Origin of the sequence: Pseudomonas sp. ICMP 460, from assembly GCF_002723595.1 — a bacterium.
GTDB lineage: Bacteria > Pseudomonadota > Gammaproteobacteria > Pseudomonadales > Pseudomonadaceae > Aquipseudomonas > Aquipseudomonas kitaguniensis.
This window is the reverse complement of sequence record NZ_LKBR01000013.1, coordinates 112,564-300,775: the sequence shown is the minus strand read 5'-3', so window position 1 is coordinate 300,775 and position 188,212 is coordinate 112,564. Positions and strand designations below refer to the sequence as shown.

Here is a 188,212-nt window from a genome sequence, read left to right as displayed (position 1 = left end):
CCCAAAGAGTGGCTGGAAGGCAAAGCCGCGAATGCTCACGTGTCGACGGATCGGGTACTCAAGGCAGCTAAGCTCAAAAGACCTTGAAAGGGCTGGCTGTAAGAGCGGAACCGATACAAACATCACCCAAACAACGGATATGCACTCAAAACCCAAACCACAAACCTAAATAAATTTTAATAGCAAAAACAATAGGTTATTTGTAGTTTGATAGGAGCAAGCCCCATCAAAAACGGCTACACCAGCACCTGCCGGGTACTCGCCATGTACGCATGGATCTGCTTTTCCACACGCGGGTGAATCAGTTCCACCGGCCGCCGTTCATTCGGGCACGGCAAGGTTTTGGTGGTGCCGAACAGCCGGCAGATCAGCGGGCGCTCGTCGTACACGGTGCAGCCCTGAGGGCCAAGGTGCACGCAGTTCAGGGCGTCCATAGCGGCTTCCTGCTCGGCGGCGGTCTTGCGTGGCAGGCGCGACATTTCTTCGGGCGAAGTGGTCACCGGCCCACAGCAGTCGTGGCAACCCGGAACACACTCGAACGAAGGAATCTGTCGGCGCAGCGCGCTGATTTTCTGACTGTTGCAACTCATCGAAACACGTACCGAACAACGAATAGGCGTGGATTCTGCCGCAAAAAGCCTGGATGAGACAGCTTCGCCCGACCGCTGTATCCTGCGTCAAATTTTCCAAACAGGGATGCTCCCTATGACCGCCAGCGCCCAGCACACCGCTTCCTACTATGCCGCCAGCCGCGTTGCACACCCCGACCACCCGGCATTGAAGGGCGAAATAAGCGCCGACGTGTGCGTGATTGGCGGCGGTTATTCCGGGCTTAATACCGCGTTGGAACTCGCCGAGCGCGGCTTCAGCGTGGTGTTGCTGGAGGCGCGCAAGATCGGCTGGGGCGCCAGCGGCCGCAATGGCGGCCAGTTGATTCGCGGCGTCGGCCATGGCCTCGACCAGTTTGCCAAAGTCATCGGCACCGACGGCGTGCGCCAGATGAAGTTGATGGGCCTGGAAGCCGTAGAAATCGTGCGCGAGCGCGTCGAGCGCTATCAGATCCCTTGCGACCTGACGTGGGGCTATTGCGACCTGGCCAACAAACCCGGCGATATGGATGGCTTGGCCGACGATGCCGAAGAACTTCGTAGCCTCGGCTATCGCCATCAAATACGCCTGCTGCAAGCCGACGAGATGAGCAGCGTGATCGGATCCGAACGCTATGTGGGCGGCATGATCGACATGGGCTCGGGCCATTTGCACCCATTGAACCTGGCCCTCGGCGAAGCCGCCGCCGCCCGGCAACTAGGCGTGAAGCTGTTCGAGCAGTCCGAAGTCACGCGTATCGACTACGGCCCCGAGGTCAATGTGCACACCGCCTTTGGCAACGTGCGCGCCAAAACCCTGGTGCTGGCCTGCAACGCCTACTTGAATGACCTGAACCCGCAGTTGAGCGGCAAAGTGCTGCCCGCCGGCAGCTACATCATCGCCACCGAGCCGTTGAGCGAAGCCCAGGCCGCCAGCTTGTTGCCGCAGAACATGGCCGTGTGTGATCAGCGGGTCACTGTGGATTACTTCCGCTTGTCTGCCGACCGCCGCCTGTTGTTCGGCGGGGCCTGCCACTATTCCGGGCGTGATCCGCAGGATCTTGGCGCCTACATGCGCCCGAAAATGCTCAAGGTGTTTCCGCAACTGGCCGAGGTAAAGATCGACTACCAGTGGGGCGGCATGATCGGCATCGGCGCCAACCGTTTGCCGCAGATTGGCCGCCTGGCCGACCAACCCAATGTGTATTACGCCCAGGCCTACGCCGGCCATGGCCTGAATGCCACACACTTGGCGGGCAAGCTGCTGGCCGAAGCCATCAGCGGCCAACAGCAAGGCCGCTTCGACGTGTTCGCCAAAGTGCCGCACCTCACCTTTCCCGGCGGCAAACATCTGCGTTCGCCGCTGCTGGCGCTGGGCATGCTCTGGCACCGGCTCAAAGAATGGCGGTAATCAGCCGCGCCAGAAGGCTTTCAAGCCTTCCTGGCGCGCTTGTTCTGCGCTCAGCCCGACATCGCGCAATTGCTCCGCGGTCAAGCCCAGCAAGGCTTTGCGCGTATGGTGGCGCTGCCAGAACAGATTCCAGCGGCGGCTAAACAGCGCCGACATCACCCGCAATTGCCCCGCTTCCAGTTCTTGACCGTGTAATGCCAACCGCACATCGCTGATGCCGTTCATTTTCGCCGCCCTCATTTGCGTGTTGCCATGAGTGACTAGAATGGGCGTGCGGGCAAAACCATTACAGATCCAACATAACTATATTAAATCCATACAGATGCTGCCCATGGACGGCTGAATCGTGTATTTTCCGCCTATCTGTACTGGTTATTCAGGAGCTATCGCCATGACCCTCTACGTCAACCTCGCCGAATTATTGGGCACTCGCATCGAACAGGGGTTTTATCGCCCCGGTGATCGCCTGCCCTCGGTGCGGGCGTTGAGTGTGGAACACGGGGTAAGCCTGAGCACCGTGCAACAGGCTTATCGGCTGCTGGAAGACAACGGATTGGCGATGCCCAAGCCCAAGTCCGGCTATTTCGTGCCAGTCGGCCGTGAGCTGCCGGCGCTGCCGGCGCTGCCGGCAGTCGGCCGCCCGGCGCAGCGCCCAGTGGAGATTTCGCAGTGGGACCTGGTGCTGGAACTGATTCGTGCGGTACCGCGCAAAGACGTCATACAGCTGGGCCGAGGCATGCCGGATGTATTATCGCCGACCCTGAAACCCCTGCTGCGCAGCCTGGCGCGTGTGAGTCGTCGCCAGGATCTGCCGGGGCTGTATTACGACAACATCCTCGGCTGTATGGAGTTGCGTGAGCAAATTGCGCGACTGTCACTTGATTCAGGCTGCCAACTGACGGCCGAAGACATTGTCATCACCACCGGCTGCCACGAGGCGCTGTCCGCCAGCATCCATGCGATTTGCGAGCCGGGAGATATTGTTGCCGTCGACTCGCCGAGCTTCCACGGCGCCATGCAAACCCTCAAGGGCCTGGGCATGAAGGCCCTGGAAATCCCGACCGACCCACTCACCGGTATCAGCCTGGAAGCGTTGGAGCTGGCCCTGGAGCAGTGGCCGATCAAGGTCATCCAACTGACGCCCAACTGCAACAACCCGCTGGGCTACATCATGCCGGAGGCGCGCAAGCGTGCGCTGCTGACCCTGGCTCAGCGCTTTGACGTGGCGATTATCGAAGACGACGTGTATGGCGAATTGGCCTACAGCTACCCACGCCCGCGCACGATCAAATCCTTCGACGAAGACGGTCGCGTGCTGCTGTGCAGCTCGTTCTCGAAAACCCTGGCACCAGGCCTGCGCATTGGCTGGGTAGCGCCGGGGCGTTACCTTGAGCGGGTGCTGCACATGAAATACATCAGCACCGGCTCCACGGCGACACAGCCGCAGATCGCCATCGCCGAGTTTCTTAAAAACGGCCACTTCGAACCGCATTTGCGGCGGATGCGCACTCAATACCAGCGCAATCGTGACCTGATACTCGACTGGGTCAGCCGCTACTTCCCGGCAGGCACGCGTGCCAGCCGACCGCAGGGCAGTTTTATGCTGTGGGTGGAGTTGCCGGAGGGCTTCGACACCCTCAAGCTCAACCGCGTGCTGGTGGAACAAGGCGTACAAGTGGCGGTGGGCAGTATCTTTTCGGCCTCGGGCAAGTACCGTAATTGCCTGCGCATGAACTACGCCGCCAAGCCCAGTGCACAGATCGAAGAGGCGGTGCGCAAGGTCGGCGCAGCGGCGATCAAGATGCTCGCTGAGGCTGCAGACTGACCTTTCCCCGGAATTCGCCGTCATATGCCGACAATCGCCCCGACCCGGAAGCAGCGCCCTTGATGATTCGACGGCTTTTACCGTTTTTCCTGTTGGCAGCACTGGCGCTGGGCGGCTGCGCGACGGTCGATGCGCCGCGCATTCCCAGCGACGCGTTGCCCGCCGCGAACTCCTCGTTCGGCCGCTCGATTCAGGCGCAGGCAGCGCCGTATCAGGGGCGTTCGGGCTTTCGTTTGCTGCCCAACAGCAGCGAAGCGTTTATGGCCCGTGCCGAACTAATCCGCAACGCGCAAAGCAGCCTCGACTTGCAGTACTACATCGTGCACGACGGCATCAGCACGCGCATGCTCGTGGATGAACTGCTCAAGGCCGCCGACCGCGGCGTGCGTGTGCGCATCCTGCTGGACGACACCACCAGCGACGGCCTCGACCAGGTCATCGCCACCCTCGCCGCCCATCCCAACATCGAAATTCGGCTGTTCAACCCGCTGCACTTGGGCCGCAGCACTGGCGCAACGCGGGCCATGGGCCGCTTGTTCAACCTGTCGCTGCAACACCGGCGCATGCACAACAAGCTGTGGTTGGCGGACAACAGTGTGGCCATTGTTGGCGGGCGCAACCTGGGCGACGAGTATTTCGACGCCGAGCCAAACCTGAACTTCACCGACATCGACATGCTCAGCGTAGGCCCGGTGGCCGAGCAGCTCGGGCACAGTTTTGATCAATACTGGAACAGTGCACTCAGCAAGCCTATCGACGACTTTGTCTGCAACGCGCCGTCCAGAGGCGACCTCGCCGCCGCACGCGTGCGCCTGGAAACCTCGCTGGCACAAGCACGCCAGCAAAACCACGCGCTGTATAACCGCTTGCGCGCCTATCAGACCCAACCACGCATGCACATCTGGCGCCGCGAGCTGATTTGGGCCTGGAACCAGGCGCTGTGGGATGCACCGAGCAAGGTACTGGCCACCGCAGAGCCGGACCCGCACCTGCTGCTGACCACCCAACTGGCACCGGAGCTTGCAGGCGTTAACCATGAGCTGATCATGATTTCGGCGTACTTCGTCCCCGGCAAGCCTGGGCTTGTGTACCTCACCGGGCGTGCCGATGCGGGCGTGTCGGTAAGCTTGCTGACCAACTCCCTGGAAGCCACCGACGTGCCAGCCGTGCACGGTGGTTATGCGCCGTACCGCAAGGCGCTGCTGGAGCACGGGGTGAAGCTTTATGAATTGCGCCGCCAACCCGGCGACCCGAGCGCAGGCAGCGGCCCGCACCTGTTTCGTCGCGGCGCGTTACACGGCTCAGATTCCAGCCTGCACAGCAAGGCGATGATTTTTGATCGGACGAAGTCGTTTATCGGCTCGTTCAACTTCGACCCGCGCTCGGTGTTATGGAACACCGAGGTCGGTGTGTTGGTGGACAGCCCGGAGTTGGCGGAACACGTGCGCAACCTTGCACTGCAAGGCATGGCACCGGCCTTGAGCTACCAAGCGAAATTGCAGGACGGCCACGTGGTATGGGTCACCGAGGACAACGGCCAATTGCACACGTTGAGCCGAGAACCGGGCAACTGGTGGCGCCGGTTCAACGCCTGGTTTGCCACCAGCGTAGGCCTGGAGCGCATGCTCTAGGCCCGAATGCGCTCAACTGTGGGAGCCGGGCTTGCTCGCGATGGCATCAACTCGGTGTACCTGATGGTCCGAGGTGGCTGCATCGCGAGCAAGCCCGCTCCCACAAAGGCGCTCTTGATGGCGTTGATCCTGGGAGCCGCCTCCGTTAACCACGAAGGCCGCACAGAGGCTCGCTTCTACTGCGGGATGCTTACAGCTTGATCCAGGTCGACTTCAGCTCGGTGTATTTATCGAACGCATGCAGCGACTTGTCGCGACCGTTACCCGACTGTTTGAAGCCACCAAACGGGGCGGTCATGTCGCCGCCATCGTATTGGTTGACCCACACACTGCCGGCACGCAAGGCCTTGGCGGTCAGGTGAGCTTTGGAAATATCCGCCGTCCACACCGCTGCGGCCAGGCCGTATTGGGTGTCGTTGGCGATCTGGATCGCTTCCTCTGCACTGTCGAAAGTGATCACCGACAAAACCGGGCCGAAGATCTCTTCCTGAGCGATTTTCATGGCATTGGTCACGCCGTCGAAAATCGTCGGCTCAACGTAAGTACCGCCGGTTTCTTCCAGCGTACGTTTGCCGCCGGCAACCAGCTTGGCGCCATCGGCGTGGCCGGACTCGATGTACGAAAGCACGGTGTTCATCTGCTGGGTATCCACCAGTGCGCCAACATTGGTCGCAGGGTCCAGCGGGTTACCCGGCTTCCAGCCCTTGAGTGCTTCAATCACCAACGGCAGGAATTTATCCTTGATCGAGCGCTCCACCAGCAGGCGCGAACCCGCGGTGCAGACTTCGCCCTGGTTGAAGGCAATGGCGCTGGCGGCGGATTCGGCCGCCGCTTGCAGGTCCGGCGCATCGGCGAACACGATGTTCGGGCTTTTGCCGCCGGCCTCCAGCCATACGCGCTTCATGTTCGACTCGCCGGAACGGATCAACAGTTGCTTGGCAATTTTGGTGGAGCCGGTGAACACCAGGGTGTCGACGTCCATGTGCACCGCCAGTGCATTGCCCACGGTGTGGCCGTAGCCCGGCAACACGTTCAACACGCCTTTTGGAATACCGGCTTCAACGGCCAGGGCCGCGATGCGGATGGCAGTCAGTGGGGATTTTTCGGACGGTTTGAGAATCACCGAGTTACCCGTCGACAGCGCAGGGCCGAGCTTCCAGCACGCCATCATCAACGGGAAATTCCACGGCACGATCGCGCCAACCACACCGACCGGTTCGCGCGTCACCAAGCCCAGTTGGTTGTGCGGCGTGGCCGCGACTTCGTCGTAGATCTTGTCGATGGCTTCGCCGCTCCAGGCCAGGGCATTGGCTGCGGCTGGAATGTCGATGCCAAGGGAATCGCTGATCGGCTTGCCCATGTCGAGGGTTTCGAGCAGCGCCAGCTCTTGCGCATTGGCGTTGAGCAGCGCGGCGAAACGGATCATGGTGGCCTTGCGCTTGGCCGGCGCCAGGCGCGACCACACACCGGAATCAAATGTAGCGCGCGCATTTTCCACAGCGCGCTGGGCGTCGGCGGTGTCACAACTCGCAACGGTGGCCAGCAGGCGACCATCGACCGGGCTGATGCATTCGAACGTGTCACCGGAAACAGCGGCAGTGTATTCGCCGTTGATGTAGGCACGGCCTTCGATCTTCAGATCCTTGGCGCGTTGTTCCCAGTCGGCACGGGTCAGGGTGGTCATGCGAGTGTCCTCCTCTCATTGAATACAAGGGCCGGGGATAACCCCGGCAGCCTTTAAGAATGCTTGCCCGGCCAGCCTGCTGTTCGGCTCGAGGCACTTGCCACCCTAAACCAGCGGCTGGGGGTGTTTCAATATATTTGACATAACGCCCATAAACGCCCTTGCGATGTTCATTTTAATAAACATAGACTTTGGGCTCTCCTACCGCAGGCCAGACGGGACACGCACATGAGCATCCAGGACATCGTCGACTTCAGCCAAGCCACCACCGCTCCCGAGCGCTACCGCCCTGCTGCCGAGAAAATCCTCAAGGGCGATCCCGAGCAAACGCTCTACAACCACTACAACAGCCCGTGCGGCCAAATGAGCGCCGGCGTTTGGGAAGGTGCGGTCGGGCAGTGGAAGGTCAATTACACCGAGCATGAGTATTGCGAGATTGTGCAGGGTGTTTCTGTACTGCGCGACGCCGAAGGCAACGCCAAGACCTTGCGCGCCGGCGACCGCTTCGTAATACCTGCCGGGTTCAGCGGCACCTGGGAGGTGCTGGAGGCATGCCGCAAGATCTACGTGGTATTCGAAGAGAAAGCCTGACGAGCAGGCAAAAAAAAGCCCGAATCGTGAGAGACGGGCTTTTTTTCACAAGGAAGAAAACCAATTACTTGATTTTGCCTTCTTTGTAGATCACGTGCTTGCGAACGCGCGGGTCGAACATTTTCTTTTCGAGCTTGTCCGGGGTAGTACGCTTGTTCTTGTCGGTAGTGTAGAAGTGACCAGTACCGGCGCTAGAGATCATTCGAATCAATTCACGCATGATATAGCTCCTTAAATCTTGCCAGCGGCACGAATTTCGGCCAGCACGACAGTGATGCCACGCTTGTCGATGATGCGCATGCCTTTAGCAGATACGCGCAGACGGACAAAACGTTTCTCTTCTTCAACCCAGAAGCGGTGATGCTGCAGGTTTGGCAGGAAACGACGACGGGTTTTGTTATTTGCGTGGGAAATGTTATTCCCAGTCACCGGACCCTTACCGGTAACTTGACATACTCTCGACATGCCTCAGCCCTCTAAAACCACATGCCCAACCCGGCATGGGTTGGCCGCTTAATCTCTCAGTCATTTGGCGCCAGGCGCCGCGTTTCTTTAGGGTCTTACCGGCTACACCTACAAGCGAAGGAACCGGGCCCCTAGAAAAGAGCGCTGCTTTATACCAGAAAGACCCAAGTGCAACAACAGCCCGTAAGTTTTTACCGGCGTAAATCTTGGCGATAGACGCCTGAACCGTTGCCAGGAGGGGCCGCTGTAGCAGCCGACCACTCGTCGCACAGAATGATTTACAGCGCCCGCAGGCACCAGGAAGTGCACGGCGAAACGCGCTGAGGCGCCATCAAAACAGCATTTGAGGCAAAAGCACAGGCAAAAATGGGCTAGTCATTTATCCATCAGACCACTACGGTAGTCTTTTTCCAGACTGCACTTGCAGATGGGCCTTCGATTTGCAAAGGAAACCGAATATGCGTCTCGCTGCCCTACCGCTATTGCTAGCCCCACTGTTTATCGCGTTGCCGGCGTTTGCCGCCACCCATTTGACCATTTGCACCGAGGCCAGCCCCGAAGGGTTCGACGTGGTGCAGTACAACTCGCTGACCACCACCAATGCCTCGGCCGACGTGCTGATGAACCGCCTGGTGGACTACGATGCCGTCAGCGGCAAATTGGTACCCAGCCTGGCGGACAGCTGGGAAGTTTCGCCGGATGGCCTGACTTACACCTTCAAGCTGCACCCGGCGGTCAAGTTCCACCGTACCGACTACTTCACACCGAGCCGCACGCTCACCGCCGATGACGTGCGGTTCAGCTTTGAACGCATGCTCGACCCGGCCAACCCGTGGCACAAAATCGCCCAGAGCGGCTTTCCCCACGCCCAGTCGCTGCAACTGCCCACATTGATCAAGAAGATCGACGCGCTCGACCCGTTGACCGTGCGCTTCACTCTTGACCACGCAGACTCCACTTTTCTCGCCGCCTTGAGCATGGGCTTCGCGTCAATTTACCCGGCCGAGTACGCCGACAAACTGCTCAAGGCCGGCACGCCAGACAAGCTCAACAGCCAGCCGATTGGCACCGGCCCGTTCGTTTTCGTACGTTTCCAAAAAGACGCGGTGGTGCGCTACAAAGCCAACCCGGACTACTTCGCCGGCAAACCTGCTGTGGATAACTTGCTGTTCGCAATCACCACAGACGCCAATGTCCGCCTGCAGAAGCTGCGCCGCGATGAGTGCCAGATCGCCCTGTCACCCAAGCCGCTGGACGTCGGCGAGGCCGAAAAAGACCCTGCGCTGAAGGTGGAAAAAACCGCCGCTTTCATGACTGCATTCGTCGCCATCAACAGCCAGCACCCGCCGCTGGACAAGCCCGAAGTGCGTCAGGCGATCAACCTGGCTTTCGACAAAAACAGCTACCTCAAGGCCGTGTTTGAAGGCACCGCCGAAGCGGCCAATGGTGTTTACCCGCCGAATACCTGGAGCTACGCCAAAGACCTGCCGGGTTATCCACAGGACATCGCCAAAGCCAAAGCGCTGCTTGCACGTGCAGGGCTCAAGGACGGCTTCAAGACCACGATCTGGACTCGCCCAACGGGGAGCCTGCTGAACCCCAACCCGAACCTCGGCGCACAATTGTTGCAGGCGGACCTGGCCAAGGTCGGCATTCAGGCGCAGATCCGCGTGATCGAGTGGGGCGAGCTGATTCGTCGCGCCAAGGCCGGCGAACATGACCTGCTGTTCATGGGCTGGGCGGGCGATAACGGCGACCCGGATAACTTCCTGACCCCCCAGTTCTCCTGCGCGGCAGTCAAATCCGGCACCAACTTCGCTCGCTACTGCGACCCTGCGCTGGACAAGTTGATCAGCGCCGGCAAAACCACCAGCGAGCAAGGCGTGCGCAGCAAGCTGTACCAACAGGCCCAGGCACAAATCCAGCAACAGGCATTGTGGCTGCCGTTGGCACACCCGACCGCGTTCGCCCTGACACGCAAAAATGTCGAGGGTTATCAGGTGAGCCCGTTTGGGCGCCAGGATTTCTCCAGGGTCAGCATTAAGCGCTAAACGCTAAGCCGCAAGCTGCAAGCGGCAAGCCCACTTGAAGCTTGCCGCTTAAAGCTTGCTGCTGCTCCCCTCCTCCTACATCCACCCGTATTCGGCCATCGACAGCGGGTCACCGTCGCCCACGATGATGTGGTCGAGCACCCGCACATCCACCACTTCGAGGGCTTTTTGCAGCAGCCTGGTTAATTTTCGATCAGCGGCGCTGGGCTCAGCATTCCCCGAGGGATGGTTGTGGCACAGGATCAGCGCTGCCGCGTTGTACGCCAGGGCGCGCTTGACCACTTGCCGGGGGTAAACCACGGCGGCGTCGATGGTGCCTTGGAACAACGCCTCAAAACCCAGAACCCGGTGCTTTGAGTCGAGAAACAGGCAGCCGAAGATTTCGTGGGGTTCATGGCGTAACAACGCCTTGAGGTAATCGCGCACGGCCAGCGGGCTTTCCAGCACCGAGTCACTGCGCAGGCACTCGGCCATATGCCGTCGGGACATTTCCAACACCGCCTGCAACTGCGCAAACTTCGCCGGCCCCAAACCCAAATGCTGGCTGAACAGTGTCTGGCTGGACTCCAACAGCGGCCGAAGGCCACCGAATTGCGCTAACACATGGCGCGCCAAGTCGACCGCGCTCATGCCGGACACCCCGGTACGCAGGAAAATCGCCAACAGCTCGGCATCCGACAGGCTCGCCGCGCCCAGTTCCAAAAGCTTCTCCCGTGGACGTTCCGTCACAGGCCAATCGCGAATACTCATCCCACCTCCGTGTGCGTGTGCGCCGCTGTTGCCTGGCGGTCGCTGTGTTATCTTAGGCCCTCTTTTTTGCCTGCGATTTCCCCTGGGGAGGGGGCATCGCAAGCGTCATTGAACTGGCATCACTGAACTGGAAAGGCAAACCAATGCAGCGTCTGTATCGGAAACGCATCGTTCTCGGCGTCGGCGGCGGCATTGCCGCCTACAAGAGCGCAGAGCTGGTTCGCAGGCTCCTCGACCAAGGCGCCGAAGTGCGCGTTGTCATGACCCGTGGAGGCAGTGAGTTCATCACCCCACTGACCATGCAGGCCTTGTCCGGCCACCCGGTTCACCTCGACCTTCTGGACCCGGCGGCCGAAGCTGCCATGGGCCATATCGAGCTGGCCAAATGGGCAGATCTGGTACTGATCGCCCCCGCCACCGCCGACCTGATCGCCCGCCTGGCGCAAGGCATCGCCGATGACCTGCTGACCACACTGGTGCTGGCAACCGATGCCACCGTCGCCATTGCGCCGGCGATGAACCAGGCCATGTGGCGCGACCCTGCCACCCAAGCCAACACCCAGCTCCTGCAAAGCCGTGGCCTGCAGGTGTTCGGGCCGGCGTCCGGCAGCCAGGCCTGCGGCGATGTCGGCATGGGCCGCATGCTCGAAGCCACCGACCTGGCGCTGTGCGCCGCCGGTTGCTTCCAGCACCTGGCCCTCACCGGCAAGCACGTGCTGATCACCGCCGGCCCGACCCAGGAAAACATCGACCCGGTGCGCTACATCACCAACCATAGCTCAGGGAAAATGGGCTTTGCCTTGGCGGAAGCCGCGGTTGAGGCAGGCGCACGCGTCACCTTGATCACCGGACCGGTGCATTTGCCGACCCCCGACCGGGTCACCCGAATCGACGTAGTCAGCGCCCGCGACATGCTGGCGGCCTGCGAGGCAGCGATTCCCTGCGACGTGTTCATCGCCTCGGCAGCGGTTGCGGACTACCGCCCAGAAGTCGTTGCCCCGCAAAAGCTAAAGAAAGACCCTACAAGCGGCGACGGCCTGCTCCTGCAAATGGTGCGCAACCCAGACATCCTGGCCACCATCGCCACCCGTGCAGACCGCCCGTTCAGTGTCGGTTTTGCCGCCGAGACCGAACACCTGCTGGATTACGCCGCTCGCAAATTGAAAGACAAAAACCTCGACCTGATCGTTGCCAATGATGTCGCTAACCCGAGCATCGGCTTCAACAGCGAGGAAAACGCCTGCAGCGTGATCGACCGTCAGCTGCACGCCACCGTTTTCGCCCAGACCAGCAAGGGCAAAATTGCCCGCCAGCTGATCTCATTTATCGCCCAACGGCTGAACCAGGTTTAATTTACATGCACGCTTTGCAAGCCAAGATCCTCGACCCCCGCATCGGCACCGAATTCCCACTGCCGGCCTACGCCACCCCAGGCTCCGCCGGCCTGGACCTGCGCGCCATGCTCAAGCAGGACACCGTTCTGGAGCCAGGCCAAACCCTGCTGATTCCGACCGGCCTGTCGATCTACGTCGGCGACCCGGGCCTTGCCGCATTGATCCTGCCGCGCTCCGGGCTGGGCCACAAACACGGCATCGTGCTGGGCAACCTCGTCGGCCTGATCGACTCCGATTACCAGGGCGAACTGATGGTGTCGTGCTGGAACCGTGGCCACACCGCCTTCAACATCGCCGTGGGTGAGCGTATCGCCCAGCTGGTGCTGGTGCCGGTGGTGCAGGCGCAGTTCGAACTGGTGCAGGAGTTCGACGAAACTCAGCGCGGCGCAGGCGGTTTTGGGCATTCCGGCAGCCACTGACTAAGCTGAATCAGGCCGGGCGCCCTTGTCCGGCCCGATACGACCGCAGGGCATTTTCAGGATGAAGAATGCGCGAATCTAATCAGCGAGATTTTCCCATTGGAATCAGTGTATTACGTGATTCCAAAGGCAAGGCCAGCACGCCGATGGCACTTTTGCACCACGAACTCTCTGCCGAAAACGTCGTCATAACCTTCAGTTTGAGCCCGCCGGTCAGCCATATTCAGGCCAGCTTTGCCCCCTTCAAATGGAGTTTCCCCCCGCGATGAGTACCGCAGCCCGAGTAGCCCCGACATTCCCCGACAGCATTTTTCGCGCTTACGACATTCGTGGTGTCGTGCCCAAAACCCTGACCGCCGAAACCGCCTACTGGATCGGACGCGCCATTGGCTCTCAGAGCCTGGCCCAGGGCGAGCCCAACGTCTCGGTAGGCCGTGATGGCCGCTTGTCCGGCCCCGAGCTGGTCGAGCAACTGATTCAGGGCCTGGCCGACAGCGGCTGCCATGTCAGCGACGTCGGCCTGGTGCCGACGCCGGCGCTGTACTACGCAGCCAACGTACTGGCCGGCAAGTCTGGCGTGATGTTGACCGGCAGTCACAACCCGTCGGACTACAACGGCTTCAAAATCGTCATCGCCGGTGACACCCTGGCCAACGAACAAATCCAGGCGCTGCACACTCGCCTGAAGACCAACGACCTGACCACCGGCGAAGGCAGCATCACCAAAGTCGACATTCTTCAGCGCTACTCTGATGAAATCACCGGCGACGTGAAACTCGCGCGGCGCCTGAAAGTAGTGGTGGACTGCGGCAACGGCGCGGCCGGGGTGATCGCCCCGCAACTGCTTGAAGCCCTCAATTGCGAAGTGATCCCGCTGTTCTGCGACGTGGACGGCAACTTCCCCAACCACCACCCGGACCCAGGCAAGCCCGAGAACCTGGTGGACCTGATCGCCAAGGTTAAGGAAACCGGCGCTGACGTCGGCCTGGCCTTTGACGGCGACGGCGACCGTGTTGGCGTGGTAACCGAAACCGGCGAGATCGTGTTCCCGGACCGCCTGCTGATGCTGTTTGCGCGTGACGTGGTGGCACGCAACCCGGGCGCGGAAATCATTTTCGACGTTAAATGCACCCGCCGCCTGACCCCACTGATCAAGGAATACGGCGGTCGCCCACTAATGTGGAAGACCGGCCACTCGTTGATCAAAAAGAAAATGAAGGAAACCGGCGCGCTGTTGGCGGGCGAAATGAGCGGCCACGTGTTCTTCAAGGAACGTTGGTTCGGCTTCGACGACGGCATTTACAGCGCCGCGCGCCTGCTGGAGATCCTCAGCAAAGAAAAATCCACCTGCGACGCGCTGTTTCAGACGTTTCCGAATGATATTTCTACGCCAGAGATCAATATCCATGTGACCGAGGAGAGCAAATTCAGCATCATTGACGCACTGCACGATGCGCAATGGGGCGAAGGCGCCAACCTGACCACCATTGATGGTGTGCGAGTCGATTACGCCAAAGGCTGGGGCCTGGTTCGCGCGTCCAACACCACACCGGTGCTGGTGCTGCGTTTCGAGGCGGATACCGAGGCTGAGTTGCAGCGCATCAAGGACGTGTTCCACGCCCAGTTGAAACGTGTTGCCCCTGATCTCCAATTACCGTTCTGATTTTTTACCGGAGCCCTGAATGACCCTCGAACGCGAAGCCGCTGCCAACACCGCCAAGGTCCTTTCCGAAGCGTTGCCCTATATTCGACGCTACGTCGGCAAGACGCTGGTGATCAAGTACGGCGGCAATGCGATGGAAAGCGACGAGCTGAAAACCGGCTTTGCCCGCGACATCGTGTTGATGAAAGCCGTCGGCATCAACCCGGTGGTGGTGCACGGTGGCGGCCCGCAAATCGGCGACCTGCTCAAGCGTTTGTCAATCGAGAGTCACTTCATCGATGGCATGCGCGTCACTGACGCGCAAACCATGGACGTGGTGGAGATGGTCCTCGGTGGCCAGGTCAACAAAGACATCGTCAACCTGATCAACCGTCATGGCGGCAGCGCCATCGGCCTGACCGGCAAGGACGCGGAGCTGATCCGTGCGAAAAAACTGACGGTCACCCGACAGACGCCGGAAATGACCCAGCCGGAAATCATCGACATCGGCCAAGTGGGCGAAGTGACCGGTATCAACACCGACTTGCTCAACCTGTTGGTGAAAGGCGACTTTATTCCGGTAATCGCGCCGATCGGCGTGGGTGCCAATGGCGAGTCCTACAACATCAACGCCGACCTGGTGGCGGGCAAGGTGGCTGAAGCGCTGAAAGCTGAAAAGCTGATGCTGCTGACCAACATCGCAGGCCTGATGGACAAGGAAGGCAAGGTACTGACCGGCTTGACCACCCAACAGGTGGATGAGTTGATCGCCGACGGCACCATCTACGGCGGCATGCTGCCGAAGATCCGTTGTGCACTCGAAGCCGTGCAAGGCGGCGTCGGCAGTTCGTTGATTCTGGACGGACGTGTGCCGAATGCGATCCTGCTGGAAATCTTCACCGACACCGGCGTGGGCACGCTGATCAGCAACCGCAAGCGGCCTTAAACGGCGAAAACAAAAGGCCCCGCTCAATCACATTGAGCGGGGCCTTTTTTATTGGTACGCGGTCCAAGTGTGGGAGCGGGCTTGCTCGCGAATGCGGTGGGTCAGAAACATATCCAGTGACTGACACTCCGCATTCGCGAGCAAGCCCGCTCCCACACAAGCCCGCTCCCACATGGGTTCGGTGTCAAACGCCGAACTGCTCGCGGTACGCCTTCACTGCCGGCAGATGCTGCTTGAGCTGCGAGTCATCTTCGAGGAACTGCAACACCTGGTTCAGCGACACGATGCTCACCACCGGAATGCCGAAATCACGCTCCACTTCCTGGATCGCCGACAACTCACCGTTGCCGCGCTCTTGGCGGTTGAGCGCGATCAACACACCGGCCGCCTTGGCGCCCTCCTGGGAAGCGATGATCTGCATCACCTCACGGATGGCAGTGCCGGCGGTGATCACGTCGTCGATAATCAGCACCTGGCCTTCAAGTGGCGCGCCAACCAGGCTGCCGCCTTCGCCATGGGCCTTGGCCTCTTTGCGGTTGAAACACCACGGCAGGTCTTGCCCGTGATGCTCGGCCAACGCCACAGCCGTAGTGGCCGCCAAAGGGATGCCCTTGTAGGCTGGGCCGAACAGCACATCGAAGGAAATACCGCTTTCAACGATGGCTGCCGCGTAGAAACGGCCCAGCTGAGCCAGGGCCGAACCCGAGTTGAACAAGCCTGCATTGAAGAAGTACGGGCTGGTGCGCCCGGACTTCAAAGTGAACTCACCGAAGCGCAAAACGCCGCGATCGATGGCAAAACGAATGAAATCGCGTTGATACGCCTGCATGAAAAAAGCCTCAGATACCACGGATTTAGCTAATTAGGTAGACGGCGTGTATCATACACGCACGCGATTTTTGGGGCCATTTATGCGGATCATCAGTGTGAACGTCAATGGTATTCAGGCTGCAGTCGAGCGTGGTTTGCTCAGTTGGCTGCAAGCACAGAATGCCGACGTCATCTGCCTGCAGGACACCCGCGCCTCCGCCTTTGAACTGGACGACCCAGCCTTCCAACTGGATGGCTACTTCCTTTATGCCTGCGATGCCGAAGTGCCCACCCAAGGTGGCGTGGCTTTGTACTCGCGGTTGCAACCCAAGGCGGTCATCAGCGGCCTCGGCTTCGAGACAGCCGACCGCTACGGGCGCTACCTGCAAGCCGATTTCGATAAGGTCAGCATCGCGACCTTGCTGCTTCCTTCGGGGCAGAACGGCGATGAAGACTTGAACCAGAAGTTCAAGCTAATGGACGATTTCGCCCGTTATCTGGATAAACAGCGGCGCAAACGTCGCGAGTACATTTATTGTGGCTCGCTCTACGTGGCGCAACAGAAGCTGGATATCAAAAACTGGCGCGACAGCCAGCAATCCCCGGGTTTCCTGGCGCCGGAACGGGCCTGGATGGACGAGATTGTCGGCAACATGGGTTATGTAGACGCCCTGCGCGAAGTCAGCCGTGAAGGCGACCAGTACAGCTGGTGGCCGGATAACGAACAGGCAGAGATGCTCAACCTGGGCTGGCGTTTCGATTACCAGTTGCTGACGCCGGGCCTGCGCCGCTTTGTTCGCGCCGCACGCCTGCCGCGTCAGCCGCGCTTCTCGCAGCACGCGCCGCTGATCGTGGACTACGACTGGACATTGACCATCTGAGGTCTTTAACCAGGCACAAAAAAACCGACATCGCTGTCGGTTTTTTTGTGGGCGCTGGATTACTTGATCAGGCGCCAGACCCACGGATAGCGATAAGCGATGCCGTTGTTGGCCTTGATGCCTGCAATGATCGTCAGCACCAGCGCCACGACCACCAGGATCAACATCAACAGAAAGCCGATCACCACGAACCCCAGCACCATGCACACCAGCCAGGCGATGGCCACGGTGATCTGAAAATTCAGCGCTTCCTTGCCCTGATCATTGATAAGCGGGTCCATGTCCTTTTTGATTTGCCACAGGATCAGCGGCCCCAACAAGCTGCCGAAGGGGAATACCAACCCCAGAAACGCCGCAAAGTGACACAACATCGCCCACTGGCGTACTTCCTTGGACGGTGCTGGAACCGGTAATGGGCTGTCACTCATGGCGCTTCTCCTTGAAGCCTGTTCAGTCAGCCAGTGCGGCGTTCTGCAGTTCGAAAATTTCGGTCATGCCCTTCTGGGCCAGGGCCAACATGGCGTTCAGGTCGGCAGGCTGGAATGGCGCGCCTTCGGCGGTGCCCTGCACTTCGATGAAACCACCGGTGCTGGTCATCACTACGTTCAGGTCGGTCTCGGCAGCCGAGTCTTCCAGGTAGTCGAGGTCGAGCACTGGCTCGCCCTGGTACATGCCGACCGACACCGCAGCGATCATTTGCTTGAGCGGGTCACCGCCTTTCAGGCCGCCACGCTTCTTGATCACTTTCAGCGCGTCAATCAGGGCCACCATGGCGCCGGTGATGGAGGCGGTGCGGGTGCCGCCGTCAGCCTGGATAACGTCGCAATCGACGTACAGGGTCACGTCGCCCAGCTTGGACATGTCCAATGCTGCGCGCAGCGAACGGCCGATCAAACGCTGGATTTCGAGGGTACGGCCGCCTTGCTTGCCACGGCTGGCTTCACGCTGGTTACGCTCGCCGGTGGCGCGCGGCAGCATGCCGTACTCGGCCGTCAACCAACCCTGGCCCTGGCCTTTGAGAAAACGCGGCACGCCGTTTTCAACGCTGACGGTGCAGATAACCTTGGTATCGCCAAACTCGACCAGTACAGATCCCTCGGCGTGTTTGGTGTAGTTGCGGGTGATGCGGATCGAGCGGAGCTGATCGGCAGCGCGACCACTTGGACGTTTCATAGGGGATACCTGTACGGAGGACAAAAACTGCCGAGCATTATAGAGCCGCGAACCGTTTCGGGGCACTTCTAAAAATTCGGTTACGAATTCGGCCCGGCGCCATTGTTTGGGCGCGCTCGCCGCACTGCGCTACAATCCTGCGCCTTCGCAGCCTGTCGGCTTCAATTTACTCATCAGCCCGCATTGGCGGGCCGCATCGCGAGGTACTTCCATGGTGCACAGCATGACCGCCTTCGCCCGCGTCGAAAAAGCCGGCGCCCAAGGCACCCTGAGCTGGGAGTTGCGCTCGGTCAACAGCCGTTACCTGGAGCCGCACCTGCGCTTGCCAGAGTCGTTCCGCGACCTCGAAGGCGCCGTGCGTGAAGCGCTGCGCCAGGGCATCTCGCGTGGCAAGCTGGAATGCACGCTGCGCTTTACCGAGGAAACCACCGGCAAACCGCTGCAGGTGGACCGCGACCGCGCCGCGCAACTGGTTGCCGCCGCCGAAACCATCGCCGGCCTGATCAAGCAGCCTGCCGCGCTGAACCCGCTTGAAGTACTGGCCTGGCCCGGCGTACTGGTGGCCGACGCCAGCGACCCGCAAGCCCTCAATGCCGAAGCCCTCGCCCTGTTCACCCAGGGTTTGAAGGAACTCAAGGCCGGCCGCGAGCGCGAAGGCGCCGAACTGGCCCGCCTGATCAGCGAACGCCTGAGCTCAATCGAAGAAGACGTAGTGACCCTGCGCGAACTGGTGCCGCAAATGCTCGCGACCCAACGCCAGAAGGTTCTCGACCGTTTTACCGACATGAAGGCCGACCTTGACCCGGTGCGCCTGGAACAAGAAATGGTGCTGCTGGCGCAAAAGAGCGACGTCGCCGAAGAACTCGACCGCCTTAGCACGCATATCCTCGAAGTGCGCCGCGTGCTCAAGTCCGGCGGTGCCGCCGGTCGGCGCCTGGACTTCCTGATGCAGGAACTCAACCGCGAAGCCAATACACTCGGCTCCAAAGCCTTTGACCCGCGCAGCACCACGGCAGCGGTCAACCTTAAAGTGTTGATCGAACAGATGCGCGAACAAGTACAGAATATTGAGTAAGGCACCTTCCATGACCCACAGCACCGGCACCCTTTACATCATTTCTGCCCCTTCGGGCGCGGGCAAGAGCAGCCTGGTCAAAGCCTTGACCGACGCTGACGAACACATCCGCATTTCGGTCTCGCACACCACCCGCGCCATGCGCCCGGGCGAGGTGAACGGGGTGCACTACCATTTCGTCGAGCGCACCGAGTTCGTCAAAATGATCGAGCACGGTGACTTCCTGGAGCGCGCCGAAGTATTCGGCAACCTCTACGGCACCTCGCAAAGCCACCTGCAGCAAACCCTGGACGAAGGCCACGACCTGATTCTGGAAATCGACTGGCAGGGCGCCGAGCAAGTGCGCCAACTGATGCCCAAGGCGCGCTCGATCTTTATTCTGCCGCCGTCGCTGGAAGCCTTGCACCAGCGCCTGACCAACCGAGGCCAGGACAGCGACGAGATCATCGAAGGCCGCATGCGTGAAGCCGTCAGTGAAATGAGCCACTACGTCGACTACGACTACCTGATCATCAACGACGATTTTGCGCATGCGCTGGATGATTTGAAGGCGATTTTCCGTACCAATCAGCTCCAGCAAAAGCGTCAACAGCAGCGTTTCGGCAAATTACTGGCTGAATTGCTCGGTTGATTGGCGCTTCCCAAAACCGCTGCAAGGGCTTTACATTGGCACTTGTAGCGGTTTTGCGAATGCCTGCCAAAAATCAGCGCTTCCCTAAACGCTGGTGATTTTTTAAACTGTTTAGTCCGCTCGCCCAACCGGGCAGCGCGCATCTTGCATTCGCTCCGAGGAATACCATGGCCCGCGTAACCGTTGAAGACTGCCTAGAACACGTGGATAACCGCTTTGAGCTGGTCATGCTCTCTACCAAGCGTGCCCGTCAATTGGCCACTGGCGGTAAAGAACCGCTGGTCCAGTGGGAAAACGACAAGCCTACCGTGGTAGCGCTGCGTGAAATCGCTGAAGGCCTGATGAGCTACGAGTTCATCGCCAACGCCGAAATCGTTGAAGACGAACCGCTGTTTGCAGCGTTCGAGGACGAGTCCAACGAGGCCGTCTAAGCCTATGCCTGGTCGACGTAGCACGGCGCAGTGTCAACGCCCGCGGCAGGAGTTAATACTTTGCCGAGCATAGACGCCCTCGCCGATCGCTTATCGACCTACCTCGGCCCAGACCAGGTCAACCTGGTCCGCCGAGCGTATTTCTACGCCGAACAAGCCCACGACGGCCAACGCCGCCGCAGTGGCGAGGCGTATGTCACGCATCCTCTTGCCGTGGCAAATATTCTTGCCGACATGCACATGGACCATCAGAGCCTGATGGCCGCGATGCTGCATGACGTGATCGAAGACACCGGCATTGCCAAGGAAGCGCTCAGTGCGCAATTTGGCGAAACCGTGGCCGAACTGGTCGACGGGGTCAGCAAACTGACCCAGATGAACTTCGAAACCAAGGCCGAAGCCCAGGCGGAAAACTTCCAGAAAATGGCCATGGCCATGGCCCGAGACATTCGGGTAATTCTGGTCAAGCTGGCCGACCGGCTGCACAACATGCGCACGCTGGAAGTGCTGTCCGGCGAAAAACGCCGACGCATCGCCAAGGAAACCCTGGAAATTTACGCGCCCATCGCCAACCGGCTGGGCATGCACGCCATTCGTATTGAATTCGAAGACCTCGGCTTCAAGGCCATGCACCCGATGCGCTCGGCGCGCATCTACCAGGCGGTCAAGCGCGCACGTGGCAACCGCAAGGAAATCGTCAACAAAATCGAAGAGTCGCTGAGCCACTGCCTGGCGATCGACGAAATTGAAGGCGAAGTCAGCGGCCGGCAGAAACACATTTACGGCATCTACAAAAAGATGCGCGGCAAGCGCCGGGCCTTCAACGAGATCATGGACGTGTACGCGTTCCGCATCATCGTCGACAAGGTTGACACCTGTTACCGCGTACTCGGCGCTGTACATAATTTGTACAAACCCCTGCCCGGCCGCTTCAAAGACTACATCGCGATTCCCAAGGCCAACGGCTACCAGTCGCTGCATACCACGTTGTTTGGGATGCACGGCGTGCCGATCGAGATTCAGATCCGCACGCGCGAAATGGAAGAGATGGCCAATAACGGCATCGCCGCGCACTGGCTGTACAAATCCAGCGGTGACGAGCAGCCGAAAGGCACGCATGCCCGCGCTCGCCAGTGGGTCAAAGGCGTGCTTGAGATGCAGCAACGGGCCGGCAACTCCCTGGAATTTATCGAAAGCGTGAAGATCGACCTGTTCCCGGACGAGGTCTACGTGTTCACGCCCAAAGGCCGCATCATGGAGCTGCCAAAAGGCTCCACGGCGGTCGACTTTGCCTACGCGGTGCACACCGACGTGGGTAACAGTTGCATCGCCTGCCGCATCAACCGGCGTCTCGCGCCGCTGTCCGAACCGCTGCAAAGCGGCTCCACGGTCGAGATCGTCAGCGCACCGGGCGCGCGCCCCAACCCGGCCTGGCTGAATTTTGTGGTCACCGGCAAGGCGCGCACGCACATCCGTCACGCGCTGAAACTGCAACGCCGCTCCGAATCCATCAGCCTCGGCGAACGCCTGCTGAACAAGGTACTCAACGGTTTCGACAGCGCGCTGGAAAAAATCCCGGCCGAGCGCGTGCAAGCGATGCTCCACGAGTATCGCCAGGAAACCATCGAAGACCTGCTGGAAGATATTGGCTTGGGCAATCGCATGGCCTACGTGGTGGCGCGCCGGCTGCTCGGCGAAGGCGAACAACTGCCAAGCCCCGAAGGCCCGTTGGCGATTCGCGGCACCGAAGGCCTGGTACTTAGCTACGCCAAGTGCTGTACGCCGATCCCGGGTGACCCGATTGTCGGCCACTTGTCGGCGGGCAAAGGCATGGTCGTGCACTTGGACAACTGCCGCAATATCACTGAAATCCGCCACAACCCCGAGAAATGCATTCAGTTGTCGTGGGCCAAGGATGTGACCGGCGAGTTCAACGTCGAGCTGCGGGTGGAGCTGGAACACCAGCGCGGCCTGATTGCCTTGCTGGCCAGCAGTGTCAACGCGGCCGACGGCAACATCGAGAAAATCAGCATGGACGAGCGCGATGGCCGCATCAGCGTGGTCCAGCTGGTTGTCAGCGTGCACGACCGCGTGCACCTGGCCCGCGTGATCAAGAAGCTGCGCGCCTTGACCGGGGTCATCCGCATCACCCGCATGCGTGCATAACCCACTCATTACAAGGAGTCATACATGACCAAGACCGTTATCACCAGCGACAAGGCCCCAGCCGCTATCGGTACGTATTCCCAGGCCATCAAGGCGGGCAATACCGTCTACATGTCCGGGCAGATCCCGCTGGACCCAAAAACCATGGAACTGGTTGAAGGCTTTGAGGCACAAACTGTACAAGTCTTCGAAAACCTCAAGTCGGTTGCCGAAGCCGCCGGCGGTTCGTTCAAGGACATCGTCAAGCTGAACATCTTCCTCACCGACCTGAGCCATTTCGCCAAGGTTAACGAGATCATGGGTAAGTACTTCGAACAGCCGTACCCAGCCCGCGCCGCCATTGGCGTTGCCGCCCTGCCAAAGGGTGCGCAGGTTGAGATGGATGCGATTCTGGTCATCGAGTAAAACACCCGGCGCAGCCTTCACAGGCTGCGCCGACTTCGTTTCAGAAGGATTTCGTCATGCGCAAAGCGCTTATAGCCTTGTCAACGCTGGCCCTGGTGCTCGGCGGCTGCGCCAGCAACCCCGCCGACCTGGACGTGAGCGGAACCTGGGTCAACCAGGCCGCCATCAATGCGGCAGCCAAGGGCGGCCCTTTGCGTGAAGCCCTGCAAACCTTTGGCCCCAACCTTGAGTGGCAGATCAACCCCAAGGCTGCGCAGGCACGCTACTACAACGGTTTTGAAGTAGCTGAAGGCAAGTTGCTCGGCGAGAAGTCCGGCGCCTGGAGCGTCGAGTTTTACGGCAGCTCCGCCACTGAACTCAAGCGCAAAGGCAAACAACTGCTGCAGTCGGCTAATGACAATGAGCCTGAGCAATTGTTCGCCCGCGCCAAGGACCCGGCCCCGGAAGGCGCGCCATTGGGCGCTAACTTCGAGCGGGCGCTGTATGCGGCCTACATGGGCGGCGATTGGAAGATTACCGACGGCAACGGTGACGGCGCCACGGTACAGTTTCAGCCCGACGGCAAGGTTGCCGGCTTGCCGGGTGTCGATCGCTACTCGCTGTGCCTGGCGGGCGACTGCGCCTCCATGAGCGGCGGCTATGACAGCATCTGGCTGCAGCTGAACGGCCAGGGCAACCCGTGGATCTTCGCCCGCAAAGGCAAGCAACTGGAAATCTTCCAGGCGGTGAATACTGCGCAAGCGGATGAAGGCCCCCAGTTCACTCCCGGCCCTCGCCAGTGGTTGCTGGAAAAACAGTGATACAAAGCAAAGGAGCCTACAGGCTCCTTTTTCTTTAGTCTGCGCCCTGGTTTTTCGCCCTTGAGAGCTGGCCCATGCGCTTGTATTTAACCCTCGGTTTATTGCTGCTGGCCGGCTGTACCCACCCGCCGCAGACGCCCGACATCAACGGACTCTGGATCAATCAGGCGCTTATTGATGAAGCCGCGCAAGGTCGGCCACTGAACACCAGCGGCGTCAACCTGGAGTGGAGCATCAACACTCGCACCGGCAAGGCGCAAATGAGCAACGCCTTCGAACTGGGCGAAGGTCAATTGCGGCAAACGTCGCCGACAGCCTGGACCGTTGATTACAACGGCTACGGCACGGATAAGCTGCGCGTTGACGGCGAGCGGTTAGTGCAACTCGCAAAGGATCACAACCCGCAGCAGGTGTTCAGCCGCCCGGCGAATGCCGCCAGAACAGGCGAACCGCGGAGCGACACGTTCAGGCACGCGCTATACGCGGCCTACATGGCCGGCCCATGGAAAATCATTGAAGGCCCTGGTACGGGCGACACCGTAATATTCGCGGCGGATGGCGGCGTGACGGGCTTTCCCCGGTACGACCAGTACGAACTATGCCTGGGTGGAGACTGCAGCTCTCAAGGCGCAGGCAATGACACACTCTCTTTATACAAAGGCAATAAGGCTGACGGATGGATTTTTGTCCGTCAGGGGCAGCGGCTCGAGCTTTTCCATCAGATCAACCTGTCCCGACCGGATGAAATTCCCGAGCTGACTCCCGGCCCACGCCAGTGGGTGCTGGAAAAACAGTGATAAAAAGGAGCCCGCGGGCTCCTTTTTCATTCAGCACTTACCTTCGAGGATCGCCGCATAGCCCTCGCGGTAGCTTGGGTAAGTCGGCACCCAGCCCAGCGCCTTGGCCCGCGCATTGCTGCATTGCTTGCTGCCCGCACGGCGCACGGTGGCTTCCTCGGCCCACTCGGTCACACCCAAGTAGTCGCGCAACCAGGCCACCACGTCCGCCAATGGGGCAGGTGCATCGTCGACGCCGATGTAGACCTTATCCAGCGAGCCGCCCTGCTCCACACGCCGCAGCAAAAAGGCCAGCAAGCCCGCCGCGTCATCGGCGTGAATCCGGTTGCCATATAAAGGTGGGTCAATTGCCACGCGATAGCCTTGGCGCACTTGGGTCAACAGCCATTCGCGGCCAGGGCCGTAGATCCCGGTCAAGCGCACGATGCTCGCGGGGATACCGCTGTTGAGCGCCACGTGCTCGGCTTCGAGCATCACTTGGCCGGAATATCCGGTGGCCTGGGTCTCGGACGTTTCGTCGACCCACTCGCCATTCTGTTGGCCGTACACACTGCTGCTGGAGACAAACAGCAAGTGCTTCGGTTGTTGGCCGTAGTCGCCCAGCCACTCCAACACATGCTCCAACCCTTGCACGTAAGCCGCGCGATACCCGGCCTCATCGTGGTCGGTGGCGGCGGCGCAATACACCACGTAATCCACCCCGCCGGTCGGCCAGGTGTCAGGGCAGTCTTTGTTGAACAGGTCGCCGGCGATGCCGATCACGCCATCGGGCAGGCGCGAAATGTCTCGCCGCAGCCCGTAAACCTCCCAGCCTGAGGCCAGCAATTGGCTAGCCAGCCGACTACCCACATCACCGCAACCTGCAATCACAACAGAAGGCGCAGACATCACAAAACTCCGTTCTCAAAGGCCTAGATTAGCCTTCACCGATGACTTGGGGCCAGAAAAACGACAAATAAAGTTACTGTATTACTTCTGTTAACAAGAATTACTTGCAATAATGACCGCCCATTTGTCCTCGACCTCATCAGGTCTGGCAGGACGATCACTCATTCTTTTCTCTTAGGTCCGGCCAGCATGACACGTAATACAAACCCCGCTTCGCCAACCAAGCTTCACAGCCCATCCCGCGCCTGGCGTGCGATGGCTGCGATGCTGTTCAGCGTATTGCTGGCACCGACCGCCGCATTCGCTGACGCCGCTGCCCCAGCCGCTCCGGCTGCTGCCGAGCAGACCACAGCCGCCCCGGCTGCACCCGCCGCTGCGCCAGTCGCCACCGACCCCGCGCAGGCCGCCAGCCCGGCCGTTGCCGACGAGTCCGGGGTTGTACTGGAAGAAAACAACACACTGGGCATGGCCCATGACCTGTCGCCGTGGGGCATGTACCAGAATGCTGACGTGGTGGTGAAAGCCGTGATGATCGGCCTGGCGATTGCCTCGATCATTACCTGGACCATCTGGATCGCCAAGGGCTTCGAGCTGCTGGGCGCCAAGCGTCGTCTGCGCACTGAAATCGTCCACCTGAAAAAAGCCACCACCCTCAAGGAAGCCAGCGACACCGCGACCAAAAAGGGCACCCTGGCCCATACGCTGGTGCAAGACGCGCTGGAAGAAATGCGCCTGTCGGCCAACGCCCGCGAAAAAGAAGGCATCAAGGAGCGCGTGGCCTTCCGCCTGGAGCGCCTGGTCGCCGCCTGCGGACGTAACATGAGCAGCGGCACCGGCGTGCTGGCTACTATCGGCTCCACTGCGCCGTTCGTCGGTCTGTTCGGCACCGTGTGGGGCATCATGAACAGCTTTATCGGCATCGCCAAAACCCAGACTACCAACCTCGCCGTGGTTGCCCCCGGCATCGCCGAAGCATTGCTGGCAACCGCCCTGGGCCTGGTTGCGGCGATTCCTGCGGTGGTGATCTACAACGTCTTCGCCCGTTCGATCGCCGGCTACAAGGCCCAGGTATCGGACGCGTCGGCAGAAGTCCTGCTGCTGGTCAGCCGCGACCTCGATCACCTGCCTACCGAGCGCAGCTCGCAACCGCACATGGTGAAAGTGGGGTAATCGGCCATGGGCCTGCATTTGAATCAAGGCGACGATGAACTCGTCGAGAACCACGAAATCAACGTCACTCCCTTTATCGACGTGATGCTGGTGCTGCTGATCATCTTCATGGTGGCGGCACCGTTGGCTACCGTGGACATCAAGGTCGACCTGCCCGCGTCCAGCGCCAAGCCTGCACCGCGGCCGGAGAAACCGATTTTCCTCAGCGTCAAGGCGGACCAACGCCTGTACTTGGGCGAAGAAGAAGTCAAAGCTGAAACCCTGGGCCCGGTGCTCGACGCCAAGACCCAAGGCAAGAAAGACACGACCATCTTCTTCCAGGCCGACAAGGGCGTGGACTACGGCGACCTGATGAGTGTGATGGATGCCCTGCGCGCGGCTGGCTACCTCAAGGTAGGCCTGGTTGGGCTTGAGACGGCAGCCAAGAAATGATCACGACGCGCCACAAACTGACGCGTTATGGCACCAGCCTTGCCGTCGTGCTGGGCGTGCATGCCGTCGCGATCATCATCGCGCTCCAATGGTCCACGCCGCGCCCGGTGACGTTGCCGCCCGCCGCCATGGTCATCGACCTGGCGCCGATGCCAGCGCCGCCGCCGCCGGCACCGCCCAAGGTGGTCACGCCGCCGCAGCCGCCTGCTCCGGTGGAAGAGTTGCCGTTGCCGAAACTGGCCGAGGCGCCCAAGCCAACGATCCAGGTGCCCAAGCCGGTCAAGCCCAAGCCCAAACCTCAGCCGCCCAAGCCTGTGGAAAAAAAGCCCGAGCCGCCCAAGGAGAAACCTTCCGAGCAGCCGCCGAGCGAAACGCCACCGACCAGTACGCCTGCGGAAAAATCGGCCCAGCCCGTTCCCGGCCCATCGCCACAGCAATTGGCCGCCAAGGCTTCCTGGCAAGGCGAGCTACTGGCGCACTTGCAGAAGTACAAGAAGTACCCGCCAAGCGCCCAGCGCAGTGGCAAGGAAGGTTTGAACCGCCTGCGTTTTGTGGTGGACGGCGAAGGCAACGTGCTGTCCTACGAATTGGTCGGCCGCTCCGGCAATGCCGACCTGGACCGCGCAACCCTGGACATGATCCGTCGCGCCCAGCCACTGCCCAAGCCTCCGGCCGACATGCTGACCGGCGGCAGCGTCGAAATCGTCGCGCCGTTCGTTTACAACATCCAGAAGCCTCGCCGATAGCATGTGGGAGGGGGCTTGCTCCCTCCCACATTGGATTTGATTGCCTCAAAAAATCACACTCCCCGCTCAATCCACAGCAAAGTTCTGATAACGTGCGTCTATCGATTGCAGCCGGTATGCTTGGCCCGCAACCTCATGGACGCCCGCTATGACTCTTACAGAATTACGCTACATCGTGACCCTCGCCCAAGAACAGCACTTCGGCCACGCGGCCGAGCGTTGCCACGTCAGCCAGCCGACGCTGTCGGTGGGTGTGAAAAAGCTTGAAGACGAACTCGGTGTGCTGATTTTCGAGCGCAGCAAGAGCGCCGTGCGCCTCACGCCGGTAGGCGAAGGTATTGTTGCGCAGGCCCAAAAGGTCCTGGAACAAGCGCAAAGCATTCGCGAGCTGGCCCAAGCCGGTAAAAACCAGCTGACCGCACCGCTCAAGGTCGGCGCTATCTACACCGTTGGCCCGTACCTGTTCCCGCACCTGATTCCGCAACTGCACCGCGTCGCGCCGCAGATGCCGCTGTATATCGAAGAAAACTTCACTCACATACTGCGCGACAAACTGCGCAACGGTGAGCTGGACGCGGTCATCATCGCGCTGCCGTTCAACGAGGCAGACGTGTTGACCCTGCCGCTCTACGACGAGCCGTTTTACGTGCTGATGCCAGCCTCCCACCCGTGGACGCAAAAAGACACCATCGACGCCGCCTTGCTCAACGACAAGAGCCTGCTGCTGCTCGGCGAAGGTCACTGTTTCCGCGACCAGGTACTGGAAGCCTGCCCGACGCTGGCCAAGGGTAATGACGGCGCCAAACACACCACCGTGGAATCCAGCTCCCTGGAAACCATTCGCCACATGGTGGCGTCCGGCCTGGGTATTTCGATTCTGCCGCTGTCGGCGGTGGACAGCCATCACTATGCCCCTGGCGTGATCGCCGTGCGCCCACTGACCCCGCCGGTGCCGTTCCGCACCGTGGCGATCGCCTGGCGTGCGAGTTTCCCTCGGCCGAAAGCCATTGAGATCCTCGCCGACTCGATCCGGCTGTGCTCGGTGGCCAAACCGCCTGCCGCGAGCTAAGTGCGCGCATGACTGAGCTACTGTAATGACCGAGTTGTCGCAGGTGTCGGTGACCGCACTCAAGGGTGTCGGTGAAGCCATGGCCGAAAAGCTCGCCAAGGTGGGTTTGGAGAACCTCCAGGACGTGCTGTTCCACCTGCCCCTGCGCTATCAGGACCGCACGCGCGTGGTGCCCATCGGCCACTTGCGGCCTGGGCAAGATGCGGTAGTTGAAGGCACCGTCAGTGGTGCCGACGTGGTGATGGGCAAACGCCGCAGTTTAGTCGTGCGCCTGCAGGACGGCACCGGCGGCCTGAGCCTGCGCTTCTACCATTTCAGCAACGCGCAGAAGGAAGGCCTCAAGCGAGGCACCCGCGTGCGCTGCTACGGTGAAGCGCGCCCGGGTGCCTCGGGGCTGGAAATCTACCACCCGGAATACCGCGCCATTACTGGCGACGAGCCGCCGCCGGTGGACACCACGCTCACGCCGATCTACCCGCTGACCGAAGGCCTGACCCAACAACGCTTGCGCCAGCTGTGCATGCAGACCCTGGCCATGCTCGGCCCAAAAAGCCTGCCCGACTGGCTGCCACTGGAGCTGGCGCGCGACTACCAACTGGCGCCACTGGACGATGCGATTCGCTACTTGCATCACCCACCCGCCGACGCCGATGTCGACGAGCTGGCCTTGGGGCACCACTGGGCGCAACACCGCCTGGCCTTTGAAGAACTGCTGACCCATCAACTCTCCCAACAGCGCCTGCGCGAGAGCATGCGCTCGCTGCGCGCGCCGGCAATGCCCAAGGCCAAGCGCCTGCCTGCGCAATACCTGGCTAACCTCGGGTTTGCGCCGACGGGCGCGCAAGTGCGCGTCGGCAATGAAATCGCCTACGACCTGAGCCAGCATGAACCCATGCTGCGGCTGATTCAGGGCGACGTGGGCGCAGGTAAAACCGTGGTCGCCGCCCTCGCCGCCTTGCAAGCTCTGGAAGCCGGTTACCAAGTGGCACTGATGGCACCGACCGAAATTCTCGCCGAGCAACATTTCATCACCTTCAAGCGCTGGCTCGAACCGCTGGGCCTGGAAGTGGCGTGGCTGGCGGGCAAGCTCAAGGGCAAGGTTCGCGCGTCGGCACTCGAGCAGATCGCGGGCGGCGCACCGATGGTGGTGGGCACCCACGCGCTGTTTCAGGACGAAGTGAAGTTCAAGAACCTGGCCTTGGTGATTATCGACGAACAACACCGTTTCGGCGTGCAACAGCGCTTGGCACTGCGCCAGAAAGGTGTGGGCGGCCGCATGAACCCGCACCAGTTGATCATGACCGCCACACCGATTCCGCGCACCCTGGCGATGAGCGCCTACGCCGACCTCGACACCTCGATCCTTGATGAGCTGCCGCCTGGGCGTACGCCGGTCAACACTGTGCTGGTGACCGACACCCGGCGCGTGGAAGTGATCGAACGCGTGCGTGGCGCCTGTGCCGAAGGCCGTCAGGCGTACTGGGTATGCACGCTGATTGAAGAGTCCGAAGAGCTGACCTGCCAAGCCGCAGAGACCACTTACGAAGACCTCACCAGTGCCTTGGGCGAGCTCAAGGTCGGGCTGATTCATGGGCGCATGAAGCCTGCAGAAAAAGCCGCGGTGATGGCCGAGTTCAAGGCCGGTAACCTGCAATTGCTGGTCGCCACCACGGTGATCGAAGTCGGTGTGGATGTGCCCAACGCCAGCTTGATGATCATCGAAAACCCCGAGCGCCTGGGCCTCGCCCAACTCCACCAACTACGCGGCCGCGTCGGCCGGGGCAGCGCGGCCAGCCATTGCGTGCTGCTCTACCACCCGCCGCTGTCACAGATCGGGCGCCAACGTTTGGGCATCATGCGCGAAACCAACGATGGTTTTGTCATCGCCGAAAAAGACCTCGAACTGCGCGGCCCCGGCGAAATGCTCGGCACCCGCCAGACCGGCCTGCTGCAATTTAAAGTCGCCGACCTGATGCGCGACGCTGACTTGTTGCCTGCCGTGCGCGACGCGGCGCAAGCCCTGCTTGAACGCTGGCCGGATCACGTCAGCCCGTTGCTGGACCGCTGGCTACGGCATGGGCAGCAATACGGCCAAGTGTGACGCCTGAGGTTTGCGCGCGTGCGCTGCGCCCGCCGGCAACGCTTGGACGCCAACCACGTCACAAACCACAGTTAGTCGACCAACATCGGTAGCAAGCTGGTTATACTTCTGTGACTGTACGAAATTGGATCAGGCCATGTCAGAAGTAGCCCTCGCCACAGCCCCACTGACCGCCCCGTCGGTCATTCAGGCTCTGCTCGCAAAGCTCGCCATCCCTTACACGGAAGTGGCCGAACACGCTGGCCTGAATCCCGCACGAAAGGTCCAGGCAGTGCTGCTGGAAGATGCCGTGGGCGCGCTCATGGTGCTGTTCCCGCAGAGCCAATTGCTCGACCTCAACCGTCTCGCCGAACTCACGGGTCGCCGCCTCACGGCGGTGTCGCCGGAGCGTGTCGAGCGCATGCTCGGCAAACATGAACTGTGCCTGCTGCCAGGCCTGCCGGCGATGACCAGTTCGCCGTGCCTGTACGAAGGCAGCCTGCTGAGCGAGCCGAGCTTGCTGGTGCATTCGGGCGAAGCCGGTGTGCTGCTGGAGATCGCCAGCGCCGACTTCAAGACGATGCTGACCAAGGCCAGCGCCGGGCACTTCGGCGAGCCTTTGAGCAACATTCGGCCCAACCTCGACCGCCCCAACGATGACCGCGAGGAAATCACCCAGGCGATGCAGGCGTTTACCGCCCGCCGAATCCAGCAACGCCTGGAAGCCACCATCGAGATTCCGCCGCTGGCCGACACCGCGCAGAAGATCATCAAGCTGCGCGTCGACCCCAACGCCACCATTGATGACATCACCGGCGTGGTTGAAACCGACCCGGCCCTGGCCGCCCAAGTGGTCAGTTGGGCCGCGTCGCCGTATTACGCCTCGCCGGGCAAAATTCGTTCAGTGGAAGACGCGATCGTGCGCGTGCTGGGCTTTGACCTGGTGATCAACCTCGCCCTGGGCCTGGCCTTGGGCAAGACCTTGAGCCTGCCTAAAGACAACCCGCATCAGGCCACACCGTACTGGCACCAGTCGATCTACACCGCTGCGGTGATCGAAGGGCTGACCCGTGCCATGCCGCGCGCTCAGCGCCCGGAAGCAGGCCTGACGTATCTGGCCGGCTTGCTGCACAACTTCGGTTATCTGTTGCTGGCGCACGTGTTCCCGCCGCACTTCTCGCTGATCTGCCGTCACCTGGAGGTCAACCCGCACCTGTGCCATAGCTATGTCGAACAGCATTTGCTGGGCATCAGCCGCGAGCAGATCGGCGCCTGGCTGATGCGCTACTGGGACATGCCGGAAGAACTGTCCACCGCCCTGCGCTTCCAGCATGACCCGAACTACGACGGCCAATACGCCGAGTACCCGAACCTGGTGTGCCTGGCCGTGCGCCTGCTGCGCAGCCGAGGCATCGGCTCGGGGCCGGTCGAGGCGATTCCGGATGCATTACTGGAGCGTCTGGGGTTGAGCCGCGAAAAGGCTGAAGCAGTGGTCGGCAAAGTGCTGGATGCCGAGGTGCTGTTGCGCGAGTTGGCATCGCAGTTCACGCAGGGTTAAACGCGCCATCGCAGCGATGCGTCTGACCGACCGTGTTGCCTGCATCGCGAGCAAGCCCGGCTTCCACATTGGTCGCGTTGCCATGTGGAAGCGGGCGGGCCTTTGACATCAGCGTTTGTTTTTCTTCGGCTTTAAATACTTGGTCAAGCCCTGAAACCAGATTACCAGCGCCGGGTTGCCCTTGATTTGAATCGACTTGTCCTGAATGCCCGTCATGAACGCCAGTTGCTTGTTCTTGGCCTGCATCGTGGCGAAGCCGTAGGCGGCATCTTTGAAGGCGATAGCAAAGGCCGGCGTTGGGTGAACACCTGAGCGGCTGGTGATGCGCTGGTCTTTGACGATGAAGTGACGGGCAACGTTGCCGTCGAGGGTCTGCAACTGGAACGCCAGGTCTTTGTCACCCAGCTGTTGCTGGAAAGCAGGGTTAGTGCGGCTGGCTTTGCCCATCATCAGGCCCAGTACCCACAGCAAAAGACGAAATTTCATGCAAACGGCCTCGGTCTGATTATTAAGTGGCCGCGACAGTTTAACGATTTGCAGGTGGAACGCCACCGATCTTGGGCTTTAGCCGGAGATCGGCAGGCGTTTAACGCTTATAGCAACAAATCCCCTCGCCCCACACAAAAAAATGGGCACCCGACCCAGCCGGCGTGCCCATTCTTTTTACCGCCCCGCCTCCCTTCGAGACGTACCGCTGTTACGGGTTGACGCTGTCTTTGAGCGACTTGCCCGGCTTGAACGCAACGGTGTTGCTGGCCTTGATTTTCACAGGCTCACCGGTTTGCGGGTTTTTGCCGGTGCGGGCGCCGCGGTGGCGTTGCAGGAAGGTGCCGAAGCCAACCAGTGTGACGCTGTCCTTGCGATGCAGGGCGCCGGTGATTTCTTCGAGAACGGCATTGAGGACGCGGTTGGCCTGTTCCTTGGTGAGATCCGCTTTTTCAGCGATGGCGGCTGCGAGTTCTGGTTTACGCATAAGTGAAGCCTCTTTGACGGTTTTTTGTTGTTATGTCCGTGCTGCTCTCTAACGGAGCAGCGCCCAAGGCGCCGCAGGCTCTACTCTGCGGCAGACGGGAGTGAGGATGGCATGCCCTCGGACGCCGCGCCAGTCTCGCGGCGACCTTTCTACCGGGAAAAACCGGGTTATTCCGACAGAACGACAGCTATTTACGCCAGCAGCGGAGGAAGTTCTTTGTTCAAGGCCAGTTTTTCCATCACGGCGCTGCCGGTCAGTGCATAACCCAGCAGGCGGCCACTGGCGTCGCGGCACAAGGCCTTGATGTCGGCGCCCTGCCCCTCAACGCTCCACACGCCTTCGGTGCCGCGTGGCGGTGGCGAAACCACCAGCGGGCAGACCGGGGTTTTCACGGTGATCGGCATCGGCCCGTAGCTGACGGCGGTAGCGTTGCCGGCCAGCGTCTGCGCCAGCGCGCGGGCGCAACTCATCAGCGGCATCACGTAGAGCAGGTTCAGGCCATCGACCTCGGCGCAGTCGCCCAAGGCGTAGATATTGGCGTGGGAGGTCTTCAGGTGGCGGTCCACCATGATCCCGCGATTGATTTGCAGGCCGGCGGCGGCGGCAAGGTCGACACGCGGGCGCAGGCCGATAGCCGAGACCACCACATCGCAGTGGATCACTTCACCGTCCGACAGGTGCGCTTCCAGGCCGTCAGCGCTGCGCTGCAGGCGGTTGAGCACCGGCCCCAAGTGGAAACGCGCGCCAAGGCCTTCCAGCCCGGCTTTTACCGCAGCCGCCGCCGCCGGGTGCAGCAGCGTCGGCATGACTTGCTCGCACGGCGCCACCAGGTCGATTTCGTAACCACCAAGAATCAGGTCGTTGGCGAATTCGCAGCCGATCAGCCCGGCGCCGAGTACCAGCACGCGGCGTTTGCCGGCCACCGCGGCGCGAAAGCGCGCGTAGTCTTCAAGGTCGTTGATCGGGAACACCAGCTCGCCCGCATCGCCTTCGACCGGCACACGCACCGTCTCTGCGCCCCACGCCAGGATCAAGTCACGGTAAGCCACGGCTTCTTCGCCGATCCACAGGCGCTTGTGGCCCGGGTCGATGCCACTGATGCGGGTGTGAGTGCGCACTTCGGCCTTTAGCTGCTCGGCCATGGCGCCAGGTTCAGCCATGCTCAGGCCATCGGCCTGTTTGTTTTTGCCAAAGCCGGTGGAGAGCATGGGCTTGGAGTAGGAGCGCCCGTCATCCGCGGTGATCAGCAGCAATGGGGTCTCGCTGTCGAGCTTGCGAAACTCGCGGGCTACGTTGTAACCGGCCAATCCTGTGCCGATGATCACGACAGGTACGTTCATTCCTTTCTCCTTGTAGTACGTTTCTTGATTCGACGATCAGCCGATTTCGATCATTTCAAAATCCATTTTACCGACGCCGCAGTCCGGGCACAGCCAGTCTTCCGGGACGTCCTGCCACAGAGTGCCGGGGGCGATTCCGTCATCCGGCCAGCCGTCTTTTTCGTCGTAGATCAGGCCGCACACTACACATTGCCACTTCTTCATTACTTGCTTCCTCAGGGTCCAGGCATCTTGGCCGACGGTCGATAGACCAACGTTGCCGTACGGCTCAGGGCGTTTTGTACTGATCGGGGCCGGCAGATGCAAGCGCGATCGACGCATGCGGCCAGTTTGGCCCGGCAAAAGCTCAGGACGCCATGGTAAGCTCGCCGCCTCTTTTGCTGCCAATACTGACTCACCGTGTCGCACTCAATCGACCTTCCCGATGCTTGCCAATGGCTGACCCAACGCCTTCTGAGCCCTGCGCCTGCGCCCCTGACCCTCAACTGGTTGTTCGACGAAGGCTCGCTGACACGGCGGCTGACGCAGTTGTCCAACGACGGTTTCAGCGTGACGCCGCTGTTCGAAGGCTGGCAGCCGCTGCGCGCGGATGAATGTGCCGCGCTGGGCCTGGCGCCGGCCACGGTCGGTTGGGTGCGCGAGGTGTACCTGCGTGGGCATGCCGAGCCTTGGGTGTTCGCCCGCAGCGTGGCGGCTCGCAGTGCCCTGCAGGGTGATGGCTTGCACATGGATGCGTTGGGCAGCCGCTCGTTGGGTGAATTGCTGTTCTGCGACCAGGCATTTGCGCGCCAGGCGATTGAAGTGTGCCATTACCCACGGCAATGGCTGCCGACTGCAGACCAGCTCGACGGCCTGTGGGCGCGCCGCTCGCGCTTTGATCGCGGGCCGCTGAGCGTGCTGGTCGCGGAAGTCTTCCTGCCGAGTTTCTGGCACGCGCTGCATGAACACCCGGAGAACCCTTAATGTATCAACGCTTGCTCAAATCCTTGAACCGTTTGAACCCAAGGGCCTGGGACTTCATTCAGTTGACCCGCATGGACAAGCCGATCGGCATTTACCTGTTGCTGTGGCCGACGCTGTGGGCGCTATGGATCGCCGGCAAGGGCTCGCCTTCGTTGATCAATATCGTGATTTTTGTGCTGGGCGTGGCGCTGACGCGCGCCGGCGGCTGCGTGATCAATGATTGGGCCGACCGCAAGGTCGATGGCCATGTGAAACGCACTGAGCAGCGCCCGTTGGTGAGCGGCAAAATCAGCTCGAAAGAGGCGCTGGTATTTTTTGCGGTGCTGATGGGCATCAGTTTCTTGCTGGTGCTGCTGACCAACGCCATGACCATCCTGCTGTCACTCGGCGGCTTGGCCCTGGCAGCGAGCTACCCGTTCATGAAGCGTTACACCTATTACCCGCAGGTGGTGCTGGGCGCGGCGTTTTCCTGGGGTATGCCGATGGCGTTTACCGCCGAGACCGGGCACTTGCCCGCCACGGCGTGGCTGCTGTACATCGCCAACTTGCTGTGGACGGTGGGCTACGACACGTATTACGCGATGACTGATCGCGACGATGACTTGAAGATCGGCGTGAAATCCACCGCTATTCTGTTCGGCGATGCCGACCGGGTGATCATTCTCACCCTGCAAAGCCTGGCGCTGGTGTGCCTGCTACTGGCGGGCATGCGGTTCGAGCTGGGCGGCTGGTTCCACGTGGGCTTGCTGGCGGCGGCAGGCTGTTTTGTCTGGGAGTTCTGGTACACCCGCGACAGGGACCGCCTGAAATGCTTCAAGGCGTTTTTGCACAACCACTGGGCCGGGCTGGCGATTTTTGTCGGGATCGTGGCGGATTACGCGTTTCGCTGAGACTTTTTGCGGTGGCTGTTCGGATGCCTTCGCGAGCAAGCCGGCTCCCACAGTTGAAATGCATTCCACGTGTGGAAGCGGGCTTGCCCACGAAGGCCTTAGCGGCACCGAGACCGAGAGTCAGGGCTTGATGATGTGCCACGCGCCGCCTTTGCCATCACCGGTCTTGTCACCGGCTTTCTTGTCATCTTTATAGGTGTATACCGGTTTGCCTTCATAGGCCCACTGGCTGGTTTGATCATCACGCGTGATGACCGTCCACTTGCCCATCGACTTATCGGTAGACTCGGCCTTCAGCGGCGGCCAGTTGGTCGCGCACTGGTCCTTGCACACCGACTTGCCGTCGGCATCCTTGTCGAAGGTGTAAAGGGTCAAACCCTTGTGGTCCACCAACATTCCATCTTTAGTCATAGCCGGGTCCGCCGCAGATGCCAGGGTCGGCAGCGTCAACGCGGCCGTTACCAGCAGGGCTTTCCAGGAAATCGTACGGTCAGTCATCGGAACCTTCCTTTTGCGGTTGTCAGGATTCGGACCCAAAGCGTAGCCCAGAGACGCGCGAATTGCCCGAGCGACTAAATTACTGTCACACGAATGCAATAATTCCGTTATCTAATGCGGCGCAAGACAGTTAAATGACAAGAGGACTTAGCATGGTTGGCAGGAGCATTCTGATCGTTGACGACGAAGCGCCCATTCGCGAAATGATCGCCGTTGCGTTGGAAATGGCCGGCTATGACTGCCTGGAGGCTGAGAACTCCCAGCAGGCCCATGCGATTATCGTCGACCGTAAGCCGGACTTGATCTTGCTGGACTGGATGCTGCCCGGCACCTCCGGCATCGAACTGGCCCGCCGCCTCAAGCGTGATGAGCTGACCGGGGATATTCCGATCATCATGCTCACCGCCAAAGGCGAAGAGGACAACAAGATCCAGGGCCTGGAAGTTGGCGCTGATGACTACATCACCAAGCCATTTTCGCCACGCGAACTGGTTGCCCGCCTCAAAGCCGTACTGCGCCGCGCCGGCCCGACCGATGGCGAAGCGCCTATCGAGGTCGGTGGCCTGATACTCGACCCGATCAGCCACCGCGTGACCATCGACGGCACACCGGCCGAGATGGGCCCGACCGAATACCGCCTGCTGCAATTTTTCATGACCCACCAGGAACGCGCCTACACACGCGGCCAATTGCTCGACCAAGTGTGGGGCGGCAACGTGTACGTGGAGGAGCGCACCGTCGATGTGCATATCCGCCGCCTGCGCAAAGCCTTGGGCGATGCTTACGAGAATCTGGTACAAACCGTGCGCGGCACCGGCTACCGGTTTTCGACCAAGAGCTGAGCCACAAGCAGTCAGCTACAAGCGGCAAGTTAAAGCCAATGTGCTTTTACGTGTGGCTTGCCGCTTGAAACGTGTAACTGCCCGAAGGACCGATCGTGAACCAAAACTGGCATGGCACCCTGATCCGCCACATGTTGCTGTTAATCACCGGCTGCCTGGTGGTGGGCTTGGCCAGCGGCCAATACGGCTGGAGCCTGGCCGTGGGTATCGGCCTGTACCTGGGCTGGACCCTCAAACAATTGCTGCGCCTGCATGAATGGCTGCGCCAACACAAACCCGAGGAAGCTCCGCCCGACGGCTACGGCCTGTGGGGCGAGGTGTTCGACAGCATTTACCACCTGCAACGCCGCGACCAGCGGGTTCGCGGGCGCCTGCAAGCGGTGATCGACCGGGTGCAAGAGTCTACCGCCGCGCTGAAAGATGCGGTGATCATGCTCGACAGCGATGGCAACCTGGAATGGTGGAACCGCGCCGCTGAAACCCTGCTGGGCCTCAAGACGCCGCAAGACAGCGGCCAGCCGGTGACCAACCTGGTGCGCCACCCGCGCTTCAAGGAGTACTTCGAACAGGAGAACTACGATGAAGCGCTGGAAATACCCTCGCCCACCAATGACCGCGTGCGCATCCAGCTTTACCTGACGCGCTATGGCAACAACGAACACTTGATGCTGGTGCGTGACGTGACCCGCATTCACCAGTTGGAACAGATGCGCAAAGACTTCGTCGCCAACGTCTCGCATGAGCTGCGCACACCGCTGACGGTGATCTGCGGCTATCTGGAGACGCTGCTCGACAACGTTGACGAGATCAACCCGCGCTGGAGCCGAGCGCTGCAACAGATGCAGCAGCAAGGTTCACGCATGCAGACCCTGCTCAACGACCTGTTGCTGCTGGCCAAGCTTGAAGCCACCGATTACCCGTCGGACAACCAACCGGTCAGCGTGCAAAGCCTGTTGCAGACCATCAAAAACGACGCCCAGGCGCTCTCTGGCCAGCGCGAGCAACACATCAGCCTGGAAGCCGACGCGCTGGTGCTGCTCAAAGGCAGCGAGGGCGAGTTGCGCAGCGCGTTTTCCAACCTGGTGTTCAACGCCGTCAAGTACACCCAGGACAAGGGCACTATTCGCATCCGCTGGTGGGCCGATGAACACGGCGCGCACTTGAGCGTGCAGGACTCCGGCATCGGCATCGACGCCAAGCACCTGCCGCGCCTGACCGAGCGGTTCTACCGCGTCGACTCCAGCCGCAACTCCAATACCGGCGGCACCGGGCTTGGTTTGGCGATCGTCAAACACGTGTTGTTGCGCCACCGTGCGCGGCTGGAAATCACCAGCGTGCTGGGCCATGGCAGTACCTTCACCTGCCACTTTCCACCGACGCAAGTGACCCGTTCGCGAGTGATCGAGAAGGATGAGTAACCCAAAAACACCACCCATCCAATGTGGGAGGGGGCTTGCTCCCGATGGCGGTGTATCAGCCGACAGATTTGCTGACTGATACTCCCTCATCGGGAGCAAGCCCCCTCCACATTAGAATTTCACGCTTTTCAACAACACTTTCCCGGCTCCGCCCGGCAGCGGGCACTAGGCAAGCGCCCCGTCAGCCGCTACATTGACCGACTTGCGCCTGCCTTGCAGGCCTGCTGCCACCCCTTATTGAACACATGGAACCTGCAAAACCCCATCATGGACCCTTCCCCTGGTATCACCCTCGCTACACTCTTCGCCGACTTCGGCATGATTCTTTTTGCACTGGTCCTGGTACTGCTCAACGGTTTTTTCGTTGCGGCGGAATTTGCCATGGTCAAACTGCGCGCCACGCGGGTCGAGGCCATCGCCCACAAAAACGGCTGGCGCGGGCAGATCCTGCGCACCGTTCACAACCAGCTCGACGCCTACCTGTCGGCCTGCCAGTTGGGTATTACCCTCGCCTCCCTGGGCCTTGGTTGGGTCGGTGAGCCGGCCTTTGCGCATATCCTCGAGCCGTTGCTGGGCGCTGTGGGCGTCGAGTCGCCGGAAGTGATCAAGGGCGTGTCGTTTTTTGCCGCCTTCTTCGTGATTTCCTACCTGCACATTGTGATCGGTGAACTGGCGCCCAAGTCCTGGGCGATTCGCAAACCCGAACTGCTCTCGCTGTGGACGGCCGTGCCGCTGTACCTGTTCTACTGGGCGATGTACCCGGCGATCTACCTGCTCAACGCCAGCGCCAACGCCATTCTGCGTATCGCCGGCCAGGGCGAGCCTGGCCCGCACCATGAACACCATTACAGCCGCGAAGAGCTCAAGCTGATCCTGCACTCCAGCCGTGGCCAGGACCCGAGCGACCAAGGCATGCGCGTGCTGGCTTCAGCCGTGGAGATGGGCGAGCTGGAAGTGGTCGACTGGGCCAACTCGCGGGAAGACCTGGTGACGCTGGACTTCAACGCCCCGCTCAAGGAAATCCTCGCGCTGTTCCGTCGCCACAAATTCAGCCGCTACCCGGTGTATGACGCGGTGCGCAACGAGTTCGTCGGCCTGCTGCACATCAAGGATTTGCTGCTGGAACTGGCTGCGCTGGACCACATTCCCGAGTCGTTCAACCTGGCCGAGCTGACGCGCCCGCTGGAGCGCGTGTCGCGGCACATGCCGCTGTCGCAGTTGCTGGAGCAGTTCCGCAAAGGCGGCGCGCACTTTGCCCTGGTGGAAGAGGCCGACGGCAACATCATCGGCTACCTGACCATGGAAGACGTGCTTGAAGTGCTGGTCGGCGACATTCAGGACGAACACCGCAAGGCCGAGCGCGGCATCCTCGCCTACCAGCCGGGCAAACTGCTGGTGCGTGGCGACACGCCGCTGTTCAAGGTGGAACGCCTGCTGGGCGTTGACCTCGACCACATCGAAGCCGAAACCCTGGCAGGCCTGATCTACGACACCTTGAAACGCGTGCCGGAAGAAGAGGAAGTGCTGGAAGTTGAAGGCTTGCGCATCATCATCAAGAAGATGAAAGGGCCGAAGATTGTATTGGCCAAGGTGCTGTTGCTGGACTAACGCCTCAGTTGCCCAACGCAAAGTTGGGCAATGTGCCTACGGGCTGGTTGAACTCATACGGGATCGATACCAGCCCCGCCTCAGTGGCGCGCTGTACCACAAAATGCAGGTGCGGCCCGCTGCTGTTGCCGGTATTGCCCGACAACGCCAGCGGGCTGCCTGCCGCTACACGTTGCCCGACCCGCACGCTGACCGAACCTTGCTTGAGGTGCAGGTACACGCCCTCAGTGCCGTCATCATGCTGCACCCGCACAAAATTGCCTGACGCATCACCGCCATGCCCGGCTTGATCAGTCTCGGTCTTCACCACCCTGCCGCTGCGCGCCGCGATGACCTGCGTGCCTTCGGGCATGGCAATATCCAGGGCGTAGCGGCTCTTGGCGTCGGTGTGGCTGAAGCTGCCGTTCGGCCCTTGGCTCAGGCGAAACGGCCCGCCACGCCACGGCACCGGATAACGATAGACGCGCTGTGCATAACGCGTTTGAGGCACGCCCGGCACCGGCCGCTGCGCTCGCGCCGGTGTGCGCTCCTGAATCACAAACGCCTGAGCGCCAGGGCTTGGCTGGTCGCTGAAAAACACCACGCCATTAGCATCGGTGGACTTGTAGAGCGTCATGCACATGGCCGGGGTAGCGGCGGTGAACAGCCCATAAAACAGCAGTGCGCGAATAAGCAAAGTCAGTGACAAGGCCGTGTAAGGTCATGCGTCTGCACGGTAAAACAGATGTCCACGTCCATCCGGGCGGCCGCCGATAAGTTGACTAATGCATCGAGAGAAAACTTATCGATCTTGCCATTAAGCACGTCATTAAGGCGAGGCTGGCTGATACCGAGCCGTTGCGCTGCATCCTTCTGAGAAAGCTCCCAACCACGAATGGTCTTGCACAGTTCCAAAAGCAGCTTTGAGCGCAGGCGCATGTTGGCGGCTTGCTGGGGCGTCTCTTCCAGGGCATCCCAAACACTGCTGAAATGTTCGGTGTGAATTTTTGCGTCTGTCATGGGCTTAACCTAACTCCTGCAATCTGGGGCGAGCCAGTTCGATGTCACGCGCTTCAGTTTTCTGTGTGGTCTTGCGCAGTGCGTGCAGCACATAGACAGCTTGAGGCCGACTGACCACATAGAACACTCGAAACGCTCCCGATTCCTCAGCGATGCGAATCTCACTGACACCCCTACCGATGGTTTTCATGGGCTTGCAGTCAAAAGGCTGTTCACCCTGTTGCAATAAGTCCAACTGAAAACCTGCTGCCCTTCGGGCATCCAGAGGGAATGCCTTCAGATCCTTTAGCGAACTTCCTAAAAACACCACATCCTTGTGCCTCGGCATTAGCTTCTCCTTTGCTGGAAAGAAAAAGCGTAATCGACGACTCGACTATAAGCGCTGGAGGTGTGTTTCAAGGCATCGCAAAGGCTTGATAAGGTCGCTGCGACATCAAGAGAATATATCGAAACCGATATAGATCAAGCCACTCAACCGCAATCAGACAGCCGGTCGATTCCCGCTAATGAGGCGATCACGCACCCGGCACAAAATGCTTCTGCGCCGTACCGCGCGCGATCAGCCGGGAGATGTAGTCGAGCTTTTGGGCATCCTGGTCGATAAACCGGAAGGTCAGTTGCAGCCAGTCGCTGTCGGGCTTCGGCTCGAAGGCGACAATGGCGTGCAGGTAGCCGTTGAGGCGGGCTACTTCGGCGTTGTCGCCTTGCTCAAGGTCAAGTACCGCGCTTTCCAGTACTTGGGGCAGGACTTCGCCGCGACGCACCACCAGCAGCGCTTCCTTGATGCTCAGCGCCTTGATTACGCACTGCTGGGTGCCGCTGGACAGGCGCAATTGGCCTTGACCGCGACCGCCGGCCGGCGACGCCGAAACCGCGGCTGGCGCGGGCGGGTTGTTAAGCAGGCCTTTGCTCGGCGCCGCCGCTACCGGCGCCGATTTGACCGCTTCAGGCTTGCCGCCGGTCAGGGCGCTCAAGGAGTCGTTGCCGAAGGCCGAGTTCATTTTGGTCGGCGCGCTGGCAATCAACGCGTCAAGGCGGCCGACTTTGTGCAGCGCCTGCCTGACCTTGCTCAGCAACTGTTCGTTGGTGAACGGCTTGCTGACGTAGCCGGATACACCGGCCTGAATCGCCTGAACCACGTTTTCCTTGTCGCCCCGGCTGGTCACCATCACAAACGGCATGGCCTTGAGGTGCGCTTGCTCGCGGCACCAGGTCAGCAGTTCAAGGCCGGACATCTCGGGCATTTCCCAGTCGCACAGCACCAGGTCGAAGGTCTCGCGCATCAGGATGGCTTGGGCCTTTTTACCGTTCACCGCGTCTTCAAGCTTGATCCCCGGGAAGTAGTTGCGCAGGCACTTCTTTACCAGGTCGCGGATAAACGAGGCGTCATCCACCACCAGTACACTGACTTTACTCATCGACCCTTCATCCTATAAAAACTTCGGCACGCAGAACGCCTGACTGATGGCATTTTGCCAAAACTCACTGATCACAGCCGGATTTTATTGCTCCCGCTGCGCAAATAATTCAGCTGCCACAAACAAAAACGCCCGACCAAAGGCCGGGCGTTAATTTCTCGGGCAACCTTACTTATCGTCAGATTCGCCCGAAACATTAGGGATTTGATCGGCTGAGCCTTCAACTTCGGCCTTCATGCGCTTAAGACCCATGTGCCGCACGTCGGTGCCGCGCACCAGATAAATCACCAGCTCAGAGATATTACGCGCATGGTCGCCGATTCGCTCCAGGGAGCGTAGCACCCAGATGATGCTCAAGACACGCGAAATAGACCGCGGGTCTTCCATCATGTAAGTGGCCAGCTCACGCAGGGCGGTCTTGTACTCGCGGTCGATGATCTTGTCGTACTGGGCCACCGACAACGCCAAGTCAGCATCGAAGCGGGCAAAGGCGTCAAGCGCATCGCGCACCATGTTGCGTACCTGATCGCCGATATGCCGCACCTCTACATAACCACGCGGCGCTTCGCCCTCTTCGCAGAGCTGAATAGCGCGACGCGCGATTTTGGTGGACTCGTCGCCGATGCGCTCCAGGTCGATCACTGACTTGGAGATGCTGATGATCAAACGCAGGTCGGACGCCGCGGGTTGGCGACGCGCGAGAATGCGCAGGCATTCTTCATCGATGTTGCGTTCCATCTGATTGATCTGGTCATCAATGTCGCGCACTTGCTGGGCCAGGCCCGAGTCGGCCTCGATCAGCGCGGTAACCGCATCGTTGACTTGCTTCTCTACCAGCCCGCCCATTGCCAGGAGGTGGCTGCGCACTTCCTCAAGCTCGGCGTTGAACTGCGCGGAGATGTGATGGGTGAGTCCTTCCTTCGAAATCATGGTTTTGCTCCGCAAATCTAATTTAGCCGCAAGCTACAAGCTGCAAGCCACAAGCTGATTTGTATCGTTACCCTGAACTGCCTTTACTTGCCGCTTGAAGCTTATAGCTTGCAGCTTGCAGCTGCTCAAACTAGCCATAACGACCGGTGATGTAGTCTTCGGTCTGTTTTTTAGCCGGGTTGGTGAACAGCGTATCGGTGTCGCCGAACTCGACCAGCTTGCCCATGTACATAAAGGCTGTGTAGTCGGAAACCCGCGCGGCCTGTTGCATGTTGTGGGTCACGATGACGATGGTGAATTTGGATTTGAGCTCGTAGATCAGCTCTTCAACTTTCAGTGTCGAAATCGGGTCGAGCGCAGAGCAGGGTTCGTCGAGCAGCAAGACTTCCGGCTCCACCGCGATGGTGCGGGCGATGACCAAACGTTGCTGCTGGCCGCCGGACAGGCCGAGTGCCGATTCGTGCAGGCGGTCTTTTACCTCGTCCCACAGCGCGGCGCCTTTGAGCGCCCACTCAACTGCTTCATCAAGGATGCGTTTTTTGTTGATGCCCTGGATGCGCAGGCCGTACACCACGTTTTCGTAGATGGTCTTGGGGAACGGGTTGGGCTTCTGAAACACCATGCCCACACGGCGACGCAACTCTGCCACATCTTCGCCCTTGCGGTAGATGTTGGTGCCGTAGAGGTTGATCGCGCCTTCTACACGGCAGCCGTCCACCAGGTCGTTCATACGGTTGAAGGTGCGCAGCAGCGTGGACTTGCCGCAGCCGGACGGGCCGATAAAGGCGGTCACGCGCTGCTTGGGGATGTTCATGCTGACATCGAACAGCGCCTGCTTATCACCGTAATACAGGCTCAGGCCCGGCACTTCGATGGCCACGGTTTCCTGGGCCAGACTCAGGCTCTGTTTGTCGCGACCCAAAGCCTGCATGTTGATGCCGTGGGTAGGGGTTTCGTGTTGCATGGGATGCTCCCTGTGCTACCAATTCATTTCGTTGAACCGCCAGCTTCATGATTGGGCCTGGCGGTTTACCTCAAATCTGTGTGTGGCGCGGTTCACTGTGGGAGGGGGCTTGCTCCCGATAGCGGTGTATCAGAAACACATGTGCTAGCTGACACATTGCTATCGGGAGCAAGCCCCCTCCCACATTGGTTCGGTTAGCTGTCCAGCGCTTTGTACTTCTCGCGCAGGTGGTTACGAATCCACACCGCCGACAGGTTAAGCGTGGCAATCACCAGCACCAGCAGCAAGGCGGTGGCGTAGACCAACGGCCGTGCGGCTTCGACGTTAGGGCTTTGGAAGCCGACGTCATAAATATGGAAGCCCAAGTGCATGATCTTCTGGTCCAGGTGCAGGTAGGGGTAGTTACCATCCAGCGGCAGCGACGGTGCCAACTTCACCACACCCACCAGCATCAGCGGCGCCACTTCACCGGCGGCGCGGGCCACGGCGAGGATCATGCCGGTCATCATCGCCGGGCTGGCCATCGGCAGCACGATCTTCCACAGCGTTTCGGCCTTGGTCGCGCCGAGTGCCAGCGAGCCTTCGCGCACCGTGCGCGGAATTCGCGCCAGGCCTTCTTCGGTGGCCACGATCACCACCGGCACCGCCAGCAGCGCCAGCGTCAGCGAGGCCCAGAGCAGGCCCGGCGTGCCGAAGGTCGGTGCCGGCAGGGCTTCGGCGAAGAACAGACGGTCGACCGAGCCGCCCAGTACGTACACAAAGAAGCCCAGGCCGAACACGCCGTAAACAATCGCCGGTACGCCCGCCAGGTTGTTCACGGCAATGCGGATAATCCGCGTCAGCGTGTTTTGTTTGGCGTACTCACGCAGGTACACCGCCGCCAGCACGCCGAACGGGGTCACGATCATCGCCATGATCAGGGTCATCATTACGGTGCCGAAGATCGCCGGGAAAATCCCGCCTTCGGTGTTGGCTTCCCGTGGGTCGTCGCTGAGGAATTCCCAGACCTTGCTGAAGTAGAAGCCGACCTTGGTGATGTAGCCCATGGCGTTCGGCTGGTAGGCATGCACCACTTTGCCGATGCCGATTTCGAGTTCTTTGCCGTTGGCATCGCGGGCGGTCAGGCTGTCGCGATTGAACTGGGTGTGCAGGTCCGCCAGGCGCGCTTCGATGTCCTTGTAGCGGTTGTTCAGTTCGGCGCGGCCGCTGTCCATATCAGCCTGAGCGGTAGCGTCCAGCTTGCCTTCCAGCTCCAGCTTGCGACCGTGCAGGCGGATGCGTTCCAGCCCGGCGTTGATCGCGCCGATGTCGGTTTTTTCCAGGCTCTTGAGCTGCGCCGCCAGCTTGTTCACGCGTTCGACACGCGCTTGCAGCTCCGGCCACGCCGCTTCGCCTTGAGCGATGACTTTGCCATCCTGCTTGACGTTGACCAGGGTGCCGTAGAAGTTGCCCCACTCACGACGCTCGATGGCCATCAGCTCTGCGGGCTTGGTCTGGTCCTTCAGCCATTCGCCGACAATCCAGGTGAAATCGTTGCCGTTCAAGTCGCGGTTGCCGACCTTGATCAGCTCGCGGGTCATGAACTCCGGGCCCTGGTCGGGCACCGGCAGGCCAGCGCTTTTCAGGCGCTCGCGGGGGACTTCTTCCTTCTGCACCACTTCGCCGATGACGATATGGTTTTCCTGGCCCGGCACGTTGTAGTTGGCCTGGATCAGGTCGGCCGGCCAGAAGTGGCCCAAACCACGCACCGCAATCACAGCCAGCAAACCGATGGTCATGATGACCGCGATGGACACTGCGCCACCGCTGATCCAGACGCCGGGGGCGCCGCTCTTGAACCATCCATTCAGGGAGTTCTGTTTCACAGACTTCTACCTTTCTTAAAGCGACGAGTATTTCTTGCGCAGACGCTGACGAATCAGCTCGGCGAGGGTGTTCATGATGAAGGTGAACAACAGCAGCACCAGCGCCGAGAGGAACAGCACGCGGTAGTGGCTGCCGCCGACTTCCGACTCAGGCATCTCCACCGCGACGTTGGCCGCCAGTGTGCGCAGGCCTTCGAACAGGTTCATCTCCATCACCGGCGTGTTACCGGTGGCCATCAGCACGATCATGGTCTCGCCCACAGCGCGGCCCATGCCGATCATCAGCGCCGAGAAAATCCCCGGGCTGGCGGTCAGGATCACCACGCGCGTCATGGTCTGCCACGGCGTGGCACCCAGCGCCAGCGAGCCCAGCGTCAGGCCGCGCGGCACGCTGAACACGGCGTCTTCGGCGATGGAGTAAATGTTCGGGATCACCGCAAAGCCCATGGCCAGGCCGACGACCAAGGCGTTGCGCTGATCGTAGGTGATGCCAAGGTCGTGGGAGATCCACATGCGCATGTCGCCGCCGAAGAACCAGGTTTCCAGGTACGGGCTCATGTACAGCGAGAACCAGCCCACAAACAGGATCACCGGGATCAGGATCGCGCTTTCCCAGCCATCCGGCACCCGCAGGCGGATCGAGTCCGGCAGGCGACTGAAGACAAAACCGGCGACCAGAATACCCACCGGCAACAGCATCAGCAGGCTGAAAATACCCGGCAAATGCCCTTCCACATACGGCGCGAGGAACAGGCCCGCGAAGAAGCCGAGGATCACCGTCGGCATTGCTTCCATCAGCTCGATCACCGGCTTGACCTTGCGGCGCAGGCTTGGGGCCATGAAGTAGGCGGTATAAATGGCGGCGGCGACGGCCAGCGGCGCGGCCAACAACATCGCATAGAACGCGGCTTTCAGCGTACCGAAGGTCAGCGGCGCCAGGCTCATTTTAGGTTCGAAATCGGTGTTGGCGGCGGTCGATTGCCAGACGTATTTAGGCTCGTCGTAGTTTTCGTACCAGACCTTGCTCCACAACGCGCTCCACGACACTTCCGGGTGCGGGTTGTCGAGCGTCAAGGGTTGCAGCTTGCCGCCGGCTTCGACGATCACGCGGTTGGCGCGTGGCGACAGGCCGAACAGGCCTGGGCCGTCGACCACCGGGTCGACCAACAGAGTGCGGTGCGCGGTGCTGTGGAACACGCCGAACTTGCCGGAGGCGTCGAGGGCAGTGAAGCCTTTGCGACGCTCTTCAGCGGTGATTTCAATAATCGGCGAGGTGCCCATCTGGAAGGTGCGGATCTGCTTCAGGTGCTGCTCGCCATCCGGGTCGCGGGCCATGAACCATTGCGCCAGGCCACCCTTGGAATTACCGACGATCAACGAGATACCGCCGACCAGTTGGGTGCTGGCGGTGATTTCAGCGGCGCCGTCTTCGAGCAATTTATAGCGCCCGTTGAGGCTCTTGTCGCGCAGGCTGAACACATCGGCAAGGGCACGGCCGTTGATCACATACAGCCACTGCTGGCGTGGGTCGATAAAGATCGCCTTCACCGGCTCGGTCATTTGCGGCAGCTCGACACGCTTCTGCTCGCTGGTGACTTCACCGGTCATCATGTTTTCTTCGCGGCTCAGGGTCAGCACGTTCAAGTACGAACCGGCAGAACCTGCAACCACCAGCGACGAATCGGTGGCATTGAGCGCGACATGCTCCAGCGGGCGGCCCTGCTCATCAAGCACGATCGGCGCGTCACCGTAAGGGTATTCAATCGCCGGCGTGATGGTCTTGTTGCCGTCCGGGTAGGACACCTTGTACGTGTGGCGGAACACCAGAGACTGGCCATTCGAAAAGCCGAGAATCACCAGCGGGCTGCCCGGCTGGTCTTTACCGATAGACACGACGCTGGCGCCGGCTGGCAGCGGCAAGTCGACACGTTTGAGCTCGTCACCGGTTTGCACATTAAAGAACAGCGCCTGGCCCTTGTCGGATACGCGCATGGCGACCTGGTTCTGTTCTTCAAGAGAGATCAGCAACGGCTTGCCGGCGTCCTGAATCCAGGCGGGCGTCAGCGCGTCTTCCTTGGTCAGCGAAGCCCCCTGGAACAAGGGCGCGACGACGTAGGCAAGAAAGAAGAAAATCAGCGTAATCGCACCGAGGACGGCGAGGCCGCCAATCAACACATACCAACGGGTCAGGCGATCTTTGAGCGCGCGAATACGGCGCTTGCGTTGCAGCTCAGGCGTATTGAAATCAATGCGCTTGGGAGGGGAAATCGTCGTCATGGTGGAATTGGCCAGATCATTCATGCGCACACCCTAGCGGTCCTGTATGACAGAAAGATGACAGTGCAGTGACGCAAGAAATCCGCCGCGTAGCAGGGCTGCCAGCGGACTAAAAAATTAGAGATGTAGACGGTTTAATGTGGGAGCGGGCTTGCCCGCGATGGCATCAATGCGGTTTCAACTCTACACCGCGTCGCCAGCATCGCGGGCAAGCCCGCTCCCACACAAAAGCATGCATCTACACCAGGTATTGCAGGCTTAGTTGCCTTCTTTCAAACCCAGGTCAGCCAGGGCCTTGGTGACAACTTTGGCCGGCAGTGGGATGTAGCCGTCTTTTACCACGACTTCCTGGCCCTGTTTGGACAGAACCAGTTTCACGAACTCAGCTTCCAGCGGGGCCAGAGGCTTGTTCGGGGCTTTGTTGACGTAAACGTAGAGGAAGCGCGACAGCGGGTATTTGCCGTTCAGGGCGTTTTCTTCGCTGTCTTCGATGAAGTCAGTGCTGCCTTTTTTGGCCAGGGCCACGGTCTTCACGCTGGCAGTCTTGTAGCCGATGCCCGAGTAACCGATGCCATTCAGCGAAGAGCTGATCGACTGCACCACCGAGGCCGAACCAGGTTGTTCGTTCACGTTAGGCTTGTAGTCGCCTTTGCACAGGGCCTCTTCCTTGAAGTAGCCGTAAGTACCGGATACCGAGTTGCGACCAAACAGTTGCACTGGCTTGTTGGCCAGGTCGCCGGTCACACCCAGGTCGCCCCAGGTTTTCACGTCGGCTTTGGCACCGCACAGACGCGTCGAGGAGAAGATCGCATCGACCTGTTCCATGGTCAGGTGCTGGATCGGGTTGTCTTTGTGCACGAACACCGCCAGGGCATCCACAGCCACCGGGATAGCGGTTGGCTTGTAGCCGTACTTCTGCTCGAAGGCAGCCAGTTCGGTGTCCTTCATCTTGCGGCTCATCGGGCCCAGGTTAGAGGTGCCTTCAGTCAGCGCAGGAGGTGCAGTGGCGGAGCCGGCAGCCTGAATCTGGATGTTGACGTTCGGGTATTCCTTTTTATAGGACTCAGCCCACAAGGTCATCAGGTTAGCCAGAGTGTCGGAACCAACGCTGGACAAGTTGCCCGATACGCCAGTGGTCTTGGCGTAAGCCGCAATTGCCGGGTCAACACCAGCGGCCACCGCGTGGGCGGTCGCAACGCTAGCAGCGACAAAAGTCATTGCCGCCATCAAACGCTTCAGTTTCATGCCTTGCTCCTAGCAGATAGGGATAGTTGGAACGGGGCCAAGTATCGAGAGGCCGTGTGAACACTCTATGTCCGAAATATGACAATTGGATGAAAGGCCACTACCGCAAAGCATGAGAAACATAATCAGGGGTTAACGCCCACGCGCCCAAAGATACCCGCCCACCCCCATCCCCATCACACAGATGACGGCAACGTAGTAAGCCGGGCCCATCGGGCTTTCTTTCATCAGCAGCGACACTGCCAGCGGCGTCAGCCCGCCGAATACCGCGTAAGCGACGTTGTAGGAGAACGACAAGCCGCTGAAACGCACCACCGGTGGGAAGGCTTTGACCATCACGTAGGGCACCACGCCGATGGTGCCTACACACAAACCGGTCAAGGCGTACAGCGGGAACAGCCATTCGGGGTAGGCAACGAGGCTGTGATAAAGCGTCCAGGAGCTGCTCAGCAACAGCAGGCAACCCACAACCAGCACGCGGCCGGCGCCGAAGCGGTCAGCCAGTGCGCCGGAAACAACACAGCCGAGGCTCAGGGTGATGATGGCCAGGCTGTTGGCTTGCAGGGAAACGGTCGGGCTGAAGTGGTAGACGGTTTGCAGCACGCTCGGGGTCATCAAGATGACCACGATGATGCCGGCGGACAGCAACCAGGTCAGCAGCATCGATAGCACGATGGCGCCACGGTGGTCACGCAGCACCGTGCCCAGTGGCAGTTCGGCGGCCAAGGTCTTGCGTTGCTGCATCTCGGCGAAAATCGGTGTTTCATGCAACCAGCGTCGCAGGTACACCGAGAGCAAGCCAAACACACCGCCGAGCAGGAACGGGATACGCCAGGCGAAATCCGACACCTGCTCCGGGCTATAAAGAGTGTTGATGGCGGTGGCCACCAGCGAACCCAGCAGGATCCCGGCGGTGAGGCCGCAGGTCAGCGTGCCGCAGGCATAGCCGATATGGCGCGACGGTACGTGTTCGGAGACGAACACCCACGCGCCGGGGACTTCGCCGCCAATCGCCGCGCCCTGGATGACGCGCATCAGCAGCAACAGGATCGGCGCCCACAGGCCGATCTGCGCGTAGGTCGGCAGCAGGCCCATGATCAGGGTCGGCACGGCCATCATGAAAATGCTCAGGGTGAACATCTTCTTGCGGCCCAGCAGATCGCCGAAGTGCGCCATGATGATGCCGCCCAGCGGGCGCGCCAGGTAGCCGGCGGCGAAGATGCCGAAGGTCTGCATCTGGCGCATCCACTCCGGCATGTCGAGCGGGAAGAACAGTTTTCCGACCACGGTGGCGAAAAACACGAAGATGATGAAATCGTAGAATTCCAGCGCCCCGCCCAAGGCAGACAGCGACAGGGTTTTGTAGTCGTTGCGGGTCAGCGGGCGCGACGGTTGCGCGCTGCTTTCGGGCACGGAGGACATGGCAAGGCTTCTCTTATTAGTCAGAACGGCAAGCACATAGCTTGGGCAGAGCCAGAAGGGGTTCGGCAAGATAGCAAATCGCTCGCCAAAGCACACCAGAAGCACAGTTGCCGTAAAAAGCCCCGATACAGCGACTAATTGCCGACCAAATGAGCGCCGGGAGGTCGTCGTGGCGTCAGGGTGTCGATATACTCGGCCCTTGCCAGCGTCTGAGCCGCAGGCTTGAGGGGCTGCTGTGCCAAACCGTCGCTGGGCGCCACCCAGCCGGTTTGGCAGAGTTTCCCTTTAGTACGCCTTACGAGAAACGTGTCGAACGGAGTATGTTGGTGCTGAAACGTTTTTCCACCAGTCGGCTATCCACTTTGCTACACCTATAAAAAGCGTCACGGGTCAGAGGCACCCCCGGCATGATCGAACTCGAACAAGAAGATCCTATCCCGCAAGGCGATCTCGCCCTGCAAATCACCGCGCTCCCGCGTGAAACCAATGGCTTCGGCGATATATTCGGCGGCTGGCTGGTTGCGCAGATGGATTTGGCCGGCACTGCAATGGCCAGCAAGGTCGCGGGCGGCCGCGTGGCCACCGTGGCGATTGATCGCATGGCCTTTTTGGTGCCGGTGGCGGTTGGCGCGCAATTGTCCTTCTATACCCAGGCGCTGGAAATCGGCCGCAGCTCGATCCAGATGATGGTCGAAGTGTGGAGCGACGACCCGCTGTCCAGCGAATGGCGCAAGGTTACCGAGGCGGTGTTCGTGTTTGTCGCCATCGATGGCAGCGGCCGCACGCGCTCGGTTCCATCGCGCGCGCGTTAAACCTCGCAGGGTTTTGACGGTCAATTGCCCCATTGCCTGCCATTAAGAGTGCCTGTTATGCCTACGCCCCACGTAGAGAACGTGCAAATCGACGAACTGGACTGCTGGCGCATCCGCCACAACGGCGCCGAACTGATGGTGGCCCAACAGGGCGCGCACATTTTCAGTTACCAGCGCCAGGGCGAGCAGCCGCTGATTTGGCCTAACCAACAGGCCGTGTTCAAAAAGGGCAAAGGCATTCGTACCGGTGTGCCGGTGTGCTGGCCGTGGTTTGGCGTGTTTGACCGCAACCCGCGAAGCGTGAAGGCCATGCGCCAGAGCGACGAGCCGGCCGGCGCGCATGGTTTTGTGCGCACCGCAACCTGGACACTCGACACGGTGACGCCGGTTGGCGACGCGCTTCAGGTGGATCTGCTACTGCCGGTGCCCGAGGGTGGCTTCCCCGGTTGGCCACATCAGGTTGACCTGAAGCTGAGCCTGCTGTTGGACGACCAACTGCATATTCGCCTGACCAGCCATAACCGCGGCACCGGCACCGTGACCCTCAGCCAGGCGCTGCACACTTACTTCGCCGTAAGCGACGTGCGTAACGTGCAGGTCGAAGGCCTCGACGGGCTGGCGTATATCGACACCGCTGACGGCTGGACCGAGAAAACGCAAACCGGTCTGCTGCATTTCACCGCCGAGACTGATCGCATCTATCTTGATACGCCTGAGCAACTGAGCATTGTCGATAAAGACTGGCAGCGCCGCATCCAGCTGACTGCCGAGGGCTCGACGTCGACCGTTATCTGGAACCCCTGGACTGAACGCGCCAAAGCGTTTGACGACATGGCCGATGATGGCTGGCAGGGCATGCTGTGCATCGAAACGGCCAATGTGCTGGACGATGTGGTGAGCCTGGCGCCAGGCGAAAGCCACACTCTGGGTGTGAGCATCCGCGGCCTCGCCTTGTAAAAATGTGGGAGCTGGCGTGCCAGCTCCCACATCGGCAGGTGTCGGGCTTTAGAGGTCGGACTCTTTTACCGCCCTCACCGTTCCCGCATCCAGCGCGTACGCCGCATCAGCCAGGTCATTGTTGACCTTCTCGACCTTCAGCGTGCCCGTCACCCACAGCGGCGTGTAAATATCATCCAGCTTCAGCCCCTTCGGGTAGCGCACCAGCACCAACTGGTTAGGCGGCGGTGGTGGCACGTGGATGCAGGCGCCTGGGTATGGCACCAGGAAGAACAGCGTGCTGCGGCCCTTGGCATCGGTTTCCAATGGCACGGGGTAGCCGCCGATACGGATGTTCTTGCCGTTCATCGCGGCCACGGTTTTGGTGGAATACATCACCGCCGGCAACCCCTTGCTCTGCTTCAAGCCACCTTTGTCGGTGAACGTGCCTTGGGCTTCGGGGGAGTTGTGGTCGATTTCGGGCATTGCTTCGAGGGCTTTCTGATCCGACAGCGGCATCAGGTCGAGCCAGTCGGTTTCCGGCAATTCGCCAGCGTGGGCAAGGCCAGAGCCCAGCAAAATGAGAGTCAGCAGAAGACGGCGCATGGAGAGGCTCGGCAATTACAAGTGGCGAGCATTCTAACCCTCTGCGCCTGCGCAGCGCAGAGGGCTCGACGCTAAATCATTTTTTTCGCAGCAGACCGTAAATCACCAGCAGCACGATGGCGCCGATCAGCGCACCGATGAAGCCTGCGCCTTGGCCTGCCTGGTAGATGCCCAGGGCCTGACCACCGTAGGTGGCGACCAGGGAACCTGCGATACCCAGCAGGATGGTCATGATCCAGCCCATGCTGTCGTCGCCAGGCTTGAGGAAACGTGCGAGCAGACCGACGATCAAGCCGATAAAGATGGTTCCGATGATACCCATGGCATTTCCCTCTGATTGAATGTGAGTCATGACAAAGCCTAGTCAGGCTTTACCATCCTGCAATCAGAGAGACGACGGTGACCAATGGTTCCCGTCGTCGCACCGGTTATTGCTCGGCGATCAGCGCCTCAACCTTGAGGATCTGCGCCTCAAGGGTCGCGCGGTCCTTGCAACGCAGGTTGGCGTGGCCGACTTTGCGCCCGGCCTTGAAGGCTTTGCCGTAGTGATGCAGATGGCAGTCATCAATCGCGATGACTTTTTCCACCGGCGGCACAACCCCGATGAAGTTGAGCATGGCGCTCTCGCCGACCTTGGCCGTGGAACCCAATGGCAAGCCCGCCACCGCCCGCAGGTGGTTTTCGAACTGGCTGCACTCGGCGCCTTCGGTGGTCCAGTGCCCGGAGTTGTGCACACGCGGGGCGATTTCGTTGGCCTTGAGGCCGCCGTCGACTTCAAAGAACTCGAACGCCATCACGCCGACGTAATCCAGCTGCTTGAGCACACGGCTGGAGTAATCTTCGGCCAAGGCCTGCAACGGATGGTCGGTGCTCGCCACGGACAGCTTGAGGATGCCGCTGTCATGCGTGTTGTGCACCAACGGGTAGAAGCGGGTTTCGCCATCGCGCGCGCGCACCGCGATCAACGAGACTTCGCCGGTGAATGGCACGAAGCCTTCCAGCAAGCAGGCCACGCTGCCCAGCTCGGCAAAAGTGCCGACTACATCGGCGGCGGTGCGCAGGACTTTTTGGCCCTTGCCGTCGTAACCCAAAGTGCGGGTTTTCAGCACGGCAGGCAGGCCGATGCTGGCGACGGCGGCGTCCAGGTCTGCCTGGGACTGAATGTCGGCGAACGCCGGCGTCGGAATGCCGAGGTCTTTGAACATGCTTTTCTCGAACCAGCGGTCGCGAGCAATGCGCAAGGCTTCGGCGCTCGGGTAAACCGGCACGAACTGCGACAGGAAAGCCACGGTTTCGGCCGGCACGCTTTCGAACTCGAAGGTCACCAGGTCGACTTCATCGGCCAATTGGCGCAAGTGGTCCGGGTCGCTGTAGTCAGCGCGCAAGTGTTCACCCAGGGCTGAGGCGCAAGCGTCCGGCGCGGGGTCCAGGAAAGCGAAGTTCATCCCCAGCGGGGTACCCGCCAAGGCCAGCATGCGGCCCAGTTGGCCGCCACCGATTACACCGATTTTCATCGTCAACACCCTCAGGCGATACGTGGGTCTGGGTTTTCCAGCACGCTGTCTGTCTGCTCGGCACGGAATTTCTTCAGCACCGCGTGAAACTGCGGGTGCTTGGCGCCCAGGATGCTGGCGGCCAGCAACGCTGCGTTGATCGCGCCCGCCTTGCCGATCGCCAGCGTGGCCACCGGAATACCGGCCGGCATCTGCACGATGGACAACAGCGAGTCCACGCCCGAGAGCATCGACGACTGCACCGGCACGCCCAGCACCGGCAAGTGAGTCTTGGCCGCACACATGCCTGGCAAGTGCGCTGCACCGCCGGCACCGGCGATGATCACCTCGATGCCACGCGATTCTGCTTCATCGGCATACTGGAACAGCAAATCCGGGGTGCGGTGGGCAGAGACCACTTTCACTTCATACGGAATGCCGAGCTTTTCCAGCATATCGGCGGTGTGGCTAAGGGTGGACCAATCGGACTTGGAGCCCATGATCACGCCAACCAATGCACTCATCGTCGTGCCTCTTCTCTCTGGGCGCCCGCAGGCGCGTCAAAAAACAACAAGCCACGCGGGAAATCCGGCGTGGCTTGTTGTACGAATTAAGGCCGGTTGGACCGGCCGAAGGCCGCGCAGTATACCGTAATGCAGCAGATAAACAGCCCCTCGGATGACCATCTGTCTTGCGGCGCAAAGTGGCGGTTTTATTGACTTAGGAGTCAGTCCCAGACACCGCGAATACTGTGGGAGGGGGCTTGCTCCCGATGACGGTCCGTCAGTGACATATCAGTGCCTGACTCACCGCTATCGGGAGCAAGCCCCCTCCCACATTTGCTCGGTGTTGGGCTCAGGTACTCTGCGCTGCGCCGCCTTCCAGCTTGCGCCACAACAAGCGCACGTTTGCCTTGCGCACCAACGCACAGCGGTACAGGCGAATCTCCAATGGCACATGCCACTGCGGGCCGCCGCACACCACCAACTCGCCGCGTGCCAATTCGGCGCGCACACTCAGTTGCGGCACCCAGGCGATGCCCAATCCTTCCAACGCCATGCTTTTCAGGCTGTCGGCCATCGCGGTTTCGTACACCGTGGTAAAACGCAGGGCGCGCTGGCGCAGCAGCAAGTTCACCGACCGCCCAAGGAACGCGCCGGCGCTGTAGGCCAATAACGGCACGCTGCCCTCGCCTTCCAGGTCGAACAATGGCTTGCAGTCGGCATCAGCAGCGCACACCGGCAGCATTTCGGTATTGCCCAGGTGCAGTGACGGGAATATCTCCGGGTCCATCTGCAGTGCGGCGTCCGGGTCGTAGAACGCCAGCATCAAGTCACAGCCGCCTTCGCGCAGGGCGTGTACCGCGTCGCCGACGTTGGTGGCAACCAGCCGCGTGGCGATGTTCAAGCCTTCGTTGCGCAATTGCGCGATCCAGCGCGGGAAAAAACCCAATGCCAGGGAATGCGCCGCCGCCACTTGCATGACTTCGCCCTGCCCGCTTTCCAGATGGTGCAAATGGCGCAGCACTTCGCCGAGCTGTTCGACCACCGTGCGCGCTGTCACCAGAAACAACTGCCCGGCGGCTGTCAGCTCCACCGGTGTGCGCGAGCGGTTCACCAGCGTCAGGCCCAGCGCGGCTTCAAGGCTGCGGATACGTCGGCTGAAGGCCGGCTGAGTGACAAAGCGTCGCTCCGCCGCCTGGGAAAAACTACGCGTCGCCGCCAGGGCGCTGAAGTCTTCCAGCCATTTGCTCTCAAGGTTCATTACTGCCTCCCGTGGGCACGCACCAATTTGGCACACACGCCCGCCATGATAACCGGGTCACACCTACATTATGCCGTTTGTGCATAGGCCAGTGCTGAACAGCATTGGCCCAAAACTTCCTACAAGCCTAGCATTCGCAGCGTTCCGGCCAGTTCCGGGTCCTTATCGAGATGATTTCCGTCATGTCCTCCGCTGCATCATTCCGCACAGAAAAAGACCTGCTTGGCGTACTCGAAGTACCTGCTCAAGCGTATTACGGCATCCAGACCCTGCGAGCGGTGAATAACTTCCGCCTCTCGGGCGTTCCGATTTCGCATTACCCTAAATTGGTGGTCGGCCTGGCAATGGTCAAGCAAGCGGCCGCAGATGCCAACCGCGAGTTGGGCCAGCTCAGCGAAGCCAAGCACGCTGCCATCAGCGAAGCCTGTGCACGCCTGATCCGCGGCGATTTCCACGAAGAGTTCGTGGTGGACATGATTCAAGGCGGCGCCGGCACTTCAACCAACATGAATGCCAACGAAGTCATCGCCAACATCGCGTTGGAGGCCATGGGCCACAACAAGGGCGAATACCAGTACCTGCACCCTAATAACGACGTGAACATGGCGCAGTCGACCAACGACGCCTACCCGACCGCGATCCGTTTGGGTCTGCTGCTTGGTCATGATGCGCTGTTGGCCAGCCTCGACAGCCTGATCCAGGCGTTCGCCGCCAAAGGCGTTGAATTCAGCCACGTACTGAAAATGGGCCGCACCCAACTGCAAGACGCCGTGCCGATGACCCTCGGCCAGGAATTCCGCGCCTTCGCCACCACCCTCGGTGAAGACCTGGCGCGCCTGAAAACCCTCGCGCCAGAGCTGCTCACCGAAGTAAACCTGGGCGGCACTGCCATCGGTACCGGCATCAACGCCGACCCGCGTTACCAGGCCCTGGCGGTACAGCGCCTGGCCCTGATCAGCGGCCAGCCGCTGGTGCCTGCGGCTGACTTGATCGAAGCGACCTCTGACATGGGCGCCTTTGTACTGTTCTCCGGCATGCTCAAGCGGACCGCGGTTAAACTCTCGAAAATCTGCAACGACCTGCGCCTGCTGTCCAGCGGCCCACGCACCGGCATCAACGAAATCAACTTGCCGGCGCGCCAACCGGGCAGCTCGATCATGCCTGGCAAGGTCAACCCGGTTATCCCGGAAGCTGTTAACCAAGTGGCTTTCCAGATCATCGGTAACGATTTGGCGCTGACCATCGCGGCCGAAGGCGGCCAACTGCAACTGAACGTGATGGAGCCGCTGATCGCCTACAAGATCTTCGACTCGATCCGCCTGCTGCAACGCGCCATGGACATGCTGCGCGAGCATTGCATTGTCGGCATCACCGCCAACGAAGCGCGTTGCCGCGAACTGGTGGAGCACTCCATCGGCCTGGTGACCGCACTTAACCCGTACATCGGCTATGAAAACGCCACCCGCATTGCGCGTATCGCCCTCGAAAGCGGCCGCGGCGTGCTGGAACTGGTGCGCGAAGAAGGCTTGCTCGACGACGCTATGCTCGACGACATCCTGCGCCCCGAAAACATGATTGCGCCACGCTTGGTCCCGTTGAAGGCCTAAGCGTTTGTTGCACCGCTCACCAGGTTGAGGGACTAGACACCTCTCACCTTTTGAGGGCCTGAAGGCTCACTCTTCAGGCCCTTTTTTTTGCCTCAGGGTTGTGAAATGAAGCCTATAAAAAATCCAATATCGCAGCGTAAACCCTCCTTGCCCCCAATAGCTTGGCTGAAACCTTTAATCGCCCCGTGCAGACGGATCCCGCTTGCGTAGGTATAGTGCCGACCCTCTTCGCGTCTGTGGCCGTCGGTAACGAGGCCCGGGTAACCGCGAAAGCGCATGAATAACAACACCCGCAAAAGGATTGGGGTCGAACCGTCGCGCACTGCCTGGTGCTATGCGAAGGGTTGAACCGTCCTGCGTTTGCCATTAGAAAAATCAGCGAGGAACACTCCATGCTCGAAGTCATCAACGACTTCCTCTCAGGGAAAGTACTGATCGTGCTCATTGTCGGGCTCGGCGGTTATTTCACGATCCGTTCGCGTTTCGTGCAGTTGCGGCACTTTTTCCACATGTTCTCGGTATTTCGCGACAGCCTGAAGAGCAGCTCCGGTCAACTCAGCTCGTTCCAGGCGCTGATGCTCAGCCTGGCCGGCCGCGTAGGTGCCGGTAATATCGCAGGTGTCGGCATTGCCGTGACCCTGGGCGGCCCCGGCGCCGTGTTCTGGATGTGGGTCACCGCGCTGGTGGGCATGTCTTCGAGCTTTATCGAATGCTCACTCGGCCAACTGTATAAACGTACCGACGCAGACGGCGCCTACCGTGGCGGCCCGGCGTACTACATTCAGCACGGCCTGCAAAAACGCTGGCTGGGCATGGTGATGGCGTTCCTGTTGCTGGTGACCTTCGGGTTTGCCTTCAACGGCCTGCAAGCCCACGCCGTGACCCACTCGCTGAACAACGCTTTCGGTCTGGACACCACCTACACCGGCCTGGCGCTGGCGGTGTTGCTGGGCCTGGTGTTCATCGGCGGGATCAAGCGCATTGCCTCGATCGCCGACCTGCTGGTGCCGGTCAAGACCCTGGTTTACATCGCCGTGACCCTGTACGTGATCGTGCTGCAATTTGACCACGTACCGGCCATGCTCGCGACCATCGTCAGGAGTGCTTTTGGCCTCGACCAAGCCTTCGGTGGCCTGGTGGGCAGCGCAATCATCATGGGTGTAAAGCGCGGCGTGTTCGCCAACGAAGCCGGTTTGGGCAGCGCGCCCAACGTGGCAGCGGTGGCTTCGGTAGAACACCCGATCGCCCAAGGCGTGGTGCAAGCGTTCAGCGTGTTCCTCGACACCTTCGTGATCTGCACCTGCACTGCGTTGCTGATCCTGCTCTCCGGCTTCTATACCCCGGGCTTTGAAGGCGACGGCATTGCCCTGACCCAGAACTCCCTGGCAGCCGTGGTAGGTGACTGGGGCCGGATGTTCATCTCGGTGGCCCTGGCGTTGTTCGTGTTCACCTCGATCATGTACAACTACTACCTCGGCGAGAGCAACCTGCGCTTTCTGGTCGGCAACAACCGCAAGGTGTTGATGGGCTATCGCGCACTGGTACTGGTGTTGATTTTCTGGGGTTCGATCGAGAACCTGGGCACCGTGTTTGCCTTCGCCGACATCACCATGACCCTGCTCGCATTCGTAAACCTGTTCGCCCTGGCGTTCCTGTTCAAGATCGCCATGCGCGTACTGGACGACTACGACAGCCAGCGCGCTGCGGGCATCAAGACGCCGGTGTTCGATTCCAGCCAGTTCCCTGACCTGGACCTGGACCGTACCGCGTGGCCAGCCAACCCGGCGAAGCCGCAAACCGGCACCCAAGCGTCGGCTGAATCGGTCGCTCAAGCGCAACGCTGAGCGCAGTAAGCCTAGATAGATGACACGCCGCCCGGCCTTGGGCATGCTCTGGGCCCGGCGGCGTTTTTCGTTCAGGAGATTGTATGCAACCAGCTAATAACGTCATGGTGCTGTACACAGGTGGCACCATCGGCATGCAGGCCAGCGCCAACGGCCTGGCGCCTGCATCGGGTTTCGAAGCGCGCATGCGCGAACAGCTTGCCACGCTGCCAGTACCGGCTTGGCGCTTTCGGGAAATGGCGCCACTGATCGACAGCGCCAACATGACGCCCGCTTACTGGCAGCGCCTGCGGGTTGCCGTGATTGAGGCCGTGGACGCGGGGTGCGACGCGGTGTTGATCCTGCACGGCACCGACACCCTCGCCTACAGCGCGGCGGCCATGAGCTTCCAACTGCTCGGCCTGCCGGCGCCGGTGCTGTTCACCGGCTCGATGTTGCCCGCTGGCGTGCCCGACAGCGATGCCTGGGAAAACGTCAGCGGCGCGCTGCAAGCGTTGGGCGAAGGCCAGCCATCGGGCGTGCAGCTGTACTTCCACGGCGCGCTGATGGCACCGACGCGTTGCGCGAAAATCCGCAGTTTTGGTCGCCATCCATTCGCTGCGCTGCAGCGCAATAGCAGCGCGGCCAAGGCCGATTCACTTCCCGCCGCCCTGGATTACCGCCAGCCCAAGGCCTTGGCCAACGTCGGCGTGTTGCCGCTGGTGCCTGGCATCGCCGCCGCGCAACTGGATGCGTTGATCGACAGCGGCATTCAGGCGCTGGTGCTCGAATGTTTTGGCAGCGGCACGGGACCCAGCGATAACCCTGAGTTTCTCGCCAGCCTGCAAGGTGCTCGCGAGAATGGGGTTGTGGTGGTGGCAATCACCCAATGCCATGAAGGCGGCGTGGAGCTGGACGTGTACGAAGCCGGCAGCCGTTTGCGCGGCGTGGGCGTGTTGTCGGGTGGCGGCATGACCCGCGAGGCGGCGTTCGGCAAGCTCCACGCGTTGATCGGCGCAGGTCTTGCGACGGACGAAATCCGCCGCCTGGTAGAGCTGGACCTGGGTACGCAATCGCACCCTAGATAACTACCTCCCTCCCCGTCTTGCTGCTTTCTAGCATGGAAACCCCGAGCGTTAACCTCGGGTTGTTCCCATCAAACGGCAAGACAGGGATGCACCATGACCACTCCAAGCACCACCGCGCAGGATGCAGAACCCGAAGCTCTCACGCAGAAGCTGATCACCCAGCTATGTGTCGGCCCCTCGATAACGGAGGTAGCTGGCGAACTGCTGCGTCAATCTTTAAACGAACAGTACCCAGACCTGCATATCAACCCCGATACCACCGTGCTGGGCACCCCGGCCTGGGAGCTTGTCGACGACAAGATAATCTCCAGGCCCGCGCGTTATCAGACCCTGAGCACTCTACTGGCCAGGCAGGCCGTGCTGAAAGTGCCGACACTGTGCATTGAGGGCGAACACTTTCTGACCCGACTCCCGCTGACCGAGCCTGCGGTTAACGTGCCGGTACGCATTGTTGAAGTCGCCGACACGATCAACATTTTGGCGCCAGCCTTGTTCCCGTCGTTCAAGGAACAACTGGTGGACTTCTGGAACAACAGCAACGGCAGCGGCCCACGCTGGCACGAACTTTCCAACACGCTGCGCAAAGCCTGGAATGTGCACCAGGTGGATGAGTGGAGCGATGAAGACTGCACATTGGCGCGCAGCTTGTACCACTCGCCCGACCCGGCGAATCGACAGCCCAACGACCCACTGCGGTCTCGTGCATGCCTGATTGACGTTGACCTTGTAAGCGGCACCAAGGTAACTCACACCCAACAGGTATTTATCGCCGTGCTGATAGGGCAGTCCGAGGGTAAAACCGTCATCCTTTGCCACTCGCTCGACGGGTATAAAAAATTCGCCACGCAGGATCAACTCGGCGAGTACCTCACGACGCTGGTGTACCAGCCAACACCCTATGATCGCCTGCAGTGGCAACTGTACGAGCCCGCCGGGAATTTTTTCGAGCAATTGGCCTGCTCGCTGATCATGCTGCAACTCGACGTCTTTACCACCACCTCGATTGACACGTTTGCGGTGCCGAGCATTTCCCCATTGAGCGTATTGGCCAGCACGCCTTCGCAGGTCACACCCACGGGGCCGGACCTTGCCTGGTATCAGCAATCGCTACCGGACTGGCTGGCCCAGGCCTCTATGTCGGACCGGGCGTTTTATTCAAGGCACCTCAAGGACCTCGCCGCACTGAACAGTCTGAACGCGGGCAAAACTTACCAGGATGGCATTGCGCCTATCCAACAGTACGCTCAGGACACGCTCAAGGCTCAGATCATCAAAGACCACCCCGGCGCAGCTAACCTGCGCCTGGACACCCTGACCATCAAGGTCGAAAGCCAGGTTGTGTGGGGCATATTCACGGTGCCGGGGCAGGTCGAAACCAGCACCTTCAGCCTCGCCGAACTGGCGCTGCAAAACCTGATCGCATTGCCCATCGGCAACCAAACCCTGCGAATGCAGGTGCGCAAGGCCCTGCCTGCGTGGCTGACCGTCGCTTACGTGAAAAAGCTTATTGCCCAAGTCGATATCGGCACCACCTACCCCGCGCTGATACGCAGCAAATTGATAGACGACGCTGCCGAGTCGGCGCGGCGCAAAACCTTGTACATCCAGCACCTGCGCATCCAACTGCCGCTGCTGGCGTTGCAATGCAAAATCCGCCAAGAGGCGGGGATTGACGAACGCGGCTACCGCTACGTGGCAGCCGTGATGCAAGCCGACAGCAGCGACCGTTATGTTGACGGGCAAGCCATCGTCATCCGGCATTTGGCCTTCGTGCCCAAACGTCGCAAGACCAATGAGCAGGACGTGGTGAACAACATGTATGTCATCGGCCCGCAAAATGCCGAAGCCGGCCCCTGCCTGTTGTATCGCCCGCTGTTCGAGCCGGCGCTGATTCAATACCCTTCACAGGCAAACCTGTTGTATGCCATCGCACAATCTCGCGACCTGCGAAATTCAGTGGTCGCCTGGCTGCCCGACTCGGCGCGCCCTGATTACACCCACTATGTATTTCCCGGCGACCTGCCCTCGCCTTGGGCCGTGGCCGATCTTCTGGTGGAACCTGACAAGCTCTGGACCTTTACCGGCCCCATGAGCCTTGGCCAACAAGCCCTCAACGGCAATCAGTTCAGCACGTTGTTTGATGCCAACGCCAAGGCGCTGGTCGAGCTGGCGGACCGTCAATCAGTCTCCAACGCCGAAAACCGCTGGGCCACGCTCAAGCAGGCCGGCTGGCTGATCTTCAATGCCTCCTTGCCCTTTATGGGCCGCATCGCCGGCACCGGTGCGTGGATCTGGCAGATCGTCGATCAGGTACAAACACTGGTCGAAGCGCATGAGCATGGCGAGCAACAGGCCCAGTGGTCGGCGCTTACCGATGTATTGCTCAACCTGGGCATGGCCGTTACCTTGCATGTCGCTACCGGCGCTCGACCAGACGCAAGCGCTTCCAGGGGCGAGCCACAAACACCTCATCTTGCCGTTGAGACGCCGGTTACCGTAGAGCAATTGCCTACACGCACCACAGGACAAGTGCCTGCCGGTCACGCGCTGCCACTCAATACCAGCGGCGCGATTACGCGCACGGCCGGCAGCCTGGCGACCTTGCTGGACAGTTTCAACAGCGAAAAACCGGCTGACCTGCCTGCAGCCATCACCGCAGAAGACAGTGCATACCGACACCTTTATCTGCTGCAACAGCGCTACTACGCCCCAGTGGGCACACGCTGGTTTGAAGTGACGCTGGACGGCGACGATAACGTCACCATCGTCGACCCCAAGCAACCCAACCGCACAGGACCGCAGCTGATTCACAGCGCAAACGGCGATTGGTTCATTGACACCCGCTTACGCCTGCGCGGTGGCGGCCGCAAAAGTGCACAGAAAAGCGCGCTGGAGAAGGCAGCGGCCAAGTCCATGAAGCTGCGCGCAAAATTGGCGGCATTCGAAGACGCCAAAAAAGCTGCACAAAGCGACCTGCAACAGGCCCACGATGCCATGACCAATGCGCCAGGCACGTCGGCCCAGGCCAAACGCGAGGCCTACCTTGGCAAACTCGACAGCCAACGTTCTGACTACGAAGATGCACGACAGCATCTGATGACCTTGCAAGTGTTTAACCCGGTCGCTGACTTTCAGAGCAAAGCGCTGGGTTATGTGAAGGCCCAAATGGAGCTCAATGAGGCAGGCCTCAGAGAGCTGCAAACCACGTTCACGCCGCAACTTAATACCGTCCTGGACCAGCTCGAAACCCCGGCGGCATCGAGCCAGGCAAGCCGCGTCGCAGACGCGAGATTAGTCAGTGACATGAGTGACGATGTGATCAAGCACCTGGATTACGCACAGTCACGCTTCACTGAGTTACGGGCCTTGGCGCGGCAAGGCTTGCGCATGATTCAGACCGCCAAAAAACGCTTGCCCACCTACACCGGCGACGACCTGCGAGCCTTGCAAGTAACGCTGGCGCGAAATTTATGCCTGCAACCGCAATCGATCACCACTGAACCTGCGGCCTGGACCCTGATCAGTGAGATTGTCGATGGCGCAGACCTTGCCGTGCAGACCCTGCGTGACGCCCTGCAAGAGCGGAGCGAGGCACGTTTGGACGAGCGTATTGAAACGTTGAGCAGCCTGGTCGAGCAATTCCAATTCATTGATGAGCGCCTGCAGGACTTTCCTGAGGACTATTCCGAGCAAACCCTGACCGCGCCGGTTGGAAACCTGCGTGAAATGCTGCGCAGCTTCGCTGATCGGGCCATTGCCGAACTTGCGCCTCTGCACGTTCAGCAAGAACAGCGGCGCATCCGCCCTACACCGCCGCCGACACCGCCAAGGGCGGTGAAACAGTTTATTCACACACGCTTCAACGGCGTGTTGATTGGCGAGCTGCGCTTGACCGAAACGGGCCTTGAAACCGATTTGGTCGACATCAAGTCACCCCTGACCCATAAAACCATGGCCACCTTTCACGAAAAAACCTCAGGTGTCTGGGTCGAGCACATTGAGGGACCCACCACGCCTGCACCGGCCGCGCTCACGATTCAAACCAGCTTGGCCAACGGCCAGGCGTTATTGGCCCAACTCACTACGTTTCAGACGCGCGCCGACGAACAGATAAACAAACCCTCACGTACGCCCATCGGCATCGAACACATGTTTCACCAACATGCCCAAGTGCTGGAGAAGGCCGATCAGGCCATCGAAGAGGCGCTGACCCAAGCGAATCTCACGGAAAGCAACCTACCGTCAGCCGCCGCCTTGCGTAAACAGCTCGACAGCGCAGCCCAAGCGCTTTACTTACAGGCCAGCCAGCAAGTGCAGAGGATGATCATGCAACAAGCACCGACGATGTCGGGGGTGGAATGGCTCAAAAACAACAACGTCATCACTATCAAAAAAACCGTAAAGCGGCGCCGCCTCAAAGGTGCCGCCAAGGATTATCTGGATGAGTACACCCTCACCGATGAGACCACCCGCACCACACTGTGGTATGCCCATTTTCATTACTCAAACGCAGGCGCACCGGCCGATAGATTTCTGTCCGCGCGCTTGAAAACCCCGCAAGAACACGCGCGAGGCATGGCGTCTGATGATCTTCATGGGCTCAACGCGCAACAACGGGTCGCGTTCTACCGCAGCACCATCAACCTGACGCAGGCCAGGCGATTGTTTTTTCGGGTGCAGACCGATTAACACACACCGCGGCAACCGCACATAACGTGCTCCAGCGCATTCAACAAGGCCCCCATGCCTGGCGTAATCGCGCCAGGGCTTGGGCAATGTCCGCCTCGGGCACGGCGGCGAACCCCAACACCAGGCCGGCACGCTGATCGGCAGACGTAGCGGAGTGCGGCAACCAGTAGCTGCTCAAACCATTGACCTCGACGCCTGCCGCATGGGCCTGCGCCAGCAATTGCTGTTCGCGCGCCAGGCTGCTCACGCGCACGGTCACGTGCAGCCCCGCCGCAACGCTGGGCAGCTCGCCCACGCCTGGCAGCCCAGCGGGCCAACCGGCAAGCAAGGCATTGCGCCGGCTTGATGCGGCACGGCGCATACGCCGGATATGCCGCTGGAAATGCCCGGCTGCCATAAATTCGGCCATCACCGCTTGGGTACTGACTTCGGAATGGCGCATGTCGACGGCGCGGCGCCGGGTGAACGCGTCGACCAAACCCTGTGGCAATACCAGGTAACCCAGGCGCAAGGCCGGGAACGCCACCTTGCCGAAGGTGCCGACGTACAGCACTCGCCCGCTGCGGTCGAGCGCCGCCAACGGCGACAGGGGCGCGCCGCTGTAGCGGTACTCGCCGTCGTAATCGTCCTCGATGATCCAGCCGCCTGTACGCGCAGCCCAGGCCAGCAGTTCCAGGCGCCGCGCCAGGCTCATCACCACACCCAACGGGTACTGGTGGGAAGGCGTGACATAGGCCAGCCGGCAATCAGCGAGGGTATTCAGCACTTGGCAATCAATGCCTTCGGCGTCCACCGGCACGCCGTGTAATTGCCCACCCGCCAAGGCGAACGCATGGCCTGCCGCGCGATAGCCAGGATTCTCCACCGCCACCGCGTCTCCAGGCTCTACCAGCAACTGTGCACAAAGGCTTATCGCTTGCTGTGCACCACTGGTGATCACTATTTGCTCAGCGGTGCACTGCATGCCCCGCGAGCTGCGCAAATAAGCGGCGATCAAACCGCGCAGCCGAGCGTCGCCTGCCGGGTCGCCGTAACACAACTGCGCAAGGTCCGGCTTACGCCAGAACGCCCCGTTCAGCTTGGCCCATGTCTCAAACGGGAACAGATCGAACGCCGGCACGCCCACACGAAATGCGCGAGGCGGCCCCGCAGGAGGCTGGGATAAGTGGTTATTTTTGACCCGCGCCAACGCGGCGCTGTGGATAACTTTTTCGCCCGGTTTTATCGGCAAATCGGCCAAATTTGTGGATAAGGTTGGGGATAAGCCTGTTGAAAACCCTGTGGATACTTTTGTGGATAGTTTTTTTGGCGCGGGCAATTGAGCGACATAAGTGCCATCACCGACCCGGCTCTCGATAAACCCCTCTGCATACAGTTGATCGTAGGCACGCACCACGCTGTTGCGCGAGATCGACAGCGAAGCCGCCAAGTCGCGGCTGGCGGGCAACCGCATGCCGCTGACCAGCCGCCCATCGAGTACTCGCTGGCGCAGGGCTTGATACAACTGGCGTGTCAGCCCCTGGCGGCGATCCAATTCAATACCGGCGGGGTTGAATGACAGCGGTGGCGCAACGGCTGACATGGCGCGAACTCCGGGATTGGACCTATAAAATTATTCATAGATGGCTCTTACAACGAACCATTAGCCTGCCTAGGATGCACGCATTCGCCAAGGAAAATTTCCATGTACACACCCCGCGCCTTTGCCCTCGACGATTTGCCCGAACTGCAGCAACTGATCCAGCACACTCGCTTGGCGCAGTGCGTGACGGTGGGTGAGCACGGCTTGCAAGCCAGCCACCTGCCGCTGCTGCTCAACCCCGATGAAGGCCCCAACGGCACGTTGTACGGGCACATGGCCAAAGCCAACCCGCAGTGGCGCGACCTGCAAAATGGCCGCGAGGCATTGGTGATCTTCGCCGGCGCCGAGGCCTACATCAGCCCGTCGTTCTACCCGGCCAAGGCCGAGCACGGCAAAGTGGTGCCGACGTGGAATTACATCGCGGTGCATGCTTACGGCAAGGCCCAGGTGTTTACCGACGCCGAGCGCTTGCTTGCGTTGGTCAGCGCTCTCACCAATCGCCACGAAGGCGGCCGCGCCCAGCCGTGGAAAGTCAGCGACGCCCCGGCCGACTACATTGACGGCATGCTCAAGGCCATCGTCGGCTTCGCACTGCCCATCGAACGCTTGATCGGCAAGCGCAAACTCAGCCAGAACCGCAGCCCGGCCGACATCGCCGGGGTGCGTGAAGGCTTGGCCGCAAGCACTGATCTGCGCGACCAAACCCTCGCCCGCGTTATGCCTCAAGGCGTTTCAGAATGAGCCCGATCGACATCCGCCAGGTGACCGCCGCCGACCACGCCGCCTGGCTGCCGTTGTGGCAAGCGTATTTGACGTTCTACAACACCGAACTGCCGGACGCCGTCAGCCAAAGCACCTGGCAACGCCTGATCGATGCCAACGAGCCGACCCATTCGGCGCTGGCCTGGCAGGACGGCAAGACGGTGGGCATGGTCAATTTCATCTACCACCGCTCCAACTGGAGCATCGAGAATTCCTGCTACTTGCAGGACCTGCTGGTGGACCCGGCCCAACGCGGCACCGGCGTCGGCCGCAAGCTGATCGAATTTGTCTACACCACCGCCAAAGCCGATGGGTGCTGTAAGGTCCACTGGTTGACCCACGAAACCAACGCCACCGCGATCCAGCTGTACGAGCGTATTGCCGAACGTCCCGGCTTTATCCAATTTCGCAAAGGTCTTTAAGGAGTGCAGCATGCCCACCTCTCTCGCCGACTGGAAAGGCGCTCCGGCGCCCAGCGTTGAACTGCTTGAAGGGCGTTTTATCCGCCTCGAAAAACTTGACCCGGCGCGCCACGCCGATGGCCTGTGGCAAGCCCTCGAAGGCCCCGGCGCAGACCCCAAGCTATGGGATTATTTGCCCTATGGCCCATTTGCCGGGCGCAGCGCGTTCGATGCGTGGCTTAACAACCATGCACAGCACAACGAGCCGTATTTCTTCAGTGTTATCGACTGCGCCAGCGGCGACGTACAAGGCATCCTCAGCCTGATGTCCATCGTCCCCGCCCACGGCCGCATCGAAATCGGCCACGTCACCTTCGGCGCGCCGATGCAGCGCTCGCCGAAAAGCACCGAGGCGGTGTACCTGCTGGCCAAATACGCATTCGAACTGGGTTACCGCCGACTGGAGTGGAAGTGCAACTTCGCTAACGCGCGCTCCAAGTACGCGGCAGAGCGCTTGGGGTTCAGTTTTGAAGGCGTGTTCCGCCAGCACATGGTCGTAAAGGGCCAGAGCCGCGATACCGCTTGGTATTCAATCATCGATTCAGAATGGCCAAAGGTCGGCGCGGGGTTTGAGCAATGGCTGTCAGCCGCGAACCTGAGCGGTTCGACGCAATTGAAAAGCCTCGTGGAGTGCCGCGCCTGATTCGCCCACACTGCAGAACAACTGTGGGAGCGGGCTTGCTCGCGATTACGGTGTGTCAGATAAGTTTTTTTCAACTGACACACCGTAATCGCGAGCAAGCCCGCTCCCACAGAAAGCAAATCTGCTGTGTATCCAAAACTTGCTTTTGATCTTTGTGATATTGATCTGAGAAGCGCCCCGTCAGGATGGGCTCAACGCCCCAGCTTTTGCGCCAGCACTGCAATGTGCTCCGGCCCGATGCCGCAGCAACCGCCCAGATGGCTGGCACCGCGTGCCTGCCAGTCAGCGGCCCAGTGCAGGTAGCCTGGCGGGTCGAGATCGTCGCGCAAAGGGTCGAGGCCGTCGTTGGCAGTGGCCTCTTCAGGTTGCGGCGGGAACGCATTCGCGTAGGCGCCAATTTGAATCGTAACGCCCAGACGTTCGAAGGTTTGGCGGGCAGCATCAATGGCGCTGCCAATCACTTCGGGTTGGCTGCAGTTGAACAACAACACTTGCACGCCCATCTGCGCAGCCGCTTCGGCCGCATCGGCCACCGGCTCGCCGGAGCGCAGGCGCGGCACCTCGTCGGTGTCTTCATCCTTCAAGGTAAATGACAGCCAGAACGGTTTGCCGTCTTGTGGCAAGCCCGCATGAATCGCTCGCGCCTCGACGATTGAACTCTGCGTTTCCGCCAGCCACATGTCCACATGCGGCGCCAGGCCTTGCACCAGAGGCGTGAGCAGTTCAGTCACGCGCCCAGCCTGGAACAAGTCGGGCCGGTAAGAGCCGAACAGCGGCGGCAACGAACCGGCTACGCGCACCGCTTTGCCTGAAGCCTGCACTGCGCGCCGCGCCAATTCACCGGCCAGTGCGGCCAGCGCCTGGCCCTCGGCGGCAAACCGCGCTTCGCCAATATGAAACGGTACGACGGCGTAGCTGTTGCTGGTGATGACATTCGCGCCGCTCTGAATATACGCCGCGTGCACCGCCTCTACCGCCTGTGGCGCTTCACTCAAGGCCAACGCTGACCACTCCGGCTGACGGAATGGCGCGCCACGACGTTGCAGTTCACGGCCCATGCCGCCATCGAGAATTACTGTGGTTGCTGCGGCCATATGCTGTTTACTCATAAGCTTATGAAAATAACTCACTATGAGAGTCGTTCTTATAACTATTTAATACGTTCAATTCCGCTCATATCAACTGTTTTTTATAAAGGTGTCACCTGTGAAACTTAAACCGCTGCTGGCCTTGGGCCTGACGTTACTGGCTGCTTCCACCCAAGCCTTCGGCGGCGCCACACTCGACCGGGTTGAGCAAAAGAAAGAGTTGGTTGGCGTGCTGATGGAAAGCTACCCGCCGTTCTCGTTCCTCAACGAGCAGAACCAGCTCGACGGCTTTGACGTCGACGTGGCCAAGGCGGTCGCACAAAAACTGGGGGTGAAACTGCGCCTGGAAACACCGTCCTGGGACGTGATCGCTGCTGGCCGCTGGAGCGGGCGCTACGACATTTGCATCTGCTCGATGACACCGAGCAAAGCGCGCGCCGAGGTGTTTGATTTCCCGGTGGAGTACTACGCCTCGCCTGCGGTGATCGTGGTCAATGCCAAAGATGACCGCATCCACAGCGCCAAGGACCTGAGCGGCAAAAAAGTCGGGCTCACCAGCGCGTCCAGCTATGAAAGCTACCTGAACAAAAACCTGGTGATCGAAGGCGCCGAAGACACGCACCTGCAGTACCCGTTCGAAGACGTGCAAATCGCCCCGTATGACACTGATAACGTTGCCTTCCAGGACCTCGGGCTCGGCGCCGGCGTGCGCCTGGACGCGATTTTGACCAACCTGGTGACCGCGCAACCGCGCCTGACTCAAGACCAGCGCTTCAAGCTTGCCGGCGAGCCGCTGTACTCGGAACCCAACTCGGTGGCGATCGAAAAAGGCGACCCGCAGTGGGACGCCAAAGTACGTGAAGTGTTTGCCCAACTCAAACAGGACGGCACCCTAAGCCTGCTCTCGCAAAAATGGATCGGCGCCGACATCAGCCAATGACAGCGTTCCCAACCCCTCCAAAGCCTGCCGTCAGCGATTCGCGTGTGAAGCGTCTGTTCGGCTTTCGCACGCGGCTCTATCTCACCTGGGCCGCGTTGTTCTGCCTGTTCGCCAGCTTCTTCCTGAGCTTTGACCTGAAGTTCTCGATCATCCTCGACAAGCTACCCAACCTTGTCGGCGTGCACCTGGCGCCCAATGGCTTTTTGCAAGGCGCGGCACTCACGGTGTTTGTGTGCCTGTGCTCGATTGTGACGTCGTCGGTACTCGGTTTTATCACCGCGTTGGGGCGCGTGTCGAAAAGCGCCGTGGCCTTTGGCGTTGCCAGTTTTTACGCGTCGTTCTTTCGCGGCACGCCGCTGCTGATCCAGATTCTGCTGATTTACCTCGGCCTGCCGCAACTGGGCCTGGTACCGGGCGCTATCGTCGCCGGGATCATTGCGCTGTCGCTGAACTACGGCGCTTACCTGAGCGAGATCTTCCGCGCCGGTATCCTCGGCGTGCCTCACGGCCAACGCGAAGCGGCGCTGGCGCTCGGCATGCGCGACGGTGCGATTTTCTGGCACGTCACCCTGCCCCAAGCCATGCGCACCATCATCCCGCCCGCCACTAACCAGTTCATCTCGATGCTCAAAGACTCGTCGCTGATCTCGGTGATGGGCGTGTGGGAAGTGATGTTCCTGGCGCAATCGTATGGGCGTTCGAGCTATCGCTATATCGAGATGCTGACCACAGCGGCGATCATTTACTGGGTAATGTCGCTGGGCCTGGAACTGATCCAGGCCCGCATGGAGCGCCATTACGGCAAAGGCTATGTACGGCGCGGGTGAGTTTTTATTCGCTCGGCACTAGAGACAACTCCCGCACCTCAGGGGTCGATAGCCTGACAGTTAACGCCCCGCCACTTCGCTAAATTCCCGGCCTCATTTATCAGAGGTTGGGATTACATGCCCTTTACGGCCAAAAAACTCGCACTCACCATTACCCTCATCGTTGGCGCTGCCAACGCTCAACTGGCACAGGCGCAAGGAGGCTCGCCCTTTCAGTTTGAACTGAACCTGCTCGACGACTATTGGAATTACACCGCGCCGGAGCCTGCCTCGAGTATTGAGGGCTACCTCACTCAGCGGGCCACTACCTATAACGGCTTGCAAGTCGCCAAGGTTCTGGAACCGGCGGTGATTCGCCTGCTTGAGTCCGGCGAGCTGGATTCGGAAGAGGACAAAGCCCTCGAAACATTCGCTGAAACGCTGGAAGCGCAACCCGGCGGTATCGGCGCAGCCCTCGAACAATTAGCCGGCAGCCAACATGCCAACCTGGCTGCAGTAACCCAAACCACCACCCAGCAACTCAGCACTCAGTTGCTCGCGACCCTGCGCACATTGCCCACCGACGACGCTGGCCGCTTCTGGGTGCAAGGCCTGGGCAACAAAGGCAGCCTGGACAAACAACGTGGCAGCACCGGCCTTAAATATGGCACCCAAGGCCTGCTGCTGGGTGCCGACTGGGCGCTGGACCACGACTGGCGCCTGGGCGTGATGGGCGCAAAAACCACCAGCCAGGTGGATGCTCAACGCTTCGACGCCGGGTTGGACAGCTGGCACCTGGGCGGCTATGCCGTGCGCCAGGACGGCCCATTGGCCCTGCGCCTGGGCGCGATTTACAGCCGCCATGCCGGGCAGAACAAACGCAGCATCAACCTGCTCGACCACAACCAGCAGCTCAAGAGCAGTTACGCCGCCCAAAGCCAAACCCTGTTTTCTGAACTGGGCTATCAACTCGGCAACGAGGACGTGCACGTAGAGCCCTTCGCCGGCCTCGGCTATCAGCGCTATCACCGCGACAGTTTCAAGGAAACCGGCGGCCTGGCCGCGCTGAATGTCGGCTCACAAACCCAACAAAACGTGAACAGCACCCTAGGCCTGCGGCTGGCCACGGTGTATCGGTTCGACGACCAGATGAGCCTCACACCTCACGTGAGTACGAGCTGGAAACACCTTTACGGCGAAGTTGGCAGCCAGGTGCGCCAATCGTTTCGCTATGCACCAGGTCTCATCGACGGTTTCACCACCCACGGCACCTCGCTGGACCGCAACAGCCTGGACGTTCAAGCCGGCCTGGACCTCGCAGTGTCGGCGCAACACACGGTCGGCCTGACCTACAGTGCACAAGCCGGCAGCCAGAACCAAAGCCAGGGCCTGATGGGGCAGTGGCGGATGAGCTTTTAACTCAACGTCTCGGGGAAAGGTTCGCACTGCCCAAGGTGTAAACGCCGCCGCTGCCGCCTGAATCGCAGGCAAAAAAAAGGGGGGCACCTGCCCCCCCGAGGATTAAGCGATAGTCTCGAAGGCTGGATCAGCCTTCGATTTCAATCAGGATTTCGCCAGGGTTCACCCGGTCGCCCTTGGCCACATGTACCACGGCAACCTTGCCGGCAATGGCTGCCTGCACCTCGGTTTCCATCTTCATGGCTTCGGTGATCAGCACCGCTTGGCCGGCCTTGACCACGTCGCCTGGCTTGACCAGCACATCGACGATATTGCCCGGCATCGCCGTGCTGACATGCCCAGGCTCGGTGGCGTGCTTGCGTTTGCTGCCGCCGCTGCTGACAAACTGGTTGAGCGGTTCGAACACCACTTCTTCCGGCATGCCATCAATGGACAGGTAAAAGTGGCGCTTGCCTTCAGCCTTCACGCCGACACCGGTGATGTCGACGCGGTAGCTTTCACCGTGCACGTCGATGACGAATTCGGTGGGCACACCTTCGCCACCGGCACTCGCCACGCCGCCAGCCTCAGGGATCGGCAACAGCACTTCAGGCGCCAAGGTGCCTGCATCGCGTTCTTCGAGGAACTTGCGGCCGATGTCCGGGAACATCGCGTAGGTCAGCACGTCTTCTTCGGACTTGGCCAACGCGCCGATTTCGCCGCGCAGCTTGGTCATTTCCGGCTTGAGCAAATCGGCCGGGCGTACGTCGATCACCTCTTCGCTGCCGATCGCCTGGCGCCGCAGCTTCTCGTTCACCGTGCCCGGCGCCTTGCCGTAGCCGCCTTGCAGGTAAAGCTTCACTTCATTGGTGATGGTCTTGTAGCGCTCGCCGGCCAGCACGTTGAAAAACGCCTGAGTGCCGACAATTTGCGACGTCGGCGTGACCAGCGGCGGGAAGCCGAGGTCTTCACGCACCCGCGGAATTTCCGCCAGCACTTCGCTCATGCGGTTCAGTGCGCCCTGCTCTTTGAGCTGGTTGGCCAGGTTGGAAATCATCCCGCCCGGCACTTGGTTGACTTGCACACGGGTGTCGACGGCGGTGAATTCGCTTTCGAACTGGTGGTATTTCTTACGCACGGCGTAGAAGTACAGGCCGATCTCTTGCAACAGTTGCAGGTCGAGGCCGGTGTCGAACTCGCTACCTTTGAGCGCCGCAACCATGGATTCGGTGCCAGGGTGGCTGGTGCCCCAGGCGAAGCTGGAGATGGCCGTGTCGATGTGGTCGGCGCCGTTTTCGATGGCCTTGAGTTGGCACATCGCAGCCAAGCCGGCGGTGTCGTGCGAGTGAATAAAAATCGGCAGGCTCTGCTCGGCCTTGAGTGCCTTGACCAGTTCGCCGGTCGCGTACGGCGTCAACAGACCGGCCATGTCCTTGATGGCGACCGAGTCGCACCCCATGGCTTCCAACTGCTTGGCCTGGGCCACGAACGCCTCGACGGTGTGCACCGGGCTGGTCGTATAAGCGATCGTGCCCTGAGCATGTTTGCCCGCCGCTTTGACCGCTTCGATGGCCACGCGCAGGTTACGCACATCATTCATCGCATCGAAGATGCGGAACACGTCGATACCATTTACGGCGGCCTTGGCGACGAAGGCTTTGACCACGTCGTCGCTGTAGTGGCGGTAGCCCAGCAGGTTCTGGCCGCGCAGCAGCATTTGCAGGCGCGTGTTAGGCAGCGCGGCGCGCAGTTGGCGCAGGCGCTCCCACGGGTCTTCCTTGAGGAAGCGCACGCAGGCGTCGAAGGTCGCGCCGCCCCAGACTTCCAGCGACCAGTAGCCAACCTTGTCGAGCTTGTCGCAGATCGGCAGCATGTCGTCGGTGCGCATGCGCGTGGCCAGCAACGATTGGTGAGCGTCGCGCAGGATCGTGTCAGTTACGTAGATCTTCTTAGTCATATTCGGATCTCCTCATAGCGGCAAGTTTCAAGCTACAAGCTGCAAGTAAAAGCTGATCCGCTTTAACTTGTTGCTTGCCGCTTGCAACTTGCAGCTGCATATTTATATGCCCGCGTGGGCGGCGATGGCGGCGGCGATGGCCAGGGCCAGCTCTTCGGGTTTGCGCTTGATCGAGTAGTTGGTCAGCTCAGGGTGGCTTTCCACAAAGCTGGTATTGAACTGGCCACTGCGAAATTCCGGGTTGCGCAGGATCTCCTGGTAATACGCGGCGGTGGTCTTCACGCCTTGCAAACGCATGTCGTCCAGGGCACGCAGGCCGCGGTCCATGGCTTCTTCCCAGGTCAACGCCCACACCACCAGTTTCAGGCACATCGAGTCGTAGTACGGCGGGATGGTGTAACCGGTGTAGATCGCCGTGTCAGTGCGCACGCCGGGGCCGCCGGGCGCGTAGTAACGGGTGATTTTGCCGAAGCTCGGCAGGAAGTTGTTCTTCGGGTCTTCCGCGTTGATACGGAACTGCAACGCGAAACCACGGTGCTGGATGTCTTCCTGTTTCACCGACAGCGGCAGGCCCGAGGCAATGCGGATCTGCTCGCGAACAATATCGATACCGGTGATTTCTTCGGTGATGGTGTGTTCCACCTGCACCCGCGTGTTCATCTCCATGAAGTACACCTCGCCCTCGGCGAGCAGGAACTCCACGGTGCCGGCATTCTCGTAGCCCACGGCCTTAGCCGCACGCACCGACAGGTCGCCGATGTAGGCACGCTGTTCCGGGGTCAGCTGCGGGCTGGGGGCGATTTCGATGAGCTTTTGGTTACGCCGTTGAATCGAGCAGTCGCGCTCGAACAAGTGCACCACGTTGCCAAAGCTGTCACCGAGGATCTGTGCCTCAATGTGCTTGGGGTTTACGATGCATTTTTCGAGGAACACTTCCGCCGAACCGAACGCCTTGGTGGCTTCGGAGATAACCCGCGGGAAGGCCTGTTCAAGTTCTTCGCGGCTGTTGCAACGGCGGATACCGCGGCCGCCACCACCGGAAGTGGCCTTGAGCATCACCGGGTAACCAATGCGCTCGCCTTCGGTGAGGGCTTCGGCGATGTCGGCGACGTTGCTTTCGGTGCCAGGCGTTACCGGCACGCCGGCCTTGATCATGCTGCGGCGCGCTTCGGTTTTGTCGCCCATGCGGCGAATCACTTCGGCTGACGGGCCGATGAACTTGATCCCGCGTTCGGCGCAAATATCCGCCAGTTCGGCGTTTTCCGAGAGAAAACCGTAGCCAGGGTGCAGCGCATCACAACCCGTCTCTACCGCCAGGTTCACCAGCTTGCGCGGGTTCAGGTAACCGGCCAGGGGCTCGGCGCCAATGCTGTGGGCTTCATCGGCACGTTTAACGTGCAGCGCGTGACGGTCGGCGTCCGAGTAAACCGCGACCGAGCGAATGCCCATCTCGGCGCAAGCACGCACGATTCGTACGGCGATTTCACCCCGGTTGGCGATCAGGATCTTTTTTATCACTTGGAATTTCCCTTGAGCCGATTGCTGCGTTCTTCGACCCGTTGCAGCCGGGTCGGCGCGTGACCAAATGTTTCATGACAGTCGCAAGACACACACTATGCGCACTTGAGAATTAACAAAAATCAATAATAATTGGGTCGTGCATAAGTAAAGACTTATAGTTGGCCGGACAGCCTGAGGCGAGAGCTTAAAAATATGCGTAAGTCATTGATGCGGCTGACTTTACGTCAACTGCAAATATTCCATGAAGTGTGTGATTTACGCTCGTACAGCCGCGCAGCCGAGGAAATGTCCCTCACGCAACCCGCCGTTAGCCTGCAAATTCGTCAGCTGGAAGAGCTGATCGGCCAGCCGCTGTTCGATTACGTCGGCAAAAAGCTCTACATGACCGAGGCCGCCGAAGCGCTGCAACGCGCCAGCCGCGATATTTTCGGGCGCCTGGAAAACCTCGATATGCAGCTGTCGGACATGCAAGGCTCGTTGCAGGGCCAGCTGAAACTGGCGGTGGAATCCAGCGCCAAATACTTCGTGCCGCACCTGTTCGCCGCGTTCAAGCGCCAGCACCCCGAGGTGCAATTGCACCTCACGGTGGTTAATCGCGCGCAAGTGATTCGCAGGCTTTCGGACAACCGCGATGACTTGGTGATCATGTCCATGGTGCCTCAGGACATGGGCCTCGAATTCCTGCCGTTTCTCAACAACCCGATTGTCGCCGTGGCGCCACTCGACCATCCGCTGAGCCTGCAAGGGCCGCTGCGTTTGCAGGACCTGGAACCTTACACGCTGCTGATACGTGAACCGGGGTCCGGCACGCGGCTGGCCTGTGAGGAGTACTTCAAGGAGAAACGCGTGCACTTCACCCAGACGGTTGAAGTGGCCTCGGCCGAGGCACAGCGTGAATGTGTGAATGCGGGGTTGGGCGTGGCCTTGCTGACGCGCCACGCCGTCAACCTGGAGCTGGCCACCGGCGGGCTCAAGGAGTTGCCGGTGGAAGAACTGCCGCTGTACCGCAGCTGGTGCCTGGTGCAGGCCAAGGCCAAACGCCTGTCACCGGTGGCCCATGCCTTCCTGGGCTTTATCCGCAGCGAGCGGGTGCAGATCAGCGCGCTGGCTGAGCGCTTCGCTGGGCAGCCACGGGTGCCTGCCAGTGGAGTTCCGGGTAGTCGGTGATGCTCTGGAGCAACTGGCGCTGGTCGCAGCGGTCTTCGATTGCACGACGGAACGCCATGCGGCGCTGGTCTTCCTGCTGACGACGGGTTTTGACGGTGCTGCTGTCTTCGTATTGACGGGCCATTTTGAGTCTCCCAATGCGAGTACGGGGAGTACAGAATGGGCGCGCTGGATGACGGTTTGGCGGCGCGCGGGTTACAGGACGATGAATCTTCTGATAGGCAGAAAATCCAAATGTGGGAGGGGGCTTGCTCCCGATGGCGGTGCTTGAGTCAAATCATTCAGTGACTGGCACACTGCTATCGGGAGCAAGCCCCCTCCCACCGTTGATCCTGAATCAGTCGTCGAGGGCTTTGACCGACTTGGGCGACAAGCGCAGGCTGCGCAAGCTGCGTTTCACGCTCTTGAGGTGGTTGACCAGGCTCGGCCCGCGCGCCATGGCCACGCCCATCGCCAGCACGTCGATCACCACCAGATGGGCGATACGCGAGGTCAGCGGCGTGTAGATTTCGGTGTCTTCGTGCACATCGATTGCCAGGTTGACCGTGGACAATTCCGCCAACGGCGTCTGGCTCGGGCACAGGGTAATCAGTGTCGCGCCACTTTCACGCACCAGGTTGGCGGTGATCAGCAGGTCTTTGGAGCGGCCCGACTGGGAAATGCAGATGGCCACGTCGGTCGGCTTCAAGGTAACGGCCGACATCGCCTGCATGTGCGGGTCACTGTAGGCCGCTGCCGTGAGCAGCAGGCGGAAGAATTTGTGCTGGGCATCGGCGGCGACAGCGCCGGAAGCACCGAAGCCATAGAACTCGACGCGCTGGGCCTGGGACATGGCCGTCACGGCCTTTTGCAGCTCGACCGGGTCGAGTTTCTCGCGCACTTCCATGAGGGTGTGCAAGGTGGTGTCGAAGATTTTCAGGCTGTAGTCAGCGACGGAGTCGTCTTCATGGATCGCAAACTGCCCGAAGCTCGCACCGGCGGCCAGGCTTTGCGCCAGCTTGAGCTTCAAATCCTGGAACCCGGAGCAACCGATGGCGCGGCAGAAGCGCACGATGGTCGGCTCACTGATGCCCACGCTGTGGGCCAGGTCCGCCATGGAACTGTGCATCACGGCCGCAGGGTCAAGCAGCACGTGGTCGGCAACCTTGAGTTCCGATTTACGTAGCAGGTGGCGTGACTGGGCGATATGTTGCAACAGGTTCAAAGGGCAGGACTCTTGTTATTGGCAGGCGCCAGGGATGTAGCAAGCTTGTAGTTATACTACAAGAATTCGCCTTTTGCCCGCCCGATGCATCACTAAATCGCCCTGCTGCCCTCTGATTCAAAGGGCAAAGGCTTTGTAGCCACATGCGCTGCCCCGGCGTATCTAAGGAAAATCTGCATTTTTGCGTAACAACTCTGCCAACTCATCGGCCACCACCGGCCGACTGATCAGGTAGCCCTGCACTTCATCGCAGTGCTCGCCCCGCAGGAAATCCAGCTGCTGCTGATCTTCCACGCCTTCAGCCACCACTTTGAGCGCCAGCCCATGGGCCATGGCGATGATCGCGCGGGTGATGGCCGCGTCCTCGCGACCCTGGCCCAGGCCGCGAATAAACGTCTGGTCGATCTTCACGTAGTCCACCGGGATGCGCTTGAGGTAACTGAGCGACGAATAGCCGGTACCAAAATCGTCAATCGCCAGTTTCACGCCCAAATCGCGCAATTGCTGGAAGGTCGCGATGATGTGCTCAACGCTGTCGAGCAGTTGGCTTTCAGTCAGCTCCAGCTCCAGGTATTGCGGGGCCAGGCCGGTTTCTTCGAGCACTTGGCGCACCAGGCTGACCAGCTTGCCCTGACGCAACTGATGCACCGACAGGTTCACTGACACCCGAATCGGCGCCAGCCCCTGGCGCTGCCACTCGCACGCCTGCCAGCAGGCCTGGCGCAGCACAAATTCGCCCAGCGGGACGATCAGGCCGGTTTCTTCGGCCAGGCCGATAAAGTCCCCCGGCGGCACCATGCCCCACTGTGGATGCTCCCAGCGCACCAGCGCCTCGGCGGCGTTCAGCTTGCCGGTGGCCAGGCACAGTTTCGGCTGGTAGAACACGGTTAGCTGGCGCTCTTCGATGGCCTTGCGCAGGTGGTTTTCCAGCTGCAAACGCTCCAGCGTGCTGGCTTGCAGGCTGTCGGTGTAGAACTGGAAGTTGTTCCCGCCCAGGTGCTTGGCGTGTTGCATGGCCATGTTCGACTGGCTGACCAGCGCAGAAATTTCCCGCGCGTTATCCGGCAACAGGCTGACGCCCATGGAGGCGCTGACCACCAATTCATGCCCTTCCACCGTCACCGGCACCCGCAGCTTGGCCAGTAGCCGTGTGGCCACGCGCGCCAGGCTCGACAAGTTGCCGTAGGCGTCGAACAGCACGGCAAACTCGTCGCCCGACAGCCGCGCAATGGTGTCGGCCTCGGGCAAGGCGTTGATCAAACGGCGCGCCATTTTCTGCAACAGCTGGTCGGCCACTTCATGGCCCAAGCTGTCGTTAAGCAGCTTGAAGCGGTCGAGGTTGATATGCAGCAGCGCAAGGCTGCGCCCGCCCTGGCGCACGCGTTGGTGGGCTTCGCGCAGGCGCTCGCGGAACAGCGAGCGGTTGGCCAAGCCGGTCAATTCATCATAGTGGGTGAGGTAGCGCATGCGTTCTTCAGATTCGCGCCGCGCCGACAGATCGGCGAAGAAGCCCACGATATGGCTGACATTTCCGCGCACATCGCGCACTACATTCAGCTGCAGCCACTGCGGGTACAACTCGCCGTTTTTGCGCGTCTCTACCAGCTCGCCCTGCCAGGTGCCGTGGCTGAGCAACGCTTGGCGAATCACCGGGAAATGGCGGCGAGCATCACGGCTGCTGGGCAATTCCACGACGTTGCGCCCGAGCATGTCGTCGATGTTAAAACCAGTGACGCGGCTGAAGGCTTGGTTGACGGCGATCAGCGCGTAGTTCGGGTCGAGAATCACGATGCCTTCGCTGGCGGCCTCGAACACCGTCGAGGCCAGGCGCTGCTGTTCCTCCAGCGCCTTGCCGGCGCTGATGTCGCGGCGCGTACCGAGCATGCGCGTCACGCGGCCGCCGGGTTCACGTTCCACAGCGCGGCCACGGTCTTCGACCCATACCCAGCGGCCGTCGCCGTGGCGCACGCGGTACTCCACCAGATAGTCCTCGCTGTGGCCTTTTAAATGCGCCACCAGCGCGCGCTTGAGCAGCGGCACGTCGTCGGGGTGCAGGCGCGGCTTAAGGTCGCTGAGCATCCCCGTCACGTATTCGGGTTCCAGGCCGAACAGCTCTTTAATCTGGGTGTGGTGCACCGCATCGGTTTGCAGGTTCCAGTCCCACAGCCCCAACTCGCTGGCCTGCAAGGCCATGGCCAGGCGCGCCTCGCTTTCGCTCAAGGCGAGGCTGGCGGCGTTCAGCTCCTGGCTGCGTTGCGCCACGCGGTCTTGCAGGCCGATTTGCGCCTCGCGCAGTTCCTGTTCGACTTGGCGACGCTGCTCGACCTCACGCACCAGCTCCTGATTCAACTGCTCGCTGCGCTGGTGCGCCTGCTGTAAATGCTCGATCAATGCCTGGTTCTGAAAACGTCGCAACAAGCCGCGCTGGATCAGCCGGTTAACCTGCCACGCCACCAGGCTCAGGGACCCCAGCAGGATCAGGCCGAGCACGCCCCAGCCTTGCTGCTGCGGGGCGCCACTCCAAAACAGGTAAACGATGGCCGGCACCAGGCACGGCAAGGCAAATGACAGGAATGCGGGCAGGCTCACGGCGTAGGCTACGCTGGCCGACAGTGTTGCCGCGCCGATCAGGCCGAACACCCAAGCCTGTTGCGTAAAACTGTCCACCGGTACAAGCGCAATGGCCGCCGTGGCCAGGGTCAAGCCGCTGACCGCCGAGCCGAGCATGAACATCCGCCGCCAGATCGGTTGAGCCTGTCGGCTCGGCATCGCTGAATCAAACGCCGCCACCTGAATCACGCGCATGGCGACCAACGCGAGCAGCCAGACCAACCAAATGCTGTCCAACAGGATTTGTCGGGGGTTCCAGAGCATCCAGGCGCAGACCAGGCCGTTCACCAACATTAATAAAGTCGGCAGCAATGAACCCTGATACAGCAGGCGCGTGCGCTCGACCGCCAACTCGGTTGCGTAGTGTTTACGGATAACCTGCGCCGGCGCCATTGAGGGGCCGAACAGGTCAGGACTGAGGGTCATAGGCAGTGTTCTTATAATGGTGAGCCCGAAACGTCGACGGAGCATACACAAGCAAGCGCTTGGGCCAAACTGCTCCACGTCATAAAAAACGCGTGCCCGTCGGCCGCAAACCTTCGGGCCAGACGGCCTGAGTGAGCCCCTGCGCGGGCTGCGGGGCATGACCGACCGGTCATCACCCGCACTATAATGTTTCACCGGCCCGGCGCGCTTCGGCTGTTTTGCATCGACCACCCAGCATTGGGATTTGCCCCACTCCGCCGAGGGCCATAGAATGCGCTGATGCGCGATGACCTCTCCCTTTTGCTGAACTCTCTCAACGATGCCCAACGCCAGGCCGTCGCGGCCCCCGTTGGCCGTCAGTTGGTCCTGGCCGGTGCTGGCTCCGGTAAAACCCGAGTGTTGGTGCACCGTATCGCCTGGTTGATCCAGGTCGAAAACGCGTCCCCACATTCCATCCTGTCGGTGACCTTCACCAACAAGGCTGCTGCCGAGATGCGCCACCGCATCGAGCAGTTGATGGGCATCAGCCCGGCCGGCATGTGGGTGGGCACTTTCCACGGCCTCGCGCACCGCCTGTTGCGGGCGCATTGGCAGGAAGCGGGCTTGAGCCAGACCTTCCAGATTCTTGACAGCGACGACCAGCAACGCCTGGTCAAGCGCGTGATGCGCGAGCTGGGCCTGGACGAACAGCGCTGGCCCGTCCGCCAGGCGCAGTGGTTTATCAACGGTCAGAAAGACGAAGGCCTGCGCCCGCAGCATATTCAGGCCAGCGGCGATTTGTTCCTGGCCACCATGCGCAGCATTTATGAAGCGTACGAAGCTGCCTGCGCCCGCGCAGGCGTTATCGACTTCTCCGAGCTGCTGCTGCGCGCCCTCGACCTGTGGCGCGACAACCCTGGCTTGTTGGCCCATTACCAAAAGCGCTTCCGGCATGTGCTGGTGGACGAGTTCCAGGACACCAACGCCGTGCAGTACGCATGGCTGCGCTTGCTCGCCAAAGGTGGCGACAGCCTGATGGTGGTGGGCGATGACGACCAGTCGATCTACGGCTGGCGTGGCGCGAAAATCGAGAACATTTACCAGTATTCCGAAGACTTCCCGGACGCGGTGACCATCCGCCTGGAGCAAAACTATCGCTCCACCGCCGGCATCCTCAAGGCCGCCAACGCCTTGATCGCCAACAACACCGGGCGCCTCGGCAAAGAGCTGTGGACCGACGGCGGCGAAGGCGAAGCAATCAACCTGTACGCCGCCTTCAACGAACACGATGAAGCGCGCTACGTTGTGGAAACCATCGAGAGCGCGCTGAAAACCGGCCTCGCGCGTAGCGATATCGCGATTTTGTACCGTTCCAACGCCCAATCGCGGGTGTTGGAAGAAGCCTTGCTGCGCGAACGCATCCCGTACCGCATCTATGGCGGCCAGCGCTTCTTCGAGCGTGCCGAAATCAAAAACGCCATGGCTTACCTGCGCTTGCTGGAAGGCCGTGGCAACGATGCGGCGCTGGAACGGGTGATCAATATACCGACGCGTGGCATCGGCGAAAAAACCGTTGAGGCTATTCGCGACCACGCCCGCCACGCCGATGTGTCGATGTGGGAAGCCATGCGCTTGCTGATCGCCAATAAAGGCCTGACCGGCCGCGCCGCCGGTGCGCTGGGTGTGTTTGTCGAGCTGATCGAGAATTTGGCGGCCAAGTGCATGGAAATGCCCCTGCACCTGATGACCCAAACCGTGATCGAGCAGTCCGGGCTGATTGCCTACCACGAAGCGGAAAAAGGCGAGAAAGGCCAGGCCCGGGTAGAAAACCTTGAGGAACTGGTCAGCGCCGCCCGTGCGTTCGAAAACACCGAGGACGATGAAGAGCTGACCCCGCTCGCCGCCTTCCTTGGCCATGCATCGCTGGAAGCTGGCGATACACAAGCCGATGAGCATGAAGACAGCATCCAGCTGATGACCTTGCACAGTGCCAAGGGCCTGGAGTTTCCGTACGTGTTCCTGGTGGGCATGGAAGAAGGCCTGTTCCCGCACAAGATGAGCCTGGAAGAACCCGGCCGCCTTGAAGAAGAAAGGCGCCTGGCCTACGTGGGCATCACCCGGGCCATGCAGAACCTGGTGATGACCTACGCCGAAACCCGACGCCTGTACGGCACTGAGACCTACAACAAGGTCTCGCGCTTCGTACGTGAAGTGCCCAAGGGGCTGATTCAGGAGGTGCGCCTGTCGAATAGCGTGAGCCGCCCGTTCGGCGGCGGCCAGCAGCAAAACTCCAGCAGCATGTTTGCCGGTTCCGAAATTCCGGAAACACCGTTCAGCCTTGGCCAACTGGTCAAACATTCGATCTTCGGCGAGGGCGTGATCCTCAACTTCGAAGGCGCCGGTGCCCAAGCGCGGGTGCAGGTGAATTTCGCCGAAGGCAGCAAGTGGCTGATGATGGGCTACGCGAAACTCGAAGCAGTCTGACCCCCTCCAACGGATCGTTCCTGCGCGGCGCGTGGGAACGATCCGCAGCCGCGGCCTTGTATTTCAGCAGTACGGGCCAATATCTGTAATTAGTCCTACGGATCATTCGGAATAGGTCCTACGCAAAAATCCGAAACACTCTGCCGCTAGCCAGTGTCTCTGCACCTGTGCAACATGGCGCGCGTGCAATCCACAAATGGGAATTCCCTTTATGAAACGTTTTCTTAGCATCGCCATGGCGTTGTGCATCGGCCTGACGATGAGCATCGACGCCAACGCCAAACGCTTCGGCGGCGGTAAAAGCATGGGCTCGGCACCGACCCATCAGACCAGCCAAATGGCGCCATCCGCCGGTGGCGCGGGCGGTGCAGCGGCGACTGCAGGCGCAGCCGGTGCTGCTGGCGCCGCTGCCAAGGCTGGCGGTGCTTCGCGCTGGTTAGGCCCGTTGGCCGGTATCGCCGCCGGTGGCCTGCTCGCTTCCATGTTTATGGGCGGCGGCTTCCAGGGCATGCAGATCTTCGACATCCTGATTCTGGCTGTCATCGGCTTTGTGATCTTCCGCTTTATCGCCGCCCGTCGACGCAAGCAGCAGGAGCACATGGCTCCAGCCGGCGCGCCGATGCAGCGTGAAGTGTTCGAGCAAAAGCCAGCCACAGATTCGATCTTCGGTGGTTCGGCAGCACCTGCCGCGCGCCCGGTCATCAACGCACCGGCCTGGTTCAACGAAGAGCGCTTCATCGAAGCGGCCCGCAGCCACTTCCAGGCCCTGCAGCAACACTGGGACGCCAACGAGATGGATAAGATCTCCGAGTTCGTGACCCCACAACTGCTGGAGTTCCTCAAACGCGAACGTGCCGACCTGGGCGACGGTTTCCAGTCGACCTACATCGACGACCTGCGTGTGCAGTTGGAAGGTGTGGATGATCGCGCCGACAAGACCATCGCCACCCTGACGTTCAGCGGTGTGTCGAAGACTTCGCGCTTCGACCAGGGCGAAGTGTTCAGCGAAAGCTGGAACATGGAACGCGCCCAAGGCGACAACCAGCCATGGCTGGTTGCCGGTATCCGCCAAAACGGCTGATAGCTGCGCGTTTGAGCACCTGCTAATAAAACCCTGGGCATAGCCCGGGGTTTTCTATTTCACGGTTGCACTTATAGCAAGCTACTGTATAAAGCGCCCCTATCACCGCGCCATTTAGCAAGAGGATCCCGGCCGTGGAAGAAATTATCGAACAATTGCGTGAAGCCAACGAACCGGTCCCGGTTCCTCTGGAACTGCCTGACGAAGACCAACTGGTGGAAATCGAAGAACAACTGTTCATCGACATCCCCTTTGTCTTCCGCGAATTTTTGCTCACCGTCAGCGACGTGGTGTACGGCAGCCTGGAGCCGGTGACCGTCACCGACCCGCAGTCCCACACCTACCTGCCGGACGTTGCCGCCAACGCTTGGGATGCCGGGGTTGACCGCAGCATGATCCCGATCTGCCAGGACGGCGATGACTACTACTGCGTCGAGGAAGACGGCACTGTGGTGTTGTGGTCCGGCGAAGAAGAACTCGTCACCGAAGAAACCTGGGAATCGGTATGGCACTGGGCGCGGGACGTCTGGCTGGAAAGCTGATAACCAAGGCACATCTATTTGGGTGACTGGGCTTGTGCTGACAACAAGCCCAGCGGCCTTAATGCTCCGGCGTGTCCTTGTGGTTATCCAGTGTCTCCAGCAAGGCGACCTGCATCCGCGTGTGCACGCGGATGAACCACCGCCAGAGCACGGCCGCCACCGCCGCCGTAACCACCGCGATCAGCACCAGCAACTTGTTGGTCGGCAAAATACTCGCCGACAAGGCTGCCAATAGCAGGAAAATCACCAACAGCGAAAGGATGGGGATCAGTTCCGCGATGACCCGTCGCACCCGCTGGGTATGCCGCCCGGCCATCTCCGGCTTCACACTCATCTCCGCCAGCAGCATCGACAGCGCCTTGAGCTTGCGGTACGCCGCAATCAGAAACGGCAACGACAACAGCAACGCCGCGCCCCAGATCAACGCTTTTTGCCAGCTTGGATCACTGATCCAACCCTGCAAATACCCGCCGATGCGCGCCGCGAAAAAGCTGCCGGTGAAGAAGATCGCCACCACCAACGCCAGGTTTACCCCGACTTGCAGGATGATCTTGCGAATCAGCGACGCCAGCATCACGCCCTCGCCTTGCGGCTGAATGTTGCGTAGCCATTCACCGTACATGCCAAACACGCGACTCATACGCTTGGGCATCACTGCCGCAATCTTTAACGACAACGGGTCAGCCGCCCGGATCAGGTAGGGCGTCAGCAATGTGGTGATCACCGAGACCGCCACCGCCACCGGGTACAGGAAGTCGCTGGTCACCTGCAGGGTCACGCCCAGCGCGGCGATGATGAAGGAAAACTCGCCAATTTGTGACAGCCCCATGCCCACGCGCAGCGAGGTGCGGCCATCGTTGCCGGCGATAAACGCGCCGAGGCCGCAGGACAGCATCTTGCCCAGCACTACGGCGACGGTGATGACTGCGATCGGCCAAGCGTATTGCACCAGGATTTGCGGGTCGATCATCAGGCCGATGGCGACAAAAAATATCGCACTGAACATGTCGCGAACGGGCTCGATCAGGCGCTCTATCTTCACCAACTGGCGAGATTCGGCCATGATCGCGCCGATCAGGAACGCCCCCAGAACCATGCTGTATTCGAGCTTCACCACCAGCAGGCAAAAGCCGAAACACAGGCCCAATACGGTGATCAGCAGCATCTCGTTGCTTTCGAACTTGGCCACGTACGCCAGCAGGCGTGGCACCAGCAAAATACCGATGACCAGCGCGACGATCATGAACAGTGAAAGTTTGCCGACGGTGGAGAACACCTCGCCGGAGCTGACCGTACCGCTGACCGCAATGCTCGACAACAAAGCGATGATGCCGATACCCAGGATGTCTTCAACAATCAGCACGCCGAAAATCAGCTGGGCGAAACGCTGGTTTTTCATCTTCAGGTCATTCAGCGCCTTGACGATGATGGTGGTCGAGGAGATCGCCAAAATCGCGCCGAGGAACAGCGAGTCCATGGTGTTCCAGTCGAACCAGCGGCCGATTTCGTAGCCGATCCAGATCATCAGGATAATTTCCAGGAACGCCGCGATGAACGCGGTAGCACCGACCTTGAACAGCTTGCGCAGGCTGAACTCCAGGCCGAGGCAGAACATCAGGAAGATCACCCCCAGCTCGGCGAGGGTCTTGATCGTGTCTTCGTCGTGAATCAGGCCAAACGGCGGCGTGTGAGGGCCGATGATGAACCCGGCAACGATATACCCCAACACCACCGGCTGTTTGAGGCGGTGAAACAGGATGGTGACAACCCCTGCCACCAGCATGATCACGGCCAAGTCCTGGATAAAGCTGATGGCGTGCATGGCGACAGACTCCTTGAGGGTACCGGCGCTTTTCCCACTTCCGCCGCAGCGCCCAAAAGGCGCAAGACGCGGAAGGAAAAGTCTGCCTTGATCGTAAGAAACGCCCTGAGATGGGCTTTTGAAGGTTAACACCGCGACTTCCGGCAGAAAGCCGGTGCAATATATGGAAACAGATCGGTGCACGCGTGACGGCAAGCCGCCCACCGGCGTCCCGTTAGGGTTAGCGCTGTAAAGATTCCAGCACCCGCAGAGGTGCCCTCCCCAAACGATGCCTACAACCCGTGAGTGTGCTATGGAACCCGGAAACGCCCAGCTGTCGATGACGGTATTGATGACCCCAGACATGGCCAACTTCTCAGGCAATGTTCACGGCGGCACCTTGCTCAAATACCTCGACGAAGTCGCCTACGCCTGCGCAAGCCGTTATGCCGGTCGTTATGTAGTCACATTGTCGGTAGACCAAGTGATTTTTCGCGAACCGATCCATGTCGGCGAGCTGGTGACCTTCCTCGCCTCGGTCAACTACACCGGCAACACGTCGATGGAAGTGGGCATCAAGGTGGTGACCGAAAACATCCGCGAGCGCTCGGTACGCCATACCAACAGCTGCTTTTTCACCATGGTGGCCGTAGACGACCAACGCAAACCCGCCGCCGTACCGCCGCTGCAGCCACACAACAGCGAAGACAAGCGCCGGTTCGTACAAGCTCAGCAACGCAGGCAGATTCGTCAGGAACTGGAAAAGCGCTACCAGGAAATCAAAGCGGACGCGCCTTAAAGTCCGGCTGAAAAGGCGTGTGGGAGCGGGCTTGCTCGCGATGCAGACACCTCGGTTCATCAGGCTGACCGAGTTGATGCCATCGCGAGCAAGCCCGCTCCCACGAAATCTGCGTAGTTACAAATCGATCGGCGTGGCTTCGAACCTTACGCGCGGATGGGCGATGCGATCCTGCGCGCGCACCAGTTCCAGTTCGTAACTGGCGCAGGCCTGGGTTTCCAGCAGCACTTCATGCACCGCGGCCGCCGCGAACTCGAACGCCGCCAACAGGCTGTCGCCCAACAATACCCGCGCCAGGAACAAACCCGACGTAAGGTCGCCCACGCCCACCGGCTGACGCGGAAACGCCAGCAGCGGCCGACGCAAGTGCCAACTGCCATCGGCCGTCACCAGCAGCATCTCGAAACCGTCCGGCAACTTGCCCGGATAATCCAGGTGCTTGACCAGCACCGCTCGCGGCCCGCGCGCCAGCAAGGCTTTGGCCATGGCCAGGCAATCGAACAGCGATTGCGGCTTGCGCCCGGCAAAGCTGTCCAGCTCCAACTGGTTGGGGCAAAGAAAATCCGCCATCGCCGCCGCTTCGTCCAGCAGAAAGTCGCTGACTTCCTGCGGCACGCTGCAGCCTTTTTCCGCATGGCCCATTACCGGGTCGCACAGGTACAGGGCTTTGGGGTTGATCGCTTTGATTCGCGCCACGCCGCTGAGGATCGCACGGCCCTGGGCCGCACTGCCGAGGTAACCGGACAGCACCGCATCGCAGTTGCCCAGCTCGCCAATCGCGGCAATCCCTTCTACCAACGCCGGAATTTGCTGCGGCGCCAACACTTCTCCCGCCCACTGACCATACTGTGTGTGATTGGAGAACTGCACCGTGTTCAGCGGCCAGACGTTCACCCCAACCCGTTGCATGGGGAACACGGCGGCACTGTTTCCGGCGTGGCCAAATACCACATGAGACTGGATCGCAAGCAGGTGAGGTGTGCGTTTCATGCTGGATATTTCCGTAAAGCCGTTGAAATTCTGGCCGCGCAGTATGCGACTAAACGCAGCCTGTACGACAGACCGGCGACACAGTTAAGCTGCTCTCACTTTGTTGGAGTTCATCGCATGCTGACCCTGGGAAACATCTTCGTGTTGATGCTGCTGGCGACCGCCGCCGCCTGGGTGTGGCACAACCACGGCCTGCGCGAACGGGCGCTGGAGCGGGTCAAGCAACATTGCGCCAAGCTCGACATCGAATTGCTCGACGGCGCGGTGGCGTTGAAGCGTATCGGCGTGGTGAAGGATGCCAATGGTCGGCGGCGCCTGGCGCGCATCTATAACTTTGAGTTCACCGTGACCGGGGAAACTCGGCATCCGGGCACCATCACCCAATTTGGCGCCCACAGCGCGCAGATCGAACTGGCGCCCTACCCGTTTGAGATCAAAACGCCGCTGCCCAGTGCCGAAGTGATCGAGCTAAGCCAGTGGCGCCAGGACCACGCCAGCAAAACGCGTCACTGACGGCACGCTGCGAGCGCGCTCTGCAGTGCACCTGCGTCGTGCGGCTGGCTGAAAATCAGTTCGATGCGTGAGTCGCGGCGCCACTCGCTGGGTTGCCAGACGAGTGAACTGTTATCCACAGCATTGGCGGAAACCCAGCCGTCGCGGCTGTGGATAACCAGTTTGGCGCGGCGCCACGCAAGGCTTGTCAGCCAATCATGCAAGCGTTGAGTGTCGAATTGCTGGCTCGGGTGCCAGCGCCAACCCACGCTCCAACCGCCCTCTTGAGCTTGGCTGAGGCAGATGGGCAGTGCGGAATCACGCCAGATGGCGGGCATTTGGGCTATCGAGTCGGGCAGTGTGATGTTATCCACAGCCGCGCCAGCTTTGGCATTCAAACCCGGCAATTGCGCCAACGGTAAATGCGCCTGGCGGGTCCAGTAACGCGGGCAATCGGGTAACTGCCGTTCGACGGCGTGGCGCTGCGCGGTATCCAGCGCTTCATCCTTGTTCAAAACCAGCAGCCCGGCGCTGGCCAGCGTCTCGCGTTGTGGCTCCGGCAGCGGTTTGCCCGCCGCCAGCGCCTGCGCATCCAACACCAGCACGCACGGTTGCACCGCCAGCACGTTTTGCCACGGCGCCTCGCGCAGTTGCTTTAGCAACTGCGCCGGGTGGCCCAGGCCCGAGGGCTCGATAAACAGCCTGTCCGGCTTGGCCTTACGCAGCAGGCGGCCCAAACCGACCTGGAACGGTGCACCGTTCACACAGCACAAACAGCCACCGGCCACTTCGCCCAGGGCGATACCGTCGTCATCCTGGGTGAGCAAGGCCGCGTCCAGGCCGATCTGCCCGAACTCATTGATCAGCACCGCCCAGCGCTCGTTGGCCGGGCGTTGTGCGAGCAAATGTTTGATCAGGCTGGTCTTGCCGGCACCCAAAGGCCCGGCAATCACATGAGTGGGAATATTCTGCAGCATGAGGGGCATCATTCAGACCGTGTAGAAGGCTTGATCCTACAAGGTTATGCGAGCCAATCCAGCGTCAGGATCAACCGTCGCTCGTCGACCTTAAGCGCCGGCGAGCGATGGATCAGGCCGTGGCCTTCGTTGCCATGCCACTGGGTGCCTTTGAGCAAGGCCACTTCGCCGCAGTGAATTTGCTCGATGCGCGCGCTGGGTTCAGCGTCCGGCTGGCCAAGCTGGCGGCGGTCCATCACGCCTTCGCGCAGCCACTGGCTGCCGATACCGGCATAGGTGGTGATCAGCCGCACCGGCACATGGTCGACGTGAAAACGCGGGCACATGGCCTTGTCCAGCAGGCGCAAGCGCACGCCAATACGCTGTGCGCCGACTAAACAAGCAAACGCGCTGATCAGCCATGCCACATCGGCGATAAAGCCTTCGTAGCCTTCAAGGTCGCGGCAACTGGCCGCAAAACCTTGCAAGTCAGGCACCGCGTTCTCGTTAGCCAGCTCAATCACCAAGGATTCGGCGACCGGCTCATTCAGCGCTACGAGCAAGGCACCGAATTGGGCGATGTGCAGCGGCAATTGGCGCTGCCACAGGGCCAGGTTCACGCCGTCTTCGAGGATACCCGACAACGCCAGCGGGGTTTCACCGCGGGCCTGGCGTATCACTGGGCGCAGGGGGATGACCGGTGCGAGCATCAGGCGGCCACCTCTTCATGCCACGGGCCGAAAGGGTCAGCCAGCAAGCGCCAACCCTCGACGCCCAAGGCCATTTCTTCATCGTTAAGCAAGCAGGCTTCCAGCTCGGCACGCATCTTCTCGAAATCGATGTTTTGCCCAATAAACACCAGTTCCTGGCGGCAATCGCCGGTGCTCAGTTGCCAGTTGCCCATGATCGCCGCCACGCTTTCTTCGTCTTGTGGCCATTGGCTTTTTGGCACAAAACGCCACCAGCGCCCGGCAAAGCCGTGGCGCATCAGGCCACCGGCCTGCGACCAACTGCCCGCGTCCTGGTGCTTGCTGGCCAGCCAGAAAAAACCCTTGGAGCGCAGCAATTTGCCGTTAACCCACGGGCGGTCGATAAAATCGTAGAAGCGTTGTGGATGAAACGGGCGGCGCGCGCGGTAAGCCGTGGAAGCGATGCCATATTCTTCGGTTTCCGGCACATGCTCGCCACGCAGCTCCTGCAACCAGCCCGGCGCCTCGGCCGCGCGTTCGAAATCGAAAAGGCCAGTATTGAGGATCTTGTTCAACGGCACTTCACCCATGACCATCGGGATGATTTGCGCACGGGCATTAAGGCGCTTGAGGATCGCCATCAGTTCTTCGCGCTCATGGCTGCTGATCAGGTCGATCTTGCTGATCAGGATCACGTCGGCAAATTCGATCTGCTCGATCAGCAAGTCGGTGATCGAGCGCTCGTCTTCTTCGCCTAGCGTTTCACCGCGTGAGGCCAGGCTTTCGGCGGCCTGGTAGTCGAGCAAAAAATTCATGCCGTCGACCACGGTAACCATGGTGTCGAGGCGCGCGACGTCAGCCAGGCTTTGCTCGTTTTCATCGCGAAAGGTAAACGTTTCGGCGACTGGCAACGGTTCGGAAATACCGGTGGACTCGATCAACAGGTAATCGAACCGACCTTCCCTGGCGAGTTTTCCGACCTCCTCCAGCAAGTCTTCACGCAAGGTGCAGCAGATGCAGCCGTTGCTCATCTCCACCAGTTTTTCTTCGGCGCGGTTGAGTGTGACGTCGCGCTGCACCTCGCTGCCGTCGATGTTGATTTCGCTCATGTCGTTGACGATCACCGCCACGCGCAGGTTTTCGCGGTTGCGCAGGACGTAGTTGAGCAGCGTGCTTTTGCCGGCGCCGAGAAAGCCGGACAACACGGTAACGGGGAGACGGTTGGGCATCAGGTATTCCTCATCAGGGGTGGCCGGTCAAATCGCCCGTCGGTGGCGTTCGCGCAGCTCTTCACGTTCTTTGGCTTCAATACACAGGGTCGCGGTGGGCNGGGCAGGCCAATCGGCCCGCCGTTTCCCCGGCCCCAGCCGTACTCACCGCGCGCCAGCAACTCCAGTGCATCGTCGATCTTGTCCAACAGCTTCTTTTCCCGCTCCAGCAAGCGCAGCTGCCATTGGCGCTGTTCTTCGGCGCTGCCCACATCGGCCAGGTCGCTGTTGGTTTCCTGTTCACGCAGCACCAGAAACTCGGACTCGATGCGCGCTTGCAGCGCATAGCGCTGGGCCAACAGCAACGTGCGGAAGAAGCCTTGCTGGGCGTCATTCATGTAGTCGGCGGCGGGTTGGGCCAGCAGGTCTTGTTCGGTCATGGCGGCGGTCACGGGTCAGGCTGATTTTTAATGTTATAGTATAACAATACAAATAAGCCAATCCCCCTTGCTCGTGACGACGAAGGGCGCAATGCTGGAAGACTTTCCGGCCCCGAGAAGCCTTATGAAATACCTGTTGTGCGCGCTGCTATTGGCAGTAGCAGGACCGGCCTGCGCCCAAGCCCCAAGCCTGTTGGCTAACTGCACGCGCAGCGCCAACCTGCTGGCGTGTGTCGACCCATTGGGCAATGCCTACAGCGTGGCAACTGTCGGCAGCACCACGTACTTGCGCGGTTTCGAGGTACTCGGCAAACGCTACTGGGCGCAGACCAACAGCCGCTACGGGCAACTGACGTTCTTCACCGGGTTGGCGTCGGATGGTGAGGCGTGGGTCGGCTACACGCGCCGGGTGGGCTGGACCACCATTAACCGGTTTTCCAGCTCCGGTGGTGCCAGCGCCAAATTCACCTGCAGCCGCGTGACCGGCTGTTAGACCTGGCCGTTCTTCTGCTCCTGAACCCAGGCCATGTAGCTGTTCATCGGCGGGTTCTTCTGGAAGTAGTTTTTCAGGCCTTCGAAAAGGCCATCCGCCACCGCCTGTTGATGACGCGCGGTCACCAGCCGCTGAGCGTCCTGGGTATTGGAGATAAACCCGGTCTCCACCAAAATCGACGGCACGTCCGGTGATTTGAGTACCGCAAAACCTGCCTGCTCCACGCGTTTCTGGTGCAGCGTGGTGATGCTTTGCAGGCTGCCCAATACCGAGCTGCCCAGTTGCAGGCTGGAGGCGATGGTGGCGTTCATCGACATGTCGAGAATCACCCCGGCCAGCATCGGGTCCTTGTCTTTCAGATTGAGCAAAGTGGTGGCGCCCAGCAGGTCGGCGCCGTTTTCACGCTGCGCCATAAAACGCGCGGTGGCAGAGGTTGCGCCGCCTTCCGACAGCGCAAACACCGACGCCCCGGAGGCCGTGAGGCGTGGCGCGGCATCGGCGTGCACCGAGATAAACATATCCGCCTTGTGCTGGCGGGCGATGTCTACGCGTTTGCGCAGCGGCACAAAAAAGTCGTCATTGCGCACCAGTTTCACGTCAAAGCCCTTCTCGCGCTTCAAGCGTTTGGCCAACAACTGGGCGATGGATAACACCACGTCTTTCTCACGCTGGCCTTTGGAACCAATAGCGCCCGGGTCTTTGCCGCCGTGGCCGGGGTCGACCACCACGATGATGTCGCGCTTGGGGTGCGCCCTGTCCACCGCCGCCGCCGGCGCAACCACAGGCGCCATTTGCGCAGCGATTTGACGCGGCGCCTGGGTGGCGCCGGTCAGGTCGAGTACCAAGCGATGACCCTGGCCATCCTGCGGCGGCAACAAGAAGCTGTTGAGCTGCATCGGCGTGGCCAGGTCGAGCACGATGCGCGTATCAGCCTTGCCGAAATGCCCCGACCGAATCGAGGTAATCCCACTGTTCTTCAACGCCAACTGCGAGAAGTCACCGCTGAGCCCGGCGCCGCTGAGGTCGATGATCAAGCGATCCGGTGAGGTCAGTGAAAAAGTCTTGTACTGCACCGGGCCGCTGAGGTCGAACACCAGCCGCAATTTGTCGTCGGAGCGCCACAAGCGGGCATTGCGAACCTGCGTCGCGTAAGCCCCCAAAGGCAAGGTGAACAGAGGGCTGACCAGCAGCAGGTTAAGGAGCTGACGTCTATGCATGACAGATACCGCGAATAAAGGAGCGTCCCTGCTCGACATGACTGAAGAAAGACGGGCGCAGAAAAATCATCGTCGACTCAATAGTTATAATATAACATGTCTTTTTATTTCCAAGATGGACCCGCTCATGAATGCGCTGACTTTGCCGGATATTGCCGCGCAGGCTTCACGCCAAGCCTTGCCGCTCGACTGGGTGGGCATGTGCGGCATCACCTTGCCGGTGCTCATCGACGGCCAACGCCTGACCGCGACTGCCGATGCGGGTGTCAGCCTGGACGATGGCACCGCCCGTGGCATTCATATGTCACGCCTGTACCTGGCGCTGGAAATGCTCGACCAGCAGCTTCTTACACCTGCACTTCTGCGTAATGTACTTGAGCGCTTTCTAGAGAGTCATGAAGGTTTATCTAAGAACGCCTACTTGCGTGTTCACACCGACCTACTGATCAAACGGCCGGCCTTGGTCAGCCCACTGGCGGGTTGGAAAGGCTACCCGGTAAGCATCGAAGCGCGTCTGGAAAACCAGATGTTCCACGTGGAACTAAAAATTGACGTGACGTACTCCTCAACCTGCCCTTGCTCCGCTGCTCTCGCCAGGCAATTGATTCAGCAGCAATTTCGCGACGATTTCGGCACTACGCCGTTACAGCATGACGACGTATTGACCTGGCTCGGCAGCGCCAACGGCATCGTCGCAACCCCTCATAGCCAGCGCAGCAGTGCGCAGTTATCCATTCAACTCGACGCCAACCTCACCACGCTGCCGATCACACACCTGATTGACGCTGTTGAAGCGGCGCTTGGCACCGCCGTGCAAACCGCTGTGAAACGTGCCGACGAACAAGCCTTCGCCTTGGCCAACGGGCAGAACCTGATGTTCTGCGAAGACGCCGCCCGCCGCCTGAACCTCGCCTTGAAACGCTCGGATGCCGTCAAAGCCTTCCACTTGAAAGTGATCCACGCCGAAAGCCTGCACGCGCACGATGCCGTGGCTGAAAGCCGCTGGACAAGAGACCCTGCATGATCATCTGTAACGCATTGCGCTGGGGTGCCCCCGGCCAACCGCTGACCCCGGCGGTAGATTTGAAACTGGAAAAAGGCAGCCTCACCGGCATCATCGGCGCCAACGGCACAGGCAAGAGCAGCCTGCTCAAAGTCATCGCCGGTTTGCAAAAGCCGCTGGCAGGAACCGTCAGCGTGGAGGTTCCACGCCGTGGCGGCCTGTCGTTTCTGCCGCAGCAACAACACCTCGATCGCCAGTTTCCGATCAGCCTGCAAGAACTGGTCGCGGCAGGTTTCTGGGGCAATAAGCTCACCGCAGAACAGCGCAGCCAACGCCTGCAAGCGGTACTCGAAGACTGGTGCCTGACCGGCCTGGAACACCGGCCGTTGATGGCATTGTCCGGCGGCGAACTGCAACGCGCCCTGCTCGCCCGCATGAGCCTGGCCGAAGCGCCGGTGCTGTTGCTCGACGAACCCCACGCCGCGCTCGACGAAGAAGGCCAGGCCTTGTGCTGGAAGCACATTCACGCGTGGCATGAAGACGGCCGCACGATCATCGTCGTCTGTCATGACTTGGCGTCGGTACGCCATCACACCCAGCACGTGCTGCTGATCAAAAGCAGCGGCTGCGTATTCGGCCCCAGCAAAGAACTGATCCGCCCGCAACCGCACATGCAGGTGGCCTAATGCACTTTGCCGCGCATTTGTGGATGCCGTTCTTCGACTTCGTGTTTATGCGCCGTGCGCTTATCGGCGGGTTGGTGCTCGCGTGCAGCACCGCCCCGCTGGGGGTGTTTTTGATCCTGCGCCGCATGAGCCTGATCGGCGATGCCGTGGCCCACGGCATTCTGCCCGGCGCCGCGCTGGGTTTCTGGTTCGCCGGGCTCAGCCTGCCCGCCCTGACCATCGGCGGCCTCGGCGCCGGCCTGAGCATGGCCGGGTTGTCGGCATGGATCACCCGCCGCACCGGCCTGCGCGAAGACGCCAGCCTCGCCGCTATCTACCCGATCTCGCTGGCGGCCGGCGTGCTGATCCTGGGTATCGCCGGCAAGCGCCTGGACCTCTTGCACCTGCTGTTCGGCTCAGCGCTGGCCGTCGACGAGACCACCCTCACCGGCATGCTCTGGGTCTCGAGTTTCAGCCTGATCGCCATGGCGTTGATCTATAAGCCGCTGCTGCTGGACACCCTAGACCCGCTGTTCCTGCAAACCGTCAGCCGCCTCGGCCCAATCGCGCACGGGTTGTTCCTGACCCTGGTGGTGCTGAACCTGGTGATTGGGTTCCAGGCCATCGGCGCCTTGATGGTGGTGGGTTTGATGATGTTGCCGGCCATCGCTTCACGTTTCTGGAGCCGGCGCCTGCCGGTGTTGATCGCGGTATCGGCGGTGCTGGGATGCCTGTCGGTGTGGTTGGGTTTATTGCTGTCGTTCTATTACTCGCTCCCCAGCGGCCCGGCCATCGTGCTGGTGGCTGGCGGTGGGTATTTGCTGTCCGTGGTCTTCGGTCCGGTGCACGGTTTGCTGCGCCGCCCGCCTTTGCTGTCATCCCAATGAGGTGTTTCCCGATGCGCGCTCTACTCGTGCTGTTCAGCATTCTGCTGCCACTGTCGATGGCTCAGGCCGCAGACAAACTTCAAGTGGTTACCAGCTTCAGCATTCTCGATGACATCACTCACCAGATCGGTGGCGATCACATCCAGATCAGCAACATGGTCGGCCCCGACGCCGATGCCCATACCTATGAGCCGACGCCGGACGACGCCAAGGCGCTGCTCAAGGCCAAGCTGATCATCAAGAACGGCCTCGGCTTCGAGCCGTGGCTGGACCGTTTGGTCACCAGCACCGAAACCAAAGCCACCGTGGTCACCGCCAGCAAAGGCGTGATCTCGCACACCATGGAAGAAGACGGAGAAACCATCCCCGACCCGCACGCCTGGCACAACCTGGCCAACGCCGAAATCTATGTGAACAACATCACCAAGGCGCTGGTGGCTGCCGACCCGGCCAACAAGGCCGACTACCTGCGCAACAGCCAGGCGTACCTGAAAGAAATCTACCGCCTGCTCGCCGAAGCCAAGGCCAAGTTCGGCGCACTGCCACCGGGCAACCGTCGCATCGTCACCTCGCATGATGCCTTCGGTTACCTGGGCCAAGCCTACGGTATCCAGTTCCTGGCGCCTCAAGGCCTGTCGACGGAACGTGAGCCCTCGGCCGCCGAAGTTGCTGCGCTGATCACCCAGATCCGCAAAGACAAGGTCAAGGCGGTGTTCATGGAAAACATCAAGGACTCGCGCCTGCTCAAGCAAATCGCTGACGAAAGCGGCGCGCAGATCGGCGGCACGCTGTATTCCGATGCGCTCGCCGCAGAAGGCCCGGCCAGCACCTTTACCGGGCTGTTCGAATACAACCTCAACACTCTGTGCGCGGCGCTGGGCAAGCCATGACAGTGAGCATGCTCGACTTGGAAGGGGCTGCCGTCGGCAGCCGCTTTCCACTCGAACCCGTGCTCGACGCACTGCCGTGGAACAGCGATGGCCTGATTGCCGCCATCGCCCAGCAACACGGCAGCGGCGAAGTGTTGATGCTGGCCTGGATGAACCGCCAGGCCCTGAAAGAAACCCTGGCCACCGGGCAAGTCTGCTACTGGTCGCGCTCGCGCCAGCACCTGTGGCGCAAAGGCGAAAGCTCCGGCCACTGGCAACAGTTGGTCGAGGCCCGCCTGGATTGCGACGGCGACGCCGTGCTGCTGATCGTCGACCAGCAAGGCCCGGCTTGCCACACCGGCCGGCCCACCTGCTTCTACAACGCCATCGATGGCGACCACGTTTACATCATTACCGCGCCTCTCAAGGAGCCCGCAGCATGATCCGTAAAAACCCTTCCGGCGACCTGCCGGTGATTGCTGAATCCGCCTACGTCGACAAGACCGCGATCATCTGCGGCAAGGTGATCATTGGCGAGAACGTGTTTGTCGGCCCGTACGCCGTGATCCGCGCCGACGAAGTCGACGCCACCGGTGACATGGACCCCATCACCATCGGCGCCAACTCGAATATTCAGGACGGCGTGGTGATTCACTCCAAGTCCGGCGCGGCGGTGACCATCGGCGAATTCACCTCCATCGCTCACCGCTCCATCGTCCACGGCCCGTGCAGCGTCGGTGACCGCGTGTTCATCGGCTTCAACAGCGTGTTGTTCAACTGCGCCGTGGGCGATGGGTGCGTGGTGCGCCACAACTCGGTGGTCGACGGCCGCGACCTGCCCGCCGCGTTCTACGTGCCCTCCACCACGCGCATCGGGCCGAACACCGACCTCTCGCAGTTCCCGCCGGTGAGCGTCAGTGCCTCAGAGTTTTCCGAAGACGTGGCGCGTACCAACGTCGACTTGGTACGCGGCTACAAAGCCCTGCAAAACGAGTTCTGAACCATGAGCCGCCTGCTGATTCGCAATGCCCGTCTGGTCAATGAAGGCCAGGAATTCGACGCTGATGTATTAGTCGCCAACGGCCGCATCGAGAAGATTGCCGGCAGCATTGAAGGCCACAACGAACCGCTGGAAATCGACGCCCAAGGCCAGTGGTTGTTGCCCGGAATGATTGATGACCAAGTGCACTTTCGCGACCCCGGCGCGCCCGACAAAGGCAGCTTCTACAGCGAGTCTCGCGCGGCGGTGGCGGGTGGCATCACCAGCTTCATGGACATGCCCAACACCCAACCCGCCACGTTGAACCTGCAAGCCCTGGCCGATAAAAAGCGCCGCGCCGCGCTGCACTCGGTGGCCAATTACGGCTTTCACTTTGGCGTGAGCAACGACAACCTCGACACCATCGCTGCCCTCGACCCGCGCGAAGTGGCCGGGGTCAAAGTGTTCATGGGCGCGTCCACCGGCAATATGCTGGTGGACGACCCACGGATTCTGGAACAGCTGTTTGCCGACGTGCCGACCATCCTGCTGGCCCACTGCGAACACACGCCGAGCATCCTGGCCAACACACAGCGCCTGCGCGAACGCTTCGGCGAGCACATCCCCGCCGTCGCGCACTCGCTGATTCGCGACGCTGAAGCGTGTTATCGCTCGTCATCGTTTGCGGTGGAACTGGCCAAGCGTCACGGCACGCGCCTGCACGTGCTGCACCTGACCAGCGCCCGCGAGCTGGACCTGTTCGAAGACAAACCACTGGCCGAAAAACGCATCACCGCCGAAGTGTGCCTGCACCACCTGCTGTTCGATGACCGCGACTATCATCGCCTCGGTAACCAGATCAAATGCAACCCGGCGATCAAGACCCGCGCCGATCGCGACGCGCTGCGCCTGGCCTTGTTGAGTGATCGTCTGGATGTGATCGGCAGTGACCACGCGCCGCATACGTGGGCGCAAAAACAGTTGGGCTATGACCAGGCGCCGTCCGGGTTACCACTGGTGCAACACGCGCTGCCGGCGTTGCTGGAACTGGTAGCCGACGGGCACTTACCGCTGAGCACGCTGGTGGCGAAAACCAGCCACCGCGTGGCCGACCTGTTCGCCATTCCGGATCGCGGCTATTTGCGCGAAGGTTATTGGGCCGACCTGGTGCTGATCAAGCCCGAAGCAGAAGGCAAACCCGTCAGTAGCCAACCGATCCTGGCGCGCTGCGGCTGGACACCCTTCGCCGAGCGCAGCTTTCGCCACAGCGTCAGCACCACGCTGGTGTCCGGCCACCTGGCGTGGCACAACGGCCAGGTGGTGGAGAGTTGCCAGGGTTTGCCGCTGTATTTTCTGCGTTAAGCGCGGGGTTTGACCGTACCGCAATCGTTGCCCAGCCACTGGGCGTGGCTGTCCAGGCTGCCCTTTTGCTGAATGCCGGTGGCATTGAACGTGCCGTTGACGGTGGTGGTGAATTCCTTCTGACTCTGGAACGTCGCAACGCCGGTGCCTTGCGCTTTCGGGCAACTGAAACGGAATTTCCACTGGTTGCCGGTCTTGTCGGTGACTTGCTGTTTGCAACCCGATTGCGGGTCGGTCAGCGGGATCGAGTCAGAGGCAACCTGGGCTGGGGTGAGGCATACCTGCACGCCTTTACCGGCCATGGTGATGCCCTGTTTTTCGAGCATGGCACGCTGTTCAGGCGTCATCTGTTGCTTGAGCTGACCGAGAATCAGCGACAGGTCGGGCAAGTCCTGGTTATCGACTTTCATGTTGCTGGTGGTCAATTCCCACAAACCCGGCGCCAGCATCTGCGCCTGAGCCGCCACGGGCAGCGACAGTCCAACAACCATTGCCAAACCAAGCAGACGAGCATTCATCGGGTAACTCCTGGGTAATTGTGGGCGTTAGACGCCGCAAGGGTGCCAGTGTTGCACGGCAAATAAAATAGCGACATTCACAGCCGTTCATGGTCTGTTAGGCAATGGATTGCCTGGAGTTACGTCGTTCATGGATTTTTTTGGGCCGCACCTGCTCGCCTACTTCATCGCCACCCTGCACTTTCTCGGCACGCTGGCCGCGATCCACGCCGTGCTGACCGTCAGGACCGCCCAAGGCTCGATTGCCTGGGCCTTGTCGCTGATGTTCATGCCTTACCTCACGCTGATTCCCTACCTGATCTTCGGCCGTAGCACCTTCGACGCGTATATCCAGGCGCGTCGTCAGGCCAACCAGGAAATGCACACCGCGATTACCGAGCTGAACTGGCGCCCGTGGGTCGAAGAAGCCCTCGCCGCACGGAACTCCAGCGCCTACGCCTCGCTGCGCGCCATGCCCAAGCTGGGCCGAATGCCGTGCCTGGCCAACAATCAAGTGCGCTTGTTGATCAATGGCGACGCCACGTTCAGTGCGATCTTTGACGCTATTCGCAGCGCCAAAACCGCTGTGTTGTTCCAGTTCTTCATCATTCATGACGACGAACTCGGCCGCCAACTGCACACCTTGCTCAAGCAGAAGGCGGCTGAAGGCGTCGACATTCACGTGCTCTACGACCGCATCGGCAGCCACGCCCTGCCGCACCGTTATGTGCAATCGCTGCGCGACGCCGGGGTAAAAGTAAAAGCATTCGCCACCCGCAGCGGCTGGCTCAATCGTTTCCAGGTCAACTTTCGCAACCACCGCAAAATCGTGGTGGTCGACGGCATCACCGGGTTTGTCGGCGGGCATAACGTCGGTGATGAGTACCTCGGCAAAAAGCCGCCATTGGCGCCGTGGCGCGACACCCACGTGCAGGTCACCGGCCCGGTGGTGGCGTGCCTGCAGGAGTCGTTTGCCGAAGACTGGTTCTGGGCCGCGCGCGAATTGCCGCCGCTGATACTGCCCGATGCCTACCCCGAAGACGGCGTGCTCTGCCAATTGCTCGCCAGCGGCCCGGCCGACCCGTACGAAACCTGCTCGCTGTTTTTTGTCGAGGCGATACACGCAGCCACCGAACGCGTGTGGATAACCAGCCCGTACTTTGTCCCCGATGAAGCCGTGTTTGCAGCCCTGCGCCTGGCCGTGTTGCGCGGCGTCGACGTGCGTCTGCTGCTGCCATCACGCCCCGACCACCGCATCGTCTACGCCGCCTCCAGCCTCTACGCGATTGAAGCGGTGCGCGCAGGCGTGCGGGTGTTCCGCTATACGCCGGGTTTTCTGCATCAAAAAGTGGTGCTGGTGGACAGTGAAATCAGCGCGATCGGCAGCGCGAACATGGACAACCGATCGTTCCGGCTGAATTTCGAAGTGATGTTGCTGACGGTGGATGAGGCGTTTGCCGGCCAAGTCGAGCGGATGCTGCTGGACGACTTCGCGCTGGCCCATGAAGTCAGCCAGGAAGAAAGCCGCGAAACCCGCCGCCTTCAACAACTGGGCATGCGCGTCGCGCGGCTTATTTCACCGATCCTCTGATAAACCGATCCTCTGATAAAAGGTGAGGCTCAGCGGTAAATATCTTCGCGCGTCCACGGCAGTTCATGGCTGCCATCAGCATGGGGTTTCACCGCGAGTATCTGGTGCAGGTTGATCCAGCCGCGTGCAAACGCATAGGCGCAACCCGCCAGGTACAGGCGCCAAATACGTAATGCCTGTTCGGGCACCATTTTCGCCGCCGCTTCCAGGTTATCTTCCAGGCGCTCGCTCCAATGGTCCAGGGTGCGCGCGTAGTGCAGGCGCAGGCTTTCGACATCGACCACTTCCAGCCCGACTTCACTGACCTCGGCCGTCATCATCGCCAAGTGCGGCAGTTCGCCATTGGGGAACACATAACGCTCGATAAACTCCCCGGCGCCACGGCCTACAGGGCGACCGTCAGTATGCTTGGCGGTAATGCCATGGTTCATCACCAGGCCGCCTTCGCGCACCGCACCAAACAGGGTTTTGCAGTACTGCGCCAAGTTGGCGTGGCCGACGTGTTCGAACATACCCACGCTGACCACTTTGTCGAAGCGGCCGTCTTGCGGCAGGTCGCGGTAGTCGAGCAATTGCAGGTCCACCTGGCCTTCCAGGCCTTCTGCTTTCACCCGTTCGCGCGCCAATGCCAGTTGCTCTTTGCTCAAGGTGATACCAAATACCCTGACCCCAAATTCACGCGCCGCAAAACGCGCCAGCCCGCCCCAGCCACAGCCCACATCGAGCAGATACTCGCCTGGCTGCAAGCGCAGTTTGCGGCACAGGTGGCGAAATTTGTCTTGTTGAGCCTGGTCGATGGATTCGCTGCCGGTTTCGAAATACCCACAGGAGTACGCCATGTCCTGGTCCAGCCATAGCTGGTAGAACTCGTTGGACAGGTCGTAATGGTAGGAAATGGCCGCTGCGTCAGTGGCCTTGTCGTGGATCGAGCGCACCGGAAGATTATCGTCGTCATCATCAATCAGGGCATGACTCAGCTCGTCACACACCCGTATGACCTCGGTGATGGAGCCTTCCAGCTCCAGTTTGCCCTCGACAAAGGCTTCGCCCAAAGCGTTGAGCGTTGGATGGGTCAGCTGGGAAACAACCGTGGGGTCCTTCACCACGATGGTCACACTGGGCTCGGGGCCCAAGTTGAATTCATGGCCGTCCCAGAGTCGCAGACGCAGCGGTAGCTGAAGATTCTGTAAGGCCGGTGGAAGTTGCGCAAGCATGAGTAATCCCCCCTTGTTTCAGACGTCTGGAATGAGGGTAGACCATAGACAAAGTAGCAAGCTATCTATTTTTGATAGCGCTACGCTACGCGGCTCGGCGCTCGAGCAAACCGTCCTGCACCCACTGTTTCAGCCATGTAACCGCTTGCAGCGGTGCACCCTCTCCATAAGTGACTAGCAACTGCTCGCACAGTTCTGAAAAAGTCCAGCCGGTGGTCACCATTCCCGCAAGCGCGCAGGCTTCCAACGGTTCCAGGCTGCGGTAGTGGCACACGTTCTGGTGGCGCCAAACCAGGCAGATCTGCGCCAGTTCCAGCGCGTGGCTGTTCGGGAAGTCGGACTCATCCTTGCTCGCGCGCCAGATCGCTACGCTGTTGAACTGGCAACGCCTCTGCTGCACCGAGGGCGCCAGCGTGGCCTGCAGGCCCGGCCAATCTTCCGGCGGCAGTTGCGCCATGTCATCCAGACTCAAAGGCTGGCCCTGCGGCGCATCGAACGCCAGCGTAAACGCCCACTCCAACCGCGCCAACTCGGCCAATGGCGCGCTCTGTTCTGCGACCAAATGTTCAACGATAAACGCCGGGAACTGCTCACCGAACCAACGCAGGCTGTAATGGGCAGACGGGTAGCGGCGCACATAGGCTTGCGCCAATAAGGCGAACTCATCGTCGCCCAACCAGTACCACATGGCGCCGAAGTCATGCTGCAACACTTCCTGCAGCCGCGACACATAGGCGTTGTGATAAATCGCCAGGCCCGTGGCCACATCCAACGTAGGGCCGCCCAGCAAGGTGGCGGCAAAACTGCTGTTCACCACCGGGGTTTCGGATAACACATGCTGTTCAAAGGCCAACTGCCAATCGGTCAGGCGCATAACGAACGCCTGGCCAACGCGGTGGCACCCAGCTCGCGGGCCTTGCCCAGTTCGCCAAGCAGCTCTTCGAACGGCGGAAAATGGTCGTCACGCTCCAACAGCGTCGACACCGGCCCCACATGCTCAAGCGTTTGTTGATAAAGCGCCCACACCGGGTCGCACACCGGGTGGTCATGCGTGTCGACCACGTAATCGCCGTAGTCCATATGCCCGGCCAAATGCAGCTGGCGAATACTTTCGCGCGGCAGGCTGCGAATAAACGTCCAGGCGTCAAACCCATGATTACGCGAGCTGACATACACGTTGTTAACGTCCAGCAACAACTGGCACCCGGTCAGGTGGACCAGCGCATTGAGGAATTCCCACTCGGTGAATTCGTCAGCCTTGGCGCGCACATAGCTGGAGACGTTTTCGAGCACCAACGGGCGCTGCAACACGTCCTGTACTTCAAGCACGCGGGCGGCCACGTGATAAAGGCTCTCTTGGGTGTAAGGCAGCGGCAGCAAGTCATGCAACTGGTGTGCACTGCCGCGGCTCCAGCACAGGTGATCGGAAATCCACGCGGGCTTAATGCGTTCAGCAAGCTGTTTGATGTGTTTAAGGTAGTCGGTATCGAGGGCGTGCGGGCCGCCGATGGACAGGGACACGCCGTGCATCACCAAGGGATAACGCTCGGCTATCGCGTCCAGGTAGTACAAGGCTTTACCGCCCTGCACCAGATAATTCTCGGAGATCACTTCGAACCAATCCACGGCCGGCGATTGTTCAAGGATCTGCGGGTAATACTCACTGCGTAAACCCAGGCCGTAACCCAGACTCGGAAGGCAAGCGGACATCAGACACTCCAGGGCAAAGTGTCCGCAGCGGCGGGGCATCCGCTGCGGTTGCACTCGGTTGCCGGTTACTCGCCGACGGTACCGCCCGCCTTGGTGCAGGCATCAGCACTGGCCTGGATTTTAAAGCCCTGGCCTTTGCAAGCACCCAGACCTTTGCACGCATGGTCTTTGGTTTTGCAGTCGTTCTGGCCTTTGCACGCGGTGGTGCCATAACAGTGCACAGCGGTATCAGCTGCTTGAGCCTGGGTGGCGACACCGGCGAACATAGTCGCGGCGGCCATTGCGAGAGCGGCACCAGCAGCAGCGGATTTAATCGTCATTTTTGTGTTCCTCGTGATCAGTAGTGGAGCCGGTCTGAACGGATTGTTCAGTCTCGACACACCACTAGAGTGAGGCCCCCAATTGGCGTTACAGCCGCGTGCAGTTTTTTCTAAAAATTATTCTTCAAGCTTCAACAAGGGTTCCTGAAAGCGCAGCAAACGCCCCGCATTGCCCAGTACCAACAAGGTGCTGAGGTTATGCAGTACCGCCGCAATCATTGCGCCTGCCGCCCCCAACCAGCCAAACGCGGCGAACACGACGATGGCCAGCGTCCAGCCCAAACCAATAATCACATTGACCTGCAATGTATGGCGGCACTGGCGACTCAAGCGCACACACGTACCCAAACGGCGCAAATCGCTGCCGATCAACACCACGTCCGCCGAGGCTAACGCGATGTCCGCACCGCCCGCCCCCATCGCCACGCCAACCACGCCCGCCTTGAGCGCCAGCGAGTCGTTGATGCCATCACCCACCACCATCGGCCGGAAGCCGCTGCCAATTTCCCCCAGCACGCGGTTGAGCTTGTCTTCCGGCAAGGCCTGCGCCTGGACGTCGCTGATGCCCACGTCCAGCGCCAGGCTGTCGGCCACACTTTGGCGGTCGCCGGTGAGCAGCACTTGCCGGCCCAGGCCCAAGTCCCGCAGCTCTTGCAGTGCCTGCCGCGCTTCCGGCTTGACGCTGTCAGCCAGCAACAGCCACGCAAGGAATTGCCCATTCAACGCCAGCCCGGCAATCGGGCCGTCATGTTCAGGCACAGCGCGGCTGACGATACCTAACTGCTCGAACAACTCCGGTCGGCCCAGCGCTGCCTCGCCCTGTTCGGTCTGCGCCACCACACCAAGGCCTTGGCGCTCGCGAATGTCGGTCAACTCGAGCAGTTGGTCTTGCCTCGCCAAGCCCGCCAGTGCGCGGCTGACCGGGTGGCTGCTGGCCGAACCGAGGCTTGCCGCCAGGTTCAACAACGCCTGTTGGTCTGGCAAAGCGGTTTCGATGGACTGCAAACGCAGGGTGCCAAACGTCAGCGTGCCGGTCTTGTCGACCACCAATGACGTCAGGTCCGCCAGCTCCTCCAGGAATGCCGAGCTGCGAATCAAAATCCCGTGCCGCGCCGCCACTGCAATCCCGGCAATCGCCGTGGCCGGTGCCGACAGCACCAATGCACACGGGCATGCCGCTACCAACACGGCGAGCATCGCCTGCGCGTCATTGGTCACAAACCAGGTCACCGCCGCCAGCAACAACACCAGCACCATATAACTGCCGGCATAGCGCTCCAGCAGCCGCGTGATGGGCGGCTTGGAGCGTTCGGCGTTCTGCATCAGCGCGATGACTTTGCCCAGCGTCGACTCATCGCCGGTGCGCGTCACCTGCAGGCGCAGCACACCGTCGAGGTTAATCGCCCCGCCGAATACCTGCACACCCACGCTGGCTTCCAGCGGCACCGACTCGCCGGTAATCGGCGCCGTGTCCAGGCTCGCCGGCCCCGACAGCACCACGCCATCGGCAGGCACTCGGTCACCGGCACGCACTTCGACGATATCGCCGGTGCTCAGCGTGCCGTTATCCACTTCCACAATGCTGCCATCAGCCTGCACCCGCCGCGCATGGCTGCGCGTCAGCTTGCCGAGGGCCTGGATCGCTTCCTGCGAGCCGATCACGCTGCGCTCTTCCAGCACATGGCCGAAAATCATGATGATCGGCAGCAACGCGGCCGTCAGCAGGTCGCCCGTGGCCCACGCGCCCATCATCGCCAAGGCGATCAATTGGTCGGTGATGCCATGCAGGCTCGGGTAGCGCAGGCTGTACCAGGCCGAGCGCATCACCGGCACCGCCACCAGCAACGACGCCACGCCCAGCAACAACTGGCTGACCCCGCTCTGATCCGGCGCCAGCCATCGCCACACCAGGCCCAATACCAATAAACCCAAGGCCAGCATGGCCAAGGTCAATTGCCGGGCAGCACTGCGCTGTTCGGCTGATGTCAGCATGGGCGCGCTCATTGTTCGGCTCCCTGAATGATCAAGCGGGAGTCGTCTTTAGGGTCGACCGTGGTAACAGAACCGGCTTGGCCGAGAATTTTCGGCAGGCGCTCGCGGTACAAACGTTGCAGCAAGCCAGGGTCTTTGACCTGCGCCAGGCTGGCAACGGTGGCGGTTTGCGCTTGGGCATTGGCCAAACGCTCGCTGGCCTGGGCGTGGGCGACTTGCACCAGGCGGTCGGCCTGCTGGTTCGCGGTTTGGGTGAGTTTTTCCGCTTCGGTGCGAGCATTCGCCACCGCTTTATCGGCTTGCTGGCTGGCGGTCAGCACGGCGTTGAAGGCATTCACCGCCGGGCCTGGCAGGCTCGATTGCACGTCGACCCGAGTGACTTCGATGCCCAACCCCAAACCGCTGGAGGCCAACTCGGCCAGGCGCTTATTGATGCCTTGCACCAGATCACCGCGCAAACGCTCACGTCGCTCGGCGGCGCGGTTGTCGGTGCCGATCAATTCCGGGCGCGCCACCAGAATCGTGTCCAGGTCCCGCGCTGCCGTGAGGGCCACGGCACTGCGCGTCACCAGTCGGTCCAACGCCGGCAGTACATGCTCGCCCTGCAGCACAAACGCATAGGGATCGGTGACCTTATAGAACGCCCACACATCCAACTGCACCACACCGGCATCGCCGGTCAGCAGGTAACCGGAGCCGGCCAGCGCATCGCTCAACGGCGCGGCAAAACTGGCGACACGGTCGGCCTGCGTCGCCGCGTCGGAACGCAGCAGGTTCTGCACCCGACGCTCGATCACGCGGTCCGCCGCCGGCAACAGCACGACTTGCTCGAACGGCTGCGGCCACGCCAGCAGCAAGCCCGCATTTTGAATGCGGTCCAGGGCCCCGAAGTGCAACACCACCGCGCGGTTTTGCGGGTCGATCTGGCGCACATTGGAAAACGCCCAGGCCAACGCCGCCAACACGGTTACCGCGTACAGCGCCAGGAAGCTCAGGCGCCCGGCCTGGATCCATGGGCTGTCCGGGACGTCACGCGTGGTCATGGCTGAACGTCCTTCGGCCCGTCCACCAACGCGCGAAATGGCGCGGCGTCAGTGCGCAGGATGATCTTGGTACCCGGCGTGACCACCGTGCCCAAGGTGTCGAGCGAGCGCAGCAGGTTGTACAACTGAGGATTGCCCGCGTAGGCGCGGCCATAAATTTGCGCCGCTTCAACCCGCGATTGCGCTTCGATTGCGGCGGCTTTCACCGTGGCATCGGCTTGCACGATGCGCGCATCCCGCTCGGCGGCGGAGCGGATCTGCGCCGCTTCGCGCTTGCCCACGGCAGTGCGTTCGGTGGCGATGGTTTCGCGCTCGGCACGCATGCGGTCGACGGTGGCGGTGAGGGTCACCGACGGCAAGGTCAGCCGCTCAACGCCCACCTGCGCCACACGTACGCCGTAGGTGGTGAGCAATTGTTGATCAATTTGCTGACGCAACTGCGCCTCAAAATCGGAGATGCGCACTTGGCTCGCGTCGGTGTTGATCAGGCTGGACAGGTCGAAGCTGGCGGCTGTGGTTTCCAGCGCCGAGCCAACGAAGGTGCGAATCTGCCGCGCGGCTTCGTCCGGCTGGTTCTGCACTGCGCGCATAAAACGCTGCACATTGTCGGCGTCGCCCTGCACCTGCCACGCCACGTAGGCCTGCACGATGATCCGCAGGCCGTCACGCGTGCCCACATCCTGCAAGCCGCTGGACGTGGTGCGCAGGCGCAGGTCCACCGGGATCGCCGCTTCGAACGGCGCCGGCCAACGCCAGCCCAGGCCTGGCTCCAGCAGCACCCGCGACGGGTTGCCGAAGCGGGTAATCACCGTGGCTTCGCCCGAACGTACCTGCACCAGGCTCGCCGCCGCCACTGCAAACAGCACCAGCAACAGCGCCCAGGCCATGCGCCGCCAAGGGAATGGAGCGGCGGCGTGCTCATCACCAGGGTGATGGTGGCCGTGATGATGGTGATGCGCGTGATGATGGTCGTGAGAATGAGCGCTCAACAGACAGACTCCTTATTGAACGGCTTTAGGCGGCGCCATGGGATCGGCCGGCAAGGTAAAAGAACGCAGATCAATCGTCGGCGCGCCATCGGCGCCCAAACGGTGATCCAGAATAAGCAGTTTGGCGTGGGCCAAGCCTTGGCTCAGTTGGCCGAAATACTGTTCCAGCAAAAAGGCTTGGCCAGCCGCGGCGTAGGCCTTTTGTTCGGCGCTAAAACGCAGGTCAGCCGCTTGCGCGCCGGCATTTACTTCGCGTGCGCCGGCCAGCGCCTGGTCGCGGGCGGTGCTGGCTTGCAGCAAGGCTTGGTTGGTTTGCTCGCTGGCGGCACCGCGTTCACGCGAGATCAGCGCCTGGGCGCCAATCTGCGCGGCCTGCACGGCGTGATAAGCGTTGGCGGCGCCGGCCGGTGGGTGAATGGCTTCCACCACCGTGGCCAGAATTTCTACACCGCTGTCGAGTTTTTGCAGGTCCGCCTGCACCGCTCGGCCAACCTCGTCAGCCAAGCGCGTGCGTTGTTCGCCGAGCAATTGGTCGAGGGTGCGCGAGGCAAAGTCGTGCACCAGAATGCGGCTGGCGGTGCTGCGAATCAGCGTCGGTACATCCGCGCTGTTGTACGTGGCGGCGAGCGCGGCCTGGTCGGTGAGGCCGATGCGGTAGACGAAACGCACGTCCATATTGACGATTTGGAAGCTCTGTTTGTCGCCACTGCTACTGGCAATCACCTGGGATTTTTCGTTCACATGGCTGGCGTCCCACAACCGGTTGGCGATCAGCGGCGCCGGGCCTTCAGCAGTCGCCAGCTCTTGCGTTGCAGCCTCGCTGACACTGGTAGCGAGCTCATGCACCACGCCATTTTCCACGTTTAACACGCGGCCCAAAGGCCATGGCAGCCCGGTATGCAGGCCAGGGCCGAAAACTTCCACCGGCTTGCCAAAGCGCTCATAAATCCCACGACCTTGCAGGGGCACTTCGTGCACGCCGGTCAGCGCCCAGCCTACGGCCAGCACCACCAGCAGCACGGGCAGGAAGGCCCGGCGCATGTAGGTGAACGCCCAAATCTGCCGCAAGTCGATGCCGAAGCGGTTATGCAATTCATGCTGCAGCGCCAGCAACGGTTGTGGCGGCCAGCGCAGCAGCCCGGCGATAAAGCTTTGCGCCATCAAGCGTGGTTCAAGGCGCGGCTGGCGCGGGCTGAACAGTGACAGCGCGGCCCTTAACAGGAACTCCAGCGCCACCAGCGCGGGCAATAGCCCGATCAGTGTCGCCAGGCGCAGCGGCCAAACGGATTGCTCACCGGCAAACAGCAAGCAGACCGCGCTGACCACCAGGCACACAATCGCCACTCGGCTCAGTTGCGCCAACGGCGAGGCTTCCGGCCATTGGGCGGCGGTTTCCTGAGCCAGGCGGCGCTCAAACACCAGCAAGCCAAACGCCAAGGCCAGGGCCAGCGCGGCGCCGATGCTTGCAGACTGGCCGACCGCCGCCGCCGGCAAGGCCAGGTTCCAGAACTCGATAATGCTGACCAACGCGAGCAACGACCAGCCGCCGAGCCACAGCACCGGCGCGCCAATCTGTGCCAACACACGGCTGCCGAATCGGCCGGCAAAACGCGCGTACCCGCCCGTGGCCTCAAGCGGCTGTTCGATCAATTCAGCCGCTGGCCCTTCCAACGCCTGAGCGCGCCAATCGGCGACCCACCACGCGGACTGCAACCCGGCCACCAGCACCAACAAGGCCGAGGCACAATTGATCAGCACCACCGGCCAAATCGACAGTGGCGCAAACAGCGCGACAAACAAGGCCAACACCCAGCCGCAAACGGCCAAGGCAGTCAGGCTGATGCCGGCTTGCCGCAATCGACGGGCATGGAACACTCCTTGCTGAAAACGCGGCAGGCCTTCAATTGAAGCGCCGTCAGCTTCTAAATCCACTTGCATCCACTCAACGCCCGCTTGCAAACAATTGGTTACGATATAACACGCAGCGTGAAATTTTTGTTCGACAGCAACCGTTTGAACACTGCACAAATCGCCCGCATTTAATCGGCTGCGCATCCAGGACCGTGACGACACCCCCAGAAACACGAGCCATCACTGGTGCAGGCACGGATTAGTCGGCACACTCCGCGGAGTATTTCGCGGGTCCACGGACAAGGAAGCGTCACCTCCCATGATTTCGATCTATCAACTCAAGCCACGCTTTCAAAACCTGCTGCACCCGCTGGTGCAGCGCCTCTACGAAAACGGCACCACCGCCAACCAGATCACCGTGCTGGCCGGGGTTATTTCGCTGCTGGTCGGCCTGCTGATAGCCGGCTTCGCCCAACACCTGTGGCTGTTCGCGCTGATCCCGGTGTGGATGGTGCTGCGCATGGCGCTCAACGCCGTCGACGGCATGCTCGCCCGCGAGTTCGGCCAACAGTCGCGTCTGGGCGCCTACCTGAATGAACTGTGTGACGTGATCGCCGACAGCGCGCTGATCCTGCCGTTTGCGCTCATCCCCGGCGTGAGCCTGGCGCCGGTGCTGCTGGTAACGCTGCTCGCCGTGTTCAGTGAATACGCCGGCGTGCTCGGGCCAATGGTTGGCGCTTCACGCCGCTATGACGGGCCGATGGGCAAGAGTGATCGCGCGTTTGTACTCGGCGTGCTGGCCACCGGCGTGGCGTTGGGCTGGCTCGGCGCCGTTTGGGTGGACACGGTGATGTGGCTGGTCGCCGCCCTGCTCGCCTACACCGTGGTCAATCGCGTGCGCCAAGGCCTCAAAGAAGAACAAAAAACCTCCCCTTCTGCATAAGGATTTTGCGATGCGCGAACAGCAAGAGCACACCTTCAGTACCCACGATGGCGTCGAGCTTTTCTACCGGCACTGGCCGGCCACCGCTGCACCTGGCGATGCGCCGCGCAAGGCGATCCTGCTGTTCCATCGCGGTCACGAACACTCGGGGCGCATTGCCCACCTGGTCGATGAACTCGACCTTGCGCAATTCGACTTCTTCGCCTGGGACGCGCGTGGCCACGGCCAATCCCCCGGCGCGCGCGGTGACAGCCCAAGCTTCGCCACCAGCGTGCGTGACGTGCAAACCTTTCGCGATCACATCGGCGCCGCCTACGGCATCGAAGAAGCCAATTGCGCCGTCATCGCCCAAAGCGTCGGCGCAGTCATCGCGGCCACCTGGGTGCACGACTACGCACCGAAAATTCGCGCGCTGGTGCTTGCTTCCCCGGCGTTCAAGGTCAAGCTTTACGTGCCGTTCGCCCGCCCTGGCCTGGCACTGATGCGCACGTTTCGTGGCAATTTTTTCGTCAACAGTTACGTCAAAGCCAAGTTCCTCAGCCATGACCCGCAGCGCGTGGCGTCCTACGACAACGACCCGCTGATCACCAAAGCCATCTCGGTGAATGTGCTGCTCGGCTTGTACGAAGCGGCCGACCGGGTGGTAGCCGACGCGCAGGCGATTCAGGTGCCGACACAACTGCTGGTCTCCGGCTCCGACTTTGTGGTGCACCGCAAACCCCAACAGCAGTTTTTCGACCGCCTCGGCAGCCTGAAAAAAGAGCTGCACATCCTGCCCGGGTTCTTCCACGACACCCTCGGCGAACGCGACCGCGCGGTGGCCGTGAACAGCGCCAGGCGTTTTATCCTGCAAAACTTCGCACAGCCGCTGGACCGCGCCTCTTTGCTCGACGCCGACAAACTGGGCGCCACCTGCGCCGAATCCGAATCACTGGCCGCGCCGCTGCCGCGCAATTCGCTGCGCGACCTGTACTGGCGTATGACCCGCGCCAGCATGGGTTTGGGCAAAAGCCTTTCGGCCGGGGTGAAGTTGGGCTTCGACACCGGCTTCGACTCCGGCAGCACCCTCGATTACGTGTACCGCAACACACCCACAGGCAAAGGCGGGCTGGGGCGAATGATCGACGCCAACTACCTCAACTCCATCGGCTGGCGTGGCATTCGCCAGCGCAAGCTGAACGTCGAAGAACTGCTGCGCCTGGCCATGACCCGGTTGCGCGCAGACGACCGCGACGTGCGCATTGTAGATATTGCCGCAGGCCACGGGCGCTACATTCTCGAAGCGTTGCAGGGCGTGTCGCCGCTGCCGGAATCAATCCTGCTGCGCGACTACAGCGACATCAACGTACGCGATGGCAGCGCGCTGATCCGCGAGAAAGGCCTGGGGGACGTCGCAGAGTTCGTCAAAGGCGACGCGTTTGATCGCGCGGACCTGGCGGCACTGAACCCCAAACCGAGCCTGGCGGTGGTGTCCGGGCTGTATGAGTTGTTTGCCGATAACGGCATGGTCGGTGGCTCGTTGGCCGGTCTTGCCGAAGCGGTGGAGCCCGGCGGTTATCTGGTCTACACCGGCCAGCCATGGCACCCGCAGTTGGAATTGATCGCCCGTGCGTTGACCAGCCATCGCCAGGGCCAAGCCTGGGTGATGCGCCGTCGCAGCCAGGCAGAAATGGATCAACTGGTCGAAGCAGCGGGCTTTCGCAAGATCACCCAGCGCGTGGATGAGTGGGGCATTTTCACTGTGTCCCTGGCACAGAAGATCTGAGCATGCGCGAACCCGGTTTATTAAAACCCGCTGTCCTGTGGCTGCTGCTGTTGGCTCCGCTGTTTTTCAGCACCTACGGGTTTGCCACTTGGGTGACCAGCCAGCGCAGCGACGTGGGTACGCTGGTGTTCGGCTGGGAACGCCATATGCCGTTCCTGGCCTGGACCATCGTGCCCTACTGGTCCATCGATTTGCTTTACGGCTTCTCCCTGCTGCTGCCCAATAGTCGCCATGCGCTGAAACAACACGCGCTGCGCCTGCTGAGCGCTCAAGTAATCGCCGTGAGCTGTTTCTTGATCTGGCCGCTGCGTTTCACTTTCGAGCGGCCCGAGCTGGACGGCGTGTTTGGCTGGCTGTTTGCGGTGCTGGCGGGTTTTGACAAGCCGTTCAATCAAGCGCCGTCGTTGCATATCGCGCTGCTGGTCATCCTGTGGGTGGTTTACCAGCGCCACACCCAAGGCTTTTGGCGTTGGGTGGTGCATGGCTGGTTTGCGTTGATCGGTGTTTCAGTGCTGACCACTTATCAACATCACTTTATCGACTTACCCACAGGTGCACTCGCAGGCTGGCTGTGTGTGTGGTTATGGCCGATGGAACATCCGAGCCCGCTGCTGAATGCGCGGCGCACGCGCGATTCAAAGCGCTGGCGCTTGGGCGCACGCTACGGTCTGGGCGCCTTGGCGTTGTTGATTCTCGCCTTGGCGCTCGGCGGCGGGTGGCTGTGGCTGCTTTGGCCGGCAGCGTCGCTTGGCCTGATCACCGCCAATTATTGCGTACTCGGTGCGTGGGGCTTTCAGAAGCGTGCCGACGGTCGGCTGACCCCCGCCGCTCGCTGGCTGTATGCGCCTTACCTGGCTGCGGCCTGGGTTAACTCGCGGCTGTGGACGCGACACCACCCACAGCCCGACCGGATTGTGGATAACGTTTGGCTGGGTCGACTGCCTGCGCCAAGCGAGCAAGGCTCATTCAACGCTATCGTAGACCTCTGCGCCGAATTGCCGATTAATCCACAGGGCCGCGCTTATCACAGTATCCCTGTGCTGGACCTGATCGCGCCGACGCCTGCCGAATGCCTGCAAGCTGCGCAGGCCATCGAACGCCTGCGTTCAAACGGGCCGTTACTCGTGTGTTGCGCGCTTGGTTACTCGCGCAGCGCCACTGCCGTCGCCGCCTGGCTGCTGCACAGCGGCCGCGCCGCCACAATTGATCAGGCGTTGACTATTATTCGTACAGCACGGGCCAATGTGGTCCTGCATCCCGCTCACCGCGAAGCCTTGGAGGGCTTACCCAATGCCCGCTGATATGGAACTCCAGGTGGTTGCCAGCCTGCTGCGTCGTGGTCGTTCACTGGATCAGTTATCCACAGGCCTGACCCTACTCGGCGTGTTATTCGGCCTGGCCCAATTGCTGATGGCGAGTATTTCGAGCATCTGCCTGCTACTCGCCCTGTGGATGATTATTCTGGGGCTGCTGCAAAAATACTGGGCGCTGCGGGTGGCGTTTGATGCCGACCTGTTCGCCCTGCTGGCCCGCGACACCGAACGCACCGCCGACCTCGACCAGGCCTTGCAAACCCTTGGCCTGCAATCGGCCAAGCGTGCTGGCAGGCCGTGGACCGAACGCCGTCGCGGCGCCCTCAAACTGCTGCGCAAGCAAGCCTGGCTGCTCGGTGCGCAAGTGCTGCTGACCGTGGCCGTGATTTTCGCCAGCCCTTGGCTACCTTTCGCCGGATAAGGAAATCCCATGTTCGAACCCGTGGTCGCCACGCTGATTACCTCAATGGCCCGCACCGTCACCGGCGCCCGCAGCCTATGGTTGGGCTGCGCGCCAGTGCCGGTACAACGTATCTATTTCGCCAACCACAGTAGCCACGGCGATTTTGTATTGCTGTGGGCGTCGTTACCGCAAAACCTGCGCAAATTCACGCGCCCGGTGGCCGGTAGCGATTACTGGAACAAAAGCGCCTTGCGTCGCTACATCATCAACCGCGTGTTTAACGGCGTGCTGATTGATCGCGAGCGCAAAGAGGCTGTGGATAACCCCTTGCAACCGATGCTTGCGGCGCTGGAGGGTGGCGACTCGCTGATTATCTTCCCAGAAGGTACACGCAACCTTGAAGAAGGCTTGCTGCCGTTCAAAAGCGGTCTGTATCACTTGGCAAAAAGTTACCCACAGGCTGAACTGATCCCGGTATGGATCGCCAACCTTAACCGCGTCATGCCCAAAGGCCGCGTACTGCCGCTGCCGTTGCTGTGCACCACCAGCTTCGGCGCGCCGCTGCAACTGGAAGAAGGCGAAGACAAAGCCGTGTTTCTTCAACGCACACGCGATGCCCTGCTTGCCCTCGCCCCGGAGCTTGTCTGACATGGATAGCCAAACCCTGATGTTGTTCGGCGGGATCGGCGCGATCCTGATACTCGCCTCGCTGATCGGCCTGATCCTCAAGCTGCGCACCCGTGGCACGCCGAATGCGGTGATCGACAACCTCAACGCGCGTATCAACGCGTGGTGGGTGATGGTGGTGGTGATCGGCATTGCCTTCTGGCTCGGCACTGCCGCGGTAATCCTGCTGTTCTACGCGGTGTCGTTCTACGCCCTGCGCGAATTCCTCACCCTCACACCCACGCGCCGCAGCGACTACCCGGCGCTGGTGGCCGCCTTTTACCTGGCGCTGCCGCTGCAATACCTGCTGATCTACGCCGACTGGTACGGGCTGTTCTCGATCTTCATCCCGGTGTACGTGTTCTTGCTGCTGCCGATCCTCGCCTCCCTCGGCGGCGACAGCACACACTTCCTCGAACGCGCCTCCAAAGTGCAGTGGGGCTTGATGATCGCGGTGTTCTGCGTGTCCTTCGTACCCGCCCTGCTCACACTCGACATCCCCGGTTACGAAGGCCGCAACCTGCTGCTGATCGCCTACCTGGTGATCGTGGTGCAACTGTCGGACGTGTTGCAGTACGTGTGCGGCAAGCTGTTCGGCAAACACAAGATTGCGCCCAACCTGTCGCCGTCCAAAACCGTCGAAGGCTTCCTCGGCGGAATTCTGCTGTCATCGCTGATCGGCGCCGCGCTGTGGTGGACCACGCCGTTCAACCCGTGGCAGTCATTCCTGATCGCGCTGTTGATCAACCTGCTGGGTTTTGCCGGCGGCATTGTGATGTCGGCGATCAAGCGCGACCGTGGCGTGAAAGACTGGGGGCATATGATCGAGGGGCATGGCGGGATGCTGGACAGGCTGGATTCGGTGTGCTTTGCGGCGCCGATTTTCTTTCATCTTGTGCGCTACTGGTGGACCTGAACCTGGCCCCTAATCGGAGAGCTCCAGGTAGTGGGATTCCCCACCGCCTGTCGCGCCCGACAACCAGCCCCATACAAAACTCAGCGTGGTACGCCCGGCCTGATCAACGCCGACCGTGCCACGCGACCAACCGGCCAGCAACTCGCCCTCGTGGGTCAGGCATTGATAAAGCAGCTCGATGGTGTCAGGGCCGGTAACGCGCCCGACTTGGGTTCCCGCGCGAATTCGCCCGCCCTGGTAAGTACCAGAAATCGCATCACCCTCGACACGGTAGTGAAACACCGTGCCAGCACCGGAAAGCCCGTGGGTGTTGGCGGCGACCGTAAATCGGCGGTTGTTCAAACGCTGGTGGAGTTGTGCGGGGGTTTGCATCGAAGTCGCATCCTTTCGCTGAGGCCTGGAGGCCAGTTGTGGTTGCCAACAACATAGTTTGACACAGCCCTTCTCGTAAATCGGGGCCTGTAGGATGACCCGGGATCCACACAACAGCAACATAGACTGACACAGACGGGTCGCACTTCAAATACGGGGCCCGATTGGTAACAACATAGATTGACACAACAGCGAGCGTTCATTCAGGCACGAAATATTATGTGAGCGCGACCGGTCACTCACCTGTGCGGAAATAGTCTTTTTTCAACACAGGCTCAGTGCGATGTCTAAATCCGTGCGCAACCTTCGACCGGTCCCCATCAGCACATAAACTGTGTTTTTTGTTCGAAATAAGCAGCCATGGGTGAAGGAAACACCCAGCGTTGTTCGGACCCAACCACCAGGCGGGAAGCGGCCTTTACTGTCTTGGATAACGGTCAAAGCGTAAACGAGAGCAGGTATTAGCTGTCTATCCGTAATGGCTTTTCGCTGACGTGTTGTAATGTCGAGATCCAATATTGCCCAATCAGCAACAAGACAATAGGCACGGGAAGGAAAATGCAGACTGGCGAGGGCCACAGCATCTGAGGTGGTAAGTTGGCACCCGTCTATTTTCTCACCCGCAGAAAGCACTGAGACAAAATCTGCCAGGTTCATTTGTACCTCCGGCCGATCAAAAAAAACTGATTCGAACGAGAAGCATCATTCAGCTTAGCTCCCAGCGACACACGAGGTTCCTATGCCGACCACTGGGCCATTTTACAGCTGGTCCGCCTTCTCCCCTCATCCCACTGAACGGGATGATTTCTATCTAGCTGTCACCAGATAAAGTGGTTTACGCCAGTACCCGGCTATGCCATTGCCGTGCTTGAACCTTACCTCGCGGTAGGTTCCGATGTGGGTGAAACCTAGTGCTTCATGGATGCCCGTGCATGCCGTATTCGGCAAGGCGACGCGGGCATAGGCGCATGAAATCCATGTTACTCAAGGAGCGGTAGAAGCCGTTTGGCTGCGACTGAATCAAAATGACATGCCCTCAGACACTTGAATCAGCATTTCTTCGACTAGATGTGTGCCAAAGGTTGTAGTGGCCACCGCCGATGGGCTTTCTCCTAAAAAACGGGCTTTGGGTTTGGAAAGCCATTGTTTGGCCTTCCCTTTGTCACCGAAGATCACCTCGGCCATGGCGCTAATATGTGCAAACCGGAACAGGCGATCGCTCTCATGCAACGTTAAAAGCTGATTGGCTGACAGTTTTGTTTTAAGCGTTTTGGGTTGAATGATTCTGTCGCGTTCTTCGTCGCTGAGGGTTCCATCATCACAAAGCATTTTTATCAGGCTGACCGAGAAGCCAGCTACTATCATGTCGTGAATGTCCAGATCCGAAGCATTGACAGAGATATGAAGAAGCGTCTCCAGACGCATGCGGTAAGCATGATAGACATCCTGACTCAGGACGCCAGCAAACATGGGCCGCACTGATATTGTGTTGTGCACGGGCGTCAGCACTAATGTGCCATTCGCTACCGTTAGCTCCAGGTCGTCCCCAACACCTAACCCCATTTGGTCAAGCAACTCTTGAGGCAGATCAATGATGATGTCGCCAGTTCCGTCCTCAGTTTTCTGGGATTTTACTATCCAACGCTCAGTTTCATTCATGATCGTCCGGCCCTCATCCGCCATCAGAGAATGACACACATCATTATGGTTGGGCCCAAAGCTGACCAAAGGAACGCGCAATCCGCTGGTAGACAGGCACTGCCGCTGCTCGAACGCCGAGTAGCGAGTGAAACAGCAAAAATGGGGCAATGGCTATACCTGCCTTTCCACCTTCACATGGCTAAGAGCCTGAGCGTGATCAGTTAACTACACGAAAGGATATGACATGCACCCTGATGAGCTTTATGTTTCCGTCGACGTCGAGACTTCTGGGCCTATACCAGGCGAATACAGTCTGCTTTCCATTGGAGCTTGTCTTGTAGCCCAACCTGAAACGTCCATCTATCTTGAACTACAGCCTGACAGTCCGAAACACGACCCCGAAGCGCTGGCAGTATCGGGGCTGAGTCTGGAGAAGCTGGAGCGCGAGGGTCTCACTCCGCAACAGGCGATGCTGACATTTGATCAGTGGCTGAGATCGTCCTGCCAAACGGGGCAAAAGGTCATTTTCGTAGGACTCAATGCACCGTTTGACTGGTCATTCGTCAATTATTACTTCCACAAATACCTGGAAACCAACCCCTTTGGTTTTACCGCTATCGACATGAAGGCCTACTTTATGGGCGCTGTAGGTTGCAGCTGGAAGGAAACAAAATCATCCAAAATGACCGCTGCGCTGAAGCCACTCAGCGAACCGAACCATAACGCATTGGATGATGCCCGCTTTCAGGCAGAGCTCTTCGCCCTAATGCTAGCGGGTAACTATAAACGCTGACCTGCCTTCCACCGCACTGACTTGAAGTTCATCTGACCCAGGTTGCCTCAACATATCTGCCGTCCCTGAACGACCACGCCTTGATACCTTCTGGTTTTTCGGACTTGCCTACAATAATGGCTATTGGGTGCGGCAGATCCTGCGTGTAACGTGCAGCAAATTTGGAGAAACTACCGATGTCTGCCGGAGAGATCACCGGAACGGATTGGGGATGCGTATGCCAATAGCCCACCAGACGTAACCCTTGTTCGTTGGCAGCCTGGATCTCCTGACGGCACCGCGCCGCATCCAACTCTAGCCAAGACCAGCCTGACCGATCCGCGCGATGAGGCAACGTGGCCAAGGCCAGCAGCAAACCTTTCGGATCAACAGGGTTGACGAATAACTGTCCACCTCGCTCCACGCCAAAAAGGCCCTGCCGATGACTATCCAAGATGTCCGCGACAGCCTGGGACACCAATAGCTCGGAGTCCACCTCCGGCCATCGCCAGCGCCATGCGATATCCGTCATACCATTTCGTCCTTATCTTCCGGCCATCCGCGTTCGAGTAAGATTTGCTGCGTCCCCTCTGGCAGTTTGGGCCCATGGTATTGGCCTCCTAGGCTCAGCACATCTTCAGGCCTGTAAATGCTGCTGACCCAAGATGCAGTGGCGATCTTGCCGGTCAATGCGCGTAAGGCCGTGTGCGACACCATAGAGGCGATATTGGTCATTCCCAGCGAGCCGCCTGGGATAAAGCTCTCGCCACACGCGGGCAGTGGAACAACACCGCCTCCCGGCCACTCTGTAAATCTATGCAAAAAATCGCCGACGTCCGTGAACAACTGACGGCCATCAAAGGTGCCGGCTGGTGCGAATAGAGCATGGCCTACCTGGGTATACGGTTCGCTCCAGGCTTGTAAAAGCCCCCAAGGAGCGCCGCTGGATTTGGCTCGCCATACAGTGACCTCCGACTGCCAGTCTGCTGTCGTGATCACCACCAGATCTGCGTTATCGAACACTTCTGGTTTGCTACTCATCACTACTTCGGCAAAAGTCGAATAAGCGGTGCATTCTGTCGTCGGAAGATCTAACAGAATCTTGTCCCTCAACGCTGAGGCTTTCAGCCTCCCTAGGCTATCCGCTCCCAGAACGTGCCTCCCCAGATTGGCTGACACCAAAGTGTCAGGATCGATGAGGGTAAGGTGGCCGACACCGGATCGTGCCAATTGTATTGCCACCGTACTGCCTAATGAGCCAACGCCAACACAAACGACTCGAGCATTTTCAAGGTGCTGTGCAGTGCCGCTTATATCGCGGGACAGGATGGACGCTCGATCAAGCACATCCAGGGCAGTTGCTCGGACGAGCGCCGGAGGATGAGCATTTGCGATAGCTGGCCGCCGGCGAGCTGTACGCAAGCCAAACTTTGCCCCCCGCTCCTGCTGTACACCGAGCGAACGCACATTGAGACAATATGTTGGAGCATCTGCGCCTCCTGGAAGCTCCAGAACAATCCATCGACTCGCCAACGTTCCATGCAGCTCAAACCATGCCAGCAATTGCTCGGCATCGTCTGGTTGAAGGTGTGGCTTTAGCCACAGCAATAAATCTTCTGGATCCGGGGTGCGGATATCCGGATAAGTCTGAAGCTTGACGTAAAAACCGGGAGTTTCGGCCGCACGAATGACAGCAGAGCGCCCGACGACCCGTCGGTAATGCCCTTTGAGTGCAGCTACATTCGATGCTAACCAAACCGTTTCCTGACCGGATGGCACAGCTCGGCGCGGATCGCTGAGCGCAAACAACTGCGAGGCAGCCTGAGGTCGATCCAACAGTAAGAGGTTCTGGAATGACTGCCCGTGCTGAAACGACCAGTAGGTAGTGATCTCATTCTGAAATTCGATATCGCGTGTTGCCTGGTTTGATCCCATCTTGGACAACGAAACGATCTGGGCCAAGCGAGCAAGGCTGTCCTCTACCACGACCTCCGGGGAGCCCATGATGGGGCGTTCCTGAAAGCCATGAAGGCAAAGCCCCGACTTAGTGGCATGCGGCCAAACCAGCCATGGAGAGGGTTCGACGTTCAGCCGCAAGAGCCCGCGGGGAAAGTTGGAGGGGAAACCTATACGCAGTCGCCGCTCCTGCCCCGTGTAATCGATGGGCAAGGGGAAGTGAAAGCACGCCGCTTCGTCAGCCCGCATGGGTGCGGGCTGGAGCAATGCATCGGCAGCATCCTGACCTAGGGTGTTACGCAGTGCGGCGATTCCGCGCTGCAATGGTGTCTTAATAGGATCAGCCAAGGCGTCCAACTGGCTTTACGCTCGACTGAGAGGTTCCGCCACCGCTGGCCCCTCCGAAGAGCGAACCCATCGAAGCAGAGTTTCGAGTAGTGCCATCCGGTCGACCGGGCATCGTCCAATTCGCAGGGATTTCATTGTTCACTGCCGTGATGAACGCCGGCGCAATACCGAAGTTCTTTTTCACTGCCTCGGCAAAGGAGTCATTGGATTCAAAACTTTCCAAACCTAATGACACAGATGCACTGGCGTCCGCATGCCACTTGGCGAATGCCTGACGGTAGCCTTGCCCCTCGCCCGGTCGATTCCACTTCTCTGCAAAGTTTTCGCCGTTATCGGCAGGGTTGCAGACATAGCAGTCGCTACCTCTATGCGCGATGTGCTGCGGCATTCTGCGAACGATTTCCAAAATTGCATCGAGCGGTGCCAGAGGCTTCGACTGCGACTCCTTTACGACATCCAGGTATGCGTGCGTGGCTAGAGTGGTGATGACCGCAGATATTGGGCGAGTATCAGCGCTCCTTGTCTTGATGGCCCATTCATCGCGATGCCGCTTGAGCAGCTTAATGGTCGCACGCAGGGGATCTTGATCGATGTAATCCTGATAATGCGGCAAAGGATCTTGGGTCGCGGCATCAAGCATCCGCTGGCTTTTGGCAACCACTAAGCTTTCCAGAGAGATTTCCTGGGCGGAAGCGACCTGCAACCAATTCGAGTAAGGAATAGGGCTGCTCGCTTTCCATCCTGTGACTCGATCCGGAACCTCAAGCTTACCCTCGCCGTTTGCTTCGCCATTTCCGTTGATCGCCCGGGCAGGTGTGACATCGATGTGGAAACCTGGATTTTCGTCTGCATAAACGATTCGAATACCACGACGTAGTTGCTTAACTTCTTCCTGAACGCGGGAGCCTTCCCTAAAACGCTGCTCAATCGCCTCTAGAACTTCCTTCGCACCAGCGCCTTGAGCGTGAGGGAGCCAGATAATCGCGTCCGCATCAATGGTGTCCAGATCCGCAGGCGCGCCGGGAATTGGCTTAATGGTCGTTTTCAGCCGCATTGAGCCCTGAACGAAAATATGAGCCTCAGCGAGCAACGGATTGTCGGAAGCCGAGAGGATTTTTTCCAGTTGGGAGTAGCGGTCATTGATTTTTTCGTACTGCGCTTCCGACAGCGAGATCTCCCGCGCGGCGCGAAGCAGAAAATATTCCCAACTGCTGCGCTTGGTCTGTTCGTTGCTCAAAAGCATTACATAGCCTCCTGGGCCACGGGACCCAATTGCAGTGTTTGCGTAAACCGATCTTGGTTTTCTTTGTCCCGATCGAAGATCAGGTATGTATGTTGATGCTGTGTTGTGAGCAACGCGCCAAACTCGATGGCCAATGCCGCAGGAATGGCGGCGAAGACGTGGATGGGGTCAGGAGTCAGAGCCTCAAGCTGACTCAGTCGTATTTGAAGTGCGTCGCGAAAAGCATGAATCACCCGACGGTTCTGTACCATCGCGTAGCTTGGTTCTGGGATCGACAGCTCTGCAATACGTGCACCGGGTAGAGCGTCGGTCACGTCGCGTACTGGAACTTGCGCAGAAATGGAGAGCACCAACGCCAGTGGGCCATCGCCGTTGGGTGGAGGCGTAAACAGAAAACTAGGCGGCTCAGCAGACTGATCGGGCCAGCGCAAAAGATGCTCGCGATGAAAAGAGAAGATCAAGCGTTTGGAACGGTCGCCGATACTCTGGCCCAACATCATCAAGGCCGGAATGTCGGCCAAGCCGACTACTGCTAGCGCGGGCGAATCGCCATAAGTGCCGCCGCGACGCTTGAGTTGCTGCTCCAGCTCATACTGGACGCTGTCTTTGACGTTCTGCCAATAGGTAGTGTCCCTGCCACGTGGTCCGGGCGCAGCGAAGGCGATTTTGATGCCTTGATCGAAGGCGGTTAATCCCTCGGCGGACATCGCAGTCAACAGATCGCGAACGGGGATATCGTTGATCGTCTGAAAGTGCTGACTCTGGACGATGAGAGGAATGGCTCTGCCACCATCGGGGGTCGTTGCGGCGAGTCGGATGCGTTCAAGGTACGCTTGGTGCAAACCGCTCAGATCATTTTCAGGGTAGCCATCTGCGTCACGATCAATTTTGTCATGACAGCCTGGGCACAGGAGCATCAGGTTAGCAGTATCGTTAGTGTGCGCCTCAGCATCATGATCCGCGCGTCCCCGAGGCCCCTTGGGACTGGCGGGTAAGATATGCGCCACTTCGCCCCATTTCATTGGCTTGCCGGCACGATAGTCGAACGTTAGATCCGTACCGCACAGTTCACAATGACCAGCGGTCTGTGTCCATACGATCCGCTTCGTCTCATCATTCGTGTTAAAGCGCCCGCTCGCGGGCTTAGCGTCTTCTTTTTCTGCCATTTCGACCGACCCCCGAAAAACATCCATGATTGAAAACGATGATGGCAAGATAAGATCATATTAGGGTCATTCGTCCCGATTTCAAGAGAGATCTGAGGGTGACGAATGCTGAGTCGCCTTTTAGCAGGATGCTTTTTTGGCTCATCGAAAGGCGGGGGTGGCGGCGTTCGTTTTCTGGCAAGTGCTGGTGGGTAATGGCACTGACCACAGCGTATGTAGGACTGATGAAAACGAGCTGCGCAGCTCAAACGAGGCTGCAAGCGCAGCCCCTTTCGTATGCGTTTTTACGCGTCAGTGCTTGCCAGGCTCAACGGACAAGTGTCGACGACGCATGAGGTGATAGGCCGCCGGGATCACAAACAGCGATAGCAAGGGTGCCGTAACCATACCGCCAATCATCGGGGCGGCAATGCGGCTCATAACCTCGCTACCGGAACCGCCTCCCAAAAGTATAGGTAACAAACCAGCGATAACCACTGCCACGGTCATAGCCTTAGGTCGAACGCGCTGGACAGCGCCTTCACAAATCGCGGCCATCAACCCGCGTTCTGTGTTGTCACCGAGGTCTTGACGCTCGGTCCATGCATTTTTCAGGTAGAGCAGCATGATCACGCCAAATTCGGCAGAAACACCGGCCAAGGCGATAAAGCCGACCCCGGTGGCAACCGACAGGTTGAATCCCAACAGATAGAGAAACCAAGCCCCGCCCGTGAGAGCGAATGGCAGCGTGGCCATAATCAGCAAAGCCTCATCAAGGCGTGCAAATGTCAGGTAGAGCAACACGAAGATGATCAACAGCGTGGCAGGCACCACCAGTTTGAGTCGTGCGTTGGCCCTTTCGAGAAACTCGAACTGACCTGAGTAGCTCAGGCTCATGCCGGGCTGCAACTTGACCTGCTCACTGACGACCCGGCGTAGATCGGCGACTACGGAGGCAATGTCCCGGCCACGCACATCGATGTACACCCAGCCTGAAGGCCGTGCGTTCTCACTCTTGAGCATTGGCGGCCCGTCGTTGACCTTGATCTTCGCCACGGTGCCAAGGGTGATCTGGCTGCCTAGCGGGGTGTAGATCGGCAACTGCTCCAAAGCGCCGAGCGAATCCCGCCACTCACGAGGGTAACGTACGTTAATTGGGAAACGAGCCAACCCTTCAATCGTCTCCCCGACGTTTTCACCGCCGATTGCGCCGGCCACGATTGATTGCACATCGGCAATATTTAACCCATAGCGTGCCGCAGCTTTGCGATCGATATCCACATCAATATAGCGGCCACCGGTCAGTCGTTCGGCTAACGCTGAACTGACACCTGAGACGTCCTTGGCAACACGCTCGATGGCTTGGGTGACGGCATCGATCTCCGTCAGGTTGGTACCGGCAACCTTCACGCCAATCGGGCTTTTTATGCCGGTGGCCAGCATGTCGATACGGTTACGAATAGGCGGTATCCAGATGTTGGTTAATCCTGGGACACGCACCACTTGTTCTAGCTCCTCAACGAGCTTTTCCTGGGTCATGCCTGGGCGCCACTGTTCGCGTGGTTTGAATTGAATGGTGGTCTCGAACATTTCCAACGGTGCCGGGTCAGTCGCGGTTTCAGCGCGGCCGGCTTTTCCGAAAACATGTTCGACCTCTGGAACTGTCTTTATCAGACGGTCAGTCTGCTGAAGCAGTTGCGCGGCCTTCTGCGCCGATAATCCAGGCAGAGCTGACGGCATATAGAGCAGGTCCCCTTCGTCCAACGGGGGAAGAAACTCACCACCCAGACGAGAGATCGGCCACAACGCGCTGACAAAGACTAGCAATGCAACCAGCAGCGTTACTTTAGGTCGACGTAATACGGCGTCCAGAGCGGGCTCGTAGATCCGGATCAACCAGCGATTTAGCGGATTCTGTTGCTCATTAGGAATTCGTCCGCGAATCCAATACCCCATCAACACCGGAACTAGAGTTACCGACAGTCCAGCCGCTGCGGCCATAGCGTAGGTTTTGGTGAACGCCAATGGACCGAATAGACGTCCTTCCTGAGCCTCCAGCGTGAACACCGGAATGAACGACAGGGTGATGATCAGCAGACAGAAGAACAATGCGGGTCCTACCTCGGCAGCCGCTTCAGTCATCACGTGCCAATGACGTTCACCTTTCAGTTCCTTCCCAGGATTAGCCACGTGCCAAGCCTCGACCTTCTTGTGGGCGTTTTCAATCATCACCACGGCAGCGTCGACCATGGCGCCGATGGCGATGGCAATCCCGCCAAGGGACATGATGTTGGCGTTGATACCCTGATAGCGCATTACGATGAAGGCGATCAGCACCCCAACCGGCAGGGAGATGATTGCCACCAGAGATGAACGCAGGTGCCAGAGAAAGATTCCGCAGACCAACGCGACGACGATGAACTCTTCGATCAGCTTGTGGCTGAGGTTTTCCACGGCACGATCAATCAACTTGCTGCGGTCGTAGGTGGTGACGATTTCTACCCCCGCCGGCAGACTGCTTTTCAGCTCGTCGAGTTTGGTCTTGACCGCCGCAATGGTTTCTCGAGCATTCTTACCGCTGCGCAGAATTACAACGCCGCCGACGGTCTCACCTTCGCCATCGAGTTCGGTGATGCCTCGACGCATCTCAGGCCCCATCTGAATCGTGGCAACATCGCCCAGAGTGACCGGCACACCACCCGTGCCCAGTTTGAGTGGGATAGCACGAAAGTCATTGAGGGTCTTCAAGTACCCGGAAGCCCGCACAATAAACTCGGTCTCCGCCATCTCCAGCACCGCCCCACCAGTTTCCTGATTGGCCTTGCCGATCGCCTCGGTCACTTCAGACTGCGTGATACCCAAGCTGGCCAGCTTCACCGGATCAAGCTGCACCTGGTACTGCTTTACCATGCCACCCACCGTGGCCACTTCCGCAACGTTCGGTAGGGTCTTAAGCTCGAATTTAAGGAACCAGTCCTGCAAGGCACGTAACTGCGCCAAGTCATGCCCGCCGCTTCGGTCTACCAGGGCGTACTGGAAAATCCAGCCAACCCCAGTGGCATCAGGTCCTAAAGCGGGCTTGGCACTGGCCGGAAGCCGGCTTTGTATCTGGCTCAGATATTCCAATACGCGCGAGCGAGCCCAGTACAAGTCAGTTCCGTCTTCGAATAGTACGTAAACGAAACTGTCGCCAAAGAAGGAATAACCGCGCACAGTCTTGGCACCAGGCACAGAGAGCATGGTGGTTGCCAATGGATAGGTGACCTGGTTCTCTACGATCTGTGGGGCTTGGCCTGGATATGGTGTACGGATAATTACCTGAACATCCGACAGGTCTGGCAGTGCGTCAATGGGCGTACTTTGAACCGCCCAGATCCCCCATGCCGTGACAAACAGCGTCGCCAGCAACACAAGAAAGCGGTTAGCCACCGACCAGCGAATAAGGGCCGCGATCATGGCTGGGTCCCAGAGCGTTCCAGACGCTCAACGCGCAGACCATCTTCCGTCTGGCTGACAGCGATCCGAACCTTGTCGCCCGTTTTAAGATCCTTCATCAGAGCTGGAGCGGCGAGAGGGAAAGTCATCGTCATGCCTGACATACCCAATGTTCTGAAGGGACCGTGGGCGAGCGTGACTTCTTTGTCGTTGATCTCAACGATCTGACCATCGGCCTCATGCAAAGCGCCTGCGGTTACAGTAGATGGCGAAACGTCCAGTGAGCTTGCGACAACGCCCTTGAGACTGGCCTCCGAGTCGAGAAGGAACTGGCCAGAAGTCACCACTTTTTGCCCCTCTTCCAAGCCTTTCAATATCAGCGTTTTGCCATCGTTATCTTGGCCTAACTGCACCTCCACCGGGCGATATCGACCAGCGTCTTCAGAGAGCATGACCAACGTACGTCGACCGGTACGAATGACGGCCTCGCTCGGCACCCACAAAACACTTTGCTCCGTCGAACGATTGAGACTTACCTGCGCGGTCAAACCTGGCCTGAGTCGGCCATCCGGATTGGGTAACTCAACTCGAACGCGAAGTGTGCGACTGTCCGAACTGGTTTCCGGAAGAATCGCACTGACGACGCCCTTGAGCACAACTCCAGGGAGCGCGGACAAACGCGCTTCGGCTGCTTGCCCTACAACGATTGACCCAGCCTCCGACTCTGGTACCGCCACGGCCAGCCAGACACTGCTCAAACCATTAACACGCGCGAGCGTCTCGCCTGCGGCCACCGTCATACCTTCACGCACACTCAGCTCTTGAAGCACACCACCAATAGGGCTGGTCAGAGTCAGGTTCGGTTGAACTTTGCCACTGCGCTCAACTTGAGCAATTAACTTAGTTGGCATTCCGGTGAGCCTCAATCGCTGGCGGGCCGCTGTCAGCAAGTCAGCATCGCCACTACGCTTGAGGGCGAGAAATTCCTCTTGAGCAGCTGCCCAATCCGGCACCAAGATATCTGCCAAGGCGGCATTCACTTTCAGCACATCACCAGGTGCATGGGCGTACACGCGCTCGACAAAACCCGCCGTACGGGCCTGAATGACTGCAACGTCCCGTTCGTTGAAGGCCAGAACACCTACCACGTTCAGTGTCGAGGCAAATACCCCTCGACTGACACTAGCCAGTCGCACACCAAGGTTCTGAGTCAGGCTTGGATCAATTCGAATGCCGCCGCTGTCCCCCTTGGTATCTGCGTATTGGGGGATCATCTGCATATCCATGAAGGGTGACTTACCCGGTTTATCGAATTTCTGTTGTGGGTACATGGGGTCATACCAATACAGAACCTTTCGATCAGGAGAGGCTTTGGCTTCCTGATCCGGCTCGACACCAGCTACTTCGCTCATTCGCGGTTGGGCTAACCAGTAACCTCCGGCAACACCCAAGGCAATCGAGATGCCGACAACTAAAGTCCCTTTCCATACTTTGAAATTCATTGAGCGGGCTCCCCGTAAGAGAAATACAGGCGAGCGCTGGTGAGAGCACGTTGCTCTTCAACGTCAATCTGCTTGAGACGGGCTTCGATGAGTTCGCGTCGGGCGGCCACAACCGAGTTCAAATCACCTTTGCCGGAACGGTAGCTAGCCATGGTGAGTTCAACCTTTTCTTTAGCCAGCGGCAACAAGCTTTCCTGATTACGGTTGACTGCACGATTGAGTCGCTCGTAGTCGGCCAACTCATCCTCCAGTTGCTGGGTATGCTCGCGCGACAGAGCTTCCCGCTCAGCCTCAAGCTGGTTGAGTTCGGCGTGCTTTGCCGCAATTTTGGGGTTTTGCCGAGAGTCAGGAAACAGCGGGAGATCCCATGAAAACTGGACGCTAACCATGTCACCGAATTGTTTGCCTCGATGCTGATAGTCGAATTCCCAGCTCCAGTCAGATTGCTTTTCCGCCTCAGCTTCACGGATCTTGGCTTGTGCTTCACGGGTCATCGGCACATACGCCGCCAATTCAGGGTGATGTTGCAGCTTATGGGAGTATCCAGAGGTTTCAATGGGCCAATCAGGCAAGCTGCCCGCCGGTTTGTCATTGGCAGCTGGGCCAATCCAGCGCTTGAGGGCCGCCCGGGCCTGTGCACGTTGGCGAACTAAATCATCCTGCTGCTCCGCCAGTTGGGCAGCTTCCTGTTTAGGTGTCACCGCATCGGCGGGTTGGGCGCGGCCACCCGCAATCTGAGATCTGACGGTATCGGTCAGAAGACGGTTTTCTTTGTAGAAGTCCTGGAACATCGCATCTTTACGCTCAACCGAGTAGCTACTGATCCAGGCCAATGCCGTGGACTGTCGGACGTTCAGACGCGCCACTCGACGCTCAGCGGACGCTCGATCAACAGCCGCATCCGCGACCTCGATACGTGCTTTGCGCTTATCGCTGTTGGGCATCTCCTGTCTGACCCCGACCATTTGCATGGTCATGAAGTCCTGGTCGATGCTCCATCTGTCGGCACCACCAATGGGGTAGTTCTGCACGCCCAGCAGTAGCTTGGGATCGGGTAGTTCGCCAGCGGGAATGGCCGCACTGGTGGCTGCTTGAATTTTGGCGTCTTGTGCGGTCAACGACGGTGCATTGTTTTCGGCCAGCCGCAGCGCTTCATCGAGTGTCAATGCACCAGCAAGGCTCGGCAATGCCAGTACGCTTGCCGCCAGGCCGGCCACGAGGGACCAACCTGTGCAAAAGCAGTTGGAGTTCATGTTCACGATTCCTGTGATGATCCACCGCGCGCTTCATAAGACATGCGCGCAGATATGCCATCCCGCTAACGCGGAATGAGGCTCAGTGTGGTACAGGAATCAAGTACGGGGCGGTCGCCATAACCCAGAAGGGGTTTGTACGAGTGGGAAATGGCTGGAGAAGGGCGGAACGATTGGACTGGACAAGGTAATAGGAGGCTTGATGATCGAGACTTGCAGCATGCCGCCCGTTTTGCATTCCTGGCCCGACTTACAAGGTTTGCCATGCTCAGCGGTACTTTTCATGTCGTGGCAGCAGTCTTGACCCATACCATCCATCATCGCTATACCCATGGTTTTCATCGGGCATGGTTCAGTCGATGCTTGAACACCCGCCATCCCGCTAAGGGGAAGCGCCAAGCTAATTAGGAAAATCAGGCAAAACCGCACATAGCGTTTCATGGGCTAAAGTGTAGACGGTGCAAATGGCCCTTACAATTCACCCTTAAGACTCCTGTATTGGCTGTTACCAACGTCTATGCTGCGCTCATTTCCATGACAGGGCTTAAAGTACCTAACCATGCGACAAGACAGATAATGATGACCGCCATTGAAAACTCAAGTTTCATGCTACGGCGCAAGGCATTCACCGCGACAGCGTATTCGCCATTGCGAACTGATCGCTCCAATAAGGGGCTTAGATGAAAACGGTTAAGCGTGGCTAATACGATCATCCCTGCAAACAGCAGGATTTTCAAAAATAGTAACTGGCCATAAGTGCTGAGCATCACCTCATCGAGGCTCGGTCCTACGATAAATAGGTAATTCACCACGCCCGTTATACTGATGATTACTACAATCACCGCGCCGGCCGATTCAAACCCTGTCAGTACCCGAGCAAGAACTCGTACTTCCTGATCACCTTTCAGCGATTTTAAACGCAGCAGCAGTGCAAATGCTGCCAACGCACCCAACCAACCGCCTGCGGCCAAGAGATGGAAGATGTCGCTAGTAAAATGCCAGTAACGACGGCTCCCTTCGTCCATCGCACCATGCCCTGTCCATGCCAGCGTCGCAAGCGCAATGGCGCCACATACAGTGACAATCCAAAGACTGAGTGTCGGAAAGCGCTTACTCAGAGCAACGCCGAGAACAGCCGTCAGCAACGCCACTATCCGGACCATCCAGGTCAAACCGACGTCAGTCCCCATGAGAACCATTTGAAAAATATGGTGATGTAGCTCCATGAAGCCCGACACACCACTCATAGCTTTTGCAAGCAACAACATGGCTGCTAGAGACAGAGCTACACCTAAAACAGATGTACTGTAAAGAAGCGACTCAAAATTTAAAACCGCTCCCGATACTCTCTCTTTTCCCCTCAGGCTATAAAGACCAAATATTGCCAGTCCAAATAACAGCATCAGATCAAAATATAGAGCAAAGCGAACAGCTATATTTATTGAGTCGCTCATGAATCATTTCACTTTGAAAGAAAAATTGCCGGTGATTGGATGAGTGTCAGACGAGACGGCACGCCACTCAACTTTATAAGTACCTGTGGTCAATGGCGATGCAGGCGTAATAACCATTGTCTTAGGATCTCCACCGCCTGCAACGGCTGCTTTAACGCCCATTGGGGAGTTAGGCATGCCAGGCATATCGGTCATGATCAGCTTAGCACCGGAAAACTGAGTCGTTAGATTCTCAGAAAATTGCAGTTCAATTTTCGCAGGAGCAGCAACATCCGACCCTTCTGCTGGAGTAGAAGAAAGCAGCTTTGGATGTGCCTGAGCAACTGCACTCAAAAGCAAACCCGCTGTCAGTGCTACAGCTACGGTGGTGGTTTTAAGGAATGACATGCAAGACTCCTCACAGCAAAAGCTGTTGATTCTAGGTTTTTGATGAGTATCTAGTTATTACTTTTACGCTTATTAAAAACACTGGCGAGCTACCTAGCAAATTCCGTGTTCTACGGCGGCCTGGACAGGAATAATCACAAGAATTCCAACGTCACAGCGCAAGTACACGATGCCACACGAACGCAAACTATTCGATTACATTTCAGTCAGCTTGGACCTGCTTTGGGACGCTGAATTTCTTGAAAAAATGGTTAAAACTGGCTTCCGTTTTGCGACGTTCACACTGTGATAACCGTTCGCAAGACCACATAGCTGCTCGGGTGTATATGGTGTCGTTGATTAGGCATTTTCTGCACTCGCACATGGGAGCTGTATATGAAAGGCTGTTTTTCCATCTGACGACGTGCACCATATCTTGCCGCCATGCGACTCGATAATGGATCGAGTGATTGATAAGCCTAGCCCCGCATTACTTGGGTTTCCTTCTCTACGAGCGGGGTCCACTCGATAAAATCGATCAAACAGTTTTTCAAGGTGCTCAGGAGCGATAGGTTCTCCAGGGTTTTCCACGGAGACAGAGATTGACGTCCCTTCCTGCCTTATATTGACGCTGATACATTTCCCTGCGGAGGTGTACCGGAGGGCATTCGAGAGCAGATTAGAGATAGCCCTGTCGAGCATAAGAACGTCACCTCGGACGCTGCCCCTCCCTGTCACCTTAAGGTCGATGCCTTGCTCATCAGCCAACAAGCGGTAGTACTCGAGTAATTTTTCTACTAGCGCTACCAAGTCTATCGGTTTGTTTTCATGAGAAATCAGACCATTGTCAGATTTCGCTAGAAAAAGCATGTCATCGATCATCCGGCCCATACGCTTCAGGTCATCAAGATTCGAGTACAAGTTGTCTTCGTAGTCCTCAATATTCCTTTTTCTAGATAAAACCACTTCGGTGTGAGTCATCAAATTGCTGACAGGTGTTCGTAGTTCGTGAGCAATGTCCGCAGAGAAGTTTGATAAGCGAACAAATGCATCGTCAAGTCTAGATAACATTGCATTGAAAGAAAGCACCATCTGCTGAAGCTCTTTAGGAACGGCCGCTAAAGGAATCCGTTCTTTGAGCGATTTAGCAGACATTGACGCAGCAACTTGAGTAACCTGGCGAATAGGCCTTAGTCCACTGCTCGCGACCATCCAGCCCAGCGCCGCACTGACCAGCGCGCTTATAAACAACCCTATCAAAAACCAGCGTTCAAGCGTCTCAAAGAACGCCATATGTTGCGTAACGTCAAAGATCAACAGTACGGTCAGCGGTTTTTCTTGTCCCGTCACAATCGCTTGCGCCGTTATTCCCCGGAACGTTTGCTCATCATCCCGCCACTCCCAAACATTGTTGTTTGAAGTCGTACGAAAGCCTTCCGGAATATCGATTGGACCTGGATCAGCAAAAAGGGTCTTGCCCTGACCATCGAAGATCAGGGCTGTCAAATCTCGGTGAGCACCCAGCAGCGCCTCCAACTCAGGCTTAACATCACTGAACTGGTCAATGCTACTCAATCCCGTCAAAATTCTTTGGGTCGAGTGTAGCTTCTCGTTCAGCGCCTGCTGATCTAGCATTTTGAAATGATGCCGGCTAAGGCTGTTAAAACTGAGTCCAGCGACGGTGAGCACCGCCGTTACAGCTAGCATGAACATCAGGCTCATGCGGGTAGTCAGAGACATTCGATTCATTCCAGCCCCGTCCCAGAATCCGGCGCATCTAGCATGTAGCCCATGCCTCGGGAGGTGTGGATAAGCTTGACCTCAAAATCATCATCAATCTTTGCTCTGAGCCGCCTTACGGCGACCTCGATGACGTTAGTATCGCTGTCGAAGTTCATGTCCCACACCTGGGAAGCGATAAGCGACTTAGGCAGCACCTCACCTCGACGACGGAGCAGCAATTCGAGTAACGCAAACTCTTTGGCCGTGAGATCTATACGTTTGCCTCCACGGACAACCCTGCGCTTGAGCAGGTCAACCTCAAGATCAGCCAATTTCATATGAGTTTGGGAGGGGGCTGTACTCCCTCTTCGCAGCAGCGTTCTGACGCGGGCCAGCAATTCAGAAAAAGCGAAGGGTTTTATGAGGTAATCGTCTGCCCCCAGCTCAAGTCCTTTGACGCGATCCTCGACGCGGTCTCGCGCCGTGAGAAAAAGCACGGGGACATTTTTTCCGGATGCCCGCACCTTCTGAAGTACTTCCCATCCGTCCAGCCCAGGCATCATCACATCGAGAATCAGCAGGTCATAAGCCTCGCTCAACGCGTGTTGAAGCGCCTCCTTACCATTGGTAAAGCGATCAACATTGAACCCTGCCTCAGCAAGACCTTGCTGCAAATAAATGCCTATTTTGGGTTCGTCTTCCGCAACCAGAAGTCTCATGGGGGTGGCTCTCGAATGATTGTGATGATGAGTCTGCAAGGAAATGCTTCTGCCAACCAGCAACTGACAGAAAAGTAATATTGGCTTCAGGTAGATGTCAGCGAGTGCTGTCTAGGGTTCGAGCATGAGTACTCCCTAGTACTCGACCGACGCCTCCGCATGAAACCTTGGGGGAGCCGGAAAACAGATTAAAAAGGAGCTTCCTCATGAATCATCTAAAAATCCTTTTCTTTGTGGGTTCGATACTCATCTCAGCGTCTGCTTTGGCTGAAGGTGGCGCAGATCGGATTGCGGAGCGTATGGAAAGCCTACGCGACAAAGCAGAAGCGACCTTGGTGCAAGCTGAAAAAGCCCCAGAGGGAGAGCGCCATGTACACATGGCCGAGCATATGAAACTGCTGGGCGAGATCATGAACCAACTCCATCAGGATCACCCAAAAGCATCAATGTCGCCTCAGGAACATCTTTCCTGGATGGAAAAGCACGACGCTATGGTTGATGACGTTTTGAACCAAATGCAGCGCGAACACAAACTGATGCTTTCTGAGAACCATCAGTAACCGGGTACCTCCGATGGGCTGTTTGATCCGCTCGGTTGGTACGGCGTCATATGCGCGCCGCACTACTCTTGGAAACTGACAGAAATGTAGTGTTCACGTCAGTTAGCTGGCAGCTCTATCCTTTTAGCATAGCTAGTGTTTTCAATTTGCTCTTGAGGTCATCATGAAAGCTAAGCTCGTTACCCCAGTTATTGCGGCGATCACCCTATTCTTCGGTGCGACGGCCATGGCAGACGTAGGTCATGGCAAAGAGGACATCGGCCAGCCTGGCGTCGCCTCTGCGGTGACCCGTACGGTAGATGTGGAGATGGGTGATATTTTCTTCATGCCTAAAAACATCGATGTGAAGCCTGGTGAGACTATTCGTTTTGTCCTTCGTAATAAGGGCGCACTGCTGCACGAATTCAATATCGGCCAAGCCGCCGCTCATGCGGCGCACCAAAAAGAAATGGCGAGCATGTTCCAGAACGGAACGCTTACACCCACCGGGTCAGGGAAAATGACGGGCAGCATGGGTCACAGCATGGGAGGGATGAAGATGGTTGGAATGGAACACAACGACCCGAACAGCATGCTGATCGAGCCAGGAGCAACAAAGGAATTGATCTGGACCTTCAACAATACAACTGGACTTCAATTTGCCTGCAACGTGCCAGGTCATTACCAATCTGGGATGGTCGGTCAATTTGACCTGAAGTGAGCCTGAACTGACCACTAAACCCGCATCTCCTCAAGAGTTGGCTACGCTCTGAGGCAGACATCAGAGCAACTCGCTCACACACTGGGGTCTAGATCATGAATAACCATCAGCATCCGGCTGGAAGCATCACCACCCCATTTTGGACGCGCAAAACAGGCGTTGTGCTGATTATGTTCATTGTGATCGGCGCCTTCTACGTGGTGCGGGAGCATTTCAGCCACGTCTATCCATACTTGCCCTATCTCATTCTGTTGATCTGTCCATTGATGCATTTTTTGGGGCATGGACATGGCGCACATGACCATGGCAATCAGGCGCAAGCCAACAAGGAAGAGAAATAGCTATGCCCAATAAACCGAGCCACCACGATCACGGTCCTACCCACGCTGCCTCGCCCCCTGACGCTGATCTACGTGACCCGGTGTGCGGCATGACGATTACGCCTCCAAGTAAATTTGGCGAGTCTTATCAGGGACAGATTTATCAGTTTTGCAGCCAGAAATGCCAAGAAAAATTTCGGGCAGCTCCAGAGCACTACAGTGGTATTCATCCCAGCACTGAACCCAGCATCGCGGCTACAGAACCCGCGCGCCAAGTAGCCACTGAATTTACCTGTCCGATGCACCCGGAAATAAAACAGCCAGGGCCCGGCAATTGCCCAAAATGTGGCATGACATTAGAACCTGTCATTCCGGCGCTAGATGACGATGACAAAACCGAGCTCCGTGATTTCGCGCGCCGCTTTTGGTGGTCTCTGCCTTTAACCGTGATAGTGACCGTTCTAGCCATGGCGGGCCATTCATTACAACTCTTCCATGGTTCGGTTCAAAACTGGATCGAGTTTGCTCTTGCGACACCGGTTACCTTATGGGCAGGGTGGCCCTTTTTTGTAAGGGGCATAGCATCTGTTAGAAATCGCAGTCCAAATATGTGGACTCTGATAGGTTTGGGTACTTCCGCAGCTTATCTTTACAGCGTCGCAGCAACCCTCTTTCCCCAAAGTTTTCCCACCACCTTCATGCAAGATGGACGCATCGGCGTTTACTTCGAAGCCGCTGCGGTCATCATCTCGCTCACCTTGCTTGGGCAGATTCTTGAGCTAAAAGCACGGTCACAAACCTCCGCAGCAATTAAGTCCCTTCTAGGCCTATCTCCCAAAACTGCACGCAAGATCAACGCCGATGGTCAGGAGGAAGACATTCCTCTTACCCATGTTCACTTGGGCGACCATTTGCGGGTCAGACCTGGTGAAAAGGTGCCAGTTGATGGCTCTGTGCTCGAGGGAGAAAGTGCGGTGGATGAGTCCATGCTCACTGGTGAGCCTGTGCCGGTAATGAAAAGACCAGGGGATAGTTTGATCGGCGCCACGCTTAATACTCACGGGAGCTTGGTGATGGAGGCGCAAAAGGTCGGCGCCGACACCATGCTGTCGCAGATAGTGCAAATGGTCGCTCTAGCCCAACGCTCCAAAGCGCCAATGCAAAGAATGGCCGACTCGATCGCCGGCTACTTTGTGATGGGGGTTATCGCGATTGCGTTGCTGACATTCTTAGGCTGGGGACTATTCGGCCCGGAACCCAGCTGGGTCTTCGGCCTGATCAACGCTGTCGCCGTACTTATCATCGCTTGCCCCTGTGCACTTGGTCTCGCAACGCCCATGTCGATCATGGTTTCGACGGGTAAAGCCGCCAGTATGGGTGTGCTATTCAGGGACGCCAGTGCTATTGAAAACCTTTGCAAGATCGACACGCTGATTGTCGATAAAACGGGGACCCTGACAGAGGGACGGCCGGTATTTCACAGTGTGGAGGCCACACCAGATTTCAACCCACACGATGTTCTTCAACTGGCCGCTAGCCTTGATCAAGGCAGCGAACATCCTTTGGCGCGCGCCATCGTCGACCATGCCCGAACTGAAAATATCGTGCTCACCAAGCCTGAATCGTTTGAGTCCGGGTCTGGGATTGGAGTCAGTGGCCTCGTTGATGGCAAGAAGGTACAGCTGGGCAACACAGCACTGATGGACGCTGCCGGTGTAAGCACTAAGGTCTTACAGTACCGTGCAGAGTTGTTGCGCCTTGAAGGCATCAGCATCATCTATCTAGCAGTTGACGGGGTTCTGGCAGGATTACTGGCGGTCTCAGATCCGATAAAACCGACCTCCAAAGAAGCAGTCACCAAGCTTAAAGCTGATAACGTAAAAATCATCATGGCCACCGGAGACGGGCTCACCACCGCACGTGCTGTCGCCAAGGAGATGGGTATTGAAGAGGTTCATGGAGAAGTTAAACCTCAGGACAAAGAGCGCCTGGTGGCGGACCTCCAGCGATACGGTCGAAAGGTTGCCATGGCCGGCGACGGTATCAACGACGCACCGGCCTTGGCGCGTGCAGATGTGGGCATTGCCATGGGTACAGGGACTGATGTCGCGATGAATAGCGCGCAGCTCACGCTGGTAAAAGGCGACCTGATGGGGATTCTACGGGCACGGGCACTTTCGGTTGCGACAGTAAAAAACATGCGGCAAAACTTGGGTTTCGCCTTCCTTTACAACTCAATGGGTATTCCCTTGGCCGCAGGCCTACTCTATCCGCTGACGGGGCACCTTCTGTCGCCAATGATCGCTGCGTTAGCCATGAGCGTCAGTTCTGCGTCTGTAGTTTTCAATGCTTTGAGACTGAGGAATACCCATATAGCTTGAGCGAAACCGTTGCTCGCACCCCACAAAACATAACTCTTGACCTTACCGCGGTGTCAACGTTGATGCTGTCATCGCGGTGAAAAGAGACCGCTCAGCACAAGAGGAATAACCATGTTCGTCTTAAACGTATCAGGCATTGGTTGCGGTAGCTGCGTCAGCAAAATCACTAAAGCGATTCAATCGTTGGACAGCGAGGCTAAAGTTTCCGTGGATCGCGCGGCAGGTAAGGTAAGCGTTGAAAGTAGCGAAAACCCAGAGCAAGTTCGTAAAGCTGTCGAATCACTCGGTTTCCCATCGCAAATCAGCGCTTAAGGCGCTGATTTCATTGTTGGGTAAATCTTACTAATCACCTCGCAGAGCTTTAAGCAACCCCTTAAATGCTCCGTTCAATCTATTAAAAGCGCTTTCAAAATGAATTTCGTTATCAGTAAACTTTGCAACTTCAAGCTGTGCATCCACAGTATTTTGATCAAGTGAAGGTTGGTAAGGCGTGCTGTAAAACAAACCATCACCTTGACCATCACTTGCTAATTCGTTTGCGGCAATATGTTTTAGGTTTGTTGTTTTCAAAGAGAACGGAGAATCCAAGCCTCGTTTTGTCTGGCTGGCGAGCACAGCAGAAAACTCCAAATCTCTAGCCTTAAAGTTAGGAGTATCAGCGTTAGCGATATTATTGCTAAGTACCTCAGCTCTTTGGCCGCGATAAACTAACGCTCTTTCTGCGGAGCCAAGCGCTTTTTCAAAATTAATGCTCACAAGCGGCCACCTTACGTCACGCTACTATTTCCCATTTTCACCTATATCAAACACTTATGTGTTGAATGTGGTGCGTCTGAGTCGGCTTATAACTCCGGTGCAAATTCAAAAAACGTCAAGCCCTGTGAAAGTGACCGAAAGCACAGAACACCGAACGGCTAAATTTTAGGAGCTTGATTTCAGCGAATTCCGACAATGGATAGACCATACGGATTAAGTACATCGCAGCTCAAGAGAAATATCGGAACCTGACACAACTGTAATATTGGCCTAAGCTGCCTGACAGGGAATCAGTCTTATAGTCCTATTGAGCCTTAAGCTCTTCCCTGAGCATCAACAACTTTGTTGTGGATTCAGGGGCTACCATCTATCAGAGGAAACCCAAATGAACCCTATCAAAACCTTGTTCGTCATCGCTGCTCTGACCGTATCTTCTTTTGCTATGGCTGAAGGCGGAGGTGACCGCACTTTCGAACGTATGGAAGCGGCCAGGAGTAACTCGATGGAATCGTACCAAATAGCCCAAACGAAAAATGCCCAGCCTCCTGTCGCGGAAAGCAAAGCCAGGGCGATGGACCACAAAAATTGCTAAATATTTGAGCTACGCTCACAAGCTGACAGAAATGTAATCACTGTGGTGGTTTAAATGTGGCAATTTCTGAGCTCGCTTACCGTTTGAGTTCGTCTTTTGTAACGGTGAGTGAGTCTCATCCAGACAATTCATTTGTTGTTTCGCGCGGCTTCCCTTTTGACTGATTGGACATAACGGCATGCACTCCAAAACCTCTAGGCGGACATTCGTGAAAGGCTTGGCCGCTGGTGGCATTCTCGGCGGCCTTGGCCTTTGGCGCACTCCTGTATGGGCGGTGACAAGTCCTGGTATGCCGAGCGTACTCTCCGGTAACGAATTTGATCTGTTTATTGGTGAAAGCCCTGTAAACATCACAGGCTCGCCTCGCACAGCTATGACCATCAACGGATCATTGCCCGGACCGTTGCTGCGTTGGCGTGAGGGGGAGACCGTCACTCTGCGTGTAAAAAACCGTCTAGACCAAGACACATCAATCCATTGGCACGGGATCATCTTACCCGCCAACATGGACGGTGTGCCTGGCTTGAGCTTCCATGGCATCGCACCCGATGGCATGTACGAATACAAATTCAAGCTTCATCAGAACGGAACCTACTGGTATCACAGCCACTCGGGTTTGCAGGAGCAGGCAGGCGTTTACGGTCCAATCGTCATCGATTCGAAAGAACCTGAACCGTTTCAATACGATCGCGACTACGTGGTGATGTTGACTGACTGGACCGACGAAGATCCCAGTCGCGTTATGGCGAAGCTCAAGAAACAATCGGGCTATTACAACCATCACAAGCGCACCGTCGGAGACTTCATAGACGATGTCAGCAGCAAAGGTTGGTCTTCGACGGTAGCAGATCGAAAGATGTGGGCTGAGATGAACATGAGTCCTACTGACCTCGGCGATGTCAGCGCGGATACCTATACCTATCTCATGAATGGCCAGGCACCCAACGGTAACTGGACTGGTATTTTCAAACCGGGTGAGAAACTCCGTCTGCGCTTTATCAACGGCTCCGCCATGAGCTATTTCGACGTCCGCATTCCTGGGTTGAAGATGACCGTGGTTGCCGCAGACGGTCAACATGTCAAGCCGGTGAGCGTCGACGAGTTTCGTATTGCGGTAGCTGAAACATATGACGTTATTGTGGAGACTGCTACTGATGAGGCTTACACCATCTTCGCTCAGTCTATGGATCGCACAGGTTACGCCAGCGGAACACTTGCAGTGCGTGACGGCCTAAAGGCACCGATACCTGCGATTGACCCACGTCCTATAGTAACTATGGATGACATGGGGATGGGTGGTATGGCTGGTATGGACCATGGCAGCTCGGGTGGAATGAGCGGCGGCGACATGGCCGGCATGGATCACAGCAAGATGGCAGGGATGAACCAAGGTGACATGACCGGGATGACCGGCATGGACAGCGGTGACATGACTAACATGGCTGGCATGGACCACAGCAAGATGGCTGGCATGGACAAAGGCGACATGTCCAACATGGCTGGCATGGACCACAGCAAGATGGCTGGCATGGACAAAGGCGACATGTCCAACATGGCTGGCATGGACCACAGCAAGATGGCAGGAATGGGCAGTGGCGATATGTCAGGGATGGCTGGCATGGGCGGTATGGGTGGAGAAATGCAGACTCATCCAGCCTCTGAAACCAACAATCCCTTGGTTGACATGCAAGCCATGAGTCCAACGCCAAAGCTGAACGATCCTGGCATAGGCTTGCGGAACAATGGTCGTCGAGTGCTCACTTACTCCGACTTGAAAAGCACTTTCCAAGATCCTGACGGCCGCGAGCCAAATCGCACCATCGAGCTTCACCTGACCGGTCACATGGAGAAGTTTTCGTGGTCGTTCAACGGCATCAAATTCTCTGACGCCGAACCGCTGCGCCTGAAGTATGGCGAGCGTCTGCGCATCACCTTGGTGAACGACACCATGATGACCCACCCCATCCACCTTCACGGCATGTGGAGTGACCTCGAGGATGAGAACGGCAAGTTCATGGTGCGCAAGCACACGATTGATATGCCACCTGGTACCAAACGCAGCTATCGAGTCACCGCTGATGCCTTAGGCCGCTGGGCATATCACTGCCACCTGCTTTTCCATATGGAAATGGGCATGTTCCGTGAAGTACGGGTTGATGAGTAAAGGAGACGATCTGTGAGCACATACCTAAATCGTAATTCCCTCGTGGGTTGCCTCTTTGCCGCTGTCCTGCTGAGTGGACTCTCGCCCACGGTGCTGGCAAAGGAAAATGGCAGCGATCATTCAACTACTGTTCCTGCTACAGCAACGGACAAGCCAGCAGCGGCAAACGATTCGAAGCTAGATCACGGGTCAATGGACCATAGCAAGATGAGCCATGAGTCGATGGATCATGACCAAAAAACCAAAAAGGCAGATTGAGATCATGACCAGTAAGTTTTTACGCCCAACGTTGATGGCACTTGCAGTCTCCACCGGTCCTGCATTCTTTTTTATGGCTCAAGCCGCTGAAGAGATGGATCCGTCGATGGCGATGCCATCAAGTGCGGACGCAAAGCCTTCAACTGCACAAAAATCCAAACCAGCCAAAGCGAAAGATGCCGCGATGGATCACTCCAAGATGGACCACGGCTCAATGGGAGCCATGGACCATAGCAAGATGGGGGCGATGGATCACAGCAAGATGAGCATGGATAACGGGCAAATGGACGGTATGGAAAGCATGGATGGAGGGGCGACTACCACAAGCCGAACCCCGATCCCCGTACTTACCGACGCTGACCGGGCCGCCGCTTTTCCAGACGTACCAGGCCATGGTGTGCACGATAAAAAAATTAACTCGTTCATCCTCCTGGATAAATTTGAGTACCAAGACGCTGACAACGGCAGTGCGCTGGCTTGGGATGCAAAAGGGTGGATCGGCGGTGACGTCGACCGCCTCTGGTTGCGTTCGGAAGGTGAACGTACAAATGGCGTAACCGAAAACGCTGAACTTCAGGCTCTGTGGGGACACGCCATCGGTCCATGGTGGGATGTCGTCACCGGCATTCGACAAGACTTCAAACCTGGGTCACCTCAAACCTGGGGAGCGCTCGGTATTCAGGGCATGGCCCTCTATAACTTTGAAGCTGAAGCGACTGCTTATATTGGTGAGAACGGTCAAACCGCTGCTCGATTTGAAGGCGATTACGACATCCTGTTGACCAATCGCCTGATCTTGCAGCCGACCGCCGAAGTAAACTTGTACGGGAAAAATGATCCTCAGCGCGGCATAGGATCTGGATTGGCCAACACCGAACTAGGCCTGCGGTTGCGCTACGAAATTACTCGTCAATTCGCACCCTACATTGGAGTTAGCTGGAATCGCTCATACGGTAAGACGGCTGACCTGGCCAGCGATGAAGGGGAAAAAACAAACGAGGCCCGATTTGTAGCTGGTATTCGGATGTGGTTCTAAGCGATTTGAGCACTAGCCCTACGAATTCTAATGATCGGGGAGTTAGCTCCCCGACTCTAGAGTAGATCCTTCAATGCAACCTTTGCAGCGGCATGAACGCTTGAGTGGAGTTCTATTGCTTCGTAGAACATCTCGCCGTCTCCAAGGGAAAAGGAAATATTCATGACAGGTAGCTTCCGACTTTCAAGTCGATCTCTGCGTATCGCAACATTCGCCGCGCTGTTCATTGGCTCAACGGCTCAAGCGGCGCAGGCCCTCACCATCGATGTGCATCGTGATGCAAACTGCGGATGTTGCAAAAAATGGATTCAGCATCTTGAGGCCAATGGCTTCACCGTCATCGATCATGAAGAAACCAACATGAGTGCTCTCAAACAAGATCTGGGTGTCGCTCCACGACTCTCGTCTTGTCACACCGCGATGATCAACGGGAAGTTTGTTGAAGGCCACGTGCCAGCTGAGCAAATAATTGCGATGAGTAAACGCGACGACCTTCTCGGGATCGCTGCTCCTGGCATGCCACCTGGTTCTCCAGGAATGGAAGTCGACGGAGTGCATGAGGCCTACCAGATAATCGGCCTGACCAAAGCTGGCACAGATCAGGTCATTGCTGAGTACCCTCAAAACTAATCCCACCCCATCCCTCCCGTCACAGCATGGTCAGCGTTCATGACCATGCAGCGGGACATGCTCCTTCGATTTCATTCTCAAGCCATGGCTAAAGACGATCAACAGCCGTCGTAAAGGCATGCTTGTGCCTAATCAGATAACCCCGAACCGCAGTCCTCAATAAGAATTTGAGATGATCCCATCCTCCGCATGCTGACAAGCACTGCGCAGTTGATCGCGATAGTGTTAAGTTCGGAGATGGCGTTGCACCCTCAGCGTACCTTCCCGAATCAGGACATCTGTCTCGGCTGAAACAGTAGAAAACGTAAATGACGGTGGCTTAAGAGTTCTTTTTTTGAAGGCTCTTCAGACGTAGGGTCGCGCGTTGTACAGCGGCCATTTTTTCTGGACGCTTCATTCGTTTCCATTTTCTGATGTCTTCCTTGGTGCGACCGCAGCTAACGCACAGTTCGCTGTTCAGCTGGCAAACAGAAATACAGGGATTTTCGATGTCCTTTGCCATTGTTCAATTCCTCGTCGAACTTATGCGTGCTGCGGGTTCATAGCTAAGCCAGAACGATCTGATCAGGTGCGTCAGCGCCCAACTTCGTGCGGTACTCAACTGTCAGATGAGTGATCTCATGAACCGTCGCAAGCCGTTCTCGTATGTTTTCTGCATTGACTGCTGGGCTGCCCAGAACACTCACAATCGCGGCGCGGGCTTGCGGCCCAACCTGCCAGACATGAAGATCAATGATCGAAGCATCTCCCGGTCGCTCAACCAGTTCACGAATCTCTTCAGCGACATGATCATCTGTCTGGTCGAGCAATACACCCGAAGTCACCCGCATCAACGACCAAGCCCAGCGTGCAATCACAACGGCACCCACAATCCCCATTGCAGGGTCGAGCCATACCCAACCAAGGTACCGACCAGCAAGAAGGGCTGCGATGGCCAGAACCGAAGTCAGTGCATCTGCAATGACGTGAACGTATGCAGAGCGCAAATTATTGTCGTGACCATGCGCATGGTGAGACTCATCGTGGCCGTGGTCATGCCCATGGTGATGATCATGACCGCCAGACAGCAAAAGCGCGCTCACCACATTCACTGCTAGTCCGACAATTGCGATTAGAGTCGCTGTCCCGAATTGCACTTGAGTCGGTTGAAAGAGACGAAACAGCGACTCTCCAGCAATTCCCAAGGAAACCAGTCCCAAAATCAGAGCAGAAGCGAAGCCACCCAAGTCTCCTACCTTGCCAGTTCCAAAACTGTAGCGAGCACTTGAGGCATGTCTTTTCGCGTACGCGTAAGCAGCTGCGGCTATGCCCAGCGCTCCTGCATGCGTTGCCATGTGAAAACCATCGGCAAGCAACGCCATTGAGCCAGTGAGATAACCTGCGGTGATTTCAGCAACCATCATTACGACGGTCAGGGCCACCACCCACAAGGTTCGCTTGGCGTTTTCTTCATGTGATTTCCCAAGGAACATATGGTCGTGTGAATAGTCGGTGCTCATCGAGGCAGATCCTATTTGGAATAGCGGCGAATGGCTTCGAGCAGCTCGTCGACACCTTTCGCTCTTTCGTCGTTGCTGAGTGTCGGATTCGCGACGTGTTCACGAGCGTGGTCTTCGATAATTTCATCCATCAGCCCATTGATAGCGCCACGGGCAGAAGCGACCAAAAGCAAGGTTTTCGAGCAGTCATCATCAGAGTCGAGTGCTCGCTCAATCGCCTGGATTTGCCCAGCGATTCGCTTTACGCGCTTAAGAAGATCGTCTTTGCTTGATCTGACATGACCCATACCATACCCCCCCTACCTATATTGAGAGTATGATCACACGTTCCAATTAGCCATACAACCCCAGGGATGCTCGCCGCCGCGTTGCAAACGCCTGGATATACCAACAGTTTTTTCAATCCAAAAAAAGGCGCCACTAGGGCGCCTAAGCCGTCTCCAAACCAAAGGAGAAACAAAGAGACGGGGTGTATCGGGGATACCGGACAGTTAATGCCGATGGCTAATGCCCGTTAGAGGAGTTGCAGTGGATATTCAACAATCAGTCGGACCTCGTCCAAATCAGATTCGAAATCGGTAGCTCGTGTTGTTGCTTGGCGAACACGTAAAGACATGTCCTTCAGTGAGCCGGACTGGATGACGTATTTGGCCTCTATGTCTCGCTCCCAACGCTTTTGGTCCTGCAATGGGGCACCGTCCGCTCCGCGACGCATGTACACGCTGTTCGCGTTGGAATAGTCCGCATCCCAACCCTTAGCGTAGCGGGTCATGAAGCTGAGACCGGGGATGCCGAAAGCCTGCATATCTAGATCGTAGCGCAGCTGCAAGGATTGCTCTTTCGGTGAGTTGAAATCGCTGTACTGAATGGAGTTATCCAAGAAAATCGAGTCTGATTGGCGTAGGTAGTCAAAGTCGTCGTTACCATTATTGCGCTGATACCCAACGGTCACGGTATGCGCTCCGAATTTGACCCCGGTCTTGCCGCTCCAGATGTTGTTATCGAAGCTTCCCAGAAGTTTTTTACCCTCATCAACCGCTCGGTAGTAATTAAAGCCACCGATTAGCGATACGCTGTCTGAGAGCGGATAGTTCAATGTGGTGCCTGCGTAATACTGGTTCCACACATCCTTGAATTGGCTGGTGTAAAGACTCACACCTACGTGCTCATTGACCGTGTAATCGCCCCCTAGATAAGCGATCCACGGAGCATCTACTGCACCGGCGTAGAAAGTCGAAAAGCCGTCACGCATGCCACTGGAATTGGGTTGGCTCATCGCATGCAGCCGACCCCCTTGAAGGGTCAGGTCTTTGATGCTGGTATTGGTGAACGTTGCGCCACGAAAACTCTCAGGGAGGAGTCGGGAATCCCCATAGGCCACGACAGGTGTCGATGGAAATACGTCCCCTACCTTGACGACTGTATCCAGGAAGCGCACTTTTGCGGCCCCGCCTACTTTTGAGTAGGAGTCTTCAGGTTGGCCTTTGCTATTGTGCGGCAAGACATCGACTGAGCTACGGGCTCCCGAGCGACCATCACCTGAATCGAGCTTGAGGCCTTCCATTGCAAACGCATCAATGCCGAAGCCTACCGTACCTTGAGTAAAGCCCGATTCGAATCGGCCAATGATGCCATGAGCCCATTCGGCTGAGTAACCATTGCCCGTGGGGCTTGACTGGCCCTTTCGATAATCACGATTGAGATAGAGATTCCGATTCAGAATACTAAAGGTGCTCCCCTCAATGAACCCTTCAGGTTTTTGCTCCACAGCTACTGCAACTTGCCCCATGCTCATGCCAAGGGCAATGAGAGAAAGACCATAAATGCTTTTATTGTTCATTTAACACTCCAGGCTTTAGCTTGGCAGAGTTTCTTTATGAAATATTTTTTATAATTATAAAAAGCCACCAGCACGTGAGGATTTCTCCTACGTGCCGGCAGACATAATTTCATACAATAGATAACTCCAGCGTGACCTGAAAATTACTTCTATGTCAGCGAACAGTAAGCAGGCTCAAAACATACCGAACAAACTGGCGCAGCTAGGGCCAACGCTAACTAGCTTCCGTGAGGGCAGTTAGTACCCATAACCTTGTATTCCAGGGTGTTGAGCTTGCCCGCCGAGTCTTCATAGGTCATGCGCGAAGGAGCTACGCCACAGGTTTTATTGGCTTGAGTGGTACTGATTACCTTCTGGACATCGAGGTTCATTCCATATTCATAATGAACAACTTCAGGTGTCGTCTTTCCATTTTCTAAGGCGTACTGTTCCATCGCCTTCTGGTTCTCTTGCATCATTCGACCATAAACACGGTCACCACCTCCTTCAGCCATGGCCAAAGAAGACAAGGTCAAGATGGAAACGGCAAAAAAAGCTTTTAGTGATTTCATGATTTTCTCCTAGTGTTCACTTACTTCTGACTAGAGGATAACCAGTGATGCCTTTCAGAAAGCTGCCGCGAATATTACATATGCGTAAGGTGTCCCTCAGCACTGGTGAGCTCGACTATTAGAATTTTAACTTGTTGGCGAAGTAGGCTGAATATGTCAGATAAGCATTAAAGATCAACTCGAGTTTCTCACGAAATACCCAAGCTTTTTTTATTAAAGATACATCTCATCTATATTATGGACAGCTGCTTGGACTGCTCCATATGGATGAGTGGTTTGAGCGCAGTAAGATGAGACGAGGAACGTGTTACAAAAGCCTTATAGGCTGAGAATATTAGGGGCTACGTTGAGTACCGAAAACACCATCGCTAGGATAGCCTTTAACAGCCATAAGAAATCGTCCCAGTATTTTATCGCGGCTAGCAGCAAAGCACCGACGATTGGAAGCAGGGACAACCCCTTCAGCAACCGAAAGGTCCTGGTGAGGGTTCGGCCTTGCTTGTCGACTTGATCGATGGTGATCCTGAGCAGCCCCTGAAGTTTCGGGGGATATGTTTTTATCTTGTCCTTGAAATCATCGAAAATGACATTGAAGCTGTGCAGCAGGCGCTCCGTTTGCAGCATTTGATTGTGGAGGATCGCAAGTAGAACCACAGAAACAACTGCCAGCCCAAGGACAAGGATAAAACCTTCGAATTTTGAGGTTGTTTTCTCCAACACGACCAAACCCGCTAGCGATATCGGCAGGGCGAGCATCTTGCCGGCGATGTCGCCCAGCACCCCGCTAAGCTTGGTGCCATAGTCGATTTCAGCTTGGGCCACCTCGCGCCGGGCCCGCTCAAACGAGAAGCTATAGACGTAGGTTTGCAGATTCGCGCGGTATGTGGCGAGGACCTCCCGCCACTCCCGCACGATCACCAAGAACAGATTGGGCTCGCTCTCAAACTTCTCGATGACGCTAGCCACCGCCATCCGAATCATTAATTTTCGTTCGGAGAGGTGTGCCTTATTTTCGTTTTTTCGATTGAGTATTTCTTCCAACAAGCTCAGGTGATTGAGCTCATAGTCAAGAACCTTGATGTCAACCTGGGTAGGTAACAGAAAAGTTCTCGGAGGCTTAGCCCCATCGGGAGGCAAGGCAAAGAACAGATTAAAACCATCTTGGCTGCTGTCTTTGTCGACACCGATCGCTAGCAGTGCAAGCAGCTCGATCAGCCGGCAGACGCGCCTGAGCGCCTTAATCGTCGGAGGCTCGATGTCATCACTATCTGCCCAACAGAGCTCAACAATGTATACGTTGCTCGGGAATTGCCCCTTGCCCAATGAGCCATTGCGAGCGACAAACTCGCCTAAGTTCGCGTAGAACCGGCCAGACTCGTTCGATGGCAAGCGAAACTCAATATCGAGAGAGTCTGCTTCTTCAGAGCAATGCTCGAACTTGCCATAGGCTGCGGGCAGGCCATCGCACATTCGCAACGCACCGATAATGTCGGGCGTTGGCATCCCCTCATAGCGGATGACTCCGTCCTCAATGGTGGGCGCTCCAATGGCGCGGTAGAGAGCTACCACATTAGAAAACATTCTTAGCCGACCCTGGCCAGCAGTTCTTTCTCGATCACACCAACCAGTTCGGCAGTCAGATTGGACAGTGTCAACTTTTTCCGTCCCTCATCATAATAAACGTCTGCGGCCGGATCCTTACCTAACGCTCCACGCTCGAATTGCAACGACCAGTTAGCCGCGTCCCCCTTGATACGGGTCTTCTCTTTCAGCGATTTCGCATTGACCGTAAAGTCGTCTGGCACCTTATGTTTCTCGCTATTCAAATAGTCTTTCAGCCCAACAATTTCATCCACTAAGTCAGCGGGTACGTGTGCGACAGCGACGTGGCAGATAGCGTCCAAGCGCGCAGATTTGCCTGCGGCCAACTGCTCCTCCAGATACTTGATCACCGCCTCTTTGGCCTTGTAACCAAAGCCTTTTAACGTTTTGTTGTCGCGAAAAAACCGTGCAACGTTATCAATGGCATTTTTGGTAGCGCGTCCGGAAGCTACTCCTTTCGCGCATCCCAGTGCAGAGATGAAATAATCGGATGCCTGACTATCACGGCCCCGGCTGATGAAGCACAGGTAGGTTGAATCCACTTCATCCTCCGCGTCATCTTCATTCTGCTCAGGCGCAGCAGCGGCCGCAGCAGCCATAGCCTTTATGGCCACGAAGCTCGCTAAATTGATCCTGGCGGCCTGCTGAACCTTGTTGAGATCGACCTCTTGAATTTCCTTGGGCACATAGTTCTCGTCCAGCTGTATACCGCCGCGTTCCTTCATGCTGGCGACCAGGAAAAAGTCGGTTGCACCTGCGGTGTACTGAGCGCAAAGGATGTGTCCACCGGTCGATAAGACTTGATTACCGGCTTGCTCCACCAACTGGTCCATTGCCAAGTGGGTCAAGTCGATAAATCGCGCTTCATCATCTTGTACTTCTACGAACGCGGTGAAGCGCTCTGGAAACGGTCCCTGACGGTCATCATCGGCAAACTGGCCGTAGACCACGCTGTTGCCTTCTTTGCCGATGAGGCCGTGGATACCATTGACCAGAAAATGCAACGCGGGATTTTCAGTATCGAGCGCCACATCCTTCTTGACCACCTCGGAGATAAAACTGGTCTTGGCCAGCTTCTTGAAGCTGTGAATAATGGCAGTTTTCAGCGTAATCATAGGTCGAATTCCGTTCCGATAGTATCAATATGGAATCACTGAAAATAGCACCTTACCCAGCAAACTTCAGGGCTTATCTCGATATCAGATATCACCGAAGGGCTCCAATACCTACCGATCAGTAAGGCTGCACGAACCCAATAACTGTATATGTATACAGTATCATAATCTATGCCATTCATCAGCACGAGGAGCGGAGGGTTGAAGCGCGGATTGGCCGCCGCCAATAACCACGACATCAAATTTCGGATTATGACTCACCACCATCCCCCCCTACGTTTGCTGCGTATCGCTTACGTGGGATCAGACTTTACGGCCCAGATCATCAATTTTCACAACGACCTGTCCGTCCTCTTTGACGAAACTGCCGCGCTGCTCTTGTGGAAGCAGGTCGAGGACAGCCTCAGACGGACGACACAGGCGTGCCCCCAAGGGGGTCACGACGATGGGACGATTGATCAGGATGGGATGAGCCATCATGGCGTCAATGAGCTGGTCATCGGCAAGTGACGGATCGCCCAACCCAAGCTCTTCGTACGGCGTGCCTTTGATACGGAGGAGCGCCCGCACCTCTATACCCATATCCTTGATCAACCTGATTAGCGTTGGCCGATCAGGTGGGGTTTTCAGGTACTCAATTACCGTTGGCTCTTCACCGCTGTTGCGGATCAATGCCAAGGTATTGCGGGAAGTGCCACATTCCGGGTTGTGATAAATCGTGATCTGATTCATATCTGATGTCTCGCTGTTGAGAGGCTCAAATGGATCGCTGGTTGACGCGTTCGGATAGCTCCCCAGCGGACTCTTTACGCTCGGAGTAACGATCAACCAGGTAATCTTGGCGATCACGCAACAACAGCGTGAACTTCATCAGTTCTTCCATCACGTCGACCAGACGGTCGTAGTACGAGGACGGCTTCATCCGGCCCGTCTCATCGAATTCGGTGAAGGCCTTAGCTACTGAGGATTGGTTTGGGATGGTGAACATGCGCATCCAACGCCCCAGTACCCGCAGCTGATTAACTACGTTGAAGGACTGCGAGCCGCCGCAGACTTGCATCACCGCAAGGGTCTTTCCTTGCGTAGGTCGTACAGCACCTATCGCCAGCGGAACCCAGTCAATCTGAGCCTTGAAAACCGCACTCATGGAGCCGTGTCGCTCAGGAGAGCACCACATCTGGCCTTCCGACCATTGCATCAGTTTGCGCAGCTCCGCGACTTTGGGGTGGGTGTCGGGTGCATCATCCGGCAGCGGAAGGCCCGACGGATCGAATATCTTTGTTTCAGCGCCAAACTGCTCCAGAAGTCGAGCGGCCTCCTGGGTCACCAACCGGCTGAAGGATCGCTCTCGTGTCGACCCATACAGAAGAAGGATTCGAGGTTTATGGAGTGAGGACGTGCGAGGCGCCAGTTGCTCCAGGGTTGGAATGTCAAGCAGCTCGGCTTGGACATTCGGCAGCGTATCTTGCATACAAACTCCTAGGGATGCGCCAAGTAGGCACAACTTCCATTGCTCTTCAAAGCGAACCGATACGGTTCAGTTCAGCTTTGAGCTGATCAGGGCTCATGGTTTTCAACGGCAGCGCAAGAAACGCGCTCACGCGTTCGCGAATTTTGGCGAGAGTGGCGTCAAACGCTTTTGTGATCTCGATCTCCGACCCAGTGGCTTCCGACGGATCGGCCAAACCCCAATGGGCCTTCAAGGCTGGCCCGAAAAAGATGGGGCACGCTTCACCCGCTGCCCGGTCACATACGGTTACCACGATGTCTGGTGGAGAGCCTTCAAAAATATCCGAAGCTTTGCTGCTCAAGCCTGCCGTGGAAATGCCCGCAGCCTCCAGCGTTTGCAATGCCCTTTGGTTCACTCGACCGCTGGGAAAGCTTCCTGAGCTGACCGCCTCCACGCCCTCTGACGCCAGGTGGTTGAAAAGTGCCTCGGAGAGGATGCTACGGCAGCTGTTGTGGGTACACATGAACAAGACTTTCATCAGTAGATTCCTTGATTCAGAAGCTGAGGCGCAATGCCAGGGCGCAGAGGGTGGCGATAAGGATGGGCAAGGTCAGCACGATCCCGGTCTTGAAGTAGTAACCCCAGCTGATCGTGATGTCCTTTTTGGCCAGCACGTGCAGCCACAAGAGCGTGGCCAGGCTACCGATGGGAGTGATTTTCGGCCCCAGGTCGCAGCCAATGATGTTGGCGTACACCATTGCTTGAAGAACGACGCCATCGACTTCGGCAGCATGAATGGACAAGGCACCGATCAGGACAGTGGGCATGTTGTTCATGATTGAAGACAGAAAGGCTGTGAGCAGCCCCGTACCCAAGGACGCGCCCCAGACACCGTAGCCGGCAAATACATTCAGGATCTGGGCGATGTGGTTGGTCAAACCGGCGTTCTTGAGGCCGTAGACGACCAGATACATGCCCAGGGAAAAGATCACCACCTGCCATGGCGCGCCCTTGAGCACCTTGCCGGTGTCGATGGCGTGTCCACGGGCCGCGATGACGTAAAGAATGAATGCGCAGGCAGCCGCAATGGCACTGATCGGCACGCCCAGAGGCTCGACGACAAAGAAACCGACCAGCAGCAGAGCTAGAACCCACCAGCCTGCTATGAAAGTCGGACGATCACGTATCGCCTCTTTAGGATGATGCAACTGAGCAAGTTCGTAAGTCTTGGGCAATTCCTTGCGGAAGAACCACATCAGCATCACCAGCGTAGCCGCAACGCTGACCAGATTCACCGGCACCATGACGGATGCGTATTCGCTGAACCCAATCTTGAAATAATCCGCAGAGACAATGTTGACCAGATTCGAAACTACCAGAGGCAAACTCGCGGTATCAGCGATAAAACCGGCCGCCATGACGAATGCGAGGGTGGCAGCGGGCGAAAAGCGCAATGCAAATAGCATTGCGATCACGATGGGCGTGAGAATCAATGCCGCACCATCATTAGCAAATAATGCTGATACCGCAGCACCCAGTAGGATGATGAAAGCAAATAGCTTACGAGTGCTGCCTCCGCCCCAGCGTGCGACATGCAATGCTGCCCATTCGAAAAAGCCGGCTTCATCGAGCAGAAGACTGATGATAATCACCGCGATGAACGTTGCAGTGGCATTCCAAACGATGTGCCACACCTCGGGGATATCCGCAAGAGTGACCACTCCAGTCAAGAGCGCGAGTACAGCGCCAAAGGTTGCACTCCAGCCAACACCCAGCCCTTTGGGCTGCCAGATCACCAGGACGATGGTGGCAATAAAGATCAGTACGGCAATCAACATTTCAATCACTCGATTTGGAAGCAGATCAGCCACATACGAGCTGGTTGATAGGACGAGCATTCATGTCGCTTAGTCGTTTGGCTTCGGTATCTAGCCAATCCTGATTCGCATCCACGACGTCCTTCAGAATTGCACTCACCCAACTAGGAAGGCCGGGATTCAGGCGGTAGTAAACCCACTGGCCTTGACGACGATCCATCAGCAGTCCCGCTGAACGAAGCAGCGCCAAGTGGCGAGAAATCTTGGGCTGGCTCTGGTCGAGCGCAGCGGTAAGCTCGCATACGCACAGCTCTCCTTCGCTCACGATGAGCAGTGTGATTTTGGTTCGAGTGTCATCTGCCAAGCACTTGAATAGTGCCGTGGGATTCATAGGCTCTGTCATAGATCCTCCAAGTGTTTTGTCTTGACCAAGACGAAGAGCTTAATGCGCTCATGGATGTCATGAAGTGTGTGGCGAAACGCGTCGGGATGATCGCTGGTGACCGGATCTGCGAAATCCCAAGTGATGACTTCGCCAGCGGCGGGCATCCATGCACATTCCCGTGCGGACTTGTCACACAGCGTGATGACGTAATCGAATTTTTCGTCGCGAAGCTCATCAATGGATTTGCTATGCAGTCCGGATGCATCTACGTCGACATTGGCCAGAGCAGCGACAGTACGCGGGTCGACGCTGGTTGGCTCCAAGCCCGCACTGTAAGCGGCAAAACGCGGATCTGTGTGCCGAAGCAATGCTTCTGCTAAATGGGAGCGGGCAGAGTTGGCAACGCAGATGAAAAGCACTTTGATTGGGGCAGACATGGCAATCTCGACACATACGTTGAATCGAATATATGATTTATCGCATATTCGGTAAAGCGTATATTTTTGCGTCGCCGGTCACCAGCGTGTAAGGGCAGCGCTCGTCAGATAGTCGGACGACTTTTCGTCGGAAGACGAGCTGATCACAACGCAAATCAGCTGTAACCAGTACAGCAAGTTCAACAGCAGCATTGGGCCGAATTTTTCCAACACTAAGAGGTGCCAGGATTGGGCCACAAAGCTCACTTGCTGAATTCTTTTTTGGCTGTTGGGCACAACATGCTAGTGCGACAGATTTCCTGTCATCAGCCAGCGGAGGCTTGTTGACGATCTGCATCCCCCAGATTATTGTTGCGGCTAACAACGAATTTGTGACGATTATGCCGAAGCGGAAAAAAGACCAGTTGTCCCAGGATGCCGAGGATCTGTACGAGGCGTTGAATCAGCTCGTCCGTGTCTACCAGTTTCGAGATAGAGATCGGATTTGCTGCTACGACGTTTCAGTCACCCAGTGCTACGCGGTCGAAACGCTGGTCAAGAAAGGAGCCATGCGGCTTCAGGTCTTGGCTGAAAAGATGTTTTTAGACAAAAGCACGGCAAGCCGCGTAATCGATGCGCTCGAACGCAAGGGGTATGTGTCACGCGCTGAGGATAACGAAGACCGCCGTGCCGTGAAGATCCAGGCCACGGACGCGGGCAGGGAACTCTACGAAAAAATCAGGGGCGATCTCATTGCCGAAGAGATAACAATGATCGAGAACCTTTCAGCCGAAGCCAGGCAAGGAGCATTAACCTTGCTCAGGCAGATTACACGAGCTACCGAAAAACGCTGCAGCCTCACAAATGAGCGTGGCTCAGATCCAACGCAAGCCTATTGAATCTCCATTTTTTGATTCAAATGTTGTTACTACCAACATAATGGAACCCGATCATGCGTATCCGTCCTGCTGAGCCAGTTGATGCAACCTCGATAGCCACTATTTATAACCAAGGGATTGCGGAACGAAGTTCCACGTTCGAGACCACTCCGCGTAACCCTGATGACATGCTAGAGCGACTTGAGGCTCATGATCGTTATCCCGTTCTGGTGATGCTTGATGAGCACGATAAGGTCATCGGATGGGCGAGCCTTAGTGACTACCGCAATCGCGCGTGCTATGACGGCATCGCTGACTTTTCGATTTACATGAGCCGTGAGGTGCGAGGCCAGGGGCTGGGTAAGAATCTCCTTCAGGCGCTGCTTAAAGAGGCAGAAGCTCGTGGATTTTGGAAAGTCCTTTCTCGCGTGTTCACATCTAACCGCGCCAGTCTCGCCCTGTGCGAAGCTTGCGGATTCCGCCAAGTCGGGGTTTACGAGAAACATGCATGCCTTGACGGTCGTTGGATCGACTGCGCAATTGTCGAGCGACTCATTCCTACGAATCAAATGCCGTGGCTAACACCAATGGCTGCAACCAAGACTGAATCAAATGGATTAAGCGGCTGTTAGGGTTCTCTATCACACTTAAAATCTTGTCAGTCAGGCTACGTACAGCGAAACAATCAATCACGGCCTAACTGGTCAAGTCGAATGCAAATAGGTGGTCAAGCCTATGTAATTACGCAGCCCACTGGAGTGGATTGCGCTAGCGACGTAATTCCCCTGCTCATGCTTGAATCGACGTTGAGATAGATACCGATGTCTGCGGACATTGAATACGCGAAATCGACGTATGCGGCATAAATCCCGTATATGCGTAAACCGCTGCTATCGGTGCACATCCAATGCCCGATCAATACGCAATAGGCGTCGGTATTAACAATGACATCCAACGCCCAGCAATAAGCCACAGAAATCACCGGATCCAGAGCAACTGCGCCACGCCATAAAAATATCTACTGGGGCTTTGAATTGGACGCGATCATCTCCATGTATGCATTGCCACCCATGGGAATATCATAACCTGGTGGCCCTTCCCATTGCCGCGAGACGCCGGTATTTCTAAGCATAACCTCAACCTTAATGCCGTCCTTAACCATGCTGTCTAAATTCCACTCGAAGTGATTTATGAGAGCCTGGCAGGCCACATGAGGTACTGTTGTCAATAATCTCAAGCTGGAGTTGTTTGGCGGTAACTTAAGCCTCGCGATCTCCGACATCGTCCATATAAATCTCCGCAACCTAAAATGCCAAAGAGACTCAAATTGAAGTTCAAGTTGAGCTGACAACAACGGGAAAGACTTACGAGTCGCACGCTGCCTACTTACTTTTCGCGGCAAAAGTGCAAGCATGTTACTGATATTTACTCGCACCTGTTTTTGGGTGATGCGGTACAAGTTCTCAACGCCCTCTATAAGAATAGTTGCGTATTTTTCGTCCTCATCGTTCACCGCCGGCTCGGCACTACTCTTCTGCATTACGTTCCCTGTAATTTTACTCAACAACCAGTCCTTATCGTTTTCGTTGAGCCAACGGGTTACTTGATAAGCACTTACCCAAAGATAGTCCATACCAATGCCTGGCTTCACTTCAAGTAGCATTGAGATTTTTTCTCGATAAGCCTTTTTCTTATGTTCTGGCAAAGTTTTCTCTTTAAGACGGACCGTCGGGTTTGCCGAGCTAGCAAGTAGAGACTCTTCTGCCAAGCATTTCTCAAACTTTTCTGCACATCCAAAAAGATGGAGAGATATTAAAAGATGCCTTGCCAACGGCATATCAATTTGACCTCTTGTTGTCGATAGCCTAATCCATTGACTTCGAATTCCAGCTGCGTATGCCAAATCAATTTTTGAAATAATTTTATCGCTGAACTTATCACGAATACTGCTAAATAATTTAGCTGTGCCAATTAGGTTCCCATGAACAAACCCTTGCTTCTTTGCTTGACGCCGATAACAAGCAGCCAAAACCGTATAATCTATCGATGGCAGATTGCGTTGCAGAATATCATTTACAAAAACTGCAAACTCGCGCTCTTCATTTGAGGCGAGTGAGCGGTTCGCAGGTTTAACAGCGTTCCACCCGCAAGCACAATCATCGGTCAACCCCGGTAACAATCGGTTTTTACGATAAAAAGGATGAGAGCAATTAGGGCAAGATTGAAGAAGTTCTTCACCATGTCGCCAGCACGCTGTAACGCCCGGTACATGATGAGCTCGGTGCCAATATGCGTAGCCACACTCTATGAGGTCGGCCTGCACACAGGCCAAGCAAATTTTAGCTCTGCTATTCCTCGTACCTTCTCTCCTAGGCACTCGAGCGACATCAGATAAAACCTTGTCAAACTCCTTAGAGGGTTCTTTTGATAATCCTATAAAAGGTTTGTAGGCTGGGAACGTAGTGTTAATCTCAAGCAACTCAGCCAAGTTGCTTTCTTTAACTCCCGGCAATCGAGAAGCAAGGTTTTCTAATTGCTTCGGTATGATAGATAGCTGAAATGGCGCAACGCCAAAAAGATCACGAAAGGTTTCTGCCTCGGTTTTGTTTCCGGACAAAAAATGGTATCTCGTAATACGAGATAATAGTGTCTCGTCTGGCATAGACATTGGGAAAAACAGAATACTGGACATGAGTAGCCGACTTTCTAACGTGGGTTCTGGTAGGACGCGAGTCCTGTGGATGGTGTTCTTTTATCACATATCACCGTGTACCCGGGTAAGGATTTTTAAAAATGAACGCCATACAGTAGCGAACAGCCAGCAATTATTTTATTAGAAAACAGCAGTTTTTACGCCAGAGTCAAAATACAATACACCACACATATAAATACTTTCACTGCACGCCTCGTCAAAATTCACACATCGAATCCACGCACAGCTCATATATATAGAGGCTTGTGCCGACGGCGTTACAGAGCAATATTCATACGCGGATCAGGGTGCATTCACTCATATTTGGAGTTTTCTGAGACACGCTGTTCGATACAGCGCTGATTGAGTGATTGGCTTGCCGTCAAGTTTTAGCTTCCGCTCGGCCCAGCTCAGGCGCCGCCGATGAAATGCATCAAGGGTTTCGCATTCGGCTGCCAGTGCAGCCGCACAGTGCGGCAGCTTGTTGAGCTGCTTTTCAAACCTAGATAACACATGAAGCTCTCTGCCTATTTTTGTCCGTGAGATGCGGACAGGTTTACCTGGAAGCGCTCGTAACATTTCAGCGCATTGAACCACTTCGTTGGCAAGGTCGAGGTCTTTGAATCTTTCTGCCTGCTGTCCGCGCGGTCTGTGGGCTTTACCTGGCTCTTGTGTCAGCTCGGACAGCCATTGCCGATCGTTTCGATGAAGCCACACATAATCTCGACACTCATGAGCTAGGCGAGCTCTGTATTCCCCGTCAAATCGGTTCCTCCTATCAACCAGAAGTTTCGAAAGCCTCGCCTCTTTCCATAGGTCAGGTCCATTCGAAATCGCGCGTATCATTCGATAGACGCATGTAACCGAGCTCCTTGTTTCTGACGCTATGGTTTTAGCGTTAGCCCCCGAGAGCGCCAGCGTCCAGATCGTTTCAGATGCCTCACTCATATACTCATTGGTGCTTGAGCGATTGGTTGGAGATCTGTTGGCAGCTCGTCCACAGGGAGTTTCGGTATTGGCAGTTCGACTAAGCGACTCGGTAATAGGACCGTTTGGCCGCAGTATCCTTTCCATGTCGACCTTGAGCGCACAGGCCAGCAGGATGAATTTCAGTGGATGATGGGTGCCCCTCGGCTTACGTAAAAGCTTCACAATCCAGGCCGCCGGTATATCCGCAGACGACTTGCTCAGTATCGAGTACTCCCCTGAGGAGGGGAGCCCCTCAAAGAATGCAGACATGTGTCGCGCCAAAATGCCTAAGTGCAGCCGACCAGTATCGGAAGCCATTTTCAAGGCAATAGCGCTATCCAGAAACACCGAGCGAATCGCATCAGGACATAATGGCGGAACATCGGTCTCAAGCACCTGCATCGAACGCTGCGCTATTTCGTGCAGAGCACTTTGTAGATTTTGAGGGATCTCTAGCGAAATGGAGTGAGACTGAACGTCCTCATCGTCCGGTAAATGCATTCTTCGAGAGTTTCTGCTCAACCAGCGGTAATCAAGGAGCCTCAACGGAGTTCCATGGTGGGGACAGATCAAAACGCCTGGAAGCTGATGCACACGGTGCCAGTACGCTGCTCCCACACAGGCCATGTCCTGTTCGACACAGTCGAAGCAAAATCGCACTCTCGAAGCAAACTGGAGTCGGCTCGCGATTAACCCCAACCTTAGCATCAACCCCTTGCCGTTTCCCGCCATCAAGATATTGGCGTCGCCCACCTGTTGCGGGGTCAAAAAAGGTTCGTAGTAGGGCAGTTGCGTATGGCGCTTTATAACAGCGGCTAGCGATAAGCCTGTATCACACGGCAGCGCCTCGACAAGCTCAGCTAGTCGACATGGAAAAGCAACGTTCTGCGAAAAGCATTTCGCGGACTGCGCTCCATCGAAAACTGCTGCGCAACTACGTACGCCACAGAGCCGGGCGTATCTTGAGAGAACGCTGTGAAGCGTCTCATCGTGGAAAACGGCCGGAAAGAAATGGAATTTGAGCCCCATTTCGTCACCCTTAATTCACCCCTTCCGATACAACGGAGAAAACTCAAAGAGATCACTGCTTATCCAACCGGCGCTCTTCAACGCCTCAATGGAGTCTTCACTTTCACTTAGCGCCTGTGCCTCTGAGGTCTCAACCGCCACCGCCGCAGGTGACTGCGATTTGACTTGGTTAACGGCCGCCACATTAGGTTTGGTAGCATTATTGTCGCTGCGACTGATGACACTGCGCAGCAATGCCAGTCGCTCCGGCCGAGCCACACCATCGAACGCCATCATGTCGCTTAGTTGGTCTTCAATCGGAAGCAAATCATCGAACTGCCGCATCCGTTTCGGATCTCGGCTTCGCAGAGCGGACAAAGCTGGCTTCAATATCTGCATCTTGGTGTTGCTCACCAACGCAATTGTCTCGGCGGTAACGCATTCCGAACCACTCTGGATCGCGTACCTTTGACTGAGCACCAAAAGCTTCACCAAAAAGTCGGTGACCCCTTGTGTATGCTCATACAGCGCATCAAACACATCCTCTGTCAGTTCGACCGGCTGCTGGTACCACTGATAGCTCCAGAGGTTTTCAACAAGCATGCGCCACTCGTCATCGTCCTTCTCAAAACGTTTAAATTCGAGTACCCCGACGCCGCAGCAACGCCTTGCGTTGCGCATGACGTCCGAAAATAGGCTGATCATCGAATTTGTCCCGATGAACACCACGGGAATGCCGATGTTGTTCACTAGATGGAGGAAGAAATTGAGCATGTTGTCCTTGCCCCCAGTTTTTGCAAGGTGCAGGTTCTGAAGTTCGTCGATCAGCAAAGCTCCGATGAAAAATGTACTCGCAACCTGTTCCATTTGTTGCAACGAGTCATTGATGTTCCGAGCCCTATACCGCTTGTAGTAATCCTCATCACCTAAAGCTCGCCCGACCGCATAGAAAAATTGCTGACAGAAGCCTGCCAGCGAACCATCTCGGGGGCAGTCAAGCTTGAGCCAGGTGATCTGGGTATGAACGAACTGCTTTCCTTCATAACGCTCGTGGCGAATCGTTTGAGGGTAGAGACTCAAAATGGCTTCGAGTGCGGTGGACTTTCCAATGCCACTAAGGCCAACCAGACTGAACGTTTCGGCAGTGGACTTGAATCCATCGTGGTAGCGCTGTGCGCCCGAAAGTGAGTGAAGATGTCTGACAGTGTCTGGAGAGGTCGGGTTGCGTCCGACGTACCCACGTCGTACCAGCAATGAAAATACGGACTCCAGATCCATGTGGACCAACAAAGGCTGGACCACCGTTCTCAAGCGGTCGATGCAGTGAACCCGAGTCGATCGGTCGAGGGTCAGCTCTTCTGGATCAACAGGACGGGGGAAGTTCGAGATTAGTTGCATTGCCACCTCTTCTGAGAAGATCGGTGGCAGCGCTTCGATGAGTGGATTTCCCGCGTAGTCCGCTATCGCCTGCTTCGTGTAGCTTGCGAAAACTTGGGCGCCTTTCATGAGTTTTGTCCTGGGCGGAGGCGTTTGAGCATATCGATAACCTGAGCGCTGCGAGGGCCGGCAAAGTTTTCTGAGCGATCTTGGGAGATCTCTGTCTTGAGCACAGGCGATTCAATCCTCACACCCTCTGGCACATGGGCGGTCTCACGCTCCTTGAGGCGCTCAACGGCGCGATTCTCACGAATATTTCCAATCATCTCAGCTTTGGTCGCAGGCGCTGGCTCATCATTTCGCTCAGCGATCGCACCGCTGACGACTTTATTAACTTCCTCCAGCAACGAAATCCGACTCTCCAGCTCAGCACGTTTATGAGTCGGTGGAGTCTGGCGGTAAGCTTCGAGCAGATCGAAAATCTCATCGGATCGATAACCAGCATACTTGCTATCAGACTTACGCAAATCGCAACGGATGAACTGTTTGTTGTCTCCCCGAATCCAAATATGTGCTGAGGAATTTGGGTCATACCAACACTCTATCGACCAAACCCCGCGGCTACGGGCCTTCGCAAACCAGTTGTTCTCGATCGCTACATCACAGACATAGTGCATCCCTCGGAATAGCACACCACCCTTTTGCACCGTCGCTTGCTCACGCGGAAGCAAATGGAGATAGACCATCTCGTCGGGATGATTGTTTGGTTCGACATGACCATTTTCTAATGCCCAAGTCCAGATACCTGACGGCGTCGGATCGACACCGTCGTTCATCATCTCTTGAGTGAGCCTGTCGGGCTGCCTGTTGAAGCGGTTATAGTGAAGGACACACTGGATGATAATCTTGGTGAACTCTTTAATGCTCAGCGTTGCATCGAGTCGGTAATCTCGCTCGCCACGTTCCTTCTCCCTAGCAGCTACACCACCAGGAAGCCACCTGATGCCTGTCAGGTTGTTCAGGATACCGAACCGGCTCTCAACCATCGACTTCCAGTCAGGGCGGTAAGGCGGAGCGATTCCCAGCTCGATATTCAGGCCAGTGGCAAGACCCTCAGCTGCTTTCCCCAACATCTCGCCTCGATCAGCGTAGATGTGATGTGGGAGGTGATGACAGGCCCATTCCTCTGAATCGATTGTGACCCCATTGGTAGCGCAAAACTCAACCTTCGAAGTGAAAGCGTTGAAAAGCGCTTGCCTGGCTCCGTTCCAACTCGGGCCCTCTAATCCGATATAGAGACCGACGATCATGCCGGAAAAGCTATCAATGACGACGTACACAACCGGCCGTCCAATGAGCATTCGCCTGGAGTATCCGTTCACGAGATAAATGTCCGCAATGGTGGCATCGATCTCAAACTGATGGCAGGGGCCACGAAGCCAGTCACGGACGGTTCCAGAAAGGGGGCGGCAATCTTTTAGCCACTTACGCATTCCCTTACGGCCACGTTCAGTTTCAACCTCGTCGAAATATTGCTTTCCCCAATAATCGAACTGTCTAAAGGAAGGAATTTCCGATTCGGGTAGCAAACGACCGCCTGATTCTGGATTTTTCGACAGGTCTTTCGCGGTATAGAACCTCCTGAGCATCTCAACATAGGCGTTGGTTATCGTAGAAGTCTTATCCCCGACAAATAACGAGTAGCCGATACGGATACAGCGCTTATCCACTGCATCGATAACCTTGGTCGGTGAAACGGCAATACCTTGATACCTTGGCTTCCTACCCGGGGGCTTTGCGGGATCATACTTGCGCTCAGGAACTCCGACGCCCGCATAGTTTTTCAATAGCGCATTTCGAACTTGGCCGTTGATCCAGTAACGGTACAGAAGCCGATAGATGCTCTTGCGCTGTATACCGAGCTCAACAGCTCTAGCGCCGACCATTTGACCCATCTCACCAGGAGCGAATATCTGACCTGGATAACCTGAGTCGATCAGGGGTGCGATGATGTTCCACTTTTCATCCCTTTCCCGCTTCTTTTTCTCATCCAAGTCATCCTCTAACACTAAGAGAAACTCAGGCGTAACGACCTTGGCTAGCTTCGTATCACCTGCAATGACGGATCCGCGAAGCTCCTCCAGGCCTAAACCAATCGGTTGGCGGGGCGGATCCGTTAATTGGATCAAAACGACCGCATCGTATCGCTCATTGAGGTACAAGACCCTAACGAAGCCCGGCACGACGGAAAACTCAGTAAGCGGTTCGAAACAATCATTGACTTGGACTTTCATGATAGGCCCTCCGCCGTCAGTGAAATTTTCATTGGTTTCTCAATGATTTCAAATGTTGGTAGTGGTGCAGTCATTTGAATGGGAGTACCAACCAAATCTACCTTGATCGACTTAGCCCATATCAGGTGATGATATAAAGCCCGAGAGTCTTGATAGGAGATAAATAAACGTGCGGCAATCTTTCGCAGAGATTCAGCAGTACTCCACGGGTAGGGACGACAGCTCGCTAAGTGCCCCAGAAAATCTGTGTGTAATGATGGCTCTGCCAAGGCGCGCGGCAGTTGAGCGAACTTCCTGAGTAAGCCTAAATTTTTGATCAAATCGGGGCTGAACATTTCTTCGGTGACAATGGCCCAATCAACGTGTTGGCCAGTCCAGAAACGCTTTTCGATCTCAAATTTTTCCAACGTCCTCCTGGCTTTTTTGCCTTCGAGGTCACTGCGGTATTTGATTGTTCTGGCTACGGATTTAAAGCTGCCATCGGGCTTTTTTATCGTTAATAAAAAATCCGTGGTCATAACGTAAGGAAGCACTGTCTTCGGATACTTCGGGTATCGCACTCCCATAGAGCTCGCGATTGCTTGAGCACTTTCTCGCGGTAGCAGTGGATACTGTTCGCGTATATCCACAACATTTTCCGAAAATTCACATACCAAAAAATAAGCGCGTTCGAGGTCAGAAAAGAGGTGGTGGAGACGATCGATCTTCACACCTTGGATCTTGTGGGAGCGTCCTCTGGAAGGCACGTCTTGGACGCGCAGCCACGGCAGATAACTGGCACCAGCTCCGCTACCGAATCCATTCGAAATATGCCGCTGAATATCTGTCTCAGACGAAAACCTACGACCGCGCAATGCTACCTCCTTCGTCCGCCGGGACCGCCTCTCCTCGCCCTGAAAAATAGTTATAGGAAAAAATCGCCCACCACCTGTTCATGGTACAGCCCTCTTTAGCCTACTCCCGGAGCGTGGCGAAGCGGAGAATCTAGACCGATGGCTCAGCCAAAAAATGGAAACCCCCGTAAATACGGGGGTTTCGGCCTTGTGTCAATCTATGTTACGGCGTGTCAATCTTTATTGTTAAGTGTCAATCTTTATTGTTAGAAGCCAAGTTGGGCCTCCAGAGTCTGCGGTATTACTCCACCGTCACCGATTTCGCCAGGTTACGTGGCTGGTCAACGTCAGTGCCCTTAAGCACAGCAACGTAGTACGACAGCAGTTGCAGCGGAATGGTGTAGAGGATCGGCGACAAGGTGTCGTGGATGTGCGGCATGTTGATGACGTGGGTGCCTTCGCCGTTAGTCATGCCGGCTTTTTCGTCGGCGAACACGATCAGTTGGCCGCCACGCGCGCGCACTTCCTGCAGGTTGGATTTGAGCTTTTCCAGCAGTTCGTTGTTTGGCGCGACGGTGACCACCGGCATGTCGTCATCCACCAGGGCCAGCGGGCCGTGTTTCAGTTCACCGGCCGGGTAGGCTTCGGCGTGGATGTACGAGATTTCCTTGAGTTTCAGCGAGCCTTCCATCGCTACCGGGTACTGCGCGCCACGGCCGAGGAACAGGGTGTGGTTTTTGTCAGCGAACAGCTCGGCGACTTTTTCCACGGTGCTGTCCATGGCCAACGCTTCGCCCAGACGGGTTGGCAGGCGGCGCAGTTCTTCGACCAGCGTAGCTTCGACGCCTTCGGCGAGGATGCCGCGCACTTGGCCCAAAGACAGGGTCAGCAGCAACAGGCCGACCAGTTGGGTGGTGAACGCTTTGGTCGATGCCACGCCGATTTCGCGACCGGCCTGGGTCAACAGGGTGAGGTCGGATTCACGCACCAGCGAGCTGATGCTGACGTTGCAGATGGCCAGGCTGCCGAGGAAGCCCAGCTCTTTGGCGTTACGCAGTGCGGCCAGGGTGTCGGCGGTTTCGCCGGACTGGGAGATGGTCACAAACAGGGTGTCGGGCTGCACCACTACCTTGCGGTAGCGGAACTCGCTGGCGACTTCGACCTGGCACGGGATGCCGGCCAGTTCTTCGAGCCAGTAACGCGCAACCATGCCTGCGTGGTAGCTGGTGCCGCAGGCGACGATCTGCACGTTGCGCACTTTGGCGAACAGTTCGGCGGCTTGTGGACCGAAGGCGTTGACCAGCACTTGGTTCTGGCTCAGGCGACCTTCCAGGGTGCGCTGCACCACGGAGGGCTGCTCGTGGATTTCCTTGAGCATGAAGTGGCGGAATTCGCCTTTGTCAGCGGCTTCAGCGCCGTCGCGGTATTGCACGGCTTCGCGCTCGACGGTCTGGCCGTTGATGTCCCAGATCTGCACGCTTTCACGGCGAATGTCGGCGATGTCGCCTTCTTCCAGGTACATGAAACGGTCGGTGACCTGACGCAAGGCGAGTTGGTCGGACGCAAGGAAGTTTTCACCCAGGCCCAGGCCAATCACCAATGGGCTGCCACTGCGCGCGGCGACCAAACGGTCAGGCTGGCTGGCGCTGATCACGGCCAAGCCATAGGCGCCGTGCAGGTCTTTGACCGTCGCCTTGAGGGCGGTGGTCAGGTCGCTGTGGTCCTTGAGCTTGTGGTTCAGCAGGTGCGCGATGACTTCGGTGTCCGTGTCGGAGGTGAACACGTAACCCAGGCCCTTGAGCTGTTCGCGCAGCACCTCGTGGTTTTCGATGATGCCGTTGTGCACCACCGCCAAATCACCAGAGAAATGCGGGTGCGCGTTGCGTTCGCACGGCGCGCCGTGAGTCGCCCAGCGGGTGTGAGCGATGCCGAGGCGGCCGACCAGCGGCTCGCCGGCCAGGGCCTGGTCCAACTCGCTGACTTTGCCCGGGCGACGCATGCGCTCAAGTTTGCCGGCATTCGTGAAGATCGCCACGCCGGCGCTGTCATAGCCGCGGTATTCAAGGCGCTTGAGGCCTTCGATCAGAATGGCAGTAACGTTACGTTCGGCGACTGCGCCAACAATTCCACACATGGTGTATCTCCTAGATGACGGCCGCGCATATCAGCGTTATGCCGCGGGCTTGGATCTGGTCGCGGGCCTCAAGCGGCAGGCGATCATCGGTAATAAGGGTATGGACGCTGCTCCAGGGCAGTTCCAGGTTAGGAATCTTGCGGCCGATCTTGTCGGACTCAACCATCACCACCACTTCACGGGCAACCTCGGCCATTACGCGGCTCAGCCCAAGTAATTCGTTAAACGTGGTAGTGCCGCGCTGTAGATCGATGCCATCGGCGCCGATGAACAGTTGATCAAAATCATAAGAACGCAGTACTTGCTCGGCGACCTGGCCCTGGAACGAGTCGGAATGCGGGTCCCAGGTGCCGCCGGTCATCAACAGCACCGGTTCGTGTTCCAACTCGCTCAAGGCCCCGGCAACGTGCAGGGAGTTGGTCATCACCACCAGGCCGGGCTGGTGGCCCAGCTCGGGAATCATCGCGGCGGTGGTGCTGCCGCTGTCGATGATGATGCGCGCGTGTTCGCGCAAACGCATGACGGCCGCCCGCGCGATGGCGCGCTTGTAGGCCGAGATCGGTTGGGCGGCGTCGCCGACAAGTTCCTGCGGCATGGTGATTGCGCCGCCGTAGCGGCGCAGCAACAAGCCATTGCTTTCGAGGGCTGCGAGGTCCTTGCGGATGGTCACTTCCGAAGTTTCGAAACGTTTGGCCAATTCATCCACACTGACTTCGCCCTGTTCGGTGAGCAAGGTCAGGATGTTGTGGCGTCGTTGGGGGGTATTTCGTTTCGACATTGTGATGATAAGTTTCGTTTCGAAAGATAACGAAGGCAATCAAAACCTATTGGCGGAAAATCGTCAAGCGGTGGATAGCGATTTTTGCTGCAGCGCCTGATAAATGTGGAAGCGGGCTTGCTCGCGATGGCGGTTGGTCAGTCACTGAATAGGTGACTGATACACCGCCATCGCGAGCAAGCCCGCTCCCACACTGGATGCAGGTTGCTTATGCAGCTGTGGATAACTTAGGTCTTTTTGATTTTGACCGGGCGTTTCCAGCCGTCGATGTTGCGCTGACGAGCGCGAGCGACGGCAAGTTGCGACTTATCCACATCCTGGTTAATCGCCGAACCGGCGGCGGTGTTGGAGCCGTCACCGATGGTCACAGGCGCAATCAGCGAATTGTTGGAGCCGATGAACACGTCTTCACCAATGGTCGTCTGATGCTTGTTCGCGCCGTCATAGTTGCAGGTGATGGTGCCTGCTCCGATGTTGCTGCGCGCGCCGATCACGGCATCGCCCAAGTAGGTCAAGTGGCCGACCTTCGCGCCCTCACCCAAGTGGGCGTTTTTCAGTTCGACAAAGTTACCCACATGGGCTTTGGCTTCCAGCACGCTGCCAGGGCGCAAGCGCGCGAACGGGCCAGCATCGCTGCCCTCGCCCATCACGGCGCCGTCGATGTGGCTGTTGGCTTTCACTACTACGCCTTTGCGCAAGGTGCTGTCCTTGATCACGCAGTTCGGGCCAATCACCACGTCGTCTTCGATGATCACGCGGCCTTCGAGGATCACGTTGATGTCGATCAGCACGTCGCGGCCTACGGTCACCTCACCGCGTACGTCGAAGCGTGCCGGGTCGCGTAAGGTCACACCTTGCGCCATCAGGCGGCGGCCTTCGCGCAGTTGGTAGTGGCGCTCAAGCTCTGCCAGCTGCTTGCGGTCGTTGGCGCCCTGCACTTCCATCGGGTCGTGAGGCTGTTCGGTGGCGACCAGCAGGCCGTCATTTACCGCCATTTCAATCACGTCAGTCAGGTAGTACTCGCCCTGCGCGTTGTTGTTGGACAAACGGCTCATCCAATCCGCGAGGCGATCGGCCGGCACCGCGAGAATCCCGGTGTTGCCTTCGGTGATGGCGCGTTGGGCTTCGCTGGCATCCTTGTGCTCAACGATGGCTGCGACTTTGCCGTCGGCAGTGCGCACGATGCGCCCATAGCCGGTAGGGTCGTCCAGCTCAACGGTGAGCAGGCCCATCTGGCCAGGCACCACGTGTTTGAGCAGGCGCTGCAGGGTGTCGACTTCAATCAGCGGCACGTCGCCGTAAAGGATCAGTACGGTGTCGGCGCTGATGAACGGTACGGCCTGAGCCGTGGCGTGGCCGGTGCCCAGTTGTTTGTCCTGCAATACGAAATTCAGGTCATCCGCCGCCAGGCGTTCACGCACCGCGTCGGCACCGTGGCCGATGACCACGTGAATGCGTTGTGGGTCGAGTTGACGAGCGCTGTGGATAACATGGCCAAGCATGGAGTTGCCCGCCACCGGGTGCAGCACTTTGGGCAAGGCTGAACGCATACGGGTGCCCTGGCCTGCGGCGAGAATGACGATTTCAAGAGACATGAATGGCTACCAATCCTGGGTGGTCCGGGTTCAGACCTGAGAAGTGTTTTGCAAAAAAAGAAAAAGGGTAGCCGAGGCTACCCTTTTTAATCAATCACACATGAAGCATTACGGCTGGGCCGCTTACTTCTTGCGGATCTGCTGGAGCGTGCGCAGCTGAGCTGCAGCCTCGGCCAGACGTACAGCAGCAGCGCTGTAGTCGAAGTCCGCGCCCTTTTCGTTCAGGGCCTTCTCGGCAGCCTTTACGGCTTCCTGAGCGGAGGCTTCATCCAGGTCGCCAGCACGTTGCACGGTGTCGGCAAGTACCTTGACCATGTTCGGCTGAACCTCGAGGAAACCACCGGAGATGTAAAACACCTCACGTTCCCCGCCTTGCTTGGTCAGAGTGATCGGACCTGGCTTCAAGCTGGTGATCAATGGCGCGTGGCCCATGGCAATACCCAGGTCACCGAGTTCGCCGTGTGCAATCACCATTTCTACCAGACCGGAGAAGATTTCCCCTTCCGCGCTGACGATATCGCAATGGACTGTCATAGCCATCTGATTGCCTCAACCTGATGAGCGCCCGTTGCCGGGCGCCGGGATTACAGTTTCTTGGCTTTCTCGATCGCTTCTTCGATGCCGCCGACCATGTAGAACGCTTGTTCTGGCAGGTGGTCGTAGTCACCGTTGAGGATGCCTTTGAAGCCAGCAATGGTGTCTTTCAGGGAAACGTATTTACCCGAAGCACCGGTGAAGACTTCAGCCACGAAGAACGGCTGCGACAAGAAGCGCTGGATCTTGCGAGCACGGTTTACCAACTGCTTGTCGGTTTCCGACAGCTCGTCCATACCCAGGATCGCAATGATGTCCTTCAGTTCTTTGTAACGCTGCAGCACGTACTGAACGCCGCGAGCGGTGTCGTAGTGCTCCTGGCCGATCACGTTCGGGTCCAGCTGGCGAGATGTCGAGTCGAGTGGATCGACCGCTGGGTAGATACCCAGGGAAGCGATGTCACGGGACAGAACGACGGTGGCGTCCAAGTGGGCGAAGGTGGTCGCAGGCGACGGGTCGGTCAAGTCATCCGCAGGTACGTATACCGCTTGGATCGAGGTGATCGAACCTTCTTTGGTCGAAGTGATACGTTCTTGCAGAACGCCCATCTCTTCAGCCAGAGTCGGCTGGTAACCTACTGCAGAAGGCATACGGCCCAGCAGTGCGGATACTTCAGTACCGGCCAGTGTGTAACGGTAGATGTTGTCGACGAACAGCAGAACGTCGTTACCTTCGTCACGGAACTTCTCGGCCATGGTCAGGCCAGTCAGTGCTACGCGCAGACGGTTACCCGGCGGCTCGTTCATCTGACCGTAAACCAGTGCCACTTTGTCCAGAACGTTGGAGTCCTTCATCTCGTGGTAGAAGTCGTTACCCTCACGAGTACGCTCACCCACACCGGCGAACACGGAATAACCGCTGTGCTCGATGGCGATGTTACGGATCAGTTCCATCATGTTTACGGTTTTGCCTACACCGGCACCACCGAACAGACCAACTTTACCGCCTTTGGCGAACGGGCAAACCAGGTCGATAACCTTGATACCGGTTTCGAGCAGATCGTTGCCGCCAGCTTGTTCGGCGAACGAAGGTGCTGGACGGTGAATGCCCCAGCGCTCTTCGGTGTCGATCGGGCCAGCTTCGTCGATCGGGTTGCCCAGCACGTCCATGATCCGGCCCAGGGTCGCTTTACCGACCGGTACGGAGATGGCAGCGCCAGTGTCAAGCACGCCCAGACCGCGCTTCAGGCCCTCGGTGGAACCCATTGCAATGGTCCGTACCACGCCGTCGCCCAGCTGCTGCTGAACTTCGAGAGTGGTGCCGGCATCGCTCTGTACTTTCAAAGCGTTGTAGATGCTCGGTACGCTGTCGCGTGGGAATTCCACGTCGATAACGGCGCCGATGATTTGAACGATACGTCCGCTACTCATAGCTGGATCCTCTGAATATTTGAACCGTTAAACCGCGGCAGCGCCGCCGACGATTTCCGAGATCTCTTGGGTGATCGCAGCCTGACGCGCCTTGTTGTAGATCAGCTGCAAATCGCTGATCAGATCACCGGCGTTATCGGTAGCGTTTTTCATCGCGATCATCCGCGCCGCTTGTTCAGCTGCGTTGTTCTCGACCACCGCCTGGTACACCTGCGACTCCACGTAGCGCACCATCAAGCCGTCAAGCAGCTCTTTGGCGTCTGGTTCGTAGAGGTAGTCCCAGTGGTGCTTGAGTTCCTGATCCGGAGTCGCCACCAGTGGAATCAATTGCTCCACGGTTGGCTGCTGGGTCATGGTGTTGATGAACTTGTTGGATACCACGGACAGGCGGTCAATCCGGCCATCCAGGTACGCATCCAGCATCACCTTCACACTGCCGATCAAATCATTGATCGACGGTTCTTCACCCAGGTGGCTGATAGCTGCTACGACGTTGCCGCCGAAGTTACGGAAAAAGGCCGCACCCTTGCTACCCACAACACACAGATCGATCTCGACGCCCTTTTCGCGGTTTACCGCCATGTCCTTGACCAGGGCCTTGAACAGGTTGGTATTCAGACCACCGCACAAACCACGGTCACTGCTCACTACCACATAACCCACACGCTTAACGTCGCGGTCGATCATGAACGGGTGGCGGTATTCCGGGTTAGCGTTAGCCAAATGCCCAATTACCTGGCGGATACGCTCCGCATAAGGACGGCTAGCAGCCATGCGCATTTGTGCCTTGCGCATTTTGCTGACCGCCACTTTTTCCATGGCGCTGGTAATCTTTTGCGTGCTTTTGATGCTCGCAATCTTACTGCGAATCTCTTTTGCGCCTGCCATGTAACACCTATCAGGTTAGCAAGCGGGAGCCTTGCGGCTCCCGCTGCGGCTTACCAGGTTTGGGTGGCCTTGAACTTCTCGATACCGGCTTTCATGCCAGCATCGATATCGTCATTGAAGTCACCCTTCACGTTGATCTTCGCCATCAATTCGGCGTGATCGCGGTTGAAGTAAGCAATCAGCGCTTGTTCAAAGCTGCCGACCTTGGTGATTTCAACGTCGGTCAGGAACCCACGCTCAGCGGCATACAGCGACAACGCCATGTCAGCGATCGACATTGGGGCGTATTGCTTCTGCTTCATCAGCTCGGTAACGCGCTGACCATGCTCAAGTTGCTTACGGGTCGCTTCGTCCAGGTCAGAAGCGAACTGGGCGAATGCCGCCAGTTCACGGTACTGAGCCAGAGCGGTACGGATACCACCGGAGAGCTTCTTGATGATCTTGGTCTGAGCGGCACCACCCACACGGGATACCGAAACACCGGCGTTCACTGCAGGACGGATGCCTGAGTTGAACATGGCCGATTCCAGGAAGATCTGACCGTCGGTGATGGAAATCACGTTGGTCGGAACGAACGCGGAAACGTCGCCAGCCTGAGTTTCGATGATCGGCAGTGCGGTCAGGGAACCGGTTTTGCCGGTCACTGCGCCGTTGGTGAACTTCTCTACGTATTCTTCCGAAACGCGGGATGCGCGCTCCAGCAGACGGGAGTGGAGATAGAACACGTCGCCTGGGTAAGCTTCACGGCCTGGTGGACGGCGCAGCAGCAGGGAGATCTGGCGGTAAGCCACTGCTTGCTTGGACAGATCGTCATAAACGATCAGCGCGTCTTCACCGCGGTCGCGGAAGAATTCACCCATGGTGCAACCGGAGTACGGTGCCAGGAATTGCAGCGCAGGAGATTCCGAAGCACTGGCAGCCACGATGATCGTGTTGGCCAGGGCGCCGTTTTCTTCCAGCTTGCGAACCACGTTGGCGATGGTCGATTGCTTCTGACCAATGGCTACGTAGACGCAGAAAATGCCGCTGTTCTTCTGGTTGATGATCGCGTCGATCGCCAGAGCGGTTTTACCGATCTGACGGTCACCGATGATCAGCTCACGCTGGCCACGGCCGACAGGGATCATGGCATCGACAGCCTTGTAGCCAGTCTGTACAGGCTGGTCTACCGACTTACGCCAGATCACGCCTGGAGCAACTTTCTCGACCGCATCGGTCAAGGTGTTGTTCAGCGGACCTTTGCCGTCAACTGGGTTACCCAGTGCGTCGACTACGCGGCCCAGCAGCTCCTTACCAACCGGAACCTCCAGGATGCGGCCTGTGCACTTGGCGCTCATGCCTTCAGCCAGACTGGTGTACGCGCCCAATACAACGGCACCTACGGAGTCTTGCTCCAGGTTGAGGGCCATACCGTAGACGCCGCCCGGAAACTCGATCATCTCGCCGTACATTACGTCGGCCAGACCGTGAATCCGCACGATGCCGTCAGATACGCTGACGACAGTGCCTTCGTTACGGGCTTGGGAGGTCACATCGAGCTTGTCGATGCGGCCCTTGATAATTTCACTTATTTCGGAAGGATTGAGTTGCTGCATTGCTCTGCTGCCCCTTCAAACTCAAGATTTCAATGCTTCGGCAAGATTCGCGAGTTTGCCGCGAATCGAGCCATCGATAACCAGGTCGCCGGCGCGAATGATGACACCACCAATCAGGGTGGCATCCTCCGCAACTTGCAGGCGCACTTCCCGGTCGAGTCGTGCACTGAGAACCTTGGCGAGTTTGTCTTGCTGTTCTTGGTTCAATGCAAAAGCACTGGTGACTTCAACGTCTACCGACTTCTCTTGCTCGGCCTTGTACAGGTCGAACAGAGCGGCAATCTCCGGCAGAAGCGGGAGACGGTCGTTTTCGGCAACGACGTGAATGAAGTTCTGCACTTTCACATCAAACTTGTCGCCGCACACGTCAATAAACGTGGCGGCCTTGTCTGCGCTCGTCAGTCGCGGGGCCTTGAGCACGCGCTGCATGGTGTCGTCTTGCGACACTGCTGCAGCCAGGCCGAGCATGGCTGACCAAGAGGCCAGCTGCTGGTGGGCCTGGGCGTGCTCGAAGGCTGCCTTAGCGTAAGGTCGGGCCAACGTGGTCAATTCTGCCATGATCGCCCTCGCTTAAATTTCAGCAGCCAGTTTGTTAACCAGCTCCGCGTGCGCGTTTTGATCGATTGTGGCACCCAGGATCTTCTCGGCACCGCCGACGGCCAGAGCACCCAATTGGGCACGCAGCGCATCTTTGACACCATTCAGTTCCTGCTCGATCTCGGCCTGAGCCTGAACCTTCACACGGTCAGCGTCGATACGGGCTTTTTCAACAGCCTCTTCAACAATCTGGTTACCGCGTTTCTTGGCTTGCTCAATGATTTCGGCTGCCTGAGCTTTCGCTTCGCGCAGTTGTTGACCCACTTTATCGTGGGCCAACTCCAGGTCGCGAGCTGCTCGTGCGGCAGCGTCCAGTCCATCCGCGATCTTCTTCTGACGTTCGTGCAAAGCTGCGATGACCGGAGGCCATACGAACTTCATGCAGAAAACGACAAAAATCAAGAACGCTAAGGACTGACCAATAATGGTTGCATTAATGTTCACGCCAATACCTCGCTCATTCGTTGCACAACACACCAATCACTCGAAAAAACGAGTGATTAACCGGCGAGTTGACCAACGAAGGGGTTCGCGAAGGTGAAGAACAGAGCGATACCAACACCGATCATGGTCACGGCGTCGAGCAGGCCGGCAACGATGAACATTTTAACTTGCAGCATTGGAACCATTTCTGGCTGACGCGCTGCGCCTTCCAGGAACTTGCCGCCCAGCAGGCCGAAACCAATGGCAGTACCCAGGGCGCCCAGGCCGATCAACAGTGCAACAGCGATAGCGGTTAGACCAACTACAGTTTCCATCTTTCCTCCCGACTTTTACGTCGTATGGTTTAGGTTTTTTAGATTTTAAAGCGGTAAAACAAATCGTTTCATAGCCCTTTCAGGCCACCTTCCCGTTTCACCGGGAAGGACATCAGACTGGCCGAGGCCGGTCTTAATGGTTCTCTTCGTGCGCCATCGACAGGTAGACGATGGTCAGCATCATGAAGATGAAGGCCTGCAGGGTGATGATCAGGATGTGGAACACAGCCCACGCCCACTGCAGAACAATACCCAGGCCGCTAAGCCAGAGCAGACCGCTGCCGAACATCACAGCGATCAGAATGAACACCAGCTCGCCGGCATACATGTTGCCGAACAGTCGCAGAGCCAGGGAAATCGGCTTGGCGATCAGGGTCACGAATTCCAGCAGGAAGTTCACCGGGATCAGCAGCGCTTGCAAGAATATGTTCTTGCTGCCGAACGGGTGCAGGGTCAGTTCGCCGATGAAGCCGCCGATGCCCTTGATCTTGATGCTGTAGAAAATGATCAACGCAAACACCGACAGGGCCATGCCCAGGGTGGCGTTCGGGTCAGTGGTCGACACGGCACGGAATGGAATGTGCGGATCGCCGCTGATCGCCATGGCGAGCTGAGGAATCCAGTCAACCGGGATCAGGTCGACGGCGTTCATCAGGAACACCCAGACGAAGATGGTCAGTGCCAGCGGTGCAATCACCGGGCTACGGCCATGGAAGCTGTCTTTCACGCTGCCATCGACGAATTCGACCAGTACTTCAACGAAGTTCTGCAAGGCACCTGGCTGACCGGAAGTCGCCTTTTTTGCCGCCATGCGGAAAATCAGGACGAAGATCAGACCCAGTGCGACCGACCAGCCCAGAGTATCCAGGTGGAAAGCCCAGAAGCCCATTTCTTTGGCCTCTGCTGCGGAGTGGGCAAAGCCCCAGCCGCCGTTGGGAAGCTGACCGAAGGTCAGGTTCTGCAAGTGGTGCTGGATATAGCCCGAAGCGGTTGTTTCTGCCATGGTTGCCTCAAACGCCCTAAGGTTTCGAAAGTCTTGTTTTCATTAGCAGGGGAGCGAACCAGCTGACCAGTTGGGTCAACACGAACACGCCGAATACAGCCAGCGGCGCCAATGGCTTCACACCTGCAAAGGTCAGTGCGAACAGCACTGCCGTCAAAATCAGTTTGCCTGCTTCACCGGCATAAAAAGACCGGACGATAGCTTGGGCTGCTCGGGCGCCGGAAAACCGAAAGGCCCTGTGAGCAAAATACATATTGGGCAGCAAGGCTATCAGGCCTCCGCAAAGTCCTGAATACCCGGCGACGACTCCCTGCCAATACCAAAGCGCCAAAGCGGCGATCAGCAACACGACAAATTGCGCCAATAAAACCGGGAAAACGGCCAAGCGATGGAACGGCAACGTGTTTGGCGTGCGGGTTTCCATCACTCTTGCTCCTCAATGGTCGGCTGCCGGAAATCAATAACTTGGCATAATTTGTGCCGACAAAATGCGCGCAGAGTATAGGGGCGGTTCTGCCCCTATTCAACTGTCGGGTAGTGTTTTCCGATCGCGCGCTACATAAGCAAATGTTTCAGCGGATGTGGGCAAGGACGCCCTGAAGCTCATCAAGGGAGTTATATCCGATGACTAATTGCCCTTTGCCTTTCTTGCCGTGGCGAATTTGCACCGCAGAGCCTAGGCGCTCGGCCAGGCGCTGCTCAAGGCGCGCAATGTCCGGGTCAGGTTTTGCGGCTTCGACGGGCTCAGGTTTGCCACTCAGCCACTGGCGAACCAGGGCCTCGGTCTGACGAACGGTGAGCCCCCGTGCGACAACGTGTCGCGCCCCTTCAACCTGTTGATTTTCCGGCAAACCGAGCAAAGCACGGGCGTGGCCCATCTCCAGATCGCCATGCGACAACATGGTCTTGATGACTTCCGGCAACGCAATCAGGCGCAGCAAGTTGGACACGGTCACACGAGACTTGCCCACCGCATCGGCCACTTGTTGCTGAGTCAGCTGAAACTCCTGCTGCAAACGCTGCAACGCGATGGCTTCTTCGATCGGGTTGAGGTCTTCACGCTGGATGTTCTCGATCAACGCCATGGCGATGGCGGTTTCATCCGGCACATCGCGCACCATCGCCGGGATGGTTTCCTTGCCGGCCTGCTGGCTGGCACGCCAGCGGCGCTCGCCGGCGATGATTTCAAAGCGGCCGCCGCCAATGGGGCGCACCACAATCGGCTGCATCACGCCCTGAGCCTTGATCGAATTGGCCAGTTCTTCCAGCGCCTGGGGGTCCATGTCCCGGCGCGGCTGGTATTTGCCGCGCTGGATCAGGTCCAGCGGCAGGTGCTGAAGCTCGCGCTCGTCGGCCTGCACCGCTTGTTCTTCCAGCGAAGTGACAGTCGGACCACTCAGCAGTGCATCCAGTCCACGTCCGAGACCTCGTTTCTTGACGGCCATGGGGATTCCTTAAGTTGGCTGGGCGGCAGCGGTGCGTGAGTTGCGGCGTTGACGGCGAACCATCTCGCCGGCCAGCGCCAGGTAAGCAATGGCACCGCGCGATGATTTGTCGTACGCCAGCGCGGGCATGCCATAGCTTGGTGCTTCGGCCAGGCGGATGTTGCGTGGAATCACGGTGTCATACAACTGATCGCCGAAGTGTTCCTTGAGCTGCGCCGACACATCGTTCATCAGGCTCAGGCGCGGGTCATACATGGTCCGCAACAGGCCTTCGATTTGCAGGTTGGGGTTTAGCAACTCGGCGATGCGCTTGATGTTATCCACAAGGTCACTCAAGCCTTCCAGTGCGAAATACTCGCACTGCATGGGGATAATCACCCCATCGGCAGCCACCAATGCGTTCAGCGTGAGCATCGACAACGACGGCGGGCAGTCGATCAAAATGTAATCGTAGTTCTCCCGGATCGGTGCCAACGCGCTGCGCAGACGGCTTTCTTTCATCTGCATTTCGAGCAGCACCACCTCCGCCGCGGTCAAATCGCGGTTGGCCGGCAGCAGTTGATAACCGCCGTGTTCGGAATAGTGCATCGCCTGCCCCAGGTCGCACTCGCCAATCAGCAAGTCGTAGACCGAGTTTTCCAGGCCGTGTTTATCCACACCGCTACCCATGGTGGCGTTGCCCTGTGGATCGAGATCGATCAACAGCACCCGGCGCTTGGTAGCCACCAGGGATGCTGCGAGGTTGATACAGGTGGTGGTTTTGCCCACGCCACCTTTCTGGTTCGCTATCGCGAATACCTTAGCCATTCTTGCTTGTGTTCCCAATCATGCCGTGCGGCGCAGTATCAGCAGATGGCGTTGGCCTTGGCAACCGGGTACGGCCAAAGCGTGTTCGCTATCGAGGTGGAAGTCTGCCGGCAATGCTAACAGCTCGTCGCTTGGATGAACGCCCTTCATTGCCAGCCAGCGGGTGTCGCGGTCGCCCAAGTGGCGGGTCCAGTTGCTGAAGTTCTCCATGCTGCTGAACGCCCGGGAAACAATCCCGTTGAATGGCAGCTCAGGCGTGAAGGTTTCAGCACGGCTGTGGATAACCTGCAGGTTATCCAGTTTGAGTTCGAGTTTGACTTGGGTGAGGAAGCGGGTTTTCTTGCCGTTGCTGTCCAGGCACGTCACGTGCGACTCGGGAAACAGGATGGCCAACGGAATGCCAGGCATACCGCCGCCGCTGCCAACGTCGAGCCAACGGCCGTTTTCGATAAACGGCATCACGCTCAAACTGTCGAGCAAATGGCGCGAGACCATTTCGTCAGGGTCGCGCACCGCCGTCAGGTTGTAAGCCTTGTTCCATTTGATCAACAGGGCCAGATAACCCAGCAGCAACGTGTGCTGGGCTTGAGTCAGGTCGACGCCCAACTGGCGTGCACCTGTGGATAACTCTTCGGCGTGTTGCGAGGTGACCAACGAACTCAAGCGCTTTGCTCCAACTGACGGCCCGCGCCGCGTTTTTTCAAATGAATCATCAACAGCGAAATGGCCGCCGGTGTGACACCAGGAATGCGTGATGCCTGACCCAGCGTTTCAGGACGAGTTATCCCCAGCTTGCCTTGAATTTCTTTCGACAACCCGGAAATACCGGTGTAGTCGATATCCACAGGCAGCCTGGTGTTTTCACTGGCGCGCAGGCGAGCGATTTCGTCCTGTTGGCGATCAATGTATCCGGCGTATTTGGTTTTGATCTCAACCTGCTCGGCGACCTGTGGGTCTTCTGCGCCGCCACCGGTTACTTCGACCAGGCCAGCGTAGTCGATTTCGGGGCGCGACAGCAGGTTCAGCAGGTTGTATTCGTGGGTCAACGGCGTGCCGAACTTTTCCGCAATTGCATCGCCTTGCTCGGTGCCTGGGCGTACCCAGGTACCTTTCAGGCGCTGTTCTTCCAGCGTAATGCTTTCGCGTTTTTTGCAGAAGGCTTCCCAGCGCGCGTCATCGACCAAGCCCAGCTCGCGACCTTTTTCGGTCAGGCGCAGGTCGGCGTTGTCTTCGCGCAGGATCAGGCGATATTCCGCCCGGGAGGTGAACATCCGGTACGGTTCCTGGGTGCCCAGGGTGATCAGGTCATCAACCAACACGCCGATATACGCTTCATCGCGACGCGGGCACCAGCTGTCTTTGCCTTGCGCGCGCAGCGCTGCGTTAGTGCCGGCCAGCAAACCCTGGGCGCCGGCTTCTTCGTAACCGGTGGTGCCGTTGATTTGCCCGGCGAAGAACAGGCCACCGATAACTTTGGTTTCGAGGCTGTATTTCAGGTCACGCGGGTCGAAATAGTCGTACTCGATGGCGTAGCCCGGACGCACGATGTGCGCGTTTTCCATGCCGCGAATCGACTGCACGATCTGGATTTGCACGTCGAACGGCAGGGACGTGGAAATCCCGTTCGGGTACAGCTCGTGGGTGGTCAAGCCTTCTGGCTCGATGAACACCTGGTGGCTTTCCTTGTCGGCAAAACGGTGGATCTTGTCTTCGATCGATGGGCAATAACGCGGGCCAATGCCTTCGATCACCCCGGAATACATCGGCGAACGGTCGAGGTTCGCGGCAATGATTTCGTGGGTACGGGCGTTGGTGTGGGTAATCCAGCAGCTCACCTGTTTCGGGTGCTGCTCTTTGGAACCCATGAACGACATCACCGGTATCGGCGTGTCACCGGCCTGCTCAGTCATCACCGAGAAATCCACCGAGCGCCCGTCAATACGCGGCGGCGTACCGGTTTTCAGGCGACCGACGCGCAGCGGCAGTTCACGCAGACGTTTTGCCAGGGCAATCGACGGCGGGTCACCGGCACGGCCGCCGGAATAATTCTGCATGCCGATGTGGATAAGTCCGCCAAGGAACGTACCGGTGGTCAACACCACGGACTCTGCGAGAAAACGCAGGCCCATTTGGGTAACAACACCGCGTACCTGGTCCTGCTCGACGATCAGGTCGTCGGCGGCTTGCTGGAATATCCACAGGTTCGGCTGGTTCTCCAGGGTTTCGCGTACTGCAGCCTTGTACAAAATGCGGTCAGCCTGCGCCCGGGTTGCCCGTACGGCCGGGCCTTTGCGGCTGTTGAGCACGCGAAACTGGATACCACCCTTGTCGGTGGCCATGGCCATGACACCGCCGAGGGCATCGATTTCTTTGACCAGATGGCTTTTGCCGATACCGCCGATGGCGGGGTTGCAACTCATGGCACCGAGGGTTTCCACGTTGTGCGTCAGCAACAGGGTTTTTACACCCATGCGTGCTGACGCCAGTGCTGCCTCGGTACCGGCATGACCGCCGCCGATGACGATCACTTCAAAACGGGAAGGGAAATCCACCACGCACCTCGTGCCTGCTTATGTAGGTAATCAGGAATTATGGGTTGAAAGGGTTTTACAGCTTGGCGGCAAGTATAGGGACTTAGCCGTGCCTAAAGAACCCTTTGCACAAAATTTAACCAGCTGTGGATGAATCACAGACAATAGAAATTAAAAGAGAGAGATTTATTAAATCTTTGTTTTTATGTTTATTTATACTGAGCTTGTTTTCTGTGGATAGATTGCTACAGGCCTTTATTTATGATGTGTACAGAGATTCAAAAGTCTGTGGTCATGTGCCCATGAGGGGCTTGGATAAGTGCTTTAAGCCTGTGGATTAAACAGGTGGTTATCCACAGAGGGGTTTTTACTCAGGTTTCAAGCCCTGTTATCAACTGGGCACAGGGGCGGTTATACACAGAGCTTAATCGACGGAATTCTGTACGTAGATACAAATAACACCCACACAAAAGCCGCCAGGCGCCTGGTAATAAGTCAAAAAGGTAGGAGAAAAGCTGAAATCGGGGAGACAGACAGGCGCGAGTGGCCTGTCTGTGAACATCAAAGGGTTATTTACCGATACAGAAGCTGGAAAAGATCCGCCCCAACAAATCATCCGAGCTGAAAGCGCCGGTGATTTCGCCCAACAGTTGCTGCGCTTGGCGCAAGTCCTCAGCCAGCAGCTCGCCTGCTCCCGCCAAGGTCAACTGAGCACGACCATGCTCTAACGCTGCGCTGGCGTGACGTAACGCCTCCAAGTGCCTGCGACGCGCGCTGAAGCTGCTCTCTGAGGTCTGCTCATAGCCCATGCAGGCCTTCAAGTGGTCGCGCAGCAGCTCTAACCCATCGCCGGCAGACTTGGCACTCAGGCTGATGGTGACGTGGCCATCCTCACTGGTGTGCAGCGCAATGGCTTCACCTGTCAGGTCGGCCTTGTTACGCACCAGGGTAACCTTGGCCGGGTCTGGCCGCTGCTCGAGGAATTCCGGCCACAGTGCGAACGGGTCCAGCGCCTCAGGCGCCGTGGCGTCGACCACTAACAGCACGCGGTCTGCTTCGCTTATGGCTTTTAGCGCACGCTCCACACCGATTTTCTCCACCTGGTCGTCGGTGTTGCGCAAGCCAGCGGTGTCGACCACGTGCAGCGGCATGCCGTCGATGTGGATATGTTCACGCAAGATGTCCCGCGTGGTGCCGGCAATCTCAGTCACGATTGCGGCTTCACGCCCTGCCAAGGCATTCAGCAGGCTCGATTTGCCCGCATTCGGCCGCCCGGCAATCACCACGGTCATCCCGTCGCGCAGCAAGGCACCCTGGCCCGCCTCACGCAGTACTGTGGATAACTCATCACGGACTTTATCCAGCATTGCCAGCACGTGGCCATCGGCGAGGAAGTCGATTTCTTCTTCGGGAAAATCAATCGCCGCCTCAACGTAGATGCGCAGGCTGATCAGCTGTTCGGTCAAGTTATGCACACGCAAAGAGAACGCGCCCTGCAACGAGCGCAACGCATTGCGCGCCGCCTGTGCCGAACTGGCCTCGATCAAGTCAGCAATGGCTTCGGCCTGAGCCAGGTCGAGTTTGTCGTTGAGGAATGCGCGCTCGCTGAACTCACCCGGGCGCGCCAGGCGGCACCCCAGTTGCAGGCAGCGCTGCAGCAACATATCCAGCACCACCGGGCCACCGTGGCCCTGTAATTCCAGAACGTCCTCACCGGTGAAGGAATTCGGCCCCGGAAAATACAGCGCCAGGCCTTCGTCCAACACTGTTTCATCGGCATCCAGAAAGGCACCGTAATGCGCATAGCGCGGTTTCAACTCGCGGCCGCTGATCGCCTTGGCTGCTACGCCTGCAAGCGGCCCGGAAATTCGAACGATACCGACACCGCCACGACCCTGAGCGGTAGCGACAGCAGCGATGGTTTCACGAGGAAAGCTCATCAGCAGGTTCCAGTACAAAAGTGACGGAAAGCAAAACGCCCCACTAGGGGGCGTCTTGAGTGGTTATCCACAGAGTAAATTACGCCGCAGCTTTTTTGGTAGCCGCTTCGATTTTACGTGTGATGTACCACTGTTGAGAGATCGACAACACGTTGTTGACCACCCAGTACAGCACCAGACCGGCTGGGAACCACAAGAAGAAGAAGGTGAAGATGATTGGCATCATTTTCATGACCTTCGCCTGCATCGGGTCCGGCGGAGTCGGGTTCAAACGCTGCTGGATAAACATGGTTGCGCCCATGATGATCGGCAGGATAAAGAACGGGTCTTTGATCGACAGGTCAGTTATCCACAGCATGAACGGCGCCTGGCGCATCTCTACGCTTTCCAGGAGTACCCAGTACAGCGACAGGAACACCGGCATCTGCACCAGAATCGGCAAGCATCCACCCAACGGGTTGATCTTCTCTTTCTTGTACAGCTCCATCATGGCCTGCGACATTTTCTGCCGGTCATCACCATGTTGCTCTTTCAGAGCGGCCAGTTTCGGTGCCACGGCACGCATGCGCGCCATCGACTTGTAGCTGGCTGCCGACAGAGGGAAGAAGATCCCCTTGATCAGCATGGTCAGGAAGATGATCGAGAAGCCCCAGTTACCGACGATGCTGTGGATATGTTGCAGCAACCAGAAAATCGGCTGGGCAATGAACCACAGAATGCCGTAGTCCACCGTCAGTTCCAGACCTGGGGACAACTCTTTCAGCACGGCCTGGCTTTTCGGGCCGGCGTACAAAGTAGCGCTGGTTTCAGCCTTGGCACCTGGAGCGACGTTCAACGCCGGGCCAGTAAAGCCAATGATGTAGTTGCCTTGGCTGTCTTTGCGGGTCTGAACCAGGTTGGCTTCACCCTTGTTCGGGATCCATGCCGTCACGAAGTAGTGTTGCAACCAGGCAACCCAGCCACCTTGAACAGTTTCTTTCAGCGCACCCTTGTCGATATCTTTCATCGACACTTTTTTGTACGGCTCGCCACTTGTCCACAGGGCTGCGCCCAGGTAAGTCGCGGTGCCGGTGGCGGTGCTGGAAGAAGGATCGGCGCTGTTGTCACGCTTGAGCTGGGCAAACAGGTTGCCCGTCCACGGCTTGGCACTTTCGTTGTCGATCAGGTAAGTGACCTTCAAGTCGTACAGACCACGGGTAAAGCTGAAACGCTTGATGTAGTTGACGCCGTCCTGACTGAATTTCAGGTCGACGTTCAACTGGTTCTGGCCATCAGCCAGTTGATAAGTCTTTTGTTCGGTCGAATAAACCGGACGACCGGTAGCACGCGCATCCGGACCGTCAGTGCCGGTCAGGCCACTTTGTGCCAGATAAGTACGTTCGCCACCGTTATCAAACAGTTGGAACGGCACATCCGGATGGTCTTGGCGACGTGGATACAGCGGCAGTTTCAACTGCGCGATATCACCACCTTGTGGGTCGATAGCCAGGTCGAGCACATCCGTTTTTACATGGATGAGGTCTTTATTGGTGACCACTGGCGTTTCTAGAGGGGCGCTTGTCTCGCCATTCGCGCTGGGAACATCGGCACTCGCGGACGCATTGGTACCCAGAGGCGTGTCCGAAATAGCCGGCGCAGCCTGATTGGTAGCAACATTCTGAGTCGGCAGGGCAGCTTGGCCGTAGTCCTGGTTCCACTTAAGAACCATGACGTAGGACACGATTGCCAGGGCGACGATCAGGATCGTGCGTTTAATATCCATGATTACTCGGCCATCGAAGAAGAACGGGAGGTAGGGATAGGCGGAACCGGGTCATAACCACCGGGATTCCACGGATGACAGCGACCTAAACGACGAAAGGCCAGCCAGCCACCGCGCACAAGGCCATGATTTTCTATGGCCTCTAACGCGTAGCAGGAACAACTGGGGTAGAAACGACAGTGATTAGCCATCAGAGGACTAATGGCATAACGGTAAAACTGGATCGGAACGAGGGCCAGTTTACGCATTGGTGCTGTCTACCCCTACAGTTTCGGTGCTGACTGCTGGTGCTGGCTTGTTGGTACGCGCCAAACGTTTCCAGAGCTTGCCGAAATGCTGAATCAATTCGGGGTTTTCTACGTCCCCCAAGCCTTTGCGCGCGACGATAACAATATCCCAACCAACCAGAGTGTCCTGGTGGAGGCGAAACGATTCGCGCATCAGACGCTTGAGGCGATTGCGCTCAACGGAGAGCTTTACGCTCTTCTTGCCGATCACCAACCCGAGACGGGGGTGATCCAGATCGTTGTTACGCGCAAGGAGCAGGAGATTTTTCCCCGGAACCTTGCCGGTGGGGGAGTCAAAGACTGCCTTGAAATGCCGGGGGGTTAGCAGACGCTTTTCCCGACTGAAGTCCTGACTCACCACCAGTACCGGATTATCAAACTGCCA

General features: G+C 58.3%; 181 protein-coding genes and 3 pseudogenes (1 of these 184 cut by a window edge). 75 read left to right on the top strand and 109 right to left on the bottom strand.

Going from position 1 to position 188,212, the window contains the following annotated elements; all coding sequences use genetic code 11:
• Window positions 1-236: 236 nt before the first annotated feature.
• Window positions 237-590: a YkgJ family cysteine cluster protein gene (locus tag AO240_RS12105; RefSeq protein ID WP_099236676.1), complete on the bottom strand. Its 354-nt coding sequence runs from the start codon at window positions 588-590 to the stop codon at window positions 237-239.
• A gap of 115 nt (window positions 591-705) precedes the next feature.
• On the opposite strand from AO240_RS12105, the gene AO240_RS12100 reads away from it, so the two are divergent.
• Window positions 706-1,998 carry an FAD-binding oxidoreductase gene (locus AO240_RS12100; protein ID WP_099236675.1) on the top strand — a complete coding sequence of 431 codons (1,293 nt, stop codon included), beginning with the start codon at window positions 706-708 and terminating at the stop codon, window positions 1,996-1,998.
• Here the strand turns inward: AO240_RS12100 and AO240_RS12095 are convergent, their stop codons facing one another.
• The gene (locus AO240_RS12095; protein WP_099236674.1) at window positions 1,999-2,223 is read right to left on the bottom strand and encodes a DUF1127 domain-containing protein; all 225 of its coding nucleotides are present in this window, start codon (window positions 2,221-2,223) and stop codon (window positions 1,999-2,001) included.
• Window positions 2,224-2,389: 166 nt separating this feature from the next.
• On the opposite strand from AO240_RS12095, the gene AO240_RS12090 reads away from it, so the two are divergent.
• Window positions 2,390-3,823 carry a PLP-dependent aminotransferase family protein gene (locus tag AO240_RS12090; RefSeq protein WP_099236673.1) on the top strand — a complete coding sequence of 478 codons (1,434 nt, stop codon included), beginning with the start codon at window positions 2,390-2,392 and terminating at the stop codon, window positions 3,821-3,823.
• Window positions 3,824-3,885: 62 nt separating this feature from the next.
• Window positions 3,886-5,454 (top strand): phospholipase D family protein, encoded by a 1,569-nt coding sequence (locus tag AO240_RS12085; RefSeq protein WP_099236672.1) that lies wholly within the window; start codon window positions 3,886-3,888, stop codon window positions 5,452-5,454.
• A 190-nt stretch (window positions 5,455-5,644) separates the two neighbouring features.
• Here AO240_RS12085 and AO240_RS12075 read toward each other — a convergent pair whose 3' ends face one another.
• A complete protein-coding gene (locus tag AO240_RS12075) occupies window positions 5,645-7,138 on the bottom strand; it encodes an aldehyde dehydrogenase (protein ID WP_099236670.1) in 1,494 nt (497 codons plus the stop codon).
• A 228-nt stretch (window positions 7,139-7,366) separates the two neighbouring features.
• Between AO240_RS12075 and AO240_RS12070 the strand changes: the two genes are divergently transcribed.
• Complete coding sequence (locus AO240_RS12070) at window positions 7,367-7,729, top strand: cupin domain-containing protein (RefSeq protein WP_058415709.1); 363 nt, start codon at window positions 7,367-7,369, stop codon at window positions 7,727-7,729.
• A 64-nt stretch (window positions 7,730-7,793) separates the two neighbouring features.
• On the opposite strand, the gene rpmG is transcribed toward AO240_RS12070, so the two are convergent.
• Entirely contained in the window at window positions 7,794-7,949 is a 156-nt protein-coding gene (gene rpmG, locus AO240_RS12065) for a 50S ribosomal protein L33 (protein ID WP_003176906.1), read from the bottom strand.
• Window positions 7,950-7,960: 11 nt separating this feature from the next.
• Entirely contained in the window at window positions 7,961-8,194 is a 234-nt protein-coding gene (gene rpmB / locus AO240_RS12060) for a 50S ribosomal protein L28 (protein WP_003176907.1), read from the bottom strand.
• Between the two features lie 458 nt (window positions 8,195-8,652).
• On the opposite strand from rpmB, the gene AO240_RS12055 reads away from it, so the two are divergent.
• Window positions 8,653-10,245, top strand: a complete 1,593-nt coding sequence (locus AO240_RS12055; RefSeq protein ID WP_099236669.1) for an ABC transporter substrate-binding protein — start codon at window positions 8,653-8,655, stop codon at window positions 10,243-10,245.
• A 75-nt stretch (window positions 10,246-10,320) separates the two neighbouring features.
• Here the strand turns inward: AO240_RS12055 and radC are convergent, their stop codons facing one another.
• Entirely contained in the window at window positions 10,321-10,995 is a 675-nt protein-coding gene (radC, locus tag AO240_RS12050) for a DNA repair protein RadC (RefSeq protein ID WP_099236668.1), read from the bottom strand.
• A gap of 143 nt (window positions 10,996-11,138) precedes the next feature.
• On the opposite strand from radC, the gene coaBC reads away from it, so the two are divergent.
• The 5 genes and pseudogenes from coaBC to argB all read left to right on the top strand — a co-directional run bounded on the left by coaBC (window position 11,139) and on the right by argB (window position 15,396).
• Window positions 11,139-12,347 (top strand): bifunctional phosphopantothenoylcysteine decarboxylase/phosphopantothenate--cysteine ligase CoaBC, encoded by a 1,209-nt coding sequence (gene coaBC, locus AO240_RS12045; protein WP_099236667.1) that lies wholly within the window; start codon window positions 11,139-11,141, stop codon window positions 12,345-12,347.
• 5 nt (window positions 12,348-12,352) lie between these two features.
• Entirely contained in the window at window positions 12,353-12,808 is a 456-nt protein-coding gene (dut, locus tag AO240_RS12040; RefSeq protein WP_099236666.1) for a dUTP diphosphatase, read from the top strand.
• 68 nt (window positions 12,809-12,876) lie between these two features.
• Complete coding sequence (locus tag AO240_RS12035; RefSeq protein ID WP_099236665.1) at window positions 12,877-13,077, top strand: hypothetical protein; 201 nt, start codon at window positions 12,877-12,879, stop codon at window positions 13,075-13,077.
• A pseudogene (locus AO240_RS12030) lies at window positions 13,050-14,471 on the top strand (phosphomannomutase/phosphoglucomutase); the annotation flags it as partial. The gene AO240_RS12035 and the pseudogene AO240_RS12030, both read left to right, overlap by 28 nt.
• A 19-nt stretch (window positions 14,472-14,490) precedes the next feature.
• Entirely contained in the window at window positions 14,491-15,396 is a 906-nt protein-coding gene (gene argB, locus AO240_RS12025; RefSeq protein WP_058415716.1) for an acetylglutamate kinase, read from the top strand.
• 184 nt (window positions 15,397-15,580) lie between these two features.
• Here argB and pyrE read toward each other — a convergent pair whose 3' ends face one another.
• Window positions 15,581-16,225, bottom strand: coding sequence for an orotate phosphoribosyltransferase (gene pyrE / locus AO240_RS12020; RefSeq protein WP_099236663.1), 645 nt, complete (start codon window positions 16,223-16,225; stop codon window positions 15,581-15,583).
• An 82-nt stretch (window positions 16,226-16,307) separates the two neighbouring features.
• Here pyrE and AO240_RS12015 point away from each other — a divergent pair, with 82 nt between their 5' ends.
• Window positions 16,308-17,087 (top strand): exodeoxyribonuclease III, encoded by a 780-nt coding sequence (locus tag AO240_RS12015; protein WP_058415718.1) that lies wholly within the window; start codon window positions 16,308-16,310, stop codon window positions 17,085-17,087.
• Window positions 17,088-17,146: 59 nt separating this feature from the next.
• Here AO240_RS12015 and AO240_RS12010 read toward each other — a convergent pair whose 3' ends face one another.
• Both AO240_RS12010 and rph read right to left on the bottom strand, forming a co-directional pair.
• Window positions 17,147-17,515: a DUF4870 domain-containing protein gene (locus tag AO240_RS12010; RefSeq protein WP_099236662.1), complete on the bottom strand. Its 369-nt coding sequence runs from the start codon at window positions 17,513-17,515 to the stop codon at window positions 17,147-17,149.
• A gap of 22 nt (window positions 17,516-17,537) precedes the next feature.
• On the bottom strand, window positions 17,538-18,260 hold the full coding sequence (gene rph / locus AO240_RS12005) for a ribonuclease PH (protein ID WP_099236661.1): 723 nt from the start codon (window positions 18,258-18,260) through the stop codon (window positions 17,538-17,540).
• 211 nt (window positions 18,261-18,471) lie between these two features.
• On the opposite strand from rph, the gene AO240_RS12000 reads away from it, so the two are divergent.
• The 7 genes from AO240_RS12000 to AO240_RS11970 all read left to right on the top strand — a co-directional run bounded on the left by AO240_RS12000 (window position 18,472) and on the right by AO240_RS11970 (window position 24,565).
• Window positions 18,472-19,335 carry a YicC/YloC family endoribonuclease gene (locus AO240_RS12000; protein WP_099236660.1) on the top strand — a complete coding sequence of 288 codons (864 nt, stop codon included), beginning with the start codon at window positions 18,472-18,474 and terminating at the stop codon, window positions 19,333-19,335.
• Window positions 19,336-19,345: 10 nt separating this feature from the next.
• Entirely contained in the window at window positions 19,346-19,966 is a 621-nt protein-coding gene (gene gmk, locus AO240_RS11995) for a guanylate kinase (RefSeq protein ID WP_065931902.1), read from the top strand.
• A 167-nt stretch (window positions 19,967-20,133) separates the two neighbouring features.
• The gene (rpoZ, locus tag AO240_RS11990) at window positions 20,134-20,397 is read left to right on the top strand and encodes a DNA-directed RNA polymerase subunit omega (protein ID WP_003176920.1); all 264 of its coding nucleotides are present in this window, start codon (window positions 20,134-20,136) and stop codon (window positions 20,395-20,397) included.
• Between the two features lie 60 nt (window positions 20,398-20,457).
• Complete coding sequence (gene spoT, locus AO240_RS11985; protein WP_083356111.1) at window positions 20,458-22,563, top strand: bifunctional GTP diphosphokinase/guanosine-3',5'-bis pyrophosphate 3'-pyrophosphohydrolase; 2,106 nt, start codon at window positions 20,458-20,460, stop codon at window positions 22,561-22,563.
• 24 nt (window positions 22,564-22,587) lie between these two features.
• A complete protein-coding gene (locus AO240_RS11980) occupies window positions 22,588-22,968 on the top strand; it encodes a RidA family protein (protein WP_003176922.1) in 381 nt (126 codons plus the stop codon).
• A gap of 56 nt (window positions 22,969-23,024) precedes the next feature.
• On the top strand, window positions 23,025-23,768 hold the full coding sequence (locus AO240_RS11975) for a hypothetical protein (protein WP_099236659.1): 744 nt from the start codon (window positions 23,025-23,027) through the stop codon (window positions 23,766-23,768).
• A 74-nt stretch (window positions 23,769-23,842) separates the two neighbouring features.
• The gene (locus AO240_RS11970) at window positions 23,843-24,565 is read left to right on the top strand and encodes a hypothetical protein (RefSeq protein WP_099236658.1); all 723 of its coding nucleotides are present in this window, start codon (window positions 23,843-23,845) and stop codon (window positions 24,563-24,565) included.
• Between the two features lie 30 nt (window positions 24,566-24,595).
• Here the strand turns inward: AO240_RS11970 and AO240_RS11965 are convergent, their stop codons facing one another.
• Window positions 24,596-25,453 (bottom strand): SDR family oxidoreductase, encoded by an 858-nt coding sequence (locus AO240_RS11965; RefSeq protein ID WP_099236657.1) that lies wholly within the window; start codon window positions 25,451-25,453, stop codon window positions 24,596-24,598.
• 189 nt (window positions 25,454-25,642) lie between these two features.
• Between AO240_RS11965 and exbB the strand changes: the two genes are divergently transcribed.
• From exbB to AO240_RS11935, 6 genes are all read left to right on the top strand, one after another.
• A complete protein-coding gene (gene exbB / locus AO240_RS11960; RefSeq protein ID WP_099236656.1) occupies window positions 25,643-26,623 on the top strand; it encodes a tonB-system energizer ExbB in 981 nt (326 codons plus the stop codon).
• 6 nt (window positions 26,624-26,629) lie between these two features.
• A complete protein-coding gene (gene exbD, locus AO240_RS11955) occupies window positions 26,630-27,055 on the top strand; it encodes a TonB system transport protein ExbD (protein ID WP_099236655.1) in 426 nt (141 codons plus the stop codon).
• Entirely contained in the window at window positions 27,052-27,801 is a 750-nt protein-coding gene (locus AO240_RS11950; RefSeq protein WP_099236654.1) for an energy transducer TonB, read from the top strand. Before exbD ends, AO240_RS11950 begins: the two co-directional genes overlap by 4 nt.
• A 148-nt stretch (window positions 27,802-27,949) precedes the next feature.
• Complete coding sequence (locus tag AO240_RS11945; protein ID WP_099236653.1) at window positions 27,950-28,870, top strand: hydrogen peroxide-inducible genes activator; 921 nt, start codon at window positions 27,950-27,952, stop codon at window positions 28,868-28,870.
• A gap of 25 nt (window positions 28,871-28,895) precedes the next feature.
• The gene (recG, locus tag AO240_RS11940) at window positions 28,896-30,971 is read left to right on the top strand and encodes an ATP-dependent DNA helicase RecG (protein ID WP_099236652.1); all 2,076 of its coding nucleotides are present in this window, start codon (window positions 28,896-28,898) and stop codon (window positions 30,969-30,971) included.
• A 136-nt stretch (window positions 30,972-31,107) separates the two neighbouring features.
• Window positions 31,108-32,508, top strand: coding sequence for an aminoacyl-tRNA deacylase and HDOD domain-containing protein (locus tag AO240_RS11935; protein WP_099236651.1), 1,401 nt, complete (start codon window positions 31,108-31,110; stop codon window positions 32,506-32,508).
• A 108-nt stretch (window positions 32,509-32,616) separates the two neighbouring features.
• Here AO240_RS11935 and AO240_RS11930 read toward each other — a convergent pair whose 3' ends face one another.
• The 4 genes from AO240_RS11930 to AO240_RS11915 all read right to left on the bottom strand — a co-directional run bounded on the left by AO240_RS11930 (window position 32,617) and on the right by AO240_RS11915 (window position 35,025).
• A complete protein-coding gene (locus AO240_RS11930; RefSeq protein WP_099236650.1) occupies window positions 32,617-32,994 on the bottom strand; it encodes a helicase in 378 nt (125 codons plus the stop codon).
• Window positions 32,995-33,205: 211 nt separating this feature from the next.
• Window positions 33,206-33,481, bottom strand: coding sequence for an HU family DNA-binding protein (locus AO240_RS11925; protein WP_003213368.1), 276 nt, complete (start codon window positions 33,479-33,481; stop codon window positions 33,206-33,208).
• 191 nt (window positions 33,482-33,672) lie between these two features.
• Window positions 33,673-34,821, bottom strand: coding sequence for an NAD(P)/FAD-dependent oxidoreductase (locus AO240_RS11920; protein WP_099236649.1), 1,149 nt, complete (start codon window positions 34,819-34,821; stop codon window positions 33,673-33,675).
• A gap of 36 nt (window positions 34,822-34,857) precedes the next feature.
• Window positions 34,858-35,025, bottom strand: a complete 168-nt coding sequence (locus tag AO240_RS11915) for a rubredoxin (RefSeq protein WP_003213373.1) — start codon at window positions 35,023-35,025, stop codon at window positions 34,858-34,860.
• Between the two features lie 195 nt (window positions 35,026-35,220).
• Here AO240_RS11915 and AO240_RS11910 point away from each other — a divergent pair, with 195 nt between their 5' ends.
• Together AO240_RS11910 and ubiA are read left to right on the top strand one after the other, a co-directional pair.
• Window positions 35,221-35,784, top strand: coding sequence for a chorismate lyase (locus AO240_RS11910; RefSeq protein WP_099236648.1), 564 nt, complete (start codon window positions 35,221-35,223; stop codon window positions 35,782-35,784).
• A complete protein-coding gene (gene ubiA / locus AO240_RS11905) occupies window positions 35,784-36,674 on the top strand; it encodes a 4-hydroxybenzoate octaprenyltransferase (protein WP_099236647.1) in 891 nt (296 codons plus the stop codon). Before AO240_RS11910 ends, ubiA begins: the two co-directional genes overlap by 1 nt.
• Before the next feature lie 120 nt (window positions 36,675-36,794).
• Here ubiA and AO240_RS11900 read toward each other — a convergent pair whose 3' ends face one another.
• Window positions 36,795-37,172: a hypothetical protein gene (locus AO240_RS11900; protein WP_099236646.1), complete on the bottom strand. Its 378-nt coding sequence runs from the start codon at window positions 37,170-37,172 to the stop codon at window positions 36,795-36,797.
• 152 nt (window positions 37,173-37,324) lie between these two features.
• Between AO240_RS11900 and phoB the strand changes: the two genes are divergently transcribed.
• The 3 genes from phoB to AO240_RS11885 all read left to right on the top strand — a co-directional run bounded on the left by phoB (window position 37,325) and on the right by AO240_RS11885 (window position 41,040).
• Entirely contained in the window at window positions 37,325-38,014 is a 690-nt protein-coding gene (phoB, locus tag AO240_RS11895) for a phosphate regulon transcriptional regulator PhoB (protein ID WP_032884451.1), read from the top strand.
• 131 nt (window positions 38,015-38,145) lie between these two features.
• Entirely contained in the window at window positions 38,146-39,432 is a 1,287-nt protein-coding gene (phoR, locus tag AO240_RS11890) for a phosphate regulon sensor histidine kinase PhoR (protein WP_256585935.1), read from the top strand.
• A 267-nt stretch (window positions 39,433-39,699) separates the two neighbouring features.
• Window positions 39,700-41,040, top strand: coding sequence for a hemolysin family protein (locus AO240_RS11885; protein ID WP_058415737.1), 1,341 nt, complete (start codon window positions 39,700-39,702; stop codon window positions 41,038-41,040).
• Between the two features lie 4 nt (window positions 41,041-41,044).
• On the opposite strand, the gene AO240_RS11880 is transcribed toward AO240_RS11885, so the two are convergent.
• The 10 genes from AO240_RS11880 to AO240_RS11835 all read right to left on the bottom strand — a co-directional run bounded on the left by AO240_RS11880 (window position 41,045) and on the right by AO240_RS11835 (window position 52,160).
• The gene (locus tag AO240_RS11880) at window positions 41,045-41,716 is read right to left on the bottom strand and encodes a M23 family metallopeptidase (RefSeq protein WP_099236644.1); all 672 of its coding nucleotides are present in this window, start codon (window positions 41,714-41,716) and stop codon (window positions 41,045-41,047) included.
• A 2-nt stretch (window positions 41,717-41,718) separates the two neighbouring features.
• Entirely contained in the window at window positions 41,719-42,039 is a 321-nt protein-coding gene (locus AO240_RS11875) for a helix-turn-helix domain-containing protein (protein WP_099236643.1), read from the bottom strand.
• 4 nt (window positions 42,040-42,043) lie between these two features.
• Window positions 42,044-42,367 (bottom strand): type II toxin-antitoxin system RelE/ParE family toxin, encoded by a 324-nt coding sequence (locus tag AO240_RS11870; RefSeq protein WP_099236642.1) that lies wholly within the window; start codon window positions 42,365-42,367, stop codon window positions 42,044-42,046.
• 187 nt (window positions 42,368-42,554) lie between these two features.
• Window positions 42,555-43,457 (bottom strand): response regulator, encoded by a 903-nt coding sequence (locus tag AO240_RS11865; RefSeq protein ID WP_099236641.1) that lies wholly within the window; start codon window positions 43,455-43,457, stop codon window positions 42,555-42,557.
• Between the two features lie 168 nt (window positions 43,458-43,625).
• A complete protein-coding gene (gene phoU / locus AO240_RS11860) occupies window positions 43,626-44,387 on the bottom strand; it encodes a phosphate signaling complex protein PhoU (protein ID WP_058415742.1) in 762 nt (253 codons plus the stop codon).
• Window positions 44,388-44,517: 130 nt separating this feature from the next.
• On the bottom strand, window positions 44,518-45,351 hold the full coding sequence (gene pstB / locus AO240_RS11855) for a phosphate ABC transporter ATP-binding protein PstB (RefSeq protein ID WP_099236640.1): 834 nt from the start codon (window positions 45,349-45,351) through the stop codon (window positions 44,518-44,520).
• Window positions 45,352-45,545: 194 nt separating this feature from the next.
• Window positions 45,546-47,216: a phosphate ABC transporter permease PstA gene (pstA, locus tag AO240_RS11850; protein WP_058415744.1), complete on the bottom strand. Its 1,671-nt coding sequence runs from the start codon at window positions 47,214-47,216 to the stop codon at window positions 45,546-45,548.
• Between the two features lie 15 nt (window positions 47,217-47,231).
• Window positions 47,232-49,265, bottom strand: a complete 2,034-nt coding sequence (locus tag AO240_RS11845) for an ABC transporter permease subunit (protein ID WP_177445815.1) — start codon at window positions 49,263-49,265, stop codon at window positions 47,232-47,234.
• Between the two features lie 486 nt (window positions 49,266-49,751).
• Complete coding sequence (locus tag AO240_RS11840) at window positions 49,752-50,738, bottom strand: phosphate ABC transporter substrate-binding protein PstS (protein WP_058415746.1); 987 nt, start codon at window positions 50,736-50,738, stop codon at window positions 49,752-49,754.
• Window positions 50,739-50,870: 132 nt separating this feature from the next.
• Window positions 50,871-52,160 (bottom strand): MFS transporter, encoded by a 1,290-nt coding sequence (locus tag AO240_RS11835; RefSeq protein ID WP_099236638.1) that lies wholly within the window; start codon window positions 52,158-52,160, stop codon window positions 50,871-50,873.
• 407 nt (window positions 52,161-52,567) lie between these two features.
• Here AO240_RS11835 and AO240_RS11830 point away from each other — a divergent pair, with 407 nt between their 5' ends.
• On the top strand, window positions 52,568-52,972 hold the full coding sequence (locus tag AO240_RS11830) for an acyl-CoA thioesterase (RefSeq protein WP_003176975.1): 405 nt from the start codon (window positions 52,568-52,570) through the stop codon (window positions 52,970-52,972).
• A gap of 57 nt (window positions 52,973-53,029) precedes the next feature.
• A complete protein-coding gene (locus tag AO240_RS11825; RefSeq protein WP_099236637.1) occupies window positions 53,030-53,929 on the top strand; it encodes a D-hexose-6-phosphate mutarotase in 900 nt (299 codons plus the stop codon).
• Window positions 53,930-53,977: 48 nt separating this feature from the next.
• Here the strand turns inward: AO240_RS11825 and AO240_RS11820 are convergent, their stop codons facing one another.
• The 5 genes from AO240_RS11820 to AO240_RS11800 form a co-directional block, all read right to left on the bottom strand.
• Window positions 53,978-54,514, bottom strand: coding sequence for a DUF3299 domain-containing protein (locus tag AO240_RS11820; RefSeq protein ID WP_099236636.1), 537 nt, complete (start codon window positions 54,512-54,514; stop codon window positions 53,978-53,980).
• A 76-nt stretch (window positions 54,515-54,590) separates the two neighbouring features.
• Window positions 54,591-54,836 carry a GlsB/YeaQ/YmgE family stress response membrane protein gene (locus AO240_RS11815; protein ID WP_010168336.1) on the bottom strand — a complete coding sequence of 82 codons (246 nt, stop codon included), beginning with the start codon at window positions 54,834-54,836 and terminating at the stop codon, window positions 54,591-54,593.
• Window positions 54,837-54,942: 106 nt separating this feature from the next.
• On the bottom strand, window positions 54,943-56,028 hold the full coding sequence (locus AO240_RS11810; RefSeq protein ID WP_049710884.1) for a 5-(carboxyamino)imidazole ribonucleotide synthase: 1,086 nt from the start codon (window positions 56,026-56,028) through the stop codon (window positions 54,943-54,945).
• Between the two features lie 11 nt (window positions 56,029-56,039).
• Window positions 56,040-56,531 (bottom strand): 5-(carboxyamino)imidazole ribonucleotide mutase, encoded by a 492-nt coding sequence (gene purE, locus AO240_RS11805; protein WP_099236635.1) that lies wholly within the window; start codon window positions 56,529-56,531, stop codon window positions 56,040-56,042.
• Window positions 56,532-56,862: 331 nt separating this feature from the next.
• Window positions 56,863-57,771 (bottom strand): LysR substrate-binding domain-containing protein, encoded by a 909-nt coding sequence (locus tag AO240_RS11800; protein WP_099236634.1) that lies wholly within the window; start codon window positions 57,769-57,771, stop codon window positions 56,863-56,865.
• A gap of 182 nt (window positions 57,772-57,953) precedes the next feature.
• Here AO240_RS11800 and aspA point away from each other — a divergent pair, with 182 nt between their 5' ends.
• The 4 genes from aspA (at window position 57,954) to AO240_RS11780 (ending at window position 66,978) form a co-directional block, all read left to right on the top strand.
• A complete protein-coding gene (aspA, locus tag AO240_RS11795; protein WP_058415754.1) occupies window positions 57,954-59,378 on the top strand; it encodes an aspartate ammonia-lyase in 1,425 nt (474 codons plus the stop codon).
• A gap of 392 nt (window positions 59,379-59,770) precedes the next feature.
• Window positions 59,771-61,222, top strand: coding sequence for a sodium:alanine symporter family protein (locus AO240_RS11790; RefSeq protein ID WP_099236633.1), 1,452 nt, complete (start codon window positions 59,771-59,773; stop codon window positions 61,220-61,222).
• An 83-nt stretch (window positions 61,223-61,305) separates the two neighbouring features.
• Entirely contained in the window at window positions 61,306-62,289 is a 984-nt protein-coding gene (locus tag AO240_RS11785) for an asparaginase (protein ID WP_099236632.1), read from the top strand.
• Window positions 62,290-62,382: 93 nt separating this feature from the next.
• Complete coding sequence (locus tag AO240_RS11780) at window positions 62,383-66,978, top strand: hypothetical protein (RefSeq protein WP_099236631.1); 4,596 nt, start codon at window positions 62,383-62,385, stop codon at window positions 66,976-66,978.
• Between the two features lie 40 nt (window positions 66,979-67,018).
• Here AO240_RS11780 and AO240_RS11775 read toward each other — a convergent pair whose 3' ends face one another.
• Window positions 67,019-68,560 (bottom strand): PLP-dependent aminotransferase family protein, encoded by a 1,542-nt coding sequence (locus tag AO240_RS11775; RefSeq protein WP_099236630.1) that lies wholly within the window; start codon window positions 68,558-68,560, stop codon window positions 67,019-67,021.
• A 102-nt stretch (window positions 68,561-68,662) separates the two neighbouring features.
• Between AO240_RS11775 and AO240_RS11770 the strand changes: the two genes are divergently transcribed.
• Genes AO240_RS11770 through AO240_RS11760 form a run of 3 tightly spaced genes read left to right on the top strand, consistent with a single transcriptional unit; the run spans window position 68,663 to window position 70,426 of the window.
• Window positions 68,663-69,301: an FMN-binding negative transcriptional regulator gene (locus AO240_RS11770; protein WP_099236629.1), complete on the top strand. Its 639-nt coding sequence runs from the start codon at window positions 68,663-68,665 to the stop codon at window positions 69,299-69,301.
• Window positions 69,298-69,744 carry a GNAT family N-acetyltransferase gene (locus AO240_RS11765; protein WP_099236628.1) on the top strand — a complete coding sequence of 149 codons (447 nt, stop codon included), beginning with the start codon at window positions 69,298-69,300 and terminating at the stop codon, window positions 69,742-69,744. Before AO240_RS11770 ends, AO240_RS11765 begins: the two co-directional genes overlap by 4 nt.
• A gap of 10 nt (window positions 69,745-69,754) precedes the next feature.
• Window positions 69,755-70,426: a GNAT family N-acetyltransferase gene (locus tag AO240_RS11760; protein WP_099236627.1), complete on the top strand. Its 672-nt coding sequence runs from the start codon at window positions 69,755-69,757 to the stop codon at window positions 70,424-70,426.
• Window positions 70,427-70,617: 191 nt separating this feature from the next.
• Here the strand turns inward: AO240_RS11760 and AO240_RS11755 are convergent, their stop codons facing one another.
• Window positions 70,618-71,520, bottom strand: coding sequence for a homocysteine S-methyltransferase family protein (locus tag AO240_RS11755; protein ID WP_099236626.1), 903 nt, complete (start codon window positions 71,518-71,520; stop codon window positions 70,618-70,620).
• Between the two features lie 112 nt (window positions 71,521-71,632).
• Between AO240_RS11755 and AO240_RS11750 the strand changes: the two genes are divergently transcribed.
• The 3 genes from AO240_RS11750 to AO240_RS11740 all read left to right on the top strand — a co-directional run bounded on the left by AO240_RS11750 (window position 71,633) and on the right by AO240_RS11740 (window position 74,679).
• On the top strand, window positions 71,633-72,454 hold the full coding sequence (locus AO240_RS11750) for an ABC transporter substrate-binding protein (RefSeq protein WP_099236625.1): 822 nt from the start codon (window positions 71,633-71,635) through the stop codon (window positions 72,452-72,454).
• Window positions 72,451-73,281, top strand: a complete 831-nt coding sequence (locus AO240_RS11745; protein ID WP_099236624.1) for an amino acid ABC transporter permease — start codon at window positions 72,451-72,453, stop codon at window positions 73,279-73,281. Before AO240_RS11750 ends, AO240_RS11745 begins: the two co-directional genes overlap by 4 nt.
• 117 nt (window positions 73,282-73,398) lie before the next feature.
• Entirely contained in the window at window positions 73,399-74,679 is a 1,281-nt protein-coding gene (locus AO240_RS11740) for an autotransporter domain-containing protein (protein WP_099236623.1), read from the top strand.
• A 127-nt stretch (window positions 74,680-74,806) separates the two neighbouring features.
• Here the strand turns inward: AO240_RS11740 and oadA are convergent, their stop codons facing one another.
• Window positions 74,807-76,615, bottom strand: coding sequence for a sodium-extruding oxaloacetate decarboxylase subunit alpha (gene oadA, locus AO240_RS11735; protein ID WP_099236622.1), 1,809 nt, complete (start codon window positions 76,613-76,615; stop codon window positions 74,807-74,809).
• 102 nt (window positions 76,616-76,717) lie between these two features.
• On the bottom strand, window positions 76,718-78,133 hold the full coding sequence (locus AO240_RS11730) for an acetyl-CoA carboxylase biotin carboxylase subunit (protein WP_099236621.1): 1,416 nt from the start codon (window positions 78,131-78,133) through the stop codon (window positions 76,718-76,720).
• A gap of 195 nt (window positions 78,134-78,328) precedes the next feature.
• Between AO240_RS11730 and AO240_RS11725 the strand changes: the two genes are divergently transcribed.
• A complete protein-coding gene (locus tag AO240_RS11725; RefSeq protein ID WP_058415768.1) occupies window positions 78,329-79,303 on the top strand; it encodes a LysR family transcriptional regulator in 975 nt (324 codons plus the stop codon).
• On the opposite strand, the gene AO240_RS11720 is transcribed toward AO240_RS11725, so the two are convergent.
• The 3 genes from AO240_RS11720 to AO240_RS11710 all read right to left on the bottom strand — a co-directional run bounded on the left by AO240_RS11720 (window position 79,233) and on the right by AO240_RS11710 (window position 83,543).
• Complete coding sequence (locus AO240_RS11720) at window positions 79,233-79,427, bottom strand: PA3496 family putative envelope integrity protein (RefSeq protein WP_082649111.1); 195 nt, start codon at window positions 79,425-79,427, stop codon at window positions 79,233-79,235. The two genes, AO240_RS11725 and AO240_RS11720, sit on opposite strands and share 71 nt — an antisense overlap.
• A 213-nt stretch (window positions 79,428-79,640) precedes the next feature.
• Window positions 79,641-80,507 (bottom strand): transcriptional regulator HexR, encoded by an 867-nt coding sequence (gene hexR / locus AO240_RS11715; RefSeq protein ID WP_010168370.1) that lies wholly within the window; start codon window positions 80,505-80,507, stop codon window positions 79,641-79,643.
• A gap of 162 nt (window positions 80,508-80,669) precedes the next feature.
• Complete coding sequence (locus AO240_RS11710) at window positions 80,670-83,543, bottom strand: GGDEF and EAL domain-containing protein (RefSeq protein ID WP_099236620.1); 2,874 nt, start codon at window positions 83,541-83,543, stop codon at window positions 80,670-80,672.
• A 279-nt stretch (window positions 83,544-83,822) separates the two neighbouring features.
• Between AO240_RS11710 and uvrD the strand changes: the two genes are divergently transcribed.
• The 3 genes from uvrD (at window position 83,823) to AO240_RS11695 (ending at window position 87,629) form a co-directional block, all read left to right on the top strand.
• Complete coding sequence (gene uvrD, locus AO240_RS11705) at window positions 83,823-86,006, top strand: DNA helicase II (RefSeq protein ID WP_058415770.1); 2,184 nt, start codon at window positions 83,823-83,825, stop codon at window positions 86,004-86,006.
• Between the two features lie 211 nt (window positions 86,007-86,217).
• Window positions 86,218-87,087 carry a Tim44 domain-containing protein gene (locus AO240_RS11700; protein WP_099236619.1) on the top strand — a complete coding sequence of 290 codons (870 nt, stop codon included), beginning with the start codon at window positions 86,218-86,220 and terminating at the stop codon, window positions 87,085-87,087.
• Window positions 87,088-87,221: 134 nt separating this feature from the next.
• The gene (locus tag AO240_RS11695) at window positions 87,222-87,629 is read left to right on the top strand and encodes an SMI1/KNR4 family protein (RefSeq protein ID WP_017739032.1); all 408 of its coding nucleotides are present in this window, start codon (window positions 87,222-87,224) and stop codon (window positions 87,627-87,629) included.
• 58 nt (window positions 87,630-87,687) lie between these two features.
• Here AO240_RS11695 and AO240_RS11690 read toward each other — a convergent pair whose 3' ends face one another.
• The gene (locus AO240_RS11690) at window positions 87,688-89,451 is read right to left on the bottom strand and encodes a cation:proton antiporter (protein ID WP_099236618.1); all 1,764 of its coding nucleotides are present in this window, start codon (window positions 89,449-89,451) and stop codon (window positions 87,688-87,690) included.
• Between the two features lie 292 nt (window positions 89,452-89,743).
• Here AO240_RS11690 and AO240_RS11685 point away from each other — a divergent pair, with 292 nt between their 5' ends.
• Window positions 89,744-90,229 carry an acyl-CoA thioesterase gene (locus tag AO240_RS11685; protein ID WP_034110411.1) on the top strand — a complete coding sequence of 162 codons (486 nt, stop codon included), beginning with the start codon at window positions 89,744-89,746 and terminating at the stop codon, window positions 90,227-90,229.
• Window positions 90,230-90,346: 117 nt separating this feature from the next.
• Here the strand turns inward: AO240_RS11685 and pdxY are convergent, their stop codons facing one another.
• On the bottom strand, window positions 90,347-91,219 hold the full coding sequence (gene pdxY, locus AO240_RS11680) for a pyridoxal kinase PdxY (protein WP_099236617.1): 873 nt from the start codon (window positions 91,217-91,219) through the stop codon (window positions 90,347-90,349).
• A 117-nt stretch (window positions 91,220-91,336) separates the two neighbouring features.
• Here pdxY and AO240_RS11675 point away from each other — a divergent pair, with 117 nt between their 5' ends.
• Window positions 91,337-91,732, top strand: coding sequence for a DUF3301 domain-containing protein (locus AO240_RS11675; protein WP_058415774.1), 396 nt, complete (start codon window positions 91,337-91,339; stop codon window positions 91,730-91,732).
• On the opposite strand, the gene AO240_RS11670 is transcribed toward AO240_RS11675, so the two are convergent.
• The 4 genes and pseudogenes from AO240_RS11670 to AO240_RS11655 form a co-directional block, all read right to left on the bottom strand.
• On the bottom strand, window positions 91,726-92,688 hold the full coding sequence (locus tag AO240_RS11670; RefSeq protein ID WP_099236616.1) for a GTP-binding protein: 963 nt from the start codon (window positions 92,686-92,688) through the stop codon (window positions 91,726-91,728). The two genes, AO240_RS11675 and AO240_RS11670, sit on opposite strands and share 7 nt — an antisense overlap.
• Before the next feature lie 44 nt (window positions 92,689-92,732).
• Entirely contained in the window at window positions 92,733-93,377 is a 645-nt protein-coding gene (locus tag AO240_RS11665) for a DUF1826 domain-containing protein (protein ID WP_099236615.1), read from the bottom strand.
• A complete protein-coding gene (zigA, locus tag AO240_RS11660; RefSeq protein ID WP_099236614.1) occupies window positions 93,377-94,585 on the bottom strand; it encodes a zinc metallochaperone GTPase ZigA in 1,209 nt (402 codons plus the stop codon). Before zigA ends, AO240_RS11665 begins: the two co-directional genes overlap by 1 nt.
• Before the next feature lie 27 nt (window positions 94,586-94,612).
• Window positions 94,613-95,004 (bottom strand): annotated as a pseudogene (locus AO240_RS11655) (RNA polymerase-binding protein DksA).
• Between the two features lie 124 nt (window positions 95,005-95,128).
• On the opposite strand from AO240_RS11655, the gene AO240_RS11650 reads away from it, so the two are divergent.
• Window positions 95,129-95,497 (top strand): glutamine synthetase, encoded by a 369-nt coding sequence (locus AO240_RS11650; protein WP_099236613.1) that lies wholly within the window; start codon window positions 95,129-95,131, stop codon window positions 95,495-95,497.
• Here AO240_RS11650 and AO240_RS11645 read toward each other — a convergent pair.
• A complete protein-coding gene (locus tag AO240_RS11645) occupies window positions 95,494-96,714 on the bottom strand; it encodes an N-acetylmuramoyl-L-alanine amidase (RefSeq protein WP_058415780.1) in 1,221 nt (406 codons plus the stop codon). The genes AO240_RS11650 and AO240_RS11645 overlap by 4 nt on opposite strands.
• 127 nt (window positions 96,715-96,841) lie before the next feature.
• On the opposite strand from AO240_RS11645, the gene folE2 reads away from it, so the two are divergent.
• Genes folE2 through AO240_RS11610 form a run of 7 tightly spaced genes read left to right on the top strand, consistent with a single transcriptional unit; the run spans window position 96,842 to window position 102,479 of the window.
• Window positions 96,842-97,738 (top strand): GTP cyclohydrolase FolE2, encoded by an 897-nt coding sequence (folE2, locus tag AO240_RS11640; RefSeq protein ID WP_099236612.1) that lies wholly within the window; start codon window positions 96,842-96,844, stop codon window positions 97,736-97,738.
• Complete coding sequence (locus tag AO240_RS11635; RefSeq protein WP_058415782.1) at window positions 97,735-98,403, top strand: metal ABC transporter ATP-binding protein; 669 nt, start codon at window positions 97,735-97,737, stop codon at window positions 98,401-98,403. Before folE2 ends, AO240_RS11635 begins: the two co-directional genes overlap by 4 nt.
• Window positions 98,403-99,269, top strand: a complete 867-nt coding sequence (locus tag AO240_RS11630; protein WP_099236611.1) for a metal ABC transporter permease — start codon at window positions 98,403-98,405, stop codon at window positions 99,267-99,269. The genes AO240_RS11635 and AO240_RS11630 overlap by 1 nt, the downstream gene beginning before the upstream one ends.
• 11 nt (window positions 99,270-99,280) lie before the next feature.
• Window positions 99,281-100,159, top strand: coding sequence for a metal ABC transporter substrate-binding protein (locus AO240_RS11625; RefSeq protein WP_099236610.1), 879 nt, complete (start codon window positions 99,281-99,283; stop codon window positions 100,157-100,159).
• Window positions 100,156-100,581: a phosphoribosyl-AMP cyclohydrolase gene (hisI, locus tag AO240_RS11620; RefSeq protein ID WP_099236609.1), complete on the top strand. Its 426-nt coding sequence runs from the start codon at window positions 100,156-100,158 to the stop codon at window positions 100,579-100,581. The genes AO240_RS11625 and hisI overlap by 4 nt, the downstream gene beginning before the upstream one ends.
• Window positions 100,578-101,138, top strand: coding sequence for a DapH/DapD/GlmU-related protein (locus tag AO240_RS11615; RefSeq protein WP_058415786.1), 561 nt, complete (start codon window positions 100,578-100,580; stop codon window positions 101,136-101,138). Before hisI ends, AO240_RS11615 begins: the two co-directional genes overlap by 4 nt.
• A gap of 3 nt (window positions 101,139-101,141) precedes the next feature.
• A complete protein-coding gene (locus AO240_RS11610; RefSeq protein WP_099236608.1) occupies window positions 101,142-102,479 on the top strand; it encodes a dihydroorotase in 1,338 nt (445 codons plus the stop codon).
• Here AO240_RS11610 and AO240_RS11605 read toward each other — a convergent pair.
• Window positions 102,476-102,997 carry a DUF3617 domain-containing protein gene (locus AO240_RS11605; RefSeq protein WP_058415788.1) on the bottom strand — a complete coding sequence of 174 codons (522 nt, stop codon included), beginning with the start codon at window positions 102,995-102,997 and terminating at the stop codon, window positions 102,476-102,478. The genes AO240_RS11610 and AO240_RS11605 overlap by 4 nt on opposite strands.
• A gap of 130 nt (window positions 102,998-103,127) precedes the next feature.
• Between AO240_RS11605 and cls the strand changes: the two genes are divergently transcribed.
• On the top strand, window positions 103,128-104,567 hold the full coding sequence (gene cls, locus AO240_RS11600; RefSeq protein WP_099236607.1) for a cardiolipin synthase: 1,440 nt from the start codon (window positions 103,128-103,130) through the stop codon (window positions 104,565-104,567).
• A gap of 29 nt (window positions 104,568-104,596) precedes the next feature.
• On the opposite strand, the gene cfaB is transcribed toward cls, so the two are convergent.
• The 8 genes from cfaB to hflK (AO240_RS11560) all read right to left on the bottom strand — a co-directional run bounded on the left by cfaB (window position 104,597) and on the right by hflK (AO240_RS11560) (window position 113,773).
• A complete protein-coding gene (gene cfaB, locus AO240_RS11595; RefSeq protein WP_058415790.1) occupies window positions 104,597-105,781 on the bottom strand; it encodes a C17 cyclopropane fatty acid synthase CfaB in 1,185 nt (394 codons plus the stop codon).
• Between the two features lie 85 nt (window positions 105,782-105,866).
• On the bottom strand, window positions 105,867-106,655 hold the full coding sequence (locus AO240_RS11590) for a DNA-binding domain-containing protein (RefSeq protein ID WP_099236606.1): 789 nt from the start codon (window positions 106,653-106,655) through the stop codon (window positions 105,867-105,869).
• The gene (locus tag AO240_RS11585; RefSeq protein WP_099236605.1) at window positions 106,646-107,491 is read right to left on the bottom strand and encodes a DUF692 domain-containing protein; all 846 of its coding nucleotides are present in this window, start codon (window positions 107,489-107,491) and stop codon (window positions 106,646-106,648) included. The genes AO240_RS11590 and AO240_RS11585 overlap by 10 nt, the downstream gene beginning before the upstream one ends.
• 65 nt (window positions 107,492-107,556) lie before the next feature.
• A complete protein-coding gene (locus AO240_RS11580; RefSeq protein WP_099236604.1) occupies window positions 107,557-107,811 on the bottom strand; it encodes a hypothetical protein in 255 nt (84 codons plus the stop codon).
• A gap of 117 nt (window positions 107,812-107,928) precedes the next feature.
• Entirely contained in the window at window positions 107,929-109,815 is a 1,887-nt protein-coding gene (locus AO240_RS11575) for a cation-translocating P-type ATPase (protein WP_099236603.1), read from the bottom strand.
• Complete coding sequence (gene hflK, locus AO240_RS11570; RefSeq protein WP_099236602.1) at window positions 109,812-110,846, bottom strand: protease modulator HflK; 1,035 nt, start codon at window positions 110,844-110,846, stop codon at window positions 109,812-109,814. Before hflK (AO240_RS11570) ends, AO240_RS11575 begins: the two co-directional genes overlap by 4 nt.
• Window positions 110,843-111,838 (bottom strand): protease modulator HflC, encoded by a 996-nt coding sequence (gene hflC, locus AO240_RS11565; protein WP_177445814.1) that lies wholly within the window; start codon window positions 111,836-111,838, stop codon window positions 110,843-110,845. Before hflC ends, hflK (AO240_RS11570) begins: the two co-directional genes overlap by 4 nt.
• Before the next feature lie 9 nt (window positions 111,839-111,847).
• Window positions 111,848-113,773, bottom strand: coding sequence for a protease modulator HflK (gene hflK / locus AO240_RS11560; RefSeq protein ID WP_099236681.1), 1,926 nt, complete (start codon window positions 113,771-113,773; stop codon window positions 111,848-111,850).
• A 232-nt stretch (window positions 113,774-114,005) separates the two neighbouring features.
• On the opposite strand from hflK (AO240_RS11560), the gene AO240_RS11555 reads away from it, so the two are divergent.
• The 6 genes from AO240_RS11555 to AO240_RS11530 are packed head-to-tail and all read left to right on the top strand — an operon-like array spanning window position 114,006 to window position 119,692.
• Window positions 114,006-114,629 (top strand): CDP-alcohol phosphatidyltransferase family protein, encoded by a 624-nt coding sequence (locus AO240_RS11555; protein ID WP_099236600.1) that lies wholly within the window; start codon window positions 114,006-114,008, stop codon window positions 114,627-114,629.
• Window positions 114,630-114,639: 10 nt separating this feature from the next.
• The gene (locus AO240_RS11550) at window positions 114,640-116,394 is read left to right on the top strand and encodes a bifunctional alpha/beta hydrolase/class I SAM-dependent methyltransferase (RefSeq protein WP_099236599.1); all 1,755 of its coding nucleotides are present in this window, start codon (window positions 114,640-114,642) and stop codon (window positions 116,392-116,394) included.
• Window positions 116,395-116,396: 2 nt separating this feature from the next.
• Window positions 116,397-117,695: a phosphatase PAP2/dual specificity phosphatase family protein gene (locus tag AO240_RS11545; protein WP_099236598.1), complete on the top strand. Its 1,299-nt coding sequence runs from the start codon at window positions 116,397-116,399 to the stop codon at window positions 117,693-117,695.
• Window positions 117,685-118,128: a hypothetical protein gene (locus tag AO240_RS11540; RefSeq protein ID WP_099236597.1), complete on the top strand. Its 444-nt coding sequence runs from the start codon at window positions 117,685-117,687 to the stop codon at window positions 118,126-118,128. The genes AO240_RS11545 and AO240_RS11540 overlap by 11 nt, the downstream gene beginning before the upstream one ends.
• A 9-nt stretch (window positions 118,129-118,137) precedes the next feature.
• Complete coding sequence (locus AO240_RS11535; RefSeq protein ID WP_099236596.1) at window positions 118,138-118,758, top strand: 1-acyl-sn-glycerol-3-phosphate acyltransferase; 621 nt, start codon at window positions 118,138-118,140, stop codon at window positions 118,756-118,758.
• Between the two features lies 1 nt (window position 118,759).
• Window positions 118,760-119,692: a phosphatidate cytidylyltransferase gene (locus tag AO240_RS11530; RefSeq protein WP_099236595.1), complete on the top strand. Its 933-nt coding sequence runs from the start codon at window positions 118,760-118,762 to the stop codon at window positions 119,690-119,692.
• A 9-nt stretch (window positions 119,693-119,701) separates the two neighbouring features.
• Here the strand turns inward: AO240_RS11530 and AO240_RS11525 are convergent, their stop codons facing one another.
• The 3 genes from AO240_RS11525 to AO240_RS11510 form a co-directional block, all read right to left on the bottom strand.
• Window positions 119,702-120,064 carry a hypothetical protein gene (locus tag AO240_RS11525; protein WP_099236680.1) on the bottom strand — a complete coding sequence of 121 codons (363 nt, stop codon included), beginning with the start codon at window positions 120,062-120,064 and terminating at the stop codon, window positions 119,702-119,704.
• 264 nt (window positions 120,065-120,328) lie between these two features.
• The gene (locus AO240_RS28360) at window positions 120,329-120,721 is read right to left on the bottom strand and encodes a hypothetical protein (RefSeq protein ID WP_074321239.1); all 393 of its coding nucleotides are present in this window, start codon (window positions 120,719-120,721) and stop codon (window positions 120,329-120,331) included.
• Between the two features lie 363 nt (window positions 120,722-121,084).
• Window positions 121,085-121,723, bottom strand: a complete 639-nt coding sequence (locus AO240_RS11510; RefSeq protein ID WP_306533188.1) for an antitoxin Xre/MbcA/ParS toxin-binding domain-containing protein — start codon at window positions 121,721-121,723, stop codon at window positions 121,085-121,087.
• Between the two features lie 226 nt (window positions 121,724-121,949).
• Between AO240_RS11510 and AO240_RS11505 the strand changes: the two genes are divergently transcribed.
• Window positions 121,950-122,498: a 3'-5' exonuclease gene (locus tag AO240_RS11505; RefSeq protein WP_099236594.1), complete on the top strand. Its 549-nt coding sequence runs from the start codon at window positions 121,950-121,952 to the stop codon at window positions 122,496-122,498.
• Window positions 122,499-122,526: 28 nt separating this feature from the next.
• Here AO240_RS11505 and AO240_RS11500 read toward each other — a convergent pair whose 3' ends face one another.
• From AO240_RS11500 to AO240_RS11445, 12 genes are all read right to left on the bottom strand, one after another.
• Window positions 122,527-123,009 (bottom strand): Mov34/MPN/PAD-1 family protein, encoded by a 483-nt coding sequence (locus AO240_RS11500; protein ID WP_019334922.1) that lies wholly within the window; start codon window positions 123,007-123,009, stop codon window positions 122,527-122,529.
• Window positions 123,006-124,790 carry a ThiF family adenylyltransferase gene (locus AO240_RS11495; protein ID WP_019334921.1) on the bottom strand — a complete coding sequence of 595 codons (1,785 nt, stop codon included), beginning with the start codon at window positions 124,788-124,790 and terminating at the stop codon, window positions 123,006-123,008. The genes AO240_RS11500 and AO240_RS11495 overlap by 4 nt, the downstream gene beginning before the upstream one ends.
• Window positions 124,774-126,024, bottom strand: coding sequence for a nucleotidyltransferase (locus AO240_RS11490; protein ID WP_019334920.1), 1,251 nt, complete (start codon window positions 126,022-126,024; stop codon window positions 124,774-124,776). Before AO240_RS11490 ends, AO240_RS11495 begins: the two co-directional genes overlap by 17 nt.
• Window positions 126,024-127,190 (bottom strand): SAVED domain-containing protein, encoded by a 1,167-nt coding sequence (locus AO240_RS11485; RefSeq protein ID WP_025992777.1) that lies wholly within the window; start codon window positions 127,188-127,190, stop codon window positions 126,024-126,026. Before AO240_RS11485 ends, AO240_RS11490 begins: the two co-directional genes overlap by 1 nt.
• A gap of 291 nt (window positions 127,191-127,481) precedes the next feature.
• On the bottom strand, window positions 127,482-130,625 hold the full coding sequence (locus AO240_RS11480) for an efflux RND transporter permease subunit (RefSeq protein ID WP_099236593.1): 3,144 nt from the start codon (window positions 130,623-130,625) through the stop codon (window positions 127,482-127,484).
• Entirely contained in the window at window positions 130,622-132,106 is a 1,485-nt protein-coding gene (locus AO240_RS11475) for an efflux RND transporter periplasmic adaptor subunit (protein ID WP_019334917.1), read from the bottom strand. Before AO240_RS11475 ends, AO240_RS11480 begins: the two co-directional genes overlap by 4 nt.
• The gene (locus AO240_RS11470) at window positions 132,103-133,359 is read right to left on the bottom strand and encodes a TolC family protein (protein WP_019334916.1); all 1,257 of its coding nucleotides are present in this window, start codon (window positions 133,357-133,359) and stop codon (window positions 132,103-132,105) included. The genes AO240_RS11475 and AO240_RS11470 overlap by 4 nt, the downstream gene beginning before the upstream one ends.
• 99 nt (window positions 133,360-133,458) lie before the next feature.
• Window positions 133,459-133,800 (bottom strand): hypothetical protein, encoded by a 342-nt coding sequence (locus tag AO240_RS28945; protein WP_074321238.1) that lies wholly within the window; start codon window positions 133,798-133,800, stop codon window positions 133,459-133,461.
• 74 nt (window positions 133,801-133,874) lie between these two features.
• The gene (gene copD, locus AO240_RS11460; protein ID WP_019334915.1) at window positions 133,875-134,813 is read right to left on the bottom strand and encodes a copper homeostasis membrane protein CopD; all 939 of its coding nucleotides are present in this window, start codon (window positions 134,811-134,813) and stop codon (window positions 133,875-133,877) included.
• A gap of 3 nt (window positions 134,814-134,816) precedes the next feature.
• On the bottom strand, window positions 134,817-135,200 hold the full coding sequence (gene copC, locus AO240_RS11455) for a copper homeostasis periplasmic binding protein CopC (RefSeq protein WP_017341635.1): 384 nt from the start codon (window positions 135,198-135,200) through the stop codon (window positions 134,817-134,819).
• 339 nt (window positions 135,201-135,539) lie between these two features.
• The gene (locus tag AO240_RS11450; protein ID WP_032708745.1) at window positions 135,540-136,928 is read right to left on the bottom strand and encodes a heavy metal sensor histidine kinase; all 1,389 of its coding nucleotides are present in this window, start codon (window positions 136,926-136,928) and stop codon (window positions 135,540-135,542) included.
• Complete coding sequence (locus AO240_RS11445; RefSeq protein ID WP_017341638.1) at window positions 136,925-137,620, bottom strand: heavy metal response regulator transcription factor; 696 nt, start codon at window positions 137,618-137,620, stop codon at window positions 136,925-136,927. Before AO240_RS11445 ends, AO240_RS11450 begins: the two co-directional genes overlap by 4 nt.
• Window positions 137,621-137,826: 206 nt before the next feature.
• Here AO240_RS11445 and AO240_RS11440 point away from each other — a divergent pair, with 206 nt between their 5' ends.
• From AO240_RS11440 to AO240_RS11420, 5 genes are all read left to right on the top strand, one after another.
• On the top strand, window positions 137,827-138,180 hold the full coding sequence (locus AO240_RS11440; protein WP_019334912.1) for a co-regulatory protein PtrA N-terminal domain-containing protein: 354 nt from the start codon (window positions 137,827-137,829) through the stop codon (window positions 138,178-138,180).
• A gap of 163 nt (window positions 138,181-138,343) precedes the next feature.
• Entirely contained in the window at window positions 138,344-138,880 is a 537-nt protein-coding gene (locus AO240_RS11435; protein WP_019334911.1) for a plastocyanin/azurin family copper-binding protein, read from the top strand.
• Between the two features lie 95 nt (window positions 138,881-138,975).
• The gene (locus AO240_RS11430) at window positions 138,976-139,221 is read left to right on the top strand and encodes a DUF2933 domain-containing protein (protein WP_019334910.1); all 246 of its coding nucleotides are present in this window, start codon (window positions 138,976-138,978) and stop codon (window positions 139,219-139,221) included.
• Window positions 139,222-139,223: 2 nt separating this feature from the next.
• Window positions 139,224-141,581, top strand: coding sequence for a heavy metal translocating P-type ATPase (locus AO240_RS11425; protein ID WP_080034400.1), 2,358 nt, complete (start codon window positions 139,224-139,226; stop codon window positions 141,579-141,581).
• A 111-nt stretch (window positions 141,582-141,692) separates the two neighbouring features.
• Window positions 141,693-141,893 carry a heavy-metal-associated domain-containing protein gene (locus AO240_RS11420; RefSeq protein WP_074321237.1) on the top strand — a complete coding sequence of 67 codons (201 nt, stop codon included), beginning with the start codon at window positions 141,693-141,695 and terminating at the stop codon, window positions 141,891-141,893.
• Window positions 141,894-141,923: 30 nt separating this feature from the next.
• Here the strand turns inward: AO240_RS11420 and flgB are convergent, their stop codons facing one another.
• Window positions 141,924-142,337 carry a flagellar basal body rod protein FlgB gene (gene flgB, locus AO240_RS11415; protein WP_082781443.1) on the bottom strand — a complete coding sequence of 138 codons (414 nt, stop codon included), beginning with the start codon at window positions 142,335-142,337 and terminating at the stop codon, window positions 141,924-141,926.
• A gap of 385 nt (window positions 142,338-142,722) precedes the next feature.
• Here flgB and AO240_RS11410 point away from each other — a divergent pair, with 385 nt between their 5' ends.
• The 5 genes from AO240_RS11410 to AO240_RS11395 all read left to right on the top strand — a co-directional run bounded on the left by AO240_RS11410 (window position 142,723) and on the right by AO240_RS11395 (window position 147,017).
• Entirely contained in the window at window positions 142,723-142,929 is a 207-nt protein-coding gene (locus tag AO240_RS11410) for a co-regulatory protein PtrA N-terminal domain-containing protein (protein WP_061433800.1), read from the top strand.
• 178 nt (window positions 142,930-143,107) lie between these two features.
• The gene (locus AO240_RS11405; RefSeq protein ID WP_074321235.1) at window positions 143,108-145,093 is read left to right on the top strand and encodes a copper resistance system multicopper oxidase; all 1,986 of its coding nucleotides are present in this window, start codon (window positions 143,108-143,110) and stop codon (window positions 145,091-145,093) included.
• Window positions 145,094-145,105: 12 nt separating this feature from the next.
• Complete coding sequence (locus AO240_RS28355; RefSeq protein WP_139302248.1) at window positions 145,106-145,351, top strand: hypothetical protein; 246 nt, start codon at window positions 145,106-145,108, stop codon at window positions 145,349-145,351.
• Entirely contained in the window at window positions 145,323-146,387 is a 1,065-nt protein-coding gene (locus AO240_RS11400; protein WP_038444668.1) for a copper resistance protein B, read from the top strand. The genes AO240_RS28355 and AO240_RS11400 overlap by 29 nt, the downstream gene beginning before the upstream one ends.
• Window positions 146,388-146,549: 162 nt before the next feature.
• Window positions 146,550-147,017, top strand: a complete 468-nt coding sequence (locus AO240_RS11395) for a DUF411 domain-containing protein (protein WP_017341649.1) — start codon at window positions 146,550-146,552, stop codon at window positions 147,015-147,017.
• A gap of 319 nt (window positions 147,018-147,336) precedes the next feature.
• Here AO240_RS11395 and AO240_RS11390 read toward each other — a convergent pair whose 3' ends face one another.
• The 13 genes from AO240_RS11390 to AO240_RS11330 all read right to left on the bottom strand — a co-directional run bounded on the left by AO240_RS11390 (window position 147,337) and on the right by AO240_RS11330 (window position 157,713).
• On the bottom strand, window positions 147,337-147,519 hold the full coding sequence (locus tag AO240_RS11390; RefSeq protein ID WP_017341650.1) for a DUF1289 domain-containing protein: 183 nt from the start codon (window positions 147,517-147,519) through the stop codon (window positions 147,337-147,339).
• Window positions 147,520-147,562: 43 nt separating this feature from the next.
• Entirely contained in the window at window positions 147,563-148,516 is a 954-nt protein-coding gene (gene dmeF / locus AO240_RS11385) for a CDF family Co(II)/Ni(II) efflux transporter DmeF (RefSeq protein WP_061433807.1), read from the bottom strand.
• Window positions 148,517-148,527: 11 nt separating this feature from the next.
• Complete coding sequence (locus tag AO240_RS11380) at window positions 148,528-148,803, bottom strand: metal/formaldehyde-sensitive transcriptional repressor (protein ID WP_061433809.1); 276 nt, start codon at window positions 148,801-148,803, stop codon at window positions 148,528-148,530.
• 227 nt (window positions 148,804-149,030) lie between these two features.
• On the bottom strand, window positions 149,031-150,356 hold the full coding sequence (locus tag AO240_RS11375; RefSeq protein ID WP_058825474.1) for an OprD family porin: 1,326 nt from the start codon (window positions 150,354-150,356) through the stop codon (window positions 149,031-149,033).
• 218 nt (window positions 150,357-150,574) lie between these two features.
• Complete coding sequence (locus tag AO240_RS11370) at window positions 150,575-150,907, bottom strand: DUF2790 domain-containing protein (RefSeq protein ID WP_019334883.1); 333 nt, start codon at window positions 150,905-150,907, stop codon at window positions 150,575-150,577.
• 318 nt (window positions 150,908-151,225) lie between these two features.
• Window positions 151,226-152,488: a hypothetical protein gene (locus tag AO240_RS11365; protein WP_061433810.1), complete on the bottom strand. Its 1,263-nt coding sequence runs from the start codon at window positions 152,486-152,488 to the stop codon at window positions 151,226-151,228.
• 2 nt (window positions 152,489-152,490) lie between these two features.
• A complete protein-coding gene (locus AO240_RS11360; RefSeq protein WP_038444681.1) occupies window positions 152,491-153,624 on the bottom strand; it encodes a nucleoid-associated protein in 1,134 nt (377 codons plus the stop codon).
• Between the two features lie 303 nt (window positions 153,625-153,927).
• Window positions 153,928-154,356: an arsenate reductase (glutaredoxin) gene (gene arsC, locus AO240_RS11355; RefSeq protein ID WP_019334880.1), complete on the bottom strand. Its 429-nt coding sequence runs from the start codon at window positions 154,354-154,356 to the stop codon at window positions 153,928-153,930.
• A 25-nt stretch (window positions 154,357-154,381) separates the two neighbouring features.
• Window positions 154,382-155,095 carry an arsenical resistance protein ArsH gene (gene arsH, locus AO240_RS11350; RefSeq protein WP_058825476.1) on the bottom strand — a complete coding sequence of 238 codons (714 nt, stop codon included), beginning with the start codon at window positions 155,093-155,095 and terminating at the stop codon, window positions 154,382-154,384.
• Between the two features lie 46 nt (window positions 155,096-155,141).
• Window positions 155,142-155,612: an arsenate reductase ArsC gene (locus AO240_RS11345; RefSeq protein ID WP_038444687.1), complete on the bottom strand. Its 471-nt coding sequence runs from the start codon at window positions 155,610-155,612 to the stop codon at window positions 155,142-155,144.
• Window positions 155,613-155,628: 16 nt separating this feature from the next.
• Window positions 155,629-156,912, bottom strand: a complete 1,284-nt coding sequence (locus tag AO240_RS11340) for an arsenic transporter (RefSeq protein ID WP_038444690.1) — start codon at window positions 156,910-156,912, stop codon at window positions 155,629-155,631.
• A 25-nt stretch (window positions 156,913-156,937) separates the two neighbouring features.
• The gene (locus tag AO240_RS11335; RefSeq protein ID WP_032901556.1) at window positions 156,938-157,294 is read right to left on the bottom strand and encodes a metalloregulator ArsR/SmtB family transcription factor; all 357 of its coding nucleotides are present in this window, start codon (window positions 157,292-157,294) and stop codon (window positions 156,938-156,940) included.
• Complete coding sequence (locus tag AO240_RS11330; RefSeq protein ID WP_019334875.1) at window positions 157,291-157,713, bottom strand: arsenate reductase ArsC; 423 nt, start codon at window positions 157,711-157,713, stop codon at window positions 157,291-157,293. The genes AO240_RS11335 and AO240_RS11330 overlap by 4 nt, the downstream gene beginning before the upstream one ends.
• A gap of 380 nt (window positions 157,714-158,093) precedes the next feature.
• Between AO240_RS11330 and AO240_RS11320 the strand changes: the two genes are divergently transcribed.
• Window positions 158,094-158,591 carry a MarR family winged helix-turn-helix transcriptional regulator gene (locus AO240_RS11320; protein ID WP_099236679.1) on the top strand — a complete coding sequence of 166 codons (498 nt, stop codon included), beginning with the start codon at window positions 158,094-158,096 and terminating at the stop codon, window positions 158,589-158,591.
• A gap of 53 nt (window positions 158,592-158,644) precedes the next feature.
• Window positions 158,645-159,202: an arsinothricin resistance N-acetyltransferase ArsN1 family A gene (locus AO240_RS11315; RefSeq protein ID WP_019334872.1), complete on the top strand. Its 558-nt coding sequence runs from the start codon at window positions 158,645-158,647 to the stop codon at window positions 159,200-159,202.
• A gap of 386 nt (window positions 159,203-159,588) precedes the next feature.
• Here the strand turns inward: AO240_RS11315 and AO240_RS11310 are convergent, their stop codons facing one another.
• From AO240_RS11310 to rpmH, 27 genes and pseudogenes are all read right to left on the bottom strand, one after another.
• The gene (locus tag AO240_RS11310) at window positions 159,589-161,262 is read right to left on the bottom strand and encodes a TniQ family protein (RefSeq protein WP_074321233.1); all 1,674 of its coding nucleotides are present in this window, start codon (window positions 161,260-161,262) and stop codon (window positions 159,589-159,591) included.
• 318 nt (window positions 161,263-161,580) lie between these two features.
• Window positions 161,581-162,732: a TnsD family Tn7-like transposition protein gene (locus AO240_RS11305; protein ID WP_227496890.1), complete on the bottom strand. Its 1,152-nt coding sequence runs from the start codon at window positions 162,730-162,732 to the stop codon at window positions 161,581-161,583.
• 54 nt (window positions 162,733-162,786) lie between these two features.
• Window positions 162,787-163,260: pseudogene (locus tag AO240_RS28940) on the bottom strand (TniQ family protein); the annotation flags it as partial.
• Between the two features lie 15 nt (window positions 163,261-163,275).
• Window positions 163,276-164,745: an ATP-binding protein gene (locus AO240_RS11300; RefSeq protein ID WP_019334869.1), complete on the bottom strand. Its 1,470-nt coding sequence runs from the start codon at window positions 164,743-164,745 to the stop codon at window positions 163,276-163,278.
• Window positions 164,742-166,910 (bottom strand): Mu transposase C-terminal domain-containing protein, encoded by a 2,169-nt coding sequence (locus tag AO240_RS11295; RefSeq protein WP_038444699.1) that lies wholly within the window; start codon window positions 166,908-166,910, stop codon window positions 164,742-164,744. The genes AO240_RS11300 and AO240_RS11295 overlap by 4 nt, the downstream gene beginning before the upstream one ends.
• Window positions 166,907-167,764 (bottom strand): TnsA endonuclease N-terminal domain-containing protein, encoded by an 858-nt coding sequence (locus AO240_RS11290; RefSeq protein WP_061433812.1) that lies wholly within the window; start codon window positions 167,762-167,764, stop codon window positions 166,907-166,909. Before AO240_RS11290 ends, AO240_RS11295 begins: the two co-directional genes overlap by 4 nt.
• A gap of 280 nt (window positions 167,765-168,044) precedes the next feature.
• A complete protein-coding gene (gene glmS, locus AO240_RS11285) occupies window positions 168,045-169,877 on the bottom strand; it encodes a glutamine--fructose-6-phosphate transaminase (isomerizing) (RefSeq protein WP_099236591.1) in 1,833 nt (610 codons plus the stop codon).
• Between the two features lie 10 nt (window positions 169,878-169,887).
• Window positions 169,888-170,655: a DeoR/GlpR family DNA-binding transcription regulator gene (locus AO240_RS11280; protein ID WP_058415805.1), complete on the bottom strand. Its 768-nt coding sequence runs from the start codon at window positions 170,653-170,655 to the stop codon at window positions 169,888-169,890.
• A 227-nt stretch (window positions 170,656-170,882) separates the two neighbouring features.
• Window positions 170,883-172,250 (bottom strand): bifunctional UDP-N-acetylglucosamine diphosphorylase/glucosamine-1-phosphate N-acetyltransferase GlmU, encoded by a 1,368-nt coding sequence (glmU, locus tag AO240_RS11275; RefSeq protein ID WP_099236590.1) that lies wholly within the window; start codon window positions 172,248-172,250, stop codon window positions 170,883-170,885.
• Window positions 172,251-172,373: 123 nt separating this feature from the next.
• The gene (locus AO240_RS11270) at window positions 172,374-172,790 is read right to left on the bottom strand and encodes a F0F1 ATP synthase subunit epsilon (RefSeq protein WP_032885166.1); all 417 of its coding nucleotides are present in this window, start codon (window positions 172,788-172,790) and stop codon (window positions 172,374-172,376) included.
• 44 nt (window positions 172,791-172,834) lie between these two features.
• Window positions 172,835-174,214 (bottom strand): F0F1 ATP synthase subunit beta, encoded by a 1,380-nt coding sequence (atpD, locus tag AO240_RS11265; RefSeq protein WP_099236589.1) that lies wholly within the window; start codon window positions 174,212-174,214, stop codon window positions 172,835-172,837.
• Between the two features lie 27 nt (window positions 174,215-174,241).
• Window positions 174,242-175,102 carry a F0F1 ATP synthase subunit gamma gene (gene atpG / locus AO240_RS11260; protein WP_058415808.1) on the bottom strand — a complete coding sequence of 287 codons (861 nt, stop codon included), beginning with the start codon at window positions 175,100-175,102 and terminating at the stop codon, window positions 174,242-174,244.
• A 50-nt stretch (window positions 175,103-175,152) separates the two neighbouring features.
• Window positions 175,153-176,697: a F0F1 ATP synthase subunit alpha gene (gene atpA / locus AO240_RS11255; protein WP_058415809.1), complete on the bottom strand. Its 1,545-nt coding sequence runs from the start codon at window positions 176,695-176,697 to the stop codon at window positions 175,153-175,155.
• Window positions 176,698-176,718: 21 nt separating this feature from the next.
• Entirely contained in the window at window positions 176,719-177,255 is a 537-nt protein-coding gene (locus tag AO240_RS11250) for a F0F1 ATP synthase subunit delta (RefSeq protein ID WP_003213551.1), read from the bottom strand.
• Window positions 177,256-177,267: 12 nt separating this feature from the next.
• Complete coding sequence (locus tag AO240_RS11245; protein ID WP_058415810.1) at window positions 177,268-177,738, bottom strand: F0F1 ATP synthase subunit B; 471 nt, start codon at window positions 177,736-177,738, stop codon at window positions 177,268-177,270.
• 56 nt (window positions 177,739-177,794) lie between these two features.
• On the bottom strand, window positions 177,795-178,052 hold the full coding sequence (gene atpE / locus AO240_RS11240; protein ID WP_002555987.1) for a F0F1 ATP synthase subunit C: 258 nt from the start codon (window positions 178,050-178,052) through the stop codon (window positions 177,795-177,797).
• A 133-nt stretch (window positions 178,053-178,185) separates the two neighbouring features.
• Entirely contained in the window at window positions 178,186-179,055 is an 870-nt protein-coding gene (atpB, locus tag AO240_RS11235) for a F0F1 ATP synthase subunit A (RefSeq protein ID WP_058415811.1), read from the bottom strand.
• Between the two features lie 16 nt (window positions 179,056-179,071).
• On the bottom strand, window positions 179,072-179,479 hold the full coding sequence (locus AO240_RS11230) for a F0F1 ATP synthase subunit I (protein WP_058415812.1): 408 nt from the start codon (window positions 179,477-179,479) through the stop codon (window positions 179,072-179,074).
• A gap of 148 nt (window positions 179,480-179,627) precedes the next feature.
• Window positions 179,628-180,500 (bottom strand): ParB/RepB/Spo0J family partition protein, encoded by an 873-nt coding sequence (locus AO240_RS11225; RefSeq protein ID WP_058415813.1) that lies wholly within the window; start codon window positions 180,498-180,500, stop codon window positions 179,628-179,630.
• 9 nt (window positions 180,501-180,509) lie between these two features.
• Window positions 180,510-181,307 (bottom strand): ParA family protein, encoded by a 798-nt coding sequence (locus tag AO240_RS11220; RefSeq protein ID WP_058415814.1) that lies wholly within the window; start codon window positions 181,305-181,307, stop codon window positions 180,510-180,512.
• A gap of 18 nt (window positions 181,308-181,325) precedes the next feature.
• The gene (gene rsmG / locus AO240_RS11215; protein WP_099236588.1) at window positions 181,326-181,970 is read right to left on the bottom strand and encodes a 16S rRNA (guanine(527)-N(7))-methyltransferase RsmG; all 645 of its coding nucleotides are present in this window, start codon (window positions 181,968-181,970) and stop codon (window positions 181,326-181,328) included.
• A complete protein-coding gene (gene mnmG, locus AO240_RS11210) occupies window positions 181,967-183,859 on the bottom strand; it encodes a tRNA uridine-5-carboxymethylaminomethyl(34) synthesis enzyme MnmG (RefSeq protein WP_099236678.1) in 1,893 nt (630 codons plus the stop codon). Before mnmG ends, rsmG begins: the two co-directional genes overlap by 4 nt.
• A 548-nt stretch (window positions 183,860-184,407) precedes the next feature.
• The gene (gene mnmE, locus AO240_RS11200; protein ID WP_099236587.1) at window positions 184,408-185,778 is read right to left on the bottom strand and encodes a tRNA uridine-5-carboxymethylaminomethyl(34) synthesis GTPase MnmE; all 1,371 of its coding nucleotides are present in this window, start codon (window positions 185,776-185,778) and stop codon (window positions 184,408-184,410) included.
• A 79-nt stretch (window positions 185,779-185,857) separates the two neighbouring features.
• The gene (yidC, locus tag AO240_RS11195; RefSeq protein ID WP_058415817.1) at window positions 185,858-187,540 is read right to left on the bottom strand and encodes a membrane protein insertase YidC; all 1,683 of its coding nucleotides are present in this window, start codon (window positions 187,538-187,540) and stop codon (window positions 185,858-185,860) included.
• 2 nt (window positions 187,541-187,542) lie between these two features.
• Window positions 187,543-187,788 (bottom strand): membrane protein insertion efficiency factor YidD, encoded by a 246-nt coding sequence (gene yidD, locus AO240_RS11190; RefSeq protein WP_082649112.1) that lies wholly within the window; start codon window positions 187,786-187,788, stop codon window positions 187,543-187,545.
• Window positions 187,781-188,185, bottom strand: coding sequence for a ribonuclease P protein component (gene rnpA / locus AO240_RS11185; protein WP_026013533.1), 405 nt, complete (start codon window positions 188,183-188,185; stop codon window positions 187,781-187,783). Before rnpA ends, yidD begins: the two co-directional genes overlap by 8 nt.
• Window positions 188,186-188,201: 16 nt before the next feature.
• Window positions 188,202-188,212 carry the end of a 50S ribosomal protein L34 gene (gene rpmH / locus AO240_RS11180; protein ID WP_003213577.1) on the bottom strand. Its footprint extends 124 nt past the window's final position, so the window shows 11 of its 135 coding nt (coding positions 125-135); its start codon lies beyond the right edge, outside the window — the gene reads right to left on this strand; its stop codon occupies window positions 188,202-188,204.

Coding starts and splice junctions, on each gene's coding strand:
- AO240_RS12105 (WP_099236676.1), bottom strand. CDS start 590: ATGAGTTGCAACAGTCAGAAAATCAGCGCGCTGCGCCGACAGATTCCT.
- AO240_RS12100 (WP_099236675.1), top strand. CDS start 706: ATGACCGCCAGCGCCCAGCACACCGCTTCCTACTATGCCGCCAGCCGC.
- AO240_RS12095 (WP_099236674.1), bottom strand. CDS start 2,223: ATGAACGGCATCAGCGATGTGCGGTTGGCATTACACGGTCAAGAACTG.
- AO240_RS12090 (WP_099236673.1), top strand. CDS start 2,390: ATGACCCTCTACGTCAACCTCGCCGAATTATTGGGCACTCGCATCGAA.
- AO240_RS12085 (WP_099236672.1), top strand. CDS start 3,886: ATGATTCGACGGCTTTTACCGTTTTTCCTGTTGGCAGCACTGGCGCTG.
- AO240_RS12075 (WP_099236670.1), bottom strand. CDS start 7,138: ATGACCACCCTGACCCGTGCCGACTGGGAACAACGCGCCAAGGATCTG.
- AO240_RS12070 (WP_058415709.1), top strand. CDS start 7,367: ATGAGCATCCAGGACATCGTCGACTTCAGCCAAGCCACCACCGCTCCC.
- rpmG (WP_003176906.1), bottom strand. CDS start 7,949: ATGCGTGAATTGATTCGAATGATCTCTAGCGCCGGTACTGGTCACTTC.
- rpmB (WP_003176907.1), bottom strand. CDS start 8,194: ATGTCGAGAGTATGTCAAGTTACCGGTAAGGGTCCGGTGACTGGGAAT.
- AO240_RS12055 (WP_099236669.1), top strand. CDS start 8,653: ATGCGTCTCGCTGCCCTACCGCTATTGCTAGCCCCACTGTTTATCGCG.
- radC (WP_099236668.1), bottom strand. CDS start 10,995: ATGAGTATTCGCGATTGGCCTGTGACGGAACGTCCACGGGAGAAGCTT.
- coaBC (WP_099236667.1), top strand. CDS start 11,139: ATGCAGCGTCTGTATCGGAAACGCATCGTTCTCGGCGTCGGCGGCGGC.
- dut (WP_099236666.1), top strand. CDS start 12,353: ATGCACGCTTTGCAAGCCAAGATCCTCGACCCCCGCATCGGCACCGAA.
- AO240_RS12035 (WP_099236665.1), top strand. CDS start 12,877: ATGCGCGAATCTAATCAGCGAGATTTTCCCATTGGAATCAGTGTATTA.
- argB (WP_058415716.1), top strand. CDS start 14,491: ATGACCCTCGAACGCGAAGCCGCTGCCAACACCGCCAAGGTCCTTTCC.
- pyrE (WP_099236663.1), bottom strand. CDS start 16,225: ATGCAGGCGTATCAACGCGATTTCATTCGTTTTGCCATCGATCGCGGC.
- AO240_RS12015 (WP_058415718.1), top strand. CDS start 16,308: ATGCGGATCATCAGTGTGAACGTCAATGGTATTCAGGCTGCAGTCGAG.
- AO240_RS12010 (WP_099236662.1), bottom strand. CDS start 17,515: ATGAGTGACAGCCCATTACCGGTTCCAGCACCGTCCAAGGAAGTACGC.
- rph (WP_099236661.1), bottom strand. CDS start 18,260: ATGAAACGTCCAAGTGGTCGCGCTGCCGATCAGCTCCGCTCGATCCGC.
- AO240_RS12000 (WP_099236660.1), top strand. CDS start 18,472: ATGGTGCACAGCATGACCGCCTTCGCCCGCGTCGAAAAAGCCGGCGCC.
- gmk (WP_065931902.1), top strand. CDS start 19,346: ATGACCCACAGCACCGGCACCCTTTACATCATTTCTGCCCCTTCGGGC.
- rpoZ (WP_003176920.1), top strand. CDS start 20,134: ATGGCCCGCGTAACCGTTGAAGACTGCCTAGAACACGTGGATAACCGC.
- AO240_RS11980 (WP_003176922.1), top strand. CDS start 22,588: ATGACCAAGACCGTTATCACCAGCGACAAGGCCCCAGCCGCTATCGGT.
- AO240_RS11975 (WP_099236659.1), top strand. CDS start 23,025: ATGCGCAAAGCGCTTATAGCCTTGTCAACGCTGGCCCTGGTGCTCGGC.
- AO240_RS11970 (WP_099236658.1), top strand. CDS start 23,843: ATGCGCTTGTATTTAACCCTCGGTTTATTGCTGCTGGCCGGCTGTACC.
- AO240_RS11965 (WP_099236657.1), bottom strand. CDS start 25,453: ATGTCTGCGCCTTCTGTTGTGATTGCAGGTTGCGGTGATGTGGGTAGT.
- exbB (WP_099236656.1), top strand. CDS start 25,643: ATGACACGTAATACAAACCCCGCTTCGCCAACCAAGCTTCACAGCCCA.
- exbD (WP_099236655.1), top strand. CDS start 26,630: ATGGGCCTGCATTTGAATCAAGGCGACGATGAACTCGTCGAGAACCAC.
- AO240_RS11950 (WP_099236654.1), top strand. CDS start 27,052: ATGATCACGACGCGCCACAAACTGACGCGTTATGGCACCAGCCTTGCC.
- AO240_RS11945 (WP_099236653.1), top strand. CDS start 27,950: ATGACTCTTACAGAATTACGCTACATCGTGACCCTCGCCCAAGAACAG.
- recG (WP_099236652.1), top strand. CDS start 28,896: ATGACCGAGTTGTCGCAGGTGTCGGTGACCGCACTCAAGGGTGTCGGT.
- AO240_RS11935 (WP_099236651.1), top strand. CDS start 31,108: ATGTCAGAAGTAGCCCTCGCCACAGCCCCACTGACCGCCCCGTCGGTC.
- AO240_RS11930 (WP_099236650.1), bottom strand. CDS start 32,994: ATGAAATTTCGTCTTTTGCTGTGGGTACTGGGCCTGATGATGGGCAAA.
- AO240_RS11925 (WP_003213368.1), bottom strand. CDS start 33,481: ATGCGTAAACCAGAACTCGCAGCCGCCATCGCTGAAAAAGCGGATCTC.
- AO240_RS11920 (WP_099236649.1), bottom strand. CDS start 34,821: ATGAACGTACCTGTCGTGATCATCGGCACAGGATTGGCCGGTTACAAC.
- AO240_RS11915 (WP_003213373.1), bottom strand. CDS start 35,025: ATGAAGAAGTGGCAATGTGTAGTGTGCGGCCTGATCTACGACGAAAAA.
- ubiA (WP_099236647.1), top strand. CDS start 35,784: ATGTATCAACGCTTGCTCAAATCCTTGAACCGTTTGAACCCAAGGGCC.
- AO240_RS11900 (WP_099236646.1), bottom strand. CDS start 37,172: ATGACTGACCGTACGATTTCCTGGAAAGCCCTGCTGGTAACGGCCGCG.
- phoB (WP_032884451.1), top strand. CDS start 37,325: ATGGTTGGCAGGAGCATTCTGATCGTTGACGACGAAGCGCCCATTCGC.
- phoR (WP_256585935.1), top strand. CDS start 38,146: ATGTTGCTGTTAATCACCGGCTGCCTGGTGGTGGGCTTGGCCAGCGGC.
- AO240_RS11885 (WP_058415737.1), top strand. CDS start 39,700: ATGGACCCTTCCCCTGGTATCACCCTCGCTACACTCTTCGCCGACTTC.
- AO240_RS11875 (WP_099236643.1), bottom strand. CDS start 42,039: ATGACAGACGCAAAAATTCACACCGAACATTTCAGCAGTGTTTGGGAT.
- AO240_RS11870 (WP_099236642.1), bottom strand. CDS start 42,367: ATGCCGAGGCACAAGGATGTGGTGTTTTTAGGAAGTTCGCTAAAGGAT.
- AO240_RS11865 (WP_099236641.1), bottom strand. CDS start 43,457: ATGAGTAAAGTCAGTGTACTGGTGGTGGATGACGCCTCGTTTATCCGC.
- phoU (WP_058415742.1), bottom strand. CDS start 44,387: ATGATTTCGAAGGAAGGACTCACCCATCACATCTCCGCGCAGTTCAAC.
- pstB (WP_099236640.1), bottom strand. CDS start 45,351: ATGCAACACGAAACCCCTACCCACGGCATCAACATGCAGGCTTTGGGT.
- AO240_RS11840 (WP_058415746.1), bottom strand. CDS start 50,738: ATGAAACTGAAGCGTTTGATGGCGGCAATGACTTTTGTCGCTGCTAGC.
- AO240_RS11835 (WP_099236638.1), bottom strand. CDS start 52,160: ATGTCCTCCGTGCCCGAAAGCAGCGCGCAACCGTCGCGCCCGCTGACC.
- AO240_RS11830 (WP_003176975.1), top strand. CDS start 52,568: ATGATCGAACTCGAACAAGAAGATCCTATCCCGCAAGGCGATCTCGCC.
- AO240_RS11825 (WP_099236637.1), top strand. CDS start 53,030: ATGCCTACGCCCCACGTAGAGAACGTGCAAATCGACGAACTGGACTGC.
- AO240_RS11820 (WP_099236636.1), bottom strand. CDS start 54,514: ATGCGCCGTCTTCTGCTGACTCTCATTTTGCTGGGCTCTGGCCTTGCC.
- AO240_RS11815 (WP_010168336.1), bottom strand. CDS start 54,836: ATGGGTATCATCGGAACCATCTTTATCGGCTTGATCGTCGGTCTGCTC.
- AO240_RS11810 (WP_049710884.1), bottom strand. CDS start 56,028: ATGAAAATCGGTGTAATCGGTGGCGGCCAACTGGGCCGCATGCTGGCC.
- purE (WP_099236635.1), bottom strand. CDS start 56,531: ATGAGTGCATTGGTTGGCGTGATCATGGGCTCCAAGTCCGATTGGTCC.
- AO240_RS11800 (WP_099236634.1), bottom strand. CDS start 57,771: ATGAACCTTGAGAGCAAATGGCTGGAAGACTTCAGCGCCCTGGCGGCG.
- aspA (WP_058415754.1), top strand. CDS start 57,954: ATGTCCTCCGCTGCATCATTCCGCACAGAAAAAGACCTGCTTGGCGTA.
- AO240_RS11790 (WP_099236633.1), top strand. CDS start 59,771: ATGCTCGAAGTCATCAACGACTTCCTCTCAGGGAAAGTACTGATCGTG.
- AO240_RS11785 (WP_099236632.1), top strand. CDS start 61,306: ATGCAACCAGCTAATAACGTCATGGTGCTGTACACAGGTGGCACCATC.
- AO240_RS11780 (WP_099236631.1), top strand. CDS start 62,383: ATGACCACTCCAAGCACCACCGCGCAGGATGCAGAACCCGAAGCTCTC.
- AO240_RS11775 (WP_099236630.1), bottom strand. CDS start 68,560: ATGTCAGCCGTTGCGCCACCGCTGTCATTCAACCCCGCCGGTATTGAA.
- AO240_RS11770 (WP_099236629.1), top strand. CDS start 68,663: ATGTACACACCCCGCGCCTTTGCCCTCGACGATTTGCCCGAACTGCAG.
- AO240_RS11765 (WP_099236628.1), top strand. CDS start 69,298: ATGAGCCCGATCGACATCCGCCAGGTGACCGCCGCCGACCACGCCGCC.
- AO240_RS11760 (WP_099236627.1), top strand. CDS start 69,755: ATGCCCACCTCTCTCGCCGACTGGAAAGGCGCTCCGGCGCCCAGCGTT.
- AO240_RS11755 (WP_099236626.1), bottom strand. CDS start 71,520: ATGGCCGCAGCAACCACAGTAATTCTCGATGGCGGCATGGGCCGTGAA.
- AO240_RS11745 (WP_099236624.1), top strand. CDS start 72,451: ATGACAGCGTTCCCAACCCCTCCAAAGCCTGCCGTCAGCGATTCGCGT.
- AO240_RS11740 (WP_099236623.1), top strand. CDS start 73,399: ATGCCCTTTACGGCCAAAAAACTCGCACTCACCATTACCCTCATCGTT.
- oadA (WP_099236622.1), bottom strand. CDS start 76,615: ATGACTAAGAAGATCTACGTAACTGACACGATCCTGCGCGACGCTCAC.
- AO240_RS11725 (WP_058415768.1), top strand. CDS start 78,329: ATGCGTAAGTCATTGATGCGGCTGACTTTACGTCAACTGCAAATATTC.
- AO240_RS11720 (WP_082649111.1), bottom strand. CDS start 79,427: ATGGCCCGTCAATACGAAGACAGCAGCACCGTCAAAACCCGTCGTCAG.
- AO240_RS11710 (WP_099236620.1), bottom strand. CDS start 83,543: ATGACCCTCAGTCCTGACCTGTTCGGCCCCTCAATGGCGCCGGCGCAG.
- uvrD (WP_058415770.1), top strand. CDS start 83,823: ATGCGCGATGACCTCTCCCTTTTGCTGAACTCTCTCAACGATGCCCAA.
- AO240_RS11700 (WP_099236619.1), top strand. CDS start 86,218: ATGAAACGTTTTCTTAGCATCGCCATGGCGTTGTGCATCGGCCTGACG.
- AO240_RS11690 (WP_099236618.1), bottom strand. CDS start 89,451: ATGCACGCCATCAGCTTTATCCAGGACTTGGCCGTGATCATGCTGGTG.
- AO240_RS11685 (WP_034110411.1), top strand. CDS start 89,744: ATGGAACCCGGAAACGCCCAGCTGTCGATGACGGTATTGATGACCCCA.
- pdxY (WP_099236617.1), bottom strand. CDS start 91,219: ATGAAACGCACACCTCACCTGCTTGCGATCCAGTCTCATGTGGTATTT.
- AO240_RS11675 (WP_058415774.1), top strand. CDS start 91,337: ATGCTGACCCTGGGAAACATCTTCGTGTTGATGCTGCTGGCGACCGCC.
- AO240_RS11670 (WP_099236616.1), bottom strand. CDS start 92,688: ATGCTGCAGAATATTCCCACTCATGTGATTGCCGGGCCTTTGGGTGCC.
- AO240_RS11665 (WP_099236615.1), bottom strand. CDS start 93,377: ATGCTCGCACCGGTCATCCCCCTGCGCCCAGTGATACGCCAGGCCCGC.
- zigA (WP_099236614.1), bottom strand. CDS start 94,585: ATGCCCAACCGTCTCCCCGTTACCGTGTTGTCCGGCTTTCTCGGCGCC.
- AO240_RS11650 (WP_099236613.1), top strand. CDS start 95,129: ATGAAATACCTGTTGTGCGCGCTGCTATTGGCAGTAGCAGGACCGGCC.
- AO240_RS11645 (WP_058415780.1), bottom strand. CDS start 96,714: ATGCATAGACGTCAGCTCCTTAACCTGCTGCTGGTCAGCCCTCTGTTC.
- folE2 (WP_099236612.1), top strand. CDS start 96,842: ATGAATGCGCTGACTTTGCCGGATATTGCCGCGCAGGCTTCACGCCAA.
- AO240_RS11635 (WP_058415782.1), top strand. CDS start 97,735: ATGATCATCTGTAACGCATTGCGCTGGGGTGCCCCCGGCCAACCGCTG.
- AO240_RS11630 (WP_099236611.1), top strand. CDS start 98,403: ATGCACTTTGCCGCGCATTTGTGGATGCCGTTCTTCGACTTCGTGTTT.
- AO240_RS11625 (WP_099236610.1), top strand. CDS start 99,281: ATGCGCGCTCTACTCGTGCTGTTCAGCATTCTGCTGCCACTGTCGATG.
- hisI (WP_099236609.1), top strand. CDS start 100,156: ATGACAGTGAGCATGCTCGACTTGGAAGGGGCTGCCGTCGGCAGCCGC.
- AO240_RS11615 (WP_058415786.1), top strand. CDS start 100,578: ATGATCCGTAAAAACCCTTCCGGCGACCTGCCGGTGATTGCTGAATCC.
- AO240_RS11610 (WP_099236608.1), top strand. CDS start 101,142: ATGAGCCGCCTGCTGATTCGCAATGCCCGTCTGGTCAATGAAGGCCAG.
- AO240_RS11605 (WP_058415788.1), bottom strand. CDS start 102,997: ATGAATGCTCGTCTGCTTGGTTTGGCAATGGTTGTTGGACTGTCGCTG.
- cls (WP_099236607.1), top strand. CDS start 103,128: ATGGATTTTTTTGGGCCGCACCTGCTCGCCTACTTCATCGCCACCCTG.
- cfaB (WP_058415790.1), bottom strand. CDS start 105,781: ATGCTTGCGCAACTTCCACCGGCCTTACAGAATCTTCAGCTACCGCTG.
- AO240_RS11590 (WP_099236606.1), bottom strand. CDS start 106,655: ATGCGCCTGACCGATTGGCAGTTGGCCTTTGAACAGCATGTGTTATCC.
- AO240_RS11585 (WP_099236605.1), bottom strand. CDS start 107,491: ATGTCCGCTTGCCTTCCGAGTCTGGGTTACGGCCTGGGTTTACGCAGT.
- AO240_RS11580 (WP_099236604.1), bottom strand. CDS start 107,811: ATGACGATTAAATCCGCTGCTGCTGGTGCCGCTCTCGCAATGGCCGCC.
- AO240_RS11575 (WP_099236603.1), bottom strand. CDS start 109,815: ATGAGCGCGCCCATGCTGACATCAGCCGAACAGCGCAGTGCTGCCCGG.
- hflK (WP_099236602.1), bottom strand. CDS start 110,846: ATGACCACGCGTGACGTCCCGGACAGCCCATGGATCCAGGCCGGGCGC.
- hflK (WP_099236681.1), bottom strand. CDS start 113,773: ATGCAAGTGGATTTAGAAGCTGACGGCGCTTCAATTGAAGGCCTGCCG.
- AO240_RS11555 (WP_099236600.1), top strand. CDS start 114,006: ATGATTTCGATCTATCAACTCAAGCCACGCTTTCAAAACCTGCTGCAC.
- AO240_RS11550 (WP_099236599.1), top strand. CDS start 114,640: ATGCGCGAACAGCAAGAGCACACCTTCAGTACCCACGATGGCGTCGAG.
- AO240_RS11545 (WP_099236598.1), top strand. CDS start 116,397: ATGCGCGAACCCGGTTTATTAAAACCCGCTGTCCTGTGGCTGCTGCTG.
- AO240_RS11540 (WP_099236597.1), top strand. CDS start 117,685: ATGCCCGCTGATATGGAACTCCAGGTGGTTGCCAGCCTGCTGCGTCGT.
- AO240_RS11535 (WP_099236596.1), top strand. CDS start 118,138: ATGTTCGAACCCGTGGTCGCCACGCTGATTACCTCAATGGCCCGCACC.
- AO240_RS11530 (WP_099236595.1), top strand. CDS start 118,760: ATGGATAGCCAAACCCTGATGTTGTTCGGCGGGATCGGCGCGATCCTG.
- AO240_RS11525 (WP_099236680.1), bottom strand. CDS start 120,064: ATGCAAACCCCCGCACAACTCCACCAGCGTTTGAACAACCGCCGATTT.
- AO240_RS28360 (WP_074321239.1), bottom strand. CDS start 120,721: ATGAACCTGGCAGATTTTGTCTCAGTGCTTTCTGCGGGTGAGAAAATA.
- AO240_RS11510 (WP_306533188.1), bottom strand. CDS start 121,723: ATGAATGAAACTGAGCGTTGGATAGTAAAATCCCAGAAAACTGAGGAC.
- AO240_RS11505 (WP_099236594.1), top strand. CDS start 121,950: ATGCACCCTGATGAGCTTTATGTTTCCGTCGACGTCGAGACTTCTGGG.
- AO240_RS11500 (WP_019334922.1), bottom strand. CDS start 123,009: ATGACGGATATCGCATGGCGCTGGCGATGGCCGGAGGTGGACTCCGAG.
- AO240_RS11490 (WP_019334920.1), bottom strand. CDS start 126,024: ATGCTTTTGAGCAACGAACAGACCAAGCGCAGCAGTTGGGAATATTTT.
- AO240_RS11485 (WP_025992777.1), bottom strand. CDS start 127,190: ATGGCAGAAAAAGAAGACGCTAAGCCCGCGAGCGGGCGCTTTAACACG.
- AO240_RS11480 (WP_099236593.1), bottom strand. CDS start 130,625: ATGATCGCGGCCCTTATTCGCTGGTCGGTGGCTAACCGCTTTCTTGTG.
- AO240_RS11475 (WP_019334917.1), bottom strand. CDS start 132,106: ATGAATTTCAAAGTATGGAAAGGGACTTTAGTTGTCGGCATCTCGATT.
- AO240_RS11470 (WP_019334916.1), bottom strand. CDS start 133,359: ATGAACTCCAACTGCTTTTGCACAGGTTGGTCCCTCGTGGCCGGCCTG.
- AO240_RS28945 (WP_074321238.1), bottom strand. CDS start 133,800: ATGAAACGCTATGTGCGGTTTTGCCTGATTTTCCTAATTAGCTTGGCG.
- copD (WP_019334915.1), bottom strand. CDS start 134,813: ATGAGCGACTCAATAAATATAGCTGTTCGCTTTGCTCTATATTTTGAT.
- copC (WP_017341635.1), bottom strand. CDS start 135,200: ATGTCATTCCTTAAAACCACCACCGTAGCTGTAGCACTGACAGCGGGT.
- AO240_RS11450 (WP_032708745.1), bottom strand. CDS start 136,928: ATGAATCGAATGTCTCTGACTACCCGCATGAGCCTGATGTTCATGCTA.
- AO240_RS11445 (WP_017341638.1), bottom strand. CDS start 137,620: ATGAGACTTCTGGTTGCGGAAGACGAACCCAAAATAGGCATTTATTTG.
- AO240_RS11440 (WP_019334912.1), top strand. CDS start 137,827: ATGAATCATCTAAAAATCCTTTTCTTTGTGGGTTCGATACTCATCTCA.
- AO240_RS11435 (WP_019334911.1), top strand. CDS start 138,344: ATGAAAGCTAAGCTCGTTACCCCAGTTATTGCGGCGATCACCCTATTC.
- AO240_RS11430 (WP_019334910.1), top strand. CDS start 138,976: ATGAATAACCATCAGCATCCGGCTGGAAGCATCACCACCCCATTTTGG.
- AO240_RS11425 (WP_080034400.1), top strand. CDS start 139,224: ATGCCCAATAAACCGAGCCACCACGATCACGGTCCTACCCACGCTGCC.
- AO240_RS11420 (WP_074321237.1), top strand. CDS start 141,693: ATGTTCGTCTTAAACGTATCAGGCATTGGTTGCGGTAGCTGCGTCAGC.
- AO240_RS11410 (WP_061433800.1), top strand. CDS start 142,723: ATGAACCCTATCAAAACCTTGTTCGTCATCGCTGCTCTGACCGTATCT.
- AO240_RS11405 (WP_074321235.1), top strand. CDS start 143,108: ATGCACTCCAAAACCTCTAGGCGGACATTCGTGAAAGGCTTGGCCGCT.
- AO240_RS11400 (WP_038444668.1), top strand. CDS start 145,323: ATGACCAAAAAACCAAAAAGGCAGATTGAGATCATGACCAGTAAGTTT.
- AO240_RS11395 (WP_017341649.1), top strand. CDS start 146,550: ATGACAGGTAGCTTCCGACTTTCAAGTCGATCTCTGCGTATCGCAACA.
- AO240_RS11390 (WP_017341650.1), bottom strand. CDS start 147,519: ATGGCAAAGGACATCGAAAATCCCTGTATTTCTGTTTGCCAGCTGAAC.
- dmeF (WP_061433807.1), bottom strand. CDS start 148,516: ATGAGCACCGACTATTCACACGACCATATGTTCCTTGGGAAATCACAT.
- AO240_RS11380 (WP_061433809.1), bottom strand. CDS start 148,803: ATGGGTCATGTCAGATCAAGCAAAGACGATCTTCTTAAGCGCGTAAAG.
- AO240_RS11375 (WP_058825474.1), bottom strand. CDS start 150,356: ATGAACAATAAAAGCATTTATGGTCTTTCTCTCATTGCCCTTGGCATG.
- AO240_RS11370 (WP_019334883.1), bottom strand. CDS start 150,907: ATGAAATCACTAAAAGCTTTTTTTGCCGTTTCCATCTTGACCTTGTCT.
- AO240_RS11365 (WP_061433810.1), bottom strand. CDS start 152,488: ATGTTTTCTAATGTGGTAGCTCTCTACCGCGCCATTGGAGCGCCCACC.
- AO240_RS11360 (WP_038444681.1), bottom strand. CDS start 153,624: ATGATTACGCTGAAAACTGCCATTATTCACAGCTTCAAGAAGCTGGCC.
- arsC (WP_019334880.1), bottom strand. CDS start 154,356: ATGAATCAGATCACGATTTATCACAACCCGGAATGTGGCACTTCCCGC.
- arsH (WP_058825476.1), bottom strand. CDS start 155,095: ATGCAAGATACGCTGCCGAATGTCCAAGCCGAGCTGCTTGACATTCCA.
- AO240_RS11345 (WP_038444687.1), bottom strand. CDS start 155,612: ATGAAAGTCTTGTTCATGTGTACCCACAACAGCTGCCGTAGCATCCTC.
- AO240_RS11340 (WP_038444690.1), bottom strand. CDS start 156,912: ATGTTGATTGCCGTACTGATCTTTATTGCCACCATCGTCCTGGTGATC.
- AO240_RS11335 (WP_032901556.1), bottom strand. CDS start 157,294: ATGACAGAGCCTATGAATCCCACGGCACTATTCAAGTGCTTGGCAGAT.
- AO240_RS11330 (WP_019334875.1), bottom strand. CDS start 157,713: ATGTCTGCCCCAATCAAAGTGCTTTTCATCTGCGTTGCCAACTCTGCC.
- AO240_RS11320 (WP_099236679.1), top strand. CDS start 158,094: ATGCCGAAGCGGAAAAAAGACCAGTTGTCCCAGGATGCCGAGGATCTG.
- AO240_RS11315 (WP_019334872.1), top strand. CDS start 158,645: ATGCGTATCCGTCCTGCTGAGCCAGTTGATGCAACCTCGATAGCCACT.
- AO240_RS11310 (WP_074321233.1), bottom strand. CDS start 161,262: ATGTCCAGTATTCTGTTTTTCCCAATGTCTATGCCAGACGAGACACTA.
- AO240_RS11305 (WP_227496890.1), bottom strand. CDS start 162,732: ATGCATTTACCGGACGATGAGGACGTTCAGTCTCACTCCATTTCGCTA.
- AO240_RS11300 (WP_019334869.1), bottom strand. CDS start 164,745: ATGAAAGGCGCCCAAGTTTTCGCAAGCTACACGAAGCAGGCGATAGCG.
- AO240_RS11295 (WP_038444699.1), bottom strand. CDS start 166,910: ATGAAAGTCCAAGTCAATGATTGTTTCGAACCGCTTACTGAGTTTTCC.
- glmS (WP_099236591.1), bottom strand. CDS start 169,877: ATGTGTGGAATTGTTGGCGCAGTCGCCGAACGTAACGTTACTGCCATT.
- AO240_RS11280 (WP_058415805.1), bottom strand. CDS start 170,655: ATGTCGAAACGAAATACCCCCCAACGACGCCACAACATCCTGACCTTG.
- glmU (WP_099236590.1), bottom strand. CDS start 172,250: ATGTCTCTTGAAATCGTCATTCTCGCCGCAGGCCAGGGCACCCGTATG.
- AO240_RS11270 (WP_032885166.1), bottom strand. CDS start 172,790: ATGGCTATGACAGTCCATTGCGATATCGTCAGCGCGGAAGGGGAAATC.
- atpD (WP_099236589.1), bottom strand. CDS start 174,214: ATGAGTAGCGGACGTATCGTTCAAATCATCGGCGCCGTTATCGACGTG.
- atpG (WP_058415808.1), bottom strand. CDS start 175,102: ATGGCAGGCGCAAAAGAGATTCGCAGTAAGATTGCGAGCATCAAAAGC.
- atpA (WP_058415809.1), bottom strand. CDS start 176,697: ATGCAGCAACTCAATCCTTCCGAAATAAGTGAAATTATCAAGGGCCGC.
- AO240_RS11250 (WP_003213551.1), bottom strand. CDS start 177,255: ATGGCAGAATTGACCACGTTGGCCCGACCTTACGCTAAGGCAGCCTTC.
- atpE (WP_002555987.1), bottom strand. CDS start 178,052: ATGGAAACTGTAGTTGGTCTAACCGCTATCGCTGTTGCACTGTTGATC.
- atpB (WP_058415811.1), bottom strand. CDS start 179,055: ATGGCAGAAACAACCGCTTCGGGCTATATCCAGCACCACTTGCAGAAC.
- AO240_RS11230 (WP_058415812.1), bottom strand. CDS start 179,479: ATGGAAACCCGCACGCCAAACACGTTGCCGTTCCATCGCTTGGCCGTT.
- AO240_RS11225 (WP_058415813.1), bottom strand. CDS start 180,500: ATGGCCGTCAAGAAACGAGGTCTCGGACGTGGACTGGATGCACTGCTG.
- AO240_RS11220 (WP_058415814.1), bottom strand. CDS start 181,307: ATGGCTAAGGTATTCGCGATAGCGAACCAGAAAGGTGGCGTGGGCAAA.
- mnmE (WP_099236587.1), bottom strand. CDS start 185,778: ATGAGCTTTCCTCGTGAAACCATCGCTGCTGTCGCTACCGCTCAGGGT.
- yidC (WP_058415817.1), bottom strand. CDS start 187,540: ATGGATATTAAACGCACGATCCTGATCGTCGCCCTGGCAATCGTGTCC.
- yidD (WP_082649112.1), bottom strand. CDS start 187,788: ATGCGTAAACTGGCCCTCGTTCCGATCCAGTTTTACCGTTATGCCATT.